Origin of the sequence: Alloactinosynnema sp. L-07, from assembly GCF_900070365.1 — a bacterium.
In the GTDB taxonomy this organism is placed as follows: Bacteria; Actinomycetota; Actinomycetes; order Mycobacteriales; family Pseudonocardiaceae; genus Actinokineospora.
This window is the reverse complement of the sequence record NZ_LN850107.1, coordinates 5,711,986-5,939,692: the sequence shown is the minus strand read 5'-3', so window position 1 is coordinate 5,939,692 and position 227,707 is coordinate 5,711,986. Positions and strand designations below refer to the sequence as shown.

The following is a 227,707-nucleotide window of genomic DNA, read 5'->3' as shown; positions in this document are numbered from 1 at the left end:
ACCCGTTCCATCGCCTTGTCCATGCGCGGCTGCTGGGCGGGTTTGAGGAGGTAGTCGACCGCGCCCAGCTCGAAGGCGGCGACCGCCTCGTGGCTGTGGGCGGTGACGAAGACCAGCACGGGGGCGGGTTTGAAACCCGCCAGGAGCTTGGCCAGCTCCATGCCGGTGAGGCCGGGCATGTCCAGGTCGGCGAATACGGCGTCGACCACGGGCATCCCGGCGTCCTTGCGCACGGCCAGCTCCGGGTCGTCCCCGGCGAGCACCTGCAGGGCCTCGGTGGCGTCGAACGCCTTGAGGATGCGGCGCACGTGCCGGTTGCCCTGGAGGCGCTCCTCCAGCATGGCCATACCTTCGTGCTCGTCGTCGACGGCCAGGACGACGAGGCCAGGGGTGTTGTTCGAGGTACTCACTGTGAGCAGCATCTTGCCCATCGTCGCGGGGGTGTGTCCATGGTCAGCGCGAGGTCAATCCAGGACCAGCCCACCGGGTGACTGTTGGTGACTCAGTGTCAGGACAATCGCCGATCTACAGCCCAAAGCGTGACCAGACGGCCCGGTTCTCCACCGCTTCCATCGCCGCGAGTACCCGATCCTGGGTGGACATCGCCGCCGAGGCGACGCCCAGCCGGGCGAGCAGCGGCCGTTTCGGCTCGGCGATCGTGATCTCCGCGTCCGGGAACCGGTCGGCCACCACCGACCGCAGCGTGCCCACGCCGTCGATGAGCCCCAGTTCCAGCGCCTTGGCCCCGGTCCACACCTCGCCGGAGAACAGGTCCTCCGCGGAGCCCACCAGCTTGCCGTCGCGCCGCTCGCGGACCCAGTCGACGAACTGGTCGTGCAGCTGCCCCTGCAGGCCCTTGAGCCAGGCCACGTCCTCGGGGTTCTCCGGCTGGAACGGGTCGAGCCGGACCTTGCGGGTGCCCGCGGTGTGCACGCGCCGCTCGACGCCGAAGCGCTCCAGCAGCCCGGCCAGCCCGAACCCGGCGGTCACCACCCCGATCGACCCCACCAGCGACGACTTGTGGGCGTAGATCTCGTCGGCGGCGCAGGCCAGCCAGTAGCCGCCCGACGCGGCCACGTCCTCGCAGAAGGCGAGCACCGGGACCTTCTTCTCCGCCGCCAGCTCGCGCACCCGCTCGGCCACCAGCGCCGACTGAGTCGGCGCCCCGCCGGGGGAGTTGATCGCCAGCGCCACCGCGCGCAGCCGGTCGTGGCCGAAGGCCCTGGTCAGGGCCGATTCGACGGTGCCGACGTTGATCGTGCCGCGGGCCAGCGGCGTGGGTGTCGGCGTGATCACCCCGTGCAGCTTGACCACGGCCACCACCGGGCCGCGATCCGCTCGGTCGCCGATACGCGGGAGTTTGGCGGCAAGCCGCTCGGTCACGCTCATGGGTTCAAGATACGACGGAAGGACCGGCGGGGGTGACGGGCAGCGGCACCCGGGGCGGGCCGTACTCCTCGTCCTCGTCGTCGCTGAAGTCCGGCAGGTCCGGCCGGACCCCGGGGAAGAACTTCGGCACCCGCAGCGTGATCTTCATGCCCGCGCCGGGGGCGGTCTCGACCATCAGCGCGTACTCGTCGCCGAAGACCTGCCGCATCCGCTGGTTGATGTTGCCGACCCCGACGTGCGAGCCGGTCTTGTGCGCGTCGCGCAGGTCCTCGAAGAGCCGGTCGGCGTCCATCCCGACCCCGTCGTCCTCGATGATGATCAGCGCCTCGGACCCGTTGTCGTGGGCGAACACGCTGACCGTGCCGCCGCCGGGCTTCTTGGCGATCCCGTGCCGCACCGCGTTCTCCACCAGCGGCTGCAGGACGAGGAACGGCACCACCACCGACTGCACCTCCGGTGCGATCCGCAGGCGCACGTTGAGCCGCTCCTTGTAGCGGGCGCACTCGATGGTCAGGTAGCGGTCGATGTTGCTCAGCTCGTCGGCCAGCGACGCGAACAGCCCCGACGCCCGGAACGAGTAGCGGGTGAAGTCGGCGAAGTCCTGCAGCAGCTCGCGGGCCTGTTCCGGGTCGGTCCGGATCAGCGAGGAGATCGTGTTCAGCGTGTTGTAGATGAAGTGCGGCGAGATCTGCGCCCGCAGCGCCCGGATCTCCGCCCGCACCAGCTGCTGCTTCGACTCGTCGAGCTTGGCCAGCTCCAACTGGATGCAGAGGAACGTCGCCACCTCGTCGGCGGCGCGGATCAGGCGTTTGCTGTCGACCCCGCCGACCACGATCAGCGCGCCCTCGACCTGCCCATCGATGATCAGCGGCACGATCACCGCCGTGCGCATGGGACAGCTGCCGCGGTGGCGGCACTGGAGGTTCTCGTGCTGGACGTGGGCGCGCTGGCTGCGCTGCACCGACTCCACGATCGACTCGGCCAGGTCGACGTAGTGGTCGTTGGCGTCACCGTCCCACGACAGCAGCCTGCCCTCGGCGTCGGAGATGCCGATGGCCACGCACTTGAGCATCTGCCGCAGATTCGTCGTCGCCTCGTCGGCGGCGTGCTCGGTGAGCCCGTTGCGCAGTTCGGGAGCCGCCTTCGACAAGCGCTGAACGGCGTCGAGCACGGCGTCGTGCACCGATCCGGACTTGCGGGGCCTGCACAGCACGACGAACAACCCGAGCACCAGCAGAGTCGCGAGAACGCCGACGAACGCGCGTTCGGTCAGCAACTGGGCCACCGGGCAATGCTCCCTTTCCGCCGACGGTGTGGCAAGGCTACTTGAGCAGCCTCGACAGCCTTCGGTCCGCGAGCGGCTTGCCACCCGTCTGGCAGGTCGGGCAGTACTGAAAGGACTTGTCGGCGAACGACACCTCACGCACCGTGTCCCCACAGACCGGGCAGGGCAGGCCGGTCCGCGCGTGCACCCGCAACCCCGACCGCTTCTCCCCCTTGAGCCGAGCCGCGGCCTGCCCAACGGACCGGTCGACGGCGTCGGTCAGCACGGTGCGCATAGCCGAATAGAGATCATCGACGGCGTCGGGCGAAAGCCGAGCGGGAGTCGCGTAGGGCGACAGCTTCGCCACGTGCATGATCTCGTCGGAATAGGCGTTGCCGATCCCCGCGATCACCCGCTGACTGGTCAACACGGTCTTGAGACGCTCACCGCGATCACCGAGGAGAGCGCCGAACTCATCCCTGGTCAGCCCTAGGGCGTCCGGCCCGAGGGTGGCGATCTGCTCGATCGACCGCGGATCATCGACGATCCACACGGCAAGGCCCTTCTTGGTGCCCGCCTCGGTCAGGTCGAAACCCGGCCCCTGCCCCGGCGGCCCGAGGTGCACCCGCAAGGCCAGCGGCCCCTTGCCGGTCGGCTTGGGCGGCGCGGCGGACATCGTGTCCGCCCACCGCAGCCAGCCTGCCCGAGCCAGGTGGGTCACCAAGTGCAGACCGTCGACCTGTAGGTCCAGGTACTTGCCATAACGGGCAGCCCCGGTGACCGCCCGACCATGCAATGCCGTCCACGGCGGACTGGCGGTCTTGAGCACGCTCAAGGACGCGACGTCGACGCGGGCGACGGTGCGGCCGACAGCGTGCTCGCGCAGGTGATGGGCGAGCGCCTCGACCTCGGGAAGTTCCGGCACGACGCCAGTCTTCCCGCTTGGAGCGTCCCTGTCATGCCTAAGACAGCGGCTTCAACACACCCTCATAGCTGGGCTGGGTGTCCTGCGTGATCGACTTGGCGATCTTGGCGATCTCACCGCGCGCCGTGAAGTACCCGCGGACCGTCCCGATCCACTTCTCCACCGGCTCGCCGTCGCCGTCGTCACCGGTCTCGGCGACGAGCTTCCACGGCCGACGCAACGCCCACCGAGCCGGGAAGAACAACACCGCCAGCACCAGCAACAACACGAGCCAGGCGGGCACGACCACCCCACCGGGCATCCACGAGATCAACACGATGCCGAGCGTCACGATCAGGACGATCATCACGATGCCGGGCACGTATCCCGCGGCCACGTCGTGCTCGAAGTCGTCCTCAGTGGCCGGGGTGCGCCACTCCAAGGTGCCGTGCACGGTCCACAGCCTGCCGTTCACGTCGCGAACCTGACGCGTCATCTCCTGCCCTTCGGCGTTGGTAACCGGTCACCGCATTCAGTCACTACACCGAGAGGTACGTTACCGCCTCGCCGCTGGACCCTACGGGTGAATCGATCCCACAAGCTTCACTCCACCGAGTGTTCCACCCACGCCAGGGATGATCAACTGATCAGCTGGGAACAACCGTCGTCGGGGACGCGGCGGGCTTGGACTCCGTTGGCGCCGGCGCGGGCTTGGTCTGCGCGGGCTCCTCGGTCGGCGCGACCGGCTTGGTCTCGGCGGGCATGGTCGCCGCGGGACTCTCCGACGGCTCGGCGGTCGGCGTGGGCGACAGCATGATCCTGTAGTCGCCCGCGGGCGTCGTCGTGTGGAAGACGGTGTACTGCGTGGTCTCCGTGATCACCGTGGTCTGGTCGGCGGCGTTGACCCTGGTCGTGGTGGTGGTCTCCTCGACGACGTCGTACTGGTCGTAGATGGCCCATTTGCGCTCGTAGGAGGTCTTCTCGAAGACCACCGGCTGCGACTCGTCGTACTCGGCGGGCAGCACGCGCGGCGCGGCGAACGCGCCAACGCCGTCGCTCTGCGCCGCGGTGGCCTGGGCCCCGGACCGGTCGGCCACCCGCCCTGGCGCCAGGCCCGCGTTCGCGACGGTGCCGCTGCGGGTGGCCGGACCCTGCGGGCGCACCTGCTCGGCGGGCTTCTTCTTGGCCGTCGTGTCGGGCGCCTTCGCGGTCGGGTCCGCCGCGCGCCCGGTCGGCGTCGGCGTGTTGCGGGTGACGTCGGTGATGACGACCTCGGGCACCTTGGCGTCGAAGTCGTCGTAGGCGGCCGTGGTCGCCGAGCCGCCCATGGCCACCATCGCGTAGCCGAACGCGCCGACGGCGGCGGCCGACGTGGCCGCGAGCGCGGCCTGGATCTTGACGTTGGCGAGCACACCCTTGATGCCGGTGGCCGTGACGACGCCCATGTGCTGCCACAGCACGACCCCGGCGACCGGGGCGGCGAGGAACGCCGCGTGCGCGCGCAGGCCGGAGCAGACATCCTGGAGTTCGTCGACCATCGCCGAGCAGGAGGCGCAGGTGGCGATGTGGACGCGCACCTTGCGCCGCTCCACACCCTTGATCGTGCCCGCGGTGTAGGCGCCGAGCTTCTCCAGCACCGACCGGCAGCCGGTCGACCCGCGGTCGATGGACAGGTGGGCCTGCAGGTAGGCCGCACGCAGACCCTGCCGGGCCCGGCGGGCGAGCGCGGCGGTGGCGTTCGGGCTGAGCCCGAAGTTCCCGGCGACGACGGCCGGACGCGCGCCCTCGACCTCGACCTCCCACAGCACGCTGCGCCAGCGCTCGGGCAGGCTGGTGAACGCGCGGGTGATCAGGTTGCGCTCGGTCGACTGGCCGCTGCGGTCGGGATCGGCGCCGACCCGGTGGTTGAGCTCCTCGTCGGACACCGGCACATCGCGCCTGCGCCCGTTCCACTCCCACGCCACTCGGCGCGCGACGATCAGCAGGTAGCCCCGCACGTTGTCGACCGGCCCCGCCCCACGGCGGATGGCCTGCAGGACCCGGAAGAACGCCTCGGCGGTCAGGTCGTCGGCCTCGGCGCGGTCGGCGGCCAGCCCGAGGGCCAGTCTGCGCACAGCGTCGCTGTGGCGGGAGAAAAGTTCCCCGAAGGCGGCATCCTCACCGTTACGGAGTTTGAGCAGGAGCGCGAGGTCCTCGGCGGCGGCGTTGTCCGGCGACGTGTCGATGTCCAGGGCATCGGTCATCCGGCCTGGTACCTCCTCCTGGCCGCCGTGACAATGACGTCCAAGATGCCACACGCCATCCCGCTACGGTGGATAAACGTGAATAACGTTAATGGAGACCCGACCATTGGCGACGGCCGAATGGGTGAACGAAAGCCGCTGAATGCTCACTCTCCGCACGGTGGAACGCAGCAAGCGGGGCCCGGTGAACAGACCCTGACAGATCCGTTATAGTTGGCGCCGCACCACGCGGACGTAGCGCAGCTGGTAGCGCATCACCTTGCCAAGGTGAGGGTCGCGAGTTCGAATCTCGTCGTCCGCTCTCCCAAGAGGCCCGCATCCACTCTGGATGCGGGTCTCTTGCCGTACTCACAGGGCGCCCGGCCGGAACGGGTCGTGCTCGACGAGCAGCTTCTCCATGCGCGCGCGGTCGATCCGGCTGGCGACATTGGTCAGCTCCTGGCGGTCCCGGATGACCTTGGCGAGGGTGAACGCCGAGGTCACGGTGTAGAGCGCGCCGATAGACAGGAAGGCCCGCACCCACGGGTCGACGGGGAGAACGACGATGCCCACGGTAAGGGCTACTAAGGCGATCGCGAACGAGATCGCGGCCTGGGCGTAGAACGCGGACGTGGTCTGAGGGCTCGGGGTCTTGCCGTCGGATGTCATGGCATCACTGTGCGCCAGGCCAATTCCAGGGACATGCGTATATCTACTCGACTTCGCCGAACGCGGCGGGGACGGCCGCCGCCAGTTCGGCCAGCAGAGTCGGGTCCTGGACCTGGGTGAGTCGCCGCGCGAGGTCGATGACCAGCCGGGATGCCGCGGTCGACGGATCGGGCAGGGGCAGCCGGGCGACGTACTGAGTGATCCAGCGCCGCCTGCCCGCGTAGAGCCGGTTGCCGCAGACCTCGTCGTAGAACCGGGCGCCGAAGGGCGAGTTCGCCACACCGAGGACCAGGTGGGCGAGGTCTTCGCCCAGTTCGGGGACGCTGATCCAGTAGCAGTCGCCGTTGACCACCGACCCGCCCCGGTCGATGGTGAAGCGGGGTTCTGGGCTGATGTCCGGGAAGACGATCTTCGGCGCCCGCCACGCCGCGGGCCGCTGCGGCACCCAGATCTCGAACCACTCCCGGCCAGCCTCGACCAGGTAGCGCCTGGCCGCGAGGCGGTCGCGGTGTCCGCTCAGGTAGGCCGCGGCACGCGGGTAGTCGTCGAGCCGGACCACCTGGCGGGTCGGCCGGTCCAGGTAGGGATAGAGCACGCGCAGGCGCGGCGCGCGCGGCGGCGCCCACGCGCTGATGTCCTCGTGGGTGAGCAGCGGGCGCAGCAAGTCGGGCTCGACGTCGGCCCAGTCGGCCCGGATGAACACCGGGTCGGCGGTGGTCTTGATGCCGACCCGGACCCTGGCGAGCTCGCCCAGCGTGCGCCAGGTCCGCTCGGCGATCCGGTTGAGCCTGCGCTCGCGGTCCGGGGTGCTCAGCCGCCAGGTCTGGCCGCCGACCAGCGTCCCGACGTCGACCCGGAACGAGCGCCCGCCGAAGCTGATCGCGGTCCCCGTCTGCCCCATGAGCGCGGCGAACAGATCCCCCTCCTCGGCGGGGACCTCGAACTCGTAAGCGCTGGCGAACCGCGCGGCGCCGGTCTCGGCTCCCTTGACCGCAACCACGACCGCGGGCAGGACGGCGGCCTCGAACAGCTTCGTGTCACCAAGATCGAACACCTCGCGCACGGCGAAGTCCGCGGCGAGCCGCTCCCTGACGTTGGCGCCCGCCTTGGTCGTAAGGAAACGGTTGGAGCAGATCAGGCCGAGCACGCCGCCGTCGACCAGCAGCCGCGGCACCATGGCCACGAACGGGTGGGTCAGGTCGATCCGCCCACTGAGCCCGAACCGCGCCGCGAGCGGGGCCGCGGCCGAGCCGAGCACCTGGGTCCGCACATACGGCGGGTTGGTGATCACCGCGTCGAACCGGCCGCCGGTCGGCGCGTCGTCGGTGAAGTCGCGCCGCTCGATGACCGCCTCCGGCAGCCGCGCCCGGGCCGCCACCACCGCGTCCGGGTCGAGGTCGTAGCCCACGAGTTCGGCGTCCGGCCGCAGCTTGGCCACCGCCGCCAGCAGTTCCCCGTCCCCACACGCCGGGTCGAGCACCCGCGGCGGCGCGTCACCGAGCAGCTCGACCACCCGCTCGGCGACGAACCCGGCCAGCGCGACCGGGGTGTAGTGCGCGCCGAGCCGCTTGCGGCGGTCAGCCAACAGGCTGCTCGATCAGCGCGGGCAGCAGCCCGGCCTCGACCGCGGCCACCAACTCGGCGTGGTCGGCCGCGGTCTGGTCGGCGTAGGCGATGGCGTAGTCGGCGAACGCCTCGTCCAGGTCGCCGCCCTCGCAGTACCCGGAGAGCAGCCGCGGGTCGACCGACCGGGTGTGCGCGCGGGCCAGCAGCGCCCCCGCGAGCCTGCCGTAGTCGTCGAGGTGGTCGCGGTCGAGCGTGGTCGCGTCGATCTCGCCCTTGCGGTTGCGGAACTGGCGGACGATGTAGTCGCGGCCCTGGACGGTCGTCCAGCCGAGCAGGATGTCGGTCTCGGCCTGCACCAGCCGCGCCCCGTGCACGATCCGCTTGCCCTCGTGCTTGGCCGCCCCGACCCCAAGGTGCTCGGCCAGCGCCGACGGCCGCGCCTCCTTGACCTGCAGGATCAGCGCCTCGTCGCCATTGCCGTGCAGCAGCGCCAGGTAGTTGCGCAGGCCCACGCTCCCGGTCCCGACCACGCGGAAGGCCACATCGGACACCCCGTAGCGCATGATCAGGTTCCGCCGCGACTCCCGCAGCGTGTCGACGTACTCGGGCAGCGCCCCCACCACCGCGTCGGCCACCTCGTCGTCGACCGCGGTCAACACCGGCGGGTCCACGACGAACCGCCACCGCTGGTCGTCGCCCCTGCTCGTCCACCGCGCCGCGACCCTGGCACTGGTGTTCTTCCGCGCCTTCTTGGCCGCCTTGGCGAAGTCGTCGAACAGTTCCTCGGCCCGCACCTTGCTCAGCACGGACTCGTCGCCCAGCGCGGTCCACGAGTCGAGGAACGGCTGCTCAGCCAGGTGATCGATGGTCTTGCGATAGGACCGCACGACATCCTCGGCGGCGTCGCGACACCCCTTCGCCGACACCGCGCCCTCGCGGCCCGCCAAGACCAGGCTCGTCGCCAGCCGCTTCAGATCCCATTCCCACGGCCCGGGCAGCGTCTCGTCGAAGTCGTTGATGTCCATGACGATCTGCCCATCGGGCGTCCCGTAGAGCCCGAAGTTGGCGGCGTGCGCGTCACCGCACAGCTGCGCGTGCACCCCGGTCGACGGCGCGGCGGCGAGATCCCCCGCCATCAGCCCGGCACTGCCCCGAAAGAACGCGAACGGCGAAGCCAGCATCCGCCCCACCCGCAACGGCACCAGATCAGGCACCCGCCCGGCATTGGACGCCCGGACGAACTCCACGATCGACGGCCGCTCCGCCCCCAGCGCCATCCGCCGATGCGCCCCGTGCCCGACGACAGCCCGAAGCGCACGCCCCTCAGCGCGAACCTGCGCCGGCTCCACCCACGTCCCCAACGCATCAGCGACCCGCGCCCGAGCTCTCTCACCCATGCGCGCCATCATGCGCCACGCGACGACCAATCGGAGCGATTTCCCACGCTACTCCGGCCGAACACCCAGGCCGATCACGAGCGCTGTCCGGTGGTGAACGCTGTCCAAAGATCAACAGCCTGTTCGAGATCGAGTGAAGCGACCTTCTCGGGCTGGATTCCCGCGGTATGGATAAGTCGTTCAGCGAGCCAATCAGGAACGGGATCACCGCGCGGCGCTTCTTCAACGACAACATCACCGGCCAACCGACCGAGCCGCTCGATCACAGCCGCGAGTCGCCGCACCTCAGGGTTTCGTCCCACCGCGGCCGCGACCCTGGACGACGCCTCTCCGTACACCTCGGAATCCGACCTGGCGCCAACACACCAGACCTCGCAGATCTCGACGGAACCTGATTCCGTGACTCGATAGACGACTCGCCAGTGGTTTCGCCCGACCACCAATTTTCGGAAGCCGGTCAGTTGCCCACCGAGCGGATGCCCCGCTTCCGGATCATCGAGCAGGATCAACACCTTCTTGAGAACCTTCGGCACAACATCGCGCCCCAAGCGACGCAGGTCGTCGATGGCCGCGTCGGTGAAGACAACCTCCGTCATCTACTACTCGTCGTCGATCGCGGCGAGCGACTCGCGGGTGTGACCGAAGGCGGCGATAACCTCGTCAAGCGACGTGCGCCGCCCGGTGTCGGTCACCGCACGCGAGAGAACCAGCGCCAAGTCCCGAAGGTCGGCGGCGGCCTCCTCAAGTTCAGCGAGCCGACGAATTCCCACAACGGCCGCGACCGGATGCTGACGCCGGGTCACCACAAGGTCGGTGCCACCCTCCGCGTCGGCGACGAGACCCGCGACACCGCGCTTCGTCGCGTCCGTGACGCTGAGTTCACGGGCATCCTTCAAAGTGACCATGGCAAAACTGTACAGAAATCTATACAGTTGGTCAATCGTCGGCAGCCGCCGCATCAAGGCCAATCGGGCACGTCACGCCGCGGCAGCCATTGGGTGCAAGTACCACGTCATGCAGCAGACGACGGCAGCGCCAACCGAACGACCAACTCTGCTCCCAACGCGTGGGCCAATCGCTCCAGTACCGGAAGTGTGGGCATCGTCCCGCCTGCTTCGAATCGCGCGATTGCCGGTTGGGTCATGCTTGCCGCATCGGCAAGCTGCACCTGTGTCCAGCCTCGACCTTCGCGCAACTCGCGAACAGTCTTGCCAAGTTCGAACGCCAACCGCGTCACTTCGTAGGCTTCAGCCGCTCCGGGCTCGGCCATACGTCGATCACGAAGCTCCGACCAGTCCCGCTTATCGGACATGTTCCTCATCCTCCAGCGTGTGGGCCTGTACGACACGTCGCTGCAGCGCTCGACGCGCGCGATCCACCTTTCGCTGCTCCCGCATGCGCGTCTTGCGGAACACGGTCAACAGCACGATCCGCCTGCCGGACGCCATCCAGTAGGTCACCCGAACTGTTCATACCAACTACGCTATTCAGCAGAATGTCGAACAAGCGTCACCCTGCGTGAGACCTACAGCTCCTTCAGGACTCGGTGCCAAGTCCCACAGGGCAGCTCACGCCCGTACCGCCTAGCCCGCAGTAGCCGTTGGGGACCTTGTGCAAGAACAGCTGGTGGTAGCAGTTTGGGCAATCACATAGAACCCAACGCGGAGTCACGCCGCAGCGGCTACCTCGACAGCGTCGAGATCATAGGTCGCCAGGATCGGTTCCGCGGCTCCGTCGACCTCGACCTCGACCGTCACCAGGGGGCCAACGCCAAAGTCGGAGGTGCGCAGCACTCGGCCTTCGAGCGTGTGAACGCCGAACGGGACCCGAACTCGATCGCCTGGACTCGGAAGCTCGTGCATGTCTCCTCCTCTCACCATGGCCTCACGCCTAGTAGTTGATGAAGGTATTCGCTGGTTACAGTGTCCATGCCCCCGGCCAATCCGTCCAGCGTCGTTCGCCACTTCTTGATCGATGACAGGGTCAGGGGCCAACCCGCAGCGTGCACTTTGAGGATCTTGCTCGCATCGTCGTGAGCGACACCGTTGCGAGCTTCGTTCAGCAGCTCAAGCCTTCGCCGCCACTCGTCACCCTTGGCTGGATACCTCGACTTCAGGTCCGGCCACAAAGTCATCCCCAACAGGCCGAAGTCATTGCCGAGGCCTCCCGGCTCTGCGTTGCCTCTATCCAGTCGACGCGCGGCGCGAAACGGAACGGAGAGTACCTGCCGGACTTGGGTGTTACTCGGAGCGACTGCAGCGACAAGTGCTAGTACGGCTTCGTCGTGGAGGTCGCGGCAGAAGCCCTGGAACTCGCTCGCGAGGCGGAGCAGGATGGCGTGGTTCAACTCCTGAGTCGCCCAGCGCCGCCCTGCCGCCGAGCCTCCAACCGCGACGTGCGCATTCAGCAGACGTTCGAGCCTGGACGCCCTATGTACACGCCACTGGGAAAGTGCTGCCGAACTCACACGAACACTCTACGTGACCACTGCTGCGCTCCTCGTGGCGGGAGCTATTCGTCCAATGCCAAGCCCACCGGGCAGGAAACACCGGTACCGCCCAGACCGCAGTAGCCGTTTGGAACTTTTTCCAAATATTGCTGGTGGTAGTCCTCGGCGTAGTAGAACGGCCCAGCGAGCGCGACCTCCGTGGTGATCACCCCAAGCCCCGCGCGGTCGAGTTCGCGCTGGTAGCCCGCCACGCTCTCCTCGATGGCGGCCTTCTGCGCGTCGTCGGCGTAGTAGGCGCCGGAGCGGTATTGGGTGCCGAGGTCGTTGCCCTGCCGCATGCCCTGCGTCGGGTCGTGGCCCTCCCAGAACACCTTGAGCAGCGCCTCGAAGCCCGCCACCGCCGGGTCGTAGGCGACCAGGACGGCCTCGGTGTGCCCGGTCCGACCGGAACACACCTCCTCGTACGTCGGGTTCGGCGTGTACCCGGCCGTGTAGCCGACGGCGGTCGAATACACCCCGGGCAACCGCCAGAACGTGCGCTCGGCGCCCCAGAAGCAGCCCATCGCGAACACGGCCGTGCGGACACCGTCGGGGAACGGCGGCGTCAGAGGGTGGCCGTCGAGCACCGCGTGGCCCAGCGGCGCGACTATCGGCTCGGGCCTGCCGGGGAGAGACCCATCCGGGGTGACCATCCGACTCTTGTCTCGTCCGAAGAGCGCCATGCCCCGACTGTACGGCGACAACCAGTGGGACGCCCCCGGCTGGGGAAAGCACCGCAAGGCACCGGTAACAAATCGACTGTCTCGCCACGGCCTCCCGGCCCGCCGAGTACCGTGCTGACGGACTCTGCGGGGAAGAACTGAGGTATCTACACGATGATGACGGTCCACACCGCGGGTGTGCTCGCCCCGGACCGGCTGGTGTCCCATATGTTCGAGGTGGCGGGCTGGACGACCGGCGTGACCAGCCTCGACGAGGTGACCGTCGAGATCGGCGCCATCGAGGCCGACCTGCACCCCGCCGACTGTCCCGGCGCACCGGAGGGCGCGCTGCAGTGGCGGGCGCGGCCGGGGACCTTGGTGCCGCACGGCAGGCACCTGATCGTCGTCTACGGGCCGGACCGCACGATCGCGCTGTCGCAGTGCGCGATCGAGGTGGGCACCGAACCGGGCGCCGATCCCCTCTGGCTCGGCGAGCTGGAGTCGCCCAAGGCCGACAAGGTCGCCCCAGGCCACGTCGTCTTCGTGTGCGGGTGGGCGATGCTGAACAGCCGCGCGCCGAGTCTGATCGAGGTCATGGTCGAGGGCGGCGGCACGGTCCGGGCCAGGACCCGGCTGCCGCGCAAGGACGTGCCCAAGGAGTTCCCCGCGTTCGACGACGCCTCGATCAGCGGGTTCGAGGCCAGGGTGCCGGTTGACCTCGCCCCCGGCGAGGAACGGACGCTGTCGCTGCGCGTGCGGTACCGGACCGAGGGGCAGGGCGAATACCTCTCGCCCAGCCGGACCTTCGTCCTGCGCAACCCCGAGGCGGACCCGCAGGAGGCCGAGCTCGCCGACGAACTGGCCGCCGAGACTGCCAAGGCCATGACGCGGGTGCGGGCCATCACCGACCCGAAGCACGTCCTCGTCTACACCCACAGCCTCGGTCTCGGCGGCGGCCAGCTCTGGCTGCAGGCCCTGCTGGAAGGCATGGTCAAGGACCACGGCTGGCAGGCGAGCCTGGTCAGCGAGACCGACGGCCCGCTGCGGGCCGACTGCGCCGAACTCGGCATCCCGGTCCACATCACCACCCACTACCGGCACTCGACCGTGCCCTACTACGAGGGGCACGTCGCCGAGCTGGCGCGGTTCGCCAAATGCTCCGGCGCCGGGGTGGCGCTGATCAACACGCTGGGCGGCTTCGTCGCGGCCGACGCGGCCAAGCGGTCGGGGCTGCCCACCGCGTGGGTCATCCATGAGAGCTTCACGCTGCCCGACTTCGCCTACCAGAACTGGGGCCCGACCAGCCCGCCGCCCGCGGTGTGGAACAGGTGGGAAAGCACGCTGGCCGAGACGGACATGCTGCTGTTCGTCGCGGACGCGACGCGGGAGATGTTCCTGCCCTACAGCAAGCCGGAACGCTGCCGGACGGTGCGCTACGGGACGCCGATGTGGAAGCTCGGCGGCCGCACGCGCGCGGAGGTGCGCAGGCAGGCCCGCAACTCGCTCGGCTTCGGCGACGACGACATCGTGCTGGTGAACGTCGGTGTCGCCGAGTCCCGCAAGGGCCAGGGCCCGCTGATCAGCGCGATGGAACGGATCCGTGAGCGCCACCCGAACGCGCGGCTGAGCATCGTGGGCCTGCACCCGTCGCCGTATGGGCTGGCGCTGGAGGACACAGTCCGGCGCGCGGACATGCGTGAGTCGGTGCGTCTGGTCCCCGTCCAGCGTGACCCGACGCCGTGGCTGTACTCGGCGGACATCTTCGTCAACAGCTCCGACATCGAGTCGCTGCCGCGGTCGATCCTGGAGGCGGTGTGCTGCGGCATTCCGGTCGCCGCGACCGACGTGTTCGGCGCCCGGGAGATGATCGTCGACGGCGAGACTGGCTGGCTCTATGAGACCAATGACGTCGACGCGCTGACCGCGACGCTGCTGCGCGCGCTGGACACCACGGCCGCCCGCAGGCGGGAGATGGCCAGGGCCGCGCACGCCAAGCTGGCAGGCTGGCTCGATCCGGCGGGCTACGCCCGCGAGTACTCAGACATTCTCACCGAGCTCGCCGCGGGCGGGCGCGAGACCACAGGGGGCGACCTTGTCCGATAACCTCGCGGGTCTTTCCGCTGAGCCCACCCGGCTGCGGCCCGCCCTCTCCAGGGACGCCCAGCCTGTCGACCCTCGGGTCCTGGCCGCTCGGGCCGAGGCCCTGGAGTCCGATGTCGCGGTCGTGCGACGGGAACGGGACCTGCTGCGCGCGGAGCTGGCGGCCTGCCGGGCCGAGCGCGACACGCTGCGCCTGCGGCTGCTCGACGCCGAGCTGGCGCTGGCCGCGGGCGGCATGGGCGACCTCGACGCGGTCAAGGCGGAGGCCTCCACCGACGCGCAGCGGGCGATGCTCGCCGAGCACCGCGCGGGCGAACTCGCGCGTGAGCTGTCCGCGACCCGGCAGACCATCAGCTGGCGGGTGACCGCCCCGCTGCGCGTGGTCCGCCGCAAGATGGGCCAGCAGTGACCGGGGGCACCGGCCCCGACCTGTGCATGGTGTCCGCCGAAGGCGGCTCGGCGTTCATGGCCGAGCTGCTGGAGGTCGTCGCCGACGCCGTGCGGCGGGCGGGCGGACGGGCGCGGACCGCGGTCGGCAAGTACCCGGACCCCGAGCCGGACACCGTCTACGTCGTCGTGCCGCACGAGTACTTCGTGGTCACCCCGGACGCGCAGTTCCCCAGCGCCGAGCTGTGCGCGCGCACGATCGGGTTCTGCGTCGAGCATCCCGGCACCGACACCTTCGAGCGCAGCGCGGGTCTGGCGACCTCGCTGGCCGCGGTGGTCGACATCAACGACGTCTCCGCCGCGGAGCTGACCAGGCGCGGGATCGCCGTCGAACGCTTCCAGCTCGGCTACAGCCCGCTCTGGGACGCCTGGCACGGCGACCCGGACAGCCCGCGCGACATCGACGTCACCTACCTCGGCACCGCCGAGCGCCGCCGGTCGGTGCTGCTGGGCTCCTACGCCCACGACCTCGCGGGCCTCACCGCGCGACTGCTGACCCCGCCGCACGAGCCGATGACGGCCGATCGGGTCGATTTCCTGCAGGGCAAGGCGAAGCACGAGCACCTCGCGCGGTCCCGGTTCGTGCTGAACCTGCACCGCGAGCGCAAGCAGACCCTGGAGTGGGTGCGCACGATCGAGGCCATGTGCAACGGCTGTGTCGTGGTCAGCGAGCTGTCGACCGAGGTCGACCCGCTGGTGCCAGGCGAACACCTGGTGCTGGCTCGGCCGGGCTCGCTGGGCACGGTCGTGGCCGCGCTGGCCGAGGAGCCCGAGCGCGAGCGGCACCTGCGGATGGCGGCGTACCGGTTCGTCAAGCGGCTCGACATGGTCGGGTCCGCCAAGACCTTGATGGAGCTGGCGTCGTCCGTTGTGGACAGTCGCGCGGCGATCCCATCGACCTCGGTGGCCTCGGCCCGCGCCCTCGCGGGCGCGCTGCGGTCGCCCGAGGGCGCGATGGCGATCGACACGCCGAGCTGGGATGTGCGATTCGCGGGCGACCGGACGGTCGACAACCCCGCGGCGCCCGCGGAGACCTCCACGGCGAACCGGCTGGCCCAGCTGACGGCCACCGCGCGGCTGCGCGCGGACCGGCAGTGGATCGACGCCACGCCAGGCGAGGTGTTCGCCGACCGGCCGCGCGTCGACGTCGATGTGCTGATCGTCCGGGCTCCCGGCGAGGTCGACCCGGACGACCTCGTCCGCGACCTGCTCGTAGGCACCACGCTGCCCCGGCGCGTGCTGGTCTGCGAGGACGGTGTGGTCCCGCTGGCCCGGCCGCGTCCGGCCGATGTCCTGACCCACGCGGCACAACTGGGCCGCGGGGTGAGCCGCACGGGTCTGCTGGAGCGGTCGACCGCCGAGTGGGTGCTGGTCCTCGACAGCGGCACCCGCGCCTCGGCGCCCTTGCTCGAACGGATGTGGGCGGCCACGGAATCGGCCGACGTCGTGCACACCCCGGTCGCCGACCCGGTCGACGGGCTGATCGGCGCGCTGCCGCCGGAGTCGCGCAGGCTGCGGACGATCCCGTATCTCGGCTCCGGCTACCTGGTCCGCCGCTCGACGCTCGACCAACTCGGCGGCTGGACCACCGATCCGCTGCTCGACGGGTTGGAGGACCACGTGTTCTGGCTGTCGGTCGCCGCCCAGGGCATCCGATCGGCGCTGGTGCAGCAGATATTCCTCAGCCGAACCCGCCCGGACCCGGCGCCGCGGCCCGTCGACCACGATCCGCGCCGGGTGTGGCGCTCGCTGCGCGACACCACGTCCTGAGCTGAGGGATGTCGAGTACGTCACGAGTTGACCGGCCGTGCACCCCCGATACGGCGGCCGTGCACAATAACCACGCTCCGGTGCGTGCGCTCGCGATGACGTGCGTCCGCCGTGACACGAGGGGAAGGGGCAAGGCGTGAGCTGGCAGGAGGAACTGCGCTCGCTCGATGAGGAGTTGGCGACCGGACGGCTTTCGGCCGACGAGTACCGCGTCCGCCGGGACAACATCCTTTCATCGGCGGCGGGCACCGCGACACCGACACCAGTGGCGCCCCCGCCCAACCCGAGCGAGCAGACGCAGGCGATCCGGCCGGTGACGCTGCCGCCGCCCGTGAGCGCGGACAACCCGGACAAGACCCAGATCGTCAACATCGGCGACGGCGAGCGCACCCAGGTGGTCGGGTCGGATCGCACCCAGGCCGTCGGCGGCTGGCAGACGGCGCGGCCGAACCCCGGCGACGCCGAGCGGACCCAGGTCGTGCCCGGCGTGCCGGGACAGCAGCAAATGGGCGGGATGATGCCCCGGCCCGCGCCAAACCCTTACGCGCAGCCGAATCCGTGGCACCAGCAGCAGGATGAGATCAGCCCGCCGTGGGCGGGTTCGGAGTTCCCGCCGATGGCGGCGGGCGGCAGCCCCGACTGGATCCGGCAGGGCCCCGAGGTCTTCGACAGCGGGTCGTCCGGCGGCGGCAAGAAGGCGCTGATCATCGGTCTCGTGGTGCTGGTGCTGGCGGGTCTCGGCGCGGGCGGCTACTTCCTGTTCCGGCCCAAGAACGAGGCGGGCGGCCAGACCCCCACGAACACGAGTTCGGCCGAGCCCGCGCCGACCACGACCACCAAGCCCAAGCCGACCGACCCGAACGTGGCCGCGTTCGAGGAGTTGCCGGGGCCGCCCGCGAGCACCCAGCAGCTCGGCGAGGTCACCGAGGTGGCGCGGCTGGTCGAGATGAAGCTGGTCGACCAGCCGGAGGCCACGCTGATCACCGCGGCGGGGATCACCAAGGTCCCGTGGAAGTCCGCGGTCCGCAAGGCGCCCGAGGACGGCCCGACGCCGGATGCGATGAACACGGTGGTCATCCCGACCAAGTCCGAGGCAGACGCGCAGAAGCTGCTCGCCGACCTGCGGGCCTACCAGGAGAGCGTCGGCCTGATCTACATCGCCGACCCGCTGCCGAACATGCCGCCGACGATCATCTTCGAGAAGAAGGTCGTGGCCGAGTTCGCGATCTACCGCGGTCTCTACGTGTCGGGCAACAACGTCGTGCGGATCACCACGGTCCAGACGCCGTTGTCCAACGAGGCGTCGCTGAGCGGTTCCTACCGCAACCAGACCGAGGCGGTTCTCAAGGCGTTCCCCGCCTCCTGACAGTCGGTCCACTGATCGCCGCGCGTCACCTCCGGGGACGCGCGGCGATCGTGTTCGCGAGCCGATCGACGAACTGCGGGTTCGTCACCGGGCTGACCCCGGCGGCGAGGTGCCGTTCCACGACCTCCACCACGACGGTGTCAGCCGCGGCGAGCCGGTCTCCCACCCCTTGCGAGTTCTTGGTCAGCTCCTCGACGTGGGTGATCGAGAGGTCGGCGAACGCGGCGGCCAGGTAGCCGGTGGCGAAGCGGGTGTAGGAGTCGGCGAGCATGGCCACACGCCCCGGCACCATGCCCTTGGTCGCGGCGCGCTGCAACGTCAGCGTGGTACGAAAGTCGCCGTTGATCCAGGTGGCGCCGTTCGTGTCGCTGTCGACGCCGAGCCCAGGCTGACTTGCCCGGTTCTCCCCGCGCACGCCGATCAGCTTGGGCAGGTCGGCGTCGCCCTGCCAGTGCGGACCGGGCAGTTCCTTCCAGGTGTCCGACGCGCCGGGCTTGAGGTGGTCGGCCAGGACGCGGGTCATGAGCAGCCCACCCTCGAACGTCCAGTGCGTGTCCTGGGTGAAGTAGAGCGAGTGGTCGCGCCGCTCCGAGTCCGCACGGATCTCGCCCCGCAGGTCGATGACGCCGGGTTCGACGGTCATCGCCCGCCAGAACTTGTCACTCGCCGTGGCCGCGCACGCCTTGCCGGTGTAGTCCGATGGCAGGTAGAACGGCTCCACGGTGGCCTTGTCTGGGGCGATGACCAGGACGAACCGGCGCCCGGACTTCTCCACGGCGGCCCGCAGTTTGCGCACGTTGCCCAGGATGTCGTCGAGCGACTGCGCGGGCTCGCATTTGCCCTGCACGTCGAAGCCCAGGTACATCCAGTCGTCGCGGCCCTCGATCACCGACGGGTAGCCGTCGGTGGTCTTGATGTCCTTGTCGGCGCTCTTCGGGGGTTCGGAATTCGTTGTGGCCTGCGGCGGGGGCGGGGCGACCGGACCGACCGGCGGCTGCACGTCGCGGCCGAGATCCGGGCGCTCGCCGAAGATCTCCTTGCTGACGAAACCGGACAGATCGATCGCGCCCGCCTTGAACGCGAGGTGGTCGTTGGCCCACGGCGAGAAGCCAGCGAAGAACTGCCAGCCGTCGGCCGGGCTGGGGAAGTCGGCGGGACGGCGGTTCTCGGTGGTGTCCGATGGGCCGAGGACGACGAGCCCGACGAGCGGCCCGAGAAAGAAGATCAGCGCGCTGATGAGCGCGAACCGCTGGGCGCCGTGCCGGGGTCGGTAGAGGGAGTGCTCGCGCGGCAGCCATGACTCGTGGACCGGGGGGAGGGCGGCACCCGACGTCTGCTGGCCACTGCTGGACACGTCGATCCCCTCCCGCTGCCGACACCCGTCGGCACCCCCGCCGTCGACCTCACGTTAGCCGACCCGCGCACGCGGCATGCGCAGTTCGTTCATGGTCCGCTCGGCCCCCGGTAACTCACATGGGCGATCACCGAGGCGTGTCGCGGATCACATCCCGGATGGTTGCCGACGCAACGGGGAGCATTGGTGGATCCGGTGCCCTTGGAGGCAGCAATGGCTTTGCAGATTCTCGCCGTCGTCACGGTGGCGATCGTGTTCGTCGTTCGACTCGTGATCGCCCTCAACGACCGACCGACCCGCCGCTGACTCAAGCGGGACGCGTCAGAGCGACGCGCGCAGCGAACGCCAGGTGGACTCGTGGAGAGTCAGGATCGGGCCGCCTTGATTCTTGGAGTCCCGCACCGCCACGCCTGGCCCGATCAGCGCCAACTCGACGCAGTTCGATCCCTCGCCGCCACCGCTGCGACGACTCTTGCGCCAGAGGGCGTTGTTCAGGTCCATGGAGACCGCCTCTCACAGTGCGGCGGCGAACCGATCGATCAGCGCCACCGAATAGTCATGACTGAGTGATGGTGATGTGCTCCACCTCGGCCAGCGCCACGATGTGCGCGAGTTGGTCCGCATGAACGGTGCCTCGTGGCGCACGATCGTCTGATCGGTCAGCCCGTGTGCGCGGGCGCGCTTTCGCTCCATGTTTGCAAAAAGAAATCTTTCTTCGAATTTTTCGTTTCTTCCGATCTCGGGCTAGACTTGACGCGTCGAGTCAACCCGGTGCGACAACCGCACGTCGGGGAACGAAGGGGATGACATGACTACCGCCGCGCTCGATCGCACCGTGTTCCCGCCTGCCGACGGCGGCCCGGAGCTAAGCAATGTCGCCCAGGCGTTGACCGGGGGTGCCCCCGCGAAGCTGGTCGGCCCGGACCACCGGGAGATCGAGATCCCGGAGCCGCTGTACGTGGCGCTGCTCGACATCGTGGAGGCCCTGACTGCCGGACGCGCGGTCACGATCGCCCCGCACGACACGATGCTGAGCACACAGCAGGCCGCGGACATGCTCAACATCAGCCGCCCCACCCTGGTCACGCTCCTGGACCAGGGCGAGATCTCGCACGAGCGCCCCGGCCGGGGCCGTCATCGCAAGGTGCGCCTGGCCGACGTGCTCGAGTACCGCGAGCGAACCCGGCAGGCTCGGCGTGCAGCGTTGCGGGAGCTGACACACGATGCGGTCGCGGCGGGCCTGCATGACGTCGATGACGAGTTCGTCCAGACTCGGTAAGTGCCCTTCCCCGCCTTCCTAGACGCCTGCGTCCTCGTCCCGGCCCGCTTGTCAGATCTGCTGCTGCGGCTGGCCGAGGCTGACACCTACCGCCTGTTGTGGTCGGAGCAGGTGCTCCAAGAGGTGGAACGCAACTTGCCGAAGGTGACCGCGGACAAGGCCCGCAAGCGCGTGGACGCGATGCGCGCGGCGTTCCCGGACGCCATGGTCACCGGGTACGAACCGCTGATCAACGGAATGACCAACCACCCCAAGGACCGCCACGTCCTAGCCGCGGCGGTACGGGCCAATACCGAGGTGATCGTCACGGCGAACCTCAAAGACTTCCCGGCCGAGGCGTTGACCCCCTACGACATCGACGCCGTACACCCCGACGACTTCCTCATGGACCAGCTCGACCTGTACCCGGAGCAGACAGTGACCTGTGTCCTGGAGATGCTTGCCGACTGCAACCACCCGCCCATCACCGCGGAGAGCTTTATGGCTCGGTTCAGCGGCGTGGCACCGGGGTTCGTTGCCGAGGTGCGCACGCCGCTGCTCCAAGCCGACTGGTCCGCCCACCGCGGACGACCCAGACCCGTGTGACCGCCGTCGGCCAGTAGTGCTGGTGTTCCGGGATGCGCCGCAGCTCGGCGAGATGCCTCGTCCCACAGACGGTCTGGCGCCACATGTCGACGCGGCGGACGCTGGCTGGGTGGCGCGGTGGTCGACTGCGGCTGCGCCGGTGCGCAAGCTGCCGCACACCGCAGGTCCGGGTGCGGGGTGGGTTATGTTCGAGCATTGCCGCAGGTCGAATCAATTGAATTCAGTATTCCAATGCTCGGAGCGGCGGAGGTACCACGAGCAACCGCGGTCGAATTACACGGACAGAACCATTTGCGTTGCCTGCAACGTCGCTCGCACACGGGGCACACGCCCGCATTGGTCACAACTCGTCGCGGGCGTGCCTCGGTCCCCTCACATCGTCCGCCGCCGACGGACCGTGTCGAACGACTCCACAGTGTCGCCGCATCCTGGGCAGTCGACCTGGGCGCTGCGCTCGGGCACGAGCGGATTCCGCGACGGGTGGCGCAGGCGGCTGACCAGCCGGTACCGACCCCAAATTGTCAGGGTTCCTTGACGGGAGCTGTCAGGTTATCCTGGCAGCATGCGTGGTAGATCCGTGTGGCAGGACGGGCGACGCGCCTGGAACCGGCTCAACGGCTGGCACCAGCGAAGCCCTGGCGCGACACCGGGTCATCCCGACACCGGTGAGGCCGCGCTGCGCGCCCTGCAGGACATCCACGCCGCGCGGAGTCTGCTGGAGATCGCCGAGATCAACGCCGTGCGCACGGCGCGCGCACACGGGCACAGCTGGTCGGAGATCGCGGCCACCCTGCACATCACCAGACAGACCGCGTGGGAGAAGTGGCGCGACCTCGACTCCTGCAACCCCGCCGAATGAACGGGCTGCAGACCCGGATCGAGAGGACTCTCCCGATGTTCATCCCGCCTGCTCCACTGCCGGTGGACGCACCCGCGTTGGACCACACTGTCGATGAGCCGGGCGATGTCCATCAGACCGCTGTCGATGCGATCGACCAGTGGCCGCGCCACGAAGCCATCCGCGCGGCCACCAACCACGTCGAAGCACAGTGGCCGGCCGATTCCCGCTAGTGATAACAACGGTCCCGACATTGCGCCAAACGGAGTATCACGAGTTTGGGGTAGACCCCTAGCCGGAGAACCTACTTCTCAGTAGCATCCGTTCGCATGGATGCAATGGAGCAGGTCGGGGCCCGTAAGGTCACGTTCATCGACGTCCTGCGTGCCCTCCCGAAGCTCGCGCCGGACGGGTTGCGGATGGCGCGGGGCGCGGTCGGCCTGGTGACATTGAAGCCGACGAACAAAGAATCCATCGGCCACATCTTCCAGCGGGCCGCGGCCAAGCATCCTGAGCGGCCGTTCCTGCGGTTCGAGGACACCGAAATGTCCTACGGCCAGGCGAACGCGCTGGTCAACCAGTACGCCTCGGTCTACGCCGCGCACGGGGTCGGGCCGGGCAAGACCATCGCCGTCATGGCGGGCAACCGGCCGGAGACGCTGCTCGCCGCCCTCGCGGGGGTCAAGCTGGGCGCCGCCGTGGGCATGATCAACACCAATCAGCGCGGCGACGTGCTCGACCACAGCGTCCGGCTGCTCGACGCCACCGTCCTGGTCGCGGGTCGCGACTATCGCGAGGCGCTCAACGAGGTGGACACGCCGACGGTCCTCGACCTCGACACCCTTGCCGACGGCGCGACCAGCGACGCCGACCCCGAGGTCTGCGCGACTCTGCCCGCGTCGACCACCGCGTTCTACATCTTCACCTCGGGCACCACCGGCCTGCCCAAAGCCAGCGCCATGTCGCACTTCCGCTGGCTCAAGAGCATGTCCGGGATCGGCGGCCTCGGCGTGCGACTGCGCGCCGATGACACCCTCTACTGCTGTCTGCCGCTCTATCACAACAACGCGTTGACGGTCTCTCTCTCGTCAGTCCTGTCCGCGGGCGCGACCTTGGCCATCGGGCGCTCGTTCTCCGCCTCCCGGTTCTGGGACGACGTGGTCCGCACCCGCTCCACCGCCTTCTGCTACATCGGCGAACTCTGCCGCTACCTGCTCAACCAGCCGCCCCGGCCGATCGAGCGCGAACACCAGGTCCGCGTCGTCGTCGGCAATGGGCTGCGCCCGGAGATCTGGGCTGAGTTCACCGAGCGATTCGGCATCGACCGGATCGCCGAGTTCTACGGCGCCAGCGAGTGCAATCTCGCCTTCATCAACGCGCTCAACATCGATCGGACCGCGGGCACGTGCCCGTTGCCGTTCGCGGTGGTCGAGTACGACGCCGACACCGGCAAGCCGCTACGCCACGGCGACCGGCTGCGCAAGGTCAAGGCGGGCGCGGTCGGGCTGCTGCTCACCAAGGTCACCAACCGCGCGCCGTTCGACGGCTACACCGACGCCGACGCCTCCGAGCGCAAGCTGGTCCGCGGCGCGTTCAAGGCCGACGACTGCTGGTTCGACACCGGCGACCTGGTCCGCATGCAGGGGTTCAAGCACGTGGCGTTCGTCGACCGGCTCGGCGACACGTTCCGCTGGAAGGGCGAGAACGTGGCCACCACCGAGGTCGAGGGCGCCATCGCCGAGCACCCGGACGTCGAACAGGCCGTGGTCTACGGCGTGTCCGTCCCCGGCACCGACGGCAAGGCAGGCATGGCCGCGGTCAAGCTGCGCGACGGCACTCGCTTCGACGGCACGGTCATGGGCGCGCACCTGGCGAACCGACTCCCGTCCTACGCGGTCCCGCTGTTCGTCCGGGTGATCAACGAGGTCGAGCAGACCTCGACCTTCAAGTCCCGCAAGGTCGACCTGCGCGACGAGGGCTACGCGGCTGGCGTCACCGACCCGATGTTCGTCTTCACGGGCGGCAAGTACGTCACCTGGTACCCCGACTATCCCGCCGAGGTCGCCGGGGGCAAGATCCGGGCATGACCGGATTCGTGGCCCTGCTGCGCGGGGTCAATGTGGGCGGCAACAAAAAGATCGCCATGGCCGACCTGCGCGAGCTGCTCGCCGAACTCGGCTTCGGCGAGGTGAAGACACTGCTGCAGAGCGGCAACGCGGTGTTCAGCGGCAAGGGCACGCCCGCGTCGATCGGCACGAAGATCGAGGCCGCGCTGGCCGAGAAGCACGGGCTGACGACCCGGTGCGTGGTCCGCACGGCCAAGGAGATCCAGCAGGTCGTCGACGGGCACCCGCTGGCCGACGTCGCGGACAACGGCTCGCGGATGATGGCGGTCTTCCTGTCCGAGACGCTTGACGCGGAGCAGGCCGCCACGGTCGAGGCGCTGGACGCCGCGACCATCAAGGTCGGCGATCGGGTGGTCTATCAGTGGTGCCCCAACGGCATCCTGGAGGCGCCGGAGATCGTGCCATTTCTGCTCAAGCAATGGAAGATCCACGGCACCGCCCGCAACTGGAACACCGTCACCAAGATAGCCGCCGCGATCCCCTGACTCGAACACTTGTTCACAGTGTGGACAACTCCTGTGGACAACTCAGCGGCGGGGTGGACAGATCTCGTCGAGGGCGATCAGGTCCTCGGCCGTGGGACGCCAGCGGATCGCGTTGGCGTTGGCCGCGACCTGGTCGGCGGTGGTCGCGCCCGCGATGACCGACCCGACGGTGGGCTGCGCGGCCAGCCAGCCGATCGCGAGGCTGACCATGGTGATCCCGCGCTCGCCCGCGAACGCGCGCAGCTTCTCGATCTTGTGCCAGGGCGCGTCGTCGAGCAGCCGCTGACGGTTGGCCAGCCGGGACCCGGCGGGCGGGGGCTGGTCGCGGGTGTATTTGCCGGTCAGCAGGCCGTTGGCCAGCGGGAAGTACGGCAGCAGGCTCAGCGCGAACCGGTCGCAGGCGGGCACGATCTCCCGCTCGACACCGCGTTCGAGCAGCGAGTAGTGGTCCTGCGAGGAGACCGGGGCACCGACGCCGGTGCTCCGCGCCGTCCAGACGGTGTCGGCCAGCTGCCAGCCCGCCAGGTTGCAGACCCCGCCGTGCCGGATCAACCCCGCGCGGACCAGGTCGTCGAGGGCGGCCAGGGTCTCGGCGATCGGTGTGGCCGGGTCGGGGCGGTGGAGTTGGTAGAGGTCGATCCAGTCGGTGCCGAGCCTGCGCAGCGACGCCTCCGCGGCCCGGCGCACATAGCGGCGGGCGCCGCGGGCACCGAAGTCGGGACCATTGCCACCCTGCATGTCCATGCCGAACTTGGTGGCGATGACCGCGTGGTCGCGCTTGCCCGCCAGCGCCTGACCCAGCAGTTCCTCACTGCGGCCGCGCGGGGCGCCGTAGACGTCGGCGACGTCGAACAAGGACATTCCGGCGTCGAGCGCGGCGTGCACGAGCGCGCGGGAACCCGCCAAGGACTCGGCGGGCGTGCCGGGCCGACCGAGGTTGTTGCAGCCAAGGCCGACGGCGCCCACCACCAGCCCGGACTCGCCCAGGTGACGCAGCTCCACACCGCAGACAGTAAGGGCGCCGGGGCGCTGTGATCTAGGTTTCGCACTATGGGACACAGCGGTAAGGCAGGCTATGCGCCATGAGCACCACACCCGAGGACGATCCGGGGGCGGTGTCCGCCCTCGGGTGGACCGCCGCCGACATCCCCAGCCTGATCGGCCGCACCGCCGTCGTGACCGGCGGCAACAGTGGTCTGGGTTTCCAGACCAGCCGTGAACTGGCCCGCCACGGCGCCCACGTCATCCTGACCGCCCGCGACGCCGACAAGGGCGCCGAGGCGGTCGAGGCGATCCGGACCGAGCAGCCCGACGCGCTCGTCGAGACCCGGATCGTCGACCTCGCCGACCTGGACACGGTGACCGCATTCGCCGACACCGTCGACCGGATCGACCTCCTCATCAACAACGCGGGCGTGATGATGCCGCCGCGTTCGCTGAGCGCCCAGGGCTACGAGCTGCAGTTCGCCGTCAACCACCTGGGCCACTTCGCGCTCACCGCGCTGCTGCTGGACGTGTTGAAGGAAGGCATCGACCCGCGCGTGGTCACCGTCAGCTCATACCTGCACAAGCGCGGCCGGATGCACTTCGACGACCTGCACGGCGAGCACAAGTACTCCAAGACCGGCTACTACGCGCAGTCCAAGCTGGCGAACGTGGTGTTCGGGCTGGAGCTGCACCGGCGGTTGCGGGCCAACGGCTTCGGTGTCGCGAGTGTGCTGGCCCACCCTGGCTCGGCGGCGACGAACCTGCAGTCGAGCGGGCCGACCGGGGTGACGAAGCTGGCGATCAAGGTGTCCAACCGCCTGATGGCGCAGGACGCGGGCATGGGAGCGCTGCCGCAGCTGTACGCGGCGACGCACCCGGAGGTCGAGAGCGGGCAGTTCATCGGGCCGAACGGGCGGCGGGAGCAGAAGGGCTACCCGACGGTGGTCGAGCCGCTGGAGGCCGCCCGCGACCGTGAGCTGGCCAAGCGGCTGTGGGATGTCAGCGAGGAGCTGACGGGCCTCGACTTCGGCCTGGCCCGCTGACCCACGGCTCGTAGAACAATCCTACTGTTGAACAATCCTGCCCCGACAGGCGGGTCCGGGGCTCGCGACGTGACACTGCGCCCTCCGCCTTCGGTCTCAGTCCCAACCGGAGGGTTGTTCAACAATTCTACATTAGGATTGTTGAACGTTAGGATTGTTCACTTGTCGGATCGCGGACTGTGGGCCTGGGAGATCGGGCACATCGAGTGGGGCGCGGGCTGAACGGGCGTTAACCTCTGCCCCGGTAGTCCGTGCGCTGGTGCACGGCGGCGCGAAGGGACAGCAGGGATGCAGATCGACGGCACCGCGGCCATCGTCACCGGTGGGGCGTCCGGGCTCGGCGGCGCGACCGCACAGGCGCTGGCCGCCAAGGGAGCGAGCGTGTTCGCCCTCGACCTGCCCGCCGCCATCGAGTCGGCGCCGGAGGTCGACGGGGTCACCTACGTGCCCACCGACGTCACCGACCCCGAGCAGGTCCAGGCCGCCGTCGACGCCGCCGTCGCGTCCGGCAAGCCGCTGCGCGTCGTGGTCAACTGTGCCGGGATCGGGCCGTCGGCGCGCATCCTGTCGCGCAAGGGACCGCACGACCTGAACCTGTTCCGCAAGGTCGTCGAGGTCAACCTGATCGGCACCTTCAACGTCGTCACCCTCGCCGCGGCAGCCATCGCGCGGACCGAGCCGCTGGAGCACGACCAGCGCGGCGTCATCATCAACACCGCCTCCATCGCCGCGTTCGACGGGCAGGTCGGGCAGGCCGCCTACGCCGCGTCCAAGGGCGGGATCGTCGGGCTGAACCTGCCCGCCGCGCGTGACCTCGCCTCGTCGGGCATCCGCGTGCTGACCATCGCCCCCGGCATCATCGACACCCCGATGCTCGCGACCGTCTCCGACGAGTTCCGCGCCGCGCTGGCCGAGGGCGTGCCGTTCCCGAAGCGCCTGGGCAAGCCGGAGGAGTACGCGAACCTGGCGCTGTCGATCATCGACCAGGACTACCTCAACGGCGAGGTGATCCGTCTCGACGGCTCGCTGCGCATGGCGCCCAGGTAGGTCTCGACCTCGTCGAGGTGGCTCCGCACGGTCGGCATGAACGTGCGGAGCGCCTTGTCGAAGTCCTGGGCCTCGTCGGCCGACGCGGTGGTGAACACCAGCAGCTCGGTGAGTTCGAGCCGCCGGTTGACCGAGCTGACCTGCCCGCGCCAGTGGTGCAGCAGCGAGATCAGCTCGACGTCCTTGCGCGGGCTCAGCGCGCCCGACGTGAAAGCCGCGTCCACCGCCGAGTGCAGCAGCCGCGCGTAGAGCTTGCGGCCCGGCGGGGCGTCGGCGCCGAACTCGTCGCCCGCCAGGATCTCCCGGTTGTGCGCCAGTTCCGAGTCGATCGACTCGATCGCCTGCTGCCGCCGCTCCCGCTGCGCCGCCCACCGCTCGGCGAAGATCCCCGTGATACCGGCCAGCAGCGCCAACGTGTTCACCGCGGGTTCGAAGCGCTCCCCCGGCCCGGACACCACGAACCAGCTCACCCCCAGCGCCAGCGCGGTGGCGAGCGCGCCGAAGGTGACGACCGTGATCGCGACCCTGGTCAACTTAGGTCCTGCGCCGGAAATCCGGCGTCTATATCGGTGGTCCAGGTTTCCGCTGGGTGTGCGGGCGGAAGGTCCTCGTACTGGTTGTCCGTGGGCGTTTCGCCCGTGCGGCCAGCGGGAAGCTGGGCCGCCGAGATAGATGTCGGATTTCCGGCGCAGGACACTAGTTGGCCCAGATCTCGTCGGCCCTGGTCCGGCGCTGCTGGGCGGGCGCCGGATCACCTTCCGTGCGGCGCAGCAGAACCAGCTCCATCCCGAACCCGGGCGAGACCCGCTGGGCGCGGAAGTCCGAGTGCGTCGCGGCGACCCGGCGCAGCCCGCACTTGGCGAAGATCTCGTCGAGCGCCTTGCGCGCGTACTTGCGGGTGACCTGCAGCAGGATCGTGTCGTTGTCGGGGAACAGGACCCTGGTGCGGTCGGGCAGCATCATCTGGATGTCGCCGCCGGTCCGGTTCTGGTAGATCACCTTGACCTTGAGCGCGCGCCCCGGCTCCACCGACCCGCGGAACTGCACCGACTCCATGTCGATCGTCAGGTCCGAGTTGTGCATCAGCGCGCTGGTCACGAACTCCTTGTACGCCCGGCTGCGCGCGTACTCCTCGACCACCTGCCGCGCGAGGTCGTCGGACAGGTCGTCGGTGGTGGCGACCTCCAGCAGGAACAAGTCCTGCGGGCGCATCATCGCGGTGAGGCTGGCCAGCGTCTCCGCGTCGTCGTCGAAGTTGGCCATCGTGTTGCCGACCAGCGAGTACAGGATCGGCTCGTCGCCGACGACGCGGCGCAGCAGCGTGCCCAGCTCGACCAGGTTCTCGTGGATGGCGAAGTCGAGCTGCACCGGCACGATCCGGTGGCCCGCCATCCCCAGCCCGGAGGTCGAGGTGCTCGCGCCCAGCCGCAGCATTTCGGAGCTGATGTCGACGGGGAAGTAGAACAGGTCCGGGTTGTCGGCCAGCAGCGTCGCCAGGATCTGCCGGTCCTTGTGGCCGGTGCCCGCGCCGAGGCAGACGTAGTGGAACGGAGCGCCGCCGACCTTGCCGCTGATGCGCCGCCAGCGCCGGGTGAACGACTCCAGGCTCTGCTTCATGACCTGGTAGAACGGGTCGGAGCAGGCGTGCGCCCAGGCGATCGTCGGGCCGATCCCCCAGTACTGGTAGCCCGAGGTGATCTGCTTGCCCTCGCCGGTCGCCGACGGGCGTCCTCGCAGGTCGGACGTGAGTGAGGCGAGCTTGCTCGACTGGTCTTCACCGACGAGCACCAGCGACCACGCGAAGTCGGACTCATCGATCGCTCGGGCGAGATCGCCGATCACGGGCCGTTCATCGGCGGTCATTTGTGCCCTCCAGAGGTCGTCGCCCTCCGCAGCTTAGTGATTACTAGTGGCCGCGTTGGAGCCATTCATCGAGATGGGGAGCTTCCTCACCGATCGTCGTGGAGTCGCCGTGGCCGGTGTGCACGATCGTCTCGGGCGGCAGCTCGAACAGGCGCTCGGTGATCGAGTCGATGATCGTCGGGAAGTCGCTGAACGAGCGGCCGGTGGCGCCGGGGCCGCCGCGGAACAGGGTGTCGCCGCTGAACACGGCGTTGAGCGATGGCGCGTAGACGCAGACCGCGCCGGGCGCGTGGCCAGGGGTGTGCAGGATGTGCAGCCCAACGCCCGCGACCTCGATGATCTCGCCGTCGTAGAGCGCCTCGAAGTCGTCGTCGGGATAGACGTGGCGCCACAGCGGCTCGTCGGCCGGGTGCAGCATCACCAGCGCGTCGGTCGCGTTCGCGAGGTCTTCGGCGACGTTGATGTGGTCGTCGTGGGCGTGAGTGCAGATGATCGCCTTGACCGTGCGATCGGCCACCGCGGCGAGGATCTCGTCGGCGTCGTGCGCCGCGTCGATGATCACCACCTCGTGGTCGTCGCCGACGATCCAGACGTTGTTGTCCACCTCGTGGGTCTCGCCGTCGAGGCTGAACGTGCCCGAGGTGACGACGAAATCGATACGCGCGGTCATCAGAAGACCACCACCGAACGCAGGACGTCGCCGTGGTGCATCCGCTCGAAGGCCTGCTCGACGCCGTCGAGGGCGATGGTCTCGGACACGAACGCGTCGAGGTCGAGCCTGCCCTGGCGGTAGAGGTCGACCAGGTAGGGGAAGTCGCGCGACGGCAGGCAGTCGCCGTACCAGCTGGACTTGAGCGAGCCGCCGCGGGAGAAGAAATCGATCAACGGCATCTCGATCTTCATGTCCGGGGTCGGCACACCGACCAGCACGACCGTGCCCGCCAGGTCGCGGGCGTAGAACGCCTGCTTCCACGTCTCGGGGCGGCCGACGGCGTCGATCACCACGTCCGCGCCGAAGCCGCCGGTGAGGTCCTTGATGGACTCGACGGGGTCCTGGGACTTGGCGTTGACGGTGTGCGTGGCGCCGATCTCCTTGGCCCACTGGAGTTTCCGGTCGTCGATGTCGACGGCGATGATCGACGTCGCGCCCGCCAGCCTGCTGCCCGCGATGGCCGCGTCGCCGACGCCGCCGCAGCCGATCACCGCGACCGTGTCGCCGCGGGAGACGTTGCCGGTGTTGATCGCCGCGCCGATTCCGGCCATCACTCCGCAGCCGAGCAGGCCGACCGCGGTCGGCGAGGCCTCCGGGTCGACCTTCGTGCACTGTCCACTGTGGACGAGCGTCTTCTCGGCGAACGCGCCGATGCCCAGGGCGGGCGAGAGCGCCGTGCCGTCCTCCAGGGTCATCGGCTGGGCGGCGTTGTGGGTGGCGAAGCAGTACCAGGGCTTGCCTTTGAGGCACGCGCGGCAGCGGCCGCAGACAGCGCGCCAGTTGAGGATGACGAAGTCGCCCGGCTCGATGTCGGTGACGCCGTCGCCGACGGTCTCGACGATGCCCGCGGCCTCGTGGCCGAGCAGGAACGGGAACTCGTCGTTGATGCCGCCTTCGCGGTAGTGCAGGTCGGTGTGGCAGACCCCGCACGACAGCACCCGGACGACCGCCTCGCCGGGGCCCGGATCGGGGATCACGATCGTCTCGACCGTCACCGGCTGACCTTTCGCGCGCGCCACGACGCCGCGAACCCGCTGTGCCATTGCCCTGCTCCTTAGATATCGCCGACGTACGGGATCTTCGTGACTTCGGGCGAGGACATCCAGGCGCGCAGGACGGCGGTGGCCTGGACGTCATCCTCGTTGTACTCCAGCAGCCGCGCGCGCTGGACCTCGTCGGGGGCGCCGCCGTCCATCCCCACCGCGGCCCGGTACCAGCGCATCGAGTTCTCGCCGCTGGCCTCCGGGTCGCGCCAGGAGAACCCCGCGACGGGGGCGATCGTCTTGAGGCCTTTGCCATGGGAGCAAAGGAAATGCTCGCGGACACTGCCGAAGAGGTCGAACCACTCGTCGGACTCGATGAACGTCAGGACCTCGCGGCGCGTCGGGATGCCCGGCTTGCCCGCGAACCGCTTGGCCGACGCCAGCAGCCAGCGGTTCTCGGCGAGTTCGTTGTAGCAGTAGGCGCGGAACGTCAGCCCGCGCGCGACGGCGGCGTTGCGAACGGTGGCGAACCACTGCCAGAACTCGGCGAACGAGCGCGCTTCGTCTTCGGTGGGCAGCGGATCCCACGTGACGAACGCGCGGTAGCCCGGTTCGACGCCGATGTCGGCCCCGGAGAGCAGCGCGCCCCACAGGTAGGCCCCGGCGTCGCCGAAGCTCTCCATGTCGACATCGACCTCGACGTCGGCGCGGGGCACGTGCAAGGTCTCGTTGCGGCGCACCACGGTCAAGTCGGCCAGCCAGGCCCGCGCCAACCCAACCGCGTCGCCCAGCGGCATGCCCACCAGCGGCGGAACGTCGTGGTCGTCGGGATCGAGCGCGGCGAGCGCGTCGACGGTGGCGATGTCGGCGGCCCGCAGGAACCCGGCGTCCTCGCCACGCACGACGAGGCTGACGTCGCGGGCGGCCAGCAGCTTCTCGCTGCACACCGGCCACCAGGGACAACTCCGACACTCGACGATCCGCGACGGCTCCGCCAGCGCCTCACCGCCGGTCGCCGCCGCCGTCGCGACCGCCAACCGATCGTCGAACCGCACCTCATACTCGGCCAGCGCCGTCCGCCCCCCAGGCCACGTCGGCGCGGCCAGGTCGTGCCAGACGACGACATCGCCATCGAGGCCGATCACCCCGGCGAACGCACTGCGCTCGTCGGCGTGGCCCGCGGCTTGGAGCAGCCTGCGCGTGTGCGCGAGCCGGAGCTGGTCGCGGGGCTGCGGGCGGACCTTGCGGGTCTGATCCGGGCTGCCACCGACGTCGGGCAGGTCGGCGAGGGATGACGTGCGGGCGCCGGTGCCGGGATCACTGACTTTGTGGCGGACGACGAGGACCGGGACGTAACCGCCGTCGGTGCGGACCAGCAGGTCGATGCCGCCACGCCTGCCACCGGGGACGTCGCGCGGCAGCTGGGGAGCCCAGATGAAGTCGGTCCTGGCCTCGATGGCGGCCAGCGTCGCGGCTTCCCGCTCGGAGCCCCGGACATCGACGGGAATCTCCACCCACCGGGCCCCGAACACAGCGGAAAGCTGATCGGCGATCTCCCGCCGATGCGCCATGGCGTCGGCCTTCCGCAACTCCCCAGTCGGATCAGGCGCCTGCCGCGGCAGGTCCCGGGCGGCGGGATCATGCTCCAGGTGCACACGACGCCGACACCGGCTCACCACGCCGGCGTCGAGCAACACCTTGTCAGTCACGCACCGCAGCTTAGTTGTCACGACCGACACGCCGACCGCCCACACACCATTGGCCGCCGCCGCACCGACCGCGCGCGGCCCCACCCAACCCGGGGGGACGTCCCCTGGCCAGTTTATCGAGGGTGGGGGCGTTGGGGGTGGGTTCGCTCGGGGCTGTGGATGACTGGAGGGATGTGGATGTTTGGGGCGGACGCGGGAGCTTTCTGCAGCCAAACGTGATAGTTCGACTCGGCGGCACGACGGACTCGGCGGCACGACGGACTCGGCGGCACGACGACTCGGCGGCACGACGGACTCGGCGGCACGACGGACTCGGCGGCACGACGGACTCGGCGGCACGACGGACTCGGCGGCACGACGGACTCGGCGGCACGACGGACTCGGCGGCACGACGGACTCGGCGGCACGACGGACTCGGCGGCACGACGGACTCGGCGGCACGACGGACTCGGCGGCACGACGGACTCGGCGGCACGACGGACTCGGCGGCACGACGGGCAGTGATCTGACAGATCAAACAACCGCGAGCCGCGCGGATCGGCGGCTGCGGAGGGCCCGGGGCTACGCGGGGCGGGCCGAAGGGGTCTGTGAAGTCACGGAACTGACCGCGTCCGATCACGGGATGGATCACGGGCAGGTGGCGGCCCGGGCCTGCTGTGGTGTTGCTGCGGCGCGTGGAGCGGGGGTGGGGCAAGCTGTGGATGATTTGGACAGCTGTGGACAACCGGGTTGGCTCGCGTTGTGCGGGAGGGGTGGGTCGGGTGGCGCGGAAGAAGGAAGGGTTCACGCCCGCGAGGGCGAGGAACGTGATCGCCGTGGCGAAGGTGTTGGGGCCGGTGGTCCTGCCGGTGGTGACGCCCTATGTGGTCAAGAGTGCCTCCGCCGTAAGGGATCGGTGGGACCGCGCCAAGGCTCGCCGGTTGGGGGTTTCCGTCGAAGACCTCGGTCACTACACCGGCAAGGGCGGCGCCCTGCACGCGCGGATCGCTGGCGCCGCCGATGGGGTTAACGAGTTGCGTGCCAAGGCCAACGCGTCCAAAGACGACATCGAGTTCGCGGTTTCCGCCGAGTCCACGCTGAGTCAGCTGGCCGCGGCGGTCCGGGCCGCTGAGCGGATGCCGACGCCGCGGCGCAAGGGGGCGCATCGGGCGGTGGCGGCCGAGTTGGACAAGATCGAAGAGCGCCTGCTCACATCTCTCGGCGTGTGATCCTGATCACTGGACACCACCGAATACTCTGGGCTACGTGACCCCCAGCAGAGTGACCCGGCCGCGCGCATTCCGCGTGTCGCGTGGGGTTCTGTTGGGGGCTTCCTCTGCGTCTCTCGCCATCGCGGCGCATGGGATGGCCGGAGGTGGGGTGCCGGACGCGGCGATCATCGTGGTGTTGGCCGGGTTGGTCGCGTGGGCGGGCACGGCCGTCGCCGCGCGGACCGCCGCTTGGGGGATGTTCGGGCTCCTCGGCGTGAGCCAGGTGAGCCTGCACGTTCTGCTCACCTACGTCAGCGACCACGACACTCCCCCGCTGACCTCGGCGATGATCGCCGCCCACGCGGTCGCCACCGGGGTCACCGCCGTGCTGCTGACCAGCGCCGACGCGATGCTCGACCTGGTCGCCGCCTCCCTGGTCGGGTTGACGCGCGTCCTGCTGTGGACCCCGAAGCCGCCAGACGCGCCGCTGCTGCCTGCCCCTAGTGACTTCGTCCGGTTCGTTCAGATCGTTTTCCAGCGGGCTCAGCCCCGCCGCGGGCCACCTCTCTTCTCCTGAACCCGTCACCCACTCGGGCACTCCGCCCGCCCATTTCACTTCAGGAGAAGTCAATGTCCCACCGCTTTCTCGCGCGCGCCGGTGTGCTGCTCGCCGTCGCGGGCAGTGCCGCCCTGTTCAGCACGGGCGTCGCGTCCGCGCACGTCACCGCCAAGGTCATCGGCGAGCCCGCCGTCCAGGGCGGGTACACCAAGATCACCTTCCGGGTGCCGAACGAGGACAACGCCGCGGGCACGGTCAAGCTGGAGATCAAGTTCCCGGCCGAGTACCCGCTGACGTCGGTGCGCACCAAGCCCCTCGCGGGCTGGACCGCGGCGATCACCAAGACCAAGCTCGACAAGCCGGTCACCTCGCACGGCACCGAGATCACCGAGGCGGTCAGCACCGTCACCTTCACCGCCGCCGCCGGGACCCGCATCGGGCCGGGCGAGTTCGGCGAGTTCGAGGTGTCGGCGGGCAGGCTGCCGGACAACACCGAGACGCTGGTCATCCCGACGGTTCAGACCTACGACAGCGGCAAGGTCGTCGCGTGGGACGCGCCGCCGCCCGCCGCCGGGGCTGAGGAGCCGGAGCGTCCGGCGCCGGTCGTCAAGCTGACCAAGAAGGCCGCGGGGTCCGACGTTCACGGTGCCGCGCAGGCGTCGAACGAGACCGCGGCTGAGGGCGACGCGCACGGCGAGGCGAAGGCCGCGCGCAGCGACAACACCGCCCGCTGGCTGGGCGGCGCCGGGCTCGCGGTCGGCGCGCTGGGCCTCGGCCTGGGTGCCGGTGCCACGCTGCGGGCGCGCAAGGCGATCGCGAAGGCGGGCGAGTAAGTCCGATGCGGACCTTCACCCGCGCTGTCGCGGCACTCGCCGTCGCGCTGTTCGCCATGGTCGGGCTCGCGCCCGCGGCCTTCGCGCACAACCAGCTGGTCAGCAGCACCCCGGCGGACAAGTCGTCGGTCGACGCGGGACCGTCAACTATCGAGCTGACCTTCGACCAGCCCGTACAGGGCGGCACGGGAGTCAACACGGTCGTCGTGGTCGGGCCCAACGGGACCGACCAGTGGCAGGGCGGGGACGCGTCGGTCCGCGGCAACGTGGTCACCGTGCCCGTCCGCGAACTCGGCCCGGCCGGTGACTACCGCGTCGGCTACCGGATCCTGTCGGCGGACGGTCACCCGGTGGCAGGCGAGATCAAGTTCACCCTGGCCAAGGCGGGCAACGGCACGCCCGCCCCGCCGGAGCAGACCAAGACCGCCGGAACCGCCGCCGAGTCCACCGGCGACGACGGCGGGATCCCGGTCTGGGTGTGGATCGCGGGCGCGGTCGTCCTGCTCGGCGCGGGCGTGTTCTTCGCGCTGCGCGTCGGTGGGGGTGCGGCGAAGTGAGCGAGACCCGGGCCACCGCCCGACAGCGGTACCACCTGGTGACGGTGCTGGTCGTGGCCTCGATCGCCGGTGTGTTCATCGGCATGGCCATCGTGGCGACCGAGCCGATCCCGGGGCTGCCGCAGCCGGACGCGGTGGTCCGGGTGGGGCTCCCGATCGTCCGCGTGCTGCTCGACATGGCCGCCGTGGTCACCGTGGGGCTGTGTCTGCTGCCGCTGCTGGTCGGGTTCGACCGGCCGGTGATCACCGAGCCGATCCTGAGCGTGGCCCGCCGGGTGGCCATGGCCAGTTCGCTGGTCTGGGTGATGACGGCGCTGGTCGCGCTGGTGCTGCAGACCGCCGAGCTGCGGCCGGAGGAGGACGTGTCGTTCGGCGCGGTCGTCGACTACATCGGCACCGTAGGGGCGGGCAAGGCGCTGCTGTTCGTCGCCGCTTTCGCGCTGCTGACCTTCGTGTTGTCGCTGGTCGCCGTGCGGGTGGGCGAGAACATGCCCGCCGAGCTGCGGGCGGCGGTGGCCCTGTTCGCGCTGCTGCCGCTGCCGGTCACCGGACACGCGACGAACTGGCGCTGGCACGACTTCACGATGATCTCGATGGAGCTGCACGTGATGAGCGCGGCGGCCTGGACCGGCGGGCTCGGCGCGGTGGTCGCGCTGGCCGCGGCCAACCGCACGCTCCTCGGGTTCGCCCTGCCGCGCTTCTCCAAGCTCGCGACCGTCTGCCTGGTGCTGGTCACCGCGACGGGGCTGTTCAACGGCCTGATCGAGCTCGCGGTCAGTCCGACGCACGATCTGATCAGCGGCCTGTTCACCACGAGTTACGGAATCCTCGTCGTCATCAAGACGGGTTGCCTGATCGCGCTCGCCGCGCTGGGAGCCCACGTTCGCTGGCGGCTGATGCCGGGCGTCGTCGCCCACAAGCGCACGGCGCTGCTGGGCTGGGTGGGACTGGAACTGGCCGTCATGGGCCTGGCCTTCGGCTTCGCGGTGATCCTGACCAGGGCCCCGGTCTCCTGAAAGTTGTCCACACCTGTGGATCGTTGTCCACAGGTACCTGTGGATAACTTGCGCTCATCGGGTGTGGAAGCCCGCTCGGCGGGTGGACGGCTACGCAGCCAACCATCGGCCCCATCGGGTACGCCCGAACAGGGGAACGCCGAACGGTCAGTCCTGCTCGGTGAGATGCGCCGCGATCGGCCGGTTCTGCCGCATTTCGGCCAGCCGCTCGGTGGTCCGCCGCGCGCGGTGCTCGAGTTCGCGGCGGCTGATCCAGCCGCGGGCGAAGTGGCGGTAGGCCTGCGCGAGCATCACCAGCTCAGCGAGGTAGTCGGCGCCGCGCCTGCGGGACTCCTCGGGCAGCAGGCTCACGACCGGCAACTGGTCGGCGACCACATCTTCGAGTGCTCGCGCGGCGGTCAGCGCGCGCCGGGCGCCCCCGCCCAACCGCATCGCCCTGCCGCGCGAACCCGACACCCGAACCACCCCGCTGATACCGAGAGTAGATCGACGATCCGGACTGGTACGTCCGTGTCGCCATTGACCCTCATTTCGCTCGCCAACCGCACACCGTTACGTGAGGTGAAACAGGTGACAGTGGACGAAAGGCCGGTCAGGTGTAGCGCGTCCATTGCGCGGAGGTGTTTCCAGAGCGGAAGTCCCGAAGACGTTTGAGCAGCTCAGGGCGGACTTCCGGGGTGCTGTTCATGATCGGCAGCACGCTGGTGATGAGCTTGAGTTCGCGGATCTCGCGAAGCACGGAGAAGCCAGCCCATTGGGTGACGTCGAACCCGTATCCCCGAACCAGTTCGTCGTATTGCGAAGGTGACTCGCCGAACCGGCGGACGCCGACCGCGAACGGGGTCAGGTCCCACTCCGGCGGGCCGACGCAGCTGGAGTCGAAGTCGCAGAGCACCGGGCCCGCCGGGCCCGGGATGAGATTGCCAAGGTGGGCATCGCCGTGCACGAAGCCCCTGGCCAGCGGGAACTCCACCTGGCCTAGCTGACCCTCGACCAGGTCGCAGCGGTCACGCAGGAAATCCAGGGAATCACCGTCCAGGCCCTCGGCCTCGCCGATGCGACGGCGCACGTCGTCGAGGGGGTCCCACGCGGGCAGGGTCTCTGGCGGGCACAGGCCGTGGACCTGGCGCAACAGGCGGGCCAGGTCGGCCGGACAAGGAGCGGGCCCGGACGAGGGAACCGTCCGCCAGACCGTCGCGGCGTAGTCGCCGACCAATACCGGCTGGGTCAGGCCGTCGACCAGGCGCACCGCAGGGACGCCGTGTTCGGCGAACCAGCGGGCGACCCGCACGACCTTGTCGACCCGGTGGCGCAACGCGACCGACCCGACGATGCGCACCACCACCGGTGCGGTGGCCAGCTCGAACACGGCGTTGTTGGTGAATCTCAGCAGCCGGGCGCCCGCCGCGTCGAGCCCGATCTCAGCGCACACCGCGGCCAGCGCGGCATCCAGATTCGCCCTGGTGAACAGCCCTTTGGCGACCATCGCACGGCCACCGGAGCCGTGCTCAGGCCACGCTGAGGTTGGTGATCTGCTCGGCCAGGTCACGGGCATCGGGGTTGTTACGGCGCTTGGTGGCCTCGGCCAGCAGCGGCTGCAGGCGGTCGCGGACCCGGCTGGACTTGAGCGTCTCGGCCAGGTCCACCGCGCCGCGGCCGATCTTGGCGCCGTGGTCGATGTCGCCTTCCAGCAGGTGGTTGGTGGCCAAAGCGCCCAGGTTGAACGCCTTTGACCTGGTCATCTCGTCGCCGTAGGCCTCGATGGCCTTGGACAGGGCCGGGATCGCGAACTTCGTGTGCATCGGGTCGACGGTCTGCGCGAGCACCGTGTGGACGGTGCCGATCATGGCGTAGACGTCGGTGTCATTGAAGAACTTGACCCAGTCCTCTGCCTCATCGAGGTTGGCCCGCGCGAACTCGTCGCGGGTGCGGCCGATGAGCTTCATCGTCTGTTCCTTGTGACCCATGAGCGCGTAGGCCCACGCCTGGTTGGCGCAGATCACCGCGACCGCGAGCTCGGAACCCGACTCCTGCGCCGCGATCTGACCGAGCTGGAACATCTTCAGCGCGTCGTCCGGGGACTCCTTGTGCAGGTAGACCCGGCCCATCCGATAGAGGATGTTGGCCACCAGCGGCTCACTCTTGCCCGCCTTGGCCAGTTCCAACGCCTTGCCGAAGTGGTTGCGGGCGGAGTCGGTCAGTCCGATGTCGAACGACGTCCAGCCCGCCAGGTTGTGCAGGTCGGCCAGCGCGACGTGGAGTCGCTGCTTGACGTGTTCCGGGCCGGACGCGCCGAGCATCTGCTGTCCCCAGGACAGCTGTGCCACGACGGCGTCGCGGCAGAAGCCGCCGCCGTACTGGTAGTCCAGCGACCGAAGCGCCCTGGTGGCCGCTTCGACCTGGCGCACATCGGTCATGCCGATGCGGCCGGGCGCTGGAGTCTGGACGGGGTTGGCGACCCACGACCCGGAGTTGGTGCCCAGCACGTTCGCGCCCACCGTGACGGCGGCCGCGTGTGCCAGGAACTCCCGACGCTTCACCTCTTCGCTCTCCTCAGGCTGCGAGGGCTGACGAGAGACGGCGACACGAACCGCCGTGACCTCGTCGTATGCGAGCCCCATGTATCCCCTTGGGACACCCAACCCGTCGGCGATCCGCGCGAGCACGTCGTAGGCCATTACCTGACGGCCTTTGAGGATCTCCGACACCTCGGACTGCGATTGACCGGTCATCGCGGCGATCTGGCGCTGTGAGACGCCAGTGCGTCGAAGCAACCGATATACGGAACTGACCTCCCGCGCGGCGAGCGCGGCCCGTATCTCGGGCTCCTCCCAAGTGTCCGGAGTAATGGGAGAACCCGGAGATCCGATCGAGTTCATTCCGCCCCCTCACAGTCCGCTGGGCGTCAAACGCAGAGTAAGCGCACTTCACGAGCCACGAGAAGTGCTCTTCGGCGAACCTGATCGGCTCGACCGAACTTCGATGACCGCTTAACGTGGGACGGCCGCCGATCGGCGCTATGACGCTCCCTTTTCGTTTGTGACGCATCAATGTTGTTGGTTGTAAGCGTACGACCACGGAGGGACACGTCAGCATGGAACTGCTGGACACCCTGCACGGATCGGTGGCGGGCCGCCAGGTCTGGCGCATCGCTTGTGGCGATGTGATCAACCGCGACCGGTCGCTGACCGTCCTCGTGGAGAAGAACAAGGTGGTCCTGGTCGGACCTCCAGGAGAGACAGCGGTGCTGACAGCGGGCCAGCTCGGCCAACTGCGGACCGCGCTCAGAGAAGCCGCCGAGCAGGCGGAAAGGTCACGGTGACGTTGAGGTGGACGAGATACTCGGCCAGGTCCTGCGCAGTGCCGTCTGGGAACGGCTGGACATGCTCTCCGAGCTGGCCACGCGGGCCGATGCACCGTCTCTGCTGTCCGTCGCGCGGTCGGAACTGCCCCGCCTGACCGAGGGCTGGCGCTCCATGCTGAGCGCCCACGAGCCCGACGACCGCGGCAACTGCCCGGTCTGCTCGACCCGCTGGCGGCAGCAGAAGGCCCCGTGCTCAGTCTGGCGCGCGGCCTACGAACACCTGGTCGCGGGCGGTTTGGCCCCCCAGCAGACCGCTCGACACGCACTCGACCCCGCCGCGCTGCACTCGCGCAGCAGGGTCCACGCAGGCGCCCGCTAAGTAGGCGCCCCCCAGACCCGCGGACCGGTGCTGCTGTACTCCCTCCCCCGACCAGCACCGGTCCGCGGTTCCAATCCGCCTCCCCGGAATTCTTAGGGTTGTCACCGATCGAGGGTGACATCCAAGTAGGCGGTTACCGTGGTCAATCGCCATCCCGGTCCCCTTAGGTGACGGTTTAGCGCTTGTCGGTTCGCCTACTTCTGTTGCCAGGTTCCGAGGCCGGTGGCCGCGACCTGTTTCGGGACCGCGCGCAGGGCTTGCGGGCGGTGTTTGACGTAGGCGTCGAGGAACGCGACCGTGCTGCCGATGGTGAGTTCACCCGCGGGCGGGAAGAACAGGTCGATGTGGCCCGCCGTGTGTAGCCGCAGGTAGGTCGCCGGGCCGGTCGCGTTGGCGTACATGGAATCGCTGAACCCCACCGGCACCGTCGCGTCGTTGGCGCCGTGCACCAGATGCAGCGGAATGCCCGGCCGCGGCAGGTAATCGCCGCCGGGGAAGCCGAGTTCGGCGCCCGCGAGCGCGACCGCCGCATCGATGCGGGAATCCCGGACCGCCTCGTGATAGGTCACGCCCACCGTGGTGATCGCCCCGAGCGAGTGGCCCGCCGCGGCGATCTTGAACCGGTGGACGTGACCGAACAGCGGGTCGTGCCGATCACGCGCCATGGCCAACACGGAGTCGATGATGAAGCTGACGTCCGCGGGCTGGTTGACGTAGTCGTCGATGCGCGCGCCCGGTCCACTTGTCAGCGGATAGGTCGGCAGCGCGACAACGTAACCGGACTGGGCGATGTAGGCCACCAGCTGTTCGTAAGCGGGACCGGTGGCGGTAACCCCGTGGGAGAACACCACCAGCGGGAAGACACCCGGCGCCGACCTGGGCTGATCGGTGACCGGTCCGCCCGGAGCGCCGGATGCCGGGTAAAGCAGGCGTACGGGAATAGTGCGGTCGGGTCTGCCGGGCGTGCCGCGCGGGTCCGGTGCGGTCGGCCGGGTCGAGTCGACCAGCACGACGTCCCGTCTACCGACCGCGTAATCGGGGCTGGTGGGTTCGACCGGCGCCGCGATGGCCCCGGTCGGGGTCATCGCGAGGGTGACCGCCAGTGCGGCGGCGGCAAGGGCTGAACGTCTGTCCACAAACGCCTCCTTGATCACTTTCGAGACTACCGCAGGGTAGATTGTGAACTTTGTTCCCAAAAGTGGGTCGGGCGGCGCTTCAGTGCGCTCTTTTGGTTGTTGAACGGGCAAGATGTACGGCAGCGACCAGGAGGAGATCCCGTGGCCAGCCCAACCCCACTCCGCCGCCAACCCGTCCAGCAGCGCAGCGCCAAGCGGGTGGAGAAGATGCTCGAGTCGTGCGCGCAGCTCATCGATGAGCTCGGATACGACGGCGTCACCACGACGCTCATCGCCGAGCGGGCCGGGGTGGCGGTCGGGTCGCTTTACCAGTTCTTCCCCGACAAGCGGGCCGTCGTGCAGGCGCTGACCCAGCGCAACCTCGACCATTTCATGACCGAGATCAGCCGAAAGCTCGACGATGTCGTGCTGGAGCGCTGGGACCAGGCCGCCGACGTCATCTTCGACATCTACGTCCAGATGTACCGGGAGGTCCCCGGGTTCAGCCGGATCCGCTTCGGCGACGTGGTCGACCTGCGGCTCATCGACGGGCAGCGCGACAACAACACCGTGATCGCCGACGGGATGGCCGCGTTTCTCGCCGACCGGTTCGGGGTGCCGTTCGAGCGGATCCGGCTGCCGATCGCGGTGGCCAACGAGATCGCCGACTCGATCCTCAACCTCGCCTTCCGGCGCAAGCTGTTCCCGGAGGATGTCGTCATCGCCGAGGCCAAGTCGGTGGTGCGCAACTACATGGCCAACCAGACGTTCACGCGCTAGCCGAAGCTGCGGTCCTCGCCCCGGTAGGTCGGCACCGCGTGGGTCACTTTGTCGCCGTCGAGCACGTGGTACTCGGTGAACCGCTCGGCGAGTTCACCGGCCTTCGCGTGCCGCATCCACACCCGGTCGCCGACTTTCAGCGCACGCGCGCCGGGGCCGGTCACCGGAGTCTGGACCTCGCCCGCGCCTTCGGCGCCGAGCAGCTTGAGTCCGCCGGGGAGGTACGGCCGCGGCAGTCTGGACTGTCCGGCCGGGCCCGAGGCCAGGTAGCCGCCACCGAGCAGGGTCGCGATGTCGGGTGCGGGCTTGCGGACCACCGGCACTGCGAACACCACTGCGGGCAACGGACTGAACTGGCTGTAGTTGTCGAACAGGGTCGGTCCGATGAGGCCGGACCCGGCGGCGATCTCGGTGACCGACGGATCGGCTCTGGTGATCTCGATGCTGCCGGTGCCGCCACCGTTGACGAACTCGAGTTCCCACACGTCGGTGACCGCGCGGACCACCGCGCCACGGCGGCCGACGAGCTCGCGCGCCGAACGGCGCTGCATCCAGCGCAGGGCCGTGCGCAGCAGCGGGTTGCCTGCCGGGTTGTCGCCGAGGCCGGCGATCTGGCCCTCGTAGGCCATCACGCCGACGAGCTGGAATCCCGGCCGCGCGCAGATCTCGGCGGCCAGCCTGCCCGCCTGTTCCGGGGTGAACACCGGGGACCGGCGGGTTCCGACGTGGACGGACGCGGTGCCCAGCGGCCGCCACGACACATCGAGTTCGAGACAGACCCGGATCTCGGGGTGGTCCGCGCCGAGCGCCTCGTCGACGAAGTCGAGGTGCTCGCTCGAATCGACGATGATCGACACCGTGCGCCGGGCCCGCTCGTCGGCGGCCAGCGCGCGCAGGGCCGCGCGGTCGGTGGTCGGGTAGGCCACCAGGATGTCGGTGTCGGCGAGATCGGTGTCGGCCCACTCGTCCACCAGCCACAGCGCCTCGGGCAGCGCGTAGCTCATCACGCCTTCGTAACCGGGCATCCGCAGCACGCGCTCCAGCAGGAACCGGCAGCGCACGGACTTGCTCGCCACCCGGATCGGCCTGCCCGCCGCGCGCCGGACCAGGTCCTCGGCGTTGCGGTCGAAGGCGGCCAGATCGACCACCGCGACCGGGGGGTCGAGGTGTTCGGTGGCAGCATCGAGCCGCGAACGCTGGGCAGAAGTCGGCACCGGACAACCGTACGGCGTGCGTCTTGAAATGTGAAGACGATTCACTTAGCGTTTCCTGAACTGACGACGGCCAGGAGGTCCTCGCATGTCCGGTCCCCAGACGACCTGGCGCAACTGGGCGGGTACCGCGTCCGCCGTCGCGCGCGAGGTGTGCGGCCCGCGCGACGTCACCGAGATCAGCAAAGCGGTGACCGGCGCGGCCGAACGCGGGCTGACCGTGCGTACGCGCGGCAGCGGCCACTCGTTCACCGAGATCGGCGCGGCGCACGGGATGGCGCTCGACCTGACCGGGTGGACCGGCGTCGTCTCCGCCGACACCGAGACCGGGGCGGTCACCGTTCGGTCGGGCACGACCCTGGCCACGCTCAACGCCGAACTCGACCGGCTCGGGCTGGCGATGATCAACCTCGGCGACATCGACGCCCAGACGGTCTCCGGCGCGATCTCCACCGGCACCCACGGCACCGGCGCGCGGCTCGGCGGCATCTCGACCCAGGTGACCGGCTTGGAGCTGGTCCTGGCCGACGGGTCGCTGGTGTCGTGCTCGGCCACCGAGCGGCCCGACCTGTTCGCCGCGGCCAGGGTCGGCCTCGGCGCGCTCGGCGTGATCACCACGGTGAGCCTGCGGACCGTCCCGTCGTTCGTCCTGGCCGCCGAGGAGAAGCCGGAGCCGCTCGACGACGTGCTCGCGTCCATGGACGAACGGTGCTCGGCCAACGACCACTTCGAGTTCTACTGGTTCCCCTACGGGCACAACGCTTTGACCAAGACCAACAACCGGCTGCCCGACGGCGCGACCCCCGCGCCGCTGAGCCGGGCGAAGCAGTTCATCGAGTACGACGTCATGGAGAACGCGCTCTTCGGCACGCTGTGCCGGATCGGCAGGCGCGTGCCGTCGCTGGTGCGGCCGCTGAACAAGCTGTCGTCAGCGGCGCTGTCGCCGCGCTCCTACAGCGACCTGTCGCACAAAGTCTTTGTGACAAGCCGGAAAGTCCGGTTCGTGGAGTCGGAGTACGCCATTCCCCGCGAGGCGCTGGCCGACGTGCTCGGCGAACTGCGGACCAGGGTGCCGAAGCTGGCCGACCCGGTGATGTTCCCGGTGGAGGTGCGGGTGGCCGCGGCCGACGACATCTGGCTGTCGACGGCCTACGAGCGGGACTCGGCCTATCTGGCCATCCACCAGTTCATCGGAATGCCCTACCGCGCGTACTTCGACCTGTTCGAGTCGATCGTCGGCGCGGTCGGCGGGCGGCCCCACTGGGGCAAGATGCACACCCTCGACGCGGAAACCCTGCGGACGCGGTACCCGCGCTTCGACGACTTCCGCCGGGTTCGGTCCGAAGTGGACCCAGAGCGGCGGTTCACCAATCCTTACGTGGCGCGCGTCTTGGGCAGCTAAGCGAAAGGGGACCAAAGGTCCCTGCTCTTCCCCCTGCACCCTCGTGCCGACCCCAGCAGTCGAAGAACGAACGAGCTAGACAGTCACGCTGTCGAGGATCTGGTCGTAGGCCAGTTCGCTGATCCAGCGGTAGATGCCGTCGGTCTCCGGGCAGGCACGCTCGCCGCGGCCGGGCAGGTCGAGGTCGACCTCGGCGTTGGGCTCCGCGCTGACCACGGCCACCCCATAGGCGCGAGCCCGCGGCAGGCACTTGGCCAGGTAGTCGTGGGTGAGCACGGCGGAGGTCGGCAGCACCATGGCGGCGTCGGCGTAGCGCAGGAACGGCACCGCGTTGGCCAGGCCGGTGCGCCAGTGCCGCGCCACCGCGATGGCCCCGACGATGCGTGCGGCGGGCTCCGGCACGCGGCCCGTCAGCTCGGGCCAGGCCCAGGTGGCCACGGTCGCGCGGTCGGTGACCGGCTCCTGGCCCAGGCAGATCCGCTCGGCGTGCACGTCGGGCCGCAGCTCGGCGACCAGGCACACCCGGCGGCCCAGCAGCGTCATCTCGGGCAGGACCGCGCCCGCCCAGCCCAGCGTCCGCACGGCGGCGGCGGCGAGATCGTCGATGGGGGCGGGCAGCTCGACCGGCGGCGCCAGCTGCGCGGGCATCGCCTTGAGGTTCTCGGTAACCGCGATGCGCCCTGGGATGCCGGTCACGAACGTCCGCCCTTCTCCTCCACCGCTACCGCTCACCGCTCAACCGGCGGGAAGACGACGCGATGTCGATTGGTACATGTTTGGAGTACCAGGAAGAGACGGGCAATTAAGAGAGTGTGAAGGCCATCGTGCGACCGGCGGCCCTACTCGGGCGTTAACCGGTCGGCGGACGGTAAGCGGACTTCGGCCCGACTGTGCGACCAAGTGGGTGACCGCTCCGCCAGACGGCGGCTGGACCTACACACAGTGTCCGACCGGTCACCGGACCTGCGACGATGCGGCTTGTCAGTAATCGAACGAATCGGTTGCGCCATTTATCCGAATCGCCCGTAGTTTTATCCGGAATGAATTCAGTATCGTTTCGCCATGACCAGTGAATCCGCGGAAATGGTGAGCGGCATCGAAGCGCTCATGTGGGACGTCTACGGCTACGTCCGCGAGGGCGGCGGCCGGCTGACCGAGGGCGGCGCCAGCGCCGCCGAGGCCACCTACCTGCGCGAACTCGCGCGCCGGACGGGCGCGCCGCGGGTGGCCGAGATCGGCTTCAATGTCGGATTCTCCGCACTGGCGTTCCTGGACAGCGCGCCGGAGGCGACCGTGGTGTCGTTCGAACTCGACCGGCGGTGGTCGGTGGAGCTGGCCAAGGAATATGTGGACAACCACTACCCGGGCCGCCACGAACTGGTCATCGGCGACTCGACCGTCACCGTCCCGGACTTCGCCGCGACCCGCGACGACCGTTTCGACCTGGTCTTCGTCGACGGCGGCCACACCTATGAGGTCGCGGCGGCCGACATCGCCAACGCCCGCGCCATCGCCAAGCCGGGCGCCGTCGTCGTGGTCGACGATTTGATCCCTTGGTACCCGTGGGGCGTCGGCCCGCACCGGGCCTGGCAGGAGGCGGTCGAGTCGGGATTGGTCCACTCGGCCGAGTACTACATCGACGGCCACCGCGTGGACACCCTTACCGCCCCCGGCGACCGCGCCTGGGGCACAGCCCACCTCACGATCTGATCCAAAACAGAACGGCGGGCGCTCAGTGAGCACCCGCCGTCTTCAGTGTGGGCGAGGGGGGAGTTGAACCCCCACGTCCTTTCGGACACACGGACCTGAACCGTGCGCGTCTGCCATTCCGCCACTCGCCCGAGTGACTGTTCCAGGGGTGTTTGCCCTTGGAACGTGGGGAAGCCTAGCACGGGGAAGAACTGGGTTCGCACATACCCGTGTCCTGTGGGTCCCACCCGGATACGATCGTCACAGGAGCACGCACGGGAAGGAGGGGCCATGGGCATCGGACAGCGGTTGAATCGCAAGCTTGAGGACGTCGTTGGCAACACCTTCGCGCGTGTCTTCGGTGGCAACGTGGTGCCCCAGGAAGTGGCACAGGCGCTGCAGCGTGAAGGCGACGACAACGTCCGCGAGTTGGCCGGTGGGAGACTGCTGGCGCCCAATCACTACATAGTGCAACTGGGCCCAGCCGACCACCAGAACTTCGCGGGCGACGAAGAGCGCATGAAAACGCTGCTGGCGGACTGTGTGGCGGAACATCTCGCCGAGCACGGTTGGGACACCTATGGTGACGTCGTAGTCTCCCTGGAGCGCTCCGACGCGCTGCACACCGGACAGTTCCGAACCCGCTCAGCTGTCGACCCCGATGTGAAGCCTCACGTCGGCGGTGCAAGCCGACAGGCAGGTAGACAGCAGGCACAACCCCGCAACGCAGGAGACCGATCCATGAGCCAGCCTCCCGGCTACGGCCAGCCGCCCGAGGGCGACCCGTACGGACAGCAGCAGTACGGGTACGGCCAGGGCCAGTACGGCAACGATCCCAACTACGGTCAGCAGGGCTACGCCCAGCAGCAGCAGCCGCCGCAAGGTGGTGGCTACGACCAGGGCTATGGCCAGCAGGGCGGCTACGACCAGGGCTATGGCCAGCAGCAGCAGGCGCAGCCGGGCTACGGCCAGGACCCGTACGGCGGCCAGCAGGGCTATGGCCAGCAGGGCGGCTACGACCAGGGCTATGGCCAGCAGCAGCAGGCGCAGCCGGGCTACGGCCAGGACCCGTACGGCGGCCAGCAGGGCTATGGCCAGCAGGGCGGCTACGACCAGGGCTACGGCCAGCAGCAGGGTTACGGCCAGGACCCGTACGGGCAGCAGGGCTATGCCCCGCCCGCGGTGCAGACCGGCCCCCGGACGCTCTCGGCCAGCCTGCAGCTCGACGACGGCTCCAACCGCAACTACGCCCTGAAGCAGGGCGGCAACGTGGTGGGCCGGGGCCAGGACGCCGACTTCCGGCTGCCCGACACCGGGGTCTCCCGTCGCCACCTCGAGATCACCTGGGACGGGCAGAGCGCCACGCTGGCCGACCTTGGCTCGACGAACGGCACTACGGTGAACGGCACGCCGGTGCAGACCTGGCAGCTCGCCGACGGCGACGTGGTCAGGATCGGTCACTCGTCGCTGGTGTTCCGCACGCAGGGCTGACGAGCTTAGGCGGGAAAAGCAACGTTCGAGGTCGACCGGACGTCCTGAGGGCTGTCCAGGGTGTACAACCCTGGCAGTCCTCATTTCTAGGGTCGTGCGGCCGGACAGAGTCGGGAGCGGTCACAACAAGTGCCAGAGTTGGTTATGCAACTGACCAGGGCAGGGTTTCTCGCCCTGCTCTGGTTGTTCGTGCTGGCCGCGCTTCGGGTGGTCCGCTCCGATCTGTACGCGGCCTCCGGGCTGCGGGTCGCGGTGCCGGGGTTCCGGCGCAACGCGGCGGGCAAGGTGCGCGGCAAGGCGCCACGGCAGCTCGTGGTGACCCATGGCGCGCTCTCCGGGACCCGAATCTCGCTGGACGGCAGGCCGATCATGATCGGCAGGGCCGACGACTCGACGCTCGTGCTCGATGACGACTACGCCTCGACGCGGCACGCGCGCCTGTCGATGCGCGGGACGGACTGGTACGTGGAAGACCTGGGCTCGACGAATGGCACGTACTTGGACCGGGCTAAGGTCACCGCACCCCTCCGGGTGCCCTTGGGTGTCCCGATCCGTATCGGCAAAACGGTGATCGAGCTGCGCTCATGACCCTTGTTCTTCGTTACGCGGCCCGCAGCGACCGAGGCCTGGTGCGTTCCAACAACCAGGACTCCGTGTACGCGGGCCCGCGTCTGCTTTCCCTGGCCGACGGCATGGGTGGTCACGTCGCGGGCGAGGTGGCCAGCAAGGTGGTGATCGCCGCCCTCGCCCCGCTCGACGACGACGAGCCGAGCGAGGACCTGCTCAGGCAACTGCGCGAGGCGACGCTGGCGGGCAACGAGGCCATCGCGGAGCTGGTCGCCAGCGATCCCGACCTCGACGGCATGGGCACCACCCTGTCCGCGATCCTGTTCGCGGGCAACCGGATCGGGCTTGTCCATGTTGGGGACTCACGGGTCTATCTGCGCCGCAACGGCCAGTTCACCCAGATCACCCACGACGACACCTTCGTCCAGTCGCTGATCGACGAGGGCCGCATCACCGAGGACGAGGCCGCCACCCACCCGCAGCGCTCGCTGCTGCTCAAGGCGCTGACCGGGCACGAGGTCGAGCCGAGCCTGACGGTGCGCGAGGCCCGCGCGGGCGACCGGTACCTGCTGTGCTCCGACGGCCTGTCCGGCCCGGTGAGCCTGGAGACCATGAGCGAGGCCATCGAGATCCCGGACCCGCAGGCCTGCGCGGACCGGATGATCGAGCTCGCGCTCAAGGGCGGCGGACCCGACAACGTCACGGTGATCATCGCCGACGTGGTCGACATCGACTACGGCGACAACAACCCGATCGTGGGCGGCGCCGCGGGCAACGGCGCCGACGACATGCCGCCGCCGGACTCCCCGGCCTCCCGCGCGGCCACGATCACCGCGCCGCGCCCGCAGCCCAAGCCGCAGGCGGCTCCCGAGCCGCCGGACCCGCGGATCAAGCGGCGCAGGCGGGTACGGCTGCTCGTGGCGAGCGTGTTGATCCTGCTGCTGCTGGCCGCGGGCGCGATCGCGGCCCGGCTGTGGGTGAACAACCAGTTCTTCGTCGGCGAGGGCGACAACGGCGAGATCGCGATCTTCCAGGGCGTGCGCGGCAGCGTGCTCGGCCTGTCGCTCAACAGCCAGCGCGAAGGGTCCTGCGACCCGGCCGCCGCGGCCACGTGCGACAAGTTCTACGTCGACGACCTCGAGCAGTTCGGCAAGGACGAGGTCCGGTCGGGCAGCAACACCTTCGACAACATCGTCGAGGCCCGTGAGTTCGTCCGGGATCTGCGCAGCAAGTTCGGCCTGCCCGACTGCGCCGACCTGGCCAAGCAGACCACGACCCAGCCGAGCCAGACCACCGAGCCCGGGGTGCCGCCGCAGGCCCCGGTCACCACCACGACCGGGGCGGCGACGTCGAACGTGGCGCCGCCGACGACGACGGGCACCGCAGCGCCCACCACCTCCCAGGTCACGCCCCAGCCCAAGGTGAACTGCCGCGAGCCGCGCGCTGAGGACAAGGGCGGCGGCTGATGGGATCACCGGTCCAAGGCGCGGTTGGTCTGGCGGCCGGGCAGAGCAGCGTCGGACCCGACGGTGCGGCGCCGACGCGTCGCGGTACCGAGCTGCTGTTGCTCGGTTTCGCCGCGTTCGTCGTCTCCGCGGCGCTGATGCTGGTGGAGGCCAACCAGGAACAGCAGCTGACGCTGCGGATCGTCTGGTACGGACTGGCCTTCCTCGCGCTGTTCGGCGGCGCGCACGTCGCGGTGCGCAAGTTCGCGCCGTACGCCGATCCGCTGATCCTGCCGTGTGTCGCGGTGCTCAACGGCCTCGGCCTGGTGATGATCTACCGGATCGACCTGGCGATGACCGAGCGGGCGCTGCGGCTGGGTCGGGAGATCAACAACGACGTGCCGCGGCAGATCCTGTGGACGACGATCTCGCTGCTGCTGTTCCTCGCGGTCCTCATCGTGATCAAGGACCACCGCAAGCTCACCAAGTACGCGTACACCTTCGGCCTGGTCGGGCTGATCCTGCTGGCGCTGCCCGCGTTCCTGCCCAGCTTCATCGCCCCGACGATCAACGGCGCGAAGATCTGGCTGCGGGTCGGGCCGATCTCCATCCAGCCCGGCGAGTTCGCCAAGATCCTGCTGCTGACGTTCTTCGCGGGCTTCCTGGTCTCCAAGCGCGACCTGTTCATGGCCGCGGGCAGGCGGGTACTCGGGATCGACCTGCCGCGCGCGCGTGACCTCGGGCCGATCCTGTTCGCGTGGGGCGTGTCGGTCGGCGTTCTGGTGTTCCAGAAGGACCTCGGCACGTCGCTGCTGTTCTTCGGCACGATCCTGGTGATGCTCTACGTCGCCACCGAACGCGGCGTCTGGGTCGGCGTCGGCCTGCTGCTGTTCGTCGGCGGTGCTCTGGTCGCCTATCAGCTCTTCGGGCACGTGCAGCAGCGCGTGGCGAACTGGATCGACCCGCTGGCCACCTACGACGACCCCGGCGGCGGCTACCAGATCGCCCAGGGCCTGTTCGGCCTTGGCACCGGCGGGGTCGGCGGCACCGGGCTGGGCGCGGGCAGGCCGGACCTGGTCCCGCTGGCCAACACCGACTTCATCCCCGCCGCCATCGGCGAGGAACTGGGCTTCATCGGCCTCGCCGCGCTGCTGATGATCTACACCGTGCTCGCCCTGCGCGGCATGCGCAGCGCCCTCGCGGTGCGCGACACCTTCGGCAAGCTGCTCGGCGGCGGCCTGTCGTTCCTGCTGATCATGCAGGTGTTCGTGGTCGTCGGCGGGGTAACCAAGCTGATCCCGATGACCGGCCTCACCGCCCCGTTCCTGTCCTACGGCGGCTCGTCGCTGCTGGCCAACTACATCCTTGTGGCGCTGTTGCTGCGCATCTCCGACGCCGCGCGCAGGCCGCAGACCGGGGTGCGGCCGCGGCCGGTGCCGCAGGCCCCGATCGCCGAGGCGCACACGGTGATGGTGCAGCGCCCGGAACCGGAGCGTCCCGCATGAACACTCCCCTCCGCCGCGTCGGCCTGGCCATGCTCTGCATGATCGTGCTGCTGCTGGCCAACGCGACCTACATCCAGATCATCAAGGCCGACGACTACCGCAAGGACGCGCGCAACCAGCGCGTGCTGCTGGAGGAGTACTCCCGCGAGCGCGGCAAGATCCTCGCGGGCGGCAACAAGGTCCTGGCGACCGTGCAGGCCACCAACGACCGGCTGCGCTACCTGCGCCAGTACACCAATGGCCCGATGTACGCGCCGGTCACCGGCTACTACTCCCAGCGCTACGGCGCCTCCGGGCTGGAGCGGGCCGAGGACGAGATCCTCAACGGCTCCGACGACCGGCTGTTCGTGCGCAGGCTGTCGGACCTGATCACCGGCCGCGACCCGCGTGGCGGCAACATCGAGCTGACCGTCTCCCCCGCCACCCAGGAGGCGGCGTACGGGGCGATGGAGAAGCAGGGCTTCGCCGGGTCGGTGGTCGCGCTGAACCCGAAGACCGGCGAGATCCTGGCGATGGTCTCCACCCCGTCCTACGACCCGAACCCGCTGGCCGCCCACGACGGCAAGACGCAGGAAAAGGCGTGGCTGACCTACAAGGACGACCCGCGCAAGCCGGTGCTCAACCGCGCGATCGCCGAGACCTACGCGCCGGGCTCGACGTTCAAGCTCGTGGTGGCCGCCGCCGCCATCGAGGACGGCAAGTCCAAGGACGACCAGGTCACCGCCACCGACAAGCTGACCGTCGGCGGCTCGGAGCTGCGCAACTACAACCGTGGCTTCTGCAATGGCAGCCAGAGCACGGTGTCGATGCAGACCGCGATGTCCCTGTCGTGCAACACCGCCTTCGCCCAGCTCGCCCATGACCTCGGCGCCCGCAAGCTCGGCGCGATGTCGGGCATGCTCGGCATCGGCGAGACCGACCTGAAGGTCCCGATGTCGGTCACCCAGTCGTGCATCGGGCCGCGGGCGAACAACGGCTGCCTGACCGTCGCCGACGAGAACGCGCTCTACCAGAGCGGCATCGGCCAGCGTGACGTCCGGCTGACCCCGCTACAGAACGCCGAGATCGTGGCCACCATCGCCAACGGCGGCGAGCGGATGAAGCCGCAGCTGGTCAAGTCCGTGCTGGCACCGGACCTGTCGGAGATCGCCAAGTTCGACGAGGACGGCCTCGGTCGGGCGATGTCGCGCGACACCGCGGAGCAGCTGCGCGACATGATGATCGAGTCCGAGGCCAAGACCGGCGGCGACGGCAAGACCAACGGCCTGACCATCGCCTCCAAGACCGGCACCGCCGAAACCGGCAACGACCCGAAGAACACCCCGCCGTTCGCCTGGTACGTCGCCTTCGCCCCGGCCGACGACCCCAAGATCGCCGTCGCGGTGGTCGTGGAGAGCCGCGACGTGGCCGCGACCGGCGGCAAGCTGTCGGCCACCATCGGCCGCACCACCATCAACGCCTTCCTCGCCGGAGGGAGCTGACCATGCTGACCTCGGGCCTGCTCCTGGCCGACCGCTACCGGCTCAGCAGCCGGATCGCGGTCGGCGGCATGGGCGAGGTCTGGGAGGCCGCCGACACCCGGCTCGACCGCAGGGTCGCGGTGAAGGTGCTCAAGCCGGAGCTGAGCGGGGACGCCGAGTTCCTGCACCGGTTCCGCACCGAGGCGCGCACCACCGCCTCGATCAACCACCCCGGCATCGCCGCCGTGCACGACTACGGCGAGACCGCGGCGATCGTCGACGGCCCGCAGGACACCGCCTACCTGGTGATGGAGCTCGTCGAGGGCGATCCGCTGGCCGCGATCCTGGCCAAGGAGGGCCGGATCAGCGCCGACCGGACCCTGGACATCCTGGAACAGGCCGGGCAGGCGCTACAGGCCGCGCACGAGCGCGGGTACGTCCACCGCGACGTCAAGCCGGGCAACATCCTGATCACCCCGACCGGCGTGGTGAAGCTGACCGACTTCGGCATCGCCAAGGCCGCCGACGCCGCCCCGGTGACCCGCTCCGGGATGGTCATGGGCACCGCCCACTACATCGCCCCCGAGCAGGCGCTCGGCCATGAGGCCGAGCCCGCCAGCGACGTCTACTCGCTGGCCGTGGTCGGCTACGAGTGCCTCACCGGGCGTAGGCCGTTCCTGTCGGAGAACGCGGTGACGGTGGCGATGATGCACATCCGCGACATCCCGCCGCCGCTGCCGCCGGACGTGCCGCCGGGTGCCCGCGCGGTCGTCGAGGCCACTTTGGTCAAGGACCCGCGCCGCCGCTACGCCAGCGGCGGCGAGTTCGCCGCCGCGGTGGCCGCGGTCCGGGCCGGACACCCGCTGCCCGCACCGTCCGGGGTGGCCATGGCCGCCGCGCGCGGACAGCAGCTCGGCCCCGCCACGCATCCGGGGATGCTGCCGGTGCCGCCGCCGAGCCCGCAGTCGGGAGCGTTCCCGATGCGCATCCCGCCCCGGCCGCCGCTGCGCGAGAGCCGGACCGGGCTGTGGATCACCATCGCCCTGCTGACGATCGCGCTGATCGTGGCCCTGGCCTTCGCCCTGCCCGCGATCTTCCAATCGGACAGTCCGAACGGGCCCGGAGGTGAGACGGGCGCCACATCGACGCCCGCCACCGACTCCGAGGACAGTGCACCAGGCGGCCAACCGGGTACAGGTCCTACCCAGAAACCGACGAAACCCTCCGATGGGGCGGCCGAAGGTGAGATGGTGACGATCATCCCTACGCGGTACCTCCGTAGGCCCGCGGCCGAAGTCGCCATGGAACTCGAGACAGACCTCGGGCTGCGGACCACCGTGGTGACCGACACGGACGTCACCCCGGACGATCCCTCCGACTGCGCGGTGACCAGCGTCACCCCGATCGGCAAGCTCAAGCGCGGCGACCGCATCACAATCGTGTGCCGGCCGCGGCAAGGACCTCCGGGATGAGCACTATGGAAGTCAGAGGGCGCGCAGCAGGCATGATGGGACAGGACTTGACTAGGAGCGGGACGACGCACCGATGACCACACCGCGACTGCTCTCCAACCGCTACGAGATCGGCGAGACGATCGGGTACGGCGGGATGTCCGAGGTCCACCGGGGCCGGGACGTGCGCCTGAGCCGCGAGGTCGCCGTGAAGGTGCTGCGCGCGGACCTGGCCAGGGACCCGCAGTTCCAGGAGCGGTTCCGCCGTGAGGCGCAGAACGCCGCGGCGCTGAACCACCCCGCGATCGTCGCGGTGTACGACACCGGCGAGACGCGGACCGAGACCGGCCCGCTGCCGTACATCGTCATGGAGTTCGTCGACGGCCGGACGCTGCGCGACATCGTCAAGACCGAGGGCCCGCTCTCCGGTCAGCGCGCGATGGAGATCATGGCCGACGTCTGCGCCGCGCTGGACTTCAGCCACCGGCACGGGATCGTGCACCGTGACGTGAAGCCCGCGAACGTGATGATCACCAAGACCGGTGCGGTCAAGGTGATGGACTTCGGTATCGCCCGCGCGGTGGCCGACGGCCAGGTCGCGGTCACCCAGACCGCCGCGGTCATCGGCACGGCGCAGTACCTGTCCCCGGAGCAGGCGCGCGGCGAGGCCGTCGACGCCCGCAGCGACGTCTACGCCGCCGGGTGCGTGCTGTTCGAGCTGCTCACCGGCGAGCCCCCGTTCACCGGCGACTCGCCGGTCGCGGTGGCCTACCAGCACGTCCGCGAGGACCCGAAGCCGCCGTCGGCGCTCAACCCGCGGGTCAGCCCGCAGCTCGACGCGATCGTGCTCAAGGCGATGTCGAAGGGCGCGGCCAACCGCTACCAGTCGGCCGCCGAGATGCGCACCGACATCGTCCGCGTGCTGTCGGGACAGCGTCCCGCCGCGCCCATGGTGATGACCGACGAGGACCGCACCGCGGTGCTCGGCGCGAACCGCCAGCCGGACATGCGCGGCAGGCACCGCCCCGAGGCGCTGGCCGACGACTACGACGACTACGACCGCTTCGCCGACGAGGAAGAGGAACGCAAGCGCAAGCAGCGCAAGACGTGGACGATCGTCCTGGTCGGGCTGCTCGTGGCCGGGCTGGCGGGCGTGATCTTCTGGCTGATGTCGGACAAGGACAAGGCGCCCGCGGGCTCCGAGTCGTTCTCGCTGCCGGATGTGAAGGGCCTGATCGAGGCGCAGGCGACGCAGACCCTGAGCGAGAAGGGCCTGAAGGTCATCCGCGAGCCGGTTCCCTGCCAGCCCGCGCCTGACGGCACCCCGGGCTGCGGACCGGACAGCATCGGCAAGGTCATCGACACCAACCCGGTAGCGGGAACGTCGGTCAGCAAGGGCGCCCAGGTCACCATCAAGGTCGGCGCGTCGCCCAACAAGGTCGCGGTGCCGGACCTGACCGGCAAGACCAAGGACGAGGCGGCCGCCGAGTTGGCGAAGATCAACCTGCAGCTCGCGCCGACGGTCGACGAAGAGGCGACCGAGGACGCGGCCAAGATCGGCAAGGTGATCGACCAGAGCCCGGCCGGTGGCCAGAACGTCAACCCCGGCACCCAGGTCAAGCTCACCATCGGCAAGGGCCCGGAGACCATCGAGGTGCCGGACCTGATCGGCCAGGACTACGAGACCGCGTCGAAGAACCTGACGAGCCTCGGCTTCAAGGCCCAGCGTCGGGACGTCTCCTCGGACCAGCCGGTCAACAAGGTGGTCAACCAGTCGCCGAAGAGCGGCAAGCTGAAGGTCGGGTCGACGATCACCCTTGAGGTGTCCAACGGCGACAAGGTCGAACTGGAGATGCCGGACCTGGAGGGCATGACGCCCACCGAGGCCGACAAGGCGCTCAAGGCGCTGGGCTGGACGGGCACGCTCAACACCGCGGAGACGCTCACCAACGACGAGAGCAAGGTCGGGCGCGTCATCGACCAGCGGCCCAACAACGGCCAGAAGCTCGACAAGAACCAGACGGTGAACCTGCTGGTGGGCCGCAAGCCCGGGGTCACGATCCCGACGCAGCCCTAACGCGGACATACGAGAACGGCCTCCCGGAGCTTCCGGGAGGCCGTTCTGCTTCTATGCGAGGGCTTGGGTGAGCGCGCGCATGCCGCGCTCCAACTCGGCCACCCGCTGCTCGGGGACCTCGAATCCGGCGGTGGCCAGCCAGTTGGCGAGCATCCGGTGGCCGCCGTCGGTGAGCACGGACTCGGGGTGGAACTGCACGCCCTCGACCGGGAGCTCGCGGTGGCGCATGGCCATCACGATGCCGCTCTCGGTGCGGCCGGTGACCTCGAACTGGTCGGAGATGGTCTCGGGCAGCACGGTCAGCGAGTGGTAGCGGGTCGCGGTGAACGGGTTGGGCAGCCCGGCCAGGACGCCCGCGCCGGTGTGGGTGACCTGGCTGGTCTTGCCGTGCAGCAGCTCCGGCGCGCGGTCGACGGTGGCGCCCCAGGCCACGCCGATGGCCTGGTGGCCAAGGCACACGCCCAGCACCGGCAGCCGGGCGTCGGCGCAGCGCTTGACCACGTCGATGCTCAGGCCCGCGCGTTCCGGGGTGCTCGGGCCGGGGCTGACCAGCACGGCGTCGAATCCGCGCAGCGCGTCGGGGGCGGCGAGCTCGGCTGCGTCGTTGCGCCAGACCTCGCAGTCGGCGCCGAGCTGGGCCAGGTACTGGACCAGGTTGTAGACGAAGCTGTCGTAGTTGTCGACCACCAGAACGCGCATGGCGCCAATTTACCGGTTTGCGCTGGTCACGGACGACCAGGAAAAGACGACACCCAGGGATGAACCGGATCGCCTCCCGACCCGTGTGACTACCGATACCCACAGGAGGTGCACGTGGTTCGGCTGTTCCCGGCGGTCGCGGCGCTCATGCTGCTGACCGCCCCACTGGCGAGCGCGGCGCCGATCGACGACGCGGCCCGCGAGCTGCGCACGGTGGCGGTGTGGCTCGACCCGGCCGCGAAGCGCACGCTCGACGTCGCCGCGCTGACCAGCGCCATCGGCGACGCCCCGATCAAGATCGCGATCCTGCCCGCCGGTCCGGCGGTGAGCGAGGTCAGCGGGCTGCCAAGACAGCTCGCGGTGAGCCTGCCGGGGCAGACCATCGCGGTGATCGCGGGCCGCTACTTCTACGCCGGGTCCGAGGTCCTGTGCGACGGCGAGGCGGGCAAGGCCGCCTCCGGCGCGATCAACGCGAACGAGACCTTCCTCGACGCGAACGAGAGCAGCGACCTCACCAAGGCGCTGACCGACTTCGTCACCGCCGTGAAGGCCGCGCCGAAGTGCGAGGGCACCGCCGGGCGCGGCGACCGCTACGGCGCGACCCCCGCGACTACGGACGTGGCCGGGGTCGACGACACCACCACCGTGCTGCCCTTCGTGCTTGGCGGCGTCGGCCTGCTCGTCGCGGGGCTCGCGGTGTGGGTCACCCTGACCCGCGGCCGGGCGCGCGGTCGGGCCCAGGCGCTGCGCACCGACGCACGGGCACTGGTCGACCGGCTCGGCGCCGAGGTCACCGACCTGCCCGAGAGCCATCCCGGCGCGGCGCGCAAGCACGGCGAGGCCGCCGCGCTGCTGCTCGGCGCGACCACCGACGTGCAGTTCGACGCTGTACGGCGGACCGCCGTCGACGGGCTCGTCGCCGCTCGCGCGGCGCGGGTCGAACTCGGTCTGCCCGCGGGCGCCGAGATTCCTGAACTCGATCATGAACCGCTGTCCGGTCCGTCCCGTGTGACCGCTGACTGAGGCTGGAGGACACATGGTTCGCCCACTGAGCCCCGCCGCCCGCGACGCCGCGGCGGCCAGGGTCGTGAAGATCACCACGGGCGTGGTGGCGGCCGGGGTCGCCGCCACGCTCGGACTCGGCGCCACCATCGCGTACACCGCGCCCGCGCCCAAGTCCGGCGGGGGCAAGGCGGACTACGACGACAAGTCGAAGAAGTCCAAGCCCGCCAAGAAGAACACGCAGGGCGACGACCGGCCGGAGAGCTCAAGCGGCGACGAGGACACCACATCGGGGGGATCATGACCGGCGTCCGGTTCCCCGTCTTCGGCACCACGGCACACCTGCTCGTCACCGATCCTGGCGCACTGGCCGCGGCGGAGGCTGAACTCCGCGTGTTTCTGTCCGAAGTGGACTCCGCGTGCAGCCGGTTCCGGCCGGACTCCACACTGTCCACTTTGAACGCGAGCGGCGCCGCCCGCGTCGATCCGATCCTGTTCACCGTGGTCCGGGTGGCGCTCGACGCCGCCGAGGTGACCGACGGGCTGGTCGACCCGACACTGGGCAACGCGATGATCGCGATCGGCTACGACCGCACCTTCGCCGACCTGGCCCCGGTGTCGACACCGGTCACGCCGGTCCGCGGCGGCGGCTGGCGCGGCATCGGGACGGACGCGGCCACCCGCACGATCCAGCTGCCCTTGGGCGTGCGACTCGACCTCGGCGCGACGGCGAAGGCCTGGGCGGCCGATGTGGCCGCGCGGCGCGTCGCCGCGTCGACCGGCGCGGGCGTGCTGGTCAACCTGGGTGGCGACCTCGCCATCGCCGGGCCGCCGCGGGACTGGAAGGTGCGCGTGGCCGACGACCACCGCGCGACCGACGGCGGCCAGGTCGTCACCGTCCGGTCCGGCGGCGTGGCCACCTCCAGCACCACCGTGCGCACCTGGCGACGCGCCGACCAGGTGCTCCACCACGTCCTCGACCCCGCGACCGGCCTGCCCGCGCGCCGGGTGTGGCGCAGCGTGAGCGTCGCCGCGCGGACCTGCGTCCAGGCCAACACCGCGGCCACCGCCGCCATCGTGCTCGGCACCGCGGCGCCGGACTGGCTGGCGGCAAACGACATCCCCGCCCGGCTGGTCGGCACCGACCACCAGGTCACCAGGGTCGCAGGCTGGCCAACCGATCTCCAGGAGGCGGCGTGATCACCGCGGCACCGCTCTTGTCCGGCAGCACCTACTGGTACCTCTCGCGCGCCAGCGGGTTCGTCTCACTCGCCCTGTTCACCGCCACGGTCGTGCTGGGCCTGCTCACCGCGGGCCGGGTGTGGTCGCCGAGGTGGCCCCGGTTCGTCACCGAGACGCTGCACCGCAACGTGTCGCTGATCGCCACGGGCCTGCTGTTCGTCCACGTGCTGATGATCCTGCTCGACGAGTTCGTCCCGATCACCGTGCTCGACGCCGTGGTGCCGTTCCAGTCGACGTACCTGCCGCTGTGGGTCGGGTTCGGGACCGTCGCCTTCGACCTGATCCTGCTGCTGATCATCACCAGCCTGCTGCGCCACCGGATGCCGCTACGGCTCTGGCGGTATGTGCACTGGCTGGCCTACGTGTCGTGGCCGGTCGCGCTCGCGCACACGATCGGCATCGGCACGGACCGCCTGTGGGTGCTGGGCGTCGTGACCGCGAGCGTCCTGTCCGTGCTCGTCGCCGGTGGCTACCGGCTGGCGGGCTGGCGCAAGGTCGCGACCAGGAGGCCGCTGTGAGCGCACCCCAGATCGCCCAGCACCACGGCCCGCGCCTGCTCACCGGCAGGCACATCCCCCTCGACGAGCACGCCAGGGCCAACGGACCGTTCCCCGTGGTCCCCAACCTGATCGAGGTCGTGACCCAGTCCGGTCTGCGCGGCCGCGGCGGCGCGTGGTTCCCGACCGGGCGCAAGCTGGCCACGGTCGCGGAGAACGGCCGCGCGGCGGGCGGCGCGCACGTGATCGTCAACGGCGCGGAGAGCGAACCCTGTGCGGGCAAGGACAAACTCCTGCTGCGCAGCGTGCCGCACCTGGTCCTCGACGGCGCCGAGCTGGCGGCACTGGCGGTCGGCGCGCGGAAGGTCACGGTGTGCGTGCACCGCGGCGCCGGGCTCGCCGACGGCCTGCGGACGCTGATCGCGGAGCGGGCGGCTCGGTCGTGGGGCAGCGGCCTGCCGGTCGAGGTGATGGAACCGCCGCGCTGGTATGTCTCCAGCGAGTCGACCGCGCTGGCCCACTTCGTCGACGGCGGGCCGGGCAAGCCGCGGTCGGTGTCGACCTATGTGTCCGGTGTGGACGGTAAGCCGACGCTGGTGTCCAACACGGAGTCACTGGCCCACCTGGCACTGATCGCCCGGCGCGGTCCGTCGTGGTTCCGCGCGGCTGGAACAGCGGAGGCACCGGGCACGGCGCTGTACTCGGTGAGCGGCTCGGTCCGCGCGACCGGCGTCTACGAACTGCCCGTCGGCGCGACCGGCTGGGACATCCTCGACGCCGCGGGCGGGCGAACCGCGCCGCTGCGGGCGGTGCTGCTCGGCGGCTACGGCGGCACGTGGATCAGCCCCGACGTGCTGGCCCACCCGTTCACCCCGGAGGCACTCAAGCGGGTCGACGCCTCCCCAGGCGCGGGAGTCGTCGTCGCGCTGCCCCAAGGCGCCTGCGGCCTGGTCGAGACCGTGCGGGTCGCGTCCTGGCTGGCCTCGCAGAACGCGCGCCAGTGCGGCCCGTGCTTCAACGGCCTGCCCGCCATCGCCGACGACCTCGCCCGGCTGACGTGGGCGCAGGATCAGACCGCGCACGACCGGCTCCGCTTTCGCCTCGGCGTCGTCAACAAGCGCGGCGCCTGCGGCCACCCGGACGGCGTGGTCAAGCTCGCCGCGACCGCGCTGCGTGTGTTCGCCGAGGACGTTCGCGCCCACCTGGCGGGGATCGGCTGCCCAGGCTGGCATCGGCCGTCGCTGCTGCCCCTGCCCACCCCACCGAGCCCGAACGAGGGATGGAGATGACCCAGCACCTCAAGGTCGACATGATCGTCTGCGACGCCCACGGCGTGTGCGCCGAACTCGTCCCGGAAGTGGTGTCGCTGGACGAGTGGGGCTACCCCGTCGTCTCATCCGCCCCGGTCCCGGCGACGGCGGTCAAGCACGCCAGGAAAGCGGTGAAGCTGTGCCCGCGACTGGCACTGCGGCTGGAGGACCGCGGCTGACCGAAGGACGGCGGCCCCGGAGGGGCCGCCGGTTACTCGAACTACGGAACCGAGCCGCAGCGCGGCGTCGGGGCGAAACCAGCACGGACGATCAGGTCCACCCTGCGCAGACCTGGGCGCACCGCCTTGCCTGCGTCGCGGGCGCCGTGCCATAGATCTGCGACAGGTAGGCGGGGATCGAGTAGGGCATGAAATGCTTCCGGTCGGTCAATTGGGTGCCGACGTTCTCCTCAACGATCTGGCCGTTGACCTCAGTCCGCACGCACGGCCCGTGGGTGATGCCGAACGTGTGCGCGAAGGTGACCGCTTCGAGCGCCGCCAAGGCCAAAGCCAAAGGTCACCGCTTGGTGATCATCGTGTTCCTTCCGCAAGATTGCAGGCAGAGGGGTTCCGCGATGCGCGCGCAGCGGAACCCAGGCTATTGGCCAAGATCTCGGCGGTGGGAGCCCGCGCCGAATCTCCATCCGCTGTGTGTCTGGCGTGCAGCCCCGTGCCGGGCCGGGCCGCCCGGCCGTGACACGATCGCGCCCGTGGCGGAGCTGACGCGCAGGCTCGGGGTCGTCGACGCGACGGCGATCGGACTCGGATCGATGCTGGGGGCGGGCGTGTTCGCCGTGTTCGCCCCCGCGGCGGCGAGCGCGGGCAACGGGGTGCTGATCGCCCTGGTGATCGCCGGATTCGTGGCCTACTGCAATGCCACGGCCTCGGCCCAGCTCGCCGCGACCTACCCGGCCTCCGGCGGAACCTACCTGTTCGGCAGGGAGGTCCTCGGACCGTGGTGGGGGTTCCTGGCGGGCTGGGGGTTCGTCGTCGGCAAGACCGCCAGCTGCGCGGCGATGGCGCTGACCTTCGCCGCGTACGCGGCGCCAGGGTATGAGCGGCCGGTGGCGGTGGCGGCCGTCGTCGCGCTAACGGTGGTGAACTGCTTCGGGATCACCCGCACGGCCGCGCTGACCAAGGCCCTGCTCGCGGTCGTCCTCCTGGTGCTGGTGGGCACGGCCGCCTTGGCCGCTCCCAGCGTCGAGCCGACCCAGGGCGCCTGGTTCCCGCATGGGCCATTGGGCGTGCTGCAAGCGGCGGGACTTTTGTTCTTCGCCTTCGCCGGGTACGCCCGGATCGCCACGCTCAGCGGCGAGGTCCGCGAACCGGCGCGGACCATCCCCCGAGCCGTCCTTGCCGCGCTCGGCGGCGCGATCGCGATCTATCTCGCGGTCGGTGTTTCACTTCTCCTGGTGCTCGGCCCGGACCGGCTGGCGTCGTCCCGCGTCCCGCTGGCCGACCTGCTGACCGTCGCGGGCCATCCCGGTCTGACCATCGCGGTCCGGATCGGCGCCGCCGCGGCGAGCCTGGGCGCGCTGCTCGCCCTGATCACCGGGATCGGCCGCACGACCATGGCGATGGCGGGCAACCGCGACCTCCCGCCGCCGCTGGCCGCCGTCGACCCCCGCTTCCACGTGCCCCGCCGCGCCGAGGTGGCCGTGGGCGCCGCGGTGGTCGCGCTGGTGCTGCTCGTCGACCTGCGGGGAGTCATCGGGTTCTCGTCGTTCGGCGTGCTCGTCTACTACGCCGTCACCAACGCCAGCGCGTTCCGCCAGCCCGCTTCCCAGCGTCGGTGGCCGCGATGGCTCAACGTCGCCGGACTTGTCGGCTGCGTGGTCCTCGCGCTGACGCTGCCGATCGGATCGGTGCTGGTCGGCGCCGGGGTGCTGGCCGTCGGCCTGCTCGGCCGGGCGGCTATTCGGTCGTGACCTGGTTGAACGGCAGCTTCGGCTCCAGCCACGGGAACACGACGAACATCAGCAGCGCGACCACACCCGCGACCAGCAGCAGCGCGGTGATCGCGCGGACCGCCGTCGGGCCGGGAAGGTGCCGCCAGATCCACCCGTACATCAGGCCGTCTCCTTCAACTCGGGCGGCCGCACGTCGGCGTGCGCCGGGTCCTTCGCCCACTGCTTGACCATGACCGCGTGCACGATGAGCCGCTCGCGGTCGGAGAACCGGGGGTGGCAGGTGGTCAGCGTCATCAGCGTGACCTGCTCGCCGACGCTGGTCTCCGCGCCCGGCATCCCCGGGATCGGCGCGATCGGCGCGCTGTTCTTCGGGCTGACGATCTGCTGGCCGACGACCTCGTTGTACGGGGCGCCGAGCGGGGCCACACCCGTGCAGCGCGGGTCGGCGGCCTTGCCGGTCGACCAGGTGCCGACCTCGTCCTTCTTCGGCAGCACCCGGTAGACGAACCAGCTGTACCGCGTCTCGACCACGATCGCGTCGCACGAGTTCAGCAGGTCGATGTCGTTGAACGGGGCGCCCTTGCCGACCCGGTGGCCCGCGACGGCGAAATTGCCGGGCTGACCTGGGAACGCCGTCGAGGGGTAGTGGCCGGGGCCGACCTCCAGGGTCTTGTCCGTGGTGCCCTCGAGGATGGTGAACGAGTAGTCGGCGCCCAGGACGGGCACGTACATCTTCGCGAAGCCCGCGCCCTCGGCCAGGCCGTCGAAGTGCTCGACCCGCTCCTGTTCGGCCTGCGCGGGGGCGGCCCAGGTGCTGTCGAGGGCAGCCGTGGCCTCGCGCTGCTTGCCCGCGGAGAGCAAGTCGGTGACATACACCTCGTAAACCACGAAAAGCAGAACAACCAAGCCCGCGGTGATGAGAAATTCTCCCAACCCGCGCACGACCGTCCTGACCCGGTCGGAATCGCCCGGTCGAGGGTCCTGACCTGGGGATTCCACAGGTCGCCCGCCGGTGTCGACCGTGCTCACGGCGGCTCCTTTCGCGGTGGCGTGGGCAGCCGGATTTCAGATCGTTGGCGACTGGTGATTCGGCTATGTGCTCAGCTACGTTAACGTGTTGCACCGGCGGGGGTTGCGCCCATGCCAGCAACCGTCACCCAACGCTCCACGTCAGGCGAGGACAGCATGCCTAAGTCCAAGGTCCGCAAGAAGGACGTCTACACCGCGCCGGCCGATCGCCGCACGCCGGTGAAGGTGAAGTCGGCCGGACCGTCCCACCCCATTTACGTCGCGGTGATGCTCGGCGTGATGTTGATCGGCCTCGCGTGGCTGGTCGTCAACTACATCGCGGGCGCGAAGATCGGCTTCATGGCCGACCTCGGCAACTGGAACTTCGCGATCGGCTTCGCACTGATGATCGCGGGCCTGCTGATGACGATGCGCTGGCGCTGATCCACGCTGAGTCGCACCCCGTCACCTGGTCGTGTTCGATGCGATGCATCCATTCAGCCCACACGACTGAACCACATGGATGTAAGTCATCCCCAGTGTGGATAACTACTGTGGATAACTGTGCCGAACGATGAGGTCATGAGCTGGGCGCCCAAGCCCGCCGGTGTCGGCGTGGCTTGGGCGCTGGCCGCGTTGGCGATCCTGGCCGCCGTCCTACTGGACGATCCGCGGGGCACGATCCTGCTCGCGATAGCGGCGCTGACCTTGGGATTGGCCGCTTTGTTCGGCACCGTGGCCCGGCCGCGGCTGGCCGCCGACAACACCGGCCTGACCGTCCGAGGACTCGGCAGCACCCGCCGCTGGACCTGGGGCGAGATCAACGTCCGGGTCACCCGCACCCGCAGGCTCGGCCGCGAGAGCATGGCCCTGGAGATCGATGCCGACAACGCCGAGCACCCCGATCTGGTGGTGCTCGGCTGGCTGGACCTGGGCACCGACCCGCAGGACGTCGCCGACGCCCTGCTGCGGCTGCGTACCTAAACGTTGTAGAAGCAATCCAGCGTCGTCGGATTCACGCAGAACACCTCGTCGGTGACCTGCCCGGTCCTGACCACGAACATCCCGGCCAAGACCAGCGCGACCGCCCCCACCACACCCGCCTGCCACAGCGTCCGGCGGGTCGCGGGCGCGTAGACCATCGCCGCGGTGACGATCACGCCGATGACCAGGCCGCCGAGGTGGGCCAGCAGCGAGATGTTCTCGACCGACAAGCTGAACGCGATGTTCACGGCGAGGACGCCGAGCACGGTCATCAGCGTGTGCTTGTCCCGCTTGAGCCGGATCACCGCGACCAGCAGCGCGCCCAGCAGGCCGTAGACCGCGCCGGAGGCGCCCGCGCTGCGGGTGCCCAGGTCGTCGAACAGGTAGCAGGCCGCTTCACCGCCGATCATCGACAGGAAGTACACCAGCGCGAACCGCACCCGGCCGAGCAGCAGCTCGATGTCGCGCAGGAACCACAGCGCGACCATGTTGAGCAGCAGGTGCACCGGGCCGTAGTGCAGGAACCCACTGGTGATTGGCCGCCACCACTGGCCGTCGGCGATCGACGGGGTGTAGGCGAGCAGCGCCTGGAAGAACTCCGAGCGGCTGTTGCTGAACAGGTCCTGGGCCAAGGCGACGGTGATGACGAACATCGCCACGTTGAGCCCGATGAGGATCGGGACCAGAACCGGTTTCTCGGCCAGCTCGGCACCGGCGACCGTGGTCGGCCTGCGCACCTCGCGGCGGCCTTGGCGCACGCAGTCGACGCACTGGAAGCCGACGGCGGCCTCGACCAGGCACTCGGGGCAGGCCGGGCGGTCGCACCGGGTGCAGCGCAGCCCGGTCTGGCGGTCGGGATGACGGACGCAGGCGGGCAGGCCCGCCTGCGTCCAAGCCGGTTCGTGCGGGGTGGACATCCTCAGCCGCGCTCGATGGTGACCTTGGTGATCACGACGTCGGTCAGCGGCTTGTCGTTGGGCCCGGTGCCGACTCTGCCAATCGTGTCGACCACGGTCCGCGACTCCTGGTCGGCGACCTCACCGAAGATGGTGTGCTTGAAGTTCAGCCAGGTCGTCGGGCCCACCGTGATGAAGAACTGCGAGCCGTTCGTGTTCGCCCCGGCGTTGGCCATGGCCAGCAGGTAGGGCTTGTTGAACTGCAGCTCTGGGTGGAACTCGTCGGCGAATTCATAGCCGGGGCCGCCGCGACCGGTGCCGGTCGGGTCACCGCCCTGGAGCATGAAGCCGTCGATCACCCGGTGGAAGATCGACCCGTCGTAGAACGGGCCGCTGTTCGCCCCCTGGGCGTTCTTCTGGGTGTAGTCCTTGGTGCCCTCGGCCAGGCCGACGAAATTGGCCACCGTCTTGGGGGCATGGTCTGGGAGGAGCGTCAACCGGATGTCACCCTGCGAGGTGTGCAGGATGGCCTTGACCTTCGTCCCAACGAGGGATGCGTTGCTGTCTGCCACCGCCCCATCGTGCCATCTTCGGCGGGATCTGTCGGGAAGGGGCAGGATTGACCTGTCGGACGAGTCCACAGGATGAACGAGGTGAAGCCATGACCCGGGCCGGAGAGACGGTGGGCAAGGCCGTCGGCACCGGTTGGCGCGCGATGCGCCAGGGTGCCGCCCGCGCCGGAGAGGCCGCCCAGGCCGCCGAGCACAAGATGGCCGCGAAGGGCGTCTCGCCGCACCAGGTGGCCGAGGCGCTCACCGAGTCGGCCCACGTCGCCCGGGAGGAGGTCGCCGCGTCGACCCGCCGCGCCCGCAAGCAGCTGGCCAAGGCAGCGAAGAAGGCAGGCCAAGGCCTGGCCGAAGCCCGCGCGGAGCTGGTGGCCAAGCCGGTCATCGCGAACGCCAAGCAACTGAAGAAAGACCTGAAGCCGCAGGTCAAGGCGTACAAGACCGAGCTGCGCGACCAGATCAAGGCGGCCAAGGCAGCGGCGAAGGAATCGGCCAAGGAAGGCGGCGGCCGCCGCCGCAAGTGGCCCCTGCTGCTCCTACTCGCCGCCGCGGGCGCCGCGGCAGCGGTCGTGCTGCGCACCAAGGCCCAGCAGAGCGCGCCCGCCCCGGCCCCCAAGCCGGAGCCGGTCCCCGCGCCCCGCCCGGCGGCGAAGCCGGAGACGTCCGAGCACAACGGCCAGACAAAGCCCGCTGAGCCGATCTCGACCGAGAAGAACTAAGCAATAACCAGAATGGGGGCGGCCCACGCGGGCCGCCCCCATTCTGCTGCCTAAAGACCCAGTGTGGTGATCACGGCCTCGACAATGCGCCGCGCCTTGATGGTCTGCGCCTGGTTCGTCGTCACGACTACAGCCGTCCCTTCCTTGGCCACCGCGTACACAGCGCCCTTCTCACCCGAAAGGGACCCGCCTTTCCACCCTTGGGGTGACTTGGCCGGATCCGACGTCGCAACGGGTGCCGCCTCATCGACGACGGCCTTGGCCACCCCGGCCTCACCGGCATAGATGCGCACCGTCAGCTGGACACTGCCGTCCGGCCGATAGAAGAAACAGGCCGGATGCGGCTTGTCCGCGGAGATCCGCACCTTCGTGACCCGCTGCCCATTGGCCTCGGCCACATCCCCGCTCTCCAAATAGGGACAAGGCCCATCCGCCACCGCCTCCGGCGCCGGGGGCTTCACCGCGCTGGTACTAACCGGCGGCTGGACGACCGTCACCCCGGTCGGACCCGAATCCGGCGTGGACGGCACGGCCTTGACCGTGCACCCACCAAGCACCACAAGGGACGCCGCGAAGATCACAAGTCGTTTCATAGCCCGGCAAGTCAACCAGACCCTGATCCACCGCCCACAGCCACCATGTTCCACGTGGAACATCCACCGCGGCCGCACCCGCCTGCTCCCAAACGGCCACCTAGCCGCGAAAGCCTACGGCCGCCCCCACCGCCGCAGAACCTACGTCTCGTTCCCCGTACCAGACCGCCCCGAACTGGCCGCCCTAATCGCCGAGGCCGCAGCCCGCGCAGGCACACTGTGGAGCGCCCACCAGTGCCTCAGCTGAGTCTTCGACCGCGAACCCAATCGAACCCCCGAATCCGCGTCAACCGAGCTTCACGCCGTGCTGACCGGCCACTTCCACGATCTCCGCCAGCGACGCACCCGCCGCGAAGAGCCGGGCCATGTCCCTGGCCAAACCGTCGTAGGGCGCACCGACGGATACTTGCAAGATCCGCGCGGTCCCCGCAGGTACCCGCACCGAGTGCGCCACGCCGCGGGGCAGGAGCTGGACGGTGCCGGACCCGCCGCCCTGCCAGCGGTCACCGATCAGGAACTCGACCTCGCCCTCGACAACGATCTGGGCCTCGTCCCACGGATGGCTGTGTGCTGGCGGGCCGTCGCGGTCGGTGCTCGTGTAGTCGGCCACCTGGATATCGCCGTGGCCGACGGCACGCAGCCAGATCGTGTCGTCCGGGTAGTCGACGCGCTCGGCCTGGTCGCCGGGGATCACCACGGCGTCGATGGTCAGGTCGGTCATCGCGGATCCCTCCTGCACGAGTCGTGTTGGAGTAGATCGTCGCAGGCCGCAGGTCTGCGGTGTAGTAGGTCGCCGCGGCGGCCGGCGCGCCCTGATCCGCCGGGCCGCCACCGAGGCCGATATCGATCCCGACCGGGTCAAGTTCCTGCGCACCGTGCGCCTACCGCTTCGCCTGTGCCGGGCCGACGCAAGTTCGCGGAGACTTGGGCCGGCTCGGCGCACCTGATGTCAGCGGAGGGCGAGAGGCGAGGTGGACAGCCCGATCGGGCGCTCGGCGAACGCTGGCTCCGCGGCCACCTCGTAGCAGTTGTTGATGCTCGAGTCGCCGAGCACCTCGTCGACGTACTTCTGCACGTCCTGCACTGACCCGGACTCCCAGAGGCAGGTCACCTTGCTTCCGTCAGTTGCGGGCAGGAACTGCAGGACGCGTACTCCCTCAGGAGCGCCGTTACCGACCTGGAGCCGCGCGCCGCGTTGGAAGGCCGTCTCCTGGATCTGGATCTCGTGCTGTGCCACGACGTACATCTCGAACTCCTTCGTCCTGGGGCCCCGTCGGCCCGTTTCCTCGACGTTAGGGAGCTGCGAGGGGTGCCGGCATCGACAATTCACGCCAATCCGCCGTCGCGTCGATGGTGCGAATCCACCACGTTCACGCCAGGCCGTGCTCGAATGCGTACGCGCCGGCAGCCGCCCGGGTGCCCACACCGAGCTTGCCGAAGATGTTCTGCAGGTGCCGCGACACCGTGTGCTCGCTGATTACCAGCTGATTGGCGATCTCCCGGTTGCTCAGGCCACGTGCGAGCAGGCGGAGCACCTCGAGCTCGCGGGTGGACAGTCCCGCCGCGCAGATGCGTGTGCGGGAGCCAAGGTCCTGGATGGCGGGAACGGCCCCGAGAGACTCGAAGGTCACCCTCGCGGCGTCGAACTCGAGCTCAGCCGAGTCCTCGTCGCCGAGCGACCGGCACGCCAGTCCGACGATGACGCGTGCCCGGGCGGCGTCGTACGGCGCACCGATCTCGGACCACCGGAGGAAGGACCTGCGCGCCGACCGCAGTGCCTGCCCTGCGTCTCCCGCAGCAAGCGCCACCTGGGCCGTCGCGGTATCGACGCCTGCGGACAGCGACTCGGAACGGTGAGCCGACGCGATACGAACCAGCCCTTCGACCGCGGTCCCCGCAGCCTCCAGGTCCTCCGCGGCGACCATTATCTCGACGTACGCTGGCAGCAGGTCGGCCCTTTGCAGCGGGCCAGTTTGTTCGGCCACCGCCCGCCGGATGGCCGCGGCCGCCACCGATGTACGCCCCTGACCGAGCCGAAGCAACGCCATCCCGGGTTGCGGGTCGTAGCCTATTCCGGCGGCCTTGCGAAAACTCTCCTCGGCTGCCATCCAGTCACCCCGTAGCCGGTGTACCTCGCCCTGTCGGTAGTGGGCCTGCCCGATGGCGATCTGGTTGAGCACACCGTCGCGGAACCGCGTCGCGGCCTCGCCAGCCTCGGACACGGCGTCGTCCCACGCACCACGCAGCTGAAGGATCTCGGCGCGATGCACACGGCAGAGTCCGTTGTGCGCCACCATCTCGGGACACGCGGCGCACCAAGCGGTCAGCGCATCGGTCCAGGCCACGGCGGCCGGGACCAGGTGTCCGTCGCGGCAGAAGATGATTGTGTTGCAGTAGAGAATCCCGCGCACGATCGGCGAATGCGCGCCGGACCCGACTCTCAACAGGAGCTCGTCGGCGAGTTTCAGTCCTTCGTCCGGGCGGCCCAGCATGACCAGGGCACGCGCCTGCTCGTCGCGGGCCAACGCCGCGAGGTCCGCGTCAGCGAAGCGGTCGGCGATCCTGGCCGCCTCCGCCGCATTGGCCAGTCCGGCCTCCCAGTCCCCCTCGCCCATCTGTCGCAGCCAGACCGGAATCAACAGGTAACCATGCTCGGCGCAGTCCTCACCGTGCTCGTCGAGGAGTCGCCCGGCCGTCTCGAACCACCCGCCCGCCAGCGTCATCTGACCCTGGTACATCAGGCTATGCCCGATCCAGAATGCGGTCCTCGCGGCTGCAGGCAATTCACCCGCCGCGAGGTAGACGTCGAACGCACGCTTGAGCGCCGCGACGTACTCCTCGTCCCTGCCGAGCATGTACGCCGAGTGGCCGAGGAGCAGCAGGTCGTCGGCGCCGAGCGGGCGCGTGGCATCCACCTCGGCCAGCCCGGCATGACCCTGTCGCCAGTTGTTCTGGGCGCAGGCGTGCCTGGTCTCTTCCAGCAGGGCGTCCAGATCGGCCACGGACCGATTATCGGCCCTGGTGGGCATTACGGTGCCCGTAGAGGCAGGCGACTACCTGAAGGGGGACCGCTCAACGGCTCGCATAACCTGAGCGGGGACTGGGACGATCTGGTTTGGCAGGTACAGGCGGCGGCCGGTGAGCGGCGTACACCTTCACCCGTGGGGGGTTACCGCGCTGCTCGATCGAGACTTGCTCACGCCGCGCGGCGCCGTTTGCGCGCTTCACTACGGATGCGGGGCACGGCTGGATCGCGAGAGTACGCACCGTGGGCGACTCGGCTATTGGTTACACACCCCGCCCACCACCAGCTACTGATGCGGGGCACGGCTGGATCGCGAGAGTACGCACCGTGGGGGTGTGGGGGCTCGGCCCCCACGACAAAGGACGAGCGACCCGGTCCACGCTCTCCGTGGACACGAGCCCCCCGAGCTCGTGGAGACGAGGGGAATCGAACCCCTAACCCCTGCCTTGCAAAGGCAGTGCTCTGCCAATTGAGCTACGTCCCCGATCCGGCGCGGTGTCACCGCGCCGGGTGGTCTCAGGCCTTCTTGACGCCGTTGTTGGCGGCAGGCGTGGTGGCTTCGCGCCACAGGTCGGCCTCGGCCTTCGCCGAGCTCTTGCGGCGCACGACCAGGAGGACGCCACCAGCGATAGCGGCGAGCGCGAGAAGCTTCTTCACGTCCTATGCCTCCTTAGGCACATCAGGTTTACCTACGCCTCATCAGTCTGCCACAGCCGCGATGTTGACCTCCGTGCAGCGTCCACGTCGTGCCGATGCGCAGGCCCGGGGCACCACGGGTAACGTCTGGGTCACGAGCAGTCGTAGTCGATGAGGGCTGTGATTCGCAGTACCTGGTGCGGCTGCCCATACAAGGAGATCAGCATGGCTACCGGCACGGTCAAGTGGTTCAACGGCGAAAAGGGCTTCGGCTTCATCGAGCAGGACGGCGGCGGCGCCGACGTGTTCGCGCACTACTCCAACATCGCCGCCCAGGGTTTCCGGGAGCTCCAGGAAGGCCAGAAGGTCGAGTTCGACGTGACTCAGGGCCAGAAGGGTCTGCAGGCTGAGAACATCCGCCCGATCTGATCCAGCCCAGTAAGACATCAGGGGCGGTACGCGAATCGCGTACCGCCCCTGATCCCAAGGTGGGCCTGGGAGGACCCGTCGGGGTCGCCCGCTCCCTGGACGCCTTGTAGGTCGCGCCTGTGACGGAACCGGCCAAGGTCAATCACACCAGGGCTCTCGCGTTCGGCGCTCTACGGCCGTTTCATGGCCTCTCCGTTCAGAGCGACTGGGAGAACGTTCCTTCCTTCACGGCCACGACGAACCATGTGAAAGATAGGCGCGTCAGGCGAAGCAGGTCGCCGTCCCGGTTTTGGGGTCGCGTACCGCGCTGTCCGTCGCACTGTGGGCGACCTCTACACAGTCGTTGTTCGGCTGGCTGGCTCGCAGACGTGGGCAAGGGCGATACTCACCCAGTTAGACACTCAGGCCCGGTACGCGTCGCGTACCGGGCCTGAGTTTCCCAAGGTGGGCCTGGGAGGACTTGAACCTCCGACCCCTTCATTATCAGTGAAGTGCTCTAACCGCCTGAGCCACAGGCCCTTAGGAACGTTGAGAAGGTTACAACATCCCTCTTCGCGCTCCAAAATCGGTATCCCTACTCGCGCTCCGCGAGCGTGACCTCGAGGCCACCGGCCAGATCCGCGGACACGTTGTAGATGAACGCGCCGACGGTCGCCAGGGCGCTGAACAGCACGATGTTGATCGCGCCGATGATCGCCGCGATGCCGAAGACGCGGCCCGCGCTGATCAGGGGGCCGCCGGAGCCGCCCTCGGCGTTGGCGTTGAGAAGTTCGCTGGAGATGCCGTTGACCTTGTCCCAGACGCCCATGCCGTCAAGGACGGCGTAGAGCGCGCCGACCGCGACGAGCCAGACGAAGAACAGGGCGACGCCGAGCACCAGTGACAGCTTGAGCACCGACCACGGGTCGAAGCGCTTGATCTGGAGGTTCGCCCGCCTCGGGCCCCGCCCGGGGCGGCGCAGGGCGCTGGGCGGCGGCGTTGTGCGGACACTGGCGGGCGGGTCGAGGTGGACCGCCGTGCGGGCGAGCGACTCGGGCTCCAGGTTGCCGAACAGCCGCGACGCCGCGGTGCCGGTGACCACCGGGTGCTCGACCGGCTGGGCCGACGGCACCGACTCGGCGTAGCCGTTGACGTGCAGCGCCTGGGTGGTGTCGCCGTCCTTTGGCAGGTTGACCGTGGTGTCGCCGTAGGCCTCGTCAGCCGTGACGCGCTGCCACGGCGGCGGGTTGACCGAGGTCGTCGCCGCCGTGGCGGTGGTCGGGTCCGGATCCGGGGCGGCCACCTCGGCAGTCTCGGCTGGGCTGGTCGCCACCGCCGCCTGGTCGGCTTCGGTCGGCTCCGGTCCGGTGTTCTCCGGCTTGTCGGGTGGTGTCACGAGCGGAATCCCCTACGTCTGCGCGTTCACTCTTGGTCGGTCGGCGTCGCGGCCTGGTCGTCTTCGGCCCCGTCGGGGTCGGCGACGTCCTCCGCGCTTCGTGCGATGGCTACCAGGGTGGTCCCTTCACCCAGGTTCATCAAACGGACGCCCTTGGTCTGCCTGCCAGCCTTGCGTACCTCGGCCGCGGTGGTGCGGATCACACCACCGGCCGAGGTGATCGCGTACAGCTCGTCGTCGATGTCGACGATCACCGCACCGACCAGCCTGCCACGACGCGAGTCGTGCTGGATGGTCAGCACGCCCTTGCCGCCGCGTCCTTGCACTGAGTAGTCCTCGATCGGCGTCCGCTTGGCGTACCCACCGTCGGTGGCCACCAGAACGAACACGTCCTCGCGCACGACGCCGAGCGTCAGCAGTTCGTCGCCCGCGTTGAAGCGCATGCCGAGCACGCCGGAGGTGGCTCGGCCCATCGGCCGCAGTGCCTCGTCGCTGGCGTGGAAGCGGATGGACTGACCGCCGGCGGACACCAGCAGCAGGTCGTCATCGGCCGAACACAGGACCGCGCCGACGAGTTCGTCCTCTTCGCGCAGGTTGATGCCGATGAGGCCGCCCGCGCGGTTGCTGTCGAAGTCGCTCAGCTTGGACTTCTTGACCAGGCCGTCGCGCGTGGCGAGCACCAGGTACGGCGCGACCGTGTAGTCCTTGATCTCGATGACCTGGGCGATCTGCTCGTCTGGCTGGAAGGCGAGCAGGTTGGCCACGTGTTGGCCGCGTGCGGCCCGGTTGGCCTCGGGCAGCTCGTAGGCCTTCGCGCGGTAGACGCGGCCCTTGTTGGTGAAGAACAGGATCCAGTCGTGGGTGGAGCACACGAAGAAGTGCGCCACGATGTCGTCCTGCTTGAGCGCGGCGCCCTGCACGCCCTTGCCGCCGCGTTTCTGCGCGCGGTAGAGGTCGGTCTTGGTGCGCTTGGCATAGCCGGTGCGGGTGATCGTGACGACGACGTCCTCGACGGCGATCAGGTCCTCGACCGACACCTCGCCGTCGAACGGCAGGATCCGGGTGCGCCGGTCGTCGCCGTGCTTCTCGACGATCTCGGCGAGTTCGTCGCGGATGATCTTCCGCTGGCGCTGCGGGTCGGCGAGGATGGCCTGCAGGTCGGCGATGATGCGCTCGATGTCGGCCAGTTCGTCGATGATCTTCTGCCGCTCCAGGGCGGCCAGGCGGCGCAGCTGGAGTTCGAGGATCGCGGTCGCCTGGATCTCGTCGACGTCGAGCAGGGTGATCAGCCCGCTCTTGGCCTCGTCGGCCGACGGCGAGCGGCGGATCAGGGCGATTACCTCGTCGAGCATGTCGAGGGCCTTGGCGTACCCGCGCAGGATGTGCGCGCGCTCCTCGGCCTTGCGCAGCCGGTACTTCGTGCGCCGGACGATGACCTCGACCTGGTGCTTGACGTAGTGCCGGATGATCTGGTCGAGGCGCAGCGTGCGCGGCACGCCGTCGACCAGTGCCAGCATGTTGACGCCGAAGTTGTGCTGGAGCTGGGTGTGCTTGTAGAGGTTGTTCAGCACCACCTTCGCCACGGCGTCGCGCTTGAGGCCGATGACGATGCGCTGGCCGCTGCGCTTGTTCGACTCATCGGCGATCTCGGAGATGCCGGTGAGCTTGCCGTCGCGCACGAGCTGCGCCATGTTCTCGATCAGGTTGTCCGGGTTGACCTGGTAGGGCAACTCCGTGACGACAAGGATCGTGCGACCGCGCGCGTCCTCCTCGACCTCGACTACCGCGCGCATGCGAACCGAGCCGCGGCCGGTCCGGTACGCGTCCTCGATCCCTTGCGTGCCAAGGATGAGACCGTTGGTCGGGAAGTCGGGTCCCTTGATCCTGGTCAGCAGCGCGGCGAGCAACTCGTCGTCGGACGCGTCCGGGTTGTCCAGCGCCCAGAACACCCCTTGGGCGACCTCACGCAGGTTGTGCGGCGGGATGTTCGTCGCCATGCCGACGGCGATACCGCTGCCGCCGTTGACAAGCAGGTTCGGAATGCGCGACGGGACGACGACCGGCTCTTCGGTCTTGCCGTCGTAGTTCGGCACGAAGTCGACGGTGTCCTCGCCGATGTCGCGCAGCATCTCCATGGCCAGCGGCGTGAGCCTGGCTTCGGTGTTGTGGCTGACGAACCCGTTGGTGATGAACGCGTGGTCGTCGGTGTCGACGCGGAGGCTGAACACCGGCCGGACCCCGGCCTCCACAATGGACTTCACCTCGGCGTAGTAGAACCGCCCGTCCACCAACGGTTCGACGACGTCGAGCACCTCGGTGTCGGTGATCCGATCGGTGATCATCGCTTGGCTGTCGACTGGGATGGCGTCGAGGAGCGCGACGAGCTTCTCCTGCTTCGCCTGCAGGAACCCGACATTCACGGCGAACAGGCGAGCGTCGCGGCGGTTGGTGATGACCACCTTGAATTCGCCGTCGTCGTAGCTGACCTGCTTGCTGACCACGCCGAACTCCAACAGGAGCTGCTGAACGTCGGCGGCAAGCCGAGCACTACGCGTCGAGTACGAAATCTGAACCGAGTTGCGCGGAAGCGCTGAGCACGAGCCGTCGCCGGTGAACAGCGAGCTGAGGAACGCCCGCTTCATCGTGACACCGCTGCGCCAGATGAAGTCCGGGACGTGCTTCTGGGCGCTGCGCACACCGACCATGTCGGCGAGTACCGACTCACGCAGGTGGGTGAGGTTGTGGATGTCGATCTCATGAAGCAGCGATCCGGACGCGATCACCCGCGAAGAGACATACCGGGCGCCGCCGACGACGGTGTCGTAGGCGTCGAGAACGAACCGGAAGTAGCTCTCGTCAACGTTGTTGAATCCGGCGCGGGACTCCGAGACAAAACCCTCACTGACGAACGCGCCCGCGAGTATCGCGGCGGCGTAGTCGCGAACCAGCGTCGCGCTGTCTTCGGCCTGCTCAGTCCGCTGCATGACGACTCGGTCGCCAGGCGCGATCTCCTCCAACAGCTTCCACAGCAGTGTCGGCACGCCCAGCACATTCACCAGGCACAGCACCGGGTGGTTGTGCGTTCCCGTCAGCTCGTAGCCCTCGCGGGTGGTGAGCTTCAGGGTCTCGTGGTCGCCCGAGTGGAACAGCATGGACGCGTGGACCGGGTTGCCGTGCTGGTCCAGGACCTTCAGGTCGATCGGGTTGTCACTGTTCGGCATGGCGTCTGGAACGATGTCGCCGATACGCTGAGTAGTGCCGTCGGCCACGCGAACGAGTGAATCCGCCGAAACACAGTACCTCATGGCGGCGGCCGGATCGTTACCCGGTGACCCAAAGTTACCTTGGCCGTCCACCAACGGGTAGCGCATCGACCACGGCTGGGCGAGACGCACCAAGGTGTCGTAGATGGACGAGTCGCCGTGGGGGTGGTAGTTACCCATGACGTCGCCGACGACGCGGGAGCACTTGACGTAGCTGCGGTCCGGGCGCAAACCGGTGTCGTACATGGAGTACAGCACGCGGCGGTGTACCGGCTTGAGGCCGTCGCGCACGTCCGGGAGGGCGCGGCTGACGATGACGCTCATCGCGTAATCGATGTAGGAGCTTTGCATCTCCTGCTGGATGTCGACTGGCTCGACACGGTCGCCGGTCGGCGGCAGGGTCTCAGTCACGATGCAACGTTCCTTTCCTGGCTGGCGCTCGATGTGTACACAGTGGACGGATTACACATCGAGGAAGCGCACGTCCTTGGCGTTTCGGGTGATGAAGGAGCGTCGGGCTTCGACGTCTTCGCCCATCAGGACGCTGAACAACTCGTCGGCGGTGGCCGCGTCGTCCAAGGTGACCTGGAGGAGCAGACGGTGCGCCGGGTCCATCGTGGTCTCCCACAGCTCGTCGGCGTTCATCTCGCCGAGACCCTTGTAGCGCTGGATGCCGTCTTCCTTGTTGATTTTCTTGCCAGCGGCGAGACCCGCTTCGAGCAGGCCGTCGCGCTCGCGGTCGGAGTAGGCGTACTCCGGTTCGATGCGCTGCCACTTGATCTTGTAGAGCGGCGGCTGCGACAGGTACACGTGGCCGTGCTCGATCAGGCCGCGCATGAAGCGGAACAGCAGGGTCAGCAGCAGGGTGGTGATGTGCTTGCCGTCGACGTCGGCGTCGGCCATCAGCACGACCTTGTGGTAGCGCAGCTTGGAGACGTCGAAGTCTTCCTGGATGCCGGTGCCCAGGGCGGTGATCAGGCTCTGCACCTCGGTGTTCTTGAGCACCCGGTCGATCCGGGCCTTCTCCACGTTGATGATCTTGCCACGGATCGGCAGGATGGCCTGGAAGCGGGACTCGCGGCCTTCCTTGGCCGAGCCGCCCGCGGAGTCGCCCTCGACGATGTAGAGCTCGCACTCCTCCGGGTTGGTGGAGCGGCAGTCCTTGAGCTTGCCGGGCAGGCCGCCGATGTCGAGCGCGCCCTTGCGGCGGACCAGTTCACGCGCCTTGCGCGCGGCCATGCGGGCCTGGGCCGAGGACACCGACTTGGTGACGATGGTCTTCGCGTCGGCCGGGTTGCGCTCGAACCAGTCGGCCAGCCACTCGTTGCAGGTCTGCTGCACGAAGGTCTTGGCCTCGGTGTTGCCGAGCTTTTGCTTGGTCTGGCCCTCGAACTGCGGCTCGGCCAGCTTGATCGACACGATCGCGGCGAGACCCTCGCGGACGTCCTCACCGCTGAGGTTCGCGTCCTTCTCCTTGAGGAGCTTCTTGTCGCGCGCGTAGACGTTGACCACCCGGGTCAGCGCGGCGCGGAAGCCCTCCTCATGGGTGCCGCCCTCGGGGGTGTTGATCGTGTTGGCGAAGGTGTAGACCGACTCGCTGTAGCCGGTGTTCCACTGCATCGCGACCTCGACCTCGATGCCCTTGCCCTTGGCCTCGAAGGCGATGACGCTCTTGTGGATCGGCTCGCGCGCGTGGTTGATGTGTTTGACGAAGTCCTCGAGGCCACCTGGGTAGTGGTAGGTGCGCTCCTTGACCCGGGCCGCCAGGCCGCTGGCGTCCTCCTCGGTCTCCTCGTCGGACACGCGTTCGTCGCGCAGGTGGATGGTGAGGCCCTTGTTGAGGAAGGCCATCTCCTGCAGGCGCCGGGCGACGGTCTCGGCGTTGTACTCGGTGGTCTCGAAGATGCTCGGGTCGGCCCAGAACGTGATCGAAGTACCGTTCTCGCGGGTCGCGCCGTGCTGCTGGACCGGGGTGACCGGCTTGGAGTCCTCGTAGCGCTGGCTCCAGATGTGGCCGTCGCGCTTGATCTCGGCCTCGAGCACCGTCGACAGCGCGTTGACCACCGAAATTCCTACGCCATGCAGGCCGCCGGACACCGCGTAGCTGTCGCTGTCGAACTTGCCGCCCGCGTGCAGCACGGTCATGACGACTTCCAGCGCCGACCGCTTCTCCTCGGGGTGTTCGTCGACCGGGATGCCGCGGCCGTCGTCGACGACGCGGACGCCGCCGTCGGCGAGCAGGGTGACCTCGACCTTGGTCGCGTGCCCCGCCATCGCCTCGTCGACGGAGTTGTCGACGACCTCCCAGATCAGGTGGTGCAGACCGCGCTCACCGGTCGAGCCGATGTACATGCCGGGACGCAGGCGGACCGCTTCGAGCCCTTTGAGAACACCGATCGATCCGGCACCGTACGAGTTTTCCTGCTTGTTCGCTGCCACGTGTTCGGTGTCTCCTCGTGCCTCGAAAACCGACTCCCGGACGGCGCGCGGCCCCTCGCCGCACGCACCCCTCGTACATACTACTGGTGCGGTCGCCCAGAACCGGGTCAAGGACACCCCTGGCTGGTTCTCAGAGCGTCGGATGTGAACGAGCGCGAGTCCCGACGCCAGACGGGCGGTCCAAAGCCGCGAAAATCAACCGTAGGTGTCCCGTGGGCCGCGCCCGGGAACGTGGAAGTGGCCGTGTCGCCAGCTCGGCGCCGTCGGCCCCTGGACCTTGAGGCGTTTGACCACGCCGCGGCCGACCCCGGCGGCTATCTGGCCTAACAGTTGTCGTTGAAGCAGGCGCAGCTGGGTCGCCCAGGCGGTCGACTCGGCCGCGACGGTCAGCTCGCCGTCCTTGAGCGCGACCGGCTTGGCGTGCTTGGCGACCTCGGCGCCGACCAGCGCGGCCCATTTGCCGAACACCTGGCCGCCCGCGAGCTGCTCGTTCCACCCCCGGTCGACCGCGATCCGGGAGGCGAGCCTGCCGAACGGCTGCGGGTCGCGCTCGTCCGCGCCCGCCCCGGACCAGCGCCGCCGGGCCCGCGAACCGGTCGATGTTCCACGTGGAACACGGCGTTTCCGCTGGGCGCGCTTGGCCTCGGCGGACTTCCGCGCGGCCTCCAGGGCAGCTCTGGCTAGATCAGGGCCACGCAGCGGCGTCCCGTCACTCTGCGTGGCAACTGTGGATGAATCGCTCTCACGACCACTCTGAGGCGTGAATTCATCCCCGGTAGCGGGGCTCGCGACTACGCCGGACGGACGCTCAGTCACGGTGTTATCCACACTATCCACAGGGTTGTCCCCAGATGTGGGTCGCGTCACACTCCGATGGGTTACCGCGCGCGGGAGATCATTGGGCCGAATGGTGCCGCCGAACAGATCGTCAGACACGTCGCACCTCCCCGTCGGCCACCTCGTACCGCGTCCCCGCGAGTTCGCTGGGGACATCCTCCTCCACCGCGGCGGTGACCAGCACTTGTTCGGCCGCGACGGCGACTTCGGCGAGTCGCTGCCTGCGCCGTCGGTCCAGTTCGGCGAAGACATCGTCGAGGACCAGCACCGGCTCGCTCCCCTCGGACCTGAGCAACTCATAGGACGCGAGCCGCAGCGCGAGCGCGAACGACCACGACTCGCCGTGGCTGGCGTAGCCCTTGGCGGGCGCCTCGCCGAGCACCAACTCCAGCTCGTCGCGGTGCGGTCCGACCAGGCTGACCCCGCGATCGAGCTCGGCTTCGCGCCGAACCGCCAGTTCCGCGAGCAGCGCTTCGGCGACCACGTCGGCGTCGGCGCGCTCTCCGTCGGGCCGGCCGTAGCCGGCTGGCAGGCCAACGACGCTTGACCGATACGCGATCACCGCGGGCCGCGACTCCGGCGCCACCCCGGCGTAGGCGGCGGCGACCCGCGGGCCGAGGTCGGCGACCAAGTCCAGCCGGGCCGCGAGCAGTTCGGCGCCGTGGGTGGCGAGGTGTCCGTCCCACACTTCGAGCGTCGACAGGGCGTCCGGGTCGGCGCGGCGCGCGCGGCGGTTGGTCGACGCGCTCTTGAGCAGGGCGTTTCGCTGACGCATCACCTTGTCGTAGTCGGCGCGCACCCCGGCGTACCGCGGCGCGCGCAGTACTAAGAGGTCGTCGAGGAACCGACGCCGCTCACCCGGGTCGCCCCGGACGAGCGCGAGGTCCTCCGGCGCGAACAACACAGTGCGCAAGATCCCGAGGACGTCGCGCGTGCGCGGGACGGGACCGCGGTTGACCCGCGCCCGGTTCGCCTTGCCCGGCGTGATCTCCAGCTCGACGGTCAGCTCGCGACCGTCGTTGACCACGGCAGTGCGGATGATCGCGCGCTGACACCCGTGCCGGACCAGCGGCGTGTCCGAGGCGACCCGATGCGACGACAGTGTCGCCACGTACCCGATCGCCTCGACCAAGTTGGTCTTGCCCTGGCCGTTCGCACCGACCAGCACCGCCGGGCCCGGCTCCAGTTCCAGGTCGGCCAGCTCCCACGAGCGGAAGTCGGCGACCTGCAGGTGCCGGACGTGCACTACTTCACTTCACCCGCGGCCTTGTGCACGGCGTGTCCACCGAACTGGTTGCGCAGCGCCGCGACCGCCTTCATCGCGGGCGAGTCTTGCTGGCGCGAGGCGAACCGCGCGAACAGCGCCGCGGAGATCACCGGCGCGGGCACCGAGTGGTTGATCGCCTCCTCGACGGTCCACCGGCCCTCGCCCGAGTCCTCGACGTAACCGGTCAGCTCCGCCAGGCCCGGGTCCTCTTCGAGGGCCTTGACCAGCAGGTCCAGCAACCAGGACCGCACGACGGTGCCGCGGGTCCACGCCTTGAGCACGGCCGGGACGTCGGTGACGACCTCGGACGCGGCCAGCAGCTCGTAGCCCTCGGCGTAGGCCTGCATCAGGCCGTACTCGATGCCGTTGTGCACCATCTTCGCGAAGTGGCCCGCGCCGATGTCGCCCGCGTGAGCGAAGCCTTCTTCGCGCGGACCCTCCGGGCGCAGCGCGTCGAAGATCGGCATCGCCTTCTCGACGTCGGCGGCCGACCCGCCGACCATCAGGCCGTAGCCGTTCTCGCGACCCCAGACCCCGCCGGACACACCGCAGTCCAGGTAGCCGATGCCTGCCGCCGCGAGGAGTTCGGCGTTGACCTTGTCGTCGGTGAAGCGGGAGTTGCCGCCGTCGATCACCAGGTCGCCGTCGCCCAGCAGCCCGCCGAGCTCGGCGACGGTCTGCCGGGTCGGCTCACCGGCCGGGACCATGACCCACACCACGCGCGGCGCGTCGAGCTTGGCCGCGAGGTCGGCGAGCGACTCGGTGTCGCTGACCTCGGGGTTGCGGTCGTAGCCGACCACGTCGTGCCCGGCGGCGCGCAGCCGCTCGCGCATGTTGAAGCCCATCTTGCCCAGGCCGACCAGTCCGAGCTGCACGATCGATGTCCTCTCGATTGGTTCGGCGGGATCAGCCCGGGAGGCGGACCGGCATCAGCAGATAGAGGTAGCCGGGGGTGACCTCGCCGTTCTCGCCGACCGGCTTGATCAGCGCGGGGCGGTTGGGCGTGGTGAACGACAGCTCGGCGCGGTCGGCGTGCAGCGCGGCCAAGCCGTCCTGCAGGTAGCCCGGGTTGAACGCGATGGTCACCGGGTCGCCGGTGAAGTCGACCGGCAGCTCTTCCTCGGCGCTGCCCTCGTCGTCGCCACCGGCGGAGAGGCGCAGCCCGCCGTCGGTGAACTCCAACCGGACCTGGGTGCCGCGCTCGGCAACCAGCGACACGCGCTTGATCGCCTCGACGAGCGGCGCGACGGCGATCACCGCGGCGGAGGTCTGCTCGGAGGGCAGCAGCTGGCGGTAGCGCGGGAACTCCGCGTCGAGCAGCCGCGTGGTCGCGCGGCGGCCGGACCCGGACAGGCCGAGCAGGCCGTCGCCGGGCGAAAGCGCCAGCTCGACGGTTCGCCCGGAGCTGCCCAGCGCCTTGGCCGCCTCGGCCAGGGTCCGCGCGGGCACGAGCACCGCGGCGTCGTCGACGTCGCCAGACGGCTTCCACTCGAACTCGCGCATCGCGAGCCGGAAGCGGTCGGTGGCCACGAGGGTCAGTTTGTCGCCCGCGATCTCCACCCGGACACCGGTCAGCATCGGCAGGGTGTCGTCCTTGCCCGCGGCCACGGCGACCTGGCTGACCGCCTGGCCGAAGACCTCGCCCGCCAGCTCACCGGCGTGCTGCGGCATCGCGGGCAGTTGCGGGTAGTCCTCGACCGGCATGGTCGGCAGGCTGAACTTGGCGTTGCCACACGTGATCGCCACCCGCGAGCCGTCGACGGAGATCTCGACCGGCTGGGCGGGCAGCGATTTGGTGATGTCGGCGAGCAATCGGCCCGACACCAGGGTGCGGCCGCCGTCGGCCACCGTCGCCGGGATGCCGACCGTGGCCGACACCTCGTAGTCGAAACCGGAAACGGTGAGTCCTTCGGCGCCGTCCGTCGAACCGGCATCGAGCAGAACCCCGCCAAGGACGGGGACGGGAGGCCGGGACGGGAGGCTGCGCGCGACCCAGGCGACGGCGTCGGCAAGGCCGTCGCGCTCGACGCGGATCTTCATGGGAGTCCTTTCCAGGCCCGACCGGTCCCCCCTCACCGATCCTGCGAGGCGGGTCCGTCGAGCTGTCCACGCTGTAGGGCCCAACCGTAGAGCGTGATCGGCGTGCTCGTCATCTGGGGCACCGTGCGGCCGGGAGGCCGTCGAGGCGAGCTGTCCCCAGATTCGGCGATCCCCTGTTTCTGCTCTTTTCTTCTTCTTAGGGAGAACAAGAACAGCAGTAGTAATAGGGGCTGTGGATTGTGTGGACAACCCTCGTTCTCGCTGGTAGTTCGCCGTGCGGGTCTGTGGATGACCGGGGGGCGAACCGGTGGACAACTTGGGCCGTCGGTGGATGGTTTCTGGCCTCCTCGGTTCCGTCCACAGATGGCCCAAGTTGTCCACAGCGGCATCCCCAGATCTGAGCCGAGTAGCCCCCAGGCGCGGCTCTCGCCACCCACAGGGTTGTACACAGGTGAATCCCCCGTACCGGTGACGCAGGACACGCCAAATCCGGGCTTCGGAAGTTTTCTGCGGGGGTGGACGGCCCGTCCACCCCCGCAGAAAAGATGCGAATGGGCGGTCTGAGGGGGCATCCGGGTGGCAGCGGACCGTTCACGGCCCGCTGACGCGAGCCCGATCGCGTCGGTCGGGCGACGCCGATCAGGCTAGATCGTCCCTTTTCGGACGCCGATTCAGCCGGAGGCGCGCGAGGGGGAGCGCCGCGGGTCGCCTGTCACGGGCGACCGATCACCTCACCGGATCCCGTCGCAGACGAACTTTTCTGGCGGTGTGGGCGGCCGTCCACCATCGCAATAAAGAGGCGCGTTCCAGCGATCGGCGTGGGCCGATGGGACACCGGGGCGCCATCGAACGACGCTCGTGGGTGGGGAGGGGAGAAGAGAGGTGCGGCGGCGGTCAGCCGCGGGCGCGCTGCTTGATCCGGGAGGTCAGTTCCTGGACCTGGTCGTAGACCCGGCGGCGCTCGGCCATCTCCTTGCGGATCTTCTTGTCCGCGTGCATGACCGTGGTGTGGTCGCGGCCGCCGAAGGTCTGGCCGATCTTGGGCAGCGAGAGGTCGGTCAGCTCTCGACACAGATACATCGAGATCTGGCGGGCCTGCGCAAGCGCTTTCGTCTTGCCGGGTCCGCACAGGTCGTCGATCGAGACGCCGAAGTACTCGGCGGTGACCGCCATGATCGTGGCGGCGCTGATCTCCGGGGCATGCGAGTCGGGGATCAGGTCGCGAAGGACGATCTCGGCGAGGCTGACGTCGACGGGCTGGCGGTTGAGGGAGGCGAACGCCGTCACCCGGATCAGGGCGCCTTCGAGTTCGCGGATGTTCGCCTCGACCCGGGCGGCGATGAACTCCAGCACCTCGGCGGGTGCGGCCAGCCGATCTTGCGCGGCCTTCTTGCGCAGGATGGCGATGCGGGTCTCCAGCTCGGGCGGCTGGATGTCGGTGATCAGGCCCCACTCGAAGCGAGTGCGCAGCCGGTCCTCCAGCGTCTCCAGCCGTTTGGGCGGCCGGTCGGAGGAGACCACGATCTGCTTGTTCGCGTTGTGCAGCGTGTTGAAGGTGTGGAAGAACTCTTCCTGAGTTCCTTCCTTGCCTTCCAGGAACTGGATGTCGTCGACCAGCAGCACGTCGATGTCGCGGTAGCGGCGCTGGAACGCCACCTTCCGGTCGTCGCGCAGCGAGTTGATGAAGTCGTTGGTGAATTCCTCGGTCGAGACATACCGCACGCGCATCCCGGGGAACAGGCGTTGGGCGTAGTGGCCGACCGCGTGCAGCAGGTGTGTCTTGCCCAGACCGGACTCGCCCCAGATGAAGAGGGGGTTGTACGCGCGGGCGGGCGCCTCGGCGACCGCGACCGAGGCGGCGTGGGCGAAGCGGTTGGACGCGCCGATGACGAACGTGTCGAAGGTGTACTTCTCGTTCAGGCGGGTCTTGGAGGTCTGCGGCTGGGCGGGCGCGGTGAAGGGCTGGCCGCTGGCGGGCTGCTGGCCGGTGAAGGTCGGCCAGATCTCGTGGACGGTGGCGAGCGCGTCGCCCTCCTCGTCCACTTCCTCGCCGTCGTCGTCGGCATCGCCGAACGGGGGCGCCTCGACCGCGATCGCGGCGGGCTGCTCCTCGCCGAGGAGGCCGTCCTGGATCGGGGCTTGGACGGGTGGGGCGGGCTTGGGCGGGGCGAGCGCGACGTCGACCTTGACCGCCAGCGACACCGAGCGGCCGAGTCTGCGCGAGAGCGCGTCGGTGATCGGCTCGCGCAGGGCGCGCTCGATGGCTTCCTTGGCGAAATCGCTGGGGGCCGACAGCAGCGCGGTGCCGTCGAGCAGCCCGATGGGCCGGGTCATTCGCATCCACGCGCGCTGCGAGGGGGACAGCGTTCCCGCGGAGAGTTCCCGGACAACCTGCTCCCAGACCACAGCCAGATTCAGCTGGTCGTCCGACATCGGCGCCGCTCCCCTCCCCTCGTCGGCTTGTCCTGCGATTCCTTCAGACTGGTCCCGCTCACGGGTGCCGTCAAACCTGCATCCACAGGGTTGTCCACAACTGTGCACGAAGGTACGGCGAACCGCAGAGGAAACCGCGCCTGAAGGGTTAACGGTACTCAGTGGCCCGGCGACGACGGCTCGGCAGGGCTCCCATCCCCATGTCCGTCGGCAAGGGAACGCACGCTAACAAGGCTCGTCGGTCGCCACAAGACGGTGGCGGGGGCAAGGATGTGGAACCGCTCGGCGTGTCGCCGAGCGGTTGTCGGGGCCAGGCGATAGGGACCCCGGTTTGATGCGGGCGGACCGGGTGCGTACCCTCATAAGGTCTCCCGCTTGCGGCGGGCGAGTTCTGCGTGCCCGTCACTGGTTGTCGCGCGAGCTTGTCCATGCCGTGCCCGGCAGGGGGCGGCAGACAGTACTTGCCAGAACCACCTGGCCAGCCAGTATTGGGAGAACGAGCCGTGAGCAAGCGCACCTTCCAGCCGAACAACCGTCGTCGGGCCAAGACCCACGGCTTCCGTCTGCGCATGCGGACCCGCGCGGGCCGCGCGATCCTGGCTGCCCGTCGCCGCCAGGGCCGCAAAGAGCTGTCGGCCTGATTCCAGGCCGCCGTGCTTCCTGCGGCCGCTCGGCTGACCAGCAGCGCGGACTTCCAGAGGGTGACCCGCAAGGGACGCCGTGCCGGACGTCCCCGACTGGTGGTGCACGCCGTGACCGAGTGGAAGCAAGCGACTACCGAAGCCGACCCTCGCGCGACGTGGATCACCGTGTCGCCGAGGGTCGGTTTCGTCGTGAGTAAGGCTGTGGGCAACGCGGTGGTCCGACACCGGGTCACCCGCAGGCTGCGGCACCTGGCCATGGCCCGCCTCGGAACTCTGCGGCCGGGCACCACGTTGGTTGTTCGGGCGCTTCCCCCGGCCGCCGCCGCGACGAGCGCCGAACTCGGCCAGGACCTCGATGCCGCATTCCGCAGGCTGCACCTGGCCGTCGACGACAACGGTGGTGAGGCGTGAACGAGTCGACCGCGGTCCGCGACCGCGAGGCTGGTGCTGCCCGCCCCGGCCCGATCGCCCGTGTGCTCCTCGTACCCGTGCGGGTCTACCGGCGGTGGATCTCGCCGGTGCTGCCGCCCGCGTGCCGGTTCTATCCCAGCTGCAGCGAGTACGCGGTGACCGCGCTGACCACCCATGGCGCGGGCCGCGGTAGCTGGCTGGCGCTGCGCAGGCTGTTGCGCTGCGGACCGTGGCACCCCGGTGGCTTCGACCCGGTCCCGCCCCGAAACCCCAAGAACCAGTCCGGGACCTCAACCCCGGCCGACCCGACCGCTGCCGAGGAGTAGTCAGTGCTCGATTTCATCTACTACCCGGTGTCCTTCATCCTCTGGTGTTGGCACTGGGTCTTCGGCCACGTGTTCGGTGATGCCAGTGCGGTGTCCTGGGCGCTGGGCATCGTGTTCCTTGTCTTCACTCTGCGCGGCATCCTCTACAAGCCGACCGTCAAGCAGGTCCGGTCGATGCGCAAGATGCAGGAGTTCGCGCCCGAGATCAAGAAGCTGCAGGCGAAGTACAAGAACGACAAGCAGAAGCTGCAGCAGGAGATGGCGAAGCTGCAGCAGCAGCACGGCGTCAACCCGCTCGGCGGCTGCCTGCCGATGCTGCTGCAGATCCCGGTCTTCCTCGGTCTGTTCCACGTGCTGCGTGAGTTCAAGCCCGGCAAGACCATGAACTACTTCTTCGACGAGCAGGGTGTCTCGTCCTACATCCAGGCCGACCTCTTCGGCGCGGGACTGGGCAACTGGATCACCCAGCCCGCCGCCGAGTTGGTTGGGTTCGAGGTCTCCCGCGGCGCCATCATCGGCGTTTCGGTGCCGCTGATGATCGCGGCGAGCATCCTGACCCACCTGACCGCGCGCCACTCGGTGGCCCGGCAGAACCCGGAGCAGGCCACGCCGCAGACCGCGATGATGAACAAGCTGACGCTGTACATGTTCCCGCTCGGAGTGCTCATCGGTGGTTTCTTCTTCCCCATCGGCCTGCTTCTCTACTGGCTGAGCAACAACGGCTGGACGCTGGCGCAGCAGCACTTCGTGTACCGCAAGATCGACAACGAAGAGGCCGAGAAGAAGGCCGCCGTCGTCGAGAAGCGCACCGCGGCCGCGCCGAAACCCGGCCAGAAGCCGGTGCAGCGGAAGGGCCCGACCCCGGCCAAGTCGGAGGACAAGCCCGACACCGCCGCCGACGCCACGGACGCGACCGACGCGAAGGGTGTCCCCACCCCCAAGCCGCCCGCGGCCAACGGCACGTCCGGCACCGAGATTCCCGGTCTGATCTCAGACCGATCCCGTAAGAAGTCAGGTCGCAAGAACCGCTGAGGCGTTGCTGGACCTGGAGAGGAGAAACCGTGCCGGAGACGGTGCAGGAGTCCGAGAAGACCACCGCTGAGGTCGTGGGTGGCGACGAGGCGGCGGAGGGTACGAGCGAGAACGGTCGCGGATCGACAGAGGAACTGTTGGTCCAGGAGGGCGACATCGCGGGCGACTACTTGGAGCGCCTGCTGGACATCCTCGACTACGACGGCGATATCGACCTCGACGTCGAGGCGAGCCGTGCGGTGGTGAGCATCGACGGCGGCGAGGACCTGGAGAAGCTCGTCGGCCCGCGCGGCACCGTCCTGGAGTCGCTGCAGGAGCTGACCCGGCTCGCGGTGCAGCAGGAGACCGGCACGCGCAGCAGGCTGATGCTCGACATCGCCGGCTGGCGATCCGACCGTCGCGAGGAGCTGCGCGACCTCGGCCGGGCGACGGCGCAGAAGGTGCTGTCGAGCGGCGAGCGGGTGCGGCTGCAGCCGATGACCCCGTTCGAGCGCAAGGTCGTGCACGACGCCGTCGCCGCGGTGAAGGGTGTGCACAGCGAGAGCGAGGGTGAGGACCCGCGTCGTCGCGTGGTCGTCTTCCCGCAGTAGTCGCGTAGTCCCAGTACGACAAGAGGCGCGGTCCGTCGATGACGGGCCGCGCCTCTGCTGTTTCACGTGAAACATCGAGCCGCTCGCCGCGCCGATGTGATGTTTCACGTGAAACACCGGTGCGCCTGTCCGGCCACCGAAGCGCATCAGCGACAATCAACCAAGCCACGTTTCACGTGAAACATCCGGGATGGGACCAGCATGACCAACGCCGACCGAACCACGGCGGCGGCCGCTGTGTTCGGAGACCGACTCCCCCTCGCCGAGCAGTTCACCGAACTGCTGGCCGACCACGGGGTCGAGCGCGGACTCATCGGACCGCGGGAAGTGGACCGCCTTTGGGACCGGCACATCCTCAACTCCGCGGTCATCGCCGAGCGGATCGAGCCGCACGCCCGAGTGGTCGACATCGGATCGGGCGCCGGACTGCCTGGCGTCCCCCTCGCCATCGCGCGGCCGGATCTTCAGGTCGTTCTGGTCGAACCGATGGCTCGACGGGTGGCGTGGCTGGACGAGGTCGTGAAGACTCTCGGCTTGACGTCGGTGACCGTCCTGCGCGGCAGGGCCGAGGAGCCGGCCATCAAAGACGATGTCGCGGGTGCCGACGTGGTGACCGCACGGGCCGTCGCCCCGCTCGCCAAGCTGTGTGGCTGGTGTCTGCCGCTGCTGCGCGTCGGTGGGCGGGTGGTGGCGCTCAAAGGGGCGAGCGCGGCCGAGGAGATCGAGCGCGACCGTCAGGCGGTGGCCCGGCTCGGCGGCGGCATGCCGCGGGTCGAACTCTGCGGGGCCGGGGTGCTCGACGTGCCGACGACCGTGGTCGTGGTCGACCGGGTCGCAGGCGCGGGCAGGCCGCGCGGGCGGGCAAGGAAGGATCAGGGTGCACAGCGTGCATGAGAACGGAGCGAGGATGTTCCACGTGAAACATCGGCTTTCGGGGCTGTTGGTCCGCCCCTGGACTGGAGGAAATCAGTGAACCAGCCGTCCCCCGCGTCCGTCGCAGGCTGGACGCCGATCGCCGAAGAGGCGGCTCGGGCGACCAGGATGAAGCACCCGGAAGCGCCGTTCCCCCGCCCGACCCACCGCCGCGTGCTGACCGTCGCCAACCAGAAGGGCGGCGTCGGCAAGACCACAAGCACGGTGAACCTGGCCGCCGCGCTGGCGATGCATGGGCTGCGCGTCCTGGTCATCGACCTCGACCCGCAGGGCAACGCCAGCACCGCGCTCGGCGTCGACCACCGCTCGGGAACCCCGTCGGTATACGAAGTGCTTCTCGGCGAGGTGACGCTGGCCGACGCGGCGCAGACCAGCGACCAGTCGCCGCTGCTGTTCTGCGTGCCCGCCACGATCGACCTCGCGGGCGCCGAGATCGAGCTGGTCTCGATGAGCGGGCGCGAGGGGCGACTCAAAGAAGCGCTGTCCGACGAGGCGCTCAACGTGATCAACCCGGACTACGTCTTCATCGACTGCCCGCCCTCGCTCGGCCTGCTCACGGTCAACGCGATGGTCGCCGCGCAGGAGGTGCTGATCCCGATCCAGTGCGAGTACTACGCGCTGGAGGGACTCAGCCAGCTGCTGCGCAACATCGAGCTGGTGCAGGCGCACCTGAACCGCGCGCTCACCGTCTCGACCATCCTGCTGACGATGTACGACGGCCGGACCAAGCTCGCCGACCAGGTCACCGCCGAGGTCCGCCACCACTTCGGGGAGACCGTGCTCAAGACCGTCATCCCGCGCAGCGTGAAGGTGTCCGAGGCGCCCGGCTACGGCCAGACCGTCCTCGCCTACGACCCCGGCTCCCGTGGCGCGATGAGCTATCTGGACGCCGGGCGGGAAATCGCCTTCCGTGGTGCCGGGGGCCGCTCATGACCGGGCCCGCGGGCCGCAAGGGCGGCCTCGGCCGCGGCTTGGCCGCGCTCATCCCCCAGGGTCCGGCGACGGGTGGGGGTCCCGCCGTGGACACCTACCAGCCCCGGGTTCCGATCCGCATCGAGGACAACCGGCCCCCGGTTGAGCCGCAGCCCAAGCACACGGGGACGGTCGCGGGCGCGGTCTACCGTGAGGTGTCGATCGCGTCGATCGTGGCCAACCCGAAGCAGCCCCGCCAGGTCTTCGACGAAGAGGCGCTGGCCGAGCTGGAGCACTCGATCCGCGAGTTCGGACTCATGCAGCCGATCGTGGTCCGGGAGCTGGCCGAGGACAGCTACGAGCTGGTCATGGGCGAGCGGCGGCTGCGGGCGTCGCAGCGCGCGGGCCTGGACCGCATTCCGTCGATCGTGCGCCAGACCGCCGACGACGCGATGCTGCGGGACGCGCTGCTGGAGAACATCCACCGGGTGCAGCTCAACCCGCTGGAAGAGGCGGCGGCCTATCAGCAGCTGCTCGACGAGTTCGACGTGACGCACGAGGACCTGGCGAGCCGGATCGGCCGCAGCAGGCCGGTCATTACCAACACCATCCGCTTGCTCAAGCTGCCCCTGCCCGTGCAGCGTCGGGTCGCGGCCGGGGTGCTGTCGGCGGGTCATGCTCGGGCGCTGCTCGGCTTGGAGGACCCGGGCGCTCAGGAGGAGCTGGCGACCCGCATCGTCGCCGAGGGACTCTCGGTCCGGGCGACGGAGGAAGCGGTCACCCTCCTCAAGGGCGCTCCCCCGGCCAAGCCGAAGCCCGCCCCGCGCAAGCCGATGCACGCGCCGGGGCTGCACGACGTCGCCGAGCGCCTGTCCGACAAGTTCGATACCCGCGTCAGGGTCGAGTTGGGCAAGCGAAAAGGCCGCATCGTGGTCGAGTTCGGCTCAGTTGACGACCTTGAGCGGATCGTGGGCATGATGGCCGAAAATGGGATAAATCAGACATGAGATTCCCGCAAGGGATCACCCACGGCCTTAACGTCACGGTGACGATGGCGCTGAGTGGACACGGAGTCACTCAGCGCGAACGCGCGGCGATCATCGCGAACGTGCGATAGCCCGGTCGACAAGCCCGGCGTAGATCGCGCCGAGCGAGCGGCCCGCGGCCTCGACGGCCATCGGGACGAGCGAGGTCTCGGTCAGCCCGGGCGACAGGTTCACTTCGAGGAAGTGCACCTGCCCGCTCGCGTCGACCACCGCGTCGGTGCGGGAGATGTCGCGCAGACCGAGGAGCTTGTGCGCGGTGATCGCGAGTTCGGCGACCGCGTCGGCGGCCTTCGGGTCGAGCCGGGCCGGGGTGTGGAAGTCGGTGAGCCCGGCGGTGTAGCGGGCGGTGTAGTCGTACACGCCGCTCTCCGGGACGATCTCGACCGCGGGCAGCGCTTCCGGTCCGTCCGGACCATCGATGACGGTGACCGCCACCTCGACCCCGTCGACGAACCGCTCGGCGAGCACCGCGTCGCTGTAGGCCAGGCACCCGACCATGGCGGTCGGCAACTCGGCCGCGTCGCGCACGACCTGGGCGCCCAATGCGGAGCCGCCCTTGTCCGGCTTGAGCATCAGCGGCAGCCCGAGCCTGCGCACCATCGACTCCAGCACCGGCGCGGCACCCAGCTCCCGGAAGGTGCTGTGCGGCAGCACGATCCAGTCCGGGGTGAGGACCCCGGCGCGAGCCAGTTCGGCCTTGGCCGTCGGCTTGTCCCATGCGCGCCTGCACGCGTCCGGGTCGGTGCCGACATAGGGGATCGACAGCAGGTCGAGGATCGTCTGGATGGACCCGTTCTCGCCTTCGCCGCCGTGCAGTGCCACGACCACCGCGTCGGGCCTGGTCTCCCGCAGCCGCCGCAGCAGGTTCGCGTCGGCGTCCCATTCCTCGACCGCGACCCCGACCGAGCGCAGAGCGGCGGACACCCGCCGACCGGACCGGATCGAGACGTCGCGCTCGTGTGACAGGCCACCGGCGAGAACGGCTACCCAGCGATCGGACACGAAAGACTCCTGACTACAAGATCGATGATCACGCGGTGTCGGGCGCGGGGGTCTGCGGCCCGGACAGGGAACGGCTCGTCGACGGGCCGAAGGTGTTGAGAAGGTCGATCTCGTCGGTCAGCACGCCCGCGAGCCTGCGCACGCCCTCGGAGATCCGCTCCGGCGGCGGATAGCAGAACGACAGGCGCATCTGCCTGCTGCCGAACCCGTCGGCGTAGAAGCCGGTGCCGGGCACGTACGCCACCCGGGCGGTGACCGCGCGCGGCTGCATGGCCTTGGTGTCGACACCTTCCGGCACGGTCAGCCAGACGAAGAACCCGCCGTCGGGCCTGGTCCACGTGCAGCCCGCTGGCATGTGCTGCTCCAGCCCGGCCAGCAGAGCGTCGCGGCGCTCGCGGTACATCGACTGGAACGACTTGATCTGGCCCTTCCAGTCGTGCGTGGCCAGGTAGCGGGAGACGATCATCTGGTTGAGCGTCGGGGCGCACAGCGCGGCTGACTCGGCGGCCAGCACCAGCTTCTCGCGCACCGCGTGCGGCGCCAGCGCCCAGCCGACCCGCAGGCCCGAGGCGAAGGTCTTGGAGAACGAGCCGAGATAGATGACGTTGTCGTGGTCCATCGACCGCAGCGCCGGGTAGATCTGGCCGTCGAAGCCCAGCAACCCGTACGGGTTGTCCTCGATGACCAGCACGTCGTACCGGGCGCAGATGTCGAGCACCTCGGCGCGGCGGGCCACGGCCAGCGTCACGCCCGCGGGGTTCTGGAAATTCGGGATCGTGTAGAGGAACTTGACCCGCCTGCCCGCCTTGGCCGCGGCTTCGAGCGCGGCGCGCAGGGCGGCGGGCACCAGGCCGTGCTCGTCCATGGCCACGTGCCGGACGTCGGCCTGGTAGGAGGCGAAGGTGCCCAGCGCGCCGACGTAGGACGGGCCCTCGGCCAGCACGATGTCGCCCGGGTCGCAGAAGATGCGGGTGACCAGGTCCAGCGCCATCTGCGAGCCGACGGTGACGACCAGGTCGTCGGGGTGGCCGGTGACGCCCTCCAGGGCCATCACCTCACAGATCTGCTCGCGCAGCTGCGGGACGCCGTGCGCCGAGCCGTACTGCAGCGCGGTGAGGCCCTCGTCGGTGATGATCGAGGCCACCTGCTCGGAGATGAAGTCCAAAGGCAGCGCGGCCAGGTTGGGCATGCCACCGGCCAGGGAGACGACCTCGGGCCTGCTGGCCACCGCGAACAGTGCGCGCACCTCGGATGCCGTCATCCCGGTCGCGCGCGCGGCGTAGCGCTGCAGGTGTGGATCGAGGCTGCGCGCACCTGGTCTCTCAGGTGGCTGTCCAGGCGTCATCGTCGCTCCGTTGCAGGTAGATCACATCGAGTGTAACCGGACAGGTGACTTAGCCCCCGATTATCGTCGCAACGGTTCCCGCGTAGGTCTACTCGTCCTATTCTGGGTTCGGTATCACCCCGTCCACCTGCGGACGGTAGGTCCGCGAGGCATGGGCATGGGTGCGGGAGGTTGGGTGTCGCGACGCGTAGTGGGCGTCACGTTGGACAACCTGGAGCACTTGCCGAAGCACTGTCGCGGCTGTGTGTACTGGGAACTAGCGCCGCACATGAAAGAGCAGGCCGAGGAGTTCGGGACGACCGAGCTGGAGAAAGAGGCCTGGGTCTCCAACGTCCTGCTTGAGTGGGGTTCCTGCGGGCGCGTCGTCTACAGCGACCGGCTGCCCGTCGGCTTCGTGCTCTATGCCCCGCCGAACGTCGTGCCGCGCGCGTCGGCCTTCCCGACCTCGCCGGTCAGCCCCGACGCCGTCGTGCTCACCGGTTTCCACGTCGTGCCGGAGTTCCGCTCGGGCGGCCTGGGGCGGATGCTGGTGCAATCCGTCGCCAAGGACCTGACCCGACGCGGGGTCAAGGCCATCGAGGCCTTCGGTGACGCCCAGCCCGACGAGGAGACGTCCTGCGTCGTGCCGGTCGAGTTCCTGACCAGCGTCGGCTTCAAGACCGTCCGCCCCCACCCGCGGTGGCCGCGGCTGCGCCTGGAGCTGCGCTCGGCCATCACGTGGAAGGAAGACGTCGAGGCCGCCCTGGAGCGACTGCTCGGCACCGTGTCGGTGAGCACCGCCAGCCCGGTGCTCCAGCGCTAGTGCTGTACTAGTTACTCAGCCTTGGCCAGTTCGTGGGCCAGCACGTCGGCGAAGGTGAAGCTGCCAGTGGGCTGATCGTTCTCGCCAAGCAGGTAGAGCCGCTTGACCGCGACGAGGATGCCCTCGGCGACGACGTCGCGGAAGCCGGGGTCCGTAAGTCGGGCCCGGTCGTCGTCGTTGGTCAGGTAGCCGATCTCGATGCGCACGGCCGGGCAGCGGGTCAGCCGCAGCATGTCCCACGTCTTCGGGTGCGCGCCGCAGTCCTTGAGGCCCGTGCGCATGACCAGCTCGCGCTGGATCAGCCCCGCCATCGCCTCGCCGAGGGTGGACGTGGAGCCGTTGCCGGTGCCGAAATGGAAGCTGGCGACGCCCTGGGCGTGCGGGGAGCCGTTGGAGTCGGAGTGCAGCGACAGGACCAGGTCGGCGCCCGCCTCGTTGGCGAAGTGCGCGCGCTCCTCGTCGGTGGGGCACTGGTCGGGGCCGCGGGAGAGCAGCGATTCCATGCCGGTGGCCACCATCCGGCCCTCCAGCCGGGTGGCCAGGTCCCACATCAGGTCCGACTCGTTGACCCCGCCGACCGACAGGCCGGTGTCGGCGCCGCCGTGGCCGGGGTCGATGACGATGCGCTTGCCGCGCAGCCGCGGACCGGCCTTGCGCACCCGCTCCTGCTCGCGCAGCAGCACCGGACGGCCGCCGCGGGCCCGCGGGGACAGCTGGCGCAGCGCGCGGACGGTCTCGGGGCCGCAGATGCCGTCGGCGGTGAGCCCGTAGTCGCGCTGGAAGTTGCGCAGCGCGGCCTCGGTCTGGGCGCCGAACACGCCGTTGGGCCTGCCCGCGTCGTAGCCGAGCTCCAGCAGGCGTTCCTGCAGGGTCAGCACGTCGTCGCCGGATATCGGGGCCGACACCATGAAGGCCAGCGGGCGACCGCCCAGCTGGTGGGTGGCGTCGCGCAGCGCGCGGTAGGTGGCCGGGCCGACGAGGCCGTCGGTGATCAGCCCCCGCTGCTGCTGGAAGGATCGGACGGCATGCTCGACGGCCTGGTCGAACAGGCCCGCATCCGTGATGCCGTCAGCCGGAGGAAGCAGGCTCAACGCGGTCAGCGTGGCCCGAATCTCGGCTACGGCAGGTCCCCCATCGCCGCGGCGGAGTACCCGCATGCACCCTCGCTCTCCGATAGGGCTCCGGTGCAGCCGGAGCGGATCCTGACAGCTCATCATTGTGCCCTGTCGGCCTGGCCACTTCACGGAAGGGGCGCGGGTGGGTTAGACGGAAAACGCCGAACCCGGGGCCCCGCGTCCATAACGAGACGCTTTGACCCCGGGTTCGGGTTGCCTCGACCACCCATTTCTCGGCGGGACACTCAGCCGAGGATGTCCTCCAGGTCCTTGAGGATGATGGCCTTGGGCTTCGCGCCCACGATCGTCTTCACCGGCTTGCCGTTCTGGAACACGACCATCGTCGGGACCGACATGATCTGGTAGTCGCGGGCGATGCCCGGATTCGCGTCGATGTCGAGCTTGGCGACGGTGATCTTCTCCGGGTGGTCGCGCGCGATCTCCTCGAGCACCGGGGCGACCATCTTGCACGGGCCGCACCAGGTCGCCCAGAAGTCGACGAGCACGGGCTTGTCGCTCATCAGCACGTCGTCGGCGAACGACTTGTCGGTCACTGTGACGGTGTTACCGGCCATGTTGTCTCCCTGCGGTGTTGGTTGGGTCAGCTTGTTGAGGCGTAGCCGCCGCCGACGAACTCGGACGCGATCTCGGCGTGGGCCTCGCCGTGCTCGGCGAGCCAGCGCTCGGCGTCGATGGCGGCCGCGCAGCCGGAGCCCGCGGCGGTGATGGCCTGGCGGTACTCGTGGTCGACGAGGTCGCCGGAGGCGAACACGCCGTCGAGGTTGGTGTAGGTGCTCTGGCCGTTGACCAGCACGTAGCCCGCGTCGTCGACGTCGATCTGGCCCTTGACCAGCGCGCTGCGCGGGTCGTGGCCGATGGCGACGAAGAAGCCGCTGACCGCCAGCTCCGACTCGTCACCGGTGATGGTGTCGCGGATCTTCAGGCCGGTCACGCTGGTCTCGCCGAGGACCTCCAGGACCTCGGTGTTGAGCTGCCAGCGGATCTTCTCGTTGGCCTTGGCCCGCTCCAGCATGATCTTCGACGCCCGGAACTCCTCGCGCCGGTGGATGATCGTCACCGACTTGGCGAAGCGGGTGAGGAAGGTGGCCTCCTCCATCGCCGAGTCGCCGCCGCCGAGCACGGCGATGTCCTGGTCGCGGAAGAAGAACCCGTCACAGGTGGCGCAGGCCGACACACCGCGGCCGAGCAGTTCCTGTTCGCCGGGCACGTTGAGGTAGCGAGCGGCGGCGCCCATCGCGAGTACGACGGCCTTGGCCGCGTAGCGGGTGCCGTTGGCCTCGACGAACTTGACCGGGCCTGCCAGGTCGACCGACTCGACGTCCTCGGGGCGCAGCTCGGCGCCGAAGCGCTCAGCCTGGGCGCGCATCTGCTCCATCAGATCCGGGCCCATGATGCCGTCGCGGAAGCCGGGGAAGTTCTCCACCTCGGTGGTCGTCATCAGCGCGCCACCGAACTGTGAGCCCTCGAAGACCAGCGGGTCGAGCTGTGCCCGCGCGGCGTAGACCGCGGCTGTGTATCCAGCGGGCCCCGAACCGATGATGATCAGGTTCCGGATCTGCTCCGCGTCCGCTGGCATCTGCCCTCCAAGACCTTCGCCGGACGTCTGCCCGTCCGGTCGCATTGATGTCAACGCGATCGTAGGGTGCGGATGTTCCGGCCTGGCCTGTGACATATGCGAAGGACATAGGTCGGAGGTGGCGGTCAGCGGCCGATCGGGTTGTCGAACAGCACGGTGCAGTCGGCCTGGACCACCAGCACGCGCAGCTTGGTCGCGCTGCCGGTGGTGAGCAGCGCCATGATGCCTTCGGTGCCGTCGAGGGTCACCGGGTGCACGCCGATGGTCTGCGCCTTCGCGCCATCGGGGCCTGCGGCCGCGATGCACTTGTCGAGCCCGGCCTGGTCCTTGAGCGGCCCGTACTCCTTGGAGTTGCCGATCTTGCCGACCGCGCCGCCGACGTCTGAACTGGTGACCGCGAGCGGCTTGGGCGCGTTGGTCGCTTCGCCCGGCTGGGCACTGGCGGTGGTGGTGGCGGGTGCGGCGACGCCGCCGGTGGTCGGTTGGCTTCCGGGGAGCACCGCGAACGTGACCGCCACCGCGGCGGCGGCCGCTGTGAGCAGCCCGGTGCCCCAGGCCAGCCTGCGCGAACGCTTGCGCCGGGCTTCGGCCAGGTCGACCACGGGGGCCACGGCCTGCTGGGGTGTGCTCTGGGGGCCGCCGAAGGCGCGGCGGGACTCCGCTTCGATGGCGGCGTCGAGCCGGGCGGCGAAGTCGGCGGGCATGGGCGGTGCCGGAGCGTCACGGAGCAGCTCTAGGTCGGCGCCGACCGAGTCGAGGGCGTCGATGACCGCGCGGGCACCAGGGTCGGCGTTGACCTGGGACCACAGGCGGGCGCTCTGGGCGGGTTCGAGGACGCCCGCGTGCAGGTCGGCCAACAGGTCGACCGACCACGGGTCCCCCGAGGCCCCGGTGCCCCGAAGCTCGTCCGTCATCGTCCCTCCAAGTGGCGCCGCGTCATCGGCACGTCTCGCCGTTCATAAGCGTCACCTGGGACGTTCGCATCTGCATCGGGGTTCCGCAGATGGCCGAGAACTTTCGCCAACTTGGCGCGACCCCGCGCACACCGGCTCTTGACGGTGCCCTCGGCGATGCCCAGGAGTTGGGCTGTCTCGGCGACCGAGTAGCCCTCGACGTCGACCAGCACGATCGGCACCCGTTGCTCGTCGGACAGTTCCGCGAGCGCGCGGCGGACCACCAGGGATGTTTCCCGGTCGGCCATCGCGTCGCGCGGAGTGACCGGTTCGCCCGGCCCGGCCTCGGGCAGCGGCACGGTGGGGCGGGCCTGGCGCCTACGGACCCGGTCCAGGCAGGCGTTGACCACGATGCGGTGCAGCCAGGTCGTCACCTGGGACTCGGCGCGGAAGGACCCGGCGGCGCGGAAGGCGGAGATGAAGGCTTCCTGCAGCGCGTCGGCGGCCTCCTCCGGGTCCCGCAGCGTGCGCAGCGCGACGGCCCAGAGTCTGTCCCGGTGCCGGTGGACTAGCTCGGAGAAGGCGCGCGGATCCCCAGCGGCATGGGCCGCGATGAGGTCAGCGTCCGAACTGGCGGCTGCGGTCACGCTAGACAGCCTAACGGGCCGTCGCCGACGGCTCTCGATCCGCTCCGACCTGCGGTTTCACCGGGCGCGGACGAACGCGATCTCGGTCAGTTCCGACACGTTGCCCTCGCCGAGGGTGGTGATCCAGATCAACAGGTGCTGGGTCGGTTCCGACTTGGCGAGCTGGATCTTGGTCTGGCCCGCCTTGAGCGGTTCGGACTTGCCGATCACCTTGGTCTCATCGAGGCTGCCAGGCCGGTCCGACGGCGCGGTGCGGATCTCGATGACCGTGCCGTCGCTGGGCGAGTCGACGACCACCTCGGCGAACATCACCGGTTCGGCGAAGGAGGCCATGATCCCCACGCCCGGCTTGAGGGAGGGGAACTGCTCCTTGTAGATGTCGGTCTTCCACGCGGTCTTCTGGTCGCCGTCGACGGCGCGGTTGGCCCGCTTGGCGTTGTCCGGGGTGCCCTTGCCGGGCAGGTTGAACACGCGGACCCCGGCCGACTGGATCGGGTCGCCCGCCTGCGGTGGCGGTGGGCCGCCGCTGCCCCCGCCGGGCGCGGTGGCGACCACGGTCGGCCCGCCGACGCCCGGCGCGGTGTCGCCGAAGAAGCTGATCAGCTGCATGCCGACCCACGCGAGCACGCCGACGGTGGCCACGGCCAGGGCGGTGACGCCGATGGCGAGCTTGCGCCGCTGCGCCCGGTCGTTGCTGGGCCTGCGGGTGGTCCAGACGGTGCCGTCGTCGTCGTAGTCGTCGGTGATCGCCTGGAACTGCTGGGTCTCCTCCTCGAACGCCTTGAAGCGGTCGAGCACGCGGATCAGGCCCGCGCTGGTCTGGATGCCGCCCATGGCGTCGCCGGACAGGCAGCGCAGCGCCGCGGCGGAGAGCTCGTGCGGGATGTGCGGGAACAGTGCCCGCGGCGCCACCACGCTGCCGTCGGGGTTGACCGGCGCCGACAGCACTCCTGCGGGCCCGCCGGGCAGCGGCCAGCGGTTGGTGAGCAGCAGGTAGAGCACCGCGCCGAGGCCGCGCACGTCGTCCTGCAGCGTCGCCTCGGCCGACGGGCCGGGGAAGGACAGGCGCAGCGCGCCGTCGGTCGTGACCCGGATGCGCTGCGGGTGGTCGACGCCGAGGACCAGGCCAGTGTGGTGGGCCAATTCGCTGGCCGAGGCCAGCGGGCCGAGCAGCCGCGCGGCCACCTCGGCGGGCAGGGGACGTTCGGCGACCAGGTCGACCAGGTCGGTGCCGGGGGTCCAGTCGGCGACGATGATGCCGATCAGCCCCTCGCCCGCGCCGATGCCGCTGCCCTGGCCGAGCACGTCGAGCACCCGGGCCTTGCCGGGGTGGGTGAGCGCGGCGGCGTGCGCGGCGCGTTCGAGGGTGCGGCGGGCCGCGGCGCAGGCCTGGGCGTCCCCAGGGTCGCCGACCAGCAGCGTGAGGGCGACGTCGCGGCGCAGCTGACCGTCCTGGGCCCGCCACAGGTGGGCGTTGGTCCGGCCGTCGACGCCGAACTGGGCGGTGAGCCGGTAGCGGCCGTCGCCGACGACGCCGCCGGGCACCAGGAAGCCGGGGTCGGGCCGCGCGCCCGCAGCCGCTTCCCCACCCGTCAGGTACTCGGTTCGCCTCGTGGTCACCCTGATCTCCGCAGTCCGGTCGTCGCCGAGAGTACGGGAAACCGTCCGACCAACGGTGGCGGTTGGGGCATGTCCTGCGGATCACGGCGGGCGCTATCCGCGCCCGCTTGGCCCCTGGGCGCACCGCGGGAACGGCCACGGACAACCAGTACGCGACCGTCCCCGCGGCACGCCCAGGAACCAAACGGATCACGGATCCCACCCACCATGATCCACAGGACACGCCCTAGTTCACCCTCGGCGTACGAGTCGGGCGATCCGGGTGGTCGCGGGCTTGAGTTCGGGGACCCGCATGGCGACCAGCGCGCCCACCGTCACCAGGCCCGCCACCAGGCCTTGGACGATGAGCACGAGCCACGCGCGGCCCATCGACGCGATGGGTCCGGGCAGCAGCAACCGGGCGATCAGCCAGGCGGCCAGAATTCCCGCCACACCCGCCGCGACGCTCTTGGCGATCACCGCGATCACCTTCTTGCTGTGCAGGTTGCCCAGCCGCACCCACAGCCACATCTGGCCGAGCACCGCGCCGACGACGAAGGTCAGCGAGTTGACGAGCATCACGCCGACGACCACCTGCGCGGGTGAGACGAGCGCGCCGCACATGTAGAGCAGCGGGATCTTCACCGCGGTCATCACGATCATGATCAGCGTCGGGGTGCGCGCGTCCTTCATCGCGTAGAACACCCGCAGTTGGAGCATGACCAGCGCGTAGGGCAGCAGGCCGAAGGCGGAGAACGCGAGCGCGGTCCCCAGCCGCTGCGCGTCGTCCAACTGGGTCTCGCCCGCGAAGAAGAGTCCGACGCCGATCGCCACGCCGCAGACGGTGAGCACCGCGCTGATCGGGATCAGCATGACCGCGGAGAGCCTGCTGCCGGTGGACAGGTCGTCGACCAGCTTGGGGATGTCGTTGTCGGCCGCGGCGCGGCTCATCCTAGGCAGGATCGCGGTGAGCAGCGAGACGCCGATGACGCCGTAGGGCAGCTGGAACAGCAGCCAGGCGTTGCTGTAGATGCTGACGCCGCCCTCGTCGCCTGCGGTGAGGACCCGCTGGGTGATCACCATGCCGACCTGGCTGATCAGCACGTAGCCCAGGATCCAGAGCGCGAGCCCGCCGAACTCGCGCAGCCGCGCGTCGAAGCCCCAGGTCCACTGGAAGCGGAAGCCGATCCGCTTGAGCGCGGGGAACAGGATGAAGGCCTGCACGACGATGCCCAGGGTGACGCCGATGCCCAGGACCAGCAGCTTCGCGTCGCCCATGCGGACCGGGTCGAGGGAGATCTTGCCGGGCACGATCGCGTAGACGACCAGGGTCACCATCACGACCAGGTTGTTGACCACCGGCGCCCACGCCGTCGGGCCGAAGACCTGGCGGGCCTGCAGGATCGCCGAGAGCAGCGCGAACAGGCCGTAGAAGAGGATCTCGGGCAGCAGCAGGTAGGCGAAGGCGGTGGCCAGCTCCGGGTTGGCCTTGCCGGTCGAGTCGTCGATGTAGATCCCGGTGAACACCGGGGCCAGCGCGACCGCGATGGCGGTGGCCACCGCCAGCCCCACCATGCCGACGGTGAGCAGGCGGTTGGTGTAGGTCTGGCCGCCGTCCGGGTCGTCGTGCGAGCGCACCAGCAGCGGCACGACGATGCTGGCCAACACCCCGCCGAGCAGCAGCTCGAAGATGATGTTGGGCAATGTGTTGGCGATGGTGAACGAGTCCTGCACGACGTTGATGCCGACGATCCAGCCGAGCATGAGCTTCCAGCCGAAGCCGGTGATCCGGCTGACCATCGTGGCGATCGCCATCGATCCGGTCGCCCTGGCCAGCGACGGCACCGCCCGCTTCTGTGCGCCCTGCTCCACCGTCGCCCTCGTTCCGTCCAGACTCTAGAGTTCGTCCGCCGCTGCCGCCGCCCGCCGCGAGCGGATTCTGCGGACCACGCGCAAGCCCACCAACAGCACCAACGCGCCCGCCGCGATGCCGGTGACCGCCAGGGTGATGCTGCCGTAAGAGGTGGAGTTGAGCTTCACCCGGGAGGTCTGGCCCAGGACGGTGCCGCTCTCGGTGGTCAGCCAGACGTCGACGGTGAAGCGGCCCGCCCTGGTGACCTCGACGGGTATGTAGTGGCTGCTCGGGTGCCGGGCCGGGATCCGCACGTAGATCGTCTGCTGCGGGCGCAGGCCGGGGGTGTCGCCGACGTTGATCTTGGCCCGGACGGTGACCGGCAGGCCGTTGGTGACGAACACCGGGATCGGGCTCTCCGACGAGGCCAGCGCCAGCGGGATGCCGGGGTCGCTGATCGTGACCCGTGCGAGCAGGCTGGTGAGCTGGTTGTCGACCGCGCCGACCGCGGCCGAGGCGCGGGCCGGGGTGTCGCGCCAAGCCGTCGACGTGGCGCGGAGCAGGCCGTTGGTGATCGGGGTGAGCAGGACGGCCGGGTCGAGTCCGACGGTGTCGTCCTCGCTGAACACGTTCTTGATCAGCTCGCGCTGGACGGTGTTGATCCGCGCCACCTCGGCGGTGACCGGGGCGGGGATCTCCTCGGCGCTGTCCTGCGGCGAGTAGTCCAGGCCACCCGCTGCGCCCAGGGTGGTGCCACCGACCAGGTCGGTCAGGCTCAGCGGCTTGGCGTGGCCGGAGGCGTAGAGCGCTTGCAGGGTCTGCAGGAAGACCCGCAGGTCGGCGACCGAGACCCCCCACCGGCGCGGCGGGGCGATCAGCACGGTCTTGGCCGGGTTCGCCTGGAAGACGCCGCGGAAGACGAGCGTGGCCAACCCGTTCTGCACCGACGCGGTGCGCACCCCGGACTCGACGGCGACCCGCGGCGCGAGCGACGACTCGACCAGCGGGTCGTAGCCGACGGCGCGCAGCGCGTCGGACCCGAGGCTGTAGGGCGCCGATCCGGTGGCCCGCACCAGCCTGCTCGTGTCAGCCAGCACGGTGGTGCGTCTGGCGTTGGCCAGGTCGGTCAGCGTGCGCTGGTCAAGGGTGCCGCGCTCGGGCCAGACCACGCCGGGCAGCGGCTTGACCCCGAGGGTCTGTTCGAGCGTCGAGGCCGCCGACATCGCCACGGTCTGCAGGTCGACGGTGTCGGAGCGGGACAGGGCGACCAGGTCGGCGTCGGCGAAGGGCATCGCGATGACGCACCGGCCCTTGACCAGCTCGCGCAGCCGCGACAGCCACAGCTTGGCCACTTCCTGGCCGGTGCCCGCGCCGACGGAGCCGTCCGGGCCGCGCACCTGGTAGCCGTCGGACATCGCCTTGACGGTGGCGATCAGGTCGGGGTCGATGGCGAAGCAGAGCGACTGCAGCACGCTGGAGTCGGCGGAGGCGGCGGTGCCGAGCAGACCGAGGAGTCTGCCCCGCGACAGCGACTCGGCCAGGCCGTCCTCGGCGAAGATCGGCTGCCCGCCGTCGATGGGGATGTCGATCTGCCGGGGCTGGTCGTCGATCAGCGGCCACAGCAGGCCGATGCTCGACGGGTCGGCGGGCGGGGCGACCGGGGTGCCGCCGGGAACGGACAGCACCGGCAGCAGGGCGCTGAGCGCGCCGATGCGTTCGGTGGTGCCGTAGTCGGGGACGCCGTTGAAGTTCACCGCGACCGGGTACACACCGGGGCTGTCGATCTTGAGTACGCCCAGCGGCACGGTCAGGGTGAAGCCGGTCGTCTCGCCGGAGCGCAGGTCGGCGGCGACGTCCTGGAAGGTGGGCGTGGTGGCCGACGGCTTGGTGACCGCGGTGGTCTGCTGCGGCTGGTCGAGCGCGCCGCGTAGGGCGGTCTCGGTGGTCAGAGGGTCGCCGCGCTGTAGCCGGACGGTGATGCGGTCGATCCGGCGGTCACCCGTATTGGTGATCTTTCCGGAGACGGTGATCGTCTGGGTGGTCGTCTCGACCACTCTCGGCGTGAGCTGGTCGAGGTCGATTCGGATGCGCCCGGAGGCTTGAGCCGACGCGGACCCTGGTGGCGCACCGAGCACGACCAGCACCGCGGCGAGCGTCGCCAGTCCCGCGCGACGCAATCGAGTGATCAAGGGAAGCTCTCCAGCCATCGGGTCAGCCTCGGCCGACTTCGTCTCGTTCGACCGGACCGGGTGAGAGTGGATGCTCGGAGAGTAGTTGCCTGGCTTTGCGGACCAGACGGCGCTCGTCGGCATAGGCGAGCCTGGTCTCCAACTCGTCGATCCCCACCCAGGCCACCTCGGTGACTTCGACGTCCTCGTCGGAGAGCTCGTAGGTGTGGGCGACCAGCAGGAAATGGTGCACGGTCTTGTGGACGCGCTTGGCGCCGTCGGCGATGAACCAGTAGTCGATGGTGCCGAGCGGGCGGATCACCTCGCCGTCGATCCCGGTCTCCTCGGCGATCTCGCGCACCGCGGTCTGCTCGGGGGTCTCACCCGCCTCGATGTGGCCCTTGGGCAGTGACCACAGGAGCCTGCCGCGGCGGTCGAGCCTGCCGATCAGGGCGACCCGGTCGGTGCCCGGGTCGATCACCAGCCCGCCCGCCGAGGTCTCGTCGACGGTGGTGAGCTTCGGTCCGCGGCGCCGGAACCGGCGCCCGGACCGGGCGCCTCGTGACCTGCCGGAGGACGGGGGCATGCTCGCGATGGTAATGCGATTCGCGAATCCGGGACGGGCCTCGGCTCGGGCCTGTGGATAAACCAGATACGCTCGTCCATCGTGTCCAAAACGTCGGCCGCCCAGAATGTGGTGGTGGAACTCCTGCGGGTGTCCCCCATCGCGGATGATCTCGCCGCCCGCTTCACCCGGGCGGGCCACCAGCTCTACCTCGTCGGCGGCCCGGTCCGCGACGCGATGCTGGGCAGGCTCGGCAACGACCTCGACTTCACCACCGACGCGCGGCCAGAGCAGATCATGAAGCTGGTCACCGGCTGGGCCGACGCGATCTGGGACACCGGCATCGCCTTCGGCACCGTTGGCGCGGCCAAGTCCGGCACCCAGTGCGAGATCACCACATTCCGGTCCGACGCCTACGACCGCGTCACCCGCAATCCCGAGGTGCGGTTCGGCGACTCGATCGAGGCCGACCTGGTGCGGCGCGACTTCACGGTCAACGCGATGGCCATCGACCTGGCGACCAAGCGGTTCATCGACCCGCACGACGGGATGAGCGCGCTGGCCGCGCGCGTGCTCGACACCCCGGCCACCCCGCAGGAGTCCTTCGCCGACGACCCGCTGCGGATGATGCGGGCGGCGCGGTTCGTCAGCCAGCTCGGCTTCACCTGCGCGCCTCGCGTGCACGATGCCCTGCGCTCGATGAGCGGCGAGATCGCCAGGATCACCCCGGAGCGGGTGCAGGCCGAGCTGTCCAAGCTGGTGTGCGGCGCGTTCCCGCGCGAGGGGGTCAAGCTGCTCGTCGACAGCGGGCTGGCCGCCCACATGCTGCCCGAGCTGCCCGCGATGAAGCTGGAGATCGACGAGCACCACCAGCACAAGGACGTCTACGAGCACTCGCTGGTCGTGCTGGACCAGGCGATCGAGCTGGAGGAGCCGGGCACCCCGCCCGATCTCGTGCTGCGCCTGGCCGCCCTGTTGCACGACATCGGCAAGCCGGACACCCGGCGGCACATCGAAGGTGGCGGCGTGAGCTTCCACCATCACGAGGTGGTCGGCGCCAAGATGGTCCGCAAACGCTTGCGGTCCCTGCGGTACTCCAAGGAGATCACCGAGGACGTCGCCAAGCTGGTGTTCCTGCACCTGCGGTTCCACGGCTACGGCACCGGCGAGTGGACCGACTCGGCGGTGCGCCGCTACGTCACCGACGCGGGCGACCTGCTCCCCCGGCTGCACAAACTCGTGCGCGCCGACTGCACCACCCGCAACCGGCGCAAGGCCAACGCGCTGCAGCGCACCTACGACGGGCTTGAGGACCGCATCTCCCGCATCGCCGCCGAGGAGGACCTGGCCAGGGTCCGGCCCGACCTCGACGGCAACGAGATCATGCGGCTGCTCGGCCTGCCGCCGGGTCCGCTGGTCGGCCAGGCGTGGAAGTTCCTCAAGGAGTTGCGGCTCGACCGCGGCCCGCTGGAGCCAGACGACGCCGTGGCCGCGCTGCGCGAGTGGGCGGCCGAGCGGGGCCTAGCCGCGCCGGGTAACTGCGACGAAGCCGACAAGGCCGACCAGGTAACAGATCCCGGCGGCGAGGACCAGGCCGGGTGAGACCCCGTCCGGGGCCACGACCAGGGCCGCGAGGCTGATCGAGATGACCTGGGTCACGTTGAACAAGGTGTCGTAGAGGGCGAACACGCGCCCGCGCACCTCGTCGCCGATGTCGCGCTGGACCGCGGCGTCGACACACAGCTTGACCAGCTGGCCCGCGAACGAGGTCAGCAGCACGGCGCCGAGCGTGGTGATCATCGCCATCGGCAGGCCGAGCCCGATCATCGACACGCTGCCCAGTGCCAGCGCCGAAACCACCGAGCGGCGCCGCCCGAAGCGGGCCACGATCCGCGGCGTGGTCAGCCCGGCGATCAGGATGCCCAGCCCGCCCATGCCCGCGACCTCGCCCAGCCCGCTCATCCCGGCGTCGAGCTTGAACCGGATGAGCAGCACCGTCAGCAGCAGGGCGATGCCGAACGCGGCGCGGTGGGCCAGCAGGCCGACGAACCCGGCGAGCACGCTGGGCGTGCGGATGGCGGCCCGGCCGCCGTCGAACAGGCCGCGGGCGATGGCGACGATGGTCTGCGGCGGCTCGTCGACCTCGTCGGGACCGAGCGCGCCTTTGGTGAAGCGAGCGGCGAACACGGCGGCCACGATCGAGCCCACGACCGCGACGGCGGTGGTCATCCCGGACCCGAGATCGTCGTCGCCGACGAGCGCGCGCAGGCCGACCGCGCAGCCCGCGCCGAGGACCGCGATCACCGCGCCCAGGGTGGTGGCCAGCGCGTTGGCCTCGACCAGGTTGCGGGTGGGGACCACGTGCGGCAGCGACGCCGACAGCCCGGACCCGACGAACCGGCTGATCCCGATCACCACCAGAGCCAGGGTGAACAGCGTCGTCCCGCTGGCCCCGCCCATCACCGTGACGGCCGTGACCAGGATGAGCAGGCCGCGCAGGAGGTTCGCCGTCACCAGCACCCGGCGGCGGTCCCAGCGGTCGAGCAGGGCGCCCGCGAACGGGCCGATCAGCGAGTACGGCAGCAGCAGCGCGGTGAACCCGGCGGCGATGGCCATCGGGTCGGCTTCGCGCTCGGGGTTGAACAGGACCGCGCCCGCGAGCCCGGCCTGGAACAGCCCGTCGCCCCACTGCGCGGCGAAGCGGCTGTAGAGCAGCCCGCGGAAGCCGGAGATGGCGAGCAGCTTGCGTAGACCGACGCGGACGTGGTGCGCCTCATGGTCGGTCGAGCGGTTGTCACTCGCGAGGTCCCTCACGGGTGCTGAGCCTACGACCACACCACTAGCCGCCGAGCGCCGAATGGGCGGCCCCGTGAGGGACCGCCCATCCGCAGGCACCGGGTCGCCTCACGGCGGGTCGCGCGACGTGGCTCCAGCCGGGCGGTATTCCACGAAGGCGTTTCTAGTTGAGCCCGGGGGACACGCGGTGCCGACTCCATCTTCAACGACATACCCCTGGAATGAGTTCCCCCCATCCGGGTGAGTCCGTCCGGCCCGTCGGTGGGCCCGGTCCGGGCCCGCCATCCCCCCGGATGGGATCATGGCCGAGTGTCGTCCGACGCCTCCGTCGAGCCAGGGACGCTGCTGGTCGCAGCTCCCAGCCTGCTCGACGCCAATTTCCGCCGCACGGTGGTCTACATCATCGACCACCGGGGTGAGGGCACGCTCGGCGTCGTCCTCAACCGCCCCAGCGACGTCCCGGTCGACGACGTGCTGCCGACCTGGGGCCCGCACGTCTCCGAGCCGAGTTCGGTGTTCGTCGGCGGGCCGGTCGAGCAGAAGACGGCGCTGTGTCTCGCGGCGATGCGCACCGGCGAGATCGCCGACGGCGTGTCCGGCCTGATCGGCGTGCGCGGCCCGGTCGCGCTGGTCGACCTCGACGCCGATCCGGACGTGCTGGTACCCAAGTTCCGCGGCATGCGGGTCTTCGCGGGCTACGCGGGCTGGGACGTCGGCCAGCTCGCCGGGGAGATCGACCGCGGCGACTGGATCGTGGTGCCCGCCCTGCCCAACGACGTGCTCGCGCCCGCACAGGAAGACCTGTGGGGCCGCGTCCTGCGCCGCCAGGGCATGCCGCTCGCCCTGCTCGCGACGCATCCCGGCGACGTTAAGGGGAACTAGCCCAAAGCTAGGCCTTGCTGAGTACGCCGCAGCCGCCCGCACCGCACTGGCAGCCCGCGCAGCCCGCCGGGAGTTCCGGGGCAGGCTCCGGGACAGCGGTCGCGGCCCGGTGACCGAGCACGCCCGCGCCAAGGGTGATGGCGAGCAGCCCCACTGTTGCGATCAGCGCGACCATCAGCGCGCCCGATCCGGAGGGCATGGCCAGACCCGCGACGCCGCCGAGCACACCGACAACACCGGCGACCATTGTCGGCAGGCCCGCGACCTTGTTGCCGAGGCGGAAGGACTCGTCGCTGCGGAGCGTCGCCGGGGTGCGGACGCCGCCGAAGCGGTTGCGCGGAAGTCGCTCGGTGAGACCGAGGAATCCGACGGCCAGCAGGGGCAGGCCTGCGACGAGGGGCAGCAGCGACACGAGGTTCACCCCACCGATGGTAGGAGGTGTCGCAGGTCGCACCCATACCCGGTCGACCCGGTGCGCTATCCTCGACCCATGAGGACGGCCCGCCTGCTCCTTAGTTGGCCGCGCTGACCGACCAGGTCGGTACGCGCGGCAACCCTCCATGCCCTTGGGCTGGGGGGTTTTCTCATTCCGGAGCAGGACCGAAAGGATTCCCCGATGAGCGACGCCGAGTCGATGCCCAGCCACCGCTACACCGCCGAGCTGGCCGGGCGGATCGAGAAGCGCTGGCAGGACCACTGGGAGGACCGTGGCACCTACCACGCGCCGAACCCGGTCGGGCCGCTCAAGGGTGAGGTCCCCGCCGACAAGCTGTTCGTCCAGGACATGTTCCCGTACCCGTCGGGCGCGGGCCTGCACGTCGGGCACCCGCTGGGCTTCATCGGCACCGACGTCTTCGCCCGCTACCACCGGATGAACGGCCGCAACGTCCTGCACACCATGGGCTTCGACGCCTTCGGGCTGCCCGCCGAGCAGTACGCCGTGCGCACGGGGCAGCACCCGCGCAAGACCACCGACGACAACATCCAGAACTACCTGCGCCAGATCCGCCGCCTGGGGCTGGGCCACGACGAGCGCCGCCGGATCTCTACCGTCGACCCCGGCTACTACCGCTGGACGCAGTGGATCTTCCTGCAGATCTTCAACTCCTGGTTCGACGCCGACGCCGACGCGGGCAAGGCTCGGCCGATCGCCGAGCTGGAGGCGCAGTTCGCGCAGGGCAAGCGCGACACCCCCGATGGTCGCGGCTGGTGTGAGCTGACCCGCGCCGAGCAGTACGCGGTGCTGAACGAGTACCGGCTGGTCTACCTGTCCGAAGCGCCGGTCAACTGGGTGCCGGGGCTGGGCACGGTGGTGGCCAACGAGGAGGTCACCGCCGACGGGCGCAGCGAGCGGGGCAACTTCCCCGTGTTCCGCAAGAACCTGCGCCAGTGGATGATGCGGATCACCGCCTACGCCGACCGCCTGATCGACGACCTGGACCGCCTGGAGTGGCCGGACAAGGTCAAGGCGATGCAGCGCAACTGGATCGGCCGCTCCAACGGCGCGCGGGTCGTCTTCCCGGTCGGCGAGCACGGGATCGAGGTCTTCACGACCCGTCCCGACACTCTGTTCGGCGCGACCTACATGGTCCTGGCGCCCGAGCACGCGCTGGTCGACGTGATCACCACCGCCGAGCACGCCGACGCCGTGGCCGAGTACCGCCGGGTGGCGGCGAACAAGTCCGACCTGGACCGCCAGGAGAACAAGGAGAAGACCGGCGTCTTCACCGGCACGTATGCGACCAACCCGGTCAACGGCGCCGAGATCCCGGTCTACGTCGCCGACTACGTGCTGATGGGCTACGGCACCGGCGCGATCATGGCGGTGCCCGGCCAGGACCAGCGCGACTGGGACTTCGCCACCAAGTTCGAGCTGCCGATCATCCGCACGGTCCAGCCGACCGAGGGCTTCGATGGCGACGCGTTCACCGGCGAGGGTCCGGCGATCAACTCCGGGTTCCTGGACGGCATGGAGATCACCGAGGCCAAGGCCGCGATGATCGCCTGGCTGGAGGAGCAGGGCCACGGCCGCGGCACCATCCAGTACAAGCTGCGCGACTGGCTGTTCTCCCGCCAGCGCTATTGGGGCGAGCCGTTCCCGATCGTCTACGACGAGGACGGCCAGCCGATCGCGCTGCCGGAGTCGATGCTGCCGATCGAGCTGCCCGAGATCGATGACTACTCGCCGACGACGTTCGACCCGATGGACGCCGACACCGAGCCGTCGCCGCCGCTGTCGCGCGCGCACGACTGGGTCGAGGTCGAGCTGGACCTGGGCGACGGCAGGAAGAAGTACCGCCGCGACACCAACACCATGCCCAACTGGGCGGGTTCGTGCTGGTACCAGCTGCGCTACGTCGACCCGACCGACACCGAGCACTTCTGTGAGCCGGAGAACGAGAAGTACTGGCTGGGCCCGCGTCCGGCCGACCACGGCCAGGCCGACCCCGGCGGCGTCGACCTGTACATCGGCGGCGTCGAGCACGCGGTGCTGCACCTGCTGTACTCGCGGTTCTGGCAGAAGGTCCTGTTCGACCTGGGCCACGTCAGCGGCGACGAGCCGTACCGCAAGCTGTTCAACCAGGGCATGATCCAGGCTTACGCCTACGTCGACGCGCGCGGCGCCTACGTCGAGGCCGCCGAGGTCGTCGAGCGCGACGGCAAGTACTTCCACGATGGCCAAGAGGTCAAGCAGGAGTACGGGAAGATGGGCAAGACCCAGCGCAACGTGGTCACGCCCGACGAGATGTGCGAGACCTACGGCGCCGACACCTTCCGGCTGTACGAGATGTCGATGGGCCCGATGGACGTCTCCCGCCCGTGGGCGACCAAGGATGTCGTCGGCGCCCAGCGGTTCCTGCAGCGGCTGTGGCGCAACGTGGTCGACGAGGAGACCGGTGAGGTCCGGGTCAGCGACGCCGCCCCCGACGAGGACACGCTGCGCGCGCTGCACAAGGCGATCGCGGGCGTGCACGAGGACTACGCGAACCTGCGCTACAACACCGCGGGCGCCAAGCTGATCGAGCTGAACAACCGCATCACCAAGAACTTCCCCGACGGCGCCCCGCGCGTGGTGGCTGAATCGATGACACTGCTGCTGGCGCCGCTGTGTCCGCACGTGGCCGAGGAGCTGTGGTCGAAGCTGGGCGGCGCCGAGTCGCTGGCGCACGGCCCGTTCCCCACCGCCGACGAGCGCTACCTGGTCGAGGACTCCGTGGAGTACCCGATCCAGGTCAACGGCAAGGTCCGCGGCCGGGTGACGGTGCCCGCCGACGCCGACCAGGACGCGGTCAAGGCCGCGGCGCTGGCCGAGGAGAAGGTGGCCGCCCTGATCGACGGCGGCACCCCAAGGAAGGTCATCGTGGTGCCAGGGAGACTGGTCAACATCGTTCTCTGAGGTCTAGAGCGGGCCGAACTCGTCAACCAGGTCGATCAGCATGGCCTCGAAGACGGGTTCGGCGTCGCGGACCGGGAACGGGAACTGGCCGAAGACCTCCAGCGCCACCTGCCCGTAGAGCCGCCCCCAGAACTGGAGCATCGCGTAGCCGGTCTCCACGGAGATCGAGACGCCGAGCGCGCCGACCGAGTCGAGGAACGCGGCCAGGTCGGCCCGGATCGCGGCCGGGATCTCCCGGACCCGCGGCGTGTCGACCGCGCCAGGGATCAGGATCCGGCCGACCACGCCGAGGAAGACGCCCGCGAACGACTCGCTGGTCGACTCGTGGGCGGGGGTCGCGAAGACCAGGACGAACTCCTGCGGGTGGGCCAGCGCCCAGCGGCGGAACGCTCGGCACACCGCCAGCACCTGGGAGCGCGCGTCCGCGTCCGGCAGGGCCTGGGCCAATTCGGCGCCCAGATCGGCGCAGACGTCGGCGCGGAGCTGGTCGAGCAGGTCGGAGTGGGACGAGTAGTAGCGGTAGAGCGCGGGGGCGGTGACGCCGAGCTCGCGGGCGATGGCGCGCAGCGAGACCGCCCGCGGACCGTCGCGCACCAGCAGCTCGCGCGCGGTGCGGCGGATCTCCCGGTCGGTGTCCGCGCGGGCGAGTTCGCGGCGGGTAACCTGCGTCATCCGGTCTCCAGGCCTTGGTCAGCAGCCGTTAGCGGACTGTAGCTCTCCGGGGGGACAGCATGCTCGCAGCGTGGGGCGCGGTGGTCTACCGCGGTCGGTGGGTCGTGCTCGCCGTGACGCTGGTGGCCACCCTCGGCGCGGGAATCTGGGGTCTCGGCGTCTTCGCGAAGCTGACCCAGGGCGGGTTCGACGACCCGGCCAGCGAGTCGGTCCAGGTCAAGGAGATCGTCACCGGGCAGTTCGGGAAGCGCGCGCCGGACGTCGTTGTCGTCTACACCGCGCGCGGCTCGATCGATGATCCCGACTTCGCCGACCGCGTTGGCGGGTCGCTGCGGGCGCTGCCCAAGGACAAGGTCGACTCCACCGTCGACTACTGGTCCACGAAACACCCGGCGCTCGCCAACGACTACCGGCACCAGGTCCTGGGGTTGATCACGCTCGCGGGCGCCGACGGCGACGCGCGCCGCGCGGCGTTCGAGGCGATCAAGGACCAGCTGCCGGTCGATGGCGTGCCGACGATGATCGGCGGGCCGGTGCCGACCGAGTTGGCGATGAACGAACGGTCCGCGAGCGACCTGGCCGTCGCCGAGGCGGTGTCGCTGCCGGTCACGTTGATCCTGCTGGTGCTGATCTTCGGCAACGTCGTGGCCGCCGCGCTGCCCGTGCTGGTCGGCGCGCTGTCGATCCTGGGCGCGCTCGGCGTGCTGCGGGCGATGACCGGGCTGTTCGAGGTCAACGCGTTCGCGGTGAACGTCGCGGTCCTGCTTGGCCTGGGCATGGCGATCGACTACGGCCTGTTCATCGTCGGCCGGTTCCGCGAGGAGGTCACCGCGGGCTCGCCGACCAGGATCGCGGTCCCCCGGACCGTGGCCACCGCGGGCCGGACGGTGGCCTTCTCCGCGACGCTGCTGGTCATCGCCCTGTCCGGGCTGCTCGTGTTCCCCATGGACTACCTGCGGTCCATGGCCTACGGCGGCATGGCGGCGGTGGCGATCGCGGCCGTTGTGTCGCTGACCCTGCTGCCCGCGCTGCTGGCCATCTTCGGGCCGCGGGTGGAGATCCCGCTGCGCGGCAGGCACCGACGGCGCCGGGCGCTGCCGCTGGCCCGAATCGCCGACGCGGTCATGCGGCGCCCGCTGCTGGTCGCGGTACCTATCGTGGCGGCGCTGGTCGTGCTCGCGCTGCCCCTGGGTGGCCTGCGCTTCGGCGGCGCCGACGAGAAGCAGCTTCCGCCCGGCGACCCGAGCCGCACCACCGCCGAGGCCATCGCCGCGACGTTCCCCGCCGCGGTCGGCAACCAGGCCAAGATCGTCCTGCGCGGCGCCGACACCGCGACCCAGCAGCGGTTCGTCGACGACGCGCACCAGGTCGACGGCGTGCTGGGCGTCCAGCTCGACGGAGTGCGGGACGGGGATGTGCTGCTGACCGTGCCGCTGGCCGGGGAAGCCAACTCCGAGCGGTCCGCGTCGATCATCGCGGGTCTGCGAGCGGTGCCGTCGTCGGCGGAGGTGCTCGTCGGCGGGTATCCGGCCGAGGTCGCCGACACCATCGAGTCCATTGTGGACCGGATCCCGTGGATGATCGCCGTCCTCGTGCTGGCCACGCTGGTGCTGATGTTCCTGGCGTTCGGCTCGGTCCTGCTGCCGGTCAAGGCGGTGCTGATGAGCGCGCTGAGCCTGTCGGCCACCTTCGGTGTGCTGGTCTACGTCTTCCAGGAGGGCCACGGTGCCGAGTTGTTCGGGGTCACCCCGCAGCCGGTGCAGGCCGGGCTGATGGTGCTGATCGTCGCGCTGGTGTTCGGCCTGTCGACCGACTACGAGACGTTCCTGCTCTCCCGCATGATCGAAGCCCGGCACGAGGGCGCGTCGACCGCCGAGGCCGTGCGCTCGGGCCTGCTGCGCACCGGGCGGATGATCACCGCGGCGGCGGTGCTGCTCTGTGTCGTCACCGGGGCGTTCGGCTTGTCGGCGCTGGCCAGCATGCGGTTCCTGGGCGTCGGCATGATCATCGCCCTGGTCATCGACGCGACCGTCGTGCGGATGCTGCTGGTCCCGGCCGTGATGCGGCTCTTCGGCGACGCCGCATGGTGGGCACCGGCGGGTTTGCGCAGGCTGCAGGAGCGGGCCGGCCTGTCGGAGGTGGAGAAGCGGCCGCTGGACCGGGTTGGATAGACCGCGCCACCGGTGTCGATCGCTCGGGGGGCTACACGACCGGCACCGGTGACGCGAAACCGGCCGCAGCCGGGGTAACCGTCACGCACCCGCCGGTGAATCGCCCGAGGAGTACGAAAACAGTTGACGCATAGTGTCGCACTCCGGATCCATTCCACTACCCAATCGTTCACACTTGCGCACGTTCGGATCCGACCAAACCTTCGGGGGTTGATCAAGTGGACGTTGTTGTGCTGGGCTCGGCCAACGCCGATCTGGTCGTCGAGGTAGCCCGCAGGCCCGCGGCGGGCGAGACGGTGCTCGGCTCCGATACCCGGATCATGCCTGGTGGGAAGGGTGCGAACACCGCCGTCGCCGCCGTCCGCGCGGGCGCCGACGTTGCGCTGATCGCCGCGGTCGGCGACGACGACTACGGCGTCTTGCTGCTCGACGCGCTGCGCGAAGCCGGCGTCGGGGTCGACAGCGTCACCCGAGTGCCGACCCCGACCGGACTGGCTTTCATCACCCTCACGCCCGACGGCGAGAACTCGATCATCGTCTCCCCCGGCGCCAACGCCCGCCTCACGACCGCCGATGTCACCCTCGGCGACGCGGCCGTGTTGGTCGCGTCACTGGAAGTGCCGATACCGGTGGTCGAGCACGCCGTCGCCCTCGCCGTGCGCGACGGCGTCCGCCCGGTGGTCAACCTGTCTCCGGTCGCCGAGCTGTCCGCCGCCACCATCGCCGTGCTCGACCCGCTCGTGGTCAACGAACACGAGGCCAAGCTTCTGGCCGACTACTCCCACGGCGACGGTCCCCGCTCCACAGTCATCACCCTCGGCGCGCGCGGCGCGCTGGTGATCACCGCCGACGGCACCGAGCACATCCCCGCGCCCCAGGTCGACGCCGTCGACACCACCGGCGCGGGCGACGCATTCACCGGCGCCTTGGCCGCCAAGCTCGCCGCGGGCGCGACCCTCCCCGAAGCCACCCGCCACGCCATCGCCCACGCGGCGGAGTCAGTGACCAGGAAGGGTGCTCAGGGCTGAGTCCGCACCGCGTTCGCGCGGTACACGTACTCCATCAGACCGGGGGTGATCCCGGTGTCGAACTGCTGGTTGATCGTGTCGCCCTGTTCGGCCCACAGCTTGCCCATCGACTCGCGAACGCCCGCGTCGCCGCCGGTGAACGCCTCGACCAGGCCGAACCAGCGCTCAGTGAGCGCCTGAACCTCGGGATCCCCGACCGGTGTCCCCGCGGTGTGGTGGGCTGACATCGCCGCGATCAGCCGTGGCCACTCCTGCTCCACTTCCTTGATCGCGTCCTCACCGAGCTCCTCGCGACGCTTGGCCAGGTAGTCGAGCTGGTCGGGTGTGTAGTAGCTCTCGATCATCTTCATCGCCTCCAGAATCGCCAGCACCTCGCCGGGTTCGGCGTCGGTGTTCATCCGCTCGAGCAAGCCGCGGACCTGGGTGCGCAGGTCGGACATCCGTCTGACCTGGGCGTCGAGATGGGCCAGTTGGTCGGTCAGCACCGACTGCAAGGTCTCCCGGTCCCCCTGGGCCAGGGTCTCCGCGATCGCGTCCAACCCGACCCCGATCGACCGCAGCGCCCGCACCCGGTACAGCCGACGGATGTCGGCCTCGGTGTACCTGCGGTGCCCGGCGTGGGTCCGCTCGCTGGGGCGGACCAGGCCGATCTGGTCGTAGTGGTGCAGCGTTCGCACCGTCAGCCCGGTCGCCCTGGCCAGTTCCCCGACCGCCCACCGCCGCTCGCTCATGAAGGCGACGCTAAGACCTGACGTCGCGTCAGGTGCAAGCCCTCAGTCTTTGGCGTCCCCTCCGGGGACGCGCGCTCAGCCGCCTGAAGGTGACGTCTCGGGCGCACGAACACGCCAGACTGCGTCGGCGCGTTCGCACACCCGAGACGTCACCGCGGCTGAGTCTTTGGCGTCCCCTCCGGGGACGCGCGCTCAGCCGCCTGAAGGTGACGTCTCGGGCGCACGAACACGCCAGACTGCGTCGGCGCGTTCGCACACCCGAGACGTCACCGCGGCTGAGTCTTTGGCGTCCCCTCCGGGGACGCGGGCTCAGCCGCCTGAAGGTGACGTCTCGGGCGCACGAACACGCCAGACTGCGTCGGCGCGTTCGCACACCCGAGACGTCACCGCGGCTGAGCAGTGATAGCGGTTCGGAGCGCCGACAGCACGGCCACGATCAGCGGGTGTGTCTCCCGGCCCCGGCGGACGGCGGCGAACACGCGGCGGGTCGGCGGATCGGTGACCGGGTGCACCCGATCCACCCCGCGCAGCGCCGTGCGGGGGATCAGCGCGACCCCGCCGCCCGCGGCGACGAGCGCGGCCTCGGCGTGGAAGTCGTCGGACGTGTGGGCGATGCGTGGGGTGAACCCGGCCGCCTCGCAGGCCTTGACCAGCACGTCCCGGCACGGGTTGCCGGGCAGCGGGGCCACCCAGTCGTCCTCGGCCAGATCGGACAGGTCGACCTCGGCGGCGTCGGCGAGCCGGTGGCCGGGGGGCAGCACGGCGTCGAATGGCTCGGCGTACAGCGGGGTGTGGATGATCCGCTGGTCGTGCTCGCGGGGCCGGTACTGCACGGTGATCGCCAGGTCGATCTCCCCGTCGAGCAGCATCGGCAGGCTGTGCTCGGCGTCGTGCACGAACACCGTCACCCCCGGCGCCGTCGAGCGCATGACCGCCAGCGCGGGCGCCACGACCTGCGTGATCGCCGACGCGAACGCGGCCACCCGCACCCGCCCGGCCCGCCCGGCGGCGAACTCGGCCAGCCGCGCCTCGGCCCGGTCCAACTCGGCGATCACCGCCGTGGCGTGTTCGACCAGCAGCTCACCGGCCGCGGTCAGCCAGACCCGGCGCCCCTTGCGGTGCAGCAGCTCCTGCCCGACCTCGCTCTCCAGCGCCGCTAGCTGCTGCGATACCGCCGACGGGGTCAGGTGCAGGGCCTGCCCGGCGGCGGTCACAGTGCCGTGGTCGGCCAGCGCCCGCAGCACCCGCAGCCGCCGGGGATCGATCACGGGATCACTTGGTGCCGCAAAGGCCGCTGACCGCGACGGCCGACCGCGCGCCCTGCTGGTCCGCGGCCTGGTCCACCAGCCGCTGGTGGGCCTCGGCGCTCAGTGGGACGCACTCCGGCATCGGCGGTGTCACCAGCAGCCCCACGGTGATTCCCACCGCGACGACGGTCAGCGCGACGACAACGATCCCGACCAACCGCCTGCGGGCACGTCGCGCGTCGACCGGTGGTGGATCGCTGTCGCCGAGGCGGTCGAGCCAGTCATTCCCCTCAGTCATGGCTTCACACTAGCCGGCGCGTGGCCCGTGTCATGTCTGCCGGAACCGGACGTTCTACATCTTCGCCCTAGCGGCGATGAACGCGTCGACCGCGCGGTTGACGTCGTCGGTCGAATGGGCCGCCGACATCTGGGTGCGGATGCGGGCCTTGCCGTGCGGGACCACCGGGTACGAGAACCCGATCACGTAGACGCCCTCTTCGAGCAGCAGGTCGGCCAACCGAGCCGCCTCGGCCGCGTCGCCGATCATCACCGGGATGATCGGGTGCTCGCCGGGCAGCAGGTCGAACCCGGCCTCGGTCATCCGCGCGCGGAACAGCGCGCTGTTCTCCCGCAGCCTGGTCAGCAGCTCGGCGGAGGAATCCAGCAGCTCAAGCGTGGCGATGGCGGCGGCGGTGATCGACGGGGCCAGCGAGTTGGAAAACAGGTACGGCCGCGAGCGCTGGCGCAGCATCTCGATGATCTCGGCGTGCCCCGAGACGTAGCCGCCGCTCGCGCCGCCGAGCGCCTTGCCCAGGGTGCCCGTGTAGATGTCGATCTTGTCGCCGACCCCGAAGTGCTCCGGGGTGCCGCGGCCGGTGGCGCCCATGAAGCCCACGGCATGCGAGTCGTCGACCATGACCAGCGCGTCGTATTTCTCCGCCAGCGCGCAGATCTCGTCCAGCGGGGCGAGGTAGCCGTCCATGGAGAACACGCCGTCGGTGGCGATCAGCCGGTACCGCGCGTCCGCCGCCTCCTGCAAGCGCGCTTCCAGGTCGGCCATGTCGCGGTTGCGGTAGCGCGCCCGCTTCGCCTTGCACAGCCGGATGCCATCGATGATCGACGCGTGGTTGAGCTCGTCGGAGATCACCACGTCCTGGTCGGTCAGCAGGGTCTCGAACAGACCGCCGTTGGCGTCGAAGCAGGAGCTGTAGAGGATGGTGTCCTCGGTGCCGAGGAACCGCGACAGCCGCTCCTCCAACTCCTTGTGCGGGGCCTGCGTGCCGCAGATGAACCGCACCGACGCCATCCCGAAGCCCCACGTGTCCAACGCGGCCTGCGCCGACTTGATCAGCGTCGGGTGGTCGGCGAGGCCGAGGTAGTTGTTCGCGCAGAAGTTCAGCACCGGGTCGGATCCGTTGACCTGGACCGCGGCCTGCTGCGGGGTGGTGATCACCCGCTCCGCCTTGTAGAGCCCAGCCGCCCGGATCTCGTCCAGGCCGGTCCGCAGGTCCTCGCGCATCGCGCCGAACATCTCAGCTCTCCCAATCCATGATGACCTTGCCGCAGTTGCCGCCGCGGGCGGTGGCGAAGGCGGCCTGGTGGTCGGTGTGGTGGAACCGGTGGGTGATCACCGGGGACAGATCGAGGCCCGCCTGCAGCAGCACGGACATCGCGTACCAGGTCTCGAACATCTCGCGGCCGTAGATGCCCTTGATCGTGATCATCTTGAGCACGACCGCGCTCCAGTCGATCGCGATCTCCTTGGCGGGCAGGCCCAGCATGGCGATCCGGCCGCCATGGGTCATGTTGCCGATCATCTCGCGCAGCGCCGACGGCTGGCCGGACATCTCCATGCCCACGTCGAAGCCCTCGCTCATCCGCAGCTCGTCGTAGACCGCCGACACCGGGGTCTGGCTGACGTTGAGCGCCACGTTGACGCCGAGCTTGCGGGCCAGCTCCAGCCGGGCCTCGCTGATGTCGGTGATCACCACGTGCCGGGCGCCCGCGTGCTTGGCGACCGCGGCGGCCATCAGCCCGATCGGGCCCGCACCGGTGATCAGCACGTCCTCGCCGAGGACCGGGAAGGACAGCGCGGTGTGCACGGCGTTGCCGAACGGGTCGAAGATCGCCGCGACGTCCAGGTCGACGTGGTGGTTGTGCACCCACGCGTTCGACTCGGGGAGCACGGCGTACTCGGCGAACGCGCCGTTCGTGTGCACGCCCAAGCCGACGGTGTTGGCGCACAGGTGACGGCGGCCCGCCCGACAGTTGCGGCACGTGCCGCACACCAGGTGGCCCTCGCCGCTGACCAGGTCGCCGACCTTGACCTTGGTGACCGCGGCGCCGATCTCGACGACCTCGCCGACGAACTCGTGCCCCAGGGTCAGCGGCGCCTTGATCGTCTTGGCCGCCCACTCGTCCCAGGAGTCGATGTGCAGGTCCGTCCCACAGATGCCGGTGCGCAGCACGCGCAGCAGGACGTCGCCCGGACCGGGTGTGGGGTCCGGGACCTCGACCAGGTCGAGGCCGGGGCCCGGGGCGACTTTGACCAGAGCCTTCAAGGGTTCCTCCGATGGTGGGGCTGTCCTCCCCGCGCGGAGTCTGCTGCCGAGCCCCTGTGAAGTCCATCGGGACTTTCTGCACTGCTTTGTCAGCGGAGCTTCACAGCCGAGACTACGCGTCCCAGCTGATCCTCCACGGTCGGCGGATGGTCAGCGACCCGATGCGCACATACGTCGGCCGCCGGATGGTCAACTGGCCCGCCCTGACCGAACCGGTGACCACGAAGTGCGGCCCCGACCCGCGCTGCGCGCCGCTGACCTTGTCCTCGAGGTTGCCCGCCACGACGTCCACGTTGTGGGCGTCGACCGTGGCCCGCTCCGGCATCAGCAGGTCGACCGACCCGCCCGCCACGTCGACCTCGATCCGGATCTCCGGGTGGCTGATCACGGCTTCGGTGAAGTCCAGCTCGGTCGAGCCCATCCGGTTGCGGATCATGATGTCGCGGGGGACCACCCATGCGCCCTCGCGCTTGACCGAGGACATCGTCGACTTGAACTGCACCGGCTTGGCGGGCTCGATCCCGGAATCGGGGTGGACCACGCCGGGCAGGTCGACCAGCACTCCGTTGAGCTCGCCGCGCGTGCGCGAGGCCAGGGCGATGTCCATCCGCACGGTGAACTCGTCGAGGCTCAGCAGCCCGAGCCCGATGGCCCGCTGCAGGATGCTGACCACGTGGTTGCGCTCGGCGTCGGATACCCGCAGGTCACGCGGGCTGATGGGGATGGTCACAGAATCAGGATAGGCGCGAATCGCCTACCGTGACGTGAACGCCAGAAGCCCGGCCCACGAGCTCGCGGGCACGGCCAGCGCAGGCCCCTCGGCGTTCTTGGAATCGCGCAGCCCGACGCCCGTACTCGTGTGCCTTACCTCGACGCAGGCCGCACCGTTGCCGCTGCTGCGGGAGCTCTTGAACCATCCAGTGTCCCGCGCTGGTGAGGCCATGCGTGTTACTCCTTCAAGATGCCGTCGATCAAGCGGCGCGACTCCTGCCTGCTGAGCGAGAGTTCCCAGATGCGATAGAACGCCCGCCGCATGGGGAACGTGTCCGCCTCGTCATCGTAGTAGCTCGACGGCCCGTAGGCGGACTCCGAATAGCCCACCGACGCTGCGCGTTCGCCGAAGCCGAAGATCCAGAATCCGCGCCCGCGTGACGGGTTGCCCGCCACGTCGTTGCGCAGCACGCGAATGGTGAGATCGCGGTGCCTGCGGAGCAGACCGAGCAGGTGGCGGAGTTGCTCTCGCATGATCTCCGGTTCGCCGAGGTTCGCGCGCAACGCGTCCTCGGTGATGATGAACCGCATGATCCGCCGATCCTCGGAGTCGAGGACGCGGTGCTGCCGCAGCTCGCGAAAGATCAGGCGATCCTTGCTGTCGGCGGCGTCGCGCTCCCACCAGATGCCTTCGCACTCGGCGAGGATCGCGTGCATGTAGCCCTCGGACTGGAGCAGGCCCGGGATGATGCCGGTCTCGAAGCAGTCGATCTCCGATGCGCTTGCCTCCAGGTCGGCGAACCGCTGGTAGGAATCCGGTAGGTGGTCGACGTGCACTCGCTTCTTCTGCCGAGTGCGGGCATGGGCGCCGAGTTCGAGAACCGTCCGCCGCTCGTCGCCGTTGACGCTGTAGCAATCCAGCAGCTTGCCGAGGTCTTCCTGGCTCATCGTCGCGACGCCGTCTTCCAACTGCACGATCCGAGTCCGAACTTTGCCGACCGCGTCGGCGGCGTGCTGTTGAGTCTTGCCCGCTTCATCACGCAGACGCCGTAGCGCCAGGCCGAGTTGTCTGCGTTCGAATGTCGGACGGGCGTTGCCCATGGCCGAACCTCCACATTCACCCGATCTGATGATCCCCACAACAGCCTTACTGTCACCCTTCGCTGTTACGGTGACTGTACGGCTTCAGTGAGCATGGACCATAACCATGGAGGTGGCGAATCGTGGGTCTATACGACCGGGGCGGTGTGTCGGTGGAATCCTGGGTGGAGATCCGCGACGACGTTTCGTTGCGCTGCGAGATCGGCGAGCTCAACAACCTCGCCACGCTCCACTTCGGACACAAGAGCGAGTTCGCGCTCACCGTCGATCGACCCTTGCTGACCAAGATCGCCGCTGCGGCGGCCCAAGCGATCACAGATCTCGAAGCAACCGACGAAGGGGACGAAAACTGATGCGAACACAGGACCCGATCTTTCCCGCCGCCGCGCTGCTGCCTCAGTGCGCCTCCGGCGGGTATGTGCCGCTCGCACATGTTCACCGAGGTATCCGCCCGTTCGCGGCGACGCTGGCGGTCGTGCCGGTCAACCGAGCCGGAGACGAGACGACCGGGACGCGGGACAACGAGGTCAAGCAGACGCAGCGCTCCAGCGACGGGAAGATGGAGACCGACGCGGTGACGATCGTGGTCACCGACACATGACCGACCGGCAGACCGTCCTGGTTCTCAGTTCGGCCGACGACCCGACGGCCGGGGCTGTGGTGGCGGAGCTTTCTCGGAGATCCGCGCCAGTTGTCCGAATGGATCTTGGCGACTTTCCCGCCGCGATGACCATCCGTACCGAGTTGGACGGTCGGTGCTGGCGCGGAGAGTTGACCGGAAGCCCTCGGCGGGTGGACTTGGCCGATGTGCGGTCGATCTACTACCGCAGACCGACCAGGTTCGCCTTTCCCGACGAACTGTCGGACGCTGATCGGGTCTTCGCGACCGAGGAGGCTCGACTTGGGCTGGGCGGTGTGCTCGCCGCGATGGACGTGTTGTGGGTGAACGATCCGATTCGCGTCGCGTCCGCCGAATACAAGCCCCTGCAACTGGCGGTCGCGGCTCGGTGTGGGCTCATGACGCCTGCCACCCTGATCACCAATGATCACCGCGCGGTGATCGACTTCGCTTCCGCGCAGCCTGGACCGATCGTGTGCAAGGCCCTGTCGCCGATCGCGCATTCAGAGGATGGCGACATTCGGATCACGTTCACGACGGTCATCGATCCGTTGACGATCGATAAGGACGCGGTCGCTGTGACGGCGCATCTCTTTCAAGCTTGGGTCCCGAAGGATCACGAGGTTCGGGTGACGATGGTGGGCGGGACCGCGTTCGCGGTGGCGATCGACGCCACCAGTGACGCCGCTCGCGTCGACTGGCGATCCGACTACGACGCGCTGGTCTATACACCGACCAAGGTTCCCGAACCCGTCCTTGACGGAATATCGAGGTATCTCGGTACCCTCGGTCTCTCCTACGGCGCGTTCGACTTCATCGTGAAGCCGAACGGCGAGTGGGTCTTCCTGGAGTGCAATCCAGCAGGTCAATGGTTGTGGTTGGAGCGCCTGACCGAACTGCCGATCGCTGCGGCGTTCGCCGACGTGCTGATCGGAGGTCGGTCCGGATGACGGATCCAGGATGGGTGGCGCTCGCGCGGTCGCTCGCCACTCGACTCACCCAAGCGGGCGATCTCCGTGATCCACGGTGGATTGAGGCGTTCTCGGCGACGCCGCGACACGTGTTCGTGCCGCGTTTTCGGCTTGGCACCGACGGTCCCGAGTACTCAGCCGACGACGTCCAACGGACGGCGTGGCTTGCCGAGGTCTATTCCGACAAGCCTCTGACCACCCAAAGCAAGCCGCATCCAGATGGCCTGACAACGGTCGACGGACTGCCTTTCCGCATTCCGACGAGTTCGTCGACCAGCCCGGGTCTCATGGCCAGGATGCTGGAGATGCTCGACGTTCGCGATGGTCACCGGGTGCTGGAGATCGGCACCGGCACCGGTTACAACGCGGCCCTGCTGTGTCACAGGGTGGGCGCCGAGAACGTGGTCAGTGTCGATCTGGATCCGGACCTGGTGGATCTAGCACGTCGCCGGCTGGCCGACTTCGGCTATCGCCCCGCGCTCGTCGCCGGTGATGGTGCGCTGGGCGTGGCTGAGCACGGCCCGTACGACCGGATCATCGCGACCGCCGCGGTCGCCGACATCCCCCCGGCGTGGATCGACCAACTTTCGGGGAGTCCCAAAGTCGTCGCCAACCTTCGCGGCGAGTTGTCGACGGGTGCGGTGTGTGTGCTGGCTCGACCGGACAGTTCGGCCGAGCTGACCGGACGCTTCGCCGCGTTGGAAGGCCATTTCATGTGGGCGCGGCCCGCGGTCGACAATCCGCTTCGGCCGCATCAGTCGCCGCCAAGCCATCGGGGTTCGCTGGTTTTCCACGGTCGCACCGCACTCGATCCCGCCGACCTGATCGGCGATGACGACTTCCGGTTCCTGTTGCAGTTGCAGTTGAGCGGCGCGGAGTCGTTCTACTCCACCGGGGAGACCGCGACATTGCTGACCTCCGACGGTTCCCGGGCGGAAGTGCGGATGCGGCCGGAAAGCGACGGCCGTCGGCCTGTGGTCCAGTACGGCCCGCGCAGGATCTGGGACACGGTCGAGGCGACAGCGGCCCTCAGCCGGGACCTCGGGCGCCTCACGCTCGACCGCTACGGGGTCACGGCGTCCAGGTCTGCCAGGTTCGTCTGGCTGGACGGCCCCGATGGCGCCTACCGTTGGCCGCTGCCCCTGGTCTAACCCGGCTCCTTGTCGAGGCCGTGTTCTATCGCGTATCTGGCCAGTTCGACGCGGTTGTGCAGCTGGAGTTTCCGCAGCGTCGACTGGACGTGGTTCTCCACGGTCCGGTGTGACAGCACGAGCCGGTCGGCGATCTGCCGCGCGGTCAGCCCCTTGGCCACCAGCCGCAGCACCTCTGTCTCCCGCTCGGTCAGCTTCGGCGCGTCGTCCGGGCCCGATGCCATCCGTCGGTACTCGCCGAGGACCAGGCCTGCCAGCCCGGCGGTGAACACCGCGTCGCCCGCTGATGTGCGGCGCACCGCCGCGACGAGTTCCTCCGCCGACGCGGACTTCACCAGGTAGCCAGAAGCGCCCGCCTTGACCGCCTCCAGCACGTCGTTGTGTTCGCCGCTGGCCGACAGCACGAGCACCCGGGTGCCCGCCAGCTCGCCGGTGATCTTGCGGGTGGCCTCGACGCCGGACTCCTCGCCCAGGTTGAGGTCCATCAGCACCACGTCCGGGCGCACGGCCCGCGCGATGCGCACCGCCGCCGCGGCGTCGCCCGCGGTGGCGCGCACGTCGAACCCGCGCTCGGCGAGGTCGCGGGCCACGCCGTCGCGCCAGATCGGGTGGTCGTCGACGACCATCACCGAGATCGGCTGTTCGGTCATCTCGCTCCCTTGGCGGTGGGCACCCGGATCTCCCATTCGGTGCCTGAGTCAGGCGCGGTCTCCAGTGTGATGGTTCCGCCCAGGTCGCTGACCCGGCCGCGGATCGAGCGGGCGATACCCATTCGGCCCTCGACCTCGGCCGCGTTGATCCGGCCCGCCGGGATGCCGACCCCGTCGTCGCGGATGCTCAGTACGACCTCGTTCCCGAGATCCTCCAGCAGAACCCACGCCCGCGCGCCCCGGCCCGCGTGCCGCTCGACATTGCGCAGCGCCTCCTGGACCAGGTAGGCCAGTTCGCCCGCGGCGGCCTCGGTGACCATCACCGCCGTCGCCGGGACCGACACCTGGAAGCGGTCGGTGGCCAGCACCTGCAGCCGGGGCCGCAGGTCGGCGGTGCCGTCCTCGGTCGACTCCAGCGGCGCGGCCGACACCAGCGCGCGCAGCGCCACCTCCTGCCTGCCCGCCAGTTCGGCCAGCTCCGCGGCCTCCCCGCCGAGTTCCCGGCCGCGCTTGCGGACCCTGGCCAGCACCTGCAGCACGCTGTCGTGGATCGTGCGGGCCAGGCGCTCGCGCTCGGCGGTGGCCGCCTCGACCCGCAACGCCTTGGCCAGCCGCTCGGCCGACTGGCGTGAGGTGGTCGCGGCCAGCCCCAGGACCGCGCCGATGCCGACCAGCAGGACCAGGTCACGGGTCAGGTCGGTGTCGATGTAGCCGCGCACGCCGTAGTTGAACAGGGCCACGACCAGCCCGAACACGGTCCCGCCGGTCAGCCCGGCCCGCACCGCGCCGACCGCGACGACCGCCGTGACCCACACCGTCGGCACGAGCGGGACGGCCAGCTCGGTCAGCTGCTCGTGGGTGAGCACGACCCTGGATATGGTCATGCAGCCGGTGCAGACCGCGAGGTCGAGGAACATGAACCAGACGGCTCTGGCGTTCTCGCGCAGGTAGTAGACCGTGGTGATCACCGTCCAGAGCGCCATCACGCCGACGGTGACCCAGCCCAGCGCCGCGTTCGCGTACTCGTCGCGGTGGTTGAACACGACCCCCGCGGCGAAGAAGAAGGTGATGATCCGCAGGAGCACAGCCGAGCGCCACAACGGTGCCGCCGGGTCCTTCGGCTCGGGACGGTCCGGGCCCCGGTAGCGCTCGCCGGGCAGCCGCACCCGTCCGGTCATGGCTTGCTCGACTCCGGCTCAGGCTCCTCGACGCCGGGGACCGAGCCCTCGTCATCGAGGACCGGCACCGCCTCCGGGTCGATGTCCGACTCCTCGGAGACCAGCGACCGCACGCCCGCGTTGAGCACCGCGAGCAGCGGCACCGACAGCAGCGCGCCCGCGATGCCCGCGGCGATCAAACCCACCGCGATGGCCAGCACGACGGCCAGCGGGTGCAGCTTCACCGCGCGGCCCAGCAGCCATGGCTGCAGCACGTGGCTCTCGATCTGCATGACGCCCACGACCACGGCCAGCACCACCAGCGCCGCGACGAACCCGTTGGCGACCAGCGCGACCAGCACCGCCACCGTGCCCGCGATGAGCGCGCCGATGATCGGGATGAACGCGGTGAGGAAGACCAGCGCGGCCAGCGGGATCGCCAGCGGCACGCCGATGATCGCCAGGCCGACGCCGATGCCGATCGCGTCGAACACCGCCACCGCCGCGGTCGCCCGCACGTAGCTGACCAGCGACGAGAAGCCCCGGCGCCCGGCCACGTCGACCCGCGTGCGGACCGAGGCGGGCACCCCGCGCACCACGAAGCGCCACATCGAGGCACCGTCGGACAGGAAGAAGATGAGGATGAACAGGGTCAGCACCAGACCGGTCAGCACCTCGCCGATGGTCGCCGCGGTGGTGATCGCGCCCGACGTGATCGCCGACTGGTTGGCCTTGATCGCGTCGATGGCGTTGCCGATGAAGGTCTGGACCTGGTCCTGCCCCAGGTGCAGCGGGCCGGTGGCCAGCCAGTCGCGGATGGTGTTGAGGCTCTCGTTCACCTGGCTCTGCAGCTTGGGCAGGCCGTTGCTGAACTCGGTGATCACGAACGTCAGCACGCCGCCGACCACCGCCAGGCCCGCGACCATCACGATCGCGGTCGCCAGTGCCCTCGGCACGCGCCACTCGACGAGCTTGCCGACCCCGGGCGCCATCAGCGCGGCCAGCAGCAGCGCGATCGCCAGCGGGATGACGACGTGGGCGAAGTAGCCCAGCAGATAAATAATGACGTAGAGCGCGCCGATGATCACCAAGAATCGCCAGGACAGCGCCGCGCTGACCCGTAGTCCCTTGGGCACGAGCGGGGTCACGTCCGGTGGCGGCAAGGCGCGGTTCCTGGTCATCGCGATCACGGTATCCGGCCAAACGCCCCGGGGCGACCAGTCCATCTGATGTGATGGGCCTGTGATCGAAGCCGGACAGTCCGCTGTGGCGCTTTCCGCGCTGACAGACACGGAGAAAGAGGTCCGGGCGGCCTTCAGCACCGGCACCCCGCTCGACCTCGGCGGCCGCGAGGTGCGCGGTGCCGTGCTGGCCGGGCTGCTCGCCGACGCCTACCCGCTCGGCCCCGGTGCGATGCCCGCCCTGCGCCTGGACAACGCCGTGGTCACCGGTGTGTTCGACATCGAGGGCCGGGTCATCAGGCACGTCGTGGCGCTGCGCCGCTGCGAGTTCCGCCGCCCGCCGATCCTGCGGATGGCCCGGCTGGTCGCGCTGACCATGCCCGGCTGCCGGGTGCCCGGGGTCAAGGCCCGCAACCTGCGCGTCGGCAGCGACCTGGTGCTCGAACCCGGGTTCACCTGTGCGGGCGTGCTCGATCTCACCGACGCCACCATCGAGGGCACGCTGCGGCTGGCGGGCGCGGTGCTGCGCAACCCGGGTGCCGCCGCGCTGCTCGGCGCGCGGCTGCGGGTGTCGGGGTCCATCCAGGCCGTCGCCACCCGCGCCTACGGCGAGGTCCGGCTGCGCGGCGCCAACGTCGGCGGCAGCGTCCACCTGACCGGCGCCCGGCTCGACCACCCGACCGGCACCGTGCTGGAGGCCACCGGGCTGGCCGTGGAGGGCAACCTGCTGTGCGACTCCGGCGGCGGCCGGTTCCACGCCGTCGGCACCGTGCTGCTCACCGGCGCCCGCATCGGCGGCGACGCCGCGTTCTCCGGAGCCCACCTTCACGACGGGAACGGCGGCGGCACCGACAGCCATGTCCTCGTCCTCCCGCACGGCACCGCCGAGGACCACGCCGTGCTCGACGCCGACCGACTGCGCGTCGAGGGCGACCTCAAGCTCGACGCGGGCTTCACCGCACTGGGCGCGGTCGGCCTGCGCGGCGCCCGCATCGGCGGACACCTTCTTCTCTCCGGCGCCACCATCGGCCGCCGCGAGGTGGTGGCCCGGCTGGCCGAGGCCTTCGCCGCGGGCAAGCCGGTCGACCGCGTGCCGGTCGCCCTCGTCGCCGACGGCATCGAGGTGCGCGGCGACGTGGAGGGCCGGGGCGCGGTCCGCGGCAAGATCGACTCCGACGGCGACCGCCGGTACGCCTTCCGCGCCCACGGGCAGGTCCGCCTGGTCGACGCGCATGTGCACGGCAGCGCCAGCCTGGCCCGCGCCCGGCTGCACGGCCCCGGCATCGACGTGCTGTTCGCCGACCGGCTGCGGGTCGGCGGCACGCTGTTCCTGCGCAAGGTCCGGGTCAGCGGCTCGGTGCGGCTGCAGAACGCGGCCATCGGCTCCAGCCTCGACTGCTCGGGCGCGCGGCTCATCAAGCCGCGATTACGCCCTAACGGCACGGTGAAGCCCTCGCTCGACGCGCGCGTGGCGTCCATCGGCAAGGACCTTCTCTGTAGTTACGGCTTCCAGGCCATCGGCGGCGTGCGGGTGCGGCTGGTCGAGGTCGGCAAGATGGCGACCTTCGGCGGCGCCCGGCTCGGCGGCCGCACCGCGCCCGGCCACCCGGTGACCGACAAGTCCCTGTCGGCCTACGGGCTCACCGCGCAAGAGCTGGTGCTGTCGTTCCCGCCCGCCAACCCGCCGCGCGGGCAGGTCGTGCTCACCCGCGCGTCGGTGGTGTCGGTGATCGACGGCCCCGGCCTGTGGTCCGCGCGCGGCGGGGTCGACCTGGAGGACTTCACGTTCACCGCGATCACCGCCCACCCCGAGGTGCCGGTGCGCACCCGGCTGGCCTGGCTGCGCGCCGTCCAGCCGGACTTCGCCCCGGGGCCGTACGAGCAACTGGCCGCGGTCTACTCGGGCGGCGGCGACGAGGAACGTGCCCAGCAGGTGCAGCTCGAACGCCAGCGCAGGCGATACGCGGAGCTGAACCTTGCCGGGCGGGCCTGGGGGCGACTGCAGGAGTGGACCGTCGGCTACGGCTACCGGCCGTGGCTGGCGATGGTGTGGCTGCTGCTGTTCTGGGGGCTCGGCACGCTGTGGTTCAGCCACAACGTGATGGACAAGCTCGACGCCGACGTCAACCCGGTGTGGAACCCGCCGCTGCTGGCCACCGACCTGCTGCTGCCGATCATCGATCTGGGCCAGGACAACAAGTGGCGCATGGTCGGGGCCTCGCAGTGGATCCAGGGCGCGCTGATCGCCGTCGGCTGGATCCTGGCCACCACGGCCGCCGCGGGCGCGACCCGCGTCCTGAAACGCGGATGATCCACACCTGTGGACAGTTTTCGACATTGACGGCCTGGAGCAGGGTTACTACCGAAAGTGATCTGTGGAGACACTCTGTGTTCGTCACACGATCAGGTGGGCATCCTGTGTCACGCGTGCATAACGACGGCCGGTGATGTCAGTGTCTGCGGTGCACGGTGATCGCCGTGCGGCCACAGATTCCCGGACGTAGGCAGGTATCCGCACGTGAACCAGGCGAAGAGGGAGACGACCGCAGTCATGCGGCGCGTGGTCTCTCGCACGCTCATGGTTCTCGGCGGCGCGCTCGCCACGACCGCGGCGGCATGGGCGTTCTCTTCAGCCTCCGCCGCCGCGGACTCGCCGCTCGACCTGCCCTCCGGCGGGATCGAGCGCATCGACTCCGTCCTGCCCGCCGACAGCCCGGTCCGGGTCTCCGACCTGACCGAAGCCATCGGCCGGATCCTCGGTGAACCGGACCCCGCGTTCGGTGAGCAGGCGAAGGCGGCGTTCGACGAGGTCGGCCGCAAGATCACCGAGCGGTTCGACGTCACCACCACCACGCCGCCGATCGAGCGGATCGACGACGTGGCCGACGTCGACATTCCCAGCACCACCCAGCCCGGTGACACCGCGGACCACGGCTCCGCCGTCGGGGTCGTCACCGCGCCGATCGCCACGGCCACCACTCTTGTCGGGGTGCGGCCAGGCGCGATCGACCAGAACACCGTCGCGGGCGCGCAGGAGCGTGCCCTCTCCGACGGGATGTCCCGGCGTGGATCGCCGGAGACCTCCGACGAGGCTCCGACCCAGCCCACCAGCCCCCTGGTGCCGCTGAGCGTTCCCGCCCCCGTTGGCTCCGGTCACACCGGATCCGGCTCCGTGGATGCGCCGAGCTTCGGCCTGCTGTCCTCGGTTCCGTCGGGCACCGACCTGAACACCGCCGACGCCCCGCGCTCGGCCCAGGTCAACCTGCCCGCCGCCGTCGGCGCGCAGCCCGGCGTCACTCCCGACTGAATTCCCGCGCGGTCGCGAAGCCACTGAAGAGCTTCGTACGGTCATGCGCGTAGATCGGCATGCCCAGGCCGTGCCAACACCCTCCGCGGGCTTCTCCCGCAACCCCTGAACGCAGATGGCCGCAGAGCCCCGACGCCTTAAGGCGTCCGGTCATCCGCTCATCCCCCGTATGGGAAACCGAGAAGGAGAACACCAGAATGCAGACCTGGGCGAAGCGCGGCTTGCAGACCGCGCTGGTCACGGGTGGTTTGCTGATGCTGGGTACCGGCATCGCCTCCGCCGACGACGTTGTGAGCCCGGACCAGCCGCCATCGGCGCTGGACGGGTCGGTCAAGATCCCGGTCAAGATCGACAACAACGCGCTGGGCACCCCGTTCGGCCAGAAGGACCTGCCCGGCTTCAACCGTGACCTCACGGTGTCGCCGAGCGACCTGACCAGGGCGGTGCCCGCAGGGGGCGCCGCCACCCCGGCCCTGCCCACCTCGGGCCTGGCCGCTCCCGCGCTGCCCATGAAGGGCGCAGCCACCCCGGCTCTGCCGACCTCGGGCCTGCCCACTCCAGGCATGGCGACTCCGGCGCTGCCCACCGGCCAGGCGGGCCCGCTGGCCCCGGCCGCCGGGCTGGCCCCGCTCACCGGCGCCCTGGGCCAGGGCTCGGCGGTCGCCCCGCGCACCGCGACCCACGACGGCGACACGCTGCGCGACAACAAGGTCGTCGGCGACGTGGTCGTCCCGGTCGACATCTCCGGCAACGCGATCGGCGTTCTCGGCAACGCCCAGGTGGAGAACAACTCCGAGCAGCACGTCGCGCACGGCGGCCCGATCGTCACCTCGGGTGCCGACAGCGGCTTGGCGGGCAACGTCGTCGTCCTGGACTGGGCCGCGCCCGTCCAGATCACCGGCAACGCGCTGGCCGTGCTCGGCAACGCCGACACCTACAACACCGCGTCGCAGTCGGCCTCCTCCGGCGGCAGCGTCGAGACCGACGGCACCCACGGCTCCATCTCGGGCAACGTCCTCGCGGGCCACCTGGCCACCCCGGCCCAGCTCAACGGCAACGCGGGCGCGGTCGGCGGAAACGCCACGGCCGACTCGGCCAGCTCGTCGGAGGCCACCTCCGGCGGCACCATCTGGACCAGCGGCCAGGACGGGTCGATCTCGGGCAACGCGGGCGCGGTGCCCATCGGCTCCCCGGTCCAGGGCAACGGCAACTCCGTGGCCGTCGCGGGCATCTCCGAGACCTACAGCAGCAGCACCGCCTTCGCCAAGGCGGGCGACGAGGCGCTGGGGATCTTCGACTCGCAGAACTACATCACCACCAACGGCGACCCGGCCACCGCGTCCGGCAACGTCGTGCAGCCCGCGCTGGCCGGCCCGGTCGCGCTGACCTGCAATGCCGCCGCGGGTGTCGGCAACAGCGACGCCGCCTGCGACAGCAGCGGCGACGCCGAGGCGGGCGGCGGCAACCTCACCTCCGGTGAGGGCTCCACCCTGTCCGGTGCCGTCGCGCACGCCCCGGTCGCCATCCCGACCCAGGGCGCGGGCAACGCCGCGGGCGCCATCGGCAACGCGTTCACCGACTCGGCGACCTCCGTCGACTCCAGCGCGGGCGGCCACTCCTACACCAAGGGCGACGGCAGCGTGCTGTCCGGCGCCGTGCTCGAGCCGTCGGTCGCGGCCCCGATCGACGCTTGCGGCAACACCGGCGGCGGCGCGGGCCAGGCGGGCGCGGTCTGCGACAACACCAGCAACACCGAGTCCGGCGGCGACGCGGGCACGACCGGCAACGACAGTGTCGGCAGCGGCAACGCGGGCACCGTGCCGGTGGCCATGCCCGCCGAGCTGCTCGGCAACACCGTCGGCGCGGGCGGCTCCTCGGAGACCACCACCACCGAGTCGAAGGTCACCAGCTCCGGTGGCGACAACAACACCGTCGACGACGCAGGCACCCTGGCCTCGAACCTGGTGACCGTCCCGGTCTCCGGCCCGGCCCAGGTCACCGGCAACGGCGCGGGCGCGGTGGCCAACACCGACGCCACCACCGACACCGCCAGCGACATCACCGCCGGTGGCTACTCCCGCGCCAAGGGCGACGGCGGTTCCCTGGCGGGCAACATCGTCCAGGCTCCGGTCGCCGTCCCGACCCAGGCGTTCTCCTCGGGCGCGACCGCGGTCGGCAACGGCAGCACCACCGGCAGCAACGACGTCACGTCGACCTCCGGCGGCTACGCCGAGAGCACCGGCGAGAACGGCAGCGGCTCCGGCAACATCGTCTCGGCCCCGGCGGGCTCGGCGGCCCAGGTCTTCGGCGAGTCGGCCGCGGTCCTCGGCCTCAACGACGCAGCCGCCGAGAGCGTGACCAACTCGACCGCGGGTGGCACCGCCGCCACCACCGGTGAGAACGGCGCGATCGCGGGCAACGTGGTCAGCGCCCAGGCGCTGCCGGTCGTCCAGTCGTTCGGCGCGGCCGCGTCGGGCGTCGGCGGCCAGAACACCGCCGCCGCGACCAACGACACCAACGCCGCCTCGGGTGGCGACGTCGACAGCAACGGCGACTTCGGCTTCCTGTCCGGCAACCTGGTCGACGTGCCCGCCGCGGCCGTCGCCCAGCCGCACGGCGACGCCGTCGCCGCGGTCGCCAGCGACTCGGTCGCCGCGTCCGACAGCAACACCCAGGGCACCGCGGGTGGCGCCACGAGCACCAGCGGCGAGGGCGGCAGCCTCAACGGCATCGACCTGGCCGCGCCGGTCGGCGCCGACGCCCCGGTCTACGACGTGCCCGTCGAGGTCGTCGCCGAGGCCATGACCTACTCCACCGACACCCGCGACATCACCGTCGGTGAGGACGGCCCGCAGGTCGAGCTGCCGCAGGCCGGTGGCCTCGAAGCCGCCGCGCTGCCGCGGATGCCGAAGCTGGGCTCCCTGCCCGGCCGCGGCACCGCCCGGTCCGACGTGGCCAACCCGTTCGGCGCGCTGAACCTCGACGCCATCAAGGGCCTGACCGGCTCCCTTGGCGGCAACAACCTGGGTGGTGGCCTGCCCGGCCAGCGCCCCGCCCCGCGTTTCGCTGCCCCGGCCATGCCCGGCCTGGACAACCTGCGCGGCGTGTTCTCGGGGAACCTGTTCCAGGCCCCGTCCCTGGGTCGCCTGCCGGTGCAGACCCCCGCGCTCGCGGGTGTGCAGGCGCCGGAACTCCCGGCTGACGTCGACGGCCGGAGCTCGCTGGCCGACACCCAGTCGCAGCTGGCCGGAGCCTTCGGCCACTTCCCGATCGGCTGACCACCGACGGGTTCCCGATCAGCTGACCACTGATCGGTTTCGGATGGGCCCGGGGTTCCCCCGCCCCGGGCCCACCCACGCACTACCTCCCAGATAGCGAAAGCCCCGCCTCCCAGGCGGGGCTTTTCGCTTGTCTCAGGAACCGGCTAGGCGGGTCTCGGCTTCGGAGATCAGCTGGTGGACGGTCGAGCCGCCGTCGCTGCTGACCCAGCCCAGGCGCAGGGTCGGGTGAACGAGACGCCGGTTCACCCTGGTGGGCACCTCGGCGGCGGCGCGCACCTGTTCGGCGATGGCGTCACCGGACCCGCCCGGATGCTCGGTCACCACGGCGAACGTGCCACCGGTGTACCTGGCGACGGTCTGGTCTTCCCGCAGGTCGCGGCGGAGGCGGGCGGCGAGCCGGGTGAGTAGTTCGTCGCCGTGGTCGAAGCCGTGCTTGGCGTTGATCGCGCCGAGCGCGCGCACGTCGGCGAGCACCAGCGTCATCCGGGTGCCGTGCACCCTGGCCCTGGCCAGGCTCTGCTCGATCCGGTCGAACAGCAGCGCCCGGTGCGGCAGGCCGGTGGTCGGGTCGAGCAGGCCGCGCAACGGTTCGGCCTCCACCGGCCGCAGGACCAGCAGGGCCATCCGCTGGCCGCGGCAGGTCACCGGGTGCAGGTCGGCCCAGAGCCGCCGGAAGGGCAGCGTGCCGCGGGTGAGTACGAACGCCACCGTGGTCGGGGCGCCCGCGCGTGCGGTCTGACCAGCCAGTTCCGCCATCCTCGGCAGCGGGGCGCCCGCGTCGTCGCACAGCCGCCAGTCGGCGGGGTGGGTGCCCGCGCGGAGTTGGTCGGGGTGCAGGTCGAGCAGGTCGGCGGCTTTGGTGTTGGTCGCCACGACCGTGCCCAGGTGGTCGTGCAGCACCAGGCCGAAGGGGATTTCCTCGACCAGCTCGTCCCAGCGGGCGTCGATAGCCGTCGGGTTGGCTAGGTGGACAGCGCTCATCGGCCCGCACCTCCGTCGCTGAGAGCTTTCGCAGAACCCTTCCTTGTCGACCTATGCCAGTTCAAGCTCCTAATACCACCCGTACCGGTGATCTTTGGTCAGTCGAATTGCCAGGAGCGCTTCGCCAGGCCGAACCAGAACCCGTCGATCACCGAACGCTGTTCGCGCAGCGTGTCGGCGCTGGCACCAAGCGCGACGAACAGCGGCGCGAAGTGCTCGGTGCGCGGGTGGGCGAGCTTCGCGGCGGGCGCCTTGTGCTCGAAGTCGATCAGCGCGTCCAGGTCGTTGGCCAGGATCGCCTCGCCACCCCAGTCGTCGAACTCCGACGACCACAACGGCGGCGCGTGGCCGGACCCCAGCCGCGGGGTCATGGCGCGGAGGTTGTGGGTGAAGAACCCGCTGCCGATGATCAGCACACCTTCGTCGCGCAGCGGCGCGAGCTTGCGCCCGATCTCGACCAGTGCCGCCGGGTCCAGCGTCGGCATGGAGATCTGCAGGACCGGGATGTCCGCGTCGGGATACATCTCGACCAGCGGAACGTAGGCGCCGTGATCCAGCCCGCGCGCCGAGTCGTCGGCGATCGGCGTGGCCTGGGACCGCAGCAGCGCTCGCACCCGCGCGGCCAGCGCCGGAGCGCCGGGGGCGGGGTAGGTCACCTGGTAGTAGTGCTCGGGGAAGCCCCAGAAGTCGTAGACCAGCGGCACTGTCTCGGTGGCCCCCAAGGTGAGCGGGGCTTCCTCCCAGTGCGCGGAGACGATCAGGATCGCACTCGGCCGATCGATCTCGGCCGACCAGTCGCGCAGCTGCTGGGTCCACAGCGGGTCGTCGGCCAGCGGCGGGGCGCCGTGGCTGAGGTAGAGGACGGACTGTCGGGCCATGACGGGTCACCCCTCGATAGTTGAACCTTAAACAAGGTAACACAACGAGGAGGGTTGGTTGAAAATTCCAGTTGTGGGTCGGTCAGCCCTGGGCCAGGTCCGCGAACCGGCTGTAGTGCAGCTGGTGGGCCACGACCACGGTCGCCGTCGGCCCGGCACGGTGCTTGGCGATGATCAGGTCGGCCTCACCGGCGCGCGGGTCGTCGCGCTCCCACGCGTCGGGCCGGTTGACCAGCAGCACGATGTCGGCGTCCTGCTCCAGCGATCCGGATTCACGCAGGTCGGACAGCATCGGGCGCTTGTCGGTGCGCTGTTCGGGACCACGGTTCAGCTGACTGATCGCCACCACCGGAACCTCGATCTCCTTGGCCAGCAGCTTGAGCTGACGGGAGAACTCCGAGACTTCCTGCTGCCGCGACTCGACCCGCTTGCCGGAGGTCATCAGCTGCAGATAGTCGACGATGACGAGCTTCAGATCATGCCGCTGCTTGAGCCGCCGAGCCTTCGCCCGGATCTCCATCATCGTCATGTTCGGCGAGTCATCGATGAAGATCGGCGCCTCACTGATCTCACTCATCCGCCGCGCCAGCCGAGTCCAATCGTCGTCGCTCATCCGCCCACCACGCATGTCGCCGAGGCGAATCCGCGCCTCGGCGGACAACATGCGCATGACGATCTCCGTCTTGCTCATTTCGAGCGAGAAGATGACGCTGCTCATCCCGTGCTTGATCGAGCACGATCGCGCGAAATCCAGCCCCAGCGTCGAGTTGTGGGTGGGGATCATGGATCGGCTGGCCAGATACAAGTGGTCGGCGTTGTCGACCTCGACACATCGGACCGGCACGGTGGGCACGGCGCGCACATCGACGATGTAGCGCACGGCGGGCCGGGGCGGTCGAGCCGCGAGTCGGTCCTTCTGCACGAGGTGCTTGCGCTCGAGCCGGAAGATCCTGTCCCCGGTGGTAAACGTCATGATGAACGCGGTGGATCGAGACTCGTCGCGACCGCGCACCCGCTTGGTTCGCATCCGGCACCGATAACCGAGGCCGATGATCAGTTCATGGATGTCGTCGGCGAGCCGTTTATCGGTGACCGAGATCTGTGCGGAGCCACTGGCGGTGACGGTTCCGTCGGTGTCCATGAGGCCTGCCAACAACGCACGCCGTTGCGACTCCGACGCGCGCTGATAGGAGACCGGAATGTGTTTGGCGCCGAGCACACCCAGCGTCCGCAGGATTCCTTGCAGCGATCCGCGTTCGTGCTCGGCGCTCCTGGAATCAGCCTCGATGATCTCGGCTTCTATGTGGCAGATGATCTCGGGATCGTTGGTCGTGAAGCGGGACCCTGCCGAGTCCCCATCGCCGAGCCACGCGCCGAGGACATAGGCGGGTACCGGCAGATCGGCACTCTCCAGACAGAGCGGCGCGGTGTTGGCGACGGCGTGATTGACCCTGGTGTCGGCCGTCGCGCAGCGTGTCGTGGCCGCGATCTCAGCGGTCGTACGGACCGCTGAGTCGGGTCCACCGGCGGCCCGTCGAGACGCTCGGGTGCTGGTCAGCCACTGGTGTTCGGCGTCGGCGGTGATGACCGTCCCGTCGCTGAACTCGATTTCGTAGCACGGTCGGTCGAACAAGACGTCAGTAGCCGCGACGACGCGAGTCGGCTTGCCGTTGGCGTCGATCAGCAAATCCCCGACGTTGACATCGCCCATCGTCGTCCACCCGGTCGGGGTGGGCAGTGGCGTGTCCAGGGCCAGCGCCTTGCCCACGCCGGGCCGGGCCGCGACGATGATCATCTGGCCGGGGTGCAGGCCGTTGGTGACCTCATCCAGGTCGGTGAAGCCGGTGGGGATGCCCAGGGAGTTGCCGCCGCGGGAGGCGATCGCGTCGATCTCGTCCATGGTGGGCTGCAGCAGTTCCTCGAGCGCGACGTAGTCCTCGCTCATGCTGCGTTCGGTGACCTCGTAGATCGAGGACTGCGCGCGGTCGACGATCTCGGCGACGTCGGCGCCTTCGGCGCCCTGGTAGCCGAGTTGGACGATGCGGGTGCCCGCTTCGACCAGCCTGCGCAGGATCGCCTTCTCGGCGACGATCTCGGCGTAATAGCCCGCGTTGGCCGCGGTCGGGACGGTGGCGATCAGGGTGTGCAGGTACGGTGCGCCGCCGACGCGGCGGAGTTCGCCGCGGCGTTCGAGTTCGGCGGAGACCATGATCGGGTCGGCGGGTTCGCCGCGGCCGTAGAGGTCGAGGACGCAGTCGTAGATCATCTGGTGCGCGGGGCGGTAGAAGTCGCCGGGGCGCAGCGCCTCGATGACGTCGGCGATGGCGTCCTTGGACAGCATCATGCCGCCGAGCACGCTCTGTTCGGCGGCGAGGTCCTGGGGTGGCTGGCGGTCGAGGCCGGATTCGGGGCCGCTTGGCATGGGTGGCATCCGGTCATCGGTCAGCGCCATGCGCCCCCCTTCCCCTCGTACATCTGTTCGCTAACGGTACGTCCCCGGCGCGCGAATTCACGGCAATTCCGGTGGTGTGGCGCCGACGCTAGATCCCCCGTACGGGCGCTTGCAAACGACCTTGGGGATGCCGCTGTGGACAACTTGGGGATGGGTGCGGACACCTGAGCACAGCTTGGTCAGCGGCTGTGGACAACATGGGGACAAGTAGCTCGGTAAACCGTGAACCCACTGGTCAGCCCATGTGCACAAGATGTGGAGAAATCGGTTCGGCGTGTCGCGGGAAGTCGACGCTTCGGCGTGTCGTGATGGCCGTCGCTCCACCGGGTGACCCGTGCCTGTGGACAACATGTGGACAACTTCAGAAGACGCGAACCGCCCCTTCCGCGAGTGGCGGAAGGGGCGGTTCGACGACCCGATCGGGTCAGCTAGCGGCCTTGACCTCAACGGTGAAGGCGGCGGTCACGTCCGGGTGCAGCCGCACGTTGACCGCGTGCTTGCCCACGGTCTTGATGTGGCCGGAGACCTCGACGGCGCGCTTGTCGAGCACCGGGCCACCCGCGGCCTTGACCGCGGCCACGATGTCGGCGGTGGTGATCGAGCCGAACAGCTTGCCCGAGTTCGCCGCCGCCTTGGCGGTCAGCGGCACGCTGCCGAGCTGGGCCAGCGTGTTCTTGACCTCCTTGGCGTGGTCGAGGTCGCGGATCCGGCTGGCCTCCTGGGCCCGGCGGATGACCTGGACCTGCTTCTCGGCGCCCTTGGTGGCGACGATGGCGAAGCCGCGCGGCAGCAGGTAGTTGCGGCCGTAGCCGTCCTTGACCTCGACGACGTCGCCGGGGCCACCGAGGCCGGTCACGTCAGTGGTGAGGATGAGCTTCATGATGCGTCTCCCCCTGATCAGCGAGCGGTCGAGGTGTAGGGAAGCAGCGCGACCTCACGGGCGTTCTTCACCGCGATGGCGACGTCCCGCTGGTGCTGGCTGCAGTTGCCGGTCACCCGACGCGCGCGGATCTTGCCGCGGTCGGAGATGTACTTGCGCAGCAGCGTGGTGTCCTTGTAGTCGATGTTCACCGGACGGTCCTTCTTCACGTCCTTGCAGAACACGCAGACCTTCTTCTTGGGCTTGCGAATGGGTGGCTTGGCCACGGTCTTACTCCTGGTCTTCTTCTGAGTGAAATGAGTCTGGGGCGATCAATCGACTGATCAGAAGGGGGGCTCGTCGTTGAAGCCGCCGCCGCCACCGCCGCCTGACGGAGGTGCGGAGCCCCACGGGTCGTCGGCGGGCGCGCCCGAGGGACCGCCGTATCCGCCGCCGCCACCACCGGTGCCTCGACTGACCTTGTTGACCTTCGCCGTCGCGTATTTCAGCGACGGGCCGACCTCGTCGACCTCGAGCTCGATGACGGTGCGCTTCTCGCCCTCACGGGTCTCGAAGGACCGCTGCTTGAGCCGTCCGCTCACGATCACCCGCGCGCCGCGGGTCAGCGACTCGGCCACGTTCTCCGCGGCCTGACGCCAGATGTTGCATCGCAGGAACAGCGCTTCGCCGTCTTTCCACTCGCCGCTCGCCTTGTCGAACGTGCGGGGGGTGGACGCCACCGTGAAACTCGCCACGGCCGCACCCGACGGGGTGAAGCGCAGTTCCGGATCGGCGGTCAGATTGCCGATCACCGTGATCGTCGTGTCACCAGCCATCGTTGCCTCCGGCCCGTCAGGCGTTCTCGCGGCGCATGACCTTGGTCCGCAGCACGGACTCCTGCAGCGAGAGCTGGCGGTCGAGTTCCTTGACCGCGGCGGGCTCGGAGTTGATGTCGAGCACGGCGTAGATGCCTTCGGCGTGCTTCTTGATCTCGAACGAGAGGCGACGCTTGCCCCAGATCTCGACCTTCTCGACGTTGCCACCCGACGTACGGATCACGTTGAGGAACGTGTCGAGTGACGGAGCGACAGTGCGCTCATCGAGTGTGGGGTCGAGGATGACCATAACCTCGTAATGACGCATGAAGACCACTCACCTCCTGTGGACTCGGCGGCCACGGACGTTCCGTGGCAGGAGGGTCTGCGGACTCAGCGTAACAGCGTGCGATTACGCCTCGCGCAGCACCCAGGTACGGACGAGTGCACCAGTGACCACCGACAACACCAGCACCGCGATGAGGATGGGCATCCCGACCGTGGCGGCCGGGGCGGCGGGCAGCGCCTTGGCCGCGCCCGCGCCGCGGATCTCCTGGTTGTCGGTCAGCAGGCCGAACTCCGGGGCGAAGCCGGGGACGCTGCCGTACCGGGCGTTGGGCGATGGCACGAACAGCCCGGCCTTGGCGAAGGGCACGGTGCCGTAGTCGCGGGGCGCGGCGGCGGCGAAGGTGGCCGCGTCGTAGAGGCGGAGTTGGTCGGGCGTGGTGTACCCGCCGACGGGCTGGGCGTTGGGCGTGGTCGCGCTGCCGCCACCAGGGGTCTGGCCAGGCTTGGGCGCGGGGGTGCCGGGCTTGGGCTTGGTGGCGTCGAGCGCGCGCAGCGTCATGCCGCACTTCTCGGTGACGAGCGCGCGGACCCTGGCCACAGCGGCGTCGGTGTGCGGGGCCAACTCCCCCATCGGCTTGACGGCGTTCGCCACGACGTCGGCGAGGGCGGCGGCGGGGATCTCACCGGTGCCGTCCGGCACCTCGCCCACGGGCAGCGGGCCGCCGAGGGGGAAGGTCAGGGTCACCGCGGTGGCGCGCAGCGCGCCGAGTCCGGGGGTCTCGTTGACCGCCTGCGCGACCAGGCCGACGACCGAGAGGCGGGCCAGCAGGACCGGCTGCCCCTTGAGCGCGAGCACGTTCTGCTGACAGTCGACCGCGAGGAACGGCAGCGGCGCGGCGGCCGCGGTCCCACCGCCAAGGGCGGCGGTCGCACCGGCGGCCAACAACACCAGGGCAGAGCAAATGATTCGCCGCACTCAGTCACCCTTTCGTGGTGATCGCCACTAAGGAGTGAACGATAGCCGGGCCTTTAGGTCACGCGATCGTGCGGCGCAGGACCCAGGTTCTCACCAGTGCGGCGGTGACGCCGGACAGTGCGAGCACCGCGAGCAGCACCGGGAAGGCGATCTTGCCACCGCCGACCGGGTTGAGCGCGTCGGCGCGGCCTGCCTGCTGCACGCCGTCGGTGTCGTTGTTCGCGCCGAGGATGCCGAACTGCGGGGTATAGCCGGGGACGGCGCCGCCGTAGCGCATGCCGGGCGACGGCGCGAACAGCCCGGCCTTGGCGAAGGGCAGGTTGGAGTAGTCGGCCATCGGCGCGCGGCCGAAGTCGTAGGCACCGTTCAGGATCGAGGAGTTGCCGCTGGGGACGCCGCCGAGGACCGGCTGGTTCGCCCCGGGCAGCACCGCGCCGCCACCCGTCACGGGGGCCGTGCCGGGGGTGCCCGCCGGGGGCTTGGTACCCGGCTTGGGAGTCGGGTTGGTGCCGCCGCCGGGCAGCGGCAGTGCCGCGACTCCCTGCTCGACCGCGCCCGCGACTGCCTTGGCGCCTTCCTGGACGGGGGCCGCGGCGGTGTTGACCACCGTCACGACGATCGCGCAGCCCGAGGTCAGCGCGCCCTGGACGCCGCCGATGATGCCGTTGAGCACCGGGCCGATCAGCGGAACGCCCTGGATGGCCGACTTGATCCGGGGAACGGCGGTGGCGGCGATGGTGCCGCCGGAGATGGTGGTGTTGGCGGCGGGGATCGAGCCGAGCGGGATGTTGCCCATGCCGGAGACCGCGCTGCTGACCCCGCCCGCAAGGGTCGGGCCGATGAGTGGCACGGCGCGCACGACGCCTAGGACCGGATCGAGAATCGCGCTCGGGCTCAGGGAGATCGGGGTGCCGGGGGCGCCCTGGATGCTGGTGGAGCAGTCGCCGACCACGATGGGCTGGGCGGCCTGGGCGCTGGAGGACAGGACCAGACTCGCCGACGCCGTGCCCAGCATGAGCACGATGCCCGCGGCGAACGTCTTCACACGGCGTCGCATGGCCATCCTCCGGGGTACTGACAAGTAGCTTATGTAGGAGAAACGACGATAACCGCTCGCCGTGACGGCAACCAGGGCTGATTGTGCGTAATTCACCCGTGTCGAGAGGTGAGGCACGACCGCGAACGCCGTCTTGACGCCCTCGGCGACTAGGCTCGCGAGCCATGAGCATCGGCGCCCACGTCCGTGACGACGACCCGGTTGGCGCCGCGCGCGAGCGCGACGCCGAGGTGGTTCAGTTCTTCCTGGCCGATCCGCAGAGCTTCAAGGCCCCGAAGCCGCATCCGCAGACCGAGCAGCTGCTCGCCTCGGACCTCACTGTCTTCGTGCATTCGCCGTATCGGGTGAACATCGCCTCGACCAACAACCGCATCCGGATCCCGTCGCGAAAGCTCGTGGTGCAGCACGCGGAAGGCGCGGCCACGGTGGGCGCCAAGGGTTTGGTCGTGCACGGCGGCCACCTCGGCGCCGACGAGGACCCGGCGATCGGCATCGACAACTGGCGCAAATTCTTCGAGCGCCAACAGGCCGACGGCGGCTTCGCGGTGCCGATCCTCATCGAGAACACCGCGGGCGGCGACAACGCCATGGCCCGCCGGTTCGACACGCTCGCCCGGCTGTGGGACGCCGTCGGCGAGTTCGGCGCGGGGTTCTGCCTGGACACCTGCCACGCCTTCGCCGCGGGCGAGGACCTGATCGGCATCGTTGATCGAGTGATGGAAATCACAGGGCGAATTGATCTGGTCCACCTCAACAGCTCGCGCGACGAGTTCGGCTCCACGCGCGACCGGCACGACAACATTAGGACTGGCACGATCGATGCCAAGCAACTCGTCGACGTGGTCGCCGCCGCGGGAGCGCCCGTGGTGGTCGAGACCCCGGCCGACGGCCAGGCGGAGGACATCGCCTTCCTGCGCGACGCCCTCGGACGGTGAGTGAGGTGCCCGCGGGAGTGACGGCAGCAGAGGAGGCGGCGAGCGAGGTGCTCGACGCGCGGCAGGACCGACGTTCGGCCGCCGCCCGTCTCGGCCGCGCCGCGCTGGCCGGGCTGGTGCTGCTCTGCGGGATCACCCTGCTCATCGGCTTCGCCAACAAGGACCGCTGCGCTGGTCCCGAGTTCGACCAGTGGGGCCGCAGCCAGCCCGACTTCCACGAGCGCAAGTACGCCGACGTCTGCTACTCCGACATTCAGTACCTGTGGATCGGCCGCGACATCGACCGGCACGTCTTCCCGTACGTCGACGGCGGGATGAGCGAGAACGGCGACCTCATCGGCGGCAGCGTCGAATACCCCGTGCTCACCGGCCTGCTGATCTGGGCGGGCGCCCTGTTCGCCAACACCGACGCCGAGTTCCTGCTGTTCTCCGCGCTGATCATGGCCCCCTTCGGCCTGGCGACGGCCTGGCTCCTGGGCAGGCTGTCCCGCTGGCGGGCGCTGCTCTGGGCGCTGTCGCCGCCGCTGGTGCTCTACGCGTTCCACAACTGGGAACTCCCGGTCGTGGCCTGCGCCGTGGCGGCGGTCTACGTCGTGCACCGAGGCTGGGGCAAACGCGGCGTCGACCGACCCTTGATCGACCGCGCGGTGGTCGCGGCGGTCCTGCTGGGGCTCGGGTTCGCGTTCAAGCTCTACCCGGCGATCTTCGTGCTGCCACTGATGTTCTACGTGCTCACCGGCGGCCGCGACGGCACCGAACTGCCTGCTGGAAAACGCCGCGACGTCGCGGGCATGATCCGCGTCGCACTCGTGGCGATGGGCACGGCGATCGCGGTCAACATCCCGTTCGCTGTCGCGGGCTGGGACGGTTGGCTCGCGTCCTTCGTCTTCCAAGGTCAGCGCAAGGCTGATATCACGGCGAACTCGATCTGGTTCTGGGCGTTCCGGCCGGACTCCGACCCGGACAACGAAGCGGTGCAGAGCCTGATCAGCTTCGCCTCACCGCTGCTTGTCGTCGCGTCTTTCGTGGCCGCTGTGGCGGTTGGTTGGGTGCGGTACCAGCGGGAGGGGACGTATCCGTGGGTCGCGGTGTCGGCGGCGATGCTGTGCGGGTTCTTGTTGCTGCACAAGGTGCATTCGCCGCAGTACACGTTGTGGCTGGTGCCGATGTTCGTGCTGCTGAAGATCCGCTGGGGCTGGATCGCGGCGTATTTCGCGGCGGACTTCGCCATGGGTGTCGGGATTTTCTTGTGGTTCGCGCGGATCGCGGCCAAGGAGCCTTCTGGCATGTATGACAGTTTCAGCGCCCAGTTGGTGATGATCGGGGTTTGGGGTCGGGCGGCGTTGCTGGTGGGGCTGTTTATCGCGTTTTTGTCGGCGCGGTCGACATTTTCGGAAGAACGAACGCCGGTGCCTTCGCCCGCGTGAGCGGGTACTCGGGGAAGCCCACAGCCAAATCCGGCTATCCGTCCTTCAGTCGCCGGACCGGGCGCTGACGAACCCCAAGTTTGTCCGGCAACGGCGCCTGTTTGGCCCCTTGCGTTTCGTTGGGCTTTAGACCAGTTCGACCTCTCGCTCGATCTGGCGTAGCGCGGCCGTCTTGCGGCGGGTGAGTAGGGATTCCGTTGTGATCACCACTAGTGCCAGCCAGACGAGTCCGAAGCCGATCCAGCGTGCTGTTGTCATCTGCTCGTGGAAGACGATGATGCCGCAGAGGAATTGGACTGTCGGTGCCGTGTATTGGAGTAGTCCGAGGGTTGTCAGGGAGACCTTCGTGGCGGCCGCGCCGAACATCAGCAGGGGGATTGCGGTTAGTACGCCGGTGCCTGCCAGTAGCAGGGCGTTGAGCCAGCCCGCGTTGCCGAACGTTGTGCCGCCGCCTGCCAGCAGGAAGGTCAGTGCGATCGGGGCCAGTAGCAAGGTTTCCAGGGCAAGGCCCTCGGTGGAGCCGACGTCGGCCTTCTTCTTCATCAGTGCGTAGGTGCCGAACGAGAACGCCAGGGTCAGTGCGATCCACGGGAGCCTGCCGTAGTCGAAGGTCAACTCGACCACCGCGGCCAGGGCGATCGCCAGGCCTGCCCACTGGCCGGGGCGCAGTCGTTCACCGAGGACGGCTACGCCCAGCAGGATTGTGACCAGCGGGTTGATGAAGTAGCCGAGTGAGGTCTCGACGACCTGGCCACTGTTGACGCCATAGATGTAGACGCCCCAGTTGACGCCGATCACCACCGCGCCCGCGGCGATGAAGGTCAGGCGGCGGCGGTCGGCGAGGACGGCGCGCAGGTGGGTCCAGCGGCGGGCGACCACGATCAGCACCAGGACGGCCGCCAGGGACCAGACGATGCGGTGGGCGAGGATCTCGACCGGGCCCGCCGGGCGCAGCAGGGGCCAGTAGAGCGGGAAGAAGCCCCAGAGGAGATAGGCGCCGAAGCCGAGAAGGAACCCACGTCGCTGCCCGGCCATTAGGCCTCCGATCATCCCACCATTGAGTCCGTCTCAGTCTCACATGGACAGCGCGAATTCCCTACCTGCTTATTCCGCGGCGACCGGCTGCCTGCGCGGGAGGACGAACTTGTCCGGCGCCCCGTCGAGCACGCCGCCCGCCGGGTCGTCCTCGCCCCATTTGCGGACCAGGTCGCGGGCCGGGTGGTAGATCTCGTAGATCACCAGGGCGCACAGCGCGAGCACCGCGACGTCGCGGGCCACGACGAAGCCGAGGAACCAGTCCTCGGGCAGGCCGCGGTTGCCTTCGCCCAGGTAGTAGGCCATTCGGGGGGCCCACACCAGCGCATCGACCACCATCCAGGCGAGCAGCGGTTTCCAGCGCGGCACGGCCAGGACGGCGAGCGGCACCAGCCACAGCGAGTACTGCGGGCTCCACACCTTGTTGGTGATCAGGAACGCCGCGACCACCAGGAAACAGAGCTGTGCCACGCGCGGGCGGGTCGGTGCGTGCCAGGCGATGAACGCCACACCGCCGCAGGCCGCCACGAACAGCACGACGGTCACCAGGTTGAGCACCGACGGCGACTCCCCGAAGGCCAGCGGGCCGTCGAAGCCGGGCCACTGGGCCCAGTGCATGATCACGTTGTAGATCGAATCCGGGTCGGCGCCGCGGTCGGAGTTGCGTCGGAAGAACTCGCCCCAGCCCTTCCGCAGTGGCTCGTAGAGCAGGAAGGGAGCGTTGACCGCCGCCCACGTCGCCACCGCGGCTATCGCGGTCTGGATCCACACCTTCGTGTACCCGGACCTGATGCACAGCACCAGCAGCGGCCCGAGCAGGAACAGCGGATAGAGCTTCGCCGCGCCACCGAGCCCGAGCAGGATTCCGGCGAGCACCGGCTTCTTGCGCGCCCACGCCAGGATCCCGGCCGCGGCGCACGCCGTGGCCAGCGTGTCGAAGTTGGTGAACGCGTGCACGATGACCAGCGGCGAGACCGCGATGAACGCCGCGTCCCACGGTCTGCGCCGCGCTGTTCGCGCCACCGCCCAGATCGTCACCAGCCACGCCAGGGCCAGCCAGAACGCGCTGATGTCGAAGTACACGACCACCGGCAGACCGGTCGGCAGCCACCCTTCCTTGGCCAGCGTCTGCCAGCCGTCGGTGAGCTTGGCGTTGAACCACTGGAACATCCCGGTGATCACCGGGTACTCCATGTACCGCTCGTGCTGGGTCGGCTTGCCCTCGTCGTCGTACCACATGGTCAGGTACGGGAAACCGCCCTTGTCCAGCCGCTCGGCCGAGTACAGGGGGACGATGTCGGAGTAGCACATCGCGGTGAACTGGCGGCTGGACCGCCAGTCGAGCTCCAGCTGCCCCTGGCCCGCGTCGTACTGCTGGATGCACGGCGCCTTCTGGAACCAGCCCAGCGTCAGCGTCACCACACCGATCAGCAGCGCCACCCGCAGCGGCGTCCAGAACCAGTGCCTGCCGACCGCCGCGTGCCTGCCGGTGATCCCGCCGAACGGGGCGCTGGCGTGCTTGGCCAGCGACTCCGTCCACGTCGGCCGGTCGCGCTCGCGCGGCCCGAGACTGGCGGTGTCGCCCACGCTCTCGCCGCCGCCAACCGGACTGGACTGAAGCGAGTCGACCTCTTCGGCCCGACCGGGATCAACTGACACGCGCGCGATGCTACGGCCTGACGCACCCTTGCGGGGGCGGACGTCCGGAGAAACCAGCCAGGCAATGGTTACCCAGATGCAAATACATCCGCGGGCAGGGAAAACTGTGTCCGAGGCGCAACTCTCTGGGGGGCGGAAAGATGCTGCGTGGTGTTGCGGTCTGGGTGGCCGCGGCCGTGACCGCGACGACCGGGTCGGTGGAGCCGGACTGGGTGACCGAGTTGGGGCTTCCGGGAGTGTGGGACCGCAGTCGGGGGGATGGCGTGGTCATCGCGGTGATCGACACTGGGGTTGATGAGGGCCATCCAGGTCTGGCGGGAGCTGTTCTGCCTGGGCGCGCGTTCCCGGCCCTGGGGCAAGGCACCCACGACGGCCGTGGTCACGGCACCGACATCGCACTCATCGCCGCGGGCCGGGGGCCGGTGCATGGGGTAGCACCCGCCGCCAATGTGCTCCCGGTGCGGGTCGACGGGGGCAGCGACACCCTCGCCGACGCCCTCACCTGGGCGGTCGACAACGGCGCTCAGGTCGCCAATATCTCCCAGGGCATCCGGACCCGAAACCCGAGGCACAAGCTCGACGCCGCGGTGCGACACGCGGTCGACCGCGGTGTCGTCGTGGTCGCCGCAGCAGGCAACGTGCCGGAGGACACTGCTGTGACCAGCCCGGCAAGCATCGACGGCGTGGTCGCGGTCTCCGCGGTCGACGCGCGTGGGCAGTTCCGGGGTGACGTGAGTGTGGAGGGCCCGCAGGTGGCCGTGGCGGCGCCTGGTGTCGACATCGAGATCGGCGCGAACACGAGCCCGGTTAGTGGCACGAGCTATTCGGCGGCGATCGTGTCCGGGGTGGCTGCTTTGGTCATAGGCGCATACCCCGAACTCGACGGCGCGGGCGTTGTGCGCCGACTGGTCGAGACCGCCCGTGACGCGGGCGACCCAGGTCGGGACGATCGCTACGGGTTTGGCGTGATCGACCCGGTCGCCGCGACGTCCGGCGAACTTCCCTCGTCGCGGTCATGGCTCGTGCCAGGCGTGGCCGGTACGGGCGTTCTGCTCTTGGCCGTGTTTGGGTGGTGGATCCGCCGACGGCTCCGGCCGCTGTGAGCGGGTCCGGAGCCGTCGGGTGAGTCACGAACGCGAGTTACTGGATTACCGCGGTCTTCCAGAATCGAGTGTCGTGGACGTCGTTCGGATCATTCGGATTCGGGCAGTTGTAGGGCGATCCGTCAGGCCACGCCAGTTGTGCGGGGGTGAGCCCGGATGCCTCTGCACACTGGAAGGTGCCGAGGAACAGGTTGCTCTTGAAGTTCTTGAGGCCATACGTCTCGCCGCCGACGAGCGGTGACGACGAGTAGACCTTCCATAGCTGCCTGTTGTCGATCTGGTCACAATTGTCCTGGACCGCGACCGCACCCGACTGAGTGTCGCCGTCCTTGATGGCAAGGCACTTGCCGCTGTTCTGGTTGCGGTAGGTGTAGTCGAACACCGAGTATGGCGCGCCGTTGAGAACCTCGGTTCGTTGGCGGACGGCGCGCATTCCCCAGATCTCCTCGAATGAGCCCGTGCAGGACCGATGCTCGGTGTACGCGCCGTCGAACGTGGCGCCGTTGCGTACCGCGAGGCAGTGCTGCGTCGAGTCGTGGACGATCCGGACCTTGATCTCGTCGGGCCACGGCTCGGCGCTCGGCATGAACGCCACCGCGTCGAACACGATGCGCCGACTCGGCTCGTTGTCGACTCCATTGGACGTTGTCAGCGATACCGATGGTTGTCCGTTGAACTTGTAGACACCGAGAGACACCCAGGTATCGGCGGACAAGGAGGTCACATCGACCCAGGCGTGCTGATTTCCGTCGGCCGAGTGCACCGTGTAGGCCACGGTCTGCCGGTTGGATCCCGACCGGACCCACGCCGGGATGAACACCTTGACCTCCGCGCGCGATGACAGCGTCCGGCCCAGGGTCCAGGTCGCCGTCGCCTGCAGGCTGGTGTCGTTGTATTCCTTGGTGTGGGTGAACCAGTAGTGACCGCCGTATCCACTGCTCGACTGATGCAGATCGATCTTCCCGGGGTCTTGGCCCGCGGCGTCCTTCTTGAAGTCGACTTTGAAGGTGCCGTCGGCGAAGTTCGGACGCTTGCACATCGGATCCCGCAGCGAACTCTCCTCCCGAGGCCGGTTGTCGACAACGAGCGCGTCGACCGGTAGCCCGGTCGCGCCACAAGCGGGCGGATGGCTCACGCCGTCCTGCGGCTCCGCGTTCGCATAGGACGAGTCATACCTGATGAACTGGTTGCCGCAGGTGTAGTTGCAGTCCTCCTTCCAAATCTGGCTGCTGTGCCACCAGCACTTGAGGTCGTACTGGCCTGCCGCGTTGACGTGCCTGCATGGTCCGGTCGGCTCACCGACCACCTCGGGAGCGTTGGGCGTGACCGGGTTCGCCGGGTCGCAGTTGTTGAGCGAGGCTGAACAGAAGGTGTACACGGGAGGCTTGACCCGAGCGCGGTTGTAGTTCGCCGAACCCGGCGTCGTCGCACTGCCCGTCGTGCCGTTCCACCAGGCCGCACGGAAGAACGGGACCTCGACACCGGGCGCTTCGAACCCGGACGGCGGGTTGGCGGCGAAGCCGAGCACCTTCTCCGGGTAGGGCCACCGCTGCGGGGTGGCGAAGTCGTGCGGGTTGCTGCCGAACGGTTGCCGGTCGATCGCGTACCTCGGATTCGCCGGGTTGTTCAGCCAGCCCAGCCCAGCCGCACCGTTGGCGCCGGTCTCGCCAGGCGGGTGGTAGCCGGAGTTGTAGGCCCAGATCGCAAGGAACCAGTTCTCGAGCTTGGCGGGATTGTTGTTGTTGAGCTGCATGCCCGCGGCCTGGATCTGGTTCCACTTCGTGGCCAGGATCTGCAGCCCCGCGGCCACATTGGCCGCGTAGTCGGTCGCAATCGCGATCTGATGATTCGCGGGGCGAGCCGGGCTGTTCGCCGGAGAGGCGGCAGGCGTGCGCATCCCGTCGGTCACCTGCCCGACACCGTAGCCACAGTCGGCCTTGTCCCAGCGGATCGTCCAGTCATCGGCCGGGGTCTCGTTGTAGATGTCGACGCCGTAGAAGTTGCCGATGAGCGGATTGCCGTAGTCACCGGGCATGGTGTAGCGGCTGGCCTGCCACAGGTTCGACTCCTGTCCCAGGATGCCCAACAGGACCTGGGCCGGTACCTTGCCGCCGCCGGTGAGGGCAACGGGCGGGAACATCACCTGCGGCCGGTAGGCGCCGATGCCGTTGCGGTGCCAGTTCGCGGGTCGCTCGATCAGCAACTCACCGTTCACCGCCATGTCGGCGGCCCACTCCACCTGCTTGGGCTTGGGCTGGAGCACCGGCCGCATTGCGTCATTGCGCTTGACCGCGCAGGTGGCGCCCGGATCGGTGAGGTCCTGCTGGCGGGGAGCCACCCTGTCGGCCGGGTCGACGGTGAATCCCAGCTGCGCGCCAGTACGCAGGCTCTTGGCCGCGATGTGTACCGGTCGCGGCGCGGCGAGGTCGCGTGCGGTCTGCTGTGACACCGCCGCGTTCTCGATCTGGGTCACCGCTGACTCGCCGAGGGTGGACACCTCGGCGTCGGCGGGCGCGTTGACGGCTGTCACTCCCGTGGGCAGCGCGGCCAGCGACGCCGCGGATCCGGTAATGAACGCCTTGCCCGCCGCGCCGTGTCGTACGGAGAGTTCGCCGGTGCGGCCGGTCGCGAGAACGGTGGCCGCGGGCGCGGGACCGGTCGTGATCGCTTGGCCGACGGCCGCGGTCTGCTTGATGGCGGTGGTCGCGTTGTCGACTTCAGCGAAGGCGATCTTTCCGTCCGCTGTGGGGGTGAGGCGCGCCGGGACGTTCTTGGTCGTTGCGAGCCGTTTGATCGTGCCCGCCTCGTTGACAGTGACCACGCCACTGATCGCCGCGGCGGCGAAACCGCCCGGTACCGGTACCGCCGAGGTCAGTTGACCTGGGACCTCGACCCGCTTTCCGACCGCGGCCGTGTTCGTGTCGAGCCGTAGCAGGCCGGTGCGGCCGAGGTCCTCGTCGCCCTCCTGAGTCAGCGCGACCTGTTCGTCCACGCCGCAGCCCGGGTTGAAGTACGCCAGGCTGGTCCGGATCTTGAGCTTGGTCACCGCACCCGACTCAAGGTCGACTACGGCTGTGAAACCGCCACGACGGGCGAGGTCGTGCTTGTTGGTGAAGGTTCGCGGCGCGTAGACGACGACGGCGCGCTTGCCCGAGCCGGTGACGCATGCGTTGCCGATCCAGCGGTCAGTGTCGACCGACGGTTGATTCAGTGTCGCGACGGTTCGCCAGGTGTAGCCGGTCTTGGCCTCGGCGACCATGACATGGAGCCCGTCGGCGTCGCCGGTGGTGGTCCAGAGTCGGTCGTTGGACTTCTGCCAGTCTTTGCCGAGCGCCTTGCCGCGCTGGTCGGCGGGAACCGCCGACGGTTCGGTCGGCGGCGCCACCCGCTGTTCGGCGGCTGGGCCGGGCAGCCCGTCGGGATTCGGTGCGGCCACCGCGACGGATGGGCTCATCGCGAACAGAGCAAGTGCCGCGGCGAACGCGGCGCGTGTTCTGTGTCGTCGGAATTGATGCTTCAACAAACTCCCCTAGTCTGTCGAGATTCAGACACCAGTGGGAGCGGGGTCGGCAGCATTATGAACCATGCCGGGAGATGCTCCGGCATGGTTCAAGTTCTATTCAATTGAAAGCTGTATTTCCCCAGTCCCCAGTGGCGACCTCTAATTAGAGATCATTCAGTACTCAACACCACCTGCTCCCGGGCGCACAAGGCTCCCAAAGATACCTGTGCGAGTGTTCCCGATCACAGCAAACGAACCCGCCCCGTGCTCATGGGGGCAACTGGGAAGGGTGGGTATCCACGTGAAGGGCCAGTTCAGGCCAGGTCAAGGCTCAGGTCGGCGTCGGATCCGGTTCGCTGACAACATGATCACAAACGTCAACCGCATACCTGGCTCGGCCACGTCAAGTCAAGTCAATTGTGTGCCACCCGCGCAGGTTGAAGAATCGCATTTGTCTGGTGCTTGGTACGCGGCTTTGGGGCTCTTCGACACCTCTGGGCGACGCCCCGGGCCGAGCTGTACGAGTTGGTCCGACCGGGCGAATTCCTGGCGCGATCGGGTTCGCGGGCCCTACGATGCCGTTACCCAAGGTTGGGACTGGGGCCTAACCTGGGACTGGGGAGACAAATGAAGACAACGCCATTATTGGTCTGCGCCCTCACAGTCGCGGTCCAGTCATTGCTGCCTTCCATCGCGCAGGCAGTTCCACAAGATCCCGGCGCGGCAGTCGATCAGGTGCCGCCCGCGGTCCCCGTCACAGCGCCGGATGAGATCCCGATCGCCCAGCGTGCGAAAGTGTTGGGTAAGGACTGGCAGCGCTCGACGGACCGAGCGGTGGTGACTTCCGGGGACAGCCAGGGCCTGCACGTCTTGGTCTCGGAGGCCAACACCGGATACAAATGGCGGACGGTGACGACTCTCGCCGAAGACGGGGTCACCACCGACCTGTGGATCGGCAACTCGTGCGTCACTGGGGACGGCCGCAAGGCCGTCGTGACCTACGCGCCGAGAACGGCCACCAACGACGAGAAACTGTTCCAGCGCGGCGGTTTGGTAGCCACTGTCGATCTGGTCAGCGGCGCGGTGACGAAGTTGCCGCTCACCAGCACGCTCGCGTACTACAGCCCGTCCTGCGGCGCCGGAAACGAGGCGTTGGTGACCCAGGCGGGCGGCACGACCAAAGCTGCCACCCGGATCTACCGGGTCGACGCCGCCAAGGGGTCGGTGGCCAAGCCGATCACCGTGGCCGGGCAGTTGACCTCGGCGGTGCCGACCAAGAGCGGGATCGTCGGCGCGGACGACGGCAGGCTGGTTCGCATTGACGACGGTGGGAAGGCGACCACGCTGGCCGCTGCCGCGGGAGTGCCGTTCCGGCTCGCCGCGGACGCCGACGGCGGGGTCGTATTCATGGACCGTGACGGTGAGACCGCCTCGGTCCGACGGGTCGACGCCACGTCCCGTGGGCGGGCCAAGTCGACGCTGCTGGGCAGCGGCAAACTCGACCGCGTCAACGTCACCAGCGGGTCGGGTGGTCGGGTGTTCCTCACCGGCGAGGTAAGCGGCTCGACGCCGCTTCCCGCGTCGGTGCAGCGGATCGCCGCGCCGAAGGACGCCGTGGTGTCCACCCTCGGCACGTCGGTGATCACATCAGTGCGGACCGCGCCTTCCGAGGATCCGACAGTGTTCACCAAGCCCATTTCAGTGGAGATGTCCGTTCGGTCGACAAATCAGCGGGCCACCTTCACCGTCGAGCCGTCAGTCGCCAACGGGTCCGGGGCGGGCGCGGCACACCCCGCGCTCGACGTCTCGACCAAGACCGCGATCGCCTCGGGTGGGTCGCCTAGTGACCCGGTCGAGGCCGAGCGGTACTGCTCCGTCCCGGTCAACGACATCAAGAACCAGGCGCTACAGCCGAAGCCTCGGCAGGTCGAGTGGGCTGTCGATCAGGCGATCACCAACTCGCTGAACGTCCAGCGGCCTGCGGACTGGAAGAACCTGGGCATGCCTGCCTACACGCCGCAAGGTTTGTTTCCCGGACGCGCGCTGCTGGGCGGCGGCCGGGTCCCGGCGCAGGTGTTCCTCGGCATCATCGCCCAGGAATCCAACATGTGGATGGCGCCCGCGGAGACCATTGCGGGCGTCGGTGGCAACCCGCTGGTCGGTAACTACTGGGGACGCAACCTCAAGCCAGATGGTGACCCGAACAACGACTGGGCGATCGACTTCACCGATGCCGACTGCGGCTACGGCGTCACCCAGATCACCGACCACATGCGCATGGCGGGCCGAGAGAAGGGGCCGAACGACACCGCGTGGCCTTACGAGACCCAGCGTGCGGTCGCCCTGGACTTCGCCACCAACGTCGCAGCGGGCCTACAGGTGCTGCAGGACAAGTGGAATCAGACCAAGGGGGCGGGGATGGCTGTCAACAACGGCGATCCGGCCAAGATCGAGAACTGGTTCTACGCGGTATGGGCCTACAACTCCGGTTTCTACCCGCAATCCGCCGCGGCCGTGAACTCAGGCGCCTGGGGCCTTGGGTGGCTCAACAATCCTGCGAACCCGCACTACCCCGCCAACCGCTCGCCGTTCCTTGAGACAAGCTACGCCGACGCGGCGCACCCGGGCGACTGGCCGTATCCGGAGAAGGTCATGGGTTGGGCGGGGCACCCCATCGAGGGCCTGGAGGGGCCGGGCAGGCCGGTTTCCGGCTTCCGCGCGGCGTGGTGGAACGGCGATGCCCAGACCTCGGTGCAGAATCGGGCAGCCGTGAAGCCGCCGATCACCCAGTTCTGCGACAGCTCCAACAGCTGCCAGCCCGGCGGCACGTTCGACCCGGATGCGCCCGAGGTCGACGATGAACCGCTCGGACCGTGCCACCACCTCAATGAGTCCGCCCAGATCGACCTCAAGTGCTGGTATCACCAGTCGTCGACGTGGAAGTCGAACTGCAGCTACAGCTGTGGCAACGAGTTACTGCGATTCGATCCCGGCTATGCCTACCAGGAAGACGGGTTCAGCTACCCACCCAATTGCCAGCTGACCGGCCTGCCTTCCGGAGCGCTGATCGTCGACGACATGCCCAACAGCGGCAAGACGATCCGGCCGAACTGCACGCGCAACTTCAACAACGAGGGCACGTTCAGTCTCGACTTCGGTGCCGACGCGGCGGGCAACTACCCCTCGAAGGTGGACTTCCACCAAATCAGCGCCGGGTTCTACGGCCACTTCTACTTCGCCCACACCCGGGTGGCTGCGGTGCGCGGCAACTCGATGCGGGTGAGCGGGACGTGGACGCTCAACCGCACCCTCAACCAGTGGGGCCGGGTGTTGGTGCATCTGCCCAGCCACGGCGCGCACACCCAACAGGCCCAATACGAGATCGACCTGGGCAATGGTGTGAAGAAGACCAGGGTGGTCAACCAGCGGGTCATGGCCGACAAGTGGATCTCCCTCGGGGTGTTTCAGTTCGCGGGCACGCCCAAGGTGCGACTGTCGAGCGTGACGTACGACGGTGATGACGGCGTCAAGCCGATCGAGGGCGAAGACATCGCCTTCGACGCGGTGGCCTTCCAGCCGCTGGCCGCCAAGCCCCGCAACATCGTGGTGGCCATGGGCGACTCGTACGCCTCCGGTGAGGGTGCCTCCAACCAGGCCGGGGTCGACTACTACGCCGAGACTGACAACAACGGGAATGTGCCGACCGCCCGCAACTCCTGTCACCGCTCGTGGCGCGCGTGGTCGCGCAGCGGTGTGCTGGCCGACAACACCGCTAGCACGATCGGCCAGCGGGCCGACTTGTGGGATGCGAACGTCGACTACCACATGGTTGCGTGCTCCGGTGCGCGAACGGAGAACCTGCTGCCCTATTACACCGCTCCACCGGCCAAGCCGACGAACGCGTTCGGCAAGCAAGGCACCACGGCGTGGGGCGAATTGTCCCAGATGGATCAGGGCTATCTCGATGAGAACACCACCCTGGTGACGTTGTCGGTCGGTGGCAACGACGCCAGATTCGTCGACGTGCTCAACCAGTGCGTGATCTACGCCGGACTATCGCTGTGTCAGGACACCGTGCTCGACGGGACCAACCGCCCGGCAGGCGAGGAGGTGCCGGCACTGGTCGCCGGACCGGTCGCGGACTCGGTGGTGATCGCTCTGCGGGAAATCCACCTGCGGGCGCCCAATGCCAAGGTGATTCTGATGGGTTACCCCAGGCTGCTCGAAGGCAACGGGCAGTGCATCCCTGGAATCGGCACCGGGGAAGCGCCGTGGATCAATGACATGGGCGATTTGTTGAACCAGCACTTGATGTTGGCGGTCAACAGAGCGAACATCGACGCGAGCACGCCGTATGTGACCTTCGGCGACCCGAGGTCGGCGTTCGCGGGCAAGGGCGTCTGCGGCGACCCTGAGTCGATCCATGGAATCATCGCGCCGTGGAACCGAACCGGCGGGGAAGAGACCCTGCCGCTGCCGTCGCAACAGTCGATGCACCCGAAGATCGAAGGTGCGCAGCTGTTCGCGAACGTCTACACCTCGACCCTGAGGGCGATGGGCCTGTGAGCCCGCGGCGGGTTCGGGCATGGCGGCTACGGCCGTCGCGCCCGAGCCTCGCCGTCGTTCTGGCAGTGGGGGTGCTGTTCTCGGGCGGGTGCGCGACGGGAACCGAGCAGGCCAGGGACGAGGCCACCGGACTCGCGCGGAGTCGGGCCAAAGCGTTGCCCGACAAGGTGAACGGAATGCTGTCAGCCCCCGCCGCGCCGTCCGGCGATGTGGAACTGTTGGCGTACCTGGAGTCCGAACTGCCCACGTCGCCTGACTTCGCGCTGTTCGGCAAAGAGTCGGACGGTGGGCGGGTCCGGTTGCGCGTGGCGATCGCGGCGCAGGGGGTCGGGTCCGGGGTCGCGGGCGGGCAGGTCTTCGAGCGGGTGCGGGTGTGCGTCGAGGTCACGGGCACGCGCGGCGTGAACCCGAGGGCGGAGGTGCACGACACCGCGTGCGACGACCAGGCGATACCGGGCCAGGGTGGCATCCCGACCGTACCCCTGGACTAGTGTCGTGTAATTCTGCTCCCTTGGCGTTGTTGTGGATCCACGTGGTCGCTGGCAAGGCTACGCGGCTGAGCCTCGACGCTTTCATTGCGGCTTTACCACACCGACGCCGACGTGATCGCGTGCGACCTGATCTTCGAATTATGTTCACTCTGAATTGAATGCGCACGCGGATTCCCTGGGTCAAGTTGTCTTGCGTTGGATATGGTCTGACAGGTAATGTTTGCTTGTCCGCCAAGGGTGGACGACTGGGGATAATAAACGACGGATGACCTGGGGGCCGTCCAGCCGAGAATATGTGCCGATCCGGTCTTAGGGATCGGTGGCAAACCTGTCCGGTTCAGGCCGAATGGCCTGGCGGGCCTGGTTCGTGACACCTTTCTGGGATGCGCGCGCGGATCGCGGGCATGGTGGTGGCACGTCCGAATCCTGGTGAGAGATGGTGTCAGAAAAGCGGCACCAGGTCGTCCTTGACAATCAAGGGAGCGAGAATCGATGAGTGTTGTCCAGCGGATCGCCGCGGCCGCCGCGGTAGCTCTGAGCGTGGCGAGTGTGATGGTGGGAGCGGCCGGGACCGCGAGTGCCAAGCCCAACTGCAAGGTGGGTTACTACTGCATCTACAAGGACGCGGGCTGGGGCGGCGACGAGTGCGGCTTCAAGTCCAATTACAGCAACTACAACGTAGTCACCAACACCTGCGTCGACGACGACGGATTCGTGCACTCGACCGCGAATGACGTGGCCAGCGCATGGATCAACTCGGGCACCGGCACGTACCACTACGTCCACTCCTACGAGCACGCCGGATACAGCCAGCAGCTCTGGGTCGCGGGCGGCTACAACGATTGGGACTGCTCGTGGGTCGGCAACATCGGCAACGAGTGCGGCGGGTCGGGGGTGTCCTCTTCGGCCAACGATAAGGCCTCCAGTCACTCCTGGGGTTCCGCCTGACCGACCTCACCACGTGCCCGGCCTGCGAGCCGGGCACGTGGCCGACCCTTTGGGGGCCAAGACATGAGTGTTCGACAGACGAGGTGGATGGCGGTGGTCGTCACCGTGGTCGGCGTCGCGGCCATCCAGGGATGTGGCACGGCGCCTCCGTCGACCGCCGCGGGTGAACCTGTCCTGGGGACGATCCCGGTGATCACCGATCGGGCCGGGGTGAGTTTCCCTCTCGACTCTTATCTGGTCACGCCGGAGCAGCGGCTGTCGGCGGACCGGGCCAGTGACATCCTGCTGCGTGACTGCCTGAAGCGGTTCGGTTTCGACTACGCGCCACCGGCCCGACTGACTCTGGACTATCCGGACAGGGCGATGGGTGTGGTCGACGATTCCGACGCGGCCAAGTACGGCTACCACAACCACGCGGCAGAGGACCAGGCCCGCAAGGTTGGCGAAGCCAAGGCCAAGGAGGCGCCGATGCCGTCCGCGATGGTCAACGTCATCTCGGGAAAGGGTCAGTCCCAGCTCAATGGGGTCGATGTTCCAGAAGGCGGCTGCCAGGGTGAGGTGTCCCGGATGCTGGGTGGGTCCATGGACAACCCGGCGGGCATGGGCGATCAGAACTTCGTCATCGGGCTGGCTGCGAAGTCCAACGACCTCGCGGAGGCGGACAGCAGGCTGAAGGTCGCGTTCGACCAGTGGAGCAAGTGCATGGCGGAATCCGGCTACCACTACCGGAACCCGTGGGGAGCCAACGACGACCCAGCGTTCGGGGGCACGGCGCCGACTCCGGCCGAGATCGCGACCGCGCGCACTGATGTGGCCTGCCGCAACAGGTTCAACGTGACCGGGACGTGGGTCGCGGTGCGCAGCGCCTACCAGAATCGGTTGGTCGAACAAAACGCGGAGGGGTTGCGCAGGTACAAGGACGGTATGGCCGAGCGGCTGCGAAGGGCCGTGGAGATCGTCTCGGCGGGCAAGTAGGCGGGAGGGCCGTGGTGTCGGTGTGGTGGGGTGATCCTCGTCGTCGGGGCCTGGTGGTCGTGGTCGTCGTCGTGGTCGCGGCGGGTGGAGGGACGCTGTTCGGCGCGCGGTACGTGCGATCTCCCGCACAGGTCGCCGCGGACGCGGCGCCGCCTGTCACGGGTCCGGTAACCGCGGTGGTGGAGCACAGGGCGGTTCGCACCACGGTCGTGCTGCGCGGCGAGGTCGGTTCGGAGCAGTCGTTCGCGGTGTCCGCGCCGTCGGTCGCGGGCGCGGCGAAACCCGTGGTGACGCGACTTCCCGGCGAGGTTGGCCGCGAAGTGGTGGCGGGGGATGTGGTCGGCGAGGTCTCCGGGCGCCCAGTGATCGTGCTGCCCGGCGCGGCCCCTGCATACCGGGACATCACCCCGGGGACCCGGGGCGGGGACGTCAAGATCCTTCAGGGGGGGCTCCGGTCCCGCGGCTACCGGATCAGCGACCTGGAGGGGCTGTATGGCCCGAGCACCAAGACCGCGATCACGGCGCTGTACCGCGACGCGGGCTACACGCCGCTGCCGACCGTCGAGGGCGAGGCACAGCAGCTGACGCAGGCTCAGCGGCGGATTCGAGACCTACGTCAGGCCCACGCCACCGCCCCGCCCGAGGGCCGGGACGCCGCCCGGCAGGCCGTGACCGACGCTGAGCAGGACCTCGCTGACCTGGAGTCCCGGTCGGGGCCGAAGGTATCGCTGGGGGAGATCGCGTTCGTGCCTGTGCTTCCCGCGCGGGTCGCCTCGCGTCCGGCGCGCATGGGCAGTGAGGTCGGCGGCGAGTTGTTGACGCTGGCAGGCGGTGGTCTCGTGGTGCGGGCACGGCTGGAGTCCCGCGACGCCCGGCTCGTCCGCGCCGGACAGCCGGTGGAGATCACCTCGGAGCAGCGGGGGCGGACGGTGGACGGAACCGTTGTCTCCGTTCAGGACGCCGCGGATATCGGTGACGACGCGACGGCGGGACTAGGCGGCGACGGGCGCCAGGCCTTGCCCGCACCTGGTGGGGACGGGCGGTCCGACACCCGACCTGAGCTCGTCGTGCACGCGACCTCGCCGCTGTCCCCGGACTTCGCGGGCGAGAACGTGCGGCTCACCGTCGTGTCAGCCAGCACCGACCACGAGGTGCTGGTGGTGCCGCTGTCCGCCGTGACCGCCCGCACGGACGGGCGAGCGGTGGTCATCCGAGTCACCGATGGGCGCGAGGAACAAGTCGTAGTCACCGCGGGCGTGTCCGGGGGCGGGTACGTCGAGGTCTCCGCTGCCGCGGGCGGGCTCGCACAGGGCGACCGGGTGGTGATCGGTCGATGACCGGGGAGGTTCCGGTGATCGAGCTGCGGGGCGTTGCCCGGTCCTACAGCGGCCCACCTGTCGTCGAGGCGCTGCGCCCGCACGACCTGCGCGTCGCGCACGGTGAGTATGTCGCGATGACCGGCCCGTCCGGTTCGGGGAAGTCGACGTGGCTCAATGTGGTCGGGTTGCTGGACCGGCCCACGAGCGGTGAGTATCTGGTGAACGGCATCCCGACCACGAGCCTGCCGGACATCCGGCGCACCGCGCTGCGTGCCGCGCACATCGGGTTCGTCTTCCAGTCATTCCACGTGCTCCCTAACCGCACTGCCGTCGAGAACGTGATGCTGGGCGGGCTCTACCAGGGCAAGCGGAGGTCCGATCGGCGGGCGACCGCGCTGGCGACACTGGATCGGGTTGGGTTATCCGGTCGTGCGGACGCAGCCGGTGGTGTGCTGTCCGGGGGCGAGTTGCAGCGAGTCGCCGTCGCTCGGGCGCTGGTCTCCGACCCAAGTCTTCTGCTGTGCGACGAGCCGACTGGCAACCTGGACGGCGAGTCCTCGGCGCGGATCGTGGAGTTGCTGGAGGAGGTCAACCGCGATGGACAGACGGTCGTGGTGATCACCCACGACCGCGACCTCGCCGCGCGCGCCCGCCGTACCATCCGGGTCCGAGACGGCATGGTGACCTCATGACCCGGAACACGGTGCGGGTCCGCGACCTGGCAAGCGAGGTCGTCGATGGTGTGCTGCGCCGTCCTGGGCGTTCGGTGTTGACCGCCCTCGGGACCGTGCTGGGCATCGCCGCGTTCGTGGCCGTGCTGGGGTTGACCGCGACGGCGGGCGGTCAGATCAATGCCCGGTTCACCGCGCTCGCGGCCACGGAGGTGTCGCTGACCTGGGCGCATTCCGACCAGGATCTGGATCTTCCCGCTTTTGACGATGCCGCGAGGGCGCGAGTCGCCGAGTTGCCGGGCGTCGAGCATGTCGGGGTGAGTTGGCCTGCGAACATCGTTGGCGCGAAGGTGTCCGCGACACCGGACTCGATGCGCCAGGGCGCGGACTCGGGCGAAGACTTGGCCGTCACGGCGGCCACGCCGGACTTCTTCGCGGCGATCCACGCCAGGATGAGCGGCGGAATCCAGTTCGACGCGTTTCACGACGGGCGGGGTGAGCGGGTGGCCGTGCTGGGCGCGGCGTCGGCTGCCCGGTTGGGCGTGACCCGGCTCGACGCCCTGCCGGCGATCTTCGTCGGCGACGAGGCCTTCACCGTTATCGGCGTGGTTGGCTCGGCCGACCGGCGCCCGGATGTCCTGCTGTCGGTGCTGATTCCGGCGCGCACGGCGACAGCGGTGTGGGGTCCAACGCCCGCGAGTGGCGAGCGCACCACGATGCTCGTCGAGACCAGGCTGGGTGCCGCCCCTCAGGTCGGCAGGCAGGCCCGCATCGCCGTCCGCCCCGATGCCACCGATCGAGTCGAGGTGATTGCCCCGCCAGACCCGCGCGAACTCCGCGATGGTGTGGCCACGGACCTCGACGCCCTGTTCGTGGGATTGGCGGCGATCTCGCTGGTCATCGGTGCGCTGGGGATCGCCAACACCAGCTTGGTGGCGGTGCTGGAACGGGTCGGCGAGATCGGTCTGCGCCGGGCGCTCGGCGCCCGAAGACGAGACATCAGCGTGCAGTTCCTGTTGGAGAGCGTCTCGCTTGGGCTGCTCGGCGGTCTGGCAGGAACGACGACGGGCATCGTGGTCGTCGTGGGTGTCGCGCTGGAACGCGGGTGGACACCGATCCTCGACCCGCTGGTGGTGTACCCGGCGCCGGTGGTCGGCGCGATCATCGGCCTGCTGTCCGGGTGCTACCCGGCATGGCGTGCCAGCCGGATCGAACCGACCGATGCCCTGCGCCGTTGACGCGGTGCTGCTGGGTGTTGCGCCCTGTGGGCAGCGAGTATGCCGAATGACCGTGTTGGCCAGGACGACGGCACCGCGGTGACGACCGGTGCCCATCCTGCGGGTCCCATGCGGGTATTGCATCGCGGATCTCGGCGCTCAGCAGCGTCGACAAGGAACCGACCACCGTTCTAAACACCTCCAGGACAGTGGTGTACGCGGTCAGAGCCATCGGGTCGGCGGCGATCGATCGTGCAGGGCTATCCGCCGTTGCCAGGCAATGGGATGATCGGCTCCGTCGTCACCGATGGCCGCGTCGGCCTGGTCCGGCTCGTCGTGGTCGGGTCGGGGTCGGTCGTCTTGGTCGGCTTCTCCGTCGTGGTCGTCGGCGGGGTCGAGTTGGACGGTTGGGTGGTCGTCGTCGGCGGTGCGGTCGCCGTTGCGGGCGGTTTGGACTCGACCTTGCCGATCGGGACGAACTTGCCGAAGTTCTCCTGCTTGAGCTTGTTCGTCTGGTGATAGCTGTTCATGAACTTCTGCCAGATCTTGCCCGGCAGCCCGCCGCCATAGATGATCTTGCCCTTGGCGTCGATCAGGCGTAGCTCGTTGCTGTCGCCGCTGAGGGACACGGCGGCGGAGATCTGCGGCGTATAGCCGACCATCCAGGCCTTTGAGTTGTGCTGCGTCTCGCCGTACTGGTGGGTTCCGGTCTTCCCCGCGCACTGTCTGCCGCTGGCACATTCGATGTGTGAGTACTGCGGAACAGGGAGAAGTGCCTCGGTCACGTTTCGGGCGATCTTGGAGTTGGTGTCCGGATTCTCGTCGAACGCGTTCTTTTCCTGGTATACCGCCTGCGTCGTCTCGTCGAGGATGATCGACCCGTTCGGGTTCTCCACCTTCGAGACCAGACGTGGCATCCGGTAGATGCCGCCTGCGGCGAACGTCGCGTAGGCCGAGGCCATGTCAACGGTGCTCACCTGGGTCCGACCACCACCGATGGCGATGTTGAGGTCGCTCGACGCGGCGTCGAGTGGTGAGCGGACACCCGCTTGCTTCGCCGCATCGATGACGCCGTTGACCTTGACGTCTTTGTAGACCATGTCGGTGAACACGACGTTGAGCGATTCCTTCATGGCCTGCGCGACCGTGCACTCCCCACAGCCAGGCTTGGACGCGTTCTTGACTTCCTGCTTCGCGGTGGGCGGGATCTTTCGGTTCGAGCTGTCGTACGTCTCGTAGAGTCCCTTGCCCTTCTTGAGCAGGCCCACGAGGTCGAACGGCTTGAACGATGATCCCGGCTCCTGAGGCTCCGCGGCCCAATCCGTGCCGATCCCGTTAGCACTCGGGTAATACGCGATGATATGGCCTTTCTTGGGATCGACGGCGACCAATCCCGGGTGCAGGTTGGCAGGTTGGCCGGTCATCACCTCGCTGACGGCCTTCTCCGCGAGGTCCTGCGCGGTCTTGTCGATCGTCAGGGTGATCTTGTAGCCGTTGCGCTTGATCGCTTCCTCGGTGATCCCGCGGTCCTTGAGTTCGGCGTAGACAAGGGTGGGAAGTTCGGTCAACGGACCGGGCAGGCCTTCCCCCTTGGTGTCCGCCAGGGGGACGGGCGGGACGAACGGCTGCTGGGCGCGCTCGGTTTCGGTCATCCAGCCGTTGGCGACCATCCGGCCGGTGACGTATTCCCACCGGCCCATCTGGTAGGCCGCTTCCTTGTGTCGCGACGGTGTCTGGATCATGCCCGCGAGCAGTGCCGCCTGCGACTTGGAGAGCAGGTTGAGATCGTCGACGCCGTAGTACGCCTTCCCCGCGGCGGCGATGCCGTAGGCGCCGCGACCGAAGTAGATCGTGTTCAGGTACGCGGTGATGATCTCGGGTTTGTCGAACGTCTCGTTCATCTTGTAGGACTTGACGACCTCGACCCACTTGCGGGTGAGCGTGGCGTCATCGTCACCGCTGGCCTTCTTGATGTACTGCTGGGAGATGGTCGAGCCACCGCCCCCGCCGCCGGTGACGTTGTTCCACGCGGCCCGCGCGATGCCGCCGAGGTCGAACCCGGAGTTGGTCTCGAAGGTGGCGTCCTCGGCGGCGTAGACCGCGTGCAGGACGTGCTTGGGGATCTGGTCGTACGTCAGCATGATCCGGTTGCCGCCGGACTTGGCCAGCTTGGCCATCTCCGAGCCGTCGGCCCAGTTCAGCGTGACGACCTTGTCCTGCTGGTTGGCGACCTGCTCGGGGCTCTCGACCTCGACCATCTGGTAGGTGATGAAGAACGCGAGCACCGGCAGGATGATCATCAACGCGGTGCCGACATACGCCGTCCGCCGCACCCGGCGCCAGATCTTCTTGCGCCGCAAACGCTTGCTCTCCGCGTCGGTCAGTGGATCCTCGTCGGGGCCGTAGTCGTCGTTGTCCACGTAGTTGTCTTCGTAGTCGGGTTCGCGGTGGGTCAGCAGGGCTGGCTCGGACCGGCCCTGGCCCGGGTTCTGCGGCAAATACACGGTCGGATCCTCACCGGGGTCGTGCGGCGGGCGACCTGGGGGGACATGCGGGGGCCGCAGGCCGCCTTGGGGCAACGCCACCGTCTCGTTTCCACCGGGCCCGGGGATCGCCCGGGTCGCGTCGGGACCGTGCGGGCCTGGCCCACCGGGGCGGTTCATGCCAGGACCGTTCGGGCCGCCGAAGCCGGGGCCGTTCGCCATGCCAGGCCCTCCAGCCATTCCGGGACCACCGCCGCCCGGTCCAGCGCCGCCGGGTCCAGCTCCGGCTGCCATGCCCTGCGCGCCTGCCGCGCCGAAACCCGCACCCGCGCCGAACGCGCCGCCGCCCGCCGCGCCCGCGCCAAACGCACCTGCGGCGGCACCCAGTCCACCAAGGACCGGGGCGCCGGGTCCGCGCCCGCTCGGGCCACCCATCCCGCCGTGACCACCAGCACCACCGCGTCCTGGCCCGACCCCGTCGGGTCCGCGCCCGCCTGGGCCATGGGCCGCCGGTCCGGGCTGCCGAGGAGCACCCCGCCCGGGCTGCTGCACGGCGGCGGGGTCGGCGTCAGCTGACTGGGCCGCGGCGCCGGAGTCCTCGTCTTCCTCCCACAGCGGGCTCCAGAACCCGGTGCGTTCGACAGACTCGCCCTGCTGGGGCCGGTCCGCGTCCGGGTCGGCGCCGGAGGGCCACTCTGGCTCACGTCGGCGGTGGTCACGGTGGTCGTTCACTTAAAAGCCTCCCAAACCGGCGCCCCGATCTGGGGCGTCGTTCGGTGGTCATCCGCAGCGGATCCAGGAGGCAGCCAGGACGGCTGTCTCGTCATGCGAAACCCTGTCACTCCGCTGCCGTCCTCCTTCGGGACCGGGGCGCGCGTAGGCCCCCTGTCCCCAGGACGTATGACTGCACCAGGTGGTTCCATGAACAGGTACGGCAAACTTCAACGGTATAGACGCTGAACTCGTCGAACATCGTCGCCATCCGGGCAAGCTCCTCGGGAGCCCGCGCCGAACCGGACGCGTGTTTGAGCGCTTCGCCGTAGACCCAGTGGACGTGGGTCAGCTGTTCTTTTCGGCAGACCGGGCAGGTCACCTCGGTCGACTGGCCGTGGAACTTGGCGGCACGCAGCAGGTACGGGTTCGCGTCGCACACCTCGAAGGTGCCGACCCGTCCCGAGTAGACCCCCGCGAGCAGCGCCCTGCGCTGCAACGCGTAGTCGACCACCTGCCGTTGCGTTCGCACGGGGACAGCGTACGCGGGCCCGTTACCACGGCGATGCGCCGTTCGGTGCAGCGGACATGCACCACGCGTCACAGTCGTGATGTCGGGGCGTCCTGACCGGCGGGGATGCGTCGGAATCGGTGCACCGGCCGCCACCTGCGGTGTTGACGTGTCGATGAACACAGGGCGTCCTGCTGGCCTGCATTGGATGTATCGGCGCGATATAGTGGACGAGTAGGACAAGCCGGTATCCGAAAGGGGGTGCCTCATGCTCGAGTTCGCGATTCTCGGGCTGCTCCATGAGGCGCCCATGCACGGGTACGAGCTGCGCAAGCGGCTGCACGACCTGCTCGGCACCCTTCGGGCGTTCTCCTACGGATCGCTCTACCCGACCCTGCGGCGGCTGCTGCGGGAAGGGTTGATCGCCGAGGAGGCCCCGGAGGACGAGGCCAGGTCGTGGGGCAGGCGCGCGAAGCGTGTCTACAAGCTCACCGCCGAGGGCAAGGAGCGCTTCGCGGCGCTGCTGGCCGACGCGGGTCCGCAGACGTGGGACGACGAGGGCTTCGGAGTCCACATGGCGTTCTTCTCGCGCACGCCCGCCGAGGTCAGGATGCGAATCCTGGAGGGCAGGCGGCGTCGGGTCGAGGAGCGGCGCGAGGGTCTGCGGTCGTCGATGGCCAGGGCCGGTGAGCAGATCGACAGGTACACCAGAGAACTTCATCGCCTCGGTCTGGAATCCAGCGAGCGCGAAGTGCGTTGGCTCAACGAGTTGATCGCGCACGAACAGCAGGAGCAGCGCGGGACCGAATAACGCGTCGACCTGCATGAACGCTGTCAGGACAACCGCGTTTGAAGACGCGGCGGGAAACGAGAAGGAGAACCGGCATGGGCGAGAACCGCCACAGCGTGCGGGTGGCCATCGTCGGCGTCGGCAACTGTGCGGCGTCGCTGGTGCAAGGTGTGCACTATTACCGTGACGCCGATCCGGCCTCCCGCGTGCCAGGCCTGATGCATGTGCAGTTCGGCGACTACCACGTGCGCGACATCGAGTTCGTCGCCGCGTTCGACGTCGACGCCAAGAAGGTCGGCCGCGACCTCTCCGAGGCGATCGTGGCCAGCGAGAACAACACCATCAAGATCTGCGACGTGCCGCCGACCGGGGTGACGGTCCAGCGGGGCCACACCCTCGACGGTCTCGGCGAGTTCTACCGCGAGATCATCACCGAGTCCGACGAGGCGCCCGCGGATGTCGTGGCCACGCTTCGCGAGGCCGAGGTCGACGTGCTGGTGTCGTACCTGCCGGTGGGCTCCGAGGACGCCGACCGCTTCTACGCCCAGTGCGCCATCGACGCGGGCGTCGCCTTCGTCAACGCGCTGCCGGTGTTCATCGCATCGGACCCGGAGTGGGCTGCCAAGTTCACCGAGGCGGGCGTGCCGATCGTCGGCGACGACATCAAGTCCCAGGTCGGCGCCACCATCACCCACCGCGTGATGGCCAAGCTGTTCGAGGACCGCGGCGTCGAGCTGCAGCGGACCTACCAGCTGAACTTCGGCGGCAACATGGACTTCATGAACATGCTGGAGCGCAAGCGCCTGCAGTCCAAGAAGATCTCCAAGACCCAGTCGGTCACCTCGCAGATCCCGCACGAGATGGCCAAGGCCGACGTGCACATCGGCCCGTCGGACCACGTGCCGTGGCTCGACGACCGCAAGTGGGCCTACGTCCGCCTGGAGGGCCGCTCCTTCGGTGACACCCCGCTGAACCTGGAGTACAAGCTCGAGGTCTGGGACTCCCCCAACTCGGCGGGCGTGATCATCGATGCGGTCCGCGCGGCCAAGATCGCTCTCGACCGGGGTATCGGCGGCCCGATCCTGTCGGCCTCCTCGTACTTCATGAAGTCCCCGCCGGAGCAGTACTCCGACGACGAGGCCCACGCCGCCGTCGAAGCCTTCATCAGGGGCGACGTCGAGCGCTGAACGTAGCTAGAGTGAGAGCCACCATCGGGGGATTTCGATCTCCGGATGGTGGCTTTCGCTCATGCGTTCGACATACTGGAGCGGTGGTAGCCGAAGCATTCGATCCACTGGTCGACCTCTACGGCCAATGGACAACCGGGTTAGCTGAGATGTACTTGCCAATCCCTCAGGCTGTTTCTGGAACGTCGTACGAGTGCCTCGATGGCAGTCTGATCATGAGGCGACCCAGGGGTAGTGGCAGCGTCAATGCCATGGGGCAGCTCTACTGCCAGATCGTGGACCCCGCGAAAGCTGCGGGCCACCGGGCTTATCCCGCTTTGAGCGTGATCATTGGGCCCGACACGTGGATTCAGCCTGATCTGGTGGTCCTGCGCGAGCCGATCCGGAATCTGACCTGGGTGCCGATCGAGAACGTGTTGATGGCTGTCGAGATCAACTCGGCGGCTGGCAGGCGCCGGGACATGGTCGACAAGCCGCGACTCTGCGCCGAGGCAGGCGTGCCCTTCTTCATGCAGGTCGACATGAATCGGGTGGCGTGGGTCGCTCTGTTTGAGTTGATCGACGGCGAGTATGTGGTGCGGGCGCGAGCTGTCGAGGGCCAGATGTTCGAGTCGATGGCGCCATTCGCCATGAAGTTCGATCCCGCGGATCTCACCGAGTTCTGATCGCGAGCCGTGTGCGGGCCGCGACCTGCGGTAACGATTGATCTGTTCGCTTCCTGTTCACTTCGATGTCCGCTTCCTCTGGCTTGCGCCTCTTACCGTCCACGGCGTTCCCACTGACCATTCTTGGCTGTCCCGCGTGGACAGATCTCAGGAGGCTCCCGTGTCCGACGGCCGGATCAACCTGCCGCTGCTGCCGCCGAACCATCCCCTCGGCAGGCAGGCTGTGACTTGTGAATACCGCTGTGGCAACGCCTGTTCCCACGAGGCGCCGAACACTTCGGAGAACGCGTACTTCGGGGATGTCGTTCGCAACATCGTGAGCCGTCGCGGCATGCTGAAGGCCGGTGCGGTGCTCGCCGTCGCCGGTGCCGGTGTCGCGGCCGTCGGTGTCGGTTCCGCCGCCGCGCAGAACTCCGCCGACGACCAGGAGATCGAGTCCAAGAAGCCCAAGGGGCTGAACTTCACGCCGGTCGCGCCGAACACCGACGACAAGATCACCGCGCCGGCGGGCTATGTCTCCTCCGTCGTGATCCGCTGGGGTGACCCGGTGCTGCCGGGTGCGCCCGCGTTCGACTTCGACAACCAGACCGCAGCCGCGCAGGCCAAGCAGTTCGGTTACAACAACGACTTCTGTGGCCTCGTCGAGCTGTGCGACAACCGCTACCTCATGGTGTCCAACCACGAGTACACCACCGAGACATTCCTCTTCAAGGGCTACAACGCGGCCAACCCGACCGAGGAGCAGGTCAAGATCGGCTGGGCCGCGCACGGCCTGTCGGTCGTCGTCGTCGAGCGTGAAGGCCGCACCGGCAAGCTGGTGACGAAGCTGGACCGCTTCTACAACCGCCGCATCACCGTCAACTCGGAGTTCGCCGTCGACGGCCCGGCCGCGGGCAGCGACTACCTCAAGACCAAGGCCGACCCGACCGGTCGCAAGGTCTTCGGCACGCTGAACAACTGCGCGGGCGGCGTCACCCCGTGGGGCACGATCCTCACCGGCGAGGAGAACTTCAACCAGTACTTCGCCAACTCCGCCTCGGTCACCGACCCGGCGACCAAGGCCCGCCTGGCCCGCTACGGCCTCTCCGGTGGCGCGTCCGGCCGCAAGTGGGAGCGCTTCGACGAGCGCTTCGACGTGAGCAAGGAGCCCAACGAGGTCAACCGCTTCGGCTGGATCGTCGAGGTCGACCCGCACGACCCGAAGTCGGCGCCGGTGAAGCACACCGCGCTGGGCCGGTTCAAGCACGAGGGCGCCAACATCCACGTCGCCGACGACGGCCGCGTGGTCGCGTACATGGGCGACGACGAGCGCTTCGACTACATCTACAAGTTCGTCTCCAAGAACCGCATGCGCCACGGCCGCAGCCGTTGGGCCCGTGAGCACAACAAGAAGCTGCTGTCCGAGGGCACCCTCTACGTCGCCCAGTTCACCGGCGACAGCCCGGACTTCGTCGCGGGCACGCTGCCCGCCGACGGCGAGTTCGACGGCACCGGCAAATGGATCAAGCTGGTGTCGGGTACGGAGCCCTTCGTCGAGGGCTTCACCGCCGAAGAGGTCTACATCTTCACCCGCCTGGCCGCGGACAAGGTCGGCGCGACGAAGATGGACCGCCCAGAGGACGTCGAGGCGAACCCGGTCTCCGGCCGCGTCTACGCCGCGCTCACCAACAACACCGACCGCGGCAAGCCGGGCAAGGAAGGCCCGACCGAGATCAACCCGCGCGGCGCCAACCGGCACGGTCACGTGCTGGAGTGGGAAGAGGACGGCGGCGACAACACCGCGCTGACGTTCTCGTGGCGTCTGCTGCTTGTCTGTGGTGACCCGGCCAGCGCCGACACCTACTTCGGCGGCTACGACAAGACCCAGGTCAGCCCGATCTCGTGCCCGGACAACCTGGCCTTCGACAAGCACGGCAACCTGTGGATCTCCACCGACGGCAACCAGTTGGGCTCCAACGACGGCCTGTTCGCCACGGCCACCGTTGGTCCGGAGCGCGGTCACCTCAAGCAGTTCCTCACCGTCTCCGCCGGTGCGGAGACCTGCGGCCCGGTGATCGAGGACAAGTTCGTCCTCGTCTCGGTGCAGCACCCGGGTGAGCTCGACGGTGCCAGCGCCGACAACCCGAAGGCGCACTGGCCCGACGGTGGCACCTCGCAGCCGCGCCCCTCGGTCGCGGTGATCTGGAAGCCCGGCCACAAGATCGGTGAGTAAGTAGCTGTCCCGGTGCACCCGCCGTCCCGGTGACGGCGGGTGCACTATTTTCGGGGCATGACTGATCGTCCCCTCGCGTTGATCACCGGCGCTTCCCGCGGCATCGGCGCCGCTATCGCGCACGCGCTGGCTCCGACCCATCGGCTGCTGTTGGGCGGGCGGGATGTGGCCGCGCTCGACGCGGTGGCGGCGGGGCTGCCTGACGCGCGGCCGTGGCTGGTCGAGTTGACCGATGGGGCCGCCCTTGCCGCCGCGACGGCGGACCTGACCAGGTTGGACGTGCTCGTGCATTCGGCCGGTGTGGTGCGGGTCGGGCCGTTGAGCGGGTTCACTGCTGATCAGTGGCGGTGGATGTATGAGGTCAACGTGGTCGCTGTGGCCGAGTTGACGCGGCTTTTGCTGCCTGCGTTGCGTGCCGCTCGCGGTCAGGTCGTGTTGATCAACTCGGGTGCGGGGCAGAACGCGAATCCCAGTTGGGGGCCGTATGCGGCGAGCAAGTTCGCGTTGCGGGCGTTTGCGGATGTTCTGCGTGCGGAGGAAGAAGGGGCGGGTCTGCGGGTTACGTCGGTTTATCCCGGGCGCACTGACACCGATATGCAGCGCGTCGTTCGTGCGGATGAGGGTGGTGAGTATGAGCCTGAGCGTTACCTGACCGCTGATTCGGTGGCTGCTGCTGTCCGGGCCAGTGTTCTGGCTACGCCGGACGCTCATCTCACCGACGTGACCATTCGATCGCGGCCGGTTCGGTAGGTTGGCCCGCTTGGCTGGGTCGGCCTGCTTGGTCGTGGCGTGCCTGTTTGGGTGGTTCGCCTTGATTTGGGGCCCCTAGAAATGGGCCTGTGCGGGTCAAAAGGCGAGCTCAAGGAACCTCACCCGCACCGCGATTTTAGGCCCATTTCCCCCAAATCAAGGCGAACCACCCAAACAGGCCGTTTTGAACTGCTCCCCGGAAGTTGGACTGGTAATCCAGTTCCGTCTTCCGGGGAGCGGTTTGGTGTATCCAGGTAGTTCGTTGTCGGAGCGGCAGCGGGAGGCTGCTGTCGCGTTGTTCGAGGCCGGGTATGGCAGAGGCGCGGTCGCGACCCGGCTGGGTGTGTCCCCGGACGCGGTGGGACGCTTGCATGATCGTTGGAGGCTGCGAGGCGCGGGGGCGCTGGTGATGGTGCCGGGCAAGCGGTCGTTCACGTTCGAGTTCAAGCTCGATGTGGTGCGGCGGTTCGTCAGCGGTGAGGCGACCGCGATCGAGCTCGCGCGCGAGCATGACCTGTCCTCGCCCAAGCTGGTCGAGAACTGGGTGCGGCTGTATCGGCGTGAGGGCGCCGAAGCGTTGCGGCCCAAGCCGAAAGGGCGGCCGCCCGCCGGTGACACGCGATCGCCCGCGCCGGCGCCAAGCGAGCTGGAGCGGTTGCGGCGGGAGAACCTGCGGCTGTCCGCGGAGGTGGCCTACCTAAAAAAATTGCGGGCCTTGAGGGAGCAGGGGCGAGGGTGAAAACCCAGGTCATCGCCACTCTCAAGGCCGACTATCCGCTGCCGGTGCTGCTGGAGGTCGCCGGTGTGGCCCGGTCGACGTTCTTCTACCAGCAGGCCCGGCTGTCGCGCCCCGATCCGCACGCGGGTCTCAAGGCCGCGATCACCGAGGCGTTCGAGCAGGCTCGTGGCCGATACGGGCATCGGCGGATTCACCTCGTGCTGGCCCGCCAGGGCCGGCGGGTGGCCAAGAAGACCGTGCTCAAGCTGATGAACACCCTGGGCCTGGTCTGCAAGGTGCGGCGGCCGCGGCGGTATCGGTCCTGGCTCGGGCAGGCAGGCACGGTCGCCGAGAACGTGCTGAACCGCCAGTTCAGCGCCCAGGCCCCCGACACGAAGTGGGTCACCGACGTCACCGAGTTCCGCATCGCGGACCGCAAGATCTACCTGTCACCGGTGATCGACCTGTTCGACCGATCCGTCATCGCCTACACCCACGGCCCGTCCCCGTCGCTGGAACTGACGAACTCCTCGCTGCGCGAGGCCATCGCCACCCTGAACGCCGGGGCCACACCGCTGGTGCACTCCGACCAGGGCTTCCAGTACCAACACGCCTCCTGGCGCGCGCTGCTGGCCGACGCGGGTCTGCCGCAGTCGATGTCCCGGCGAGCCAACTGCCTGGACAACTCACTCGCCGAGAACTTCTTCGGCCACCTCAAGGAGGAAATGTTCAACCATGACACGTTCGGCACCGTCGAGGAGTTCACCACAGCCCTGGACGAGTACCTCGACTGGTACAACAACACCCGCATCTCCACCACGCTGAAGGGCCTGAGCCCGGTCGAATACCGAGCCCAGGCCCTCGCGCCCTAACCTTTACTTACGCAGTCCAACTTCCGGGGAGCGGTTCATTTCTGTTGGGCCCCTTACGTTTCGGGGGTGCTGGGGTGCTGGCGGTGTGTGCTGGGTGCTGCGGTGGCCCTTGGCGGAAAGCCGTGCCATGCCTACGCAAGCAGGCGGGTGGTTACCTTTCCGGCCATCGCCTGTGCTTCTGTGCGGTCGATTCTGGTTGGTTCGCGGTCGGCGACTACCTGTTCGCCCGCGACCCAGACGTCGCAGACTGTCCTGGATCCGGCTGCCCACACCAGGTTTGCGATCAGGTGGGTGTCGGGTACGTCCAGGCCTGCGGCGAAGGCTGGGTCGTCGATGCCGACGTGGACCAGGTCGGCCCAGCGGCCCGCTTCCAGGGCGCCAATGTCGTTGCGGTGTAGGGCTTGGGCGCCGCCTCGGGTGGCTAGTAGCAGGGTGTCGGCGGCGCCGAGTGCGGTTGGGTCCATTGTGGACACGCGAGCCAGTTGGGCGGCCAGGCGCATGTCCTCCCAGAGGTCCAGGTCGTCGTTGCTGGCTGGGCCGTCGGTGCCCAGGCCGATCGCGACGCCCGCCGCTCGCAGGTCGGTGAGGCGGGCGATGCCGGAGGCGAGTTTGGTGTTCGAGCCGGGGCAGTGCGCGACGCCGACCCCGTTGTCCGCGTAGAGGGCGATGTCGGTGTCGGACAGGTGCACCGAGTGGGCGGCGAGCACGCGGCCGCCGAAGAAGCCGACCTTGGCGAGCAGGGCCGGGACCGACCCGTGCTCGGCGCGTTGGGTCTGGTCTTCCGGGAGTGACTCGGCGACGTGGATCTGGACCAGGGCGTCGCGCTGCCTGGCCGCTTCGGCGACCTCGGTCAGCGCGGCGGGCGGCAGTGTGTAGGCCGAGTGCGGGCCGTAGCCCAGCTCGACGCGCTCGCCGGGGCCGAAGCGCAGGCCGTCGGCGTCGATCCAGGTGCTGATGTCGGCCAGCATCTTCCGCCAGTCCATGCCGAGTCCGTCGAGCACGGCCGGGGCGATGACGCCACGGGCGCCGGTGTCGATGATCGCGCGGGCGACGTCCTCGCCGTGGAAGTACATCTCGGCGCTGGTGGTCACGCCCGCGCGGAGCATCTCCACTGAGCCGAGGACCATGCCCGCGTAGACGTCCTGGCCGGTCAGCTTGCCCTCGGCGGGCCAGATGACCTCGGTGAGCCAGCGGATCAGCGGAAGGTTGTCGCCCATCCCGCGCAGGACCGTCATCGGGCTGTGCGCGTGGGTGTTGACCAGGCCGGGCATGAGGATGCCGGTCAGCAGGCGCACGGGCGCGTCGGACGCGGGCGCGGTCGCCGTCGGTCCACAGTGGAGGATCCGGCCGTCGGCGCCGATGTCGACCACCGCGTCGCGCAGCACCGAACACGCGGCGTCGCAGGGCAGGACAATCGGGGCACGCAAGCGCAGGCTCATAGCTGGGAACTTTAACGCTGGCGGAGGAACGCCGGTCTGCCGTGGGACGACGCGGGTGACGCGTAGGCCTCGGCCGAGTGTTCGACGGTGACCCCGGCCGCGTCGAACGAGTGCAGCACCGCGCGGTTGCACTCGACGGCGACCCGGTCGCGCCACAGGGTGCGCTCGCTGGCGGTGTCGAGGCCGAGCCGGGCGGCGATCACCCGCGCCAGCCCGTAGGCGGAGTCGTCGGCGATGACGTCCTCGCCGATCGCGCGGCACAGGTAGACGCCGTTGTACGGCGCGGCGGGGTAGTCGATGCCGCCGATGTGCAACCGCTGGTTGCTGATCACCGGCACGGCGTGCCAGCGCAGGCCCAGCTCGGCGAACCAAGGCAGCGTCGGGTGGACCAAGGCGACCTCGCGCACGACTTCGCTGGGCAGCGTGTGCAGGGTGATGCCCTCGTCGTCGGTCTCCACGACCAGGGGCAGCCGGTCGAAGGCGCCCCTGGTCAGCGGCGGGCGCCAGCCGAGCTTGCCCACGACGGTGGTGAAGTCGGTGTAGCGGCGGTCGCCGATGTCCCCGTCGGGCACGCCGCGATAGCCCGCGTAGCGCACGAGCTGGTCGTTTCGGATGCGCGGGCCGCGCCGCCACGGCGTGTCGGGGGCGAAGACGGTGACCGTGGGGCGGACCTGGCCGCCCAGGCCCGCGGTCCGCAGGTGCTTGCCGCACTCGGCGACCACGGTGTCGGCGTCGCGCACGGCGCGCAGGTCGCGCACCAGCAGGCCGCGCCACGGCACCGCGCTGGGGCACCAGCCGCTGTCGCGCAGCGCCACGCGGGCGCCGAAGGCCAGCTCGGCCTGGGTGTGGCGGTAGGTGCCGGTGGCCGCGATCTCGGCGCGCACCTTGGCCATCCGCTCGTGGACGGCGCCCGCTTTGGGCCGGGCGGCGTGGTACAGGCGCAGGAAGTGCGCGGCCTCTTGTTCGAGGTCCGCTACGGAGTCGGTGGTGTGCGGGATCGCGCGGGGCAGGGGCAGGACGTCGTCGCGCAGTGCGGTCACATCACTGGATATCGGTACTTCAGGACCGCAGCTCGACTACTCGGACGAGTGGTTTACCCCATCCAGCCGTCACCGTCGGTCAATCATTCACTCGTTCGAAGATCAGATCCCGGCTGATCCGTCCCTCTTCGCGGGCCCGGGACTCGAACTTTGTCACCGGCCGCCAGTCCGGCCGCGGCGCCCAGTCGTCGTACCGGTTGCGCAGCGTCGGCTCGGCCGAGAGCACTTCGAGCATCTGCTCGGCGTAGTTCTCCCAGTCGGTGGCCAGGTGGATGGTCGCGCCGGGCGCGAGCCGGGAGGCGACCAAGGCGATGAACTCGGGCTGGACCAGCCGCCGCTTGTGGTGCTTCTTCTTCGGCCACGGATCCGGGAAGAAGATGCGCACACCGGCCAGCGACCCGACCGGGATGTGCTCGCCGAGCAGCACGACCGCGTCGCCGCGCAGCAGCCGCAGGTTGGTCAGCTCCAGGGCCTCCGCGCGCAGCATCAGCTGGGCCAGGCCCGGCTGGTAGACCTCGACGGCGAGGTAGTTCAGCTCCGGGGCCGCCTTGGCCAGCTGCGAGGTGGTCTCGCCCATGCCGGACCCGATCTCCAGCAGCACCGGCGCCGACCGGCCGAACCAGGAGTCGAGGTCGATCGGGCCGGGCGGCAGCTGGGGAACCTGCTTGCCCAGCTCGTCCCAGCGCCGGTCCCACGCCTTGCCCTGGCCCACGGTCATCCGGCCGCCGCGGTGCACGAAACTCACCACGGCGCGCTTGCGCGGCTCCTGTTCGGTCGGTGTCACGCCGACCAGCCTGCCAGGTCAGGGGGTCAGCGACTCCAGCCGGGCGAGGTTGGCGCGCAGGTCGGCCAGCCCGCCGACGGCGATGGGCGGCGGCGTCGGACCCGCGTGCACGGGCACGACGTCGATCCAGCCGGTGTGCCGGTCGGTGTGGGCGAGGGTGGTCGGCATGCCGGGGCGGCTCAGCGCGCGCTCGGAGGGCATGTACTCCCAGTACCCCGGTTCGCCTTCCTCGCCCCACGGCACGAACACCCAGCCGGGGCGCGCGTCGAGCAGCTTGGTGACCCGGTCCTCGATGCGGCAGCCTTCGAGTCGGCTGGTCAGCGTCCCGGCCGCGAGGGCACGCAGCCACCACGGGGCGGGCACGTCGGGATCCGCGGCGCGCGCGGCCCGGTAGAGGGCGAGCACCTGGACCTCGGGCGCGCGGTGGACCCACGACAGGCGGGCCTCGCCTGGCGAGCCCGGCTGGGCGCCGAAGGGCTGTTCGAGCGCCTCGGACCACTCCAGGCCGATCATGGGCTCGACATGCAGGCCGCGACTCTGCGGCGTCGGGATCCGTTGTGGCGTACCGGCGTCAACCACCGTCAAGGTCCACCTCCATGGGCTCCGAGACGGGACTGTGAACCATGATCAGACCCGAATCGGCGGGTCCCGTCCGCACGATGTGCTCAACATCACAGCTACTTAACGTGGTCTTAATCCGAGTGCTTGTTGTAAGTAATCGTCCTCTCCGAGGGCAAGGGGCGAAAGCCCCTCACCGCGGGCGGAAACAGGAACGGGCCCGACCCACCCCCCGAAAGGTGGACCGAGCCCGCTTCCCTCGGTCACCGCCGTCCCCCGACGACGGCGACCAGTTTTCTACGCGTCCCGCTTCGACGCGACGACCAGCGCGGCGGCCAGGAAGACCCCAACGGTCCCGGCGAAGTACGCCAGCGAGACCCACGGGCTGAACGGCGCGTCCGGCGACGGCCCCGCAACGAACTCGTTGGCGTTGGTGAACGGCATCCGCCAGGCGATGTCCTGGCCCACCTTGGGGATGAGCTGGACCAGCGTCTCGACCAGCAGCGGCCAGATCAGCAGCACCGAGACCGCGCCGGCCGACTGCCGGATCAGCGTGCCGACCGCGACCGCGAGTACCGCGCCGAGGCCGTAGACCAGGCCGGTGCCCGCGATCAGCCGCCAGTCCGCCGCGGTGTGGATGCCCAGGTCGGCGGCGGGCTGCAACAGGTTGGCGATGCCCCACGAGCCGAACGCGGCGACCTCACCGATGACCGCGGCCAGCAGACCCACGACCGCGGTCTTGGCCAGCAGGGCCGCGCTGCGGTTGGGGATAGCCTGGAACGTCGTGCGGATCGTGGAGAACCGGTACTCGGTGGTGACGGCCAGCGCGGCCATCACCATGACCACCATCAGCCCGAACATCCGGCCGAACTGGGTCTCGCCCATTGTGACGGGGAAGCCCGCGTCCTTGGTGCCGACGCTCAGCGCCGTGAAACCGATCGTCAGGCCCAGCGCCGCGACGATGCTCCACCACGGCGAGCGGGTGCTGAACAGCTTGATGCGCTCGACCGCGAGCAGCGTCATCAGGCGTCCCTCCGGTTCGCGACCGCCAGCGAGCCTGCCAGCATGACCACGGAGAACCCGGCGAACAGCGCCAGCGCGGACCATGGATTCATGGTCACGTCGGTGATCATCGGGCCGAACTCCTGGGGCCTGCCGGTCAGATCGGGATTGCCGGTGAGGAAGTGGTTGGCCAGGTTGAACGGCAGCCACTTGTGGATGTCGTCGCCCACCTCGGGGATAAACGAGATCAGCGACTCGACCAGCTGGGTGTAGATGAGCAGCAGCGAGATCGCGCCCGCCGAGTGCCGGATCAGGATGCCCACGGCGACCGAGACGATCCCGGCCAGGGCGTAGACCAGGCCGACACCGGCCACAGCGCGCCACTCGAAGGCGGTGTTGATCGCCAGGTCGGCCGGGCTGATCAGGGACGCGACGCCCCAGGAGCCGAAGGCGGCCAGTTCGCCGATGACCGCGGCGAGCAGGGCGACGACGACGGTCTTGGCCAGCAGCGCCGCGGTGCGGTTGGGGATGGCCTGGAAGGTCGCCCGGATCGTGGAGAACCGGTACTCGGTGGTGACCGCCAGCGCGGCCATGACCATGACGACTACGAGGCCGAAGCTGTAGCCGAACTGGGAGGCCGCGACGGTCATCGGGATCTCGGTCTCGGCGGTGCCCGCCATGAGCGCGGCGAAGCCGACGGTGACGGCCAGGGCGGCGAGGGTGCTCCACCACGGCGAGCGGGTAGTGAAGAGCTTGATGCGTTCGACGGCGAGCAGAGTCATGGAAGTCACTTCCCCGCGCCGACGAGAGCCGCGTTGTCGGTCAGATCGGTGTGGTACTCCACGGAGTCGCCGGTCAGCTGCATGAACGCCTCTTCCAGCGAACCGCGCTGCGGGCTCAGCTCGTGCAGCACGGCGCCGGTGGAGGCGGCCAGCTCGCCGATGTCGGCGCAGTCCATCCCGGACACGATCAGGCTCTCGCCCTCGTCGCGCAGTCCGACCCCGGTGCGGCCGAGCGCGGTGCGCAGCGCCGACAGGTGCGGGCTGCGGACGCGGACGGTGTTCTCGGTGGCCTGGGCCACGAAGTCCTCGGTGCTGGTCTGCATGATGAGCTTGCCGCGGCCGATGACGACGAGTTCCTGCGCGGTCAGCGCCATCTCGGAGAGCAGGTGGCTGGAGACGAAGACCGTGCGGCCCTCGTCGGCCAGGCGGTGCATGAACTTGCGGATCCAAAGGATGCCCTCGGGGTCCAGACCGTTGACCGGCTCGTCGAACAGCAGCACCTGCGGGTCGCCCAGCAGCGCGGCGGCGATGCCGAGGCGCTGGGACATGCCGAGGGAGAAGCCGCCCGCGCGCTTGCTCGCCACGGAGGTGAGGCCGACCAGGTCGAGGACCTCGTCGACGCGCTTGGCGGAGATCTTGTTGGACTTGGCCATCCACTGCAGGTGCGCCCGCGCGGAGCGGTTGGGGTGCACCCACTTGGCGTCGAGCAAGGCGCCGACGGTGCGCAGCGGGTGGTGCAGGTCGCGGTAGTGCTGCCCGTCGATGAGCGCCGAGCCCCCGGTCGGCGCGTCCAGTCCCAGGATCATCCGCATCGTCGTGGACTTGCCCGCGCCGTTCGGGCCGAGGAAGCCGGTTACCCGGCCCGTCGGCACGCTGAACGACAGGTTGTCCACGGCGAGGGTCTTCCCATACCGCTTGGTGAGGCCGACTGCCTCGATCATGGTTTCTCCTCGTATCCGGTGCCTCGCTCGGGTCGCGACGGCTCCCCCACTGCACAAATCCTGTTCCGCCGGGATGGGCGCCCGCGTCGTCCTGTGGTCGCGACCCGGGATCACCTTGCGGGACTAGCCTCCATCAACCGTGAGGCTGACCTCATCGGGAACGACCCTGACCCCACCCTGATCCCGGATGGCCGCCGAGTCGGGGTGACACGATTAATGAACTGTGGTTCACTAATGGTGTGGCTCGCCCCAAGACCATCACCGACCAGCGGTTACTCGACGCGGCGGGCGAGATCATCGGGCGCAATGGGCCCGGCTTCACCCTGGCCCAGGTCGCCGCCGAGGCTCAGGTCTCGGTGGGCACGGTGGCGCAGCGGTTCGGCTCGAAGGCCGGGCTGCTGCGCGCGCTGACGACCCATTGGACCGGTCGGGTCGCGCTCGACATGCGCGCGGCGGCCGAGGCGCACGAGTCGCCTGTGGACGGTCTGCGGGCGGCGGCGGTCGTCACCCACCTCGGCCTGGGCGACGCCGAGACGGCGGCCAACCACCTCGGCCAACTCGGTGTCGACCTGGTCGACCCGGTTCTGCGGGGGTTGCTGGGCGAGCACTACGCGGCGATGGAGGGCGAACTTCGCCGGGCCGTGGTCGCCGCCGCGTCGGATCTCCCGCGCGCACCGGATGCGGTTCGGGCGGCGCGGGTCTTGCTGGCGGTGGTGAACGGGGTATCGATGGACTGGTCGATCCGCCCGGTCGGTGTGCTGGGCGACCGGCTGGCGGAGGACGTGGACGCGGTAATAGACGGCTGGAGGGGATGATCGTGGATTTGAAAGGCAAGGTCGCCGTGGTGACCGGCGCGACGCGTGGCTGTGGGCGCGGGATCGCGGTGGAACTGGGCGCGGCGGGTGCGACGGTGTACGTGACGGGTCGGACCACGCGGGAGACCGCGTCTCCCATGGGACGCAAGGAAACCATCGAGGAGACCGCTGAGCTGGTCTCCTCGGCTGGGGGGCACGGTATCCCGGTCCGCTGCGACTACACGGTTCTGTCCGATGTGGACGCTCTGCGGGCTCGGATCTCGTCCGACCATGGCGCGCTGGACATCCTGGTGGACGACATCTGGGGTGGCGATCTGTTCGTGGAGTTCGGCACGCCGTTCTGGGAGTCCGATTTGGACAAGGCGCTCGGGGTCGTTCGCAATGGTCTGGAGACGCACCTGATCGCGCTGCACCGGCTGGTGCCGTTGGTGGTCGGCAAGCCTGGCGGGTTGGTCATCGAGGTGACGGACGGGGATGTGGATGACTATCCGGGTCCGGTCGGGATCCCGTATCACTTGGTGAAATCCGGCGTGCGGGCGATTGGGCGGGCGGTGGCGGACGACCTGGCCGCGAAAGGCTGCACTGGGCTTTCGGTGACGCCTGGGTATTTGCGGTCGGAGATGATGATGGAGCACTACGGGGTGACTGAGGAGACGTGGGAGTCGACCACGGTTCCCGACTATCGGATGTCGGAGACTCCGCGCTTTCTTGGGCGTGGGGTGGTGGCGCTGGCTTCGGATCCGGATGTGAAGCGGTTCTCGGGCAAGACGTTGGCCAGTTGGACTCTTATGCGGGAATACGGGTTCACTGACGTCGACGGCAGCAAGCCGGACTGGGGGCGGTGGTTCAAGGACGTTCATGGGGGTGGGCTGGACCCGGCATCGGTGGATCCGGCGCCGTATCGGTAGGCCATTTTGGCTGGTGGGCGCCTGTTTGGGTGGTTCGCCTTGATTTGGGGACCCCTGGAAATGGGCCTGTGCGGGTCAAAAGGCGAGGTCAAGAAGACTCACCCGCACCGCGAGTTTAGGCCCATTTCCCCCAAATCAAGGCGAACCACCCAAACAGGCCGTTCTGTTCGGCCCCTTACGTTTTGTGGGTTATGCGTCTCCTGGACGGACCAGGCCGGTTTCGTAGGCGAGCACTACTGCTTGGACTCGGTCTCGCAGTTCCAGTTTTGCCAGGACTCGGCCGACGTGCGTTTTCACCGTTGCCTCTGACAAGAACAGTTTGCGGGCGATTTCTGTGTTGGAGAGGCCGTGGGCGATCAGGACCAGGACCTCGCGTTCCCGCTCGGTCAGTGCTTCCAGGACCGTTGCGTCTCGGGGTTCGCCGCCGCCCGGACCTAGGAATCGGTCTAGCAGCCGTCGTGTGACGCTGGGAGAGACCACCGCGTCGCCGCTGGCCACCGATCGCAACGCCGAGACCAGGTGGGATGGCGGGGTGTCCTTGAGGAGGAAACCGCTCGCTCCGCAGCGCAGGGCCGACAACGCGTACTCGTCCAGGTCGAAGGTGGTCATGACCAGGACCTTTGACGTGCCTGCCTCGGTGATCACCCGGGTGGCCTCGACCCCGTCCAGCACCGGCATGCGTACGTCCATCAGCACCACATCGGGCCTGAGTTTCTCGGCCAGCTCGATGGCGGCGCGGCCGTCGCCTGCTTCGCCGACGACCTCCATGTCCTCTTGGGCGCCGAGCACCATGCGGAAGCCGACGCGCATCAGTTCCTGATCATCGACAAGCACAACCCTGATCACGCGTCCCAACGTAGCCTCCTTGGCCATGTGGGCGGCGGGCGCCGGGTCATCGTCAGTTCCCGGAGACCGGCAGGACCGCGCGGACCCGCCAGCCGCCGCCCGGTTCGGGGCCCGCTTGCAGGGTTCCGCCGAAGACGTTCGCCCGTTCCCGCATGCCGATCAGGCCGTTGCCGCCGACCACGTTCGCCAGCGCCTTTCCCGAGCCGCGGTCGGTGATGTCGAGTTCGACCCGGTCGCCGACCCGCGCCACGTTGACCGACGCCGTGGCGCCGGGGCCAGCGTGTTTGATCGTGTTGGTCAGGGCCTCCTGGACGATCCGGTAGATGCCCAGGCTCACGCCGGTGGGCAGGTCGTCGAGGTCGCCTGCCAAGTCCAGCTGGACCGGCACGCCCACCGCGCGCACCCGTTCGGCCAGGTCGGAGATCGACTGGGTGCCTGGCTGTGGGGCCCGGTCGGAGTCGGCACCGTCGTCGCGCAGGACGCCGAGGAGGCGGCGGAGTTCGGTGAGGGCCTCGCGGCCGGTCGCCGAGATGGTGTTGACCGCGCGCTCGGCCATCTCCGGGTTGGACCGCACCGCGTACGCCGCGCCGTCGGCTTGCACGACGATCACGCTGACCGCGTGCGCGACGACGTCGTGCAGTTCGCGGGCGATGCGGGCGCGTTCCTCGCCGACGGCGATGCGGGCCTGCTGGTCGCGCTCGGTCTCCAGCAGGGCGAGCCTGGCCTCGACCTCCACGTGATAGGCCTTGCGGGCGCCGGTGAACTCGCCGAGGACCCAGCACAGCGCGAAGATCACCACGATCACCAGCAGCGGCAGGATCGCGTCGGGGAAGCTGATCCGCCAGATCGCCCACGCCGTGGTGCCGATCCCGAGCCACACCAGGTAGAGCAGCGCCTGCTTGCGGCCGACGTAGGTGACCAGGGTGTAGAGCGAGATGCCCAGCGCGAAGTCGGCGACGCGCACCCGCACGTCGGCCATGGGGTCGGTGACCTGGGTCTGGCCGTGGGTGACGAGCTGGGCGAACCCGGCCAGCAGGATCAGGTACGCCGAGAGCATCGGGTTCTGCCGCCGGATGACCAGCGGGGCGAGCAGCCCGATGCCGACCAGCCAGTACGCCCACGCCGCCGCGGCGTCGAAGTCGATGAAGAGCGAAGGCAGCTCCAGCACGACGAACAGCATCGCGATCACGGTGTCGCCCGCCACCGGGTGCCGTTTCATCCACATACTCAGTCGCCGCACTGGACAAGCGTAGGCAGCCCCACCACGCCCGGACGTCAACCTCCCGGTGGATCCTTGGTCCGCCCTGGGACTGACCGCGCCTAAGGCGCGTTCTGTGGGTTCAGTTTGTCGGTAGGGCGATCCGGGCGATGCTGTGGGCTGCGATGGTGGCGGCGGTGCGGGTGAGCAGGCCGTGGAAGGTGTGAGCGCCGTGTCGGGCGAGTTCCATGGTGTCGGTGAGTTCTCTGAAGGTGGTTTCCACGCGGTTGCGCCACTCGGCGATGATCTTCTGCAGGGTGGCTGGCATGGTCGCGCGGTCGGCCTTGGTTGGCGGCACCAGGTTTGTGATCCCTTGTGCGGCAAGGGATTTGGTGAAGGCTCGGCCGTTGAAGCCTTTTTCGTTGAGCAGGCCGACGAGGTGCTCGGCGCCGGCGATCAGGTCGGGGACCAGTGCGCGTTCGCTCACTGTCGCGGGCACGATCGCCCAGGCTCGGACCAGCCGCGAACCCAGGTCGGTGCGCACAGCGAGGCGGAAACCGTAGAACCACTCGCCGTGTGCGGCGTCGCGGCCGAAACGGGCGCACAGCTCGTTGGGCCCGGTCCAGGAGTCCGGGCCGCGGACCCGGCTGGGGTGTTTGACCGGCAGCGCGGAGGTGTCGATCTGACCCCAGGTGTCGGCAGGGACCGTGGCGAGCACGGCCTGGCGGATCTGTTCGTAGGCGCCATAGAGCCAGCGGGCGCGGCGGTTCACCTCGCTGATGTGAGGCAGCGACGGGAACAGTCGTGGCCACTCGCGGCGGATCTCGGCGACGAATCCGGACTCGCTGCGCCGACCCATCAGGTGTCTGACCAGCCCAATCGTGATGATCTCGGCGTCAGTGCAGGCCGGTGCCGGACCAGGACGCGGCGGGATGACCACCACTGCATCCTTGATCAGGTCATCGACGAGGACGTAGCAGTGGACGAACAGATCCTCAGCAGGCAACATGACAGTGCCCCTCGCAGGTCGGCGATCTTCAGCAATCACCAGCCTGCGCAGGGGCACCTTCATATCCAGCACCAACACGCCGACCAACCCACAAAACGCGCCTAAGGGGACCGGGACGGCGGCTGACCACGGTGACCGACCAATCGTGACATCGCCTCAATCGTGACCAACCGTAAGAATTTCGGGGAGGCGGATCAGTACGATTCCACTCGAAACATCGAGGAGGCCACCGCTTGAGCGAGCAGCATCTCGCCGGACCGCTGTCGGCCGCGGTCGCCAATCTGTGCCAGCGCCTGCAGCCGCAGGTCTCGGCGCGCACGGCGGCGGGGTTCCGTGAGGTCCTGCGCAGGTTGTCCGCGCCCCTGCAGGTCGCGGTGGCGGGCCGGATCAAGTCGGGCAAGTCGACGCTGGTCAACGCCCTCATCGGGCGCCGCGTCGCGCCGACCGACGTCGGCGAGTGCACCCGGCTGGTCACCCGGTTCCAGTACGGCACGGTCGACCGGGTCGAGCTGGTCTTCTTCGACGGCACCAAGCAGGTGCTGCCCTTCGATGTCGGCGGCATGATCCCCAACGATCTTGAGGTCGATTTCGACAAGGTCTCCCACCTTGAGGCGTACCTGACCAACGCGGTCCTGCGCGACCTCACCGTCATCGACACCCCCGGCCTCGGCTCACTCGACGCCGCCTCGGTCAAGCGCACCGAGCAACTCCTGGGCGCCGCCAAGGACAAAGAGGACGACAGCGAAGAGGGCTCCGACGACCTCGACGACACCTCCCGCAACGCCGTCGCGGGCGCCGAGGCCGTGCTCTACGTCGTCACCCAGGGCGTGCGCGCCGACGACCAGCAGGCGTTGGCCGCGTTCACCGCCGCCACCGCGAGCCGCGAGGCGGGCCCGGTCAACGCGATCGCCGTGCTCAACAAGGCCGACACGATCATCCCGGAGTCGGTGACCGGCAGCGATGGCGATGTCTGGAAGGCGGCCACGCTGCTGGCCGAGAAGCAGGCCGCCACCCTCAAGCCGCGCGTCGCCGACGTCATCCCGGTGATCGGCCTGCTCGCCGAGTCCGCCGAGTCCGGCGGCTTCACCTCAGCCGACGCCGACGCCCTGCGCGCGCTGGCCGCCCTCGACGACATCACGTGGGAGACCATGTTGATGTCGGCCGACATCTTCACCAGCTGGGACTGCGACGTGGCCACGGGCACCCGGGTCAAACTGCTGGAGAAGCTCGACCTCTACGGCATCCGCACCGCCGTCGACGCGATCAAGGCCGAACCCGAGCTCACCGCGGGCGCCCTGCGCCGCAGGCTGCTCGACGCCTCCGGCCTGGCGGGCGTGCGCAGCAGGCTCGACGCGGTCTTCCGCGCCCGCGCCGACGGCATCAAGGCCGCCGCCGCGCTTGCCTCGGTCACCGCGCTGGCCCACGCCTCGGGCGACCCCGGCGAGCGCCAGCGCGTGCACGACGCCATCGAGGTCCTGCTCGCCAAGCCCGAGGCCCACCAGCTGCGCCTGCTCGAAGCCCTGACCCTGGTCACCTCCGGCGCGGTGGACATGCCGGAGGACCTGGCCGAGGAGGTCCTGCGGGTCGGCAGCAGCGCCGAGGTGGGCGAGCAACTGGGCATGAAGGGCCGACCGCACAAGGAGCTGTCGGCATACGCGCTGGAGCGGGCGGGCTGGTGGCGCTCGTTCGCCTCGTTCGGCGCCACCCCGGCGCAGAGCCGCGTCGCGCACGTCGTGCACCGCGCTTACTTCCTGATCTGGCAACAACTTCGCGAACAGGCTGGGTGACACGGTGTCCTGGTTCAAAGGCAAGCGCAAAGACGAAGACTCGACCATTCAGGTCACCGCCCAAGTGATCGCCGACGCCGACCAGGCCGCCGAGCCGGAGCCCGTGCCGTTGCCGTTGCCGACCCCGCCGGAGATCGAGCTGTCCGACGACTTCCGGATCGAGCCCGCGCTGGTCAGCATCGCTCCCGAGCTGTACGACCAGGCCGTCGACGAGCGGCGTTCGCTGGTCACCCTGTGCCTCTACGCCCACGACCGGGCGCGCAGCTCCGGGGTGGCCGAGCGGATCGAGGCGGGCCTGGCCGCCGTCGGCGTCGTCGCGGTCCGGCCGGACGGGGCCAAGTTCGACCCGGCGCTGCACGAGGCGGGCGGCACCGCGACCACCGCGGACGACTCGCTCGACGGAACCGTGGCCGAGACCGAGGTCGTCGGGTTCAGTGACCGCGGCCAGGTGCTGCGCCCGCCGATCGTCACCGTCTACACCAAGGCAGGCGCATGACCAAGCCGCTGACACTGCCCCAGCAGGTAGCGCAGGCCAGGGAAAAGCTGATCGCGCTGCTCAAGGAGGCCGAGCCGGACGCCGCGCAGTGGGTCGAGGAGATCCGGTCCAAGAGGCGCAAGAAGCCGTCGGTCGTCGTGGTCGGCGAGACCAACCGGGGCAAGAGTTCGCTGGTCAACGCCTTGATCGACACCCCAGGCCTGTCCCCGGTCGACGCCGACGTCGCCACCGCGACCTATCTGGTGTTCGGCCACGCCGATGAGTGGCAGGCCCGCGCCTGCTACCCCGGCCAGCTCGCGCCGGTCCCGGTCGACCTGGCCAAGCTGGTCAACTGGGTCTCGGCCGCGCACGAACTGCCCGACGGCGAGCTGCCGCCCCGCTACGTCGAGGTCGACGGCCCGTCCGACCTGCTCGACAAGCTGATCCTGGTCGACACCCCCGGCGTCGGCGGGCTCGACTCGGTGCACGGCGACCTGGCCATCGAGGCCGCCGCCTCGGCCACGGCCCTGCTGTTCGTCGTCGACGCGTCCGCGCCGTTCACCATCGGCGAGCTGACCTTCCTGGCCAACATCGGCGAGCGGGTCGAGACCGTGGTCTTCGCTTTGTCCAAAGTGGACCAGTTCCGGGGCTGGCGGCAGGTGATGGAGGCCAACCAGACGCTGCTGACCGAACACGCGCCGCGGTTCGCGGGGGCCACCTTCTATCCAGTGTCGTCGCGGATGTACGAGATGGCGGGCAAGGCGCCCAGCCCCGAGGCCGCCGCGATGCTCAGGGAACGTTCTGGGGTGGCCGAGTTGGGCCAGGCGCTGCGCGCCCTGCTGGTGGGCCGGTCGGCGATGCTTGCCGAGGCCAACACGCTGCGGGCGCTGTCCTCCACCCTCGGCGAACTCAAGGTCAAGCTCGACAACGAGCGCCGCGCCCTGACCACCGGCGAGGCCGAGGCCGAGGCACTGCGCGCCCGCAAGGACGAGCTGACCTCCGAGCGCCGGTCCTCCACCCGGGGCTGGCAGGTCAAGCTGCGCAGCGAGGTCCAGCGCGCGCGGCTGGAGAACGCCCACGAGGTCAGCCGCCAGATGCGCGACCTGCAATCGTGGTTCCGCCAGGCCATCGACACCGCTGACCGCGACAAGCTCAAGGAACTGCCCGGCCAGGTCGACGCCGCGATGCAGATGGTGTCGGGGCGGATCAGCCAGTCGGTCAGCGAGCGGCTCAACCAGGTCGCCGACACGGTGCTCAGCGAGCTGTTCAGCGCCGAGGAACTGGCGGTCATCCGCTCCCAGTTCGCCCGGTCGGGACAGTCGCAAGTGGTCCTGCGCGCCGCTGAGAAGCGGCTGCCGACCGCCGAGGACAAGCTGCTGATCTTCATGGGCGTCTCCGGCGGCTTCGGCGCGGGCAAGATGGCCGTGCTGCCGATCGCGGGCGCGGTCGCCGCGCCCATCCTGCTGGTGCCCACGATCATCATCGGCCTCGGCGCGGGCTGGTGGATCGCGCGTACCCGCAAGCACACCGCCGACAAGCAGCACATGAAGCTGTGGCTCAACGAGTCGATCGCCGATTCGAGGTCCACATTGGATCAACTGGTCTCCGAGCAGCTCATCGACGCGGAGTCCCAACTGTCGCTGGCGCTCGACGAGGCGCTCGGCAAGCGCATCGTCGGGATCGAGGAGCAGCTCCGCGAGGTCGACAAGGCATTACGACTTGATGTGAGCGAGCGGCAAAAGCTTGTGACCGTGGTAAACAAGCGGCTGACCGATGTGGTCGCCGGACGTGACCGCGCGGAGAAGCTGCTCGCCAGCATTCGGTCCGTGCGCGACAAGAATTGACCCGAACAGCGGTACCTAGGTTTCTAGGTACCGTCGGGAACCGGACCGACGAGGCGTCAGTCATACCCACAACAAAGAGCGGATTGAAGGGGGTTTCACGTGTACGTGGACGAGACCGGCGCCGACACGACCGACACCACCGCGGATGACACCGCGGGCCACGACGAGCTGACCGTCGAGGTGGGTGGCGAGGAGTACGAGGTCGAAGAGAACTACGACTACGACGGCGACAACAAGAACGACACCGCCGTCGTGCAGACCGAAGACGGCTACATGGCCTTCACGGACACCGACGGCGACGGCACCGCGGACACCATGGTCCAGCTCGACGAGGAAGGCAACGTCACCGGCGCCGCCGAGTACGACGAGGCCTCCGGCGAGTGGGCCGAGGCCGACCCCGACTCCGTCGAGGCCCCCAGCGGCGACGGCGCCGACGACAGCGGCTCGGCCAAGCCCGCGTCGAACGACGATGACGATGACAAGCCCGCCAAGAAGGACGACGACGACAGCGACCTGCCCACGTCCAAGGACGACGACGGCGGCAGCGAGACCATCACCGTCGACACCAAGGACGGCGACGTCACCGCGGGCCCGGCGGAGTACGACGCCGACGGCGACGGCACCAACGACACCTCGGTCGTCACCGACGAGGAGGGCAACACCTACGCGTTCACCGACGCCGACGGCGACGGCGAGGCCGACCAGGCGATCGTGGTCGAGGCCGACGGCGACGTGACCATCGCCGAGCACACCGGCGAGGACGAGTGGACCACCGTCGAGACCGGACACATCAACGCCGACGGCTCCTACGAGTCCGACAGCTCGGGCACCCCCAGCGGCTCCGACGCCGCGTGGAACACCTCCGCGGGCGTCCCGGACGACTCGGTCTGACCGCATGATCGTCACTCAAGGTGACGAATGAGGACAAATAGAAGATCCCGGCGCGGGCGACCGCGCCGGGATCTTTTGTTGATCGGCCCACCTGACGTGGGAAGACTCACGTTACGTCGCGCCTGTTCGCAAACCGGACACCCGGATGTCCGAATTTCGACTACGCATCCGTGTACTGAATCGATTCCCTTATCGTTCTTGTGAGAGAACCGACAGGACAGGTCTCGGTTACCTGCCGGTCACTTCGCTAGCCTCATTGCATTCCTTCAAGCACGCACCCGCTCCACCCAGAGCGGGCGCGTAGCTATTCGATGAGGACGCCGTCGGTCCACCAGGGCGTGATGGCGTCCTGATCGGCATTTCGGCGTTCAGCCAGGAGACGAGGCGGAGATGACGGCAGTGACAATCCCTGGTGTCGACCAGGCACCGACGACACACCAGCGGCTCCTGTCCTGGGTGCGCGAGGTGGCCGAACTGACCGTTCCGGATGAGGTCGTCTGGGTCGACGGCTCCGACGAGGAGTGGACCCGGCTGACCGACAAGCTGGTCGACGCGGGCACCTTCACGCGTCTGGCGAAGAAGCCGAACTCCTTCTACGCGGCTTCCGACCCCAACGACGTCGCGCGCGTCGAGGAGCGCACCTACATCTGTTCGGCCGACCCGGCTGACTGCGGTCCCACCAACAACTGGATGGACCCGGCCGAGATGAAGGCCGTCATGACCGAGCTCTACCGGGGCTCGATGCGCGGCCGCACCATGTACGTGATCCCGTTCTGCATGGGCCCGCTCGACGCGGAGAACCCGATGCTCGGCGTGGAGATCACCGACTCCGAGTACGTCGTGGTCTCGATGAAGATCATGACCCGGATGGGCACCAAGGCCCTTGAGCGCTTCGTCGACGCCGATGGCACCGAGCGCGACTTCGTGCCCGCGCTGCACTCGATCGGCGCCCCGCTGGAGCCGGGCCAGGCCGACGTCGCGTGGCCGTGCAACGACACCAAGTACATCGTGCACTTCCCGGAAGAGCGCGTGATCTGGAGCTACGGGTCGGGCTACGGCGGCAACGCGCTGCTGGGCAAGAAGTGCTACTCGCTGCGGATCGCCTCGGCGATGGGCCGTGACGAGGGCTGGCTGGCCGAGCACATGCTGATCCTCAAGCTGACCTCGCCGGAGAACAAGGTCTACTTCGTCGCCGCGGCCTTCCCGAGCGCGTGTGGCAAGACCAACCTGGCGATGCTGGAGCCGACCGTGCCGGGTTGGAAGGTCGAGACCATCGGCGACGACATCGCCTGGATGCGGTTCGGTGAGGACGGCCGCCTCTGGGCGGTGAACCCGGAGAACGGCTTCTTCGGCGTGGCGCCGGGCACCGACTACCACACCAACCCCAACGCGATGCGCACCATCGCCAAGGGCAACTCGCTGTTCACCAACGTCGCGCTGACCGATGACGGTGACATCTGGTGGGAGGGCATGGGCGAGGCGCCCGAGCACCTCACCTCGTGGAAGAAGAACGACTGGGCGCCGGGCGCCGACGAGAAGGCCGCGCACCCGAACTCGCGCTACTGCACGCCGATCGAGCAGTGCGACACCAAGGCGCCGGAGTGGGACGACCCGAAGGGTGTGCCGATCTCGGCGATCTTCTTCGGCGGACGCCGGGCGACAACGATTCCGCTGATCACCGAGTCGCGCAGCTGGCAGCACGGCACCTTCATGGGCGCCACCCTGTCCAGCGAGACCACCGCGGCCGCGGTCGGCCAGGTCGGTGTCGTGCGCCGCGACCCGATGGCGATGCTGCCGTTCATCGGCTACCACGCCGGTGACTACTTCAACCACTGGATCGAGACCGGCAAGCGCGCCGACGCGACCAAGCTGCCGAAGATCTTCTACGTCAACTGGTTCCGCCGGGGCGAGGACAAGCAGTTCCTGTGGCCTGGATTCGGTGAGAACTCCCGCGTGCTGAAGTGGGCCATCGAGCGCATCGAGGGCAAGGCCGCGGCCGTGGAGACCCCGATCGGCTACGTGCCGACGATCGACGACCTCGACCTCGACGGTGTGGACGGCGTTCGCGCCGACATCGAGGCCGCGCTCCAGGTCGACGCCGACGAGTGGCGGGCCGAGCTGCCGCTGATCGAGGAGTGGTTCGACAAGATCGGCGACAAGCTCCCGACGCCACTGCGCGACGAGCTGGCAGCGCTCAAGCAGCGCCTGGGCTAGTCCGCCTCCCCGAGATTCTAGGTTCGGTTCCGTGACGAGACCACGGTGCGCTGGCGAGCGCACCGTGGTCTTTTTGCTTCGCGTTCCCCTTAGGCTGCGGTTGCGAGGGCGACGGCTTCTCTCACGTCGGCGTTTCCGGCGTCACTAAATCCGTGCGTGCTCGTCTTCAAGATATGAAGGGGCGGACGAAAACAGGAGGTTGAGGACGGTGGGCGAGGCAGACAGATGGCGCTGGCGCATGTCGGGCTACGACGACAGGGTGCACGCGTTCCCCAGCGATGAGCGGCCCGCGAGCTTCGTCGAGGCGGCGTGCACACACAGCGTCCCGTTCGGCAAGATCCGCAGCACCCACGAAGGCCCCCGATGCCTGGCCTGCCTGTTGATCATCGGTGATCGACTGGCCGAGCAGCACAGCATCTCCGCGTTCGACCAGTAGCCCAGCCGTCCACAGCCTGTGGACGAAGCTATCCACAACCTGTGGACAAACTTGTGCACAGCCTGTGGACACATCGCCCTTGCGGTGAGTGAATCGCGGCATCGTTTCGTTATCGGTGAGGTAGTGACGTGATCGGCGTCGCACTCTAGTGTTGCCCGGCAACACGTCACCGACGACAAGCGAGGTGCGCCGATGCCCCGAGCTGGGAAAACGGGCTCCAACTTCCGCTGGAGCCCTTGGAATCTGCTGCTCGCGATTCCCCTGCTCTGGTTGATCACACCGATCTACAACCGGACCGGACCAGAACTGTTCGGGATGCCGTTCTTCTACTGGTTCCAGTTCCTCGGGATCATCGTCGGCGTCCTGTGTACAACGTTGGTGTTCATCAAGACCAAGGACCGTCCCGACAAGCCCGGCCCCGACCGCGTCGACCAGGGGGCGGGCCGGTGACCGACCTGCACTGGACCGAGCTGATCGTCTTCGCGCTCCTCTTCGGCGTCGTCACCGTCATGGGGTTCGTCGCCGCCAAGTGGAAGGCGGGCGACACCCTCGAACACCTCGACGAGTGGGGCCTCGGCGGGCGCAAGTTCGGCTCGTGGATCACCTGGTTCCTCATCGGCGGCGACCTCTACACCGCCTACACCTTCGTCGCGGTCCCGGCGCTGATGTTCAGCGCGGGCGCGGCCGGGTTCTTCGCGCTGCCCTACACGGTGATCGTCTACCCGATCGTCTTCATGCCGCTGCTGCGCATGTGGTCGGTGTCGCGGGTGCACGGATACGTGACTCCGGCGGACTTCGTTCGAGGCCGCTACGGCTCGTCGTGGCTGGCGCTGCTGGTGGCGATCACCGGGATCGTGGCGACGATGCCGTATATCGCGCTACAACTGGTGGGCTTGGAGGCGGTGCTGCGCACGCTCGGGTTCAACGGCTCCGGGATCGTCGGGCATCTGCCGCTGCTGATCGCGTTCGTGATCCTGGCGGTCTACACGTATCAGTCCGGCCTGCGCGCGCCCGCGCTGATCGCGTTCGTCAAGGACATCCTGATCTACGTGGTGATCATCGTCGCGGTGATCTACCTGCCGATCAAGCTCGGCGGCTGGAGCGAGATCTTCGGCGCGGCCGACGCGAAGTTCAAGGCCACCCCTGCGGCGGGCGACGGCTTGCTGCTCAACGGCAACAACCAACTCCAGTACGCGACGCTGGCCCTGGGTTCGGCGCTGGCACTGTTCCTCTACCCGCACTCGATCACCGGCGTGCTCGCCTCGCGCGGGCGCACGGTGATCAAGCGGAACATGTCAGCGCTGCCCGCGTACTCGCTGCTGCTCGGCTTGCTCGCGCTGCTGGGCTTCATGGCGATCGCGGCCGGGACGAAACCGCTGGTCAACCAGGCCACCGGCAACCCGGACACGAATACCATCGTGCCCAACCTGTTCGAGCAGATGTTCCCGTCGTGGTTCGCGGGCATCGCCTTCGCCGCCATCGGCATCGGCGCGCTCGTGCCCGCCGCGATCATGTCGATCGCCGCGGCGAACCTGTGGACCCGCAACGTCTACAAGGAGTTCATCCACAAGGACGCCACCTCGGCGCAGGAAGCCAAGCAGGCCAAGCTCGCGTCGCTGGTGGTCAAGTTCGGCGCGGTCGCGTTCATCCTGTTCATCGACCCGCAGTTCTCCATCGACCTGCAGCTCATCGGCGGGGTGATGATCCTGCAGACGCTGCCAGCGGTGGCCATCGCGCTCTACACGCGCTGGTTCCACCTCCACGGCCTGATCGCGGGCTGGTTCGCGGGCATGGCGTGGGGGTTGTCGATGCTCTACAACATCCCGAGCGCGGACGGCAGGCGGGCGCACTTCGGGGCCTCGGCGCTCAAGCTCAACGATCTGAGCGTCTTCGGCTGGCACCCGTTCGCGGGCTCCGCGCTGCAGATCTACGTCGGCATACTCGCGTTGGCGCTGAACCTGTTGGTCGCGGTCGTGGTGACGATCGTGGCCCGGCGGCTGCGCACGTTCAACGGCACTGACGAGACCAACCCCGGCGACTACCACGTCGACGAGGGCGACAAGAGGGTCAAGAAGGTCGCCGCGCACTGAGGTCGGGAGGTGTGCGGGCCCGCAGGCCCGCACAACCTCACCTCGGGCGGCCGATGACCGCCAGCAGCACCAGCCCGCCCAGTATGGCGGGCACGATCCCCACGGTGAACGCGAGGACGATCAAGCCGACCACGGCCACGGCCACTATCGCCAGGGCGAGGTGCAGTGTCGGCGCCAGACCGCCCAGCGCCCGCTCCGCGGCGAGCATGAACCGCTCGCCCAGGGACAAGGCTCTGGTGGGTGCCTGTTTCGTCGACCCGGCCGAGCGTGGCGCGGGAACGGTGGGCGGGTTCTTGGGCGGGACATTCCGCAGGTGCACCGCGCGGCGGCGCCTGCTCTCTGGTCCTCTCACGGCCAAAGCGACAAACTCCTTAGATCTGTCTCGGTCGCCGTCGATTCTGCCGCCATTCGGCCCAAGATCCGGCTCTTACTTTCAAGTAGACGATGAGCGGAGCGTGGTCAGCGCCGAACGGAAGTCGCTCGACCCCGATGACCAATCGAGTGAATTCGCTGACCGGGTGCAACCGGCTGCTCGTCTGTTGGCCTATTCGGGTGGCGTCGGCGTTGTCGCAGGTCGGGCCACCAGCGAGGCCGCCCCGACGATGCCCGCGTCCTTGGTGTGCTCGGCCGCCACGACGCGCAGGTCGCTGACATAGCTGAGCTTGGCGTGCGTGGCCACGGCCGCCCGGATCGGGTCGAACAGCAGGTCGCCCGCCTGCGCGAGCCCGCCGCCGACGATGGCGAGTTCCAGGTCGAACAACACCGCCGCGGCCGCGATCGCCATCCCGACGGCCTGCCCACTGCGCGCGAACGCCGCGAGCGCGATCTCGTCGCCCGCCCGCGCCCCGTCCGCGAGCGCCTTCCCATCGGCGTCGGCGGGCGCGGCCCAGCCCTGCGCCTTCGCCCAGGCGACGATGTTCGGCCCGCTGGCCCGCACCTCGACGCAGCCGAGTCCGCCGCAGGGGCAGGCGGGCTCGGTCGCCACGGCCATGTGTCCGATGTGGCCCGCGTTCCCGGTCCGGCCGGGATATCCGCGCCCGCCGAGCACCAGGCCGCCGCCGACGCCGGTCGACACGACCAGCCCGAGCAGGTCGGCCACGCCCTGCCCGGCCCCGGTCCAGTGCTCCCCCAGCGCCATGCAGACGCCGTCGCCCGCGAGCTCGACGGGAATGTGGGGGAACAGCTCGGCCACCCGGTCGCGCAACGGGAACCCGCGCCACTCGGCGATGTTGACCGGCGAGACGGTGCCCGCCCGCAGGTCGACCGGCCCGGCGCTGGCCACGCCAACGCCGTCGACAGCGGTGTCGAGTTGGCGCACGCACTCGGTGATCGCGGCGAACACCGCGTCGGCGGTGCCCTCCGGGGTGGGGACTTGCAGCCGGTCGAGGACGGTGCCCTCGCTGTCGACCACTCCGGCGGCGATCTTCGTCCCGCCGACATCGATGCCCAGGTATGCCACAGGAGAAGTATGAAGGAGCGGCGGATCTGCGCTTGTCTTCTGCTATATAGCGAATCTGCTAGATCAACCTATATTGACCTAGCGGTCATCGCCGACGGCCTTTTCGGCGTTACCTCCGTGTCCGCCGGATCACAGCGCAGGCCGGACAGCCGCCGGAATTTAGGTGCTGTTGACCGATGATTCGCCGGGATGTGCGCCAGTTCACCGGACAATCGCGTGCATTTGCCGGGGCGGAGGTGCATACTTGAGTCATGCCGGTCAGCCAGACAGGCAAACGACTTCCTGAAGGGGATGGCAACACCATGAACATCGCTGCGAAGATCCGCGCCCGCCGAGTCGAGGCCCGTACTCGCAAGGCGGTGTCCCACGCCATCGAAACCGCCGCGACCCCCTCGATGCGGCACGAACTGATCACCCTGGCTCAGCTGCAGAGCGTCACCTGGCGCTAAGACGTCAAATACACGGGCCAAATTGTGATGCAGGGCACAGTTTGGTCCCGTGTAACACGACCGGGACGAACCACGATGTTCCGGTTGACCCCGTAGTGCTGGCGGACCCCCGACCTGGCAGCACTACGGGGTTTCCTTATTTCCGCAGCAAGACGCCCGGGTTCAGGATTCCTGCCGGGTCCAGTGCCGCCTTCGCCGCCGTGAGTGCCAGTGCGAAGACGTCCGGCCGCTGCTTCTCATACGACGGCTGATGGTCCCGCCCGACCGCGTGATGGTGGGTAATGGTTCCACCGTTGGCGATGATCGCCTCGGACACCGCCGCCTTGATCTCGTCCCACTGTTCGACCGTGCTTCCCCAGCGGCCGGGCGCGTAGATCCCGTAGTACGGCGCCGGGCCGTCCGGGTAGACGTGGGTGAACCGGCAGCTCACGACGCCGATCCCGCAGACCCGCTCGATCGCGTCCTGCGCCGCCGCCGTCACAGCACTGTGGAAGGCGTCGAAGCGGTCCCACGTGCACGCGGTCTCGAACGTCTCCACGATCATGCTTCGCCGCGCGAGCGCGTCGCGCTGATAAGGCATGCGCAGGAACGACGACCGCCAGGTCCGCTCCTTGCGCTCCCCGATCACGCCGCCGTGGTCGGCCGCGATCTCCAGCGCCCGGTCGAGGGCCGTGGTGACCGGGTGGTCGGCCGACTCGAACCCCAAGATCAGGACCGACCCGGCCGCGCCTGCGTTGAGGTAGGCCTCGGTCGGGTCGAGCAGCCTGCAGTTGGTCGGATACAGCCCGGCCTGCGCGATGGTCCGGGTGGCGGCGACGGCGTCGGCGTAGTCCTGGAAGGTGACCGAGGCCGTCAGCTGCCATTTCGGCCGGTCCTGGAGTCGCACCCACGCCTCGGTGATCACCCCGAGTGTCCCCTCCGACCCGAGGAACAGCCGGTCCGGCGACGGTCCCGCCCCCGACCCCGGCAGCCGCCGCGACTCGCTGACACCCACCGGCGTGACCACCCGCAGCGACTCGGTCAGGTCATCGATGTGCGTGTAGAGCGTGGCGAAGTGCCCACCCGCGCGCGTCGCCAGCCAGCCCCCGAGAGTGGAGAAGGCGAACGATTGCGGGAAGTGGCGCAGGGTGAGGTCGTGCGGGCGCAGTTGGTCCTCAAGGTGCGGGCCGAACACCCCGGCCTGCACCCGCGCGGCCCGGCTGGTTCGGTCGATGTCCAGCACCTGGTCGAGCCGGGAGAGATCCATGGTCACCGCGGGTCCGTCGAACCGTGGCTCGACCCCACCGACCACCGAACTGCCGCCACCGAACGGGATCACCGGAATCTCAGCCCTGGTGCACCAGTCGAGGATGTCGATCACGTCCTGCTCGGACCCGGGCCGTGCGACCAGGTCCGGCACGTGGTCGAGCCGCCCGTGCAGGTTCCGCACGACATCCCGGAACGCCTTCCCGTGTGCGTGCGCGGCCCGGTCGACCACGTCATCCGAACACAGCTCGGCCAGCGAGGCGGGGGCGTCACCCGAGAGGGCGCTATCCCGAGGTCCTCCGGCGCGGGTGGCGCGTGGTCGGTGAAGTCGTGTTCTGGAAGCACCGCGCGGACCCGGGTGACCAGGTCAACGGCCTCCGCGTCGGTGACGGCGTCCTCGACCGTTCCCCAGCCCCACCACGACCGCATCGCTCCTCCTTGAATTGACTTGCCGGTACCTTGCCCCGGACTCCCCGGCCCTCGCCGCCGCCCGTATGGGCGGGCCCTGGCCGACTAGGGCTCGGATGGCGGCGGCGAGATCCTGGACGACGCCGGCCCGATGCGCACGGATCGCCGGGCTGCTTATTCGTCCATCCCCAGCAAGTACCGGCCGAAGTGGGGCACCGTGAACGCGATCCTGCCCCGTTCCGCCGAGTAGATCAGACCTTTCTTGATCAGCGAGTCCCGCGCGGGCGACAGCGACGACGGCTTGCGTCCCAAGTAGACGGCCACGTCCGACGTGCCCGCGCCCTCGTCCTTTCCCTCCGTCAGCTCCGCCATCGCCCGCAGGTACTCCCGCTCCGCAGGGGTCGCTCGTTCGTACCGCGAGCCGAAGAAGCCGACCGCCAGTTCCGCTTCCGCCTCGGGGGCCGCCACCGCGACGTCTTCGACGGTGATCGGATCGTCCGGGGCCGCGTCCCAGGCGGCTTTGCCGTAGGCCTGGATGAAATACGGGTAGCCGCCCGATCGTTCGAAGAGCGCGTCCAGGGCGGCGGGCGTGATCCCGGCTTCCTCGCGGTCGACCGGTGCCAGCACGGCCTGGTCGGCGTCGGCTCGGTCCAGGCGATCGATCCGGACGTAGCGGAACAGGCGCTCGGAGTAGGACTTGCTCGCCGACAGCACCGCGGGCAGGTGCGGCAGTCCCGCGCCCACGACCACCAACGGGGCGCCCGACTGGGACAGTTCGTGGCAGGCGGCGCACAGTGCGGAGATGTCGTCGGCGCCGATGTCCTGCATCTCGTCGATGAGGACGGCAACGCCGGTGCCGACGTCCTGGGCGAGTTCGGCGACGTCGGTGAACAGTTCGACCAGGTCGATCTCGATGTCGCCGGAGTCCGCGCGGCCGGTGGTGGCGGGCACGTCGATGCCCGGCTGCCAGCGTTCGCGGAGCTTGGCGTTGTCCGGGCTGGCGCGCAGCGCGAACGCCTTGAGCACGCCAAGCACCTGCTCCACCCGGTCCGGCGCGCGGTGGCGCACGGCCAGGTCACGCACTGCGCGGTGCAACGCGGCCGACAGGGGGCGGCGCAGGTCGGCGTCCGGGCGGGCCTCGATCTTGCCCGCGCCCCAGCCGCGGCGGACGGCCATCGAGCGCAGCTCGCCCAGTAGGACCGTCTTGCCGACGCCGCGCAGGCCGGTGAGGACCAGGCTTCGTTCCGGGCGGCCCCGCGCGACCCGCTCCAGGACCACCTCGAAGGCCTGTAACTCCTTCTCGCGGCCTGCGAGTTCCGGCGGGCGCTGGCCTGCGCCGGGGGCGAACGGGTTGCGGACCGGGTCCATCATCCGACGGTATCGGCGTCTCTAGTGTCAGCCCGATATTTGGCGAGAATCCCCTACGGCGTGTCGACCGTAGAAACGACTACGGCTCTCTAGTCCGAAGACTAGAGAGCCGTAGAGGACCGTACTTACTTCTCCAGGATGGCCGTGACGCCCTGGCCACCCGCCGCGCAGATCGAGATCAGGCCGCGGCCCGAGCCCTTCTCGTCGAGCAGCTTGGCCAGCGTCGCCACGATCCGGCCGCCGGTCGCGGCGAACGGGTGGCCCGCGGCCAGCGAGGAGCCGTTGACGTTGAGCTTCGCCCGGTCGATCGAGCCCAGCGGCTCGGTCAGGCCGAGCTTCTCCTTGGCGAACGCGACGTCCTCCCACGCGGCCAGCGTGGCGAGCACCTGCGACGCGAACGCCTCGTGGATCTCGTAGAAGTCGAACTCCTGCAGCGTCAGCCCGGCCCGCGCCAGCATCCGCGGCACCGCGTAGGCGGGCGCCATGAGCAGGCCCTCGCCGCCGTGGACGTAGTCGACGGCCGCCGTCTCGTGGAAGGTCAGGTACGCCAGGACCGGCAGCTTGCGCTCCTTGGCCCACTGCTCCGAGGCCAGCAGCACCGCGGACGCGCCGTCGGTGAGCGGGGTGGAGTTGCCCGCGGTCATGGTGCCGTCGGGGCCGCCGAACGCGGGCTTGAGCTTGGCCAGCTTCTCCGCCGACGAGTCCGGCCGCAGGTTCTGGTCGCGCGCGAGGCCCTGGAACGGGGTGACCAGGTCGTCGAAGAACCCGCGATCGTAGGCGGCGGCGAGCTTCTGGTGGCTCGAAGCCGCCAGCTCGTCCTGCGCCTCGCGGGTGATCCCCCACTCCTTGGCCGTCAGCGCGGCGTGGCCGCCCATCGACAGCCCGGTGCGCGGCTCGGAGTTCTCCGGGCGCTCCGGCGCCAGGTGGCTGGGCCGCAGCTTGGCCGCCAGCGCGAGCCGCTGCCCGACGGTCTTGGCGTTGTTGAGCGCGATCAGGATGCGCCGGAGATCGTCGTTGAGCGCCAGCGGCGCGTCGCTGGTGGTGTCGACACCGCCGGCGATGGCCGAGTCGATCTGGCCGAGCGCGATCTTGTTGGCCACCTGCATGATCGCCTGCAGACCCGTGCCACAGGCCTGCTGCACGTCGTAGGCGGGCGTCTCGGGCGAGAGCTTGCTGCCAAGCACGCACTCGCGGGCGAGGTTGAAGTCGCGGCTGTGCTTGAGGACGGCGCCCGCGGCGACCTCACCGACGCGGACGTCCTGCAGGCTGAACCGGGCCACGAGCCCGTCCAGCGCGGCGGTGAACATGTCCTGGTTCGACGCTCGGGCGTAAGGCCCGTTGGACCGGGCGAACGGAATCCGGTTCCCGCCGACGACCGCGACGCGGCGTACGCGAGTAGGGGCCATCTCATCCTCCTGAGCACGGATTTACATCTGCGGTAGCATTCTAACCTACTCATGAGTAGGATTACTAGCGAGTAGGGAGGCGCAACGAATGACTGACCGCTACCAACAGTTCAGCACTTCCGGCGTCGGACGGCTTCTCGTGAAGCGTCTCGGACTGCCGAACCCCGAGCCGCTGCGGCGGTACCAGCCGGGCGAGCCCGCCCTGACCGGCCCCGCGCTGGTCGGGGGCACCGGAAGGCTGGCCGACGGGCTCGGCCAGGTGCTGAAGTCCGCCGGGATCGAGGTGCTGACCTCGGCCGGGACCGACACCCAGAAGTACGGCGCGCTCGTGTTCGACGCGACCGGGATCGCGAGCCCGGAGCAGCTGCGCGGGCTCTATGAGTTCTTCCACCCGGTGATGCGCTCGGTCGCGTCGTCGGGTCGGATTGTCGTGCTCGGCACCCCGCCCGAGGCCGCGAAGGACCAGGGCGAGCTGATCGCCCAGCGCGCGCTCGAGGGTTTCACCCGGTCATTGGGCAAGGAACTCAAGCGCGGCGCGACGTCGCAGCTGGTCTACGTCCAGCCGGGCGCCGAGGACAAGGTCGAGTCGACCCTGCGCTTCCTGCTGTCGGGCAAGTCCGCCTACGTCGACGGCCAGGTCATCCGGATCGGCACGCACGGCGGCGACGTCAGCGAGCCGGAGAACTGGACCGCCCCGCTGGCGGGCAAGATCGCGCTGGTCACCGGCGCCTCCCGCGGCATCGGCGCGGCCATCGCCGACGTGCTCGCCCGCGACGGTGCGCACGTGATCGCCCTCGACATCCCCGCCCAGGGCGCCGACCTGGCCAAGGTCGCCAACCGGGTCGGCGGGTCGACCTTCCAGCTCGACATCACCGCCGCCGACGCCCCAGCCAAGCTGGTCGAGCACCTCAAGACCCGCCACGGCGGCGTCGACATCGTGGTCCACAACGCGGGCATCACCCGCGACAAGACGCTGGCCAACATGAAGGACGGCGCGTGGGACTCGGTCCTCGCGGTCAACCTGACCAGCCAGCTCAAGGTCAACGAGGTGCTGTTGTCTGAAGGTGCGCTCCGCGAGGGCGGGCGCATCATCGGGGTTTCGTCGATCGCGGGTATCGCGGGCAACCTGGGCCAGACCAACTACGGCACCAGCAAGGCCGGGGTCATCGGCATGGTCAACGCCTACGCCGACGAGTACGCGGCCAAGGGCATCACGATCAACGCGGTCGCCCCCGGCTTCATCGAGACCAAGATGACCGCCGCGGTCCCGCTGTTCATCCGCGAGGCCGGCCGTCGGATGAACTCGATGTCGCAGGGCGGTCTCCCGGTCGACGTCGCCGAGACCATCGCCTGGTACGCCAGCCCGGCCTCGGGCGCGGTCAACGGCAACGTGGTCCGGGTCTGCGGCCAGAGCCTGCTGGGGGCGTGATGGAGCTCAAGGAGTCGCCGAACCTGGGGCTGCTGTTCCCCAAGGCGGTCCTCGCGGGCTTCACCAAGAAGGGCGGCGCGCTGCCGGACCGCGATTATGTGCGGTCCGGTGTCGCGGTGGATCCGGAGCATCTGGCTGCCTACAACCGGGTGTGTGAATTCCGGCTGACTGATGAGCTGCCTGCCACGTATCCGCACATGTTGACCTTTCCTATGCAGGTCAAGCTGATGACCGACGGCGATTTCCCTTTTCCGCTGGTCGGTTCGGTGCATGTGGCGAACCGGATCACGCAGACTCGGGCTTTGCGGGTGGACGAGAAGTTCGATCTTCGGGTGCATGTGGAGAATCTGCGTGCGCATCCGAAAGGGCGTCAGTTCGACATGGTCAGCGAGGCCTCTGTCGATGGTGAAGTGATCTGGCACGACGTCAGCACTTATCTGCGGCGTGGTGGCGGGTCTGGTGAGGCGGAGTCGGGCGAGCGGGCTGAACTGCCTGAGCCGACGTCGTTCTGGAAGGTTCCGGACGATATCGGGCGGCGGTATGCGGAGGTCTCGGGTGATCGCAACCCGATCCATATGCATGCGTTGACGGCCAAGTTGTTCGGGTTTCCTCGGGCTATCGCGCATGGCATGTGGACGAAGGCTCGGTGTTTGGCCGCGTTTGAGGGGCGGCTGCCTTCGGCGTATTCGGTGGATGTCCGGTTCAAGTTGCCGGTGCTGTTGCCTGCCAAGGTGGGGTTTGTGGCTCGGGAGCAGGGTGGTGGGTGGAAGTTCGATCTGATCAACGCGCGGAAGCCGCAGCCGCACGTTGACGGGATCATCACCCCGCTGTGACGCCAGCCTGACGGTCACCCGATCCGGTGGCCGTCGGGCTAGGCTCAAGGCCCTGGTTATTCAGGTGAGAGCTGGATCAAACCGCGTTCATGACACCAGCTTGGAAACTCCGCACCGGTACAGGGGAGTCGCATTCCCGACGCTTGAAGCATATCGACCAGGTTTCCGGCGGCCACCGGCGTGAGTTTGCTGTCGTTGCAGGCGCGTGCCAGCAGCCAGATGGTTCCGTGGACCGCGAGTCCGAACTTGCTCGCGACCTTCCGGGCGTCGCCGTCATCAGTGATGGCGATCCCGCCCAATAGTTCGGCGGCCGCGAACACGCTCGCTTCGCCCTGGTTCCTTCGCGCGGCGCCGACTCGTTCGATCCACTTCGCGAAGCAGTCCAGCTCGGAAATCGAGTCGAGACGCCTGGGCCTCACCCAGTCCATTTCCAGGGCGCTTGCGAGGAGTGGGTGAGTATGAACCCCATCTTTGATCTCGTTCAACACTACGTACGTCGTGTAGCACTGGTCCGCGACGAGCAGATCGCGAAGGACGTCGAGCCGGTCGATCCGCGCGAAGTGATTCAGGCACATCGCGTCCAGGACGAACTTGCTCGATGGGGCCGTCACGGCTCGGGCTCCTTGCCAGCGACCGTCGGTAAGTCGCTGAGCCGGATCTGTCCGTGCATGAGTTCGACGGCGCGGTCAGCCGTGATGTAGGCCGCTCGCCATGCGTTGATTACGGCGTGCGCGTATTTGGGCGGGACCCGGACACTGTTGAGATCGGCCTGGGGTGCCCAGCCGACCGCGTCCTTCAGTTCCGCTTGTGTAGGAGCGACCGCGCACCATTTGTGCACGTGTTGGTCGCCGATGACTCCCGCGTGGGCTGCTTGGCGGACCGCGAGTGACCAGGAGGTGCGGTAGCGCGCAGCCATGATGACGAGGTCATCCCGGCTGTTCGTCCGGCATTTCTCGGAAATGACCTGCGTGGGGAGCAGCAGTTCGGATGCGAAAGCGTCCACAATGCCTTCGCGCTCAGCTCTGGACACCGCCACGCCAAGGTCGCTGGAGTATTCATCACCCAGGATGAAATGCCCGAGTTCATGTGCGGCCGTGGCGCGACGGCGTCCGGGGTCGGCTTTTCCGCTGATGATGGCGACAGCGGTGTCGCCATCGATGAGCGACGCGCCGTCTCCCGGGATGTTGTCGACAAGCAGGAGCTGACCTGCCGCCTCACACACGGACATCAGAGTTTCAATTGGACGGTTCGAAAGACCGAGTTGATCTCGGAGCCAGAGTGCCGCCTTTCGGGCAGCTTCCGCGTCGGCGGCGCCATCCTGGTACGACATGGCGGCGGGTGCTGTGAATACCCCGAGGTTCTCCAACTGCCGAACCTCGCGCAGCCAGGCGAGCAGAGCGGCTTCGATCCGGTACGACTCGCGAGCTGCCTCGCTGTCGGTGTCTTCGACGATCTGGGCGCGTCGGGATACGACCTGCGGTCTGGCGGAAAGGAAGTGGCTCATCGGAACCTTGAGCGCCTCCGACAGGCGGACGAGTTCGAGCGCGTCGATATGCCGATCGCCTGACTCGATCTTCGCGATCTTCGTTCGCTCGAGCTGGACGAGCTGGGCGAGCCGCTCCTGCGACAGGCCTGCCGCCAGCCGGGCCTCCCGTACTCGTTCACCAACAGCCGACCATTCCATACCCCTATGGTCGTGCGATTTTCGCACGTGTCAAGCGAGTGGGTGCAGTCGTTACCCAACCGGGCGAATCTGCGCACTCATTTGGGGGTCGGTGTCCAGATCGTGCCGGTGACCAGGTCGCCGAAGCCCATCCAGACCAGGTTCATCAGCCACGACGCCACGGTCGTGTCCGGGACCTCCGGGTGGTCGAGCCACCAGTCGGCCAGGGACTCGCTGGCGCCTACCAATGCGGCGGCCATGGCCTCGGTCGACTTGGCTGGGGACTCGCCGCGGGTGGTGGCTGAGCGGACCAGGAGGGCGTCGACCAGGTTGATCGCGCGGCCGCGCATGGCCAGGAGTTCCTCGCTGAACGGGCCGCCCTGGGAGGTGGCCTGGCGGTGCAGGACCCGCCAGCTCTGCTTCTGTTCGCCGACGAACTGGAAGAAGGCGCGCAGGCCGTGCCACAGCTGCATGTCGGGGGCCAGGTCGCTGCTGACCCCGGCCGCGATGGCCTCCATCAGCAGGGTGGCCTCGCGCCGGATGCAGGCGGCGAACAGGTCTTCCTTGTGGCCGAGGTAGGCGTAGATCATCGGCTTGGAGACCCCGGCGACCTCGGAGATCTCGTCCATCGACGCGTTGTGGTAGCCGTATTGGGAGAAGACCCGCACGGCGGCGTCGAGGATTTGGCGCTCGCGGACCTCGCGGGGCAGACGTTTCACCCGCGCCGGTTTGCGCTCTTCTTCGACGCTCACCCGATGGCCTCCAATTCCTACTTGCACGTAAATCTACTCGCCCGTAGCCTACTCGTCAGTAGGTAAGGAGGGCTGACCCGATGACCGAGACCCGCCGGACGCTCGACGCGCTGAAGCCGCGGGAGTTGGTGGAGCTGCTTGATCGGTTGACCATCGAGGAAGCGGCCACGATGGACATAGATGTCGATGCTATCGGGCGGGCGATCGATCCGAGGAAACTCGGGCGCACTGGCCTGTCCACGATGCTGCGCGCGTTCGCGCGACTCGCCGCCGAAGGCGCTGACCTCGCGCTGTCCAAGCTGGCCGCCGTCACCTTCGCCAAGATCATCACCGACGCCTCCAAGGACCAGCTCCAGTCGATCATGGTCGACCCCGCGCTGCGGGCGCAGGTGCTCGACGAGGTCTACCGCAGGATGGGCACCCACCTGCGCCAGGACCGCACCGGCGGCCTGCACGCCGTCGTGCACTGGCGGCTGACCGGAGGCGCGGGCGAAGGTGGCTACGACCGCTACGAGACCTTGATCGAAAACGGGGTCTGTTCCGTTAACCGGGACCTGGAAGGCCAGCCGCGAGCCACCATCACGGTGTCCCCGGTTGACTTCCTCAAGCTGATCACCAACAACGCCTCGGCCCCGGTGCTGTTCATGACCGGCAAGCTCAAGGTCCGCGGTGACCTGGCCTTCGCGGCGGGTCTGACCGGCCTGTTCGACCTCCCACGCGCTTGACGGGGCAGACTGCAGCCATGCCCGAAAGACGGAAGCGGTCGTGGCGGCGCAAGCAGAAGTGGCACCGGATCGAGCCGCGCACCATCCACGACCTCGACGGCTTCGCCGAGGCGATCGACCCGGCCAAGCTGACCCCGGCGCAGTTCGTCCGGCTGATCGAGGTGCTCGACATCCTCGGCTCGTCGGGCACCGGCCTGGAGTTCGCGGGAATGAGCACGCAGGTGTTCATCCGCTTCCTCGGCCGCTGCTCCCGCGACCACCTCGAAGCGCTGATGGAGCAGCCACGACTGCGTCAGGTGGTGTTCGAGGAGGTCTTCAGCCGGATGACCACCCACCTCGACCGCGACCGCGCCGCCAATCTCCAGGCCGTCATCCACTGGCGGTTCACCGGCGGCGCGGGCGATGGCGGCTTCGACCGGTTCGAGACCGTGATCGACAACGGCACGTGCGAGTCCGCCGACCACCCCACCGCCGACGCCAGGGTCACCGTCACCATCGCCCCCGCCGACTTCCTGCGTGCGGTCGCGGGCACGGTGAGCCTGCCGATGCTGTTCCTGTCGGCGAAGGTGAAGGTCAAGGGCGACATCGCCTTCGCGGCCACCCTGATCTCCTACTTCGACCTGCCCAAGGCCTGACTCGGCCCAGGCTCAGAGCAACGCCAGCACCGCCGCGCCGACCGGGCCCAGCCAGGTGGCGATGCGGCCGATGGCGTCGGTCAGCGAGGTGCCTGCCTGGGCCACGGCGCCCGCGTTGACCAGAGCCCGGGTGAACCGGTGCAGGTGATTCCCCACGCCTTCCGGATCGGCTTGGTCGGCCGCCTGCCGGGCCTGGCCGAGCGCGGACGCCGCCGCCGAGCGCTCTTGCTCGCTGAGTCGCAGTTTCCCGAGCAGGCCGCTCAGGTGGTCGAGGTCGCGCAGCAGTTCTGGCGGGACCTGCACGACCATGTCGCGGCCCGCGTACACGCCGCCGCGGTTGTCGACGTTCTGGTGCCAGGTGCGGTTGTCCTGGTGGTAGTTGCCGCCGACGTTGATGTTGCCGCTGCCGCCGATGTTCTGCTGGCTCATCGGTAGTACTCCCGTCGCCGTCGGTCCCGCTCGCGTTGTTCGTGGCGGCGCAGTGCCGCTTTCGACATGGATCGCCCGGCACCCGCGATAAGGCCGCCTGCCAGGAAAGCGCCGAACGCGATCGGGATGACTGGAAGGCCGTTGAACTCCTTGTTGAACAGGTCCGGCGTGCCGCCGTCGTTGATGCTCGCGCCGAAGCTGAAGATCGTCCAGGCGAACGCGGCGAACCCGGCCAGGGCGATGACCATGCCGATGAAGGCGATGAGCCTGCCGATGCCACGTCCGCTGCCCCGGCCGATGCCCATGTCCTGACCGGTGTCCACGTGGAACTGGTCGCCCTCGTAGTAGGCGCGGTTGCGGTTCTCGATGTAGTCGCGGTTGGCGTACCGGCCGTGGCGATTGTCGACGTTCTGGTGCCAGGCGCGGTTGTCTTCGTGGTAGTTGCCACCGACGTTGCGGTTGCCGTAACCACCGACATTGCGTTGGTGAGGACGCCTGCGGTCCTGATATGGGTCGTGGGGCATGTCGCGCCGCCTTCGAGCGTGCGGAATCGAGCCGACAACCCCAGTATCGGCCACTCCCGCCGCCCTGTGACGGGTATCACGCAAACGGTCTATAGGGGCCCGCACTTGTCACGGCGTCGGAACCACGAGATCGAGCTGTGCGACCCCGCCTGCTTCGACCTCGACCGGCCCTGAACACGCGACGTCCGGTGCCACCGACGCGAGATAGGTGATCACGAGCTTCTGCGAGCCCAGGCCGGTGAGGACATACTCAGGCCCGGGGAGGATCCGACCCTCCGGCGCCGCGTAGTCGCCAGTACGGTCGTTGAACGCCCGAACGACGATGGACTCGCTCGGTCGTGTCGCGCCGATTAGGCGTCCAGTGACGGTTCCCGCGTCGGCGAGCCGCACGTCAACAGTCCTGTTCCGTCCTGAATAGACCGTGATTGCCCTGGCGTCGAGCCGGTGGGCGGCACCGCCGGACCACGTCCACGCGTAGGCGCCGGTGTAGTCCGGGAACTGCGGTCGCCAGTCGTAGGGGCCGAGTCCGCTGATCGTGTAGCGACCGTCAGCCGCGGTACAGGTGACACCGGCAGGTTGGCTGGGTGATGGGCCCGCAGGCGTGACGGTCGGGCAGAGTCCATGGACCGGTCGGCCGTCGCGCGCGGCGGTGACCGTTCCGGAGATCGTTCCCGCGCGGTCGAGGTCGACGGCGGTATGCGCGGTCTGCCCGGCGACGGCCTCGATCCACTTGGCCCGGTCGATGTTGCCCGTACCGCCGTGGACGCCGACCCACTGGCTGCCGTGCACACTGTCGGTGGCCCGCACAAACGCGCGATGGCGACCTGGCCGCATCCCGTCGAACCGCACGAGCCCCTGGTCGTCGGCACAAATCGACTCGGTCCCGACGACGCCCCGCGCGCCTGCCTCGACCAGTGTCACGCACGCGCCGCTGACGGGCGTGCCGGTGGCCTTGTCCCGCATGGTGAAGGCGAGTCGAGCAGCTTTGGTCGCCGCCACGGCCAGTGCCGTGGTGTGGTCTTCCGACACGACGACGTCGTGCAGTGTCTCGGTGAGGTAGCCCTGCGGCGGTGTGACCAGGAGTGTGTAGGTGCCCACGGTGACCTGGCTGATGACGAGTCGACCCGCGCCGTTGGTGCAGCCGCGAATCGGCATCGGTCCGGACAGCGTGGACAGGCAGGCCCCGACCGTCGGTTCCGCTGTGCGTGCGTCGCGCACCGTCAGGTCGATGCCGCCGGTCGGCAGCGAGATCTCGCGGTGCACGGTCTCGACGCCTGCCTGGATGGCGATCGGGTCGGCGGTGGCGAAGTCGGACTTCTGGGTCGCCCACTGGGTGCGACCACTCGGGGAGCGGAACAGGATCTTGTAGTCGCCGACCGGGACGTTGGTGATGCGGATCCAGCCGTCGACGTCGGTCACACCCCAGCCCCGCAGGGTTTGCGTCATGTCGAAGATCGAGACCCCGGCGTTCGTCACGGGCGAGCCCGCCGCGGTCGTGTACCGAGCCGACAGTGAACCGACTTCTGTCGTCGCGTTCGCAGGTGCCGTGGCGAAGCCGAGCAGGAGTAGCAGCGCACCACACAAGAGAGTCGTTCGTCGAAACATCCGCAGGTCTCCATCCGCCGAAGCCGATCTTGACCATCGGGTGTCGCCGCGCGCGAGTCCAGTGTTTTGGTCCCCCATGACAAAACCCGCTGTCCCGGCGAACGGGACAGCGGGTTTCGCGGCTCGGTCAGTACGTGATCGCCAGCGCCGGGTCGGCGAGCAGCGCGCCGACGTCGGCGAGGAATTCCGAGCCCTGCTGGCCGTCGACCAGGCGGTGGTCGAAGCTCAGCGCGAGCTGGCAGACCTTGCGGATCTTGATCTCACCGTCGACCACCCACGGGGTGTCCCGGATCGCGCCGAAGGCGAGGATCGCGGACTCTCCTGGGTTGATGATCGGGGTGCCGGTGTCGACGCCGAAGACGCCGACGTTGGTGATCGTGATCGTGCCGTTGACCATGTCGGCGGGCGGGGTCTTGCCGTCCCGGGCCGTCGTGGTCAGCAGGTCGAGCGCCTCGGCGAGTTCGCGCAGCGACAGGGTGTCGGCGTCGCGGATCTTGGGCACGATCAGGCCGCGCGGCGTGGCGGCCGCGATGCCCAGGTGCACGTAGTCCTTGTAGACGATCTCCTGGGCGGCCTCGTCCCACGACGAGTTGACCTCCGGCGTGCGGCGCACGGCCATGGCGATGGCCTTGGCGCAGAACGCCAGCGGGGTCAGCTTGACCCCCCGGAACTCCGGGTGGTTCTTCAGCTTCGCCCGCAGCTCCATCATCGGCGTGACGTCGAGTGTCAGGAACTCGGTGACGTGCGGCGCGGTGAAGGCGCTGGCGACCATGGCCTGCGCGGTGACCTTGCGGACGCCCTTGATCGGCACCCGCCGCTCGCCGCGCGGGGCTACCACGGCGGCCGGGGTGTCGACCGGTCCGGACGCGGCGCGCTCGACGTCGGCGCGGGTGATCACGCCGCTCTCACCGCTGCCGGTGAGCGAGCGGATGTCGACGCCGAGGTCCTTGGCCAGCTTGCGGACCGGCGGCTTGGCCAGCGGGACGTACCCGCCGGGCAGGTCGAGCAGCGCGGCCGGGCTGTCGGGCACGACCGGCTCCGGGTCGGGCACAGGACCCTGGTGGTGCTCGAACGCGGCGGCCACCGTGCTCTGTGCCGCCTCGGCCGCGGCCGACGCGGGGACGGCCGGGCCCTTGCGCGCGCGCCGCTTGGCGGTGACGGTCTTGGAGCCGTAGCCGACCAGCGGCTTCATTTCCTCTTCCACCGGCGCGGCCGCCGCGGGAGTGGAACCGTTGGTCGGTTTGGCGGCGCCACCGGGGTCGACGTCGATGGTCAGGATCGGCGCGCCGACGTCGACGGTCTGGCCGGGCTTGACGTGCAGCTCGGTGACCACGCCCGCCCACGGGCAGGGCAGCTCGACGGCGGCCTTGGCCGTCTCGATCTCGACGATGATCTGGTTGACCGTGACCGTGTCGCCCGGCTTGACGTGCCACGACAGGATCTCGGCCTCGGTGAGGCCCTCGGCGGTGTCGGGCAGCGGGAAAGTCTTGTACTCAGGCATCGACTACCACCCCAGCGAGCGGTCGACGGCGTCGAGCACTCGGTCGAGGTCGGGCAGGAAGTGCTCTTCGAGCTTCGCGGGCGGGTACGGCACGTCGAAGCCGTTGACCCGCAGCACGGGCGCCTCCAGCGAGTAGAAGCACTCCTGCTGCACCTTGGCCGCGATCTCGGAGGTCAGCGACGCCTCCGACGGCGACTCGGACACCACGATCAGCCGACCGGTGCGGCGCACCGAGTCGTAGACCGGGGCCAGGTCGAGCGGGGAGAGCGTGCGCAGGTCGATGACCTCCAGCGACTTGCCCTCCTCGGCCGCGGCGGTGGCCGCGTCCATCGCGACCTTCACCGACGGCCCGTAGGCCACCACGGTCGCGGTCGTCCCGGTGCGCAGCACGCGCGAAGCGAACAGCGGCTCTGGCGTGGCCGAGGTGTCGACGTCGGCCTTCATGTTGGCCGAGTGGTAGTAGCGCTTGGGCTCGAAGAACAGCACCGGGTCGTCGCACTGGATGGCTTGCTGGATCATCCAGTAGGCGTCCACCGCGTTGGAGCAGGTGACGACCTTGAGGCCCGCGGTGTGCGCGAAGTACGACTCGGGGGACTCGGAGTGGTGCTCGACCGCGCCGATGCCGCCGCCGAACGGCACGCGGATGACCATGGGCACCTTGACCCGGCCCTGCGTGCGCGCGTGCAGCTTGGCGACCTGGGAGACGATCTGGTCGAAGCCGGGGAAGATGAACCCGTCGAACTGGATCTCGCAGACCGGCCGGAAGCCGCGCACGGCCAGGCCGACCGCGGTGCCGATGATGCCGGACTCGGCCAGCGGGGTGTCGAGCACGCGGTGCTCGCCGAAGTCCTTCTGCAGACCGTCGGTAATTCGGAAGACACCGCCGAGCTTGCCGACGTCCTCGCCCATGACGATGACCTTGGGGTCGGCCTCCATCGCGGTGCGCAGACCGAGGTTGAGCGCCTTGCCCAGGGTCAGCGACTGGGTCCTGGAGTCAGTAGCGGGCTTGTTGATCGCGGGTGCGGCCATCAGTGCTCACCTCCGAAGCCTGCGTGGTAGGAAAGGAACTCGTCGCGCTGCGCGTCGAGGACCGGGCTCGCCTCGGCGTAGACGTTGTCGAACATCTGCTCGACCGGCGGTTCGGGCATGTTGAAGCAGAACTCGCGCAGCTCCACGGCGAGCGCGTCGGCGTCGGCCTGCACGGAGTCGAAGAACTCCTGGTCGGCGTCGTGGTGGCGGACCAGGTTGACCCGCAGCCGCTCGATCGGGTCCTTGAGCTTCCAGGCCTCGAGTTCGTCGGAGAGCCGGTAGCGCGTCGGGTCGTCGGTCGTGGTGTGGGCGTCCATCCGATACGTGAACGCCTCGATGAGGACCGGCCCGTTGCCGTGGCGGCAGGCGTCGAGCGCCCACCGGGTGACGGCGAGGGTGGCGAGGACGTCGTTGCCGTCGACCCGGATGCCGGGGAAGCCGTAGCCGCGAGCGCGCTGGTAGAGCGGCAGGCGCGTCTGGCGTTCTGTGGGCTCGGAGATCGCCCACTGGTTGTTCTGACAGAAGAAGACGAGCGGCGCGTCGTAGACCGATGCCCACACGAAGCCCTCGTGCACGTCACCCTGCGAGGTCGCGCCATCGCCGAAGAAGACCACGGTGGCCTCCCCGTCGTCGTCTCCGACCTTGCCATCGAACCGCTGGCCCATCGCGTAACCGGCGGCGTTGAGCACCTGGTTGCCGATCACGATGGTGTACGGGTGGAAGCGGGTGGCGTTGGAGTCCCAGCTGCCGTTGTCGGTGCCGCGGAAGATGCCCAGGAGTTCCTTGGGGTGGATCCCCCGGCACCACGCGATGCCGTGCTCGCGGTAGCTCGGGAACGCCATGTCGGTGGGTCGCATCGCCCGGCCCGACCCGATCTGCGCGGCCTCCTGGCCGAGCAGCGGGACCCAGATGCCGAGCTGGCCCTGCCGCTGCAGTGCGTTGGCTTCCCGGTCGGCACGCCGCACCAGGACCATGTCGCGGTACAGCCCGCGCAGGTCGTCGGCGGTGACATCGGCGACGTAGCGGTCGAACTCCGGGTTCTCGACCCGTTCACCCTCGGGGGTCAGGAGCTGGACCAGCTCCGGACCGCCTTCGCTTGTCGCTCGCAAACCCGCGATCACCTGCTCTGCTGTTGGGGCAGCGGCGGTGGCGGCGGGGCCCTCACGGGGCTCCGGGTGCGTCCACGTTTCTGGGGACGACATGTGCGTTCTCCTCGTGTCTGGGCCGCACAGTCGCTCGTGGCGACGGCATGCAGCCGCGCCGCCGGTCACCTCGCCCACCCGGTTCTGGATGGTTGGCCACCGTCGGCGCTGACGGTTCTCCCCGACATCCTGACACGTTCGGGGCAACAGTGGTGAGGCCCGGATGGCCCCTAGCCGTCGGGAATGCGCCGCTGATCAGCGAAAACGCTCGGATTCCCGACGTTAGGGGCTCAAAGGGGCACGCGGTCACAGCAGCTCAGAAGAGTCGGGTCCGCGACCTGGAAGAACCTTCATGTCCGGTCGTGAGCTGCGTCACTCGAAGTTGACCAACATGTCGAGGTCGCCCCGGCTGAGCGCAGAGAACACCATCCCGGGCGTCTCGCTCTTGGCGCTGATCCGCACGGTGTCCCCCACGGTTTCGACGGTGGCCCCTGGCAGAATTTTCGACCAGGGGGTGCCTGACGCCGTTTTGGCGCCTTTGAGGGTCGCTTCGAGCTGTTTGCGCAGTTCGCCCGCGTCTTCTTCGGACTTGGCCCGCAGGCACACGATGTCGGTGGTGTCGTCGCCGATCCGGACCCCGGCCGCCACGGCGGGCCTGCGCTCCACGGCCGCCTGGATGATCGCCGCCGAGACGTCGTCCAGGCAGGTGGCGAGGGTCTTGATCGTCGGATCGTCGAGCAGGCTGCCCTGGTCGAACCAGCCCAGCCGCGCGCCGGAAGCGGAGTGCGTGAACTCGGTCGGACTGGTCCGGATCGCGTTGAACTGGTTGAGCGGGCCGACATCGCTCATCGGGCCGTCCATCTCGATCTTGTCGTCCTCGTTCGTGCGCCAGACGGTGAAGTCGCCGGACTTGGACTCGGTCGCCTTGCGCCCACTCAGCTTCGCGTTGACCGCGCCGTTGTCGTAGGCGCCCCGGAACCGTGCTGACGCGGTGGGCGGCCTGCCGACCGTCACCGCCTCTTTGAACGCCGTGAGATCGAGATCGAGCTCTTCCTTGATCTTGATGCGGTAGTCGCCGATGCCGGAATAGCCGACGAACTCCACCATCCGCGCCTTCCTGGCGTCCTTGTCCCGAAGCGCGGCGACCTTGGTCAAGTCGGCGTACTCGACGTACGTGCGGGAGTCGTCGTTGTTCTCGACGGTCGCCAGGGCCAGCGCCAGCCCGCCGACAGTCGTAGCGGCGGTCGGCACGGGCGATTCACCGCAGCCTGCCAGGGTGAGGCCTGCGGCGAGGATCAGGCATGTGCGCTTCATGGGGGCAGCGTATGGGTGAGACCGTGGCCTTGTGCGGGAACTGTCAAGACCACGGTCTCAAGGACGAGAGTGCCCGAGCGGACCTGAAAACGATCTCAGCGCACACCGCCAGGACTCGACGGACACGATCAGACGACCACCATCGGGGTTCTTGGAGTCCCTGAGCCCAACCTGGCCAGGGAAGGCAACCTCAACACAATCATCCTGATTGTTGCTGAACGACGACTTCCGCCACGGTCCATCCATCAGGTCATCCTCGCTCAAGGTCGGCGACGACATGGGTCAGGAAGTCCACGGTCTCCCCGGCGCCCATCGAGATCGTCACCAGCCTATCTCTGAGTGCCTGAAGCGGGCGAGTGTCGTCGGGGCGGTGGATGAACCCCCGGAAGGTGAGGTGTTCGATGAACACCAATGGCGTGGCCTTGCGGAACTCCAGCAGCGAGAAGGCGCCGTGCGGCACGAATCCGGTCCACCGGTCCGGGATCACACGGATTTCGACTGTCGGCAGCTTCGCGGTCTCCATCAGGCCGCGAATCTGTTGTGCCAGCAACGGTTTGCCGCCTATCGGGCGTCGGAGTGCGGCCTCCTCGATGATCGCCAGGTAATGCGGGCCATTCGGCTTGTGCAACATCATCTGGCGATTCATCCGCGCGGTCACGCGGGCCTCTGCGTCCTCAGGCTCCAGTCCGGCGTCCCGCATCACGGCGTGCGCGTAGGCGGCGGTCTGGAACATGCCTGGGATCATCAGAGGGTTGAAATGTGAAATGAGGCTGGCTTGTTGCTCGAAGAACGACAGGGGCATATTGCTTGGGTCGGGTTCGTCGCTGACGAACTCCAGCCAGTCGTCGGAGTTGGCCTGGCGGGCCAGGTCCATGAGCCGCTTTCGTTCCTTGCCACCTACGCCGTAGACGACCAGCAGCGCTGAGACCTCCTCCGGGTTCGGGATCCTCTTCTCGTTCTCGCTGCGATTGAGGACTGGCGCGGACATCCCCACCCGCGCGGCGATCTGCACCGTCGTCAGGCCCGAATCCTCACGCAGTTGCTTTAGTTCCGCCGCCAGCGCTCGGGCGCGCGCGGTCCCGTGGTACTCGCTCACCTGATCATTGGACCAGCCGCTACCTCTCCGCGAAATGCCACGATGAGATGAGCCGTTTCGCCTACCGATACAAGGAAACCAGCGGTACAAACCGTCACGCTGGTCTCCGCGCAGATGGAGGCCCAAGCCGCGCAGGGCACGCTGCGCGAGGCGGCCGAACGTGTGGCCGAGGTTCGCCTGGCCGCATCTGCCGCGACCGAAGCAGCAGCGCAGTACATGAGGAACCTGTAGCGATGAGCTCAGTCGAGGAACTAGCCGCCAGCCTGAACGCGGTCATCGAGCAGACGCAGTCAATGCGAGAACAGGTGACCGTGGCTGCCGATCGTCTCGAACAGGCGCAGACGTTGTTCGGCCGGGCAACCTTCGGCAGCCGCAATCCACAGACCCGTGATGCGTTCGGCGCGCTCCGAGCGGCGCGAGACGCCGCCGGTCACGCACACGCGCTGCTCGTCGGAGCGGAGAAGTACCTGGCCGTGCACATCGGGCAGATTGGGGGCTCCACCGGTGAGGAAGGATCGGTTGCGGCGGCGTCGCGGGGGCCGGACTCGGCGGGGCTCAGCGAGAGAGAGTGGAGGCTGGGCTACGACCCGGCGGTCCAGCGGTTCCGGCCCGGGGAGTCCCAGACAGCCCGTCGGATCGAGGACAAACGCCGTACCGCTCTCGTCCGGTCTCCCGATGAGACGGGGCCGGACTGGATCGGTCCGGACGGCAGGACCTACGACGCTGTGGGTAACTTTCCGGGGGAGTTCCTTGACCGACAGTGGAAGAAGTTCACAGAGCGGATCGTGGACCACATGGACAAGTCCTACTACGTGCCGGTTGACGTCTCCCAGTTCTCGCCCGAGCAGGTCAAGCGGGTGCAAGAGTTCATCGGGCCGCTCGGCCCCCGAGTGTTCATTGTGGGAATGTGATGGCAGGCGACATCTGGATCACTGACGACGCGCGCTGGGTCGTCAACAACTCGCTGTTCAACTTCGTCATCGAGTTCCTGATCAACCACATCGGTGATCCTGACACTGTGGCGGAACTGAAGGTGATCGACGACAACAACCTGAAGTTCATCGACGCAGGCGACTTCCCGCCGCCCGCCCGCGCGACCATCATCGCGGCGCTGCGTGATGACCTCGTCCCCGAAGCCGAGAAGCGCCTGCCCGGTGACGACTGGGCCGGATTCCGAGATGAACTGCGCAAGTTGGCGGACTTGGCGGCTGCCGACACGCCGTCGGGGACGGTAACTCCGTAGACAGGCAAACGAGGGGTGGATGTCCCGGGGCAGCGGCCGGGACATCCCAGGTGGCAGTATCGGGGCGTGGACAAGACAGCAACGGCGCAGACCGTCCAGCAACTCTGGCAGGCAGAGATCCTGCCGAGCCTGCAGGACTTCGTGGCCATCCCCGCCCTCTCCCCTTCCTTCGACGCCGCCTGGGCCGCCAACGGCAACCTGGACGCAGCCGTCGAGCACCTGCGGGCGTGGATCACCAAGCGCAATCTGCCGGGGGCGACCGTCGAGGTCGTGCGGCTGCCGGAGCGCACCCCGCTGCTGCTGGTCGACATCCCCGGCACGGTCGACGCGGGCACCGTCCTGCTCTACGGCCACCTCGACAAGCAGCCCCCGGTCGGCGGCTGGGCTGAGGGGCTCGGCCCGTGGACCCCGGTCGTGCGCGACGGCAAACTCTTCGGTCGCGGCGCCGCCGACGACGGCTACGCCGGCTATGCCGCGACGGCCGCTGTCGAGGCCGTGCGGGCGGGCGGTGGCGCGCACAGTCGGTGCGTGATCCTGCTGGAGACGTGCGAGGAGTCCGGCAGCTACGACCTGCCCGCCTACCTCGAACACCTCGACGCGCGCCTGGGTGCGGTGTCGCTGGTGGTGTGCCTCGACTCGGGCGGCATGGACTACGACCGGCTCTGGCTGACCACGTCCCTGCGCGGCCTGGTATCGGTCACCGCGACCGTGCGGGTGCTGACCGGCGGCCAGCACTCCGGCACCGTCAGCGGGGTCGTGACCAGCTCGTTCCGGGTCCTGCGGCAGCTGATCGACCGGGTCGAGGACTCGTCGACCGGTGAGATCAAGCTGTCCTCGATGAACGTCGAGATCCCCGCCGACCGCGCCGCCGAGGCCCGCGCGACCGTCGAGTCCGCGCCCGGCACCGTCATCTCCGCGATCCCGTTCGCCGAGGGCGTGCGCCCGGTCGTGGACGACGAGGTCGAACTCGTCCTCAACAGCAGCTGGCGCCCCACCCTCTCGGTCATCGGCGCGTCCGGGCTGCCGGAACCGGAGAACGCGGGCAACGTCCTGCGCCCGTTCACCACCCTCACCCTGAGCTTCCGCCTGCCCCCGACGGCCGACGCGGACGCGGCGCTGGCTGAGGTGCGCTCGATCCTCACCACCGACGTGCCCGATGGCGCCCAGGTCGAGCTGACCCGCCTGGAGGCCGCGGGCGGCTGGAACGCGCCCCCGCTCGCCCCGTGGCTTCGGTCCACTTTGGACACCGCGAGCGACACGGTGTTCGGCGCACCCTGGCGCACGATGGGCATGGGCGGCTCGATCCCGTTCATGGGCCTGCTCGCCGAGCGCTACCCCGACGCCCAGTTCGTCATCACCGGCGCGGTCGGCCCGGACAGCAACATCCACGTCCCGGACGAGTCGCTCGACATCGCCCAGGCCACCCGCGTCACCGAGGCCGTCGCCCACATCCTCGACGCGCACGCCAACGCCTGACCGTGGATCCCCGAGCGCCGGACTCCCGGCGCTGGGGTGTTCACGCACGCCGGCGCCGGGTCGTGGCGAGCACCGCCAACGTGATCGCGCTGATAAACGCGGGCACCACGCACACGGCCGCGAGCATGGCCAACCCGAAGTGGGAGCTGCCGTCCTCGTCGAGGGTGTCGTAGGACTTGAACACGGCCCAGGTCGCCACTCCCGCGCCTACCAATGTGACCGTGCCGAGCACCATGACTGTCCGGCGCAGGCCGTGGGGACGCAGGGTTTCACGGGTGGCTTCGATGCAGTGCGTGCCGAGTGCCGCGAGGATGGCGGGGCAGTCGGCGGTGGATCCCGTGACCCGGACGATCACGCCGTCGTCGAAGCGGATGCGGCAGTCGACGCCTGCACCCTTGGGGTTGATGGGTCCATGCTGGACCACGTCGATCGCTCTCACCTGCTCCCACATCCAAGCGCGCCGCTCGCTGCCCAACACCTGGGCGATCCCGCCCTCATACAACTCGAAGGTCTCCGGTATTCGGGCGGCGGGTCTCAGCATCACCACGGCGACGCGCCCGGTGATCGCGAGAGGGTAGAGGGCGAACAGCGCCATGTACTCAACGCCACCGAGGTCGAACACCGTCATGCCTGCCAGCAGTAACAGGCACAGCAGCGACACGATCAACGCGACCACGCCGACGGCCCGTCTGCCCTCGACATTGACGGGATGTGTGCTCAGGAGGGGACCCATGCCACACACGTTAACGGCGAGGTCTCACAAAGCCGGACGACTGGGAATCACTCGTGGGCCGTCGGGGAACGCTCGTCACCCGCGTCGGCTGAGTTGATCCGCCAGTCGGGTTGTCTCCGGGAGGCGGTACTTCGGGGTGAGCCGGAGGACCAACTCGGTGGCGGTGCCGATGTCGATCCGATGGCCGACCGACACGAACACCGGCTTGACGCCCTCGCGCGTGCGCAATGCCCGGCCGAGTGGCCAGCGGTCGTCCTCGATCCGGGTCCAGTCGCCGCGGTTCGGGCCGGGGTCGGGGTAGCCGCCGAAGGCGCTCTTGCTGACCCCGATGGACGGGATGCCGGTCAGGACACCCGCGTGGCAGGCCAGCCCGAACCGCCGCGGGTGAGCGATGCCTTGGCCGTCGCACACGAGCACGTCCGGCCGAACGGTGAGCCGGTCGAGCGCGGGGAGCAGCAATGGCAGCTCGCGGAAGGCGAAGAGGCCGGGGATGTAAGGAAAGTCGACCTCGCCCTTGACCACGGCTTGATCGACCACCTCCAGCGTCGCCAGATCGAGCACCACGACGGCGGCGACGCCGATATCGGTGTAGTGCACATCGAGCCCGGCCACGGTCTTGGGCGCGAAGCCGTCGGGGGCTTGGTCGACGACGAGATCCCGCAGCCGCAGCTGCTCGGCGACCGCTTCGTCCTCAGTGGACGGCCAGATCACCACGGTGAACCCGTCCGACTGGGGTGAAGCAAATCGGTGTGGCGCTCGCGGTACCGGATCGGGTGCCTCCGCGCCCAGCCGCTGTTGTCGCCCGCGTAGATGAAGTCCGCGCGCGGCGAGTAGTGGCCCGCGCGCGTCTCGCCCCGGAACACCGCGTACGTGCCCGAGCGGATAGCGGTCACTGGCGGCGAAGCCTGCCCGCCACCAGTTCGCTGTACGCGAGTTTGCCGAGCAGCAGCTCACACGCGTCCGACTCGGACGGCAGGCGGACCAAGTGGTTCTTCTGGCCGCGTTCGAGCCAGTAGACCTCCCAGACCCCGTCCGCGTCAGGCAGCACGCACCAGCACTGCTCGTCACGGGCGCCGAGGGCCACCACCCTGGGTTCGATTCCCATCGCGTCCAGGGCGGTGCCGAGGGCTTGTAGGTTCACAGCGGGATCTCCCTGAGATATCCGGCGTTGATCAAATCGACCACGGAGTGCGGCAGCACATACTGCGTCCCGCCACCAGGCTGGCCCATGGCCGGGGCGATCGGACCCTCCCACACCGGCAGTGGACGAACCACCTCGTACTGGTGGTAGCCGTTGTTGAGGTTGTCCGGCGGCAGACCACGCTGCGGGTACGGCGTGTCGGCGGGCGAGACGAAGTCGCCGCGCGCGCTGCCGAAGCGGTCGATGGTCTGGCCGGGCTGCAGGACACCGGGCGTCCGCGACTCGGGGGTCGCGAAGCCCTGCGGGTGCGCCTCGGGGTCGGGCCACTCAAGCATCCGGTTGCCATAGCGGCCGGTGTCGCCCGTCGGCCAGTACTGCTGGTTCCACCCGGCTTCGCCGAGGCCCGCGTGCGGGTCGTACGTCGGCGGCATCAGGTCGCGGACGGCTGGGTGGTCGGCGGGGACCCCGTTGGTGTTGATGATGGCGTCTCGATTCGGGTTCGCCCTGGCCTGAGTGATCAGGTCATCGTCGATCAGGTTCGCGTGTGGATGCCGGAGTTGGCTGGTCGGGACCGTTTTGCCGGTGGCGTCGTAGTCGCGGACGCCGACGGGCGGGCTCGGGTCGACGTGCGGAGTCGGCGCGTCCGTCGCCCCGCTGGGCGTGGTCGTGCCCGACGGTGTTGTGGTGGGCGTCGGAGTCGACGGGGTGTCCGGGGTGGCCGCACCGGACGGGGTGGTCGATGTGCTCGGCGTGGGCGGAGTGGCGCTCGACGGCGTGTCCGGAGTGGCCGCGCCGGAAGGGGTGGTGGTGGGGGTGGCGGAGCGGACCGTGTCGGGCGCGTCCGGGGAGTCGGCGCCGCGGCCCGCGGTGCGCAGGCGCTGGAGGCCGCGCTTGACGGCTTCCCAGATCTCGCCCAGCTTGCTCATGATCGGGCGGAGCTTCTCCAGCGACCGGGTGAGCTTGGTGATGATGTCGGTGACCCGGCCGACCCACTTGGCCACCAGCGCCGCCACCGAGGCGACCACGTGCGGGGTCGCCAAACCCAGCGTCAGGCCCAACTCGGCGAGCCACTGCGGCAAGCGGATCAGCAGCGTCGAGATGCATTCGGCGACCAGGTCTCGGACGATCCCGCGGACCACGCCGACCAGGACGCCGACGACCTCGACGACCGTGCCGATCGTGTCGGCGCCGGTGCCTGCCGCGGTGATGTGTTCGCCCTGTTGGGCGGCGTTGGTCCGGTAGGCGTCGGCCGCCGGGCCTTGCCAGCCCGCGGTGCCGTTGGTGATCTCCGTCTGATAGTCCGCCGCGACCCCGGCGACGGCCTGCGACACGTTCTTCCACGTGGCCGCGTACGCGGCGATCTGGTCGGCGTCCCCGGCCAGCCAGTTCAGCGCGTCGCGCAAGGGCGCCACGTGTTCGATGACCCACGAGACCGCGTACTGGCCGAGGGTGCCGATCGGGTCGAGCACCAGCGACAGGGCCTCCAGCCCGCCGCCCAGCGCGCCGATGCCGCCCTCGACCCAGGAGCCGTTCTGGACGCCGTTGTAGATGTCGACGGCCGACTCGGCGATGCCGATGCCGGTGACCGCCGTCGTGGAGTCCTTGCGTTCGGCGATAAGCGGGTTCGTCACTGGGCACCGCCCGCGAAGGGCTGGGTGTTGGCCCGCTCGACGTTGTCGTACGAGGTCGAGCTGTCGCGCACGCCCTGGGCCGAGTCGGCCATGGACTCGGTGGCTTGACGGATCGCCTCGACGCCCGGGCCGCTGACCATGTGCACGACCGGAACGAAGAACTGGCAGATCACGCCGTACGCGCTGTCGCCGAGGTGGACCTGGTTGGCCGCCTGCACGGCCTGGTCGAGCCGGTCGTGCAGGGCGTCGAGCCTGCTCGCGTGACCGCCTAACTCGCCGGTCAAGACTCCGTATCCGTTGGGCACGGCGGGGACTCCGTTTCGATCAGGTCAGGATGGGAGGTCCGCCCCAGGTGTCTTCATCGTCGTCATCGTCATGGGGAGGGCGGGGTCGCTGCGGTCGGCGGGGTGGCTGTTCGTCGTCCTCTGGCACATCGCCCAGTCGCATCTCCTCGACTGTGCTCACGGTCGGACGCTCAAGATCGGGCTCCGGTTCCGGGAATCTCTGCCGATATGAATCGACCACCGCGTTGACCGTCTGCTCGTCGTCGCCGACCGTGCGGACCATGACCTCGGCGACCTGCTCGGTGATCTTGGACTGGGCGCGGCGCATCGTCGTCAGCACCATCGTGGACAGCTCGGCGCCGGGCAGGTCGCGGCTCTTGTCGCTGATCACCAGGTCGGTGACCGCGCCCGTGGCGTCGACCGTCACTCGCACCACGTCGTCGCGCGAGACCTCGGTGACCGTCACCGTGGCCACCTCGGCCTGCATCGACTGGTAGCGCTGCGCCTTGGCCTCGATGTCGGCCGCCCAGCGCCGCATCTCCTGCTCGGTCTGGAAGCCGTCCCCACCGAATCGCGGCTGTGTCACGCTGTCACCCGTTCCTACTATCGGACCGCCGGAACCTACCGTCACCAGGCCGGGTACCGCACCTGCCAGTCGGGGTTCTCCAGCGAGTTCTGCTGGCTGAATTCGATCAGCGCGTCTTGGGCTAGACGCTCGATGACGTCGCGCAGTTCCAACTCCGCGAGCCAGTCGGCCGGAATGGCGCCGATTCCGTGGACCGCGCCCAGCAGGTTGCCGCACAGGGACCCGGTCGAGTCGCTGTCGCCGGAGTGGTTGACCGCCAGCAGCAGCCCGTCCTCCAGGTCCTCGGCCACCAGCGCCGCACACACCGCGATCGCCAGCGCCTCCTCGCCCACCCAGCCGCCGCCCAGGCCCGCGAGCTGCTCCGGGGTCGGCCTGCCCTGCTCGGCCAGCCGCACCGCGCCGTCGAGCGCGGCGACGGTCTCGGTGGACTCCTCCCAGGTGATCAGCTCGGCGCGCACGTCGGCGATCGCCTCGACCAGCTCGGCGCCGTCGAGCAGGCGGTGGACCATGAACGCCAGGGCACCCGCCGACAGGTAGCCGCTGGGGTGGCCGTGGGTCAGCGCGCCCGCCTGGGCGGCGATGACGAACCCGTCGAGCGGGTCCTCCGACCACAGCGCGCACGGGGCCGCGCGCATGACCGCGCCGCAGCCCTTGGAATCGTTGAGCTTGTTGGACAGGGTTCCCCGATCGGCGCCCGCGGCGAAGCCCTCCAGGGCGTGCAGCACGGTCGAGCCGGGGGCGCGGCGGTGGAACAGGTCACGCTCGCCGATCAGCCAGCCGTCTGGCTCGGCCTGCATCGCGTAGGAGCCCGCCGCCTTGTGCCACGGCACGCCCTGGGTGTGATACCAGCGCTGATAGGCGTGCTGCAGGACCGACGACGGGTGCTGCTCGAAGTAGAGCAGGCGGCGCGCGACGTGGCCGCGGATCATCGCTTCCAGGGTGAACAGCGTCATCTGGGTGTCGTCGGTGATCTTGCCGCGGCCGCCGTAGGCGTCGGCGTAGCCGGTGGTGCCCTCCGCGCCGAACCGCGACCGGATCTCGTCGATGGAGAGAAACTCGACCGGTCCGCCGAGCGCGTCGCCCACCGCGCCTGCCACCAGGCAGCCGAGCAGGCGGTCGGCGGGGATCACGCGGTCATAGGGGAAATCGCCGTCCACGCGGGCAAGGCTAGTAGGGGGGTGCGAACCGTCTGAGGTTATGGGTCCGATCGTGTCTGGATGTACTGCTTGAGGCCGCGTTTTGGAAGTCGGGACCCTGGTGCGGGACCGCCCGGATCCGCTCGGCCAGTGTCACCTAGGGGGTGGGCGGTGGTTCTGCGCGTCCGTCGAGGTCACCCGCCGCGACCCTGCCCCCCACCAGACCAAGCTCGGTCGTCGGTGTGGATCTCGGTCGCGCCGCGAGGCGACGGCTCACGACACACGTTCGTGAACGGGTCAGTCGATGGTTTCGTGAAGCTCCCGCAAGCGCTTGCCGATGAACTGCGCGCTGCCGGGGACCGCCATGACCGACGTCTCGCCGCGGCCGGTCTTGTAGATCGCCCACCGGCCCGCCTGGAGATCGATGGCGGTGATCCACTCCGCGGCGCGCAGGCGCCTGCCGCGCTGGTCGCGTTTGGCGGTGTAGAGCTTCGCGCCGCCGACGCGGGGTTGTTTCATCAGCTCGTCGAGCTTGCGGGCCTGTGGCGGGGCGGCCGAGCGCCTGCCGTAGCCGTCGGGCTTGGCGGGGGTCAGGTCGGCCATGCGCACCGAGATCGCCTCGCCGCGCGCCGGGGGCACGTTCGGCAGGCGGTAGACGAACGACTCAAGCGCGCGGGCGGCGTCGATCCGCTCGAAGGTGACCTGGTCGCCGATGCGTTCGGCGAGCACCCCGAGCCTGCCTGCGGTGGCGGTCAGCACGGTGTAGGGGCCTTCGGCGTCGCGCAGCCAGCCGTAGTACTCGGTGCCCGCGCGCTGGACCACCTGGACCAGGTCGAGGAAGTCGGGGTCGATCCCGCGCTGGGTGACGATCTTGGCCCGCTCCAACTCGCGGCGGAACTGGGCGTCGTTCTCCTGCTTGAACCGCGGCGAGTAGTAGCGCTCGCCGCCGGTGAAGACGGTGTGCGGCTCGCCGAGGTTCTGCGTCTCCAGCAGGCGGTAGAGCGTGTGGACGGAAAGTTCGACCTTCACCCTTACTCCCCGATGACCGGTGGCGCGGTGACCTCGTCGGTGCCGAAGATCGCCTCCGGGTCGTCTTCCTGCAGGAACGACGCGCGGGTGTGCTCTTCGTCCTCGCCACCCTGGCCGCGACCGCCGCCGCCACCCATGCCGCCGCCCATGCCCGCGCCGCCACGACCGGCGCCCGCGCCACCGGCGGCACCGCGTCCACCCGGACCGTGCTCACCGCCGAGCGCACCAGCGCCCGCCCGGCCGCCAGGACCGTGCTCCGCGCCGGAACCGCCGCCGAAGCCGGACCGGGGACCGGTCGCGCCGAGACCACCAGGGCCACCGCGCGGCCCGCCACCGGGTCCACCACCGCGGGGGCCGCCGCCCGTGCCACCGCCGCCGCCCGGCCCGAACGGTCCAGGCGGGTACGGCGGGCTGACCGGCGGCTGCGGCGGCAGGCTGACCGGCGGCCGGGTGATCTCCGGCCGGTTCGGCAGGTTGTGGTGCTCGTTGGGCAGCGTCACCTGCGGCGGACCGACCTGCTGGGGCCTGGTCTGGTCCGGCGGGTTGGGCTTGTTCTCGTCAGGCAGCGATGGCGGGTTGTAGCGGTCGTCCCGGCCGTCGCCCCCCGGAGGGGTCCACGGGTCCTTCTTGCCGGGGTCGACCGGCTCCTTGCCGCCGCCGTCGGGCGGGGTGACCGCGACCGAGCCGCCCGGATCCGTCAGGTACGAGTAGTCCATCGGCAGTTCCTGCTCGTTGGACATGCTCTGGTCGTCGTACTGGCGGTAGACGCGGATGTTGTGCTCGGACTTCTCCTGGTGCCGCTTGACCTCGTCCTCGGTGTCGGTGTCCCAGGGACTCCAGTCGTCGATCCAGTTCGTCTCCGGCGGGTTCTCCGCGACCGGGTGCACCTGGGACGACGCGCGGTTGAAGCCGTCGGCCTGCTGCTGGAGCAGGATGTGGGTCTTCTCCAGGTTGGTGGCCCCGACGATGGAGACGTCGGCCAGCGGCTTGGCCGCGCCGAACGCGGCGGCGCCCGCCTGGCCTTCCCAACCGGCTTCGATCTTCTCGGCGAGCCGCTGCACGAGCTTGGCGCGCTCGGCTTCGAGAGTCGCTTCGGTGTCGGCCACGCCGTAGGCGGACTCCAGGCTGTGGGTGCCGGGCCCCTCTTTCAGCGCGATATAGATCTGGTGCGCGGACAGTCCGCCGCCGCCACCGCCACCCGCCTCGAACATGCTGCCCCCGATTGACTCTCACTCTTGGCGCGTGACGACCTTACCGAACGTCACGGTCGTCACGGGGACGTTTCACATCATCCCGCGCGCCGGTCCACACTGGTGGGCGATGAACGAACACGACAGGCTCGCCGAATCACCGTTCGCGCACTCACCCTGGCGGCACTGGGGGCCCTACCTGGCCGGGAGACAATGGGGCACAGTCCGTGAGGATTACTCAGCGAACGGGGACGCCTGGGGATACTTCCCGTTCGAGCAGGCCCGCTCCCGCGCCTACCGGTGGGGTGAGGACGGGATCGCCGGGATCTGCGACCGGTACGGGTTCCTCAACCTGAGCGTGGCGCTGTGGAACGGCCAGGACGAGATCCTCAAGGAACGCTACTTCGGCCTCGCCAACGCCGAGGGCAACCACGGCGAGGACGTCAAGGAACACTGGTGGGTGGTCGACGGCACCCCCACCCATTCGTGGATGAAGGTCGTCTACCGCTACCCGCACGCCGCCTACCCCTACGCCCGCCTGCGGGAACTCGCCAAGGCCGCCGGGCGCGACGCGCGTGAGCCCAAG

At 69.1% G+C, this 227,707-nt stretch carries 220 protein-coding genes, 4 tRNA genes and 4 pseudogenes (2 of these 228 running past the window's edge); 100 read left to right on the top strand and 128 right to left on the bottom strand.

Annotated features, from left to right (window positions below):
• From BN1701_RS27015 to BN1701_RS36945, 6 genes are all read right to left on the bottom strand, one after another.
• Positions 1–422: the 5' portion of a LytTR family DNA-binding domain-containing protein gene (locus tag BN1701_RS27015; protein WP_054056158.1), read on the bottom strand. The gene continues 400 nt to the left of window position 1, outside the view; the window shows 422 of its 822 coding nt (coding positions 1–422); it begins with the start codon at positions 420–422; its stop codon lies beyond the left edge, outside the window.
• Positions 423–525: 103 nt separating this feature from the next.
• Entirely contained in the window at positions 526–1,389 is an 864-nt protein-coding gene (locus BN1701_RS27010) for a S49 family peptidase (protein ID WP_054053423.1), read from the bottom strand.
• A 4-nt stretch (positions 1,390–1,393) separates the two neighbouring features.
• Positions 1,394–2,674, bottom strand: a complete 1,281-nt coding sequence (locus BN1701_RS27005) for a histidine kinase (protein ID WP_054053421.1) — start codon at positions 2,672–2,674, stop codon at positions 1,394–1,396.
• Positions 2,675–2,711: 37 nt separating this feature from the next.
• Entirely contained in the window at positions 2,712–3,578 is an 867-nt protein-coding gene (locus BN1701_RS27000) for a DNA-formamidopyrimidine glycosylase family protein (protein WP_054053420.1), read from the bottom strand.
• A gap of 37 nt (positions 3,579–3,615) precedes the next feature.
• Positions 3,616–4,053 carry a hypothetical protein gene (locus BN1701_RS26995; RefSeq protein WP_054053419.1) on the bottom strand — a complete coding sequence of 146 codons (438 nt, stop codon included), beginning with the start codon at positions 4,051–4,053 and terminating at the stop codon, positions 3,616–3,618.
• A 151-nt stretch (positions 4,054–4,204) separates the two neighbouring features.
• Entirely contained in the window at positions 4,205–5,800 is a 1,596-nt protein-coding gene (locus BN1701_RS36945) for a sigma-70 family RNA polymerase sigma factor (protein ID WP_054053418.1), read from the bottom strand.
• Between the two features lie 228 nt (positions 5,801–6,028).
• Between BN1701_RS36945 and BN1701_RS26985 the strand changes: the two genes are divergently transcribed.
• Positions 6,029–6,101: transfer RNA gene (locus BN1701_RS26985), tRNA-Gly, on the top strand.
• A 47-nt stretch (positions 6,102–6,148) separates the two neighbouring features.
• On the opposite strand, the gene BN1701_RS26980 is transcribed toward BN1701_RS26985, so the two are convergent.
• The 10 genes and pseudogenes from BN1701_RS26980 to msrA form a co-directional block, all read right to left on the bottom strand.
• Positions 6,149–6,448: a YiaA/YiaB family inner membrane protein gene (locus BN1701_RS26980; protein ID WP_054053417.1), complete on the bottom strand. Its 300-nt coding sequence runs from the start codon at positions 6,446–6,448 to the stop codon at positions 6,149–6,151.
• A gap of 43 nt (positions 6,449–6,491) precedes the next feature.
• Positions 6,492–8,033, bottom strand: coding sequence for a methyltransferase (locus tag BN1701_RS26975; protein ID WP_197672145.1), 1,542 nt, complete (start codon positions 8,031–8,033; stop codon positions 6,492–6,494).
• Entirely contained in the window at positions 8,026–9,411 is a 1,386-nt protein-coding gene (locus BN1701_RS26970) for a DUF2252 domain-containing protein (protein ID WP_054056157.1), read from the bottom strand. The genes BN1701_RS26975 and BN1701_RS26970 overlap by 8 nt, the downstream gene beginning before the upstream one ends.
• A gap of 74 nt (positions 9,412–9,485) precedes the next feature.
• Positions 9,486–10,007, bottom strand: a complete 522-nt coding sequence (locus BN1701_RS26965) for a type II toxin-antitoxin system RelE/ParE family toxin (protein ID WP_054053414.1) — start codon at positions 10,005–10,007, stop codon at positions 9,486–9,488.
• A 3-nt stretch (positions 10,008–10,010) separates the two neighbouring features.
• Complete coding sequence (locus BN1701_RS26960; RefSeq protein ID WP_197672144.1) at positions 10,011–10,370, bottom strand: hypothetical protein; 360 nt, start codon at positions 10,368–10,370, stop codon at positions 10,011–10,013.
• A 53-nt stretch (positions 10,371–10,423) separates the two neighbouring features.
• On the bottom strand, positions 10,424–10,723 hold the full coding sequence (locus BN1701_RS34705; protein ID WP_082860072.1) for a helix-turn-helix transcriptional regulator: 300 nt from the start codon (positions 10,721–10,723) through the stop codon (positions 10,424–10,426).
• A gap of 224 nt (positions 10,724–10,947) precedes the next feature.
• Positions 10,948–11,043 (bottom strand): annotated as a pseudogene (locus BN1701_RS37590) (peptide-methionine (S)-S-oxide reductase); the annotation flags it as partial.
• A gap of 35 nt (positions 11,044–11,078) precedes the next feature.
• On the bottom strand, positions 11,079–11,273 hold the full coding sequence (locus BN1701_RS26955; protein ID WP_054053412.1) for a hypothetical protein: 195 nt from the start codon (positions 11,271–11,273) through the stop codon (positions 11,079–11,081).
• Positions 11,274–11,284: 11 nt separating this feature from the next.
• Positions 11,285–11,878: a hypothetical protein gene (locus tag BN1701_RS36035; RefSeq protein WP_157368244.1), complete on the bottom strand. Its 594-nt coding sequence runs from the start codon at positions 11,876–11,878 to the stop codon at positions 11,285–11,287.
• Positions 11,879–11,922: 44 nt separating this feature from the next.
• Complete coding sequence (gene msrA / locus BN1701_RS26950) at positions 11,923–12,582, bottom strand: peptide-methionine (S)-S-oxide reductase MsrA (protein ID WP_054053411.1); 660 nt, start codon at positions 12,580–12,582, stop codon at positions 11,923–11,925.
• Positions 12,583–12,738: 156 nt separating this feature from the next.
• Here msrA and BN1701_RS26945 point away from each other — a divergent pair, with 156 nt between their 5' ends.
• The 4 genes from BN1701_RS26945 (at position 12,739) to BN1701_RS26930 (ending at position 18,244) form a co-directional block, all read left to right on the top strand.
• On the top strand, positions 12,739–14,664 hold the full coding sequence (locus tag BN1701_RS26945) for a glycosyltransferase family 4 protein (RefSeq protein WP_231949718.1): 1,926 nt from the start codon (positions 12,739–12,741) through the stop codon (positions 14,662–14,664).
• A complete protein-coding gene (locus BN1701_RS26940) occupies positions 14,654–15,070 on the top strand; it encodes a hypothetical protein (RefSeq protein ID WP_054053408.1) in 417 nt (138 codons plus the stop codon). The genes BN1701_RS26945 and BN1701_RS26940 overlap by 11 nt, the downstream gene beginning before the upstream one ends.
• A complete protein-coding gene (locus tag BN1701_RS26935) occupies positions 15,067–16,878 on the top strand; it encodes a glycosyltransferase (RefSeq protein WP_231949717.1) in 1,812 nt (603 codons plus the stop codon). The genes BN1701_RS26940 and BN1701_RS26935 overlap by 4 nt, the downstream gene beginning before the upstream one ends.
• A 136-nt stretch (positions 16,879–17,014) precedes the next feature.
• Positions 17,015–18,244 carry a hypothetical protein gene (locus BN1701_RS26930; RefSeq protein ID WP_054053407.1) on the top strand — a complete coding sequence of 410 codons (1,230 nt, stop codon included), beginning with the start codon at positions 17,015–17,017 and terminating at the stop codon, positions 18,242–18,244.
• A 25-nt stretch (positions 18,245–18,269) separates the two neighbouring features.
• Here BN1701_RS26930 and BN1701_RS26925 read toward each other — a convergent pair whose 3' ends face one another.
• Both BN1701_RS26925 and BN1701_RS26920 read right to left on the bottom strand, forming a co-directional pair.
• The gene (locus BN1701_RS26925; protein ID WP_054053406.1) at positions 18,270–19,598 is read right to left on the bottom strand and encodes a hypothetical protein; all 1,329 of its coding nucleotides are present in this window, start codon (positions 19,596–19,598) and stop codon (positions 18,270–18,272) included.
• 321 nt (positions 19,599–19,919) lie between these two features.
• Complete coding sequence (locus tag BN1701_RS26920; RefSeq protein WP_054053405.1) at positions 19,920–20,099, bottom strand: DUF397 domain-containing protein; 180 nt, start codon at positions 20,097–20,099, stop codon at positions 19,920–19,922.
• 307 nt (positions 20,100–20,406) lie between these two features.
• Between BN1701_RS26920 and BN1701_RS26910 the strand changes: the two genes are divergently transcribed.
• The 6 genes from BN1701_RS26910 (at position 20,407) to BN1701_RS26885 (ending at position 24,911) form a co-directional block, all read left to right on the top strand.
• A complete protein-coding gene (locus BN1701_RS26910) occupies positions 20,407–20,877 on the top strand; it encodes a helix-turn-helix domain-containing protein (RefSeq protein WP_054053403.1) in 471 nt (156 codons plus the stop codon).
• Positions 20,878–21,462, top strand: coding sequence for a PIN domain-containing protein (locus BN1701_RS26905; RefSeq protein ID WP_054053401.1), 585 nt, complete (start codon positions 20,878–20,880; stop codon positions 21,460–21,462).
• Between the two features lie 562 nt (positions 21,463–22,024).
• Positions 22,025–22,321, top strand: coding sequence for a hypothetical protein (locus BN1701_RS37585; protein WP_231949716.1), 297 nt, complete (start codon positions 22,025–22,027; stop codon positions 22,319–22,321).
• Entirely contained in the window at positions 22,318–22,533 is a 216-nt protein-coding gene (locus BN1701_RS26895; protein WP_054053398.1) for a hypothetical protein, read from the top strand. Before BN1701_RS37585 ends, BN1701_RS26895 begins: the two co-directional genes overlap by 4 nt.
• Before the next feature lie 96 nt (positions 22,534–22,629).
• Positions 22,630–24,387, top strand: coding sequence for a long-chain-acyl-CoA synthetase (locus tag BN1701_RS26890; RefSeq protein WP_231949715.1), 1,758 nt, complete (start codon positions 22,630–22,632; stop codon positions 24,385–24,387).
• Complete coding sequence (locus BN1701_RS26885) at positions 24,384–24,911, top strand: DUF1697 domain-containing protein (protein ID WP_054053393.1); 528 nt, start codon at positions 24,384–24,386, stop codon at positions 24,909–24,911. The genes BN1701_RS26890 and BN1701_RS26885 overlap by 4 nt, the downstream gene beginning before the upstream one ends.
• A 42-nt stretch (positions 24,912–24,953) precedes the next feature.
• Here the strand turns inward: BN1701_RS26885 and BN1701_RS26880 are convergent, their stop codons facing one another.
• The gene (locus tag BN1701_RS26880) at positions 24,954–25,913 is read right to left on the bottom strand and encodes an aldo/keto reductase (RefSeq protein ID WP_054053391.1); all 960 of its coding nucleotides are present in this window, start codon (positions 25,911–25,913) and stop codon (positions 24,954–24,956) included.
• An 80-nt stretch (positions 25,914–25,993) separates the two neighbouring features.
• Between BN1701_RS26880 and BN1701_RS26875 the strand changes: the two genes are divergently transcribed.
• Both BN1701_RS26875 and BN1701_RS26870 read left to right on the top strand, forming a co-directional pair.
• Positions 25,994–26,941: an oxidoreductase gene (locus BN1701_RS26875; protein ID WP_054053390.1), complete on the top strand. Its 948-nt coding sequence runs from the start codon at positions 25,994–25,996 to the stop codon at positions 26,939–26,941.
• A 288-nt stretch (positions 26,942–27,229) separates the two neighbouring features.
• Positions 27,230–27,988 carry an SDR family NAD(P)-dependent oxidoreductase gene (locus BN1701_RS26870; RefSeq protein ID WP_054053388.1) on the top strand — a complete coding sequence of 253 codons (759 nt, stop codon included), beginning with the start codon at positions 27,230–27,232 and terminating at the stop codon, positions 27,986–27,988.
• Here BN1701_RS26870 and BN1701_RS26865 read toward each other — a convergent pair.
• The 5 genes from BN1701_RS26865 to BN1701_RS26845 form a co-directional block, all read right to left on the bottom strand.
• A complete protein-coding gene (locus BN1701_RS26865; RefSeq protein ID WP_054053386.1) occupies positions 27,931–28,521 on the bottom strand; it encodes a hypothetical protein in 591 nt (196 codons plus the stop codon). The genes BN1701_RS26870 and BN1701_RS26865 overlap by 58 nt on opposite strands.
• A gap of 163 nt (positions 28,522–28,684) precedes the next feature.
• Positions 28,685–29,851, bottom strand: coding sequence for an L-histidine N(alpha)-methyltransferase (locus BN1701_RS26860; protein ID WP_054053384.1), 1,167 nt, complete (start codon positions 29,849–29,851; stop codon positions 28,685–28,687).
• Positions 29,852–29,894: 43 nt separating this feature from the next.
• On the bottom strand, positions 29,895–30,521 hold the full coding sequence (locus BN1701_RS26855; RefSeq protein ID WP_054053381.1) for an MBL fold metallo-hydrolase: 627 nt from the start codon (positions 30,519–30,521) through the stop codon (positions 29,895–29,897).
• On the bottom strand, positions 30,521–31,606 hold the full coding sequence (locus tag BN1701_RS26850) for an S-(hydroxymethyl)mycothiol dehydrogenase (protein WP_054053379.1): 1,086 nt from the start codon (positions 31,604–31,606) through the stop codon (positions 30,521–30,523). The genes BN1701_RS26855 and BN1701_RS26850 overlap by 1 nt, the downstream gene beginning before the upstream one ends.
• A gap of 11 nt (positions 31,607–31,617) precedes the next feature.
• Positions 31,618–33,255 carry a TM0106 family RecB-like putative nuclease gene (locus tag BN1701_RS26845; RefSeq protein WP_054056155.1) on the bottom strand — a complete coding sequence of 546 codons (1,638 nt, stop codon included), beginning with the start codon at positions 33,253–33,255 and terminating at the stop codon, positions 31,618–31,620.
• 752 nt (positions 33,256–34,007) lie between these two features.
• On the opposite strand from BN1701_RS26845, the gene BN1701_RS26840 reads away from it, so the two are divergent.
• The 5 genes from BN1701_RS26840 to BN1701_RS26820 all read left to right on the top strand — a co-directional run bounded on the left by BN1701_RS26840 (position 34,008) and on the right by BN1701_RS26820 (position 37,410).
• A complete protein-coding gene (locus BN1701_RS26840; protein ID WP_369800625.1) occupies positions 34,008–34,463 on the top strand; it encodes a DUF6474 family protein in 456 nt (151 codons plus the stop codon).
• Positions 34,464–34,599: 136 nt separating this feature from the next.
• On the top strand, positions 34,600–35,022 hold the full coding sequence (locus tag BN1701_RS26835; protein ID WP_157368243.1) for a hypothetical protein: 423 nt from the start codon (positions 34,600–34,602) through the stop codon (positions 35,020–35,022).
• A 53-nt stretch (positions 35,023–35,075) separates the two neighbouring features.
• Positions 35,076–35,837 (top strand): YcnI family protein, encoded by a 762-nt coding sequence (locus BN1701_RS26830; RefSeq protein ID WP_054053375.1) that lies wholly within the window; start codon positions 35,076–35,078, stop codon positions 35,835–35,837.
• 5 nt (positions 35,838–35,842) lie between these two features.
• On the top strand, positions 35,843–36,394 hold the full coding sequence (locus BN1701_RS26825) for a copper resistance CopC family protein (protein WP_054053373.1): 552 nt from the start codon (positions 35,843–35,845) through the stop codon (positions 36,392–36,394).
• Complete coding sequence (locus BN1701_RS26820) at positions 36,391–37,410, top strand: copper resistance D family protein (protein ID WP_054053371.1); 1,020 nt, start codon at positions 36,391–36,393, stop codon at positions 37,408–37,410. Before BN1701_RS26825 ends, BN1701_RS26820 begins: the two co-directional genes overlap by 4 nt.
• A 147-nt stretch (positions 37,411–37,557) precedes the next feature.
• On the opposite strand, the gene BN1701_RS26815 is transcribed toward BN1701_RS26820, so the two are convergent.
• From BN1701_RS26815 to BN1701_RS26805, 3 genes are all read right to left on the bottom strand, one after another.
• The gene (locus BN1701_RS26815; protein WP_231949714.1) at positions 37,558–37,866 is read right to left on the bottom strand and encodes a hypothetical protein; all 309 of its coding nucleotides are present in this window, start codon (positions 37,864–37,866) and stop codon (positions 37,558–37,560) included.
• A gap of 136 nt (positions 37,867–38,002) precedes the next feature.
• The gene (locus BN1701_RS26810; RefSeq protein ID WP_054053369.1) at positions 38,003–38,896 is read right to left on the bottom strand and encodes a phosphotransferase enzyme family protein; all 894 of its coding nucleotides are present in this window, start codon (positions 38,894–38,896) and stop codon (positions 38,003–38,005) included.
• Between the two features lie 22 nt (positions 38,897–38,918).
• A complete protein-coding gene (locus BN1701_RS26805) occupies positions 38,919–40,289 on the bottom strand; it encodes a helix-turn-helix transcriptional regulator (RefSeq protein ID WP_054053367.1) in 1,371 nt (456 codons plus the stop codon).
• Positions 40,290–40,540: 251 nt separating this feature from the next.
• On the opposite strand from BN1701_RS26805, the pseudogene BN1701_RS26800 reads away from it, so the two are divergent.
• Both BN1701_RS26800 and BN1701_RS26795 read left to right on the top strand, forming a co-directional pair.
• Positions 40,541–40,732, top strand: a pseudogene (locus BN1701_RS26800) (hypothetical protein); the annotation flags it as partial.
• Positions 40,733–40,739: 7 nt separating this feature from the next.
• Positions 40,740–41,093 (top strand): hypothetical protein, encoded by a 354-nt coding sequence (locus BN1701_RS26795; RefSeq protein ID WP_054053364.1) that lies wholly within the window; start codon positions 40,740–40,742, stop codon positions 41,091–41,093.
• A gap of 194 nt (positions 41,094–41,287) precedes the next feature.
• On the opposite strand, the gene BN1701_RS26790 is transcribed toward BN1701_RS26795, so the two are convergent.
• Positions 41,288–42,229 (bottom strand): phospholipase, encoded by a 942-nt coding sequence (locus BN1701_RS26790; RefSeq protein ID WP_157368242.1) that lies wholly within the window; start codon positions 42,227–42,229, stop codon positions 41,288–41,290.
• Positions 42,230–42,370: 141 nt separating this feature from the next.
• On the opposite strand from BN1701_RS26790, the gene BN1701_RS26785 reads away from it, so the two are divergent.
• Entirely contained in the window at positions 42,371–42,988 is a 618-nt protein-coding gene (locus BN1701_RS26785) for a TetR/AcrR family transcriptional regulator (protein WP_054053360.1), read from the top strand.
• Here BN1701_RS26785 and BN1701_RS26780 read toward each other — a convergent pair.
• Entirely contained in the window at positions 42,985–44,202 is a 1,218-nt protein-coding gene (locus BN1701_RS26780; RefSeq protein ID WP_054053358.1) for an amino acid deaminase/aldolase, read from the bottom strand. The genes BN1701_RS26785 and BN1701_RS26780 overlap by 4 nt on opposite strands.
• A gap of 85 nt (positions 44,203–44,287) precedes the next feature.
• On the opposite strand from BN1701_RS26780, the gene BN1701_RS26775 reads away from it, so the two are divergent.
• Positions 44,288–45,601: a D-arabinono-1,4-lactone oxidase gene (locus BN1701_RS26775; protein WP_054053356.1), complete on the top strand. Its 1,314-nt coding sequence runs from the start codon at positions 44,288–44,290 to the stop codon at positions 45,599–45,601.
• Positions 45,602–45,676: 75 nt separating this feature from the next.
• Here BN1701_RS26775 and BN1701_RS26770 read toward each other — a convergent pair whose 3' ends face one another.
• Positions 45,677–46,249, bottom strand: coding sequence for a hypothetical protein (locus tag BN1701_RS26770; protein ID WP_369800681.1), 573 nt, complete (start codon positions 46,247–46,249; stop codon positions 45,677–45,679).
• A 414-nt stretch (positions 46,250–46,663) separates the two neighbouring features.
• Between BN1701_RS26770 and BN1701_RS26765 the strand changes: the two genes are divergently transcribed.
• Positions 46,664–47,311, top strand: a complete 648-nt coding sequence (locus BN1701_RS26765; protein ID WP_054053352.1) for an O-methyltransferase — start codon at positions 46,664–46,666, stop codon at positions 47,309–47,311.
• 48 nt (positions 47,312–47,359) lie between these two features.
• Here BN1701_RS26765 and BN1701_RS26760 read toward each other — a convergent pair.
• Positions 47,360–47,442 (bottom strand) — tRNA-Leu (locus BN1701_RS26760).
• Between the two features lie 139 nt (positions 47,443–47,581).
• Between BN1701_RS26760 and BN1701_RS26755 the strand changes: the two genes are divergently transcribed.
• From BN1701_RS26755 to pknB, 7 genes are all read left to right on the top strand, one after another.
• Positions 47,582–48,781 carry a DUF3662 and FHA domain-containing protein gene (locus tag BN1701_RS26755; protein ID WP_054053350.1) on the top strand — a complete coding sequence of 400 codons (1,200 nt, stop codon included), beginning with the start codon at positions 47,582–47,584 and terminating at the stop codon, positions 48,779–48,781.
• A gap of 129 nt (positions 48,782–48,910) precedes the next feature.
• Positions 48,911–49,369, top strand: coding sequence for an FHA domain-containing protein (locus BN1701_RS26750; RefSeq protein ID WP_054053348.1), 459 nt, complete (start codon positions 48,911–48,913; stop codon positions 49,367–49,369).
• Positions 49,366–50,814 (top strand): PP2C family serine/threonine-protein phosphatase, encoded by a 1,449-nt coding sequence (locus BN1701_RS26745; RefSeq protein WP_054053346.1) that lies wholly within the window; start codon positions 49,366–49,368, stop codon positions 50,812–50,814. The genes BN1701_RS26750 and BN1701_RS26745 overlap by 4 nt, the downstream gene beginning before the upstream one ends.
• Positions 50,814–52,298, top strand: a complete 1,485-nt coding sequence (locus BN1701_RS26740; protein ID WP_082860071.1) for an FtsW/RodA/SpoVE family cell cycle protein — start codon at positions 50,814–50,816, stop codon at positions 52,296–52,298. Before BN1701_RS26745 ends, BN1701_RS26740 begins: the two co-directional genes overlap by 1 nt.
• Positions 52,295–53,779, top strand: coding sequence for a penicillin-binding protein 2 (locus BN1701_RS26735; protein ID WP_054053344.1), 1,485 nt, complete (start codon positions 52,295–52,297; stop codon positions 53,777–53,779). Before BN1701_RS26740 ends, BN1701_RS26735 begins: the two co-directional genes overlap by 4 nt.
• A gap of 2 nt (positions 53,780–53,781) precedes the next feature.
• Positions 53,782–55,230 carry a serine/threonine-protein kinase gene (locus BN1701_RS26730; RefSeq protein ID WP_054053343.1) on the top strand — a complete coding sequence of 483 codons (1,449 nt, stop codon included), beginning with the start codon at positions 53,782–53,784 and terminating at the stop codon, positions 55,228–55,230.
• A gap of 73 nt (positions 55,231–55,303) precedes the next feature.
• The gene (pknB, locus tag BN1701_RS26725; protein WP_054053340.1) at positions 55,304–57,286 is read left to right on the top strand and encodes a Stk1 family PASTA domain-containing Ser/Thr kinase; all 1,983 of its coding nucleotides are present in this window, start codon (positions 55,304–55,306) and stop codon (positions 57,284–57,286) included.
• Positions 57,287–57,337: 51 nt separating this feature from the next.
• Here the strand turns inward: pknB and BN1701_RS26720 are convergent, their stop codons facing one another.
• Entirely contained in the window at positions 57,338–57,985 is a 648-nt protein-coding gene (locus BN1701_RS26720) for an aminodeoxychorismate/anthranilate synthase component II (protein WP_054053338.1), read from the bottom strand.
• A gap of 114 nt (positions 57,986–58,099) precedes the next feature.
• On the opposite strand from BN1701_RS26720, the gene BN1701_RS26715 reads away from it, so the two are divergent.
• Genes BN1701_RS26715 through BN1701_RS26690 form a run of 6 tightly spaced genes read left to right on the top strand, consistent with a single transcriptional unit; the run spans position 58,100 to position 62,215 of the window.
• Positions 58,100–59,008 carry a hypothetical protein gene (locus tag BN1701_RS26715; RefSeq protein WP_054053336.1) on the top strand — a complete coding sequence of 303 codons (909 nt, stop codon included), beginning with the start codon at positions 58,100–58,102 and terminating at the stop codon, positions 59,006–59,008.
• Between the two features lie 13 nt (positions 59,009–59,021).
• Positions 59,022–59,291 (top strand): hypothetical protein, encoded by a 270-nt coding sequence (locus BN1701_RS26710; protein WP_054053333.1) that lies wholly within the window; start codon positions 59,022–59,024, stop codon positions 59,289–59,291.
• Complete coding sequence (locus BN1701_RS26705) at positions 59,288–60,187, top strand: FAD:protein FMN transferase (protein ID WP_054053331.1); 900 nt, start codon at positions 59,288–59,290, stop codon at positions 60,185–60,187. The genes BN1701_RS26710 and BN1701_RS26705 overlap by 4 nt, the downstream gene beginning before the upstream one ends.
• The gene (locus BN1701_RS26700; RefSeq protein WP_231949713.1) at positions 60,184–60,747 is read left to right on the top strand and encodes a ferric reductase-like transmembrane domain-containing protein; all 564 of its coding nucleotides are present in this window, start codon (positions 60,184–60,186) and stop codon (positions 60,745–60,747) included. The genes BN1701_RS26705 and BN1701_RS26700 overlap by 4 nt, the downstream gene beginning before the upstream one ends.
• Positions 60,744–62,015, top strand: a complete 1,272-nt coding sequence (locus tag BN1701_RS26695) for an NADH-ubiquinone oxidoreductase-F iron-sulfur binding region domain-containing protein (protein ID WP_054053329.1) — start codon at positions 60,744–60,746, stop codon at positions 62,013–62,015. Before BN1701_RS26700 ends, BN1701_RS26695 begins: the two co-directional genes overlap by 4 nt.
• On the top strand, positions 62,012–62,215 hold the full coding sequence (locus tag BN1701_RS26690) for a ferredoxin (RefSeq protein ID WP_197672143.1): 204 nt from the start codon (positions 62,012–62,014) through the stop codon (positions 62,213–62,215). The genes BN1701_RS26695 and BN1701_RS26690 overlap by 4 nt, the downstream gene beginning before the upstream one ends.
• Before the next feature lie 91 nt (positions 62,216–62,306).
• On the opposite strand, the gene BN1701_RS26685 is transcribed toward BN1701_RS26690, so the two are convergent.
• Positions 62,307–62,537, bottom strand: a complete 231-nt coding sequence (locus BN1701_RS26685; RefSeq protein WP_157368240.1) for a hypothetical protein — start codon at positions 62,535–62,537, stop codon at positions 62,307–62,309.
• A 208-nt stretch (positions 62,538–62,745) separates the two neighbouring features.
• Here BN1701_RS26685 and BN1701_RS26680 point away from each other — a divergent pair, with 208 nt between their 5' ends.
• Positions 62,746–63,963 (top strand): APC family permease, encoded by a 1,218-nt coding sequence (locus BN1701_RS26680; protein ID WP_255364659.1) that lies wholly within the window; start codon positions 62,746–62,748, stop codon positions 63,961–63,963.
• Here BN1701_RS26680 and BN1701_RS36565 read toward each other — a convergent pair.
• Together BN1701_RS36565 and BN1701_RS26675 are read right to left on the bottom strand one after the other, a co-directional pair.
• A complete protein-coding gene (locus BN1701_RS36565) occupies positions 63,950–64,105 on the bottom strand; it encodes a hypothetical protein (RefSeq protein WP_172803328.1) in 156 nt (51 codons plus the stop codon). The genes BN1701_RS26680 and BN1701_RS36565 overlap by 14 nt on opposite strands.
• Positions 64,105–64,974, bottom strand: a complete 870-nt coding sequence (locus BN1701_RS26675) for a class E sortase (protein ID WP_082860069.1) — start codon at positions 64,972–64,974, stop codon at positions 64,105–64,107. The genes BN1701_RS36565 and BN1701_RS26675 overlap by 1 nt, the downstream gene beginning before the upstream one ends.
• Before the next feature lie 156 nt (positions 64,975–65,130).
• On the opposite strand from BN1701_RS26675, the gene crgA reads away from it, so the two are divergent.
• Both crgA and BN1701_RS26665 read left to right on the top strand, forming a co-directional pair.
• Positions 65,131–65,397 carry a cell division protein CrgA gene (gene crgA, locus BN1701_RS26670; protein ID WP_054053321.1) on the top strand — a complete coding sequence of 89 codons (267 nt, stop codon included), beginning with the start codon at positions 65,131–65,133 and terminating at the stop codon, positions 65,395–65,397.
• A 120-nt stretch (positions 65,398–65,517) separates the two neighbouring features.
• Complete coding sequence (locus BN1701_RS26665; RefSeq protein ID WP_231949712.1) at positions 65,518–65,937, top strand: PH domain-containing protein; 420 nt, start codon at positions 65,518–65,520, stop codon at positions 65,935–65,937.
• Here the strand turns inward: BN1701_RS26665 and BN1701_RS26660 are convergent.
• Both BN1701_RS26660 and BN1701_RS26655 read right to left on the bottom strand, forming a co-directional pair.
• Positions 65,934–66,854 (bottom strand): rhomboid family intramembrane serine protease, encoded by a 921-nt coding sequence (locus BN1701_RS26660; protein ID WP_054053319.1) that lies wholly within the window; start codon positions 66,852–66,854, stop codon positions 65,934–65,936. The two genes, BN1701_RS26665 and BN1701_RS26660, sit on opposite strands and share 4 nt — an antisense overlap.
• A gap of 2 nt (positions 66,855–66,856) precedes the next feature.
• Positions 66,857–67,405: a peptidylprolyl isomerase gene (locus tag BN1701_RS26655; RefSeq protein WP_054053317.1), complete on the bottom strand. Its 549-nt coding sequence runs from the start codon at positions 67,403–67,405 to the stop codon at positions 66,857–66,859.
• A gap of 89 nt (positions 67,406–67,494) precedes the next feature.
• Here BN1701_RS26655 and BN1701_RS26650 point away from each other — a divergent pair, with 89 nt between their 5' ends.
• Positions 67,495–68,118, top strand: a complete 624-nt coding sequence (locus BN1701_RS26650) for a hypothetical protein (RefSeq protein ID WP_054053315.1) — start codon at positions 67,495–67,497, stop codon at positions 68,116–68,118.
• Between the two features lie 50 nt (positions 68,119–68,168).
• Here BN1701_RS26650 and BN1701_RS26645 read toward each other — a convergent pair whose 3' ends face one another.
• The 6 genes from BN1701_RS26645 to BN1701_RS36025 form a co-directional block, all read right to left on the bottom strand.
• Positions 68,169–68,648 carry a DUF2020 domain-containing protein gene (locus tag BN1701_RS26645; RefSeq protein ID WP_054056148.1) on the bottom strand — a complete coding sequence of 160 codons (480 nt, stop codon included), beginning with the start codon at positions 68,646–68,648 and terminating at the stop codon, positions 68,169–68,171.
• Between the two features lie 349 nt (positions 68,649–68,997).
• A complete protein-coding gene (locus BN1701_RS26640) occupies positions 68,998–69,432 on the bottom strand; it encodes a cupin domain-containing protein (RefSeq protein ID WP_054053313.1) in 435 nt (144 codons plus the stop codon).
• Positions 69,433–69,660: 228 nt separating this feature from the next.
• Positions 69,661–69,957 carry a hypothetical protein gene (locus BN1701_RS26635; protein WP_054053310.1) on the bottom strand — a complete coding sequence of 99 codons (297 nt, stop codon included), beginning with the start codon at positions 69,955–69,957 and terminating at the stop codon, positions 69,661–69,663.
• Between the two features lie 124 nt (positions 69,958–70,081).
• Entirely contained in the window at positions 70,082–71,713 is a 1,632-nt protein-coding gene (locus tag BN1701_RS38030; RefSeq protein WP_054053307.1) for a LuxR family transcriptional regulator, read from the bottom strand.
• A gap of 434 nt (positions 71,714–72,147) precedes the next feature.
• A tRNA-Ala gene (locus BN1701_RS26625) sits at positions 72,148–72,220 on the bottom strand.
• A 32-nt stretch (positions 72,221–72,252) separates the two neighbouring features.
• Positions 72,253–72,393, bottom strand: coding sequence for a DLW-39 family protein (locus BN1701_RS36025; protein ID WP_157368238.1), 141 nt, complete (start codon positions 72,391–72,393; stop codon positions 72,253–72,255).
• Positions 72,394–72,597: 204 nt separating this feature from the next.
• On the opposite strand from BN1701_RS36025, the gene BN1701_RS26620 reads away from it, so the two are divergent.
• On the top strand, positions 72,598–72,801 hold the full coding sequence (locus BN1701_RS26620; RefSeq protein WP_054053305.1) for a cold-shock protein: 204 nt from the start codon (positions 72,598–72,600) through the stop codon (positions 72,799–72,801).
• Positions 72,802–73,246: 445 nt separating this feature from the next.
• Here the strand turns inward: BN1701_RS26620 and BN1701_RS26615 are convergent.
• The 9 genes from BN1701_RS26615 to dnaA form a co-directional block, all read right to left on the bottom strand.
• Positions 73,247–73,320, bottom strand: a tRNA-Ile gene (locus tag BN1701_RS26615).
• Positions 73,321–73,375: 55 nt separating this feature from the next.
• On the bottom strand, positions 73,376–74,176 hold the full coding sequence (locus BN1701_RS26610) for a DUF3566 domain-containing protein (protein ID WP_082860068.1): 801 nt from the start codon (positions 74,174–74,176) through the stop codon (positions 73,376–73,378).
• A 26-nt stretch (positions 74,177–74,202) separates the two neighbouring features.
• Positions 74,203–77,850, bottom strand: a complete 3,648-nt coding sequence (gene gyrA, locus BN1701_RS26605) for an intein-containing DNA gyrase subunit A (RefSeq protein WP_054053304.1) — start codon at positions 77,848–77,850, stop codon at positions 74,203–74,205.
• Positions 77,851–77,901: 51 nt separating this feature from the next.
• The gene (gene gyrB / locus BN1701_RS26600) at positions 77,902–79,878 is read right to left on the bottom strand and encodes a DNA topoisomerase (ATP-hydrolyzing) subunit B (RefSeq protein WP_054053302.1); all 1,977 of its coding nucleotides are present in this window, start codon (positions 79,876–79,878) and stop codon (positions 77,902–77,904) included.
• Positions 79,879–80,073: 195 nt separating this feature from the next.
• Complete coding sequence (locus BN1701_RS37575; protein ID WP_369800624.1) at positions 80,074–80,694, bottom strand: DciA family protein; 621 nt, start codon at positions 80,692–80,694, stop codon at positions 80,074–80,076.
• Positions 80,695–80,806: 112 nt separating this feature from the next.
• Complete coding sequence (gene recF, locus BN1701_RS26590; RefSeq protein WP_054053300.1) at positions 80,807–81,961, bottom strand: DNA replication/repair protein RecF; 1,155 nt, start codon at positions 81,959–81,961, stop codon at positions 80,807–80,809.
• Positions 81,961–82,860 (bottom strand): phosphogluconate dehydrogenase (NAD(+)-dependent, decarboxylating), encoded by a 900-nt coding sequence (gene gnd, locus BN1701_RS26585; protein WP_054053298.1) that lies wholly within the window; start codon positions 82,858–82,860, stop codon positions 81,961–81,963. Before gnd ends, recF begins: the two co-directional genes overlap by 1 nt.
• A 28-nt stretch (positions 82,861–82,888) precedes the next feature.
• Entirely contained in the window at positions 82,889–84,022 is a 1,134-nt protein-coding gene (dnaN, locus tag BN1701_RS26580) for a DNA polymerase III subunit beta (protein WP_054053296.1), read from the bottom strand.
• 894 nt (positions 84,023–84,916) lie between these two features.
• Complete coding sequence (gene dnaA / locus BN1701_RS26575) at positions 84,917–86,455, bottom strand: chromosomal replication initiator protein DnaA (RefSeq protein ID WP_054053294.1); 1,539 nt, start codon at positions 86,453–86,455, stop codon at positions 84,917–84,919.
• A 503-nt stretch (positions 86,456–86,958) separates the two neighbouring features.
• On the opposite strand from dnaA, the gene rpmH reads away from it, so the two are divergent.
• The 8 genes from rpmH to BN1701_RS26535 all read left to right on the top strand — a co-directional run bounded on the left by rpmH (position 86,959) and on the right by BN1701_RS26535 (position 92,310).
• Positions 86,959–87,096, top strand: coding sequence for a 50S ribosomal protein L34 (gene rpmH / locus BN1701_RS26570; protein WP_054053292.1), 138 nt, complete (start codon positions 86,959–86,961; stop codon positions 87,094–87,096).
• Positions 87,097–87,108: 12 nt separating this feature from the next.
• Positions 87,109–87,510: a ribonuclease P protein component gene (gene rnpA / locus BN1701_RS26565; protein WP_054053290.1), complete on the top strand. Its 402-nt coding sequence runs from the start codon at positions 87,109–87,111 to the stop codon at positions 87,508–87,510.
• Complete coding sequence (yidD, locus tag BN1701_RS26560) at positions 87,507–87,836, top strand: membrane protein insertion efficiency factor YidD (RefSeq protein ID WP_054053287.1); 330 nt, start codon at positions 87,507–87,509, stop codon at positions 87,834–87,836. The genes rnpA and yidD overlap by 4 nt, the downstream gene beginning before the upstream one ends.
• A 3-nt stretch (positions 87,837–87,839) precedes the next feature.
• Positions 87,840–88,868 (top strand): membrane protein insertase YidC, encoded by a 1,029-nt coding sequence (yidC, locus tag BN1701_RS26555; RefSeq protein ID WP_054053285.1) that lies wholly within the window; start codon positions 87,840–87,842, stop codon positions 88,866–88,868.
• Positions 88,869–88,942: 74 nt separating this feature from the next.
• The gene (locus tag BN1701_RS26550) at positions 88,943–89,458 is read left to right on the top strand and encodes a R3H domain-containing nucleic acid-binding protein (RefSeq protein WP_054056145.1); all 516 of its coding nucleotides are present in this window, start codon (positions 88,943–88,945) and stop codon (positions 89,456–89,458) included.
• A gap of 201 nt (positions 89,459–89,659) precedes the next feature.
• Positions 89,660–90,352 carry a 16S rRNA (guanine(527)-N(7))-methyltransferase RsmG gene (gene rsmG, locus BN1701_RS26545; protein ID WP_054053283.1) on the top strand — a complete coding sequence of 231 codons (693 nt, stop codon included), beginning with the start codon at positions 89,660–89,662 and terminating at the stop codon, positions 90,350–90,352.
• 147 nt (positions 90,353–90,499) lie between these two features.
• Positions 90,500–91,324 carry a ParA family protein gene (locus BN1701_RS26540; RefSeq protein WP_082860428.1) on the top strand — a complete coding sequence of 275 codons (825 nt, stop codon included), beginning with the start codon at positions 90,500–90,502 and terminating at the stop codon, positions 91,322–91,324.
• On the top strand, positions 91,321–92,310 hold the full coding sequence (locus BN1701_RS26535) for a ParB/RepB/Spo0J family partition protein (protein ID WP_054053279.1): 990 nt from the start codon (positions 91,321–91,323) through the stop codon (positions 92,308–92,310). Before BN1701_RS26540 ends, BN1701_RS26535 begins: the two co-directional genes overlap by 4 nt.
• Before the next feature lie 90 nt (positions 92,311–92,400).
• On the opposite strand, the gene BN1701_RS26530 is transcribed toward BN1701_RS26535, so the two are convergent.
• Together BN1701_RS26530 and BN1701_RS26525 are read right to left on the bottom strand one after the other, a co-directional pair.
• Complete coding sequence (locus BN1701_RS26530) at positions 92,401–93,351, bottom strand: D-alanine--D-alanine ligase (RefSeq protein ID WP_054053277.1); 951 nt, start codon at positions 93,349–93,351, stop codon at positions 92,401–92,403.
• Positions 93,352–93,379: 28 nt separating this feature from the next.
• Positions 93,380–94,696: a PLP-dependent aminotransferase family protein gene (locus BN1701_RS26525; protein ID WP_054053275.1), complete on the bottom strand. Its 1,317-nt coding sequence runs from the start codon at positions 94,694–94,696 to the stop codon at positions 93,380–93,382.
• Between the two features lie 175 nt (positions 94,697–94,871).
• Here BN1701_RS26525 and BN1701_RS26520 point away from each other — a divergent pair, with 175 nt between their 5' ends.
• Complete coding sequence (locus BN1701_RS26520) at positions 94,872–95,498, top strand: GNAT family N-acetyltransferase (protein ID WP_157368235.1); 627 nt, start codon at positions 94,872–94,874, stop codon at positions 95,496–95,498.
• An 11-nt stretch (positions 95,499–95,509) separates the two neighbouring features.
• Here the strand turns inward: BN1701_RS26520 and BN1701_RS26515 are convergent, their stop codons facing one another.
• From BN1701_RS26515 to BN1701_RS26475, 9 genes are all read right to left on the bottom strand, one after another.
• Positions 95,510–96,655: an N-acetylmuramoyl-L-alanine amidase gene (locus BN1701_RS26515; RefSeq protein ID WP_054053271.1), complete on the bottom strand. Its 1,146-nt coding sequence runs from the start codon at positions 96,653–96,655 to the stop codon at positions 95,510–95,512.
• Between the two features lie 203 nt (positions 96,656–96,858).
• Positions 96,859–97,188 (bottom strand): thioredoxin, encoded by a 330-nt coding sequence (trxA, locus tag BN1701_RS26510; protein WP_054053268.1) that lies wholly within the window; start codon positions 97,186–97,188, stop codon positions 96,859–96,861.
• A gap of 26 nt (positions 97,189–97,214) precedes the next feature.
• Positions 97,215–98,210, bottom strand: coding sequence for a thioredoxin-disulfide reductase (gene trxB / locus BN1701_RS26505; protein WP_054053266.1), 996 nt, complete (start codon positions 98,208–98,210; stop codon positions 97,215–97,217).
• 125 nt (positions 98,211–98,335) lie between these two features.
• A complete protein-coding gene (locus tag BN1701_RS26500) occupies positions 98,336–99,124 on the bottom strand; it encodes a hypothetical protein (protein ID WP_054053264.1) in 789 nt (262 codons plus the stop codon).
• A complete protein-coding gene (gene sigM / locus BN1701_RS26495; RefSeq protein WP_054053262.1) occupies positions 99,121–99,750 on the bottom strand; it encodes an RNA polymerase sigma factor SigM in 630 nt (209 codons plus the stop codon). The genes BN1701_RS26500 and sigM overlap by 4 nt, the downstream gene beginning before the upstream one ends.
• 57 nt (positions 99,751–99,807) lie before the next feature.
• Positions 99,808–101,370 (bottom strand): protein kinase family protein, encoded by a 1,563-nt coding sequence (locus tag BN1701_RS26490; protein WP_369800622.1) that lies wholly within the window; start codon positions 101,368–101,370, stop codon positions 99,808–99,810.
• A 231-nt stretch (positions 101,371–101,601) separates the two neighbouring features.
• On the bottom strand, positions 101,602–103,164 hold the full coding sequence (murJ, locus tag BN1701_RS26485; RefSeq protein WP_082860427.1) for a murein biosynthesis integral membrane protein MurJ: 1,563 nt from the start codon (positions 103,162–103,164) through the stop codon (positions 101,602–101,604).
• A gap of 81 nt (positions 103,165–103,245) precedes the next feature.
• Positions 103,246–105,408 carry a DUF6049 family protein gene (locus BN1701_RS26480; protein WP_067520898.1) on the bottom strand — a complete coding sequence of 721 codons (2,163 nt, stop codon included), beginning with the start codon at positions 105,406–105,408 and terminating at the stop codon, positions 103,246–103,248.
• A gap of 4 nt (positions 105,409–105,412) precedes the next feature.
• Complete coding sequence (locus BN1701_RS26475; RefSeq protein WP_054053256.1) at positions 105,413–105,955, bottom strand: NUDIX hydrolase; 543 nt, start codon at positions 105,953–105,955, stop codon at positions 105,413–105,415.
• 81 nt (positions 105,956–106,036) lie between these two features.
• Here BN1701_RS26475 and BN1701_RS26470 point away from each other — a divergent pair, with 81 nt between their 5' ends.
• Complete coding sequence (locus BN1701_RS26470) at positions 106,037–107,536, top strand: CCA tRNA nucleotidyltransferase (protein ID WP_231949711.1); 1,500 nt, start codon at positions 106,037–106,039, stop codon at positions 107,534–107,536.
• Here the strand turns inward: BN1701_RS26470 and BN1701_RS26465 are convergent.
• Entirely contained in the window at positions 107,456–108,748 is a 1,293-nt protein-coding gene (locus BN1701_RS26465) for an MFS transporter (protein ID WP_082860066.1), read from the bottom strand. The genes BN1701_RS26470 and BN1701_RS26465 overlap by 81 nt on opposite strands.
• 243 nt (positions 108,749–108,991) lie before the next feature.
• Between BN1701_RS26465 and BN1701_RS26460 the strand changes: the two genes are divergently transcribed.
• Positions 108,992–109,612 carry a YqgE/AlgH family protein gene (locus BN1701_RS26460; protein ID WP_255364686.1) on the top strand — a complete coding sequence of 207 codons (621 nt, stop codon included), beginning with the start codon at positions 108,992–108,994 and terminating at the stop codon, positions 109,610–109,612.
• 7 nt (positions 109,613–109,619) lie between these two features.
• Here BN1701_RS26460 and BN1701_RS26455 read toward each other — a convergent pair whose 3' ends face one another.
• On the bottom strand, positions 109,620–110,033 hold the full coding sequence (locus tag BN1701_RS26455) for an SdpI family protein (protein ID WP_054053250.1): 414 nt from the start codon (positions 110,031–110,033) through the stop codon (positions 109,620–109,622).
• A gap of 195 nt (positions 110,034–110,228) precedes the next feature.
• Between BN1701_RS26455 and leuS the strand changes: the two genes are divergently transcribed.
• Positions 110,229–113,009, top strand: a complete 2,781-nt coding sequence (leuS, locus tag BN1701_RS26450; RefSeq protein WP_054053248.1) for a leucine--tRNA ligase — start codon at positions 110,229–110,231, stop codon at positions 113,007–113,009.
• 3 nt (positions 113,010–113,012) lie between these two features.
• Here leuS and BN1701_RS26445 read toward each other — a convergent pair whose 3' ends face one another.
• Complete coding sequence (locus tag BN1701_RS26445) at positions 113,013–113,681, bottom strand: TetR/AcrR family transcriptional regulator (protein WP_054053246.1); 669 nt, start codon at positions 113,679–113,681, stop codon at positions 113,013–113,015.
• Positions 113,682–113,740: 59 nt separating this feature from the next.
• On the opposite strand from BN1701_RS26445, the gene BN1701_RS26440 reads away from it, so the two are divergent.
• On the top strand, positions 113,741–115,852 hold the full coding sequence (locus BN1701_RS26440) for an MMPL family transporter (RefSeq protein ID WP_054053244.1): 2,112 nt from the start codon (positions 113,741–113,743) through the stop codon (positions 115,850–115,852).
• Positions 115,853–116,070: 218 nt separating this feature from the next.
• Positions 116,071–116,880: a ribokinase gene (locus BN1701_RS26435; protein ID WP_054053242.1), complete on the top strand. Its 810-nt coding sequence runs from the start codon at positions 116,071–116,073 to the stop codon at positions 116,878–116,880.
• Here BN1701_RS26435 and BN1701_RS26430 read toward each other — a convergent pair.
• From BN1701_RS26430 to BN1701_RS26400, 8 genes are all read right to left on the bottom strand, one after another.
• Positions 116,871–117,611, bottom strand: coding sequence for a MerR family transcriptional regulator (locus BN1701_RS26430; protein ID WP_054053240.1), 741 nt, complete (start codon positions 117,609–117,611; stop codon positions 116,871–116,873). The genes BN1701_RS26435 and BN1701_RS26430 overlap by 10 nt on opposite strands.
• 383 nt (positions 117,612–117,994) lie before the next feature.
• Positions 117,995–118,879 (bottom strand): LysR family transcriptional regulator, encoded by an 885-nt coding sequence (locus tag BN1701_RS26425; protein ID WP_054053237.1) that lies wholly within the window; start codon positions 118,877–118,879, stop codon positions 117,995–117,997.
• A gap of 4 nt (positions 118,880–118,883) precedes the next feature.
• The gene (locus BN1701_RS26420; RefSeq protein WP_054053235.1) at positions 118,884–119,156 is read right to left on the bottom strand and encodes a hypothetical protein; all 273 of its coding nucleotides are present in this window, start codon (positions 119,154–119,156) and stop codon (positions 118,884–118,886) included.
• A gap of 54 nt (positions 119,157–119,210) precedes the next feature.
• Entirely contained in the window at positions 119,211–120,389 is a 1,179-nt protein-coding gene (locus BN1701_RS26415; protein WP_054053233.1) for a glycine C-acetyltransferase, read from the bottom strand.
• Between the two features lies 1 nt (position 120,390).
• Positions 120,391–121,419 (bottom strand): L-threonine 3-dehydrogenase, encoded by a 1,029-nt coding sequence (tdh, locus tag BN1701_RS26410; protein WP_054053231.1) that lies wholly within the window; start codon positions 121,417–121,419, stop codon positions 120,391–120,393.
• A gap of 112 nt (positions 121,420–121,531) precedes the next feature.
• Positions 121,532–122,149, bottom strand: a complete 618-nt coding sequence (locus tag BN1701_RS26405) for a DUF1707 domain-containing protein (protein WP_067520896.1) — start codon at positions 122,147–122,149, stop codon at positions 121,532–121,534.
• 24 nt (positions 122,150–122,173) lie between these two features.
• Positions 122,174–122,362 carry a DUF397 domain-containing protein gene (locus tag BN1701_RS34685; protein WP_082860064.1) on the bottom strand — a complete coding sequence of 63 codons (189 nt, stop codon included), beginning with the start codon at positions 122,360–122,362 and terminating at the stop codon, positions 122,174–122,176.
• A 5-nt stretch (positions 122,363–122,367) separates the two neighbouring features.
• Positions 122,368–123,231 carry a helix-turn-helix transcriptional regulator gene (locus BN1701_RS26400; protein ID WP_054053229.1) on the bottom strand — a complete coding sequence of 288 codons (864 nt, stop codon included), beginning with the start codon at positions 123,229–123,231 and terminating at the stop codon, positions 122,368–122,370.
• Positions 123,232–123,353: 122 nt separating this feature from the next.
• On the opposite strand from BN1701_RS26400, the gene BN1701_RS26395 reads away from it, so the two are divergent.
• The 4 genes from BN1701_RS26395 to BN1701_RS26380 are packed head-to-tail and all read left to right on the top strand — an operon-like array spanning position 123,354 to position 125,972.
• Positions 123,354–123,584 (top strand): hypothetical protein, encoded by a 231-nt coding sequence (locus tag BN1701_RS26395; RefSeq protein ID WP_157368234.1) that lies wholly within the window; start codon positions 123,354–123,356, stop codon positions 123,582–123,584.
• A complete protein-coding gene (locus BN1701_RS26390) occupies positions 123,584–123,832 on the top strand; it encodes a hypothetical protein (RefSeq protein WP_054053225.1) in 249 nt (82 codons plus the stop codon). The genes BN1701_RS26395 and BN1701_RS26390 overlap by 1 nt, the downstream gene beginning before the upstream one ends.
• A complete protein-coding gene (tgmB, locus tag BN1701_RS26385) occupies positions 123,829–124,800 on the top strand; it encodes an ATP-grasp ribosomal peptide maturase (RefSeq protein ID WP_054053223.1) in 972 nt (323 codons plus the stop codon). Before BN1701_RS26390 ends, tgmB begins: the two co-directional genes overlap by 4 nt.
• A 14-nt stretch (positions 124,801–124,814) precedes the next feature.
• Positions 124,815–125,972: a methyltransferase domain-containing protein gene (locus BN1701_RS26380; protein WP_197672142.1), complete on the top strand. Its 1,158-nt coding sequence runs from the start codon at positions 124,815–124,817 to the stop codon at positions 125,970–125,972.
• Here the strand turns inward: BN1701_RS26380 and BN1701_RS26375 are convergent.
• The 3 genes from BN1701_RS26375 to BN1701_RS26365 are packed head-to-tail and all read right to left on the bottom strand — an operon-like array spanning position 125,969 to position 128,960.
• Complete coding sequence (locus BN1701_RS26375; protein WP_054053219.1) at positions 125,969–126,622, bottom strand: response regulator transcription factor; 654 nt, start codon at positions 126,620–126,622, stop codon at positions 125,969–125,971. The two genes, BN1701_RS26380 and BN1701_RS26375, sit on opposite strands and share 4 nt — an antisense overlap.
• Entirely contained in the window at positions 126,619–127,800 is a 1,182-nt protein-coding gene (gene macS / locus BN1701_RS26370) for a MacS family sensor histidine kinase (protein WP_054053217.1), read from the bottom strand. Before macS ends, BN1701_RS26375 begins: the two co-directional genes overlap by 4 nt.
• The gene (locus tag BN1701_RS26365; protein ID WP_054056141.1) at positions 127,797–128,960 is read right to left on the bottom strand and encodes an AI-2E family transporter; all 1,164 of its coding nucleotides are present in this window, start codon (positions 128,958–128,960) and stop codon (positions 127,797–127,799) included. Before BN1701_RS26365 ends, macS begins: the two co-directional genes overlap by 4 nt.
• A gap of 61 nt (positions 128,961–129,021) precedes the next feature.
• On the opposite strand from BN1701_RS26365, the gene BN1701_RS26360 reads away from it, so the two are divergent.
• The 3 genes from BN1701_RS26360 (at position 129,022) to BN1701_RS26350 (ending at position 135,545) form a co-directional block, all read left to right on the top strand.
• On the top strand, positions 129,022–131,271 hold the full coding sequence (locus tag BN1701_RS26360) for a hypothetical protein (protein WP_231949710.1): 2,250 nt from the start codon (positions 129,022–129,024) through the stop codon (positions 131,269–131,271).
• 240 nt (positions 131,272–131,511) lie between these two features.
• A complete protein-coding gene (locus tag BN1701_RS26355) occupies positions 131,512–132,267 on the top strand; it encodes a hypothetical protein (RefSeq protein WP_157368233.1) in 756 nt (251 codons plus the stop codon).
• 197 nt (positions 132,268–132,464) lie between these two features.
• Complete coding sequence (locus tag BN1701_RS26350; RefSeq protein WP_054053213.1) at positions 132,465–135,545, top strand: hypothetical protein; 3,081 nt, start codon at positions 132,465–132,467, stop codon at positions 135,543–135,545.
• Between the two features lie 135 nt (positions 135,546–135,680).
• Here the strand turns inward: BN1701_RS26350 and BN1701_RS26345 are convergent, their stop codons facing one another.
• The 9 genes from BN1701_RS26345 to BN1701_RS26305 all read right to left on the bottom strand — a co-directional run bounded on the left by BN1701_RS26345 (position 135,681) and on the right by BN1701_RS26305 (position 143,854).
• Positions 135,681–136,529, bottom strand: coding sequence for a sensor domain-containing diguanylate cyclase (locus BN1701_RS26345; RefSeq protein WP_054053212.1), 849 nt, complete (start codon positions 136,527–136,529; stop codon positions 135,681–135,683).
• Positions 136,530–136,627: 98 nt separating this feature from the next.
• Positions 136,628–137,407 carry a dioxygenase gene (locus tag BN1701_RS26340; RefSeq protein WP_054053210.1) on the bottom strand — a complete coding sequence of 260 codons (780 nt, stop codon included), beginning with the start codon at positions 137,405–137,407 and terminating at the stop codon, positions 136,628–136,630.
• A gap of 82 nt (positions 137,408–137,489) precedes the next feature.
• Entirely contained in the window at positions 137,490–139,859 is a 2,370-nt protein-coding gene (dnaB, locus tag BN1701_RS26335) for a replicative DNA helicase (protein WP_054053208.1), read from the bottom strand.
• Positions 139,860–140,283: 424 nt separating this feature from the next.
• On the bottom strand, positions 140,284–140,742 hold the full coding sequence (gene rplI, locus BN1701_RS26330; protein ID WP_054053206.1) for a 50S ribosomal protein L9: 459 nt from the start codon (positions 140,740–140,742) through the stop codon (positions 140,284–140,286).
• Between the two features lie 14 nt (positions 140,743–140,756).
• Complete coding sequence (gene rpsR / locus BN1701_RS26325; RefSeq protein ID WP_054053205.1) at positions 140,757–141,005, bottom strand: 30S ribosomal protein S18; 249 nt, start codon at positions 141,003–141,005, stop codon at positions 140,757–140,759.
• A gap of 57 nt (positions 141,006–141,062) precedes the next feature.
• Positions 141,063–141,554 carry a single-stranded DNA-binding protein gene (locus tag BN1701_RS26320; RefSeq protein WP_054053203.1) on the bottom strand — a complete coding sequence of 164 codons (492 nt, stop codon included), beginning with the start codon at positions 141,552–141,554 and terminating at the stop codon, positions 141,063–141,065.
• 16 nt (positions 141,555–141,570) lie between these two features.
• Positions 141,571–141,861, bottom strand: a complete 291-nt coding sequence (gene rpsF, locus BN1701_RS26315; protein WP_082860426.1) for a 30S ribosomal protein S6 — start codon at positions 141,859–141,861, stop codon at positions 141,571–141,573.
• 84 nt (positions 141,862–141,945) lie between these two features.
• Positions 141,946–142,797 carry a hypothetical protein gene (locus BN1701_RS26310; RefSeq protein ID WP_157368231.1) on the bottom strand — a complete coding sequence of 284 codons (852 nt, stop codon included), beginning with the start codon at positions 142,795–142,797 and terminating at the stop codon, positions 141,946–141,948.
• Positions 142,798–142,855: 58 nt separating this feature from the next.
• A complete protein-coding gene (locus BN1701_RS26305; protein WP_054053199.1) occupies positions 142,856–143,854 on the bottom strand; it encodes a hypothetical protein in 999 nt (332 codons plus the stop codon).
• 164 nt (positions 143,855–144,018) lie between these two features.
• On the opposite strand from BN1701_RS26305, the gene BN1701_RS26300 reads away from it, so the two are divergent.
• Together BN1701_RS26300 and BN1701_RS26295 are read left to right on the top strand one after the other, a co-directional pair.
• Positions 144,019–144,789 (top strand): deoxyribonuclease IV, encoded by a 771-nt coding sequence (locus BN1701_RS26300; protein ID WP_054053198.1) that lies wholly within the window; start codon positions 144,019–144,021, stop codon positions 144,787–144,789.
• Between the two features lie 17 nt (positions 144,790–144,806).
• The gene (locus BN1701_RS26295; RefSeq protein WP_369800619.1) at positions 144,807–146,216 is read left to right on the top strand and encodes a glycosyltransferase family 87 protein; all 1,410 of its coding nucleotides are present in this window, start codon (positions 144,807–144,809) and stop codon (positions 146,214–146,216) included.
• A gap of 126 nt (positions 146,217–146,342) precedes the next feature.
• On the opposite strand, the gene rarD is transcribed toward BN1701_RS26295, so the two are convergent.
• Both rarD and BN1701_RS26285 read right to left on the bottom strand, forming a co-directional pair.
• Positions 146,343–147,251: an EamA family transporter RarD gene (gene rarD, locus BN1701_RS26290; RefSeq protein ID WP_054053197.1), complete on the bottom strand. Its 909-nt coding sequence runs from the start codon at positions 147,249–147,251 to the stop codon at positions 146,343–146,345.
• A 69-nt stretch (positions 147,252–147,320) separates the two neighbouring features.
• Positions 147,321–148,838 carry a glycosyltransferase family 87 protein gene (locus tag BN1701_RS26285; RefSeq protein WP_054056138.1) on the bottom strand — a complete coding sequence of 506 codons (1,518 nt, stop codon included), beginning with the start codon at positions 148,836–148,838 and terminating at the stop codon, positions 147,321–147,323.
• 212 nt (positions 148,839–149,050) lie between these two features.
• Between BN1701_RS26285 and BN1701_RS26280 the strand changes: the two genes are divergently transcribed.
• Positions 149,051–150,013, top strand: coding sequence for a S8 family serine peptidase (locus tag BN1701_RS26280; protein WP_054053196.1), 963 nt, complete (start codon positions 149,051–149,053; stop codon positions 150,011–150,013).
• Positions 150,014–150,050: 37 nt separating this feature from the next.
• Here the strand turns inward: BN1701_RS26280 and BN1701_RS26275 are convergent, their stop codons facing one another.
• Entirely contained in the window at positions 150,051–153,467 is a 3,417-nt protein-coding gene (locus tag BN1701_RS26275; protein ID WP_082860063.1) for an RICIN domain-containing protein, read from the bottom strand.
• 639 nt (positions 153,468–154,106) lie between these two features.
• On the opposite strand from BN1701_RS26275, the gene BN1701_RS26270 reads away from it, so the two are divergent.
• From BN1701_RS26270 to BN1701_RS26240, 7 genes are all read left to right on the top strand, one after another.
• Positions 154,107–158,081, top strand: coding sequence for a GDSL-type esterase/lipase family protein (locus BN1701_RS26270; protein ID WP_157368230.1), 3,975 nt, complete (start codon positions 154,107–154,109; stop codon positions 158,079–158,081).
• 65 nt (positions 158,082–158,146) lie between these two features.
• The gene (locus BN1701_RS26265) at positions 158,147–158,572 is read left to right on the top strand and encodes a hypothetical protein (RefSeq protein ID WP_054053193.1); all 426 of its coding nucleotides are present in this window, start codon (positions 158,147–158,149) and stop codon (positions 158,570–158,572) included.
• A gap of 492 nt (positions 158,573–159,064) precedes the next feature.
• Entirely contained in the window at positions 159,065–159,520 is a 456-nt protein-coding gene (locus BN1701_RS26260; RefSeq protein ID WP_054053191.1) for a peptidase inhibitor family I36 protein, read from the top strand.
• Between the two features lie 63 nt (positions 159,521–159,583).
• The gene (locus BN1701_RS26255; protein ID WP_157368229.1) at positions 159,584–160,495 is read left to right on the top strand and encodes a hypothetical protein; all 912 of its coding nucleotides are present in this window, start codon (positions 159,584–159,586) and stop codon (positions 160,493–160,495) included.
• Positions 160,496–160,509: 14 nt separating this feature from the next.
• A complete protein-coding gene (locus tag BN1701_RS26250) occupies positions 160,510–161,832 on the top strand; it encodes a hypothetical protein (RefSeq protein WP_157368228.1) in 1,323 nt (440 codons plus the stop codon).
• Positions 161,829–162,506 (top strand): ABC transporter ATP-binding protein, encoded by a 678-nt coding sequence (locus tag BN1701_RS26245; RefSeq protein ID WP_054053185.1) that lies wholly within the window; start codon positions 161,829–161,831, stop codon positions 162,504–162,506. The genes BN1701_RS26250 and BN1701_RS26245 overlap by 4 nt, the downstream gene beginning before the upstream one ends.
• Positions 162,503–163,723 carry an ABC transporter permease gene (locus BN1701_RS26240; RefSeq protein WP_054053183.1) on the top strand — a complete coding sequence of 407 codons (1,221 nt, stop codon included), beginning with the start codon at positions 162,503–162,505 and terminating at the stop codon, positions 163,721–163,723. Before BN1701_RS26245 ends, BN1701_RS26240 begins: the two co-directional genes overlap by 4 nt.
• Before the next feature lie 239 nt (positions 163,724–163,962).
• On the opposite strand, the gene BN1701_RS26235 is transcribed toward BN1701_RS26240, so the two are convergent.
• Positions 163,963–166,206 carry a transglycosylase domain-containing protein gene (locus BN1701_RS26235; RefSeq protein ID WP_172803325.1) on the bottom strand — a complete coding sequence of 748 codons (2,244 nt, stop codon included), beginning with the start codon at positions 166,204–166,206 and terminating at the stop codon, positions 163,963–163,965.
• A gap of 129 nt (positions 166,207–166,335) precedes the next feature.
• Between BN1701_RS26235 and BN1701_RS36560 the strand changes: the two genes are divergently transcribed.
• Positions 166,336–166,761 (top strand): hypothetical protein, encoded by a 426-nt coding sequence (locus BN1701_RS36560; protein ID WP_172803324.1) that lies wholly within the window; start codon positions 166,336–166,338, stop codon positions 166,759–166,761.
• 262 nt (positions 166,762–167,023) lie between these two features.
• Here BN1701_RS36560 and BN1701_RS26225 read toward each other — a convergent pair whose 3' ends face one another.
• Positions 167,024–167,428 (bottom strand): DUF5318 domain-containing protein, encoded by a 405-nt coding sequence (locus BN1701_RS26225; protein WP_054053180.1) that lies wholly within the window; start codon positions 167,426–167,428, stop codon positions 167,024–167,026.
• A gap of 247 nt (positions 167,429–167,675) precedes the next feature.
• Between BN1701_RS26225 and BN1701_RS26220 the strand changes: the two genes are divergently transcribed.
• From BN1701_RS26220 to BN1701_RS36015, 8 genes and pseudogenes are all read left to right on the top strand, one after another.
• Positions 167,676–168,218, top strand: coding sequence for a PadR family transcriptional regulator (locus BN1701_RS26220; RefSeq protein ID WP_054053179.1), 543 nt, complete (start codon positions 167,676–167,678; stop codon positions 168,216–168,218).
• 74 nt (positions 168,219–168,292) lie between these two features.
• Positions 168,293–169,384, top strand: coding sequence for an inositol-3-phosphate synthase (locus tag BN1701_RS26215; RefSeq protein ID WP_054053177.1), 1,092 nt, complete (start codon positions 168,293–168,295; stop codon positions 169,382–169,384).
• 83 nt (positions 169,385–169,467) lie between these two features.
• On the top strand, positions 169,468–170,049 hold the full coding sequence (locus BN1701_RS26210) for a Uma2 family endonuclease (protein WP_067520888.1): 582 nt from the start codon (positions 169,468–169,470) through the stop codon (positions 170,047–170,049).
• Between the two features lie 160 nt (positions 170,050–170,209).
• Positions 170,210–172,261 carry a PhoX family phosphatase gene (locus BN1701_RS26205; protein ID WP_054053173.1) on the top strand — a complete coding sequence of 684 codons (2,052 nt, stop codon included), beginning with the start codon at positions 170,210–170,212 and terminating at the stop codon, positions 172,259–172,261.
• 57 nt (positions 172,262–172,318) lie between these two features.
• Positions 172,319–173,011 carry an SDR family oxidoreductase gene (locus tag BN1701_RS26200; protein ID WP_054056136.1) on the top strand — a complete coding sequence of 231 codons (693 nt, stop codon included), beginning with the start codon at positions 172,319–172,321 and terminating at the stop codon, positions 173,009–173,011.
• Positions 173,012–173,255: 244 nt separating this feature from the next.
• A pseudogene (locus tag BN1701_RS38325) lies at positions 173,256–173,354 on the top strand (hypothetical protein); the annotation flags it as partial.
• 24 nt (positions 173,355–173,378) lie between these two features.
• Positions 173,379–173,750, top strand: coding sequence for a helix-turn-helix domain-containing protein (locus BN1701_RS37570; RefSeq protein ID WP_231949588.1), 372 nt, complete (start codon positions 173,379–173,381; stop codon positions 173,748–173,750).
• Positions 173,747–174,601: an IS3 family transposase gene (locus BN1701_RS36015; RefSeq protein WP_054048734.1), complete on the top strand. Its 855-nt coding sequence runs from the start codon at positions 173,747–173,749 to the stop codon at positions 174,599–174,601. Before BN1701_RS37570 ends, BN1701_RS36015 begins: the two co-directional genes overlap by 4 nt.
• A gap of 131 nt (positions 174,602–174,732) precedes the next feature.
• Here the strand turns inward: BN1701_RS36015 and BN1701_RS26185 are convergent, their stop codons facing one another.
• From BN1701_RS26185 to BN1701_RS26155, 7 genes are all read right to left on the bottom strand, one after another.
• Entirely contained in the window at positions 174,733–176,040 is a 1,308-nt protein-coding gene (locus BN1701_RS26185; RefSeq protein WP_054053171.1) for an amidohydrolase family protein, read from the bottom strand.
• Between the two features lie 11 nt (positions 176,041–176,051).
• The gene (locus BN1701_RS26180; protein ID WP_054053169.1) at positions 176,052–177,080 is read right to left on the bottom strand and encodes a nitric oxide synthase oxygenase; all 1,029 of its coding nucleotides are present in this window, start codon (positions 177,078–177,080) and stop codon (positions 176,052–176,054) included.
• Between the two features lie 79 nt (positions 177,081–177,159).
• Complete coding sequence (gene trmB / locus BN1701_RS26175; RefSeq protein ID WP_231949922.1) at positions 177,160–177,798, bottom strand: tRNA (guanosine(46)-N7)-methyltransferase TrmB; 639 nt, start codon at positions 177,796–177,798, stop codon at positions 177,160–177,162.
• A gap of 84 nt (positions 177,799–177,882) precedes the next feature.
• Positions 177,883–178,443 (bottom strand): hypothetical protein, encoded by a 561-nt coding sequence (locus tag BN1701_RS26170; protein WP_082860060.1) that lies wholly within the window; start codon positions 178,441–178,443, stop codon positions 177,883–177,885.
• Positions 178,444–178,719: 276 nt separating this feature from the next.
• The gene (locus BN1701_RS26165; protein ID WP_054053164.1) at positions 178,720–179,445 is read right to left on the bottom strand and encodes an ABC transporter permease; all 726 of its coding nucleotides are present in this window, start codon (positions 179,443–179,445) and stop codon (positions 178,720–178,722) included.
• On the bottom strand, positions 179,445–180,206 hold the full coding sequence (locus tag BN1701_RS26160; protein WP_054053163.1) for an ABC transporter permease: 762 nt from the start codon (positions 180,204–180,206) through the stop codon (positions 179,445–179,447). Before BN1701_RS26160 ends, BN1701_RS26165 begins: the two co-directional genes overlap by 1 nt.
• Positions 180,207–180,211: 5 nt before the next feature.
• Complete coding sequence (locus BN1701_RS26155) at positions 180,212–181,147, bottom strand: ABC transporter ATP-binding protein (RefSeq protein ID WP_054053160.1); 936 nt, start codon at positions 181,145–181,147, stop codon at positions 180,212–180,214.
• A 239-nt stretch (positions 181,148–181,386) separates the two neighbouring features.
• Here BN1701_RS26155 and BN1701_RS26150 point away from each other — a divergent pair, with 239 nt between their 5' ends.
• Both BN1701_RS26150 and BN1701_RS26145 read left to right on the top strand, forming a co-directional pair.
• Positions 181,387–181,962, top strand: coding sequence for a TetR/AcrR family transcriptional regulator (locus BN1701_RS26150; protein ID WP_054053158.1), 576 nt, complete (start codon positions 181,387–181,389; stop codon positions 181,960–181,962).
• Entirely contained in the window at positions 181,959–182,870 is a 912-nt protein-coding gene (locus BN1701_RS26145; protein ID WP_054053156.1) for an SDR family oxidoreductase, read from the top strand. Before BN1701_RS26150 ends, BN1701_RS26145 begins: the two co-directional genes overlap by 4 nt.
• 189 nt (positions 182,871–183,059) lie before the next feature.
• Here the strand turns inward: BN1701_RS26145 and BN1701_RS26140 are convergent, their stop codons facing one another.
• The 3 genes from BN1701_RS26140 to BN1701_RS26130 all read right to left on the bottom strand — a co-directional run bounded on the left by BN1701_RS26140 (position 183,060) and on the right by BN1701_RS26130 (position 185,923).
• Positions 183,060–183,716 carry a response regulator transcription factor gene (locus BN1701_RS26140; RefSeq protein ID WP_054053154.1) on the bottom strand — a complete coding sequence of 219 codons (657 nt, stop codon included), beginning with the start codon at positions 183,714–183,716 and terminating at the stop codon, positions 183,060–183,062.
• Positions 183,717–183,768: 52 nt separating this feature from the next.
• Complete coding sequence (locus tag BN1701_RS26135) at positions 183,769–184,920, bottom strand: sensor histidine kinase (RefSeq protein WP_054053152.1); 1,152 nt, start codon at positions 184,918–184,920, stop codon at positions 183,769–183,771.
• A 136-nt stretch (positions 184,921–185,056) separates the two neighbouring features.
• Entirely contained in the window at positions 185,057–185,923 is an 867-nt protein-coding gene (locus BN1701_RS26130; protein WP_054053150.1) for a transposase, read from the bottom strand.
• A gap of 233 nt (positions 185,924–186,156) precedes the next feature.
• Between BN1701_RS26130 and BN1701_RS26125 the strand changes: the two genes are divergently transcribed.
• From BN1701_RS26125 to mctP, 8 genes are all read left to right on the top strand, one after another.
• On the top strand, positions 186,157–187,710 hold the full coding sequence (locus tag BN1701_RS26125; RefSeq protein WP_054053148.1) for a dynamin family protein: 1,554 nt from the start codon (positions 186,157–186,159) through the stop codon (positions 187,708–187,710).
• A 4-nt stretch (positions 187,711–187,714) separates the two neighbouring features.
• Positions 187,715–188,206 (top strand): nucleotide exchange factor GrpE, encoded by a 492-nt coding sequence (grpE, locus tag BN1701_RS26120; RefSeq protein ID WP_082860058.1) that lies wholly within the window; start codon positions 187,715–187,717, stop codon positions 188,204–188,206.
• Positions 188,203–190,029 (top strand): dynamin family protein, encoded by a 1,827-nt coding sequence (locus BN1701_RS26115; protein WP_054053146.1) that lies wholly within the window; start codon positions 188,203–188,205, stop codon positions 190,027–190,029. The genes grpE and BN1701_RS26115 overlap by 4 nt, the downstream gene beginning before the upstream one ends.
• Before the next feature lie 99 nt (positions 190,030–190,128).
• Positions 190,129–190,920 carry a hypothetical protein gene (locus tag BN1701_RS26110; RefSeq protein ID WP_054053144.1) on the top strand — a complete coding sequence of 264 codons (792 nt, stop codon included), beginning with the start codon at positions 190,129–190,131 and terminating at the stop codon, positions 190,918–190,920.
• 390 nt (positions 190,921–191,310) lie between these two features.
• Positions 191,311–193,134 carry a phosphoenolpyruvate carboxykinase (GTP) gene (locus BN1701_RS26105; RefSeq protein WP_054053142.1) on the top strand — a complete coding sequence of 608 codons (1,824 nt, stop codon included), beginning with the start codon at positions 191,311–191,313 and terminating at the stop codon, positions 193,132–193,134.
• Positions 193,135–193,342: 208 nt separating this feature from the next.
• Positions 193,343–193,570 carry a hypothetical protein gene (locus BN1701_RS26100; protein ID WP_157368227.1) on the top strand — a complete coding sequence of 76 codons (228 nt, stop codon included), beginning with the start codon at positions 193,343–193,345 and terminating at the stop codon, positions 193,568–193,570.
• Positions 193,571–193,762: 192 nt separating this feature from the next.
• Positions 193,763–194,020, top strand: coding sequence for a DUF3311 domain-containing protein (locus tag BN1701_RS26095; protein WP_054053138.1), 258 nt, complete (start codon positions 193,763–193,765; stop codon positions 194,018–194,020).
• Complete coding sequence (mctP, locus tag BN1701_RS26090; protein ID WP_054053136.1) at positions 194,017–195,660, top strand: monocarboxylate uptake permease MctP; 1,644 nt, start codon at positions 194,017–194,019, stop codon at positions 195,658–195,660. The genes BN1701_RS26095 and mctP overlap by 4 nt, the downstream gene beginning before the upstream one ends.
• Positions 195,661–195,697: 37 nt before the next feature.
• On the opposite strand, the gene BN1701_RS36010 is transcribed toward mctP, so the two are convergent.
• Positions 195,698–196,012, bottom strand: a complete 315-nt coding sequence (locus BN1701_RS36010; RefSeq protein ID WP_157368226.1) for a hypothetical protein — start codon at positions 196,010–196,012, stop codon at positions 195,698–195,700.
• A 192-nt stretch (positions 196,013–196,204) separates the two neighbouring features.
• Positions 196,205–197,119 carry an ROK family protein gene (locus tag BN1701_RS26080; protein WP_054053132.1) on the bottom strand — a complete coding sequence of 305 codons (915 nt, stop codon included), beginning with the start codon at positions 197,117–197,119 and terminating at the stop codon, positions 196,205–196,207.
• Positions 197,120–197,370: 251 nt separating this feature from the next.
• Between BN1701_RS26080 and BN1701_RS36555 the strand changes: the two genes are divergently transcribed.
• Positions 197,371–197,568: a hypothetical protein gene (locus BN1701_RS36555; protein ID WP_231949971.1), complete on the top strand. Its 198-nt coding sequence runs from the start codon at positions 197,371–197,373 to the stop codon at positions 197,566–197,568.
• A gap of 136 nt (positions 197,569–197,704) precedes the next feature.
• Here BN1701_RS36555 and BN1701_RS26075 read toward each other — a convergent pair.
• From BN1701_RS26075 to BN1701_RS26065, 3 genes and pseudogenes are all read right to left on the bottom strand, one after another.
• Positions 197,705–199,242: pseudogene (locus BN1701_RS26075) on the bottom strand (FAD-binding oxidoreductase).
• Positions 199,243–199,395: 153 nt separating this feature from the next.
• Positions 199,396–200,589, bottom strand: coding sequence for an ATP-binding protein (locus tag BN1701_RS26070; RefSeq protein WP_054056134.1), 1,194 nt, complete (start codon positions 200,587–200,589; stop codon positions 199,396–199,398).
• A gap of 125 nt (positions 200,590–200,714) precedes the next feature.
• Positions 200,715–201,995, bottom strand: a complete 1,281-nt coding sequence (locus BN1701_RS26065; protein WP_054053130.1) for an acetyl-CoA C-acetyltransferase — start codon at positions 201,993–201,995, stop codon at positions 200,715–200,717.
• An 88-nt stretch (positions 201,996–202,083) separates the two neighbouring features.
• Between BN1701_RS26065 and BN1701_RS26060 the strand changes: the two genes are divergently transcribed.
• Both BN1701_RS26060 and BN1701_RS26055 read left to right on the top strand, forming a co-directional pair.
• A complete protein-coding gene (locus BN1701_RS26060) occupies positions 202,084–203,424 on the top strand; it encodes a 3-oxoacyl-ACP reductase (protein WP_054053129.1) in 1,341 nt (446 codons plus the stop codon).
• Positions 203,424–204,257: a MaoC/PaaZ C-terminal domain-containing protein gene (locus BN1701_RS26055; RefSeq protein ID WP_054053127.1), complete on the top strand. Its 834-nt coding sequence runs from the start codon at positions 203,424–203,426 to the stop codon at positions 204,255–204,257. Before BN1701_RS26060 ends, BN1701_RS26055 begins: the two co-directional genes overlap by 1 nt.
• A 56-nt stretch (positions 204,258–204,313) precedes the next feature.
• Here BN1701_RS26055 and BN1701_RS26050 read toward each other — a convergent pair whose 3' ends face one another.
• The 3 genes from BN1701_RS26050 to BN1701_RS26040 all read right to left on the bottom strand — a co-directional run bounded on the left by BN1701_RS26050 (position 204,314) and on the right by BN1701_RS26040 (position 206,672).
• Positions 204,314–204,868 (bottom strand): hypothetical protein, encoded by a 555-nt coding sequence (locus BN1701_RS26050; RefSeq protein WP_054053125.1) that lies wholly within the window; start codon positions 204,866–204,868, stop codon positions 204,314–204,316.
• Positions 204,865–205,941: a helix-turn-helix domain-containing protein gene (locus BN1701_RS26045; RefSeq protein ID WP_054053123.1), complete on the bottom strand. Its 1,077-nt coding sequence runs from the start codon at positions 205,939–205,941 to the stop codon at positions 204,865–204,867. Before BN1701_RS26045 ends, BN1701_RS26050 begins: the two co-directional genes overlap by 4 nt.
• 77 nt (positions 205,942–206,018) lie before the next feature.
• On the bottom strand, positions 206,019–206,672 hold the full coding sequence (locus tag BN1701_RS26040; protein ID WP_054053121.1) for a TetR/AcrR family transcriptional regulator: 654 nt from the start codon (positions 206,670–206,672) through the stop codon (positions 206,019–206,021).
• A gap of 80 nt (positions 206,673–206,752) precedes the next feature.
• Here BN1701_RS26040 and BN1701_RS26035 point away from each other — a divergent pair, with 80 nt between their 5' ends.
• Both BN1701_RS26035 and BN1701_RS26030 read left to right on the top strand, forming a co-directional pair.
• On the top strand, positions 206,753–207,397 hold the full coding sequence (locus BN1701_RS26035) for an SCP2 sterol-binding domain-containing protein (protein ID WP_054053119.1): 645 nt from the start codon (positions 206,753–206,755) through the stop codon (positions 207,395–207,397).
• A 17-nt stretch (positions 207,398–207,414) separates the two neighbouring features.
• Positions 207,415–208,032, top strand: a complete 618-nt coding sequence (locus BN1701_RS26030) for an SCP2 sterol-binding domain-containing protein (protein ID WP_054053118.1) — start codon at positions 207,415–207,417, stop codon at positions 208,030–208,032.
• A gap of 12 nt (positions 208,033–208,044) precedes the next feature.
• On the opposite strand, the gene BN1701_RS26025 is transcribed toward BN1701_RS26030, so the two are convergent.
• The 9 genes from BN1701_RS26025 to BN1701_RS25990 form a co-directional block, all read right to left on the bottom strand.
• Positions 208,045–208,461: a hypothetical protein gene (locus tag BN1701_RS26025; RefSeq protein ID WP_054053115.1), complete on the bottom strand. Its 417-nt coding sequence runs from the start codon at positions 208,459–208,461 to the stop codon at positions 208,045–208,047.
• The gene (locus BN1701_RS26020) at positions 208,458–208,985 is read right to left on the bottom strand and encodes an ABC transporter permease (protein WP_054053112.1); all 528 of its coding nucleotides are present in this window, start codon (positions 208,983–208,985) and stop codon (positions 208,458–208,460) included. Before BN1701_RS26020 ends, BN1701_RS26025 begins: the two co-directional genes overlap by 4 nt.
• Before the next feature lie 108 nt (positions 208,986–209,093).
• Positions 209,094–210,461 (bottom strand): carboxypeptidase-like regulatory domain-containing protein, encoded by a 1,368-nt coding sequence (locus BN1701_RS26015; protein WP_157368225.1) that lies wholly within the window; start codon positions 210,459–210,461, stop codon positions 209,094–209,096.
• Positions 210,462–210,717: 256 nt separating this feature from the next.
• Entirely contained in the window at positions 210,718–212,091 is a 1,374-nt protein-coding gene (locus BN1701_RS26010) for a dihydrolipoamide acetyltransferase family protein (RefSeq protein WP_054053109.1), read from the bottom strand.
• A 3-nt stretch (positions 212,092–212,094) separates the two neighbouring features.
• Positions 212,095–213,120 (bottom strand): alpha-ketoacid dehydrogenase subunit beta, encoded by a 1,026-nt coding sequence (locus BN1701_RS26005; protein ID WP_054053107.1) that lies wholly within the window; start codon positions 213,118–213,120, stop codon positions 212,095–212,097.
• A complete protein-coding gene (pdhA, locus tag BN1701_RS26000; RefSeq protein ID WP_054053105.1) occupies positions 213,120–214,322 on the bottom strand; it encodes a pyruvate dehydrogenase (acetyl-transferring) E1 component subunit alpha in 1,203 nt (400 codons plus the stop codon). Before pdhA ends, BN1701_RS26005 begins: the two co-directional genes overlap by 1 nt.
• Before the next feature lie 312 nt (positions 214,323–214,634).
• On the bottom strand, positions 214,635–215,576 hold the full coding sequence (locus BN1701_RS25995) for a hypothetical protein (RefSeq protein WP_157368224.1): 942 nt from the start codon (positions 215,574–215,576) through the stop codon (positions 214,635–214,637).
• Positions 215,577–215,633: 57 nt separating this feature from the next.
• The gene (locus BN1701_RS34680) at positions 215,634–215,822 is read right to left on the bottom strand and encodes a DUF397 domain-containing protein (RefSeq protein ID WP_082860425.1); all 189 of its coding nucleotides are present in this window, start codon (positions 215,820–215,822) and stop codon (positions 215,634–215,636) included.
• A gap of 4 nt (positions 215,823–215,826) precedes the next feature.
• Positions 215,827–216,672 carry a helix-turn-helix transcriptional regulator gene (locus BN1701_RS25990; protein WP_054053101.1) on the bottom strand — a complete coding sequence of 282 codons (846 nt, stop codon included), beginning with the start codon at positions 216,670–216,672 and terminating at the stop codon, positions 215,827–215,829.
• Positions 216,673–216,905: 233 nt separating this feature from the next.
• Between BN1701_RS25990 and BN1701_RS25985 the strand changes: the two genes are divergently transcribed.
• The 3 genes from BN1701_RS25985 to BN1701_RS25975 all read left to right on the top strand — a co-directional run bounded on the left by BN1701_RS25985 (position 216,906) and on the right by BN1701_RS25975 (position 219,391).
• Positions 216,906–217,583 (top strand): hypothetical protein, encoded by a 678-nt coding sequence (locus tag BN1701_RS25985; protein WP_054053099.1) that lies wholly within the window; start codon positions 216,906–216,908, stop codon positions 217,581–217,583.
• Positions 217,583–217,915, top strand: a complete 333-nt coding sequence (locus tag BN1701_RS25980) for a hypothetical protein (RefSeq protein WP_054053097.1) — start codon at positions 217,583–217,585, stop codon at positions 217,913–217,915. The genes BN1701_RS25985 and BN1701_RS25980 overlap by 1 nt, the downstream gene beginning before the upstream one ends.
• Before the next feature lie 66 nt (positions 217,916–217,981).
• The gene (locus tag BN1701_RS25975; protein ID WP_054053096.1) at positions 217,982–219,391 is read left to right on the top strand and encodes a M20/M25/M40 family metallo-hydrolase; all 1,410 of its coding nucleotides are present in this window, start codon (positions 217,982–217,984) and stop codon (positions 219,389–219,391) included.
• A 40-nt stretch (positions 219,392–219,431) separates the two neighbouring features.
• Here the strand turns inward: BN1701_RS25975 and BN1701_RS25970 are convergent, their stop codons facing one another.
• From BN1701_RS25970 to BN1701_RS25925, 10 genes are all read right to left on the bottom strand, one after another.
• A complete protein-coding gene (locus BN1701_RS25970; RefSeq protein ID WP_054053094.1) occupies positions 219,432–220,124 on the bottom strand; it encodes a hypothetical protein in 693 nt (230 codons plus the stop codon).
• 75 nt (positions 220,125–220,199) lie between these two features.
• Positions 220,200–220,835 carry an endonuclease V gene (locus tag BN1701_RS25965; protein ID WP_197672251.1) on the bottom strand — a complete coding sequence of 212 codons (636 nt, stop codon included), beginning with the start codon at positions 220,833–220,835 and terminating at the stop codon, positions 220,200–220,202.
• A complete protein-coding gene (locus BN1701_RS25960) occupies positions 220,832–221,017 on the bottom strand; it encodes a hypothetical protein (protein ID WP_054053090.1) in 186 nt (61 codons plus the stop codon). The genes BN1701_RS25965 and BN1701_RS25960 overlap by 4 nt, the downstream gene beginning before the upstream one ends.
• Complete coding sequence (locus BN1701_RS25955; RefSeq protein ID WP_054053088.1) at positions 221,014–221,265, bottom strand: hypothetical protein; 252 nt, start codon at positions 221,263–221,265, stop codon at positions 221,014–221,016. Before BN1701_RS25955 ends, BN1701_RS25960 begins: the two co-directional genes overlap by 4 nt.
• Positions 221,262–222,896, bottom strand: a complete 1,635-nt coding sequence (locus BN1701_RS25950; RefSeq protein WP_054053086.1) for a TNT domain-containing protein — start codon at positions 222,894–222,896, stop codon at positions 221,262–221,264. Before BN1701_RS25950 ends, BN1701_RS25955 begins: the two co-directional genes overlap by 4 nt.
• Entirely contained in the window at positions 222,893–223,180 is a 288-nt protein-coding gene (locus BN1701_RS25945; RefSeq protein WP_231949708.1) for a type VII secretion target, read from the bottom strand. Before BN1701_RS25945 ends, BN1701_RS25950 begins: the two co-directional genes overlap by 4 nt.
• 40 nt (positions 223,181–223,220) lie before the next feature.
• A complete protein-coding gene (locus tag BN1701_RS25940; RefSeq protein ID WP_054053081.1) occupies positions 223,221–223,766 on the bottom strand; it encodes a YbaB/EbfC family nucleoid-associated protein in 546 nt (181 codons plus the stop codon).
• A gap of 41 nt (positions 223,767–223,807) precedes the next feature.
• A complete protein-coding gene (locus tag BN1701_RS25935; RefSeq protein ID WP_231949707.1) occupies positions 223,808–224,923 on the bottom strand; it encodes an ADP-ribosylglycohydrolase family protein in 1,116 nt (371 codons plus the stop codon).
• A gap of 276 nt (positions 224,924–225,199) precedes the next feature.
• Positions 225,200–225,931: an ESX secretion-associated protein EspG gene (locus BN1701_RS25930; RefSeq protein ID WP_054053080.1), complete on the bottom strand. Its 732-nt coding sequence runs from the start codon at positions 225,929–225,931 to the stop codon at positions 225,200–225,202.
• A 2-nt stretch (positions 225,932–225,933) separates the two neighbouring features.
• On the bottom strand, positions 225,934–227,142 hold the full coding sequence (locus tag BN1701_RS25925; protein ID WP_054053078.1) for a hypothetical protein: 1,209 nt from the start codon (positions 227,140–227,142) through the stop codon (positions 225,934–225,936).
• Between the two features lie 109 nt (positions 227,143–227,251).
• On the opposite strand from BN1701_RS25925, the gene BN1701_RS25920 reads away from it, so the two are divergent.
• Positions 227,252–227,707 carry the start of a glucosidase gene (locus BN1701_RS25920; protein ID WP_054056132.1) on the top strand. 2,205 nt of this gene lie beyond the right edge of the window, so 456 of the gene's 2,661 nt are visible here — the first part of the coding sequence; the start codon lies at positions 227,252–227,254; its stop codon lies beyond the right edge, outside the window.

Coding starts and splice junctions, on each gene's coding strand:
- BN1701_RS26775 (WP_054053356.1), top strand. CDS start 44,288: ATGTCCGGTCCCCAGACGACCTGGCGCAACTGGGCGGGTACCGCGTCC.
- rpsF (WP_082860426.1), bottom strand. CDS start 141,861: ATGCGTCATTACGAGGTTATGGTCATCCTCGACCCCACACTCGATGAG.
- BN1701_RS26955 (WP_054053412.1), bottom strand. CDS start 11,273: ATGCACGAGCTTCCGAGTCCAGGCGATCGAGTTCGGGTCCCGTTCGGC.
- BN1701_RS36945 (WP_054053418.1), bottom strand. CDS start 5,800: ATGACCGATGCCCTGGACATCGACACGTCGCCGGACAACGCCGCCGCC.
- BN1701_RS26200 (WP_054056136.1), top strand. CDS start 172,319: ATGACTGATCGTCCCCTCGCGTTGATCACCGGCGCTTCCCGCGGCATC.
- BN1701_RS26735 (WP_054053344.1), top strand. CDS start 52,295: ATGAACACTCCCCTCCGCCGCGTCGGCCTGGCCATGCTCTGCATGATC.
- BN1701_RS26740 (WP_082860071.1), top strand. CDS start 50,814: ATGGGATCACCGGTCCAAGGCGCGGTTGGTCTGGCGGCCGGGCAGAGC.
- BN1701_RS26025 (WP_054053115.1), bottom strand. CDS start 208,461: ATGAGCCAGCAGAACATCGGCGGCAGCGGCAACATCAACGTCGGCGGC.
- BN1701_RS26745 (WP_054053346.1), top strand. CDS start 49,366: ATGACCCTTGTTCTTCGTTACGCGGCCCGCAGCGACCGAGGCCTGGTG.
- BN1701_RS26400 (WP_054053229.1), bottom strand. CDS start 123,231: ATGGGCAACGCCCGTCCGACATTCGAACGCAGACAACTCGGCCTGGCG.
- BN1701_RS26995 (WP_054053419.1), bottom strand. CDS start 4,053: ATGACGCGTCAGGTTCGCGACGTGAACGGCAGGCTGTGGACCGTGCAC.
- trmB (WP_231949922.1), bottom strand. CDS start 177,798: ATGACCGTGGGCCAGGGCAAGGCGTGGGACCGGCGCTGGGACGAGCTG.
- BN1701_RS26010 (WP_054053109.1), bottom strand. CDS start 212,091: ATGCCTGAGTACAAGACTTTCCCGCTGCCCGACACCGCCGAGGGCCTC.
- BN1701_RS26305 (WP_054053199.1), bottom strand. CDS start 143,854: ATGCGACGCCGTGTGAAGACGTTCGCCGCGGGCATCGTGCTCATGCTG.
- BN1701_RS36565 (WP_172803328.1), bottom strand. CDS start 64,105: ATGTACGGGTGGATCTGGCGGCACCTTCCCGGCCCGACGGCGGTCCGC.
- BN1701_RS26185 (WP_054053171.1), bottom strand. CDS start 176,040: ATGAGCCTGCGCTTGCGTGCCCCGATTGTCCTGCCCTGCGACGCCGCG.
- rarD (WP_054053197.1), bottom strand. CDS start 147,251: ATGGCCGGGCAGCGACGTGGGTTCCTTCTCGGCTTCGGCGCCTATCTC.
- BN1701_RS26870 (WP_054053388.1), top strand. CDS start 27,230: ATGCAGATCGACGGCACCGCGGCCATCGTCACCGGTGGGGCGTCCGGG.
- BN1701_RS26945 (WP_231949718.1), top strand. CDS start 12,739: ATGACGGTCCACACCGCGGGTGTGCTCGCCCCGGACCGGCTGGTGTCC.
- BN1701_RS26365 (WP_054056141.1), bottom strand. CDS start 128,960: ATGACCAGGAACCGCGCCTTGCCGCCACCGGACGTGACCCCGCTCGTG.
- BN1701_RS26635 (WP_054053310.1), bottom strand. CDS start 69,957: ATGTACGTCGTGGCACAGCACGAGATCCAGATCCAGGAGACGGCCTTC.
- BN1701_RS26440 (WP_054053244.1), top strand. CDS start 113,741: ATGCTCGCAGCGTGGGGCGCGGTGGTCTACCGCGGTCGGTGGGTCGTG.
- BN1701_RS37585 (WP_231949716.1), top strand. CDS start 22,025: ATGCGTGGTAGATCCGTGTGGCAGGACGGGCGACGCGCCTGGAACCGG.
- BN1701_RS26005 (WP_054053107.1), bottom strand. CDS start 213,120: ATGGCCGCACCCGCGATCAACAAGCCCGCTACTGACTCCAGGACCCAG.
- BN1701_RS26970 (WP_054056157.1), bottom strand. CDS start 9,411: ATGGGTGAGAGAGCTCGGGCGCGGGTCGCTGATGCGTTGGGGACGTGG.
- BN1701_RS26255 (WP_157368229.1), top strand. CDS start 159,584: ATGAGTGTTCGACAGACGAGGTGGATGGCGGTGGTCGTCACCGTGGTC.
- BN1701_RS26835 (WP_157368243.1), top strand. CDS start 34,600: ATGGCCGGAGGTGGGGTGCCGGACGCGGCGATCATCGTGGTGTTGGCC.
- pknB (WP_054053340.1), top strand. CDS start 55,304: ATGACCACACCGCGACTGCTCTCCAACCGCTACGAGATCGGCGAGACG.
- BN1701_RS26525 (WP_054053275.1), bottom strand. CDS start 94,696: ATGACGCCTGGACAGCCACCTGAGAGACCAGGTGCGCGCAGCCTCGAT.
- BN1701_RS26355 (WP_157368233.1), top strand. CDS start 131,512: ATGCGGCGCGTGGTCTCTCGCACGCTCATGGTTCTCGGCGGCGCGCTC.
- BN1701_RS26805 (WP_054053367.1), bottom strand. CDS start 40,289: ATGAACTCGATCGGATCTCCGGGTTCTCCCATTACTCCGGACACTTGG.
- BN1701_RS26035 (WP_054053119.1), top strand. CDS start 206,753: ATGACCGAGACCCGCCGGACGCTCGACGCGCTGAAGCCGCGGGAGTTG.
- BN1701_RS26475 (WP_054053256.1), bottom strand. CDS start 105,955: ATGCCCCCGTCCTCCGGCAGGTCACGAGGCGCCCGGTCCGGGCGCCGG.
- BN1701_RS26030 (WP_054053118.1), top strand. CDS start 207,415: ATGCCCGAAAGACGGAAGCGGTCGTGGCGGCGCAAGCAGAAGTGGCAC.
- BN1701_RS26620 (WP_054053305.1), top strand. CDS start 72,598: ATGGCTACCGGCACGGTCAAGTGGTTCAACGGCGAAAAGGGCTTCGGC.
- BN1701_RS26260 (WP_054053191.1), top strand. CDS start 159,065: ATGAGTGTTGTCCAGCGGATCGCCGCGGCCGCCGCGGTAGCTCTGAGC.
- BN1701_RS26130 (WP_054053150.1), bottom strand. CDS start 185,923: ATGTTGCCTGCTGAGGATCTGTTCGTCCACTGCTACGTCCTCGTCGAT.
- BN1701_RS26765 (WP_054053352.1), top strand. CDS start 46,664: ATGACCAGTGAATCCGCGGAAATGGTGAGCGGCATCGAAGCGCTCATG.
- BN1701_RS26830 (WP_054053375.1), top strand. CDS start 35,076: ATGTCCCACCGCTTTCTCGCGCGCGCCGGTGTGCTGCTCGCCGTCGCG.
- BN1701_RS26535 (WP_054053279.1), top strand. CDS start 91,321: ATGACCGGGCCCGCGGGCCGCAAGGGCGGCCTCGGCCGCGGCTTGGCC.
- BN1701_RS26540 (WP_082860428.1), top strand. CDS start 90,500: ATGAAGCACCCGGAAGCGCCGTTCCCCCGCCCGACCCACCGCCGCGTG.
- BN1701_RS26710 (WP_054053333.1), top strand. CDS start 59,022: ATGGTTCGCCCACTGAGCCCCGCCGCCCGCGACGCCGCGGCGGCCAGG.
- BN1701_RS26500 (WP_054053264.1), bottom strand. CDS start 99,124: ATGACGGACGAGCTTCGGGGCACCGGGGCCTCGGGGGACCCGTGGTCG.
- dnaN (WP_054053296.1), bottom strand. CDS start 84,022: ATGAAGATCCGCGTCGAGCGCGACGGCCTTGCCGACGCCGTCGCCTGG.
- BN1701_RS26245 (WP_054053185.1), top strand. CDS start 161,829: ATGACCGGGGAGGTTCCGGTGATCGAGCTGCGGGGCGTTGCCCGGTCC.
- BN1701_RS26445 (WP_054053246.1), bottom strand. CDS start 113,681: ATGACGCAGGTTACCCGCCGCGAACTCGCCCGCGCGGACACCGACCGG.
- BN1701_RS26065 (WP_054053130.1), bottom strand. CDS start 201,995: ATGGCCCCTACTCGCGTACGCCGCGTCGCGGTCGTCGGCGGGAACCGG.
- BN1701_RS26720 (WP_054053338.1), bottom strand. CDS start 57,985: ATGCGCGTTCTGGTGGTCGACAACTACGACAGCTTCGTCTACAACCTG.
- BN1701_RS26275 (WP_082860063.1), bottom strand. CDS start 153,467: ATGAGCCCATCCGTCGCGGTGGCCGCACCGAATCCCGACGGGCTGCCC.
- macS (WP_054053217.1), bottom strand. CDS start 127,800: ATGACCGGACGGGTGCGGCTGCCCGGCGAGCGCTACCGGGGCCCGGAC.
- dnaB (WP_054053208.1), bottom strand. CDS start 139,859: ATGGCGCTGACCGATGACCGGATGCCACCCATGCCAAGCGGCCCCGAA.
- BN1701_RS26145 (WP_054053156.1), top strand. CDS start 181,959: ATGATCGTGGATTTGAAAGGCAAGGTCGCCGTGGTGACCGGCGCGACG.
- trxB (WP_054053266.1), bottom strand. CDS start 98,210: ATGCCAGCGGACGCGGAGCAGATCCGGAACCTGATCATCATCGGTTCG.
- BN1701_RS34705 (WP_082860072.1), bottom strand. CDS start 10,723: ATGTCCGATAAGCGGGACTGGTCGGAGCTTCGTGATCGACGTATGGCC.
- BN1701_RS25925 (WP_054053078.1), bottom strand. CDS start 227,142: ATGTTCGAGGCGGGTGGCGGTGGCGGCGGCGGACTGTCCGCGCACCAG.
- BN1701_RS26095 (WP_054053138.1), top strand. CDS start 193,763: ATGCCCCGAGCTGGGAAAACGGGCTCCAACTTCCGCTGGAGCCCTTGG.
- BN1701_RS26730 (WP_054053343.1), top strand. CDS start 53,782: ATGCTGACCTCGGGCCTGCTCCTGGCCGACCGCTACCGGCTCAGCAGC.
- BN1701_RS26640 (WP_054053313.1), bottom strand. CDS start 69,432: ATGACCGACCTGACCATCGACGCCGTGGTGATCCCCGGCGACCAGGCC.
- BN1701_RS26810 (WP_054053369.1), bottom strand. CDS start 38,896: ATGGTCGCCAAAGGGCTGTTCACCAGGGCGAATCTGGATGCCGCGCTG.
- BN1701_RS26895 (WP_054053398.1), top strand. CDS start 22,318: ATGAACGGGCTGCAGACCCGGATCGAGAGGACTCTCCCGATGTTCATC.
- msrA (WP_054053411.1), bottom strand. CDS start 12,582: ATGGCGCTCTTCGGACGAGACAAGAGTCGGATGGTCACCCCGGATGGG.
- BN1701_RS36555 (WP_231949971.1), top strand. CDS start 197,371: ATGCCGGTCAGCCAGACAGGCAAACGACTTCCTGAAGGGGATGGCAAC.
- dnaA (WP_054053294.1), bottom strand. CDS start 86,455: ATGTCGGACGACCAGCTGAATCTGGCTGTGGTCTGGGAGCAGGTTGTC.
- BN1701_RS26115 (WP_054053146.1), top strand. CDS start 188,203: ATGACCAAGCCGCTGACACTGCCCCAGCAGGTAGCGCAGGCCAGGGAA.
- BN1701_RS26770 (WP_369800681.1), bottom strand. CDS start 46,249: ATGCCCGCGCAGCTGGCGCCGCCGGTCGAGCTGCCCGCCCCCATCGAC.
- BN1701_RS26660 (WP_054053319.1), bottom strand. CDS start 66,854: ATGTCCACCCCGCACGAACCGGCTTGGACGCAGGCGGGCCTGCCCGCC.
- BN1701_RS26855 (WP_054053381.1), bottom strand. CDS start 30,521: ATGACCGCGCGTATCGATTTCGTCGTCACCTCGGGCACGTTCAGCCTC.
- BN1701_RS26350 (WP_054053213.1), top strand. CDS start 132,465: ATGCAGACCTGGGCGAAGCGCGGCTTGCAGACCGCGCTGGTCACGGGT.
- BN1701_RS26160 (WP_054053163.1), bottom strand. CDS start 180,206: ATGACTCTGCTCGCCGTCGAACGCATCAAGCTCTTCACTACCCGCTCG.
- trxA (WP_054053268.1), bottom strand. CDS start 97,188: ATGGCCGGTAACACCGTCACAGTGACCGACAAGTCGTTCGCCGACGAC.
- BN1701_RS26480 (WP_067520898.1), bottom strand. CDS start 105,408: ATGGCTGGAGAGCTTCCCTTGATCACTCGATTGCGTCGCGCGGGACTG.
- BN1701_RS26070 (WP_054056134.1), bottom strand. CDS start 200,589: ATGGACCCGGTCCGCAACCCGTTCGCCCCCGGCGCAGGCCAGCGCCCG.
- BN1701_RS26980 (WP_054053417.1), bottom strand. CDS start 6,448: ATGACATCCGACGGCAAGACCCCGAGCCCTCAGACCACGTCCGCGTTC.
- BN1701_RS25985 (WP_054053099.1), top strand. CDS start 216,906: ATGAGCTCAGTCGAGGAACTAGCCGCCAGCCTGAACGCGGTCATCGAG.
- BN1701_RS25980 (WP_054053097.1), top strand. CDS start 217,583: ATGGCAGGCGACATCTGGATCACTGACGACGCGCGCTGGGTCGTCAAC.
- BN1701_RS26340 (WP_054053210.1), bottom strand. CDS start 137,407: ATGGCCCGACAGTCCGTCCTCTACCTCAGCCACGGCGCCCCGCCGCTG.
- BN1701_RS26280 (WP_054053196.1), top strand. CDS start 149,051: ATGCTGCGTGGTGTTGCGGTCTGGGTGGCCGCGGCCGTGACCGCGACG.
- BN1701_RS26910 (WP_054053403.1), top strand. CDS start 20,407: ATGACTACCGCCGCGCTCGATCGCACCGTGTTCCCGCCTGCCGACGGC.
- BN1701_RS26875 (WP_054053390.1), top strand. CDS start 25,994: ATGAGCACCACACCCGAGGACGATCCGGGGGCGGTGTCCGCCCTCGGG.
- BN1701_RS26215 (WP_054053177.1), top strand. CDS start 168,293: ATGGGCGAGAACCGCCACAGCGTGCGGGTGGCCATCGTCGGCGTCGGC.
- BN1701_RS26920 (WP_054053405.1), bottom strand. CDS start 20,099: ATGGACCTGAACAACGCCCTCTGGCGCAAGAGTCGTCGCAGCGGTGGC.
- BN1701_RS26690 (WP_197672143.1), top strand. CDS start 62,012: ATGACCCAGCACCTCAAGGTCGACATGATCGTCTGCGACGCCCACGGC.
- BN1701_RS26155 (WP_054053160.1), bottom strand. CDS start 181,147: ATGATCGAGGCAGTCGGCCTCACCAAGCGGTATGGGAAGACCCTCGCC.
- BN1701_RS26220 (WP_054053179.1), top strand. CDS start 167,676: ATGCTCGAGTTCGCGATTCTCGGGCTGCTCCATGAGGCGCCCATGCAC.
- BN1701_RS26890 (WP_231949715.1), top strand. CDS start 22,630: ATGGATGCAATGGAGCAGGTCGGGGCCCGTAAGGTCACGTTCATCGAC.
- BN1701_RS34680 (WP_082860425.1), bottom strand. CDS start 215,822: ATGGATGGACCGTGGCGGAAGTCGTCGTTCAGCAACAATCAGGATGAT.
- crgA (WP_054053321.1), top strand. CDS start 65,131: ATGCCTAAGTCCAAGGTCCGCAAGAAGGACGTCTACACCGCGCCGGCC.
- murJ (WP_082860427.1), bottom strand. CDS start 103,164: ATGGCGATCGCCACGATGGTCAGCCGGATCACCGGCTTCGGCTGGAAG.
- BN1701_RS26885 (WP_054053393.1), top strand. CDS start 24,384: ATGACCGGATTCGTGGCCCTGCTGCGCGGGGTCAATGTGGGCGGCAAC.
- BN1701_RS25970 (WP_054053094.1), bottom strand. CDS start 220,124: ATGGGTCCCCTCCTGAGCACACATCCCGTCAATGTCGAGGGCAGACGG.
- BN1701_RS26375 (WP_054053219.1), bottom strand. CDS start 126,622: ATGACCGAACAGCCGATCTCGGTGATGGTCGTCGACGACCACCCGATC.
- BN1701_RS26850 (WP_054053379.1), bottom strand. CDS start 31,606: ATGGCACAGCGGGTTCGCGGCGTCGTGGCGCGCGCGAAAGGTCAGCCG.
- BN1701_RS26300 (WP_054053198.1), top strand. CDS start 144,019: ATGAGCATCGGCGCCCACGTCCGTGACGACGACCCGGTTGGCGCCGCG.
- BN1701_RS26105 (WP_054053142.1), top strand. CDS start 191,311: ATGACGGCAGTGACAATCCCTGGTGTCGACCAGGCACCGACGACACAC.
- BN1701_RS26415 (WP_054053233.1), bottom strand. CDS start 120,389: ATGTTCGGCGCGATGCGCGAGGACCTGCGGACCGGCCTGGACGAGATC.
- BN1701_RS26515 (WP_054053271.1), bottom strand. CDS start 96,655: ATGCGGGTACTCCGCCGCGGCGATGGGGGACCTGCCGTAGCCGAGATT.
- BN1701_RS34685 (WP_082860064.1), bottom strand. CDS start 122,362: ATGGCCTCACCAGCGCGGGACACTGGATGGTTCAAGAGCTCCCGCAGC.
- BN1701_RS26060 (WP_054053129.1), top strand. CDS start 202,084: ATGACTGACCGCTACCAACAGTTCAGCACTTCCGGCGTCGGACGGCTT.
- rsmG (WP_054053283.1), top strand. CDS start 89,660: ATGACCAACGCCGACCGAACCACGGCGGCGGCCGCTGTGTTCGGAGAC.
- BN1701_RS26055 (WP_054053127.1), top strand. CDS start 203,424: ATGGAGCTCAAGGAGTCGCCGAACCTGGGGCTGCTGTTCCCCAAGGCG.
- BN1701_RS26390 (WP_054053225.1), top strand. CDS start 123,584: ATGCGAACACAGGACCCGATCTTTCCCGCCGCCGCGCTGCTGCCTCAG.
- BN1701_RS26045 (WP_054053123.1), bottom strand. CDS start 205,941: ATGGAATGGTCGGCTGTTGGTGAACGAGTACGGGAGGCCCGGCTGGCG.
- BN1701_RS26020 (WP_054053112.1), bottom strand. CDS start 208,985: ATGCCCCACGACCCATATCAGGACCGCAGGCGTCCTCACCAACGCAAT.
- BN1701_RS26825 (WP_054053373.1), top strand. CDS start 35,843: ATGCGGACCTTCACCCGCGCTGTCGCGGCACTCGCCGTCGCGCTGTTC.
- BN1701_RS26345 (WP_054053212.1), bottom strand. CDS start 136,529: ATGAGCGCTGTCCACCTAGCCAACCCGACGGCTATCGACGCCCGCTGG.
- BN1701_RS26165 (WP_054053164.1), bottom strand. CDS start 179,445: ATGACGCTGCTCGCGGTCGAGCGCATCAAGCTGTTCAGCACCCGCTCG.
- BN1701_RS26240 (WP_054053183.1), top strand. CDS start 162,503: ATGACCCGGAACACGGTGCGGGTCCGCGACCTGGCAAGCGAGGTCGTC.
- leuS (WP_054053248.1), top strand. CDS start 110,229: ATGAGCGACGCCGAGTCGATGCCCAGCCACCGCTACACCGCCGAGCTG.
- BN1701_RS26965 (WP_054053414.1), bottom strand. CDS start 10,007: ATGACGGAGGTTGTCTTCACCGACGCGGCCATCGACGACCTGCGTCGC.
- BN1701_RS26960 (WP_197672144.1), bottom strand. CDS start 10,370: ATGCGGCGGCTGCCGACGATTGACCAACTGTATAGATTTCTGTACAGT.
- BN1701_RS26860 (WP_054053384.1), bottom strand. CDS start 29,851: ATGACCGCCGATGAACGGCCCGTGATCGGCGATCTCGCCCGAGCGATC.
- BN1701_RS25995 (WP_157368224.1), bottom strand. CDS start 215,576: ATGAAGCGCACATGCCTGATCCTCGCCGCAGGCCTCACCCTGGCAGGC.
- tgmB (WP_054053223.1), top strand. CDS start 123,829: ATGACCGACCGGCAGACCGTCCTGGTTCTCAGTTCGGCCGACGACCCG.
- BN1701_RS26705 (WP_054053331.1), top strand. CDS start 59,288: ATGACCGGCGTCCGGTTCCCCGTCTTCGGCACCACGGCACACCTGCTC.
- BN1701_RS26420 (WP_054053235.1), bottom strand. CDS start 119,156: ATGACTGAGGGGAATGACTGGCTCGACCGCCTCGGCGACAGCGATCCA.
- pdhA (WP_054053105.1), bottom strand. CDS start 214,322: ATGTCGTCCCCAGAAACGTGGACGCACCCGGAGCCCCGTGAGGGCCCC.
- BN1701_RS26430 (WP_054053240.1), bottom strand. CDS start 117,611: ATGAGCGAGCGGCGGTGGGCGGTCGGGGAACTGGCCAGGGCGACCGGG.
- BN1701_RS26320 (WP_054053203.1), bottom strand. CDS start 141,554: ATGGCTGGTGACACGACGATCACGGTGATCGGCAATCTGACCGCCGAT.
- BN1701_RS26650 (WP_054053315.1), top strand. CDS start 67,495: ATGACCCGGGCCGGAGAGACGGTGGGCAAGGCCGTCGGCACCGGTTGG.
- BN1701_RS26755 (WP_054053350.1), top strand. CDS start 47,582: ATGGGCATCGGACAGCGGTTGAATCGCAAGCTTGAGGACGTCGTTGGC.
- BN1701_RS27010 (WP_054053423.1), bottom strand. CDS start 1,389: ATGAGCGTGACCGAGCGGCTTGCCGCCAAACTCCCGCGTATCGGCGAC.